Here is a 226,849-nt window from a genome sequence, read left to right as displayed (position 1 = left end):
ATCGACGTCCGCATGCCCGCTCACCGCGCCGAGCAGGGCGAACTCCCCGGCGCGATCGTCATCGACCTGACCGTGCTGCCCTGGCGACTGGACCCGACCTTCGACTGGCGCATCCCCGAGGCCACCGGCTGGGACAACCGCTACATCCTCATCTGCCGGCACAGTTATTCTTCGTCGGTGGCGGCGTGGCAGCTGCGCCAGATGGGGTTGACGGGCGCCACCGACGTGATCGGCGGCGTCGAGGCCTGGGTCGCCGCAGGCCTGCCCGTGGGGGCGGGCCCGGCGGACGTGCGGGCCTGACCCGAGTCCTAGCGCCGGGCGACGCCGTCGACGATGAGCATCTGGCCCAAGTTCGACAGGCTCGTCGCGGTGGCCTCCACCAGGCGGGCGCCGATGCCACGGCGGCCCTTGAGCAGCGTGGCCCGCACCAGGGTCAGCGCTTCGGCGGCGAGCACCAGGTTCGCGCCGTGGCCCAGCCCCTCGGCATGCGCGTTGCCGCGGCGGATCTTGGGGTCGTTGGCGAGTTCGTTCGCATAGACCAGCGCCGCCCCGCCGGCGACGGTGGCCGGGAGGATCGCGCGGTTACGCCAGGCGGCCAGGCCCAACCCGGCGGCGACCAATCCGCCGCGCAGGGCCACGCCCACCCCGGAGGGCGCCACGTCATAGGCGCCGCGCACGGCGAGCCCGTAGCCGGCGTGCTGCGCCGCGGCGCCGACGGTCGCCACCCCGGTGGGGTTGTCCGGGTCGATCCGCTTGCCCGTCTGGGCGGCGGTGGCGCCGGTGAGCGCACTGGCCAGCAGGGCTTTCTCCGGCAGCGGACGGGTGGTGCGGGCGACGGTGCCTAGCAGCATCGGCAAAGTCAGCGGCTGGGTCACCGACAGCACCTTCCGCCAACCGAAGACGGTGGCCAAGGTGGTGGCGTCGTTGAGCGCCACAAAAGCCAGGCGCTCCGGCTCGGTGCGGGCGGCGGCGAGCGAGGCGATGGTCGATTCGATGCCCCGGTAGGTGCGGTCGAGGAACTCGCTGACGAGGGTGTCGCCGAGCTCGGACTGCTGCATTACTTCCTCCTGCTGCCGGCCTTGACCACGTTCTTCGTGGTCTGCGGCGGCTTCTTGCGGGTCGTCTTCTTCGTCGTCTTCTTCGTGGTTTTCTTGGTCGTCTTTTTGGTGGTCTTCTTCGCCGACTTCTTCGAGGCCTTAGTGCCGCCGTCGGCCGCGACCTTGGCCCGGCGCTCGGAGAGCAGCTCGTTGGCGCGGGAGTCGGTCATGGTCTCCGGGGTGTCGCCGCGGCGCAGAGAGGCGTTGGTCTCTCCGTCGGTGACGTACGGCCCGAAGCGGCCGTCTTTCACGCTCATCGGCTTGCCGGAGACGTCGTTGTCGCCGAGCTCCTTCAGCGGCGGCTTCGCGGCGGCACGGCCGCGGCGCTTGGGCTCCGCGTAGATGCGGCGGGCCTGATCCAGGGTGATCGTGAAGATCTGCTCCTCGTCCGACAGCGAGCGCGAGTCGGAGCCCTTCTTCAGGTACGGGCCGTAGCGGCCGTTTTGCGCGGTGATCATCTCGCCGTCGTCCTCGCCGACTTCGCGCGGCAGCGACAGCAGCTGCAGCGCCTCCTCCAGCGTGACCTCGGCCGGGCTCATGGAGGCAAACAGCGACGCCGTCTTCGGCTTGAGCTTCTCCTCGATGTGCTGGTCGATGCGCTTGTGCTTCTGCTTCTCGGCGGTCTTGGTCTCCCAGTTCTTCTTGCGCATGCCGTCGGCCTTGCGCTGCGCGTCCTCCTCGGCGCGCTCCTGGGCGACGATCTCCAGGGCCTCCTGCTCGGCGGTGGCCTGCTCGTCGTCACGCACGATCTCGGTGACGTACGGGCCGTAGCGGCCTTCCTTGGCCACGACCATGCGCCCGTTGGCCGGGTTTACCCCCAGTTCGCGGCCGCCCTGCGGGGTGGCGAAGAGCTTTTCCGCCAACTCCAGGTCGAGCTCGTCCGGGGTGGTCGCCTCCGGGAGGTTCGCGCGCTGGTAGTCGGGCTCGCCTTCGGCGGTGACGCCGACGACGCGCTCGATGTAGGGGCCGTAGCGGCCGACGCGCACGACGACGTCGCGGCCCTGGTCGTCCTGGAAGAGCACGAGCGAGTTGACCTTGCGGGCGTCGATGGATTCGAGGTTGCCCTCGATCATGTCCTTCAGCCCGCCCTGCTTGGCGATGGATTCCGCCATCGCGTCGGAGGCCTGCTCGTCACCGTAGTAGAAGCCGGTCAGCCACTCGGTGCGGTCGGAGCTGCCCTCGGCGATCTCGTCGAGCTCGTCCTCCATCGAGGAGGTGAAGTCGTAGTCGACGAGCGCGGAGAAGTTGTCCTCCAGCAGGCCGACGACGGCAAAGGCCACCCAGCTGGGCACCAGCGCGTTGCCGCGCGGGTAGACGTAGCCGCGGTCCTGGATGGTCTTGATGATCGACGCGTACGTCGACGGGCGTCCGATGCCCAGGTCCTCCATCTTCTTGACCAGGGAGGCTTCCGTGTAGCGGGCCGGCGGGTTGGTGGCGTGGCCGTCGGCGGTGACCTGCTCCACATCCACGGAGTCACCTTCGGTCAGCTGCGGCAGGCGCACGTCCGACTTGTCGGTCTTTTCGCTCAAGGCACGCAGAAAGCCGGGGAAGGTGATGGTGCGTCCGGTGGCAGAGAATTCGGTGCGCTCGCCGGAGGTGGTCTCGCCCTCGATGACGACCTTGAGGGAGGTGCCGCGGGCGTCGGCCATCTGGGAGGCGACGGTGCGCGCCCAGATCAGTTCGTAGAGTTTGAATTCCTCGGCGTCGAGCACGCCGTGCAGCTCACCGGGGGTGGCGAAGCGGTCGCCGGCGGGGCGCACCGCCTCGTGCGCCTCCTGTGAGTTCTTGACCTTGCGGTCGTAGCGGCGCGGCTGATCCGCGACGAAGTTCTCCCCGTAGAGTTCGGTGGCCTGCTGGCGGGCGGCCTTCAGCCCCTGCGCCGACAGCGAGGTCGAGTCGGTGCGCATGTAGGTGATGTGGCCGTTTTCGTACAGGCGCTGCGCGATGCGCATCGTGCGCTCGGAGGTGTAGTGCAGGCGGCGGCCCGACTCCTGCTGCAGCGTCGAGGTCATGAACGGCGCCTGCGGCTTGCGCGAGTACGGCTTCTGCTCGACGGAGGTCACCGTCATCGTCGCGGCGTCCAGCCCGGCGGCCAGCGCCTCGGCCGTCTGCTTGTCGACGACCGCGATCTCGTCTGTGGAACCCTTCAGCTGGCCGCGGTCGTTGAAGTCGCGGCCCTGGGCCACGCGCTTGCCGTCGACGCCGGTGAGCTTGGCCTGAAAGGTGCGCGGGTTCTCCGCGTCCGACTGCTCTTCGCCGGTGTCCAGCGTCGCCGCCAGATCCCAGTACTCCGCGGAAATGAACGCCATGCGCTCGCGTTCGCGCTCCACGATGACGCGGGTGGCCACCGACTGCACACGCCCCGCCGACAGCCGGGGCATGACCTTCTTCCACAGCACCGGGGACACTTCATAGCCGTAGAGGCGATCCAGGATGCGGCGGGTTTCCTGCGCGTCGACGAGGTGGTAGTCGATCTCGCGGGTGGTTTCCGCGGCTTCCCGGATGGCGGCGGCGGTGATCTCGTTGAACACCATGCGGCGTACCGGCACCGTCGGCTTGAGTACCTCGAGCAGGTGCCAGGCGATGGCCTCGCCCTCCCGGTCCGGGTCTGTCGCCAGGAAAAGTCGGTCGGACTGCTTCAGCTTCGCTTTGAGGTCGGAGACCTTCTTCTTCTTGTCCGGGCTGACCACGTACAGGGCCTGGAAGCCGTCCTCGGTGTTGACGCCGAGACGCGCCCAGGGCTCCTTCTTGTACTTGGCCGGCACGTCCGCGGCGCCGCGCGGCAGGTCCCGGATGTGGCCGACGGAGGCTTCCACGATGTAGTCGGAACCAAGATACTCCTGGATCTTTTTGGCCTTGGTGGCCGACTCCACGATCACTAAAGTCTTGGTTCCGGATTCTGAAGATTCTGCCACTTTAGGCACTTCCCTCTCTCTACACCTGGTCGCCCTGGTTGGGTTTGACCGCAAACTCTAGCGTAAGAGTTCTGCAGCGCCAGTCACGTTACACAGTATTTGATGGGCGCCCTGCCGATCCTCCCCACCCGTCGCCCCCATTCGGCGGCGAGGCCCGGCGCCGCGCACTCCTGCACAACCCTATTTCAGGATTAGACTTGGTGAAACTATTTCACCGGGATGAGAGGGCCGCCGTGACCGAGCAGCTGACGATGTGGATTGAAGCCGTCATGACGATGCCCTTCTTCTATCCGCTGGTGGGCCTGACCGTCGCTTTCGACGCCCTCGTGCCCGCCTTCCCCAGCGAAACGGTCCTGAATCTCGCCGGCGCCTGGGCCGGCGCCCGCGGCGAACCCGACATCGGCCAGGTCATCCTCTGGGCGATCGCCGGCGCGGTCATCGGCGACAACGTCTGTTATTTCTTCGGCACCAAAATGATGAGGTACGTCGAGCGCGTCCCCGCGGGCTCCAAGGCGGGGAACGCGCTGACCTGGGTGCGGCGCAACATGCGCAAACGCGCCGGTTCCACGATCATCGCGGCCCGCTTCGTGCCCTGGGGCCGGTGGATCGCCACGATCGTGCTCGGCTCGGTGCGCTACCCCTGGCCCGCGTTCTTCTTCTTCGACACCATCGGCGTCGTGGTCTGGGCGCTGATCAACACCATGGTCGCCTACGTCGGCGGCATGGTGCTGCAAAACGTCCCGCTGCTGGGCCTGGTCGTCGGCATGGCGTTGGGCCTGTTCGTGGGCTTTCTCATCCAGAAGGCGCAGAACCGTTTCTTCGAGTGGCGTGACGAGCGCCGCGGCTTCGCGGAGGCGTGATACCCCGACGATCAACCCGCCAACGACAAAACCGCCCCGGCATGTGCCGGGGCGGTTTCAGCGATCAGACTGGTTCTACGTCAGAACCGTCGACGCTCGCTTAGAGCGGGTGAACCTGCTGAGCCTGCGGGCCCTTGGCGCCTTCGCCGACCTCGAACTCAACCTGCTGGTTCTCCTCGAGGGTGCGGAAGCCCGCGCCCTGGATCTCGGAGTAGTGGACGAAGACGTCGGAGGAGCCGTCGTCCGGAGCGATGAAGCCGAAGCCCTTTTCAGCGTTGAACCACTTAACAGTTCCAGTTGCCATGATGATATACCTTCTCGGGATAAACTAGGTTTGGCGGTTATCGACAGATGAATCGATCCCCGGGTCGTACCGAACCACCAGACCTCCGCTAAGGCGGAAACCTGGTGCTCGCGTGTACTTCTTTTGCGAGCACCTTTTATTGAACTGCGCACAGAATCGCGACCAACACCCAGTGTGCCACGCTTGGGTGCGTGCGGCTACTATTTTCTCATACGCAATCATTTTCCCAGCTCACGGCGTCCCCCTGGGGGTGAAAACATGTCATTTAGTGACGCGATCGACGGTGCCGACCAGCGCAATCCCCTGGGCGAGGAGCTTTTGACCGCCGCGGACCGGCGCTTTCCCGAGTCCCGCCGCACCCACACCGCCACGCTGGCCCCGCAGCCGGCCCGCCACGCCGACTGGCCGGAGTGGATCCTGCCCGGCCTGCGCGATCACCTGCGAGAACGCGGTGTCGAGCGCCCCTACCTCCACCAGGTCGAGTGCGCGGAGCACGCCTGGGCGGGCCGCGACGTGGTCGTGGCCACTGGCACCTCCTCCGGCAAGTCGCTGGGCTACCAGCTGCCGATCCTCTCCCGCCTGGCGGCCGACCCGAAAGCCTGCGCGCTCTACCTGACGCCGACCAAGGCCCTGGGTTCCGACCAGCTGCTCGCCGCGAGCGAGCTGACCGCCGCCGTGCCGGGCCTGGGCGGAATTCACCCGGCCCCCTACGACGGCGACACCCCCACGGAAGCGCGCGCCGGCATCCGGGAGTCCTCGCGCCTGGTGTTCACCAACCCGGACATGCTGCACGTGTCCGTGCTCGGCAACCATCAGCGGTGGGCGCGGCTGCTGCGCCGCCTGCAGTTCATCGTCGTGGACGAGTGCCACACCTACCGCGGCGTGTTCGGCGCGAACGTCGCTTTGACCCTGCGCCGCCTGCTGCGCCTGGCGGCCCGCTACGGCGCGCACCCCACGATCATCTTGGCGTCGGCGACCTCGGCGGATCCGGCGGAACACGCCTCCCGGCTGACCGGCCGCGACGTCGTCGCCGTCACCGACGACGGCGCCCCCACCGGCGCACGCACCGTCGCGTTGTGGGAACCGGGCTTCCTCGACGGCGTCGAAGGCGAGAACGGCGCGCCCGTGCGCCGGGCCGCCACCACGGAGGCCGCCGGCCTGATGGCCACGCTGGTCGTCGAGGGCGCGCGCACCCTCACATTCGTGCGTTCGCGGCAATCCGCGGAGACCGTCGCGATGCGCACCCAAGAAGATCTGATCGGCATGGGCCGACGCGACTTCGCCGCGCGCATCGCCTCCTACCGGGCCGGTTATCTCGCCGAGGACCGGCGAAAGTTGGAGCGCATGCTCGACGACGGCTCCCTGCTCGGCGTCGCCACCACCAACGCCTTAGAACTCGGCGTGGACGTCGGCGGCCTCGACGCCGTGGTCACCGCCGGTTTCCCGGGCACCGTGGCCAGCTTCTGGCAGCAGGCCGGACGCGCCGGCCGCCGCGGGCAGGGCTCGCTGGTGGTGCTGGTGGCCCGCGACGAGCCGATGGACACCTACCTGGTCAACCACCCGGAGGCCCTGCTGGGCAGACCCGTGGAGCGCAGCGTCTTCGACCCCACGAACCCGTACGTGCTGCGCGGGCACGTCTACTGCGCGGCGGTGGAACACCCGCTCTCCGAGGCGGAGGTCGAGGCCGTCGGCGCAGGCGAGGTCGTCGCGGAGCTCGCCGACGCCGGCCTGCTGCGCAAGCGCCCCACCGGGTGGTTCGCCGTCCCCCGGCCGGCGGGCGTCGACGAGCTGCCGACCCCGGAGTCGGCGCACGCCGCGGTCTCGCTGCGCGGCGGCAGCGGCGAGGAGGTCATGATCGTGGACGTCTCCGACGGCCGGCTGCTGGGCACGGTCGACGCCGGCCGCGCCCCCGCGCAGGTCCACCCCGGCGCGGTGTATCTGCACCAGGGGGCCAGCTACGTCGTCGACGAGCTGGACCTGGAGGATTATGTGGCCCTGGTGCGGCCGGAGGTCCCGGAGTTCACCACCACGGCGCGTTCGGTGACCGACATCCGGATGCTGGGCCGGCCCGGCGAGGACGAGCTGGTCAACTACTCCCCCGGCCTGTGGGTGGCCAACGTGGAAGTCGAGGTCACCGATCAGGTCGTGGGTTATGTGGTGCGGCTCGCCGACGGCAGCGTGGGCGATGTCGTCGCCCTGGACATGCCGCAGCAGCGCCTGGTGACCCGGGCGGTGGCCTACACGCTCGATCCGTTGGCGTTGGCCGCGATGGGCGTCGACGCGGCGGACGTCCCCGGCGCGCTGCATGCGGCGGAACATGCGGCGATCGGGTTGTTGCCGTTGTTGGCCACGTGCGACCGGTGGGACATAGGCGGGGTGTCGACGGCGTTGCACCAGGACACGGGCTTGCCGACGGTGTTCGTCTATGACGGGCACCCGGGTGGGGCGGGTTTCGCGGACGAGGGGTTCGCGCGTTTCCCGGAGTGGGTGGAGGCGACTTTCGAGGCGGTGCGTTCGTGTCCGTGCGAGTCGGGGTGTCCGTCATGCGTGCAGTCGCCGAAGTGCGGCAACGGCAATAATCCGTTGAGCAAAGACGGTGCTGTGAAGGTATTGGGGGCGCTGACGACGATGACGCAGGCGCCCGGCCCGCGCACTTAGAGCGGGCCGGCGCGTGCGGTGGTTTCCCTGTCACCGACGGCCACGGTGACGGTGACGTCGCCGGTGTTCTCGGTGCGGCAGGCGGTGGCTTCCCCGCTGTTGAGGCGGGCGACGTCGCGGGCGACGCCACAGCCGTCTTCGCCGTAGGCGTGCGCCCAGGCGCCGGCGACGGCGGCCAGGTCCGCGGCGAGGCGGGATTGGTGGTCGTCCAGCACCGTTTGGAAGGCGGTGAGCACGGCGAACAGCAACCCCACCAGGGCGGCGATGATGCCGGCGCTGGTGACGGTGGCGTTGCCGCGGTCGTTTCTAAGCATGCTCACGGGGCGGTTTCGACGGGGACGATCGCCTGGGCGGTCATGGCGCCGAAGACGGCCGGGACTTCTGCGGTGACGGTGACCAGGCCGCCGGACTCGCGCACCGCGACGGTGCCCGCCGGCGGTTCATAGGCCACGCCGATGGCGTGGGCCCGGGCCGCGGCGGCGGCCGCGTCGACGGCGGCGAGTTTGGCGGACATGGTGGCGATCGCCCCGATGATCGCGGCGGCGACGATGATGAGGCTGCTCAACGCGAGCGCGGCCTCGACGGTCACGGAGCCGCGGTCATCCAGGCGGGTCATCAGGCCGGGGAGTTGGACAGGGCGTCGGTGATGATGCCTTCGATGGCGTCGATGACGCCGCCGCTGTTGATCACGGCGTAGAGCACCGCGGCCAGGGCGGCGGCCCCCAACGAGCCCATGGCGTATTCAATTGTCGACATGCCGCGGTCGTTGCTGGTCAGGGAATGGATTCGAGTGTACAGAGCGATCATGGTGCAGGTCCTTTCAAGACGTGTGCTGAGGATGAGAAATGGTGTTAGAACGGTAGGAGTTCGCTGCCCAGGCCGATGACCACGGGCGCGAGCCCGAGGAGCAAAAAGGCCGGGAGGAAGCAGACGGACAGGGGTAGGGCGATGAGCACGCCGGCGCGTTCGGCGGTGGCCGTGGCGGAGGTGCCGGCGCCTTCGCGCAGACCGTCGGCGATGCGTCGGCACGCCTGCGCCAGCGCGGCCCCCGAGCGGTCGGAGAGCCGGGCCAGCCGGGCGAGTTCGCCGAGGCCGTCGACGTGGGCGACGTCGGCCCACGCGCGTTGGGGTGTGACCCCCACCGCGAGCAGGGCGGCCACGGTGTGCCAGTGTCCGGCGGTGGCGCCGGTGGCTGCGGCGGCCACCGCGCGGGCGGAGGCGGCGGTGGATAAACCCGCGTCGATCAAGGCGGCGAATAAGTCGATGTCGCCGGCCAGGTGGAAGCGGTCCGGCTGGTCGGCCGGCCCGTCGCGCGGGTTTTTGGGATTTGTTCGCCCATCCGGCGGCCCCAGGCGTCGGCGGGGCCTGGCGGCGGGCACGATGAGCGCGGCGGCGAGCAGCAGCAGGGGCAGCGCGGTCATGAGCGGGCTCCGGAGATGATGTGTTGGGACCAGAGAAAACCGGCGCAGACCAGCCCGACGCCGGCCACCAGGAGCACCCCGCCGAGGCCGCCGCCCAGCAGCAGTCCCAGGGGCGCGGCGCCCATGGCGGTGCCCATCGCCAGCCCCGCCAGGGGCAGGGCCATGAGGATCAGGGCGCTGGCCTGGGGGCCGTTCAGGGAGGCGGCGGTGGCGTCGTCGTGGCTGTTGCGCGCGCTCAGTCGGTCGCGGATCTGGCTGAGCAGTCCGGCGAGTTTCACGCCGTGGCGCTCGGCCAGCTCCCAGAGGTGTCCGACGGAGGCGAGGTCGGGCGCATGATCGGCGGCGGCGAGGAAGGTGGCCGCGGGGCTGGTGCCCCAGCGGGCCTGGGACGTGCCGGCGGCGATCGCCTCCGCGACCGCTGGGGGCGCCTGCTCGTCGAGCTCTGCCGTGGCGCGTGCCAGGGCGTCCGCCGGGCGGGCGCCGGCCTGCAGGTCCGCGACCAAGTGGCCGAGCCAGCCGGCCAGCACCTCGCGGGTGGCGCGGATCCGGCGGCGGGTGCGCAGTGCCTGCCAGTGGTGGACGGCGGTGGCGGCCAGCAGCAGCGCAGCGGCGGCGACGCTGAGGCGGTCGGCCAGTAGGAACACCGCCATGGCCACGCCCACGACCACGGCGATGAGCGGGCCCGGCGCGGAAGTACGTGCGGGGCGGGCGGTTCGGGTGATGCGCCCGCCGGGGGCGGGTGCGGGCAGCGCGGCGGCCGCGCCGAGCAGGAGTAATGAGGCGGTGGTCACGGCAGTCCTTCCTGGAGCTCGGCGTAGGCGTCGGTGGGGCCGTGCTGGAAGTCCCAGACGGCGTCGGCGACGACGCGGCCGTCGTCCCCGCGGCGCAGCACCCCGATCTGACGTAGGATGCGGCGGCCGGTGGGGTCGCGGCCGACGACGAGCACCATGTCGACGGCCGCGGCGAGTTGGGCGTGCAGGGCGTCCGGGTCCAGTCCGCCCAACGCGGCGAGCGCTTCGAGGCGGGCGGGGACGTCGGCGAGCCGGTTGGCGTGGACGGTTCCGGCGCCGCCGTCGTGGCCGGTGTTTAAGGCGGCGAGCAGTTCGACGACTTCGGCGCCGCGGATTTCGCCGACGACGATGCGGTCGGGGCGCATGCGCAGCGCCTGGCGCAGCAGGTCGGACATGGTGATGGCCCCCGCGCCCTCGGTGTTGGCGCCGCGGGTGGTCAGGGTCAACAGGTGCGGGTGGTCGGGGGCCAGTTCGGCGGTGTCTTCGATGCAGAGAATGCGTTCGGTTGCGGGGACTTCGGCCAACAGGGCGGCCAGCATGGTGGTTTTTCCGGTGCCGGTGCCGCCGACGACGAGGAAGGAGCGCCGCGCGGCGATGACCCGGCGCAGCAGGTGGGCGTGTTCGGCGGTCAGGGTGCCACCGCGGACCAGGCCGGCCAAGGTGGCGGTGTTGGAGCGCAGGACGCGCAGGCAGATGGCGGTGCCGCCGACCGCGGGCGGGGCGAGGGCTGCGTGCAGGCGCACGACGGTGCCGTCGTCGCGGGTCAGGCGGCCGTCAACGAAGGGTTGGGCGTCATCGAGTCGGGCCCCGCATGCGCCGGCCAGCCGGCTGGCCAGGGCGCGGACCTCGTCGTCGGAGGTGAAGGTGACCTCGGCGCGTTCCAGGCCGCGACCGCGGTCGATCCACACGGAGTCGGGGGCGTTGACCAGCACGTCAGTGATCCCGTCGAGGGTGAGCAGGGGTTCGAGTCGGCCGGCGCCGGCGGTGTCGTGGCGTAGCTGGCGAAGGACGGCGAGCACGTCGACGTCGCTGATCACGCCGGCTTCTTCCCGCACCAGGCGGGCGAGCAGCGCTGGGTCGGTGGCTTCGTCGTCGGGGGCGGCGACGAGGCGGCGTTGGATTTTCTCGATGAGCTCGGACATCAGGCGGCCCCCGCGGCGGTGAGCACCGCGTCGGCGGCCGCGCTCAGGGTGCGCGGCAGCACGGTGGGCAGGCCGGCGATTTCGCTGTCGCGGGCCAGCCGGGCGGTCGTGGTGATCTCGGCGATGGGCGCGTGCGGCAGCACGGCGGTCAAGTCGTCGGCGTCGAGGCCGGACCAGTCGCGGTGCCGGGTGAGCAGGCTGTGGTCGACGCCGGCGGCGGTCAGCCGACGGGACAGGGCGGCGGCCGCGGCGGCTGGGCGGACCTGGGCGACGGTCAGCACGGCTACGTGGTCGAGCGCGGCGGTCAGTTCCGTGCTGTCCAGCAGGTGCGCCGGCACGTCCAGCACCACCGTGCCCGGCGCCCCGCGCAGGCTGGCGAGCACGGTGGCCAGCATCCCTTCCCGGAGCCGGAAGGGGTCCGCGATGGTGGGCCGCGCCGCGGACAACACCGCTGGTCCGTCGCCGGCGGCGGGCAGTGCCGCGCGCAGGTCTTCGGGGGCGAGGTGGCCGTCCGAGTCGCCGCCGGCCAGCCCCAGGTCCGGCCAGCGGGCGCCCGGGGCGTCCTCCAGGCCGAAGAGCAGGTCGAGGCCGCCGGAGTTGTCGACGCCGTCGATGACCGTGGCGGGGCCGGGGGCGCGGCGGGCGATCGCGGCGCTGAGCGTGGAGGCGCCCGCTCCCCCGCCGGAGGCGGTCACCGCGATGACGTGGGCGGCGCCCGCGGGCCCGGAGTCCTTCCCGGTCTCGGGTTCGGTGAGCGTGCCCAGCAGGGTGAGCAGCTCCGCGGATTGGGCGGGCAGGATGAAGGCCTGTTCGGCGCGGCAGGCTAAGGCCGCCTCCCAGTCGAGGGGGCGGTCGTCGAGGCCGACGAAGAAGATGCGGTCGTGGCTGCGCCGCCCGTGCAGGTGGGCGGCGGCGTCGGCGTCGACGAGCACGGCGGCGGCACGCGTCAGGTGGCGGTGCAGGTCGCGCGGGTCGACGTCGGCGGAGTTTTCGGTGAGGTCGACGACGGGGCGGGCGCTGGCGGCGGCGACGTGGGCGGCCTCCGGGTGAAGGGCCGGGTCGGTGACGGCGACGAGGATATAAGCGTGGTGTCCGGCGGTCATGACGCCCAGCATGAGGGTTGCGGACGCGGGTGCGGCAGCACGGTGACCGGGACTGTGGATAACCCGCCCTATTTATGACGCGTCACCATCGACGCGTGTGAATAGAATATCGCCCCCGGACAGGGAGGGCGGAAAGTGGTGATGGCCCGCGCTTCGGGGGGATGCGCAGGCCATCGTAACCCGGCCTCGGGGGGCGAGCCGGGGCAGGCCGCACCGTATATCGGGGCCTTGCAGGCAACAGTATGACATACGCTCGCGGGCCTGACAAGAACGTTTCCCAACTTCGTGCCGCGGATCACAAGGAGATAACTTTTGCCCGAAAAACATCTTTCGCTCTGCGCGATCTGGTAGTAAGCTCGGCAACCATGGCACCCCAGGAGACGCCGCCCGGCGAGGATCGGACGCCGCCGACCCCGTCGCCACGGGTCGCGGCGTTTTTCGATCTGGACAAAACGATCATCGCCACCTCCTCCGCCTTCGCCTTCGGCAGGGAATTCATGCACAACGGGCTGATCAGCTACCTGGACGCGCTGCAGCTGTCGCTGGCCAAAAGCAGCTACATGGTCATCGGCCAGTCCAGCGAGAAGATGGACTCCACCCGCGACCAGCTGACGAACCTGGTGGCCGGCTGGTCCGTCGACGAGGTCGGCCGCATCGCCTCAGAAGCGATGCACTCCGTGGTCACCCCGGCGATCTACGCCGAGGCCCGGGAGCTGATCACCTTCCACCAAAGCGCCGGCCACGACGTCATCATCATCTCCGCCTCCGCCTCGCAACTGGTCGAGCCCATCGCGAAGGAGCTGGGCATCGACCAAGTCGTGGCCACCGAGCTCGAGGTCGTCGACGGGCGTTTCACCGGCGAGGTCGACTTTTACTGCAAGGGCCCGGCCAAGGCGGACGCCATCATGGCCATGGCCGAGTCCCACGGCTACGACTTGGCCGCCAGCTTCGCCTACTCCGACTCCGCCACCGACATCCCGATGCTGGAGCAGGTGGGCAACCCCGTGGCCGTCAACCCCGACCGGCAGATGAAAAAACACGCCCTGGACAACGGCTGGGAGCTGCGCTCCTTCCGCGACCCCGTCCCCCTGTTGACCATGCCGAACGCCCGCGAAATGGGCATCGGCGCCGGGGTGGTCGCCAGCATCGCCGCGCTGACCGCCGGCGGTCTGTGGATCGCGCAGCGCAGCCGCGGCAACGACGGGGACCGCAGCGCCTGACGCCTCAGGCGGCCTGGACGATGGCGTCGGCCTCCGCCGCCCCCTGGATCCAGGCCCGCAGCAAAAACTCCAACGCCGCCCGCATCCCTTCCGTGTCCCGGCTCCAACCCGCCAGCGCCTCCCGGTACTCGGCCCGGTGCCGGTTGAGGTAGATCTCGGGCACGGCCAGGCCACGGGGGTCGACGCCGGTGGCCACCGCCACCAGCCGCGACGCCGCCCGCCCGATCAGCCCGCTGCGCTCGCCGAACAACTCCCGGGCGACGATCTCGGCGTGCACCACCTGCGGCAAGACCGCGGCGTTGACCCTGTCGTCGCCCAGCAGCCGCGCCAGCGCCTGCAGCCGTTGCGGCCCGTCCTCGGACGTCGGCACGCCGGGCCCGCCCGCCGCGACGTCCATGCGGGCGACGACATTCGCCGGCGACCGGCGGAACACCGCAGCGTTGTCCTGGATCACCCCCGGCGCCAGCAGCCCATAAACGCTGACGGCCGCGCCGAACGCCCCCGCGGGCTCCTTGTCGACGGGCGCGGGGTGGCCGTCGATGAGCGTCGAGGTCCGCGCCCCGCGCAGGACGGACTCACCGACGATGAGCTCCGGTTTCCGCAAGGCCGCGGGACGACGGTGCACCCGGGCGATGGCCGCGGTGGCGCGCTCGGCGAGCACGGCCACCTCACCGAGGGCGAGCAACGGGGACAGCGGGTCGGTGGCAGACATATCCTTTACACTAGCGATAAGCGAACTGAACCAAATCCGCCGTCCCATCGCCGATCGTGGCACTATGGGCTGGTGAGCGTTCCCAGGATTTGGGATGTCGACAAACAGATGAAACATAAAACGAAGTCAGCAATGACCGGAGGCAGGTAAAACACGTGAGCACCAACGACGGACTGTACACAGACGGATCTTCCGCGTTTTCCGCGAAAGTCAATTCCATCCCGCTCAACGACGTCGACTCCTCCACGGGCAGCGAGAACTCCATCGGCGACCTCGTCTCCCACGCCACGGCCCAGACGTCGTCCCTCATCCGCTCGGAGATCGAGCTGGCCAAAACGGAGATCACCGGCGAAATCAAGAAGGGCGCGATCGGCGGCGGGCTCTTCGCCGTGGCCGGCGTCATCGCCCTCTACTCCTCCTTCTTCTTTTTCTTCTTCGCCGCGGAACTCCTCGCCATCTGGCTGGACCGCTGGGCGGCGTTCCTGATCGTCTTTTTGGTCATGCTGGTGCTGGCGGCGGTGTTCGCCCTCGTCGGCTGGAACCGCTTCAAGAAGATCAAGGCGCCGAAGGCCACGATGGAATCAGTCGGGGAACTCAAACACCTCAAGCCCGGTCAGGCGCAGAAGAACCTGGCCGCCCAGGACGCCGGCCTGTACACCTAGCGCCGACCCCGACCACACGCACCGCCCGCGTCGGCGGTCCCTTCCCCGGGACCGCTTCCGGGCGGTGTCGTCTTAGCAGGGGCCGCCTCGTGCCCCCTCGCCGAACCGACGTCAGGAGCTTCGCCGCATGGCCGACCCCACGCCCCCGCAGCCGCTGCCGCCCTCCGTCGTGGAGCTGGACGGCCCCTTCACCCATGAGTTCGTGCACACCCGCGGACTGCGGCTGCACGCGGCCGTCGCCGGCGACCCGGCGGATCCGTTGATCGTCCTGCTGCACGGCGCTTTCGGTGGCTGGTTCGACTACCGCCACGTCATCGCGCCGCTGGCGCAGGCGGGTTATCACGTCGCCGCCGTGGACCTGCGCGGCTACGGGATGAGCGACAAGCCGCCGGCGCCGCAGAGCTCGAACCTGCGGATGCTGGCCAGCGACGTCGCGGGCGTGATCCCGGCGCTCGGGCACGACGACGCGGTGGTCGTCGGCGCGGACACCGGCGGGACGGTGGCCTGGTCGCTGGCCACCACCCACCCGGAACGGGTCGCGGCGCTGGTATCGGTGTCCTCGGCGCACCCGGTGGATCTGCGCCGGGCCGCGGCCGCCCGGCCTTGGAACTTCGTGTGGATCCTCGCCCGCGCCGCGTTCTTCCGCCTGCCGTCGCGCCTGTGGGCGAGCTCGCGGCGGTTGCGCGACCGGGGGCACGAATTCCACCTGCGGTTGAACACGACCGCGCAGTTCCAGCAGTCCCCGCGATTTTCCGAAGAGTTGGAGCTGCGGCGGCGGGCGGCGGCGATCAGCAACGCGGCGGCCTCCGCGGTGCACAACGCGCGCGTACTGCTGGCCGCCGCACCCTTGGCGTGGATATCGGCGAAGGTGCCGTCGGCGACGCTGCTGGTGCATCCGGACCAGGGGTTGTGGACGCATGTGGTGCGCCGCGCCCGCGTGCGGGTGACCGGCCGGGTGGCGCAGGCGCGGGTGCCGGGCACGAAGACGGAGCCGCACGTGGAGAACCCGCAGGGTTTCGTGGACACGCTCCTGGAGTTCCTCCGGGCGGGGGAATGACCGGGCCTGCCGCCCGGAGGCGTCGCCAAGCACCCGCCCCGGTGATCACGCCTCTTTTTTAACTCACGCACTGCTGCGTGTCGACGGGTTGCGTGTAGGCCGTCACGTCGCCCACCCGCTCGGCGACCTCCCCGGCGGTGAGCGCGTAGCCGGTGTCGCTGTCGTCGACGGCCGCGCCGAAGACCACGCCCAACACGTCGCCCGAATCGTTCAGAAGCGGCCCGCCGGAGTTGCCCTCCCGGATGGAGCCGCGCACCGTGTAGGCCTCCCGCTCCACGCGCCCGGTGGCGTAGATGTCGGGGCCCGCGATGGTCAGCCGGTCGCTGATGCGGGCGGGTGCGGCTTCGAAGGGGCCGGATTCCGGATACCCCATGACCACGGCGTCCGCGCCGGTGTCCGCGGGGGCCTCGGCCCAGTCCAGCGGCGTGATGGCCAGGCCCGGGGCGTACAGCACCGCGATGTCCACGCCCGGGTCGTAGTAGACCACGTCGGCCTCCTGCATACCCAGCACCGTGTCCAGGCGCACCCGCTCCGTGCCGGCGACCACGTGCGCGTTGGTGATCACGTAATCCTCCTCGGTGACGAATCCGGACCCCATGAGGCGGCGGCTGCAGGTGCGCGAGTCACCCAGGATGTGGATGACCGACGGCCGCAACTCCTCGACGAGTTCACGGTCGGCGACCTCAATGTTGGGCGCCTCCACTTCGGCGGGGGCACGCTCCAGTGACTCGATGATCGGCGGCAGGCCGGACTGGCTGAGCATGGCCGAGGCCTCGGCGGGCAGCTCCCGCCAGGAGTCGGGCACGACCTTGCCGACGCCGCCCAGCACCGCGGAACCGCGGATGGCGGCGGCCGCGCCCGGCCCCAGCCCCGCGGCCAGAGGAATCGCGATCAACCAGACGACCAGCAGGACGGCGACGAGCTGGAAGGCCGCGCCGACCACCGAATCGAGGCGCTGGGTGAGGCGTTGGCGCATCCGCCCGCGCACGCTCGCGCCCAAAGTGGCGCCGATGAGATTGCCGAGGCTGACCAGCAGCACGACCACCCCCAACGCCAACAGCAGCCGCAGGGGCACCGACTCCGTCAACCCCATCACCGGCGGGGCGGCCACGAAACCGATGATCAGGCCCGCGACGACGCCGACCGCGGAGAGGACGGACGAGATCGCGCCCTGGCGCCAGCCGCTGGTCAGGGCGAGGACGCCGACGAGCACGATGACGGCGTCGACGATGAGGCTGGCGGTCACGGGGATACGGCTCTTTTCTGTGTCTACGTCAGATCGACGCCGCTGACGGCGACGACGTTATTTTGCACAGCGTACCGGTTTAGTCCATTGATTCATTGTTGCGCGAGGCCGCGAGGACCGTCGACAGGTCGTGCACGGTGTCCCGATCCCACTCGTCCTCCCAGCCGGCGGTGGCCAACGCGGAGGCCAGCAACCCGCCGGTGAACCCCCACACGACGTAGCCGCGGACCTGGAAGGCGGGTCCCCGCCAAGGGCCCCACCCGACGGTGAGGCGGCTGGCCGGGTCGGCGAGCTCCTCGATGGAGGCGGTGAACACGTCGTCGGTCTCCTCCTCGCTGGCGGGATACAGCTCCTCCGGTTCGTCCCAGTAGGCGATGATCGGGTGGACGGGGTAGCCGTTGGAGCGCACGTGCATCTCCGGCAGCTGCGCGATGGGGGTGACGGAGTCACGCCGCAGGCCGGTTTCCTCCCAGGCCTCGCGCAGGGCGGTGTCCACGACGTTGTCGTCGGTGGCGTCGATGCGCCCGCCGGGGAAGGCCATTTGACCGGAGTGGGTGCGCATCGTCGGCGCCCGGTGGGTCAGCAGCACCCCGGCGTCGGCGGGCAGCGCCGTCGCGTCACGGGCCCCGGCGAACAGCATGAGGACGGCGGCCTGCTTGTCCGGCCGCGGCCGCACGCCCGGTTTCACCCCAAGAGTGCGGCGGATGGCTTCGGTGTCGGGGGTTTCGGTCAGCGGCCGCAGCCACTCCGGCGCCGTCTCCGGCCGCAGAACCGTGTTTCTGCCCGGCTGATCCGGGTAATCGGGGTAGGTCACCTCACACCTCCGCGGCGGCGACTGCCTCGTCCACCGCGGCGGCCAGTTCCGCGGTGGATTCGAAAGGCTGGGGGTACATGGCCAGTTGTTCGGTTCCCTCGAATATTACCGTGATGGGCACCACCGCGGGCAGGCCGAGCGTGCCGGCGAAGGTGTTGTCGCTGTCCTGGTAGCTGGGCATCTCGACGCCGAGGTCGTTGAGGAAGGCGGCGCCGTTGCCGGGGTTGCCGTCGGCGTGGACGCCCACCACGGTGTACTCGGGGTACTCGGCGGCGAAGTCGTCGAAGTAGGGCAGCTCGTCGCGGCAGGGCCCGCACCACCAGGCCCAGAGGTTGACCACGGTGATCCCCTCGGCCTGCGGCTGCGCGCCGGTCTCCGCGCCGAGGCACGGCAGCGCGATCCCGCCGGCGCCGTCGGCCGGGCAGTCGGGGCGGGCGGGGACGTCGTCCTCGTCGCCCTCTGCCGGGGTCTCGGCCGGCGTGGTCGCTGCGGTGGGGGCCGCGGCGTCGTCCGCCCCCGGCCCGGCCTGCAGGAGGTACACGGCGCCGGCGATCACGGCGACGGTCGCGATCACGGCGGCGACGGTCATCGCCACGATGCTTCGATTCAACTGCTGCTCCTTAGCGTTGTTTTCGCGCTCAGCCGTCCAGCCCGGCCAGCGCCAGGAGGTGGTCGCGGTCGGGGCTGGTGATCAGCGCGGCCGCGTCCTCCGGGTCGGCGGGGCCGGCCACGCCGTAGCTGGGGCAGTCGTAGGCGATCGGGCAGGCCCCGCACGCGGCCTTGCGGGCGTGGCAGATGCGGCGGCCGTGCCAGATCACCCGGTGGGAATACATCGTCCACTCGGACTTCTCGATGAGGTCCCCGACCGCACGCTCGATCTTGACGGGGTCTTTTTCCTCGGTCAGGCCCCACCGCCGCACCAGGCGGGAAAAGTGGGTGTCCACGGTGATGCCGGGATGGTCAAAGGCGTTGCCGCGGACCACATGGGCTGTTTTCCGGCCCACGCCGGGCAAGTCCACGAGGTCTTCGAGGGCTTCGGGCACCTGGCCGTCGTGGCGGGCCATGAGCGCCTCCCCCAGCCCGATGAGGTGGCCCGCCTTGGCCCGGTAAAAACCGGTCGGGCGGATGAGCCGCTCCACGTCGGCGCGGTCGGCGGCGGCGTAGGCGGCGGCCGTCGGATAGCGCTTGAACAGGGCGGGCGTGACCTGGTTGACGCGCACGTCGGTGGTCTGGGCGGACAGCACCGTCGCGACGAGCAGTTCCAGGGGGTTGGTGTAGTCGAGTTCCGCGTGCGCGTCCGGGTAGGCCGCGGCCAGGGTGCGGTTGATGCGGCGGGCCCTGCGGGTGCGCCCCAGGTCGGTTTCGGCGCCGTGGGCGGCCGGGTGCGCGCCTACGGCCCGGCGTCGGGCGGGAGTGCGGGAACCTGCGGGTGGCGACGACATAAATCCCACCTTAGCGGTGCCGTCCAGAACCGCTAAGCTGTTGGCATGCTCATACTGCTGGTAGTGCTGGTGCCTGTGATACTCGCGCTCTTTCTCATCTGGATGGAGGGTCTGGAGTCCTTGATCTTGAACCGTCAGCTGGCCAAGACAAGTTCTCCCGAAGAGTAGATCTCCACCTTAAGTAGCATATTTGTTAAGGTAGTCGAGATGTGACTTTATGCCCACCGCATAGTGACAGTGACAAATTCAACGTTTACAGTGGGCACGTGGGCCGTCACCACGGAGAACGTGCCGTTGCGGACAGACAACACAGTCGGCTACATCCGACTCGACACCAAGGAGTGACAACATGGAGGGCGTCCAGGAAATTCTGGCCCGCGCCGGCATCTTTCAGGGAGTTGATCCCGAGGCCGTCGCAGACCTGATCAGCGATATGGAGTCGGTCCGCTACCCGCGCGGCACCACCATCTTCGAAGAAGGCGATCCCGGAGACCGCCTGTACATCATCACCGCGGGCAAGATTAAGCTCGCCCGGCACGCCCCGGACGGGCGCGAGAACCTGCTGTCCGTGATGGGCGCGTCCGACATGTTCGGCGAGCTGTCCATCTTCGATCCGGGGCCGCGCACCTCGTCCGCGGTGTGCGTGACCGACGTGCAGGCCGCGACGATGACCTCGGAGATGCTGCGGAAATGGGTCGACGATTATCCGTCGATCTCCCAGCAGCTGCTGCGGGTGCTCGCCCGCCGTCTGCGCCGCACCAACTCCAACCTGGCCGACCTGATCTTCACGGACGTGCCCGGCCGCGTGGCCAAGACGCTGCTGCAGCTGGCCAACCGCTTCGGCACCCAGGAAGGCGGCGCGCTGCGCGTCAACCACGACCTCACCCAGGAGGAGATCGCCCAGCTGGTCGGCGCCTCCCGCGAGACGGTGAACAAGGCCCTGGCCACCTTCGCCCACCGCGGCTGGATCCGCCTGGAAGGCAAGTCGGTGCTCATCGTCGACACCGAGCACCTCGCCCGGCGCGCCCGCTAAGCCCCCGCTCCACACAGATCGGCGCCCAGGAGGGAAACCCTCCTGGGCGCCGAGTGGTTGCGGGGCGCGTTATTCGCCGATTTCCGCCAGGTAGCGCAGCGCCACGCGCGTCGACTGCTGGGCGGCCCCGCGCAGCACCGGGTCGACGTCGTCGTACATGTTCTCCACCAGGGTGCGCAGATCGATGTCGGTGCCGTGTTCGGCCCGCTGCTCCCGGATCTGCCGCAGCCGGTAGTTGCGGCGCTCGATGTACTTCTGCGCCATCACGGAGGTGTCCGGCAGGTTTGCGCCGTGGCCCGGCAACAGGGGGACGCCTTCGCCGCGGGTGGCCAGCAGGTCCAGGGAATCGAGGTAGTCCCCCAGGTCGCCGTCGGTTTCGGAGATCATGGTGGTGTGGCGGCCGACGATCGTGTCGCCGGAGACGATGCCTTCCAGGGCCGTTTTTTTGGCCTCGCCGGACCAGACGAAGAAGCTCGTGGAGTCCGCGGTGTGGCCGGGGGTGTGCACGACCTCGATCTCGGGGGTGACGTCGTCCAGCGAGATGATTTCGCCGTGCGTCAACGCTTCCGCGTCATCGGAGCAGTACCGTTCGTCGAAGGCGCGGATCGGCGCACCCGTCAGCTGGCGCAGGCGGCGGGCGCCTTCCGCGTGGTCGTCGTGGCGGTGGGTGAGCAGGATCAGCGCCACCCGCTCCCCCCTCGCCGACAGGATGTTGAGATGTCCCTCGTCCTCCGGTCCCGGGTCGATGACGATGGCCGCGTCGTCCTCCGGGGCTCGCACCAGCCATGAGTTCGTCCCCTCCAAGGCGGTGTAGCTGGGATTTGCGCACAAGACCACGGAGGTGGACGTGGTCACCGGTCGCAGTTGGCTATACGCAGGATGCTCCATGGCCAACAGCCTACCGCCCGCCAGGCGTTTCGCAGAAACAAATCAGGCCCTCCCTAAGGGAGGGCCTGAGTCACTGTCGGGCGGGGCGTCAGGACGCGACTTCGACGACGACCTCGACCTCTACCGGCGCATTCATCGGCAACACGGCCACGCCCACGGCGGAGCGGGCGTGGATTCCGGCGTCGCCGAAGACGTCCTGCATGAGGTTGGAGGCGCCGTTGGCCACCTGCGGTTGGCCGTGGAAATCTGTTTCGGAGGCGACGAACACCACGACCTTGAGCACGCGGGCGACGTTGTCGATCCCGACTTCCGCGTCAATGGCCGCCAGCGCGTTCAACGCGGCGGTGCGGGCGTAGCCCTCGCCGTCTTCCGCGGAGACCTCGCCGCCGACTTTGCCTGTGGCCGGCAGGGAGCCGTCCACGAACGGCAACTGGCCGGAGGTCCACACCTGGTCGCCGACGCGCACGGTGGGCACGTAGGCCGCCACGGGCGCGGCCACGGCGGGCAGCTCGACGCCGAGCTCACCCAGGCGGTCAGTCACGGCGCCCATCTACTGCACCTCGCGCTTCATGTAGGCGACGGAGTTTTCGGGGTTGGGCCCCGGCTGAACGGTCACGAGCTCCCACCCGTCCTCGCCCCAACTATCGAGGATCGCCTTGGTGGCATGGCTCAGCAGTGGCACGGTCGCATATTCCCATTTAGTCATACCGTTCACCCTACAGACTTCCGGGCGCCGTTTTAGACGCCGTCGATTTTCCCGCCGTGGGCCAGGTAACCGGCCCAATCCTCGATGTCGGGATTCCTCTTCAGCAGCGCGCGCCGCTGCCGCTCCGTCAGCCCTCCCCAGACGCCGAATTCAATGCGGTTGTCCAACGCGTCCGAGAGACACTCCACCGCCACCGGGCACCCGCGGCACACCGTGGCCGCCTCCCGCTGCTGCGCGCCACGGACGAACAGCGCGTCCGGATCCCCGTTACGACATACGGATCGAGCGACCCATTCATCGCGCTCAAAGCTGAGCGGCCGAGTTTTCGAACCATCCACTTGCACGGCCATCCCGAGATCCTCCCGTCGTTTGTAAAAGCTATAGATTCAGGAGGTTATTCTAAGCACAAAATAATATTCCCGTCGAATACGTCACACTTTGTGGGGGATCGTGGCCCCCGCAAAGATGTCGCTTCATTCCTTCAGCCCGTAGGGTATGGAGCGTGAATGATGCGAAGAATCTCAGCGCCACCGTCAAGATCATCCTCGCCACCGTCTTGGCCGGAGTTCTCGGCGCCCTGGCCATGGCCCCGGTCGCCGGCGTCTCGGGGGCTGCCGTCGCACGCACCAATGAAACGATGCAGTCCAACCTCGCGGACATGACTGACGGGTGGACGCCGGGGGTGACGACCATCAACGACGCGACCGGCGAGCCCATGGCGTGGCTCTACGATCAGCGCCGCCATCCGGTGTCGGGAGAGCAGATCTCGCAGAACATGAAGGACGCAATCATCTCCATCGAGGATCACCGCTTCTACGAGCACGAGGGCGTGGACATTCAGGGCACCCTGCGCGCCCTGGTGACCAACCTGCTCGCCGGCGGGGTGGAGCAGGGCGCGTCCACGATCAACCAGCAGTACGTGAAGAACTACCTGCTGCACGTCGAGGCCGACTCCTCCGAGGATCAGGCCTCCGCCACCGAGCAATCTATTCCCCGCAAGCTGCGGGAGATGCGCATGGCCACCCAGCTCGATGACGAGCTGGAGAAGGACGAGATCCTCACGCGCTATCTCAACCTGGTGCCCTTTGGAAACCACGCCTACGGCATTGAGGCCGCGGCCCGCACTTACTTCGGGCTCTCCGCGGCCGAACTGAACGTGCCGCAGTCCGCGATGCTGGCGGGCATGGTGCAGTCCTCGGAGTACCTGAACCCGTACACCAATTACGACGTCGTGGTGGAGCGCCGCAACACCGTGCTGCAGTCGATGGCCGCGTACGGCTACATCGATCAGGCCACGGCCGACGCCCACGCGGCGGAGCCGTTGGGGGTGCTGGAGTCGCCGGCCACCCTGCCCAACGGCTGCATCGGGGCCGGCGATCGCGGCTTCTTCTGCGACTACGCCGTGACCTACCTGCAGGCCAAGGGCATCACGGAAGAGCAGCTGCGCACCGACTCCTTCACCGTCACCACCACGCTGGACCCGCAGGCCCAAAACGTCGCGCACGACACGGTGACCAGCATGGTATCTCCCTCCCAGCCGGGCGTGGCCGAGGTTCTCAACGTGATTGAGCCGGGCCAGGACAGCCGCGACATCCTCGCGATGGTCTCTTCCCGCGACTACGGCCTCGACCTGGAGGCGGGCCAGACGTACCTGCCGCAGCCAAGTTCGCTGATCGGCAACGGCGCGGGTTCGGTGTTCAAGGTCTTCACCGCCGCCGCGGCCATGGAGCAGGGCGTGGGGCTGGACACCACCCTGCCCGTGCCCACCCGCTACGAGGCCCGGGGCATGGGTTCCGGCGGCGCCGCGGGATGCCCGCCGAACACCTACTGCGTGGAAAACGCCGGCACCTACCAGTCGCAGATGACGCTGGAGGAGGCCTTGGCCTACTCCCCGAACACGACCTTCATCATGCTCATCGAGCAGGTGGGCGTGGAGGCCGTGGTGGACATGTCCGTCAAGCTCGGCCTACGCAGCTACACCGAGGAAGGCACCTTCAACGACGAGTACTCCATCGCCGAGTACTTCAAGGAGGCCAACCTCGGCTCCTACACCCTGGGCCCCACCGCGGTGAACCCGCTGGAGCTGTCCAACGTGGGCGCCACCCTGGCCTCCTCCGGCCGCTGGTGCGAGCCCAACCCGATCTCCTCCGTCCAGGACCGCACGGGCCAGGAAGTCTTCCTCGAGCGTCCCGAGTGCGAGAGCGTGCTCGACGCCGACCTGTCCGATTCCCTGGCCAGCGCCATGACCGCGGACACGGAGTACGGCACCGCCGCGGGCGCCGCCAACGCCACCGGCTTCACCGGCACCGCGGCCGCCAAGACCGGCACCACCGAGTCCCACCAGTCCTCCGCGTTCCTGGGCTTCAACAGTGAAGTGGCGATGGCGCCGTACATCTACAACGACGGCACCAACACCACGCCTTTGTGCACCTCCCCGGTGCGCCAGTGCTCCGGCGGCTCGCTCTACGGCGGCCTGGAGCCGGCCCGCACCTTCTACCAGACGGTGCAGCGGATGCCGAGCGCGGCCGCCGGCTACGTCCCGGCCGCCAACTCCCTGTACGGGGCCGGCACGTCCGCCACCTTGTTCAACCAGGTCATCGGGCTATCCGCCGATTCGGCGCGGGTGATGCTCGAAGACGCCGGCTACTCGGTGGCCGACACCCGCCGGGGTGACGGCGCGGGCATGCCCGACGGCGCGGTCTCCCAGGTCTCCATGATCCCGGGCGGGGACAAGGAAGTGGTTCTGCTGGTCTCTGACGGCACACCCACCTCCGTGACGACGCAGGCGGCCCCGGCGCCGGCCCCCGTTCCGGCTCCGGTTCCCGCTGAGGCGGAACCCGCCCCCGCACCGGCCCCCGGGAACGCCCCCGCCCTCCCCGAATTTGGGATCACCGAAGAAGACATCCGCGGCTTTCAGCGCGACATAGACGACTTCCTCGGCTCCCTGCTCTAAGGAGCTTTAACCGGCCAGGCGCTGCTTGACGGCGCCGGACAGGCGCTTGCCGTCCACGCCACCGGCCGCCCGGCCGGTGGCTTCTTTCATGACCTGACCCATCTGCCGCATGCCCACCTCGGAAACGTCGACGCCCTGCTCGGCGGCGACCGCCGCCACGGAGGCGTCCACGATCTCGGCGACGGCGGCGTCGTCAAGCTGCGCCGGCTGGTAGTCCTCCAAGACGGCGATCTCGGCGAGCTCCGTCTCCGCCAAGTCCTCGCGCCCGTTCTGGGTGTAGATCTCCACCGACTCGCGGCGCTTCTTGACCTCCCGGGCGATCACCTTGATCACGTCTTCGTCGGTGGCCTCGCGCTTGGCGCCGGTGGTCTCTTCTGCCTGGATGGCGGCCAGCAGCATACGGATGGTGCCGGTGCGGCCCTTGTCGCGGGCCTTCATGGCCGTTTTCAGGTCTTGGCGGATGGTTTCCTTCAACTCACTCATATCCCCACGGTACTCGCGGGTAGGCTCGACGGGGTGAGTGCGATGAACAAAGTGGTGTTGTCCTCCCTCGGCGCGGGCGCCGCAGCCGGCGTCGGCCTGGCCGCCTGGGGCTACAACCAACTGAACAATTTCCAGCTCAAACAACATGAACTGCCGTTGCTTCCGCCCGGCACGTTGCGCGGCAAGCAGGAATTCCGGCTCCTGCACGTCTCCGACCTGCACATGATCCCCGGCCAGGAGGAGAAAATCGCGTGGGTCTCCGCCCTCGACTCCCTCTCCCCTGACCTGGTGGTCAACACCGGCGACAATCTCTCCGACAAGCGCGCCGTCCCGGATGCCCTGCGGGCCCTGGGCCCCCTGTTGAACCGCCCCGGCATGATGGTCTTCGGCACCAACGACTACTGGGAACCGCGGATGCCGAACCTGGCGAAGTACCTGTTCAAGCGCAAGCGCGCCCCCTCCTACGTGGAGCTGCCGTGGAAAGATCTGCGCGCCGCCTGCGTTGAACGCGGATGGTACGACGCCACCCACAAGCGGCTGGAGTTCCAGGTCGGCCCCGTGCGCATCGCCGCCGCCGGAGTGGACGACCCCCACCACGACTTCGACGACTACGACCTGATCGCCGGCGCCCCCAACGAGGACGCCGACCTGACCATCGGGTTGCTGCACGCCCCCGAACCGCGGGTGCTCGACCGTTTCGCCGCCGACGGCTACCAGCTGGCGCTGGCCGGCCACACTCACGGCGGACAACTGTGTCTGCCGGGCGGGAAAGCCATCGTCACCAACTCCGGCATCGACCGCGGCCGCGCCCAGGGGTTGCACGAGCACAAGGGCATGAAGCTGCACGTGAGCAACGGCCTGGGTACCTCGAAATTCGCCCCGGCCCGGCTGTGGTGCCCGCCCTCGGCCACCCTGCTGCGCATCACGGAGCGTGCCGACGCCTGAGCCGACGCCTGAAAGACGTGTTGCCCAGCCGTTTTGCTTATTCCAAACTCCGTGCGATACAGTGTTTCACGTACCACGGAGTACACCGGGATATGGCGCAGCTTGGTAGCGCGCCTCGTTCGGGACGAGGAGGTCGCAGGTTCAAATCCTGTTATCCCGACCACTGGAAACCCCAGGCTTAATCGCCTGGGGTTTCGTCGTTGTGCGTGCGGGGTGAGTGTGCGCGGTCGCCCTGAGGGGCGTATGCGGAATTCCGGATGGTGATAAACCACGTGACGCGAGATCCTGCGGCGGCGGTTACCTGAATTGTCTGCATCCAGGTCTCACCACCTGCCGAAACCGCAGTGCCCCGCCCCGCTATTCCCGGGAGAAGACTTCCGTCGCGGGCGCTTCGGCGTCAACGTCAACGACGACGTCGTCCCCCTCGGCCCCCGGCTCCCCGCCCGGCGCTGCCGCCGCATCCGCAGCCGCCCGGGGTCGCCCCGTCCCGACGATCACCAGGCCCACGGCCGCGACCACGGCCAGGACCCCCACGCCGAGCCACAACGGCCCGGAGGCGCCGACATTGCCGGCCGCACTGAGGGCGGTCGTCGCCCAGTGCAGGGGCAGCAAAGCGGCGACGACCTGCAGCCAGTCGGCGACCTGGGTGGCGGTGGCGGTCTTCCACACCCAGCCGACGACGCCGAGCTGCAGCACGCCGAGCACCGCCATGACGCCCACGCCGCCGATAACGCCAAAGAGCTTGATTCCGGCGCTCGTCAGACCCACTGCCGCGAGAGCGCCCACGGCGAGCGCCAGGGCGGACAGCCACACGGAGGCGGCGCTCAGCCCGGTCGCCAGGACCAGCAGGGCGACGATGCCGGCGACGAGGGTGGCGGCCGTCCCGCCGAGCACGATGAGCCAGCGACGGGTGGGCAACAGGTGGGCGGCCAGGGCGATCGCGGCGCCGGCGAGCATCACCAGGGCGGCGATGAGCATCGCCACGACCGGGGACAGCGACTGCGTCGGCCCCTCCTCCGTCGCTTCCTCCGCGACGGGGGCCACGGCGGGAAGGGAACGGTTGACGGAATCCACCCGGTTGTGGGCGTTGGTGGCCATGGTGTCGATCTGGGTGGCGCCGTCGTCAAGCTGGGTGATGCCGTCGACGGCCTGGGCCATGCCTTCGTCGACCTCCCCGAGCCCGGCGTTGAGGTCGGCCGCGCCCTGGGTGGCGGCGTAGATGCCGTCATGGAAGGCGAAACCCGGGGTGGTCAGCTGGTTGGCGATCTCTCGGGAACCGTCGCGCAGCGCGATGAGCTGATCGGCCAGGTCGGGGGCGATGTCGACCAAGGTGAGCTGTTCGTTCAGGCCGAGGAGTTCTTCCCGCAGCTCCACCGCGTTCGGGTCGTCGTTGTCTTCCAGCTCCGCGACTGTGCGGTCTACTGCCCCGATGATCTGGCCGCGGATGGCGTCCAAGCTCACGACGCCGTCGACGGCGCCGCCCACGGCGTCCGCGATCTCGGTGGCGCCGACGCCCAACTGGCCCACCCCGGCCTGGATCTCCACCATGCCCTGGGACAGCTCCCCGGCCCCCTCGGCAACCTCGCTGACGCCCTCCTGCAAGGGGGCGACGCCTTCGCGGAGTTCGGCGGCGCCGTCGGCGAGCTCTTCGGTGCCGGTGGTCAGCAGGCTGGCCTGGGCGCCCGCCTCCCCGGCGGCGCGGCGGGCGTCGACGAGGTCTGCGGGCAGAATGGCCTGCGAATCGGCGGGGGCGCCGGTGGCCTCACCGTCGGCGGACCAGGTGCGGGCGGGGTCCATGCCGTCGCCGGCGACGAAGAGCGCGCCGGCGATCAGGGGCAGGACGAGCAGGATGGCGAGGATGGCGCCGCGCACGCCGCGCAGGCGGTTCTGGGACCCGGAAGACATGGCTTCTACGGTATTCCCTCCCAAAACACGGCGGGCGCAGACTCACCGACAAGAGGTGCCGCGGTTAGGCCGCCGGAGCGACCTTCAACTCGACGAGGTCGCCGCGGTAGGCCTTGGACACGGGGCAGAAGTCATGCGTCTTGCGCAGCAGCCCCTCGATGTCGTCGATGCCGGACTGGTTCTCGAAGGACGCCTCGAGCACGGCGCCGAGCTGGAGGCCGCCGTCATCGAGCGTGTAGAAGCTGACGTGCGCGGTGACGGACGGGGTGTGCGCGTCGACGTCGACGCCCTCTTCCTTCATGGTCTTCTGCAGGGCGCCGTTGAAGCAGGCGGCCCACGCGGCGGCGAGCAGCGCCTCCGGGTTGGTGCCGTCTTCCTTGGCGTCGAGCGGGCGCAGGTCCATGTTCATCTGGCCGTCGCCGGTGATGCGGCCGTCGCGGCCGCCGCCGGTGGAGGTGACGGACTGGGTGTATTTCTTCTCTGCCATGGTCTTCTCCTTTATCGTGTGGTGCGGGTTACACCGCCCACGGTAGGTACGTCGACCATGGGTTTCAAGGTTGTAGTCACGCCCGGCCGATCTCGAAACACAGCAAGAAGCGCCCACCGAAAATCGGTGGGCGCTTCTTGTGCCGTGTCAGCGCGCGCGGCGTCCGGTCAGGCCGGCCGCCGGAGCGGGCGTCGGGACTACCTTACTTGTGATCTTCCGGCAGATCCTTCTTGGCGGCGAAGAGTTCCTTGACGCGCTTGCCCAGGTTCTCGTCCACGGAGGACCAGTACCAGTAGCAGCGCTCCTCGACGTCCGGGGAGACGCCGACCATGGCGCCGGTGATGTTGTCCGCCAGCTCCTCCTTCTCCTTGTCATCCATGACCTCACGGTACAGGGTGCCCGGCTGGATGAAGTCGTCGTCCTCGGCGTGCTTGACGTAGGTGCCGCGGTAGAGCTCGTCGCCGTGGGTGTTCAGGCCCACCATGGCGTCGTCCGCCTCACCGTAGTCGTTGGCGTCGCTGAAGTAGTCGCCGTGGTTGGAGGTCACGCCGTCATCCAGGTAGCCGGCGCCCTTGCCGCGGCCGTTCGGGCTGTAGACCGGAGCGTCGGGGTCGTTGTGCTCGTACGCCATCTGCCCCTTGTGGGAGTAGGTGTTGACGTCGCCGTTGACCGGGCGGTTGACCGGCAGCTGACGGTAGTTCGGCCCGATGCGGTAACGCTGCTGATCCGCGTAGGCGAAGATGCGGCCCTGCAGCATCTTGTCCGGGGAGAAGCCCACGCCCGGAACCAGGTTGGACGGGTCCAGGGCGATCTGCTCGATCTGATTGTGGTAGTTCTCCGGGTTGCGGTTGAGCTCGAAGTAACCGACCTTGATGCGCGGGTAGTCCTTCTTGGACCAGATCTTGGTCAGGTCGAAGGGGTTGAAGCGGTAGTCCTCCGCCTCGTCGACCGGCATGACCTGCACGTAGACGTCCCACTTCGGGAAGTCGCCGCGCTCGATGGCCTCCCACAGGTCCTCACGGTGGTAGTCGGCGTTGATGCCGGCCATCTCGGTGGCCTCGGCGTCGGTGAAGTTCTCGACGCCCTGCTGGGAGACGAAGTGGTACTTGATCCAGAAGGCCTCGCCGGCGGCGTTGATCCACTGGAAGGTGTGGGAGCCGTAGCCGTTCATGTGGCGGTTGGTCTTCGGGGTGCCGCGGCCGCCCATCAGGTAGGTGACCTGGTGCGCGGATTCCGGTGCGCGGGTCCAGAAGTCCCACTGCATGTCGGCGGAGCGCAGGCCGTTGGCCTCCAGGCGCTTCTGCGAGTGGATGAAGTCCGGGAACTTCATGGCGTCGCGGACGAAGAAGATCGGGGTGTTGTTGCCCACGATGTCGTAGTTGCCGTCCTGGGTGTAGTAGCGCATGGCGAAGCCGTGCACGTCACGCCAGGTGTCCGGGGAGCCGGACTCGCCGGCGACCGTGGAAAAGCGGATGCCCATCGGGGTGACGGCGCCCGGCTGGAACAGCTTGGCCTTGGTGTACTGGGAGACGTCCTCGGTCACGTGCAGCTCACCGAAGGCGCCGTGGCCCTTGGCGTGCGGGATGCGGTCCGGGACCATCTCGCGGTTGAAGTGGGCCAGCTTCTCCACGAGGTGGATGTCATCGAGAATGACCGAACCCTGCTTGCCCTGGGTGATCGAGTGGTTCTCGGACGGGATCGGGGCGCCGTTGTGGCGGGTGGTGTGCTTGTGCGCGGGGTTGCGGCGACCCTGCGACAGAATGTCGTCGATGTTTGCCATGGTGTGTCTCCTTCGAGTTAAGCGAACCCTATCTATCGTGCGTTACTAATAGTCTAGCTCAACTGATAGGCGCCCGCAAGGCCCAGCATAGAGAAGAAAGTGACGCCCGGCACGGGCCTTAAGACCCTCTTTCTGCCTGCTAACCTCAGTAACCGTGACCAGACATTCCGCGCGTGACGATGAACGCGTCACCGACCTCGCGCTCCTGGCCGGGCGGGGCGACCGCGCAGCGCTCACGGAATTCATCCGCGCAACCCAAGACGACGTCTGGCGTCTGCTCGCCCACCTGGGAGGTCAGGACGTCGCCGACGACCTGACCCAGGAAACCTACCTGCGCGTCATGGGCGCACTCCCCCGTTTCGCCGCCCGCTCCTCCGCCCGCACCTGGCTGTTGTCGCTGGCCCGGCGCGTCTGGGTGGACAACATCCGTCACGACATGGCCCGCCCGCGCAAGTCCGCCACCGAATACGAGGACGCCGCCTCCGCCTCCACCGTCGCCGGCGCCGACCCCTCCTCCTGGTCGGCCTGGATCGACGCCCGTTCGCTCATCGACGACCTGCCGGAGGAGCGTCGCGAAGCGTTGATCCTGACTCAGGTGCTCGGCTACTCCTATGAGGAGGCCGCCAAAATTTCCGACGTGCGCATCGGCACCATCCGCTCCCGCGTCGCCCGGGCCCGCAAGGATCTCATCGCGCAGGAGCAGAAGAAGAACGAGCGCTGACGCCGCCTCAACGCTGACCCGTCTTCCTGTGGCGAGGTTCGCCGTCTTCCAGTTAAGTGGGGGGATACGGACATTCGAACAACGGGCAACGCCCCTGTGAAGGAGACCAGCAGTATGTTCAGAACAGGTTTAGGCATCGCACTGGCTTTCACCGGTGTGATCGTCGGCGCGGGTTTCGCCTCCGGGCAGGAGGCCGTGCAATTTTTCGTGGCATTCGGGACCTGGGGATTGGCGGGCGCCCTCTTAGCCTCCGTGCTCATGATCGTCAGCGGTATCGCCATCCTGCAGTTCGGCAGTTATTTCCAGGCGCAGGAGCACACGGCGGTGCTGTCCCGCATCTCAGGCAAAACCATGTCCTGGCTGCTGGACATCGCGACGGTGGTGACGCTGTTCGCGATCGGCTTCGTCATGTTCGCTGGCGGCGGCTCCAACCTGGAGCAGCAATTCGGGTGGCCGGTGTGGGTCGGCGCGCTGCTCATGCTCGTCCTCGTGCTGGTCACGGGCATGCTGGACGTGGATAAAGTCTCGAAGATCATCGGCGCGGTCACCCCGTTCGTGATCGTGTTCATCGTGTTCGTCACCGTCTGGACGCTGTTCACCGCCGACTACGACGTCGCCGGGTTGAATGTCGCGGCCCAGGAGGTCCAGACCACCTTGCCGAACTGGTGGATCGCCGCGCTCAACTACGTCGGGCTGTGCGTCATGACGGCCGTGTCCATGGCCGCGGTCATCGGCGGCAATTTCTTAGACACCAAGGCCGCCGGCGTCGGCGGGCTGATCGGCGGCCTCTTCTTCCTGGTCATGCTGCTTCTGCTGGTCGCCGCGCTGTTCCTCGAGGTGGAGACCGTCGGCGGCGCGGAACTTCCGGTGTTGGCCCTGATCGACGACATCCACCCGATCCTGGGCCTGCTGATGTCGGTGGTCATCTTCGCGATGATCTACAACACCGCCATCGGCATGTTCTACGCGCTGGGCAAACGCCTGACCCGTAACCGCCGCGAGTGGTACCGCCCGGTGTTCATCGTCGCCTGCCTGATCGGCTTCGGCCTGTCCTTCGTCGGTTTCAGCGACCTGGTCTCCTACGTCTACCCGGCGCTGGGTTACCTGGGCATCGTCATGATCGCGGTCTTGGCTGTGGCGTGGCTGCGTGGCGGTTCGAAGCTGCGCGCGGAGGGTCGCCGCCGCGTGCGCGCGAAGGATCTGACCCGCCGCCGGATGGATCCGCGCCTGCGTTTCACCAAGCGCCAGCAGCGCGAGCTGGGCAAGATCATCGCCGCGTCGAACATCCCGGACGAGGAATTCACGGAGCAGCTGGAGGACGAGATCCACGAGGAGCTCGAGTCCGAACGCGACCTCGACTACGACCGGGAGGACCCGGCCTCCGACGTCGTCTACGTCGACCATTCCGATCCGCAGACCCGCGCGGAGTACGACGCCGGGCAGGGCGGAGCTGACCGGCCGCAGGGCTGACTGGGCTTATCGACGCCCACGTGGCCGTGCACCCGGGCCCGAAAATTGTAGTCTGGGCACATGAGCGCCGCCCCTTCCGGCCACACCCCCTCCCTCCCCGAGCCCCAACGCCGGGCCGCCCGCCTGGGCGCCGTCCTCGCGTGGTGGACGCTGGGTTACCTGCTCGTCGACACCGTCATCCTCTTCCTGATCAAGGGCAACTCCCAGGCGATGCAGGCCGCCTGGATCCAAGACTTGCTGGGCATGGTCCCGCCGCTGGCCTACCTGATCGGCATGCGGGTGGCCCGCCGTCGGCCGACGAGGAACCACCCCTATGGCTTCCTCCAGTCGATGGACGTCGCCCACTTGGTCGCCGGGGCGGCGCTGCTGGCCTTCGGCGGATTCTTGTTGTTTCAGTCCGTGATGACGCTGCTGCGTGCCGAACGCCCGGACGTCGGCGTGTTCGTCGTCTTCGGCCAAGACGTCTGGCAAGGCTGGATCATGATCGGGTTCATGTTCATCACCCTCTTCCCGCCCCTGGCGTTGGGCAGGCTGAAGATGAAACCGGCGAAGATGCTGCACAACAAGGCCCTGTTCGCCGACGCGCAGATGAACAAGGCCGACTGGATGGCCGGGCTGGCCTCCATCGCGGGCATCGCGGGCATCGGCCTGGGCATCTGGTGGGCGGACGCGATCGCCGCGATCATCATCTCCGTAGACATCATCCAGGACGGCTACCAGAATTTACGCGGCTCCCTGACCTCCATGGTGGAAGCGACCCCGAAGACGCTGGGCACCTCCGAGCCGCACCCGGTGCCCGCCCTGGTCAACGCCCGCCTGGCGCAGCTGCCGTGGGTGCGGGAAGTGGGCAACCGCACCCGCGAGGAAGGCCAATACTTCTACGTCGACGCCTACGTGGTGCCCCACCGGGCGAACGAGGTCACGGCCGCCGAGCTCATCGACGCCCGCGAGCTCTGCCAGAACGCGCACTGGAAAATTCACGACGTCTCCGTCATCCCCGTCCGCGAGCTCGGCCCGCTGTTGCGCGTCGACCGCGCGGATCTTGACGACGCGGAACGCCACAGCGCCTGAGGCAAACACGGGACGCCGGGGCAGCGATGGCCGTCTTCCACACTGCCGGCGACGATGCAGATGGCTACGCTGGCAGTGGCACGGCAGTGACGCGTGAGGCGCATGGTACAAGGGCCTCCCTCCGCGGCACGCGCCTCGTCGCTGCGTGTGAATCGACCTCGTCGACTCCGCGGTCGGCCCCACGGAAAGGTGCCATAACGACCACGTCTACCCAGACCGGTACACGCGCCGGTCGTTCACCGGTGCAGATCGTCGCACTCATCTACGGAATCGTCTTTCTCCTGGTCGGCGTCGCCGGCTTCATTCCGGGACTCACCACCAACCTCGATACCCTGCAGTTCGCCGGCCATGAAGGCGACGCGATGTTGCTGGGGATCTTCCATGTCTCCATTCTCCACAACATCGTCCACCTGCTCTTCGGCGTGGCCGGGGTCCTCCTGGCCCGCACGGCGGGCGCGGCCCGCCACTACCTGCTGTGGGGCGGTCTCCTCCACCTCGTGCTGTGCATCTACGGCCTGATCGTCGATTTCGACTCCGCCGCCAACTTCGTCCCGCTCAGCGACGCCAATAACTGGCTGCACCTGGGCCTCGGCGTCACGATGGTGGCGCTGTCGTTCCTCCCGCGCGCCACCCGGCGCGACACCACCGTCCCCGAAACCCGCCCCACCGAGTCCTGACGCGCCCCGAACACACGTGTCCCCGGTGACCGGGCCGTCGTCGGCCAGTCACCGGGGACGCTGCATCCTGAATCTGGCTACACGAGCAGCTCGGCGATCTGCACGGTGTTCAGGGCCGCGCCCTTGCGCAGGTTGTCGCCTGCGACCACGAAGACCAGGCCCTTGTTGTCGTCGACGGTGGCGTCCTGACGGATGCGGCCGACCAGGGACTCGTCGACGCCGGTGGCGGCGAGCGGGGTGGGCACGTCGACGAGCTTGACGCCCGCGGCGCCGTCGAGCAGCTCCTGCGCCTCACCCGGGGTGATCGGGTCGTCGAACTTCGCGTGCACCACCAGCGTGTGGCCGGTGAGCACCGGGATGCGCACGCAGGTGCCCGCGACCTTCAGGTCCGGCAGGCCCAGGATCTTGCGGGACTCGTTGCGCAGCTTCTGCTCCTCATCGGTTTCGAAACTGCCGTCGTCGACGAGGCTGCCCGCGATCGGCAGGGCGTTGAAGGCGATCGGGCCGACGTACGGGCCCAGGTCCTCCGGCTGCAGCTTCGAGCCGTCCTCGACCAGCTCGGCGCGGTCGTCGCCGACCTGGTCGATCTGATGGAACAGGGTCTCCACGCCGGCGAGTCCGGAGCCGGAGACGGCCTGGTAGCTGGCCACGTGCAGGGCGTTCAGGCCGGCGGCCTTGTGCAGCACGCTGAGCACCGGCATGGCGGACATGGTGGTGCAGTTCGGGTTGGCGATGATGCCCTTCTCCAGGTCCTTCGTACCGTCCGGGTTGACCTCGGAGACGACCAGCGGGACGGCCGGGTCTTTGCGGTAGGCCGAGGAGTTGTCCACGACGGTCGCGCCGGCGGCGGCGAAGACCGGGGCCCACTCCTTGGAGGTGGAGCCGCCCGCGGAGAACAGGGCGACGTCGATGCCCTGCAGCGACTCTTCGGTCTGCTGGGTCAGGTCCTCGACCTCGACGTCCTCGCCGCGGAAGGTCAGCACGGAACCGGCCGAACGCGGGGAGGAGAAGAAGCGGACCTTATCGGCCGGGAACTCGCGCTTTTCCAGGATGGAGCGCATGACGCGCCCGACCTGGCCGGTGGCTCCGACGACTGCAACAGTGGTCATGAAAGATGATCTCCTTATATCTGTGGTGCGCTGAGGTTTAACGTCCGGTGCCGGCGTACACGACGGCGGCTTCGCCGCCGCCGAGCTGGAACTTGTCGTGCAGCGCGCGGGTCGCGTTGTCCAGGTCGTGCTCGCGGACGACGGCGGTGATGCGGATCTCGGAGGTGGTGAACATCTCGATGTTGATGTCCTCGTCGCGCAGGGCCTCGGAGAACTCCGCGGTCACGCCCGGGTGGGACTTCATGCCGGCGCCGACGAGCGAGACCTTGCCGATCTGGTCGTCGTAGCGCACGTTCTTCCACTCCCCCTCGATCTCCATCTTCTTGAGGATCTCGAGGGCGCGGGCGCCGTCGGAACGCGGGCAGGTGAAGGTGATGTCGGTGGTGTTGTCGTCCAGCGAAGAAATGTTCTGCAGGACCATGTCGATGTTGATCTCGGCGTCCGCGAGCGCGCGGAACACCTTGGCGGCCTCGCCCGGGGTGTCCTTGACACCCATGATGGTGATCTTGGCCTCGGACTTGTCGGTGGCCACGCCACTGAGTACTGCTTCTTCCACGGGAATATCCTCCATCGAACCGGCAATCAACGTGCCGGTGTCATTGCTATAAGACGACCGTACCCGCATGGGCACGTTGAACGCACGGGCGTACTCGACGCTGCGCAGCACCAGAATCTTGCTGCCCGAGGCCGCCAGTTCCAACATCTCCTCGAAGCTGAGCTTGTCCAGCTTCTGCGCGTCGGGGACGATGCGCGGATCGGCGGTGTACACGCCGTCGACGTCCGAGTAAATCTCGCACACGTCGGCCTTCAGCGCCGCCGCCAGGGCCACCGCCGTGGTGTCGGAACCGCCGCGGCCCAGGGTGGTCACGTCGCGGGTGTCTTTGTTGACGCCCTGGAAACCGGCGACGAGGCAAATTTTACCGTCGTCAAGCGCCTCCTGGATGCGCCCCGGGGTGACGTCGACGATGCGGGCGTTGCCGTGGCGTTCCGTGGTGAGCACGCCGGCCTGGGAACCGGTGAAGGAGTACGCCTCCGCGCCGAGCGACTCGATGGCCATCGCCACCAGCGAGTTCGAGATGCGCTCGCCGGCGGTCAGCAGCATGTCCATCTCGCGCGCCGGCGGGACGGGGTTGACCTGGGCGGCCAAATCCAGCAGCTCATCGGTCGTGTCTCCCATCGCGGAACACACGACCACGACGTCGTTTCCGGCCTTTTTGGTGGCGACGATCCGTTCCGCTACGGCACGGATCCGTTCCGCGCTCTCCAGGGAGGAGCCTCCATATTTCTGAACAATCAGAGCCACCGGCTGGTCACCTTTCGTGTCGTTGGACCCACCACAGTTGTCTTCCGTAGTGAGCAGGGTGATTTCTGTCCCTCATCGTAGCGGTTTACCGCGTGCGCGAAAGAACGAGGTTTCCCAGTACAGTATTGCCCGTGCCTCATCATCTCGTGGCGGTTATTTTCGCGCTCGCCTCCGCCCTCACCATCGCCTGGGGCACCGTCGTCCGCCACCGCATCGCCTCCCGCGTCCCGGTGGGTCAGTCCCCGATCCTGCAGGCGATTCGACGCCCGCTGTGGTGGGCGGGCATGAGCACGGCGATCATCGCCTACATCCTGCAGGTCGTGGCGCTCAGTTTCGGCCCCCTGTTGATCGTGCAACCGATTCTGGTGACGTCGCTGATCTTCACCTTGCTGGTCTCGGCCGCCCACGACCAGAAGCGCGTCTCGGCGAGTGAGCTGTCCTGGGCGATCGTGCTGACCGCCTCGGTCACCGTCGTGATCCTGCTCGGCCGACCCGTGGGCAGCGCCGACCACCCCTCCTTCGCCCGCTGGGCGCCCGCGCTGCTGTTAGGAATCGTGGTGCTGACGGCGATGACCCGGTGGTCCGCGCGGCTGTCGGGCCCGGACCGGGCCTTTGTGCTGGGCCTGGTCACCGGCGCCGTCTTCGGGTTCGTCGCCGTGCTGTCGAAGGCCGTGGCCGACACCTTCACCGCCAACGGGTTGCTCGGTCTGGCCGTCAGTTGGGAGACGTACGCGCTGATTCTGGCCGCGACTCTAGGGACGCTGATCCAGCAGAACGCCTTCAACGCCAGCACCCTGTCGACCTCCTTGCCGGCGATGAAGGCCGGCGAGCCCGTCGTGGCCTTCACGCTGGGCTTTCTCGTGCTCGGCGAGACCTTCCGAGTCACCGGCTGGAATTGGGTGTGGCTGGCTCTGGCGCTGCTCGCCATGATCACGGCCACGGTGATGCTGTCCCGAAAGGGCGCCGCCTGAAGGCCGCGGCGCAGCGTCGATGTCACCTCTGCATTCCTCCCTTTCCGGCCCATCCCCGAGTTATGATGACAACGTCACCGTTACCTCGATGAAAGGCCCACCATGGAACTGCTCTCCTCCGTCTTCTCCATCCTCAACGGCATCGCTACGCTCTCCGGTTACAACGGCAGCGCCGACCTGCTGAGCTCCGTCCTCCCGCTCTAACCCCGCTCACCCCCGGCCTCTCAGGCGGGACGACGGCGGCACATCGGCGTCGGCCCGTCCGGGAGGCCATTTTTCTGCCCGCAGCCCCTCCCGGGTCTGGTGCTGCGGGTGAGCCGACCAGCCTTGGCGGTCGGGGCCTTGCCGCCCGCCCGGCGGGGTGTATCATCTGAGGTATGTTCTTCCGCGCGAACCTACTTCTTCTTCGCCGCGGCGGGTCTCAGGTCCTGTAACTCAGCGACCGGCACCCCGTCGCGGAGTTCGGTGTCGCCGGTCGCTGGCGCCGTTGCTTTGTCGCAGCGGTGAGATCCAGAAGGCTATTACAGTGAAGGCCATCTCCGGCCCCTGGCAGCCGACACAGACCCGACTGAAGGAAGAAACCATGAGCCCGAACGACGCTTTCATCTCCGCCCCCTCCGATATCCGCACCCCCAGCGGCGACATCCCGGCCGACCAGCCGGCGTGGAACAAACAGCGCCCGTCCTCTATGCCGGTGGGGCGCTACCTGTCCTTCGACCAGGAGGTCGAGCCGATCTCCCTGCCGGACCGCACCTGGCCGGACAAGAAGATCACCAGCGCCCCGCAGTGGTGCGCCGTGGATCTGCGCGACGGCAACCAGGCGCTGATCGACCCGATGAGCCCGGAACGCAAGCGCCGCATGTTCGAGCTGCTGGTCAAGATGGGTTACAAGGAGATCGAGGTCGGCTTCCCGTCCGCCTCGCAGACGGACTTCGACTTCGTGCGCGAGATCATCGAGAAGAACATGATCCCGGACGACGTCACCATCCAGGTGCTGGTGCAGGCGCGCGAGCACCTGATCCGCCGCACCTTCGAGGCCTGCGAGGGCGCGCAGAACGTCATCGTCCACTTCTACAACTCCACCTCGAAGCTGCAGCGCCGCGTCGTCTTCGGCAAGGACAAGGCCGCCATCAAGAAGATGGCCACCGACGCCGCCGAGCTGATCAAGTCCATCGCCGTGGACTACCCGGACACCAACTGGCGCTGGCAGTACTCGCCGGAGTCCTTCACCGGCACCGAGCTGGACTTCGCCCTGGAGGTCTGCGACGACGTCGTCGAGATCATGGGCGCCACCCCGGACAACCCGATGATCATCAACCTGCCGTCGACCGTGGAGATGATCACCCCGAACATCTACGCCGACCAGATCGAGTGGATGCACCGCAACTTCGCCCAGCGCGACTCCATCATCCTGTCGCTGCACCCCCACAACGACCGCGGCGAAGGTGTCGCGGCCGCTGAGCTGGGCTACCTGGCCGGCGCCGACCGCATCGAGGGCTGCCTGTTCGGCAACGGCGAGCGCACCGGCAACGTCGACTTGGTCACCCTGGGACTGAACATGCTGACCCAGGGCGTCGACCCGCAGATCGACTTCTCCGACATCAACCAGATCCGTGAGACCGTCGAATACTGCAACCAGCTGCGCGTACACGAGCGCCACCCCTACGGCGGCGAGCTGGTCTTCACCGCCTTCTCCGGCTCCCACCAGGACGCCGTGAACAAGGGGCTGGACGCCATGGCCGACGAGTACCGCCCGGGCGCCGACAGCACCGAGGTCACCTGGGAAGAGCTGCGCGAAACCGTCTGGGAGGTGCCCTACCTGCCGATCGACCCGAAGGACGTCGGGCGCGACTACGAGGCCGTGATCCGCGTGAATTCCCAGTCCGGCAAGGGCGGGGTGGCCTACCTGATGAAGACCGACCACGGCGTGGACATGCCGCGCGGACTGCAGGTCGACTTCTCCCGCGTGGTCCAGGAAGTCACCGACTCCGAGGGCGGCGAGGTCAACTCCAAGAACATGTGGGACATCTTCGCCACCGAATACCTGGACCGCTCCGACGCCGTCGAGCTGATCTCCGCCAAGGTCGAGAACTCCGAGACGGGGATCGACGACGCCACGATCACCGCCACGGTGAACCACGACGGCAAGGAAACCGTCGTCGAGGGCCACGGCAACGGCCCGATCGCGGCGTACGCCAACGCCCTGGAGAAGCTGGGCATCGACGTCGAGGTCGAGGACTATTCGCAGCAGTCCCGCACCGCCGGCGACGACGCCGAGGCCGCCACCTACGTCTACGCCGACGTCGACGGCGCCAAGGTGTGGGGCGTCGGCGTGGCCGGCTCCATCACCTTCGCGTCCCTGCAGGCCGTGACCTCCGCGGTCAACCGCGGCCAGGCCAACGCCATCGCCGTCCGCGGCGGAGGCGTCTAACCTCACTTCGGCCCACACAGATGAACCCGCGCCCGCGTCCTTCTCGAAGGATGCGGGCGTTGGTTCATCTCTCCTCCCTCGGTCCGCCCCTCAGATAAAATGTCCTGACATGACTACGCGCTCCCGCCCCAAGATCGGCGCCCGGCAGGTGCTCGGCGAGCTGTTGTTGACCGTCGGCGCCCTGGCGCTGCTCTTCGCTTTCTATGAGGCGTTCTGGACCAACCTTGCCTCGGGGCGGTTGCAGGCCGACGCCGACGCGGGCCTGGCGCAGCAGTGGGAGCAGGAGCGGGTCAACCCGCGCAGTGCGCTCACTCCGGAGCTGGGTGAGGCGTTCGCCCGCATCCACGTGCCCGCCTACGGCTCGGATTGGCAGTACGCGATCATGGAGGGGACCGACGAGGAGACGTTGCTGGCCGGGCCGGGCCGCTATGCGCAGACGCAACTGCCGGGTGAGGCCGGGAACTTCGCGGTCGCCGGGCACCGGGTGGGCAAGGGCGCGCCCTTCAATGACCTGGGCGCCTTAGAGGTCTGCGACGCGATCGTGGTGGAGACTCAGACGGAATGGATCACCTACCGCGTCCTGCCGATGTCCCACGACGGCGGCCAGCGGGCGGCGGAGGCGGCGGGCTGTTTCGCCCCGGACCAGGCCGAACGCCTGGCCACCGGGGAATATGCCGGGGTGCTCGGCCGCCACATCACCCTGCCGGGCGACGTCGGGGTGCTTGACCCGGTGCCGGGCCAGGGCGGGGCCGACGCGCCGGAGTCCGTGCTCACCCTGACCACGTGTCACCCGCAGTTTTCGAACCGGGAGCGCATGATCGTCCACGCCATGGAAGTGGAGACCCAGCCGAAGATCCCGGGCGAGCGGCCCGACGTGATGGAGGAGAACTAAATGTATCTGTGGCTGTGGCGGAAACTGCCCGGACCGACGGCGGTCAAGGCGGTCGTCGTGATCGCGGTGCTGGCCGTGGTCTTCCTGGTGTTGATGGAAATGGTCTTCCCGTGGGTGTCGGCGCAGATGCCGTACTCGGACGTCTCCGTCTGATTCGACCGACGCGTCACAGCCCCAGGTTGGCGATGGCCTCGAGGGCGATCTGCTCGGCCTTGAACGACTGCCCCTGGTTGGTGAATACGACGACGGCGACGGGCCCTGACTGCACGGCATAGACCGCGCCATCCACGTCCGGAACCCTGCCCCCGCCGCCGCGCCCGCCCATCCAGCCGGCGGGCTGGTCGGCGGGTTCGGTGTGGTCGACGGGTGCGGCCCAGTCCACAACGGCGGTGGCCTCGTCCTCATCCTGCAGGTGACGCACGATGACTTGGGCCTGCGGCTCGTCCGGGTAGGACCAGAAGACGCAGGCGGGGACGTCGAAACGCTCGTCGACGCCGACGGCGGTCATGCGTTGGCCGTTGGTCTCCGCGACCCAGTGGGTGTCCAGGTAGGGACACTCCGTCCAGCTCTCCTTGCCCGCCGGGACCTCCGGCGCCGCGTCGATCGGCAGGCCGGAGTCCAGCACCGGCGCAGACTCCGGGGTCGACGCCTGCGTCTCCTGCTCGGCGGCGGGTTCCTCCACCGGCGTCGTGGTGCACGCGCCGAGCAAAAGCGCCGCGCCAGAGACCGCGGCGATGAACCGGTAACGCAGGGAAGCACTCCCCGCAGTCACTGTCGCGCCGCGTTCGTCAGCGAGTCGCGGGTCTGCTCGATCAGGTCCATCATCGGGCGCATCGCCGGGTCTTCCCAGCGGCGCCGCACAGTGGCCAGCGGGTAGAGCATCAGTTCCTGGACCTCGCCATACAGGCCGATTTCGGCGTCGTCGCCGCGCTCCACGACGCACCACTGCAGGTCGAATTCCCGGCAGATCTGTTCGCCGAAGGCCACGGAGTAGATGTTGACCAGCATCGACGCGTCGCCACGCTCGTGGGCGGGCAGGGCGTGCCAGTCATCGCGGCTGGCGTCGAAGGACTCGGCCAACGCCTGCGTGGAGGACAGCAGCCCGGATTCCTGGGCGGTGAACAGGCGCGTGGCCAGCCACTGCGCCTCGTCCTCGGACAAGGCCATGACTTTGGGGGAAGACATGTCCCCACCGTAGCGCGACGCCCACGGTCAGGGCGCAGGTAAACGGTGGGCTGTTCTATGCTGAGACAATGACCACGACCACGGAGAAAGACTCTGACGCGGCCGCCCAAGACGCCGCCCCCTCCGAGCAGTCGCACGAGCAGACGCAGAAGAACAACCGCGACCAGCGCGCCGCGCAAGAAGAGCGCGAGCGTCGCCGCCGAGAAGCGGTGGCGGCGCACCCCTACGTGGCCCTCGTCACGCACGCCAGCGGCATCCACCCCACGACGTCCCGGCTGATCACGGTGGACGTCGTGACGTTCAACGAGGCCGGCGAGATCGGCGAGGACTTCCACGCCGTACTCGACCCGAACACCGACCCGGGGCCGAAGCACCAGCACGGCCACACCCGGGAGGAGATCGCGGCGGGGCAGCGTTTCTCACAGGTGCTCAAAACGCTCGACCGGCTCATCGACGGCCGCACCCTCGTCGTCCACCGCGCCCCGCGGACCTGGGGGTTCGTCGTCTCGGAGGCCCGGCGCGCCATGAACGCCGCGGCCCGGGCGAACCGTTCGCGCTCCCGCGGGCGGGGGCGTTCGCGGCGCCGGCAGCGGGTGGGGCATGTGCCGCGCCCGGAGCGGATCGTCGACACACTGGCGACCGCGCGTCGGCAAGCCACGCCCTTGACGGACACCCGCATCGCCGCCGTCGCCCAGCGCTACGGGCTGCCCGCCCCGTCGCCGGTCGCCTCCGTGGAGCGGGCCCAGCGCCCGCCGCAGGAGGTCGCCCGGGAGCAGACGCTGCTGGTGCGCGACCTGTTTTTCGCGGTGCGGGACGCCGGCCCGGTGGCGCAGCGCTCGCCGAAGGATCTGCGCGCCGACCGCTTCGGGCTGCAGCGCTCGCACGTGCGCGTCGACGCGGTGGAGGTGCCGCGGCCACGGCCGAACCCGGGGCGCTACCGCCCGGGGCATTCGCTGATCCGCGGGATGGAGGTCGTCGTCGCCCCGGAAGTCGAGATCGACCCGAACACGCTGATCGAGGCGTGCCTACGCGAGGAGCTGGTGTATTCGGAGAAGCTGACCAGGGAAACCTCGCTGGTGGTCTGCAACGAAACGACCGACCTGGCGGGCAAGGCGATGCACGCGGCGCGCAAGGACATCCCGCTGATGTCGGACGCCGCTTTCCTGGCGGCGGCGGAGCGGGTCAAGGAGCAGCCGGGCGCGTAGCGCTATTCTGTAGTACATGAGCGATTCTTCCCCCAGCAGACTGCAGCGCCTGCGCACGAAAACGGCCACCGCGGCAGCGAAACTCGCCACCGCCGCCTCGCGCGCCACGGGACGCGGGGCGGGCGGGATGATCGGCGGACTGGTCGCCGGCGCCCTGGACCCGACGATCATGTCCACCCTCGCGGCCGGCCGGCCGACGGTGCTGGTCACCGGCACGAACGGAAAATCCACGACCACGCGGATGCTGGCGGCCGCGATGCGCACCCGCCACACCCTGGCCACCAACGACGGCGGCGACAACATGGACGCGGGCATCATTTCCGCGCTGATGGAAGACGGCGACGCCAGCCACATCGTCCTGGAGGTCGACGAGCTGCACGTGCCGAGCGTGGCCGACAAACTCGACCCGGACGCACTCGTGCTGCTGAACCTCTCGCGCGACCAGCTGGACCGGGTCGGCGACATCAACAAGATCGAAAACGCCCTGCGCGGGGCGGTGGCGGCGCACCCGGACATGCTGATCATCGCCAATTGCGACGACGTGCTGATGACCTCGGTGGCCTACGACGCGGAAAACGTCGTCTGGGTCTCCGCCGGGGCGGGCTGGCTGGGCGACTCCGTCACCTGCCCGCGCACCGGCGGCCACGTCGTGCGCCACGAACACGACTGGTGGGCGGTGAAGAAACTCGCCGACGGCCGTGAGTTCCGCCGCCCCACCCCCACCTGGGAAATCACCGACGCCGGCATCGTCTCCCCCGCCGGCACGCGCGGGTTGGACCTGCGGCTGCCGGGCCGGGCCAACCGCGGCAACGCCACCCAGGCCGTCGCCGCCGCCGTCGAGGGTTTCGACGTGGACCTGGACCGGGCGATCGCGGCCACCGAAGACGTCGACAACGTCGCCGGCCGGTACGCCACCGTCCAATACGGCGACCGCCAGGTACACCTGCTGCTGGCGAAGAACCCCGCCGGCTGGCAGGAGGCGCTGACCATGATCGACCGCTCCGCCGACGGCGTGGTCATCGCCGTCAACGGCCAACAAGGCGACGGCGAAGACCTGTCCTGGCTGTGGGACGTGCGCTTCGAAGACTTCGACGGCACCGTCGTGCAGGCCGCCGGCGAACGCGGCACCGACCTGTCCGTGCGCTTGACCTACGCCGGCATCGAGCACGAGCTGTCCCCTGACCCGCTGGCCGCGATCCGGGCGTGCCCGGCAGGGCGCATCGAGGTCCTGGCCAACTACACCGCCTTCCGCGACCTGAAGAAGGCCCTGAACAAGGAGGAAGACGCCCATGGCTGATCGCCTGAGCATCGGTTTGATCCTGCCGGACGTGCTGGGCACGTACGGCGACGACGGCAACGCCCTGGTGCTGCGCCAGCGGGCGCGGTGGCGCGGCCTGGACGCAGAGATCGTGCGCGTAGGGCTCGGCGAGGCGGTCCCGAATGACCTGGACGTCTACTGCATCGGCGGCGGGGAGGACTCCGCCCAGACGCTGGCGGCCCAGCACCTGATCGCCGACGGCGGCCTGGGCCGGGCGGCGTGGGCGGGGCGCCCGATCTTCGCGGTCTGCGCCGGCCTGCAGGTCCTTGGCGAATCCTTCCGCGCCGGCGGCCGGGTCTACGACGGGGTGGGGCTTATCGACGCCACCACCGCCGCCATGCAAAACCGCGCCATCGGCGAAGTCGTCTCCACCCCGACCGGCCACGGTGCGACCGCCGAGCTGACCGAGCCACTGACCGGGTTCGAAAACCACATGGGCGCCTCCATCCTCGGCCGCGAGGCCAAGCCGCTGGGCAGGCTGCGCGCCGGCACCGGCAACATGGATGAGAGCACGTTTCTCGACATCTCCGACGGCCAGCAGCAGCGCGCTTCCGAGGGCGCGGTGCAGGGCAGCGTCATCGCCACCTACATGCACGGCCCCGCGCTGGCCCGGAACCCGCAGCTGGCGGACCTGCTCTTGGCGAAGGCGATGGGGGTGTCGTTGGCGGAGCTGGAGCCGCTGGAGATCGACGCGGTGACGGCGCTGCGGGCGGAGCGGCTGGCGGCGGCGCAGGGTTAGGGTCATGCGCCGCGTTACCCCATAGGCGTAACCCCATAGGGAGCAATTTTGCGTGCTCCGGCCGAGAAAAACGACGCCTATGGGGTTCCGCCTATGGGGCTACGGCGGAGAGACCCCCGCCCCGCGCTTAAAACCGCACCTCGTCCAGCGAAAGCCCCGGCCCCAGGTCGGCGTGTTCGCGGGCGAGGTCGACGTAGCGGCCCGCGTGCGGGATGAACGCCCCCGACTCCTCCGCGGAGAGCTCGCGGCGGACTTTGGCGGGCACCCCGGCGGCCAGCGCCCGTTCCGGAATCTCCTGCCCCTCCAGCACGACGGCGCCGGCGGCGATGAGCGCGCCCGCCCCCACCGACGAGCGCGAGAGCAGCGTCGAGGTCATGCCCACCATCACCCCGTCGCCGACGCGACAGGCGTGCACCAGGGCGCCGTGGCCGACGGTGACGTCCTCGCCGAGGACGCAGTCGGCGTCGCGGTCGACGTGCAGGACGGCGTTGTCCTGGATGTTGGCCCGGGCGCCGACGACGATGCGGTTGACGTCGCCGCGCAGGACGCAGCCGTAGAACACGGACGCGTCGGGGCCGATCTCCACGTCGCCGATGAGCACGGCGGTGGGCGCGACGAAGGCCGAGGCCGCCACGCGCGGGGTTTTGCCTGCGTAGGAAAGAATCAGGGGTCCAGTCATGCGGCCAGACTAGCGGGCCGCCAAGTCCGCCACCTCCGAAAATAGAATTACTTTCATAGACAAACGTGAGGACTCCCTCGAGTTATGGAAAATAATGTTATATCGGTCACAGCGTCAAGTCGGTGTGACGGTTTTCGTGGGTTACGATGTGCCAACCCAATCGATCAACCAGGAGAAGCATGACGACCGTGACGCCCCGCGACCAGCAGATCACCCAGGACGAGATTTTCGCCGCCCACGAGGGCGGCAAGCTCGTCACCAAGTCCACGGCGCCGCTGACGTCCATGCGCGACCTGTCCATCGCCTACACCCCGGGCGTCGCCGACGTGTGCCGCGCCATCGCCGAGGACCCCGCCAAGGCCCGCACCTACACCGGCGCCGGCAACACCGTCGCAGTCGTCTCCGACGGCTCCGCGGTCCTGGGCTTGGGCGACATCGGCCCGGCAGCCGCCATGCCCGTCATGGAGGGCAAGGCGCAGCTGTTCTCCGAGTTCGCCGGGCTCAACGCCGTGCCGATCGTGCTGGACACCCAGGACGTCGACGCCATCGTCGAGACGGTCGTGGCCATGGCGCCCTCCTTCGGCGGCATCAACCTCGAGGACATCTCCGCCCCGCGCTGCTTCGAGGTCGAACGCCGCGTCAAGGAGCGCCTGGACATGCCCGTCCTGCACGACGACCAGCACGGCACCGCCGTCGTAGTGCTCGCCGCCCTGCGCAACGCCGCCCAGGTCTTGGGCCGCACGCTGACCGACCTGCAGATCGTCATCTCCGGCGCCGGCGCGGCAGGGGTGGCCATCGTCGACATGCTGCTGGAGGCCGGGGTCACCGACATCGTCGTCCTGGATTCCAAGGGCGCCATCCACGGCGACCGCGCGGATCTGACCCCGGTGAAGAAGTCCCTGGCCGCGCGCACCAACCCGCGTAACGTCACCGGCGGAGTGGCCGACGCCCTCGACGGCGCGGACACCTTCATCGGCGTCTCCAGCGGCAACATCACCGAAGACCAGCTGCGCCACATGGCCCATCAGCCGATCCTGTTCTCCCTGGCCAACCCGACCCCGGAGATCCACCCCGAGCTGGCCGCCCGCTACGGCGGCGTCGTGGCCACCGGCCGCAGCGACCTGCCGAATCAGATCAACAACGTGCTCGCCTTCCCGGGCATCTTCCGCGGCGCCCTCGACGCGCAGGCCACGAAGATCACCCCGGAAATGCTGCTGGCCGCCTCGCGGGCGATCGCCGACGTCGCCGCCGAAACCCTGGACGCCGGGCACATCGTGCCGCAGGCGCTCGATGACCGGGTGGCCCCGGCCGTCGCCAAGGCCGTCGCCGAGGCCTGGGACAACGGGCAGAACTAAAACAAGGTCTGGCGGCCCGAGAGCGCGCGCGAGAGCGTCAGCTCGTCGACGAACTCCAGGTCGCCGCCCAACGGCATCCCCGACGCCAGGCGAGAGACCCGCAGGCCCGGGAAATCCTTCAGCAACCGCGCCAGATACGACGCGGTGGCCTCGCCCTCGGTGTTGGGATCCGTCGCCAGAATCACCTCGGTGATCTCCGGGGCCTTATCGTGCAGCGGTTCCTCCGGCGTCGAATCCGCCAGGGCCCGGTCCGGCAACACCCCGCCGATGCGCTGCAACAACTGCGAGACGGTCAGGTCCTTCGGGCCGATGTTCGCCAGCGGATCCAGCGCCCCGCCCAGCACGTGGTAGCGGCCGGTGTACTCGCCGGTGCGCTCCACGACCTGAATGTCCTTGGCTTCCTCCACCACGCAGACGGTGCCGCGGTCACGGCCTGAGTCGGCGCAGATCCGGCAGACCTCTTCGCGGGAGATGTTCGAGCAGATCCGGCAGAACGCCACCCCGTCGCGCACCGCCGCCAGGGCCTCGCGCAGCCGGTCGATCTCGTCGGGCTCCACCTTGAGCAGGTGGAAGGCGATGCGTTGCGCGCTTTTCGGGCCGACGCCAGGCAGCCGGGAAAACTCGTCGATCAGATCCTGGATTGGTCCCTCAAACACGTGCAGCGCCCACCCTTCACGGTAACTACTTTCTTAACCGTTCCAGGATAGGCGCTGCGGGCGCTGGCGGGGCAATTACATGAGGCTGCCGAAGGGGTTGTCGCCGCCCTGGGCCAACGGGCCGATCTTCTCTTCAGCCAGCTGACCGGCCTTCGCGTGCGCGTCCTCGTAAGCGCCGACGATGAGGTCCTGCAGCGTATCGACGTCCTCCGGGTCCACCACCTGCGGGTCGATCTTCACGGACTTGATCTCCGCGGAACCGGTCATGGTGACCTCCACCAGGCCGTTGCCGGCGGAACCGGTGACGATGGAGTCCAGGATCTCCTGCTGGGCCTGCTGCATCTGCGCCTGCACTTCTGCGGCGCGGGCGAGGATCTCGTTCATATCCGGCTGAGTCATGGGCTAAGTCCTTTCATCGGGTGTGTCGCGTAACCAGGGCCATCCTACAATCACCGGGCCCGCGGGGCCGGGCTGATCGCGCAGGGCGTACGGCCGGTCTTCTACAGCTTGCGCGCCCCCAGCTCGTCGTGCAGTAGCTGCGACGCGATGTCCAGCGCGTCCCGGCGGTCGCGCTCCCCCGGCGTCTGGGCTTCTTCGGCCATCATGTCTTCTTCCTCGGCGCGGCTGAGCGGTCGGGCGGGCGGCTGCTGAGGCTGCTGCTGCGACTGCGACTGAGCCCCCTGCGCGGGTGGTTGGCCCTGTTGTCCCCGCTGGCCCGGCGGCCGAGCGGAGGTGCGCGACAATTCCGACGGGTCGACCGGGGCGTCTTCCGGTGCGGGCGGCGGCCCGCCGCCCTCGTAGTCCGGGCCCGGTTCCGGCGGCAGCGGCACACCGTCGTCGAAGGCCGGGCGCTCCCGGCGCTGCCGGGACAGTTCCTCGGCGCGCTGGGCTGCCTGGGCAGCGGTGGCACGCCAGTCGTTGGCGGGCGTCGCCGGCGGTTGCTGGCGCTGCGGCTCAGGCGCCGGCGGCTCCTGCTGCTGCGGCGCCGGGGCCGGTGCCGTCGGCTGCGGGGCCGGGACAGGCTGCGACCGCTCAGGCTGCGCGGCCTGCTGCCCGCCGAGCGGGGCGGGCGCGCCCCAGCCGGAAGCCTCCTGCGCAGGCTCCTGCCGCTGCGGCGGAGTCTGCTGCTGGCCGCCCAGGCGTGCCGGGGCGCCCCAGCCGCCCGTGGGTCGTTCAGCGGGTCTCTCCGGCTCCTCGTCCGCCTCCGCGGGCTCGGGACGCTGGGCCGGGGGCGCGCCCTGGGGTTCGCGGGCGCCGGGTTGGTTCGGGTTCCACGTCGGCTGCTGCGGGGCGGCGCCGGCGGGCGGGAAACCCGCGGCGGCCGGGTCGGTGCCGATGACGCACTCCACCGTGAGGGGACGCTCGGCGGCGTCGGAAACCACGGCGGCGACGTCAGTGTTGCTGCTGGGGTCGTTGATCCGCTGCGCGAGCGCGCCGGTGTTGTGGCCGAGCACCACGGTGTCCCCGCGCAGGCCGAGGATGCGTGCCTCGGCGAGCATGATGCCGGCAGTGCGGTTTCGCTGGCTGATGTCTTCGCGCAGCGACGCCCACCGGGTACGGAGCTTCTCGACGACCGCCTCGGCGCTCTCGGCTGGCTGCGGCTCAGCGGCGGGCGCAGGCTCTCCTGCGGGTTCGGGTTCCGGCGTGGGTTCCGGCTCTGGTGCAGGCGTAGCTTCCGGTTTCGGTTGCTGCGGCGCGGGCTGCGGTTCCGGGCGTGTGCGCTCGGGGCGCTTGGACGGCTCCTTCGGCTCCGGCCGTTTCGGCGCCGCCTGCTTCGGCGTCTCGGTGGGCTGCTCGCGGCGGCGGGCGTTGACGGCGGCGGTGGCGGCGGCTGCCGCGGCGTCGCGGTTGCTGGGGGCCACGGGCGTGGGCGTCGGGGCTGCGTCAGCGAGCAGGTGGGCGCAGAGAATCTCCAGCAGCAGGCGCGGGGAGGTCGCGCCGCGCAGGTCGGCGATACGATCGTTGACTTCGCCGGCGAGCCGGGCCAGCTGCGCGGTGGTGAAGCGCTCGGCTTGGGCGGTGAGCACCCCGGCGCGGTCGGCGGGCGCCTCGACCAAACCGAGGTCGAAGGCGGTGGGCACGGACTGCAGGATCATGAGGTCGCGCAGGCGATCGAGCAGGTCGAGGGCGAAGCGGCGGGGCTCGTGGCCGGCTTCGATGACGCGGTCGACGGTGGTGAATAGCGCGGCGGCGTCGTCGTCGGCGAGGGCGGTGATCGTGTCGTCGATAAGCGTCAGGTCGGTGACGCCCAGCAACGGCAGCGCCTTTTCGTAGGTCAGCCCCTCCGGTCCGGCGCCGGCGAGCAGCTGGTCGAGCAGGGAGAGGGTGTCGCGCGGGGAGCCGCCGCCGGCGTTGATGATCAGCGGGTAGACCGAGTCCTCGACGTAGGAGGATTCGGCGTCGGCGACGGTGGTGATCAGCTGGCGCATGGACTGCGGGGTCAGCAGCCGGAACGGGTAGTGGTGCGTGCGCGAGCGGATGGTGCCGATGACGTTTTCCGGCTCGGTGGTGGCGAAGATGAAGATGAGGTGCTCCGGCGGCTCCTCCACGATTTTGAGCAGGGCGTTGGAGCCGGCGTCGGTGATCATGTGCGCCTCGTCGATGATGAAGACGCGGTAGCGGAATTCGGCGGGCGCGAATTGGGCGCGGTCCCGGAGTTCACGCATGTCGTCGACGCCGCCGTGGCTGGCGGCGTCCATCTCCATGACGTCGAGGTTGCCCGAGCCCCCAGGAGCAAGGGACACGCACGACGCGCATTCGCCGCAGGGGGTCGACGTCGGCCCCTCCACGCAGTTCAACGAACGCGCGAGGATGCGGGCGGAAGAAGTCTTTCCGCAGCCGCGGGGGCCGGAAAACAAGTAGGCGTGATTGATGCGGCCAGAGTCCAGCGCCACCGACAACGGGTCGGTGACCTGCTCTTGACCGATCACTTCAGCAAACGTCGCAGGACGGTATTTCCGGTATAAAGCCACGCATCAGAGCCTACCCGGCGCGCGGTCCCACCCCGCCCTCCCCTTAAAGCGGCGACACTGCCCGGCGCGCTGCGCTATGTTCAACCTCACTGCACACCGCACGCATTCTCATGAAGGGATCAGGAACCAGTGAGTGATCAGGTTCGCGACGACATCCGCCTCCTCGGCCGCATTCTCGGCCGAGTCATCGCCGAGCAGGAGGGCGAGGACATATACGAGCTGGTGGAGGACACCCGGCGGCGGGCGTTCGCGGTGGCCCGCGGGGAGGAGGACCCGGAGTCGTTGTTGGCGATTTTCCGCACCGTCGACGAGCACAAGATCAACCTGGTCGCCCGCTCGTTCAGCTACTTCGCGCTGATGGCCAACATCGCGGAGGACTTGGACGACGAGACCTCGCTGGCGCAGCGGGAAGACGCCGGGGAAGCCGCCCCTGCCGCGTCGCTGGACGGGGTGCTGGCCAAGCTGCGGGAGGCGGATTCGGTGACCCCGGGGGACGTGGCGCAGATGCTGCGCACCGCCCAGGTGTCGCCGGTGTTGACCGCACACCCGACGGAGACGCGCCGCCGCACGGTCTTTGACGTGCAAAAGCGCATCATTCACCTGCTGCGGGAGCGCCACGGCCTGATCAACCGGCCGGAGACCCCGCGGCGGCGCAACCGCTTGAGCGAGATCGAGCGTGAGATCCATCTGCGCATGACCTTGTTATGGCAGACGGCGTTGATCCGCATCGCGCGTCCGCAGATCGAGGACGAGGTCAACGTGGGCCTGCGCTATTTCAAGCTGAGCCTGCTGGAGGAGGTTCCGGCGATCAACCGCGACGTGCTGGCCGGGCTGCGGGAGGTCTTCGGCACGGAGGTGCCGAGCACGCAGATCGTGCGCACCGGTTCCTGGATCGGCGGCGACCACGACGGCAACCCGTTTGTCACGGGCGAGACGCTGACGTATGCCACCCGCAAGGCCGCAGACACGGTGCTGGGCCACTACGTGGAGGAGCTCGGCGAGCTGGAGCGGGAGCTGAGCCTGTCCGACCGGTACTCGGACAGCTCCGCGGAGCTGCAGGAGCTGGCCGCGCGCGGGCGCAACGACGTGCCCAGCCGGGTGGACGAGCCTTATCGACGCGCGATTCACGGCGTCCACGGCCGCATCCGCGCCACCCGCGCCGTCGTCGCCGGGGACACCGCCGCCGACGGCCACGAGCCGTATGCCTCCCCGCAGGAGTTTTTGGCGGATCTGGACGTCATCGACCGCTCGCTGCGCGAGTTCAGCGACGCGATCATCGCCGACGACCGCCTGCTGCGCATCCGCTCCGCCGTGGAGTCCTTCGGCTTCCACCTCAACGCTTTGGACCTGCGCCAGAACTCGGAGTCTTTCGAGGCCGTGCTGGACGAGCTTTTCGCCGCCGCCGGCGTGGTCCGCGGCTACGCGGGACTCAACGAGGAGGAGAAGCGCAAGGTGCTGACCGAGGAGCTCGCCTCGGCGCGCCCGCTGACCTTCTCCTGGGCGGAACCGTTCAGCGAACCGACCGAACGTGAGCTGGGCATCTTCCGCGCGGCGGCCGACGCCGTGAATCTCCTCGGCCCGGAGGTCATCCCGCACTGCATCGTCTCCATGACGGGCACGGTCAGCGACGTCTTGGAACCGATGGTGTTGCTCAAGGAAGTCGGGCTGATCAACTTCGACGCGGCGCAGGGCCGGTTGGTCGGCTCCGTGGACGTCGCCCCGCTGTTTGAGACGATCGACGACCTCAAGGCCGGCGCCGCCATCTTGGAGGAGCTGTGGGACGTGCCGCTGTACCGCCAGTACCTGCGCGGGCGCGGCGATCTCCAGGAAGTCGTGCTGGGGTATTCCGACTCCAACAAGGACGGCGGCTACCTCTCGGCGAACTGGGCGCTGTACGACGCCGAGCTCGCCGTCGTGGAGGCGTGCGCCGCCCGCGGCATCAACCTGCGCTTCTCCCACGGCCGCGGCGGGGCCGTCGGCCGGGGCGGCGGGCCGACCTACGACGCGATCCTGGCCCAGCCCAAAGGCGCGGTGCAGGGCTCCATCCGCATCACCGAGCAGGGCGAGGTCATCTCCGCGCGCTACGGGCAAAACTCCACGGCGCGCAGGCACCTGGAGGCCTTCGTCGCGGGCACGCTGGAGGCCTCCTTGCTGGACACCGAGTCGCTGCAGGAATCGGAGCGCGCCTACGGGATCATGCGCGAGATCGCCGAGCTGGCCGGGGAAAAGTACGCCGACCTGATCCGCCGGGACCCGGGCTTCATCGACTACTTCACCCAGTCGACCCCGCTGCACGAGATCGGGGACCTGAACATGGGCTCGCGCCCGACCGCTCGCAAGCAGACTTCCTCGGTCGCCGATCTACGCGCGATCCCGTGGGTGCTGTCCTGGTCGCAGTCGCGGGTGAACCTGCCGGGCTGGTTCGGCGTCGGCACCGGCGTGACCCGCTGGGCAGGCGACGACGAGGCCCGCTGGCAGGACCTGCGGACCCTCTACCGGGCGTGGCCGTTTTTCCGTTCGGTGCTGGACAACATGGCCCAGGTCATGGGCAAGGCGTCGATGGACCTGGCGCAGATGTACTCGCGCCTGGTCGATGACCCGGAGGTCTCACGTCGCATCTTCCAGACCATCTCCGACGAGTACGAGCTGACCCGCGAAATCTTCCGGCGCATCACCGGCCACGAATCACTCATGGCCGGCAACGAACGCCTGGAGCGCTCCGTGTACCGGCGCTACCCGTATCTGCTGCCGCTCAACGCCATCCAGGTGGAGCTGCTGCGCCGCTACCGCGCCGGGGACGATTCCTTCCTGGTGTCCAAGACCATCCAGGTGACCATGAACGGCCTGGCCACCGGCCTGCGCACCTCCGGGTAGGGGTCAGTCGCGGCGCCAGTCGGCGAGGTCTTCGCCTCGGCGGTGCAAGCGGCGTAGCAGCTTGTCGACGCCCTGGTCCACCCCGATCGAGTACTCCTCGTCGGTCAACAGCGCCAGCTGCAGGATCAGGGTCATGCGGCCGTCTTCGCGCACGTGCGGGGTCTGCCCGCCCCACAAGGTGGGCGCGATGAGCAGGCCGTGTTCCATGAGCAGGTCGCCGTCGGCCGTGAGCCCGGCCCGGGTGCCCAGATCGGGCAGGAGCACGCCGGGTTGGGCGGGCACGGTCCCGTTCGCCTTCTGCAGCATGTCGGCGGCCTCGGTGACGGCGGCGCTGAGCATCACCTCGCTTTCGTGGGCGATCACGAGCAGTTCGCAGCGGACCTCGGTGTCGTTTTCTTCGGTCATGACCAGCCCGGTGTCCACGCCCCCGAAGTCGAAGGTGGCGGCGAACCGGCGGTCGTCGTCGACTGTGCCGGTGGCCACGCGCCACCCGTCGACTTTGCGCAGGGTCAGATCGCCGGGCAGGATCTGGTCGAGCCAGTAGGCGGTGTCGTCGAAGTTCAGGGCCCTACGCCCCCAGCTTCTCGACGGCCGCGAGCAGCACGCAGGTGGCCACGCCGTCCATCGCCGCGGTGACCTCCGCCACCGGCGGCAGCGACGGGGCGAGGCGGATGTTGCGGTTGTTCGGGTCCTGCTTCAACGGGAAGGAGGAGCCGGCGCCGGTCAGGGCGATGCCGGCCTCCTTCGCCAGTTCCACCACCCGGGAGGCCGTGCCGTCGATGACGTCGAGGGAGATGAAGTACCCGCCCTTCGGTTCGGTCCAGCGGGCGACCTCGTACTGGCCGAGGCGCTCCTCGAGGATCTCCAGCACCTTGGTGAACTTCGGCGCCAGGATGTCGGCGTGCTTGCGCATAACCTCGCGGACGCCGTCGGCGTCGCCGAAGTAGCGGGCGTGGGCCAGCTGGTTGACCTTGTTCGGGCCGATGCCGCGGACGGAGGCGACCGACTTATACCAGTCGAGGTTGTCCACGGAGGAGGCGAAGAAGCTGACGCCGGCGCCGGCGTGGGTGATCTTCGACGTCGAGGTCAGATACCAGAAGCGGTTCGGGTTGCCGGCGGCCTCGGCGAAGCCCAGCACGTCGTGCACCGGCGGGAACTCGTCGGTCAGCGTGTGCACGGCATACGCGTTGTCCCACACGATGCGGAAGTCCGGGGCGGCGGTCTCCATCTCGGCCAGGCCGCGGGCGATCTCCTCGCTGGTGGTCACCCCCGTCGGGTTGGAGAAGACCGGCACCACCCACATGCCCTTGACCTGCGGGTCTTTGACCAGTTCCTGGATGGCGTTCAGGTCGGGGCCGTCCTCGAGCATCGGCACGGAGATCATCTCGAATCCGAATTTCTCGGTGATGGTGAAGTGGCGGTCATACCCCGGGACCGGGCAGATCCACTTGACCGTCTCCTCGTCCTTCCAGGGGCGCTCGGAGTCGTTGGTGCCGAAGGCGTACGCCCAGGAGACGAGGTCGAACATGATGTTGAGGCTGGAGGAATCGCCGGCGTAGATCTGCTCGAGCTCCACGCCGAGCAGCTCCGCCCAGATGCCGCGGACATCCGCGAGCCCGGCGAGGTTGCCGTAGTTGCGCACGTCCGTGCCGTCGGCCGCGTGGTGATTGCCCTTGCCCGGAAGCTCGAGCAGGGCGTCGGCCAGATCCAGTTGCTCGGCGGCGGGCTTGCCGCGGGTCAGATCCAGCTTCAGGTCCTTGTCCTTCAGCACGTCGTAGTCCTGGCGGACTTCGGCGGCGAAGGCGGCGAGTTGGTCTGCGTCGAAATCAAGAAGCGACAAGGTGAAAACCTCCCCTTGTATCGGGGGCGCGCCGGCTGCGCGCCTGACTGGCCCCCATCGTAGTTCGCCGCCGCCGGGCGAGTTTTCCGGGCTGGCCGGGAAGAAAACGGCCGTTTCCGGGCGGGCCGCGGACCTATTTTGTGCGCTATAAGAACACCAAAACGCGCCCCGATTCGACAATGATAGGTTCTTTACCCCCGTTGGGGTGAGACATCTACGCCAAGCAGCGGCAACCCAGAAAAACACACACCCCAAACCTTGCCCACAGCCCGCTAGATCCTATTATTGCACCCCCGAAAAAGGTCATTCTTTCGCCGTATGCTTCCCCTCACACTTGTCCTGTAAGCCAGATCACTCCTAATGTCCGTGGATAACCCACGACGCACCGGGACCGCAGCTCAGCGGACTGGAGCGCCCCCTGGAGAACGAGACCCGAGGAGCTTTCCATGACCGACACCCTGGCCAACCAGAACACCGACGCCGGCGCCTCCGCCTGCCCGTTTTTGAACGGCGAGATGGTCGACGTCGCCGCGCTGAACAACCGCGAGAGCGTCTCCGACGAACACTTCGACCCCCTGGGCACCGACTTCGTCAACGACCCGTGGGGCCACACCGAGTGGTCCTTCCACAACGAGCCGGTGTTCTACTCCCACAAGCTCGGTTACTGGGTCGTCACCCGCTACGACGACATCATGAAGATCTTCAAGGACACCGAGAACTACTCCGCGTCCAACGTCCTGGACAAGGCCGTCCCGCTCTCCGACGAGGCCAAGGACGTCCTCGACGACTACGGCTACGACTTCCGCGACACCATCGTCAACACCGACGAGCCGATCCACACCCCGCGCCGCCGCGCCCTGGAAGAACCCTTCCGCGTCGAGCAGCTGCGCAAGTTGGAGGAGACCGCGCGCGCGACCGTCGACAGCTACATCGACAAGTTCATCGCCGACGGCGAGGCCGACGTCTACACCGATCTGCTGCACATCTCCCCGCTGACCGTCGCCCTGCAGTTCATGGGCATCCCGGCCGAGGACATGGCCAAAATCCACGAGTACTCCATGGCGCACGCCACCACCACCTGGGGCAAGCCGGCCCCGGGCCAGGATCTGACCGTCGCGGAGACCAACGGCAAGTTCTGGCAGCACTCCCAGAAGGTCTTGGCCAAGCTCATGGCCGACGAGACGGCCGAGGGCTGGGTGCCGCACTCCATCCGCGCGCACCGCGAGGACCCGGAGACCGTCCCGATGTACTACCTGCGCTCCAAGACGATGTCCGCGGTCACCGCCGCGCACGACACCACCGCGAACTCCGCGTCGAACCTGTTCATCTACCTGCACACCGAGCGCCCCGACCTGTGGAAGACGCTGCAGCAGAACCCGGAGCTGCTGCCGAACGCCATCGAAGAGTCCCTGCGCCTCAACGGCGGATCGCACGCCTGGCGCCGCAAGACCGTCAACGAGGTCGAAGTCCGCGGCGTGACGATCCCGGCCGGCGAAAACGTCCTGCTGGTCACCTCCGTGGCCAACCGCGACCCGGAGGTCTTCCCGGACCCGCACACCTTCGACCTCTACCGCGACAACGTCACCAAGCACCTGACCTTCGGCTACGGCATCCACCAGTGCATGGGCCGCAACCTGGCGCGCATGCAGATGCAGATCCTGTTCCAGCAGCTGCTCAAGCGCCTGCCGCACATCCAGCTCGACGAAGGCCAGGACACCAGCTTCGGCCGCCTGCCGTCGATGTCCTTCCGCGGCCCGCAGACCATCCGGGCGCACTGGGACGCGTCCAAGAACCCGGAGAACTTCGGCCCCGTCTCGGAGGAGAACCCGGCGATCGTCTACAACGGACCCAGCCGTGAGTTGCGCACCCGCACCATGGTCGTCTCCGAGATCGAGGACACGACCGACACGATCCGCCGCATCACGCTGACCAACATGGATGAGACGGAACTGCCGAAGTGCTACTCCGGCGCCCACATCGAGATCAACGCCGGCGGGCTCAACCGCCAGTACTCCCTGGTTAACGAGGCACCCGACGTCTGGGAGATCGCGGTGCAGCTCGAAGAGGAAAGCCGCGGCGGCTCCAAGTGGATCCACGAGAACCTCACCCCCGGTTCCGTCGTCGAGGTCCGCGGTCCGCGCAACAACTTCCGCTTCAACAAGGAGGCCACCAAGCTCATCCTGGTCGGCGCGGGCATCGGCGTCACCCCGATGCTGGCCATGGCCGACGAAGCCAAGGCCGAGGGCATCGACTATGAGCTGCACTACTCGGGCAGCTCCAAGGACTCCATGGCCTACCTGGAACGCATCGTCCGCGACCACGGCGGCACCGCGGAGCTGCACATCTCCGAGGAGGGCACCCGCATGGACGTCACGCAGTTCGCCGACCGCTACGAGGACGGCGTCCAGCTGCTGACCTGCGGCCCGGACCGGTTCACCTCCGCCATCCTGGAGGCGACCGCCCACTGGCCGGAAGACACCGTCCGCCGCGAATCCTTCACCGCGACCACGCTGATCGACGCCTCCCAGAACAAGCCGTTCACCGTGGTGAAAAACTCCACCGGCGAGGAGTACACCGTCCCGGCGAACATGACCCTGCTGGAGACCCTCGAGGCCGCCGGCGAGGACCTCTACGCCGAGTGCCGTGAAGGCATCTGCGGCACCTGCGAGGTCGGGATGGTCTCCGGCAAGGCCGAGCACCGCGACCTGGTGATGTCCGAGAAGGAAAAGCGCGAGAACAACTCCCTGATGACCTGCGTCTCCCGCGGCGCCTGCGGCTCCAAGCTCGTCCTGGACATCTAAGACACCCCGACCCCGCAACAAACAATAAGGAGAAACACCATGGCACACGTCGACATGTGGGATATCTTCCGTGAGGTCCCGGCAGAGAAACTCGCTGGCCTCTTCCACCGCTACCTGGAGAACAATCCGGAGGCCGAGCTGGTGGAGGGCAAGTCCACCGAGGAGCTCGCCGAGCTGCTGGTGATGGCGTCCACCGGCGCGGAGGACGACTTCGTGGTGACCAAGATCTTCGACTACGCGTTGAAGTTCCTGCGCAAGGAAGAACCCGTTAGCGCCTAACACAGCACTGATACTTGACGACGCCTCTCTTACCGCATCGTGGTAAGAGAGGCGTCGTCGTGTGCTGCGGGAAACAGCCTGGCCATTCTTCAGGGTGGTCGGCCTTTATACGACCGCTCGTATTTTCTGACATGCCTCCCCGCATATCGCCTGGTCGCTTACGTAGAAAAGGACCCGCGACGTCACATAATACGACGGTCCGGAAAAGTTGACGGGCAGCTCGCCTCACACAAAGACGGCGCCACAGATCAGGAAAGCCCCCAGAAAAAGTAAGGGGACCCCACGCACCTGTCAGAGCTCGTTGACCCTTGCTGCGTTCCCGCCCTGGGGGAGTTCACAAGATGGACACCGCGTGGGATCCTGCGTCCTACCTTATCCCAAAGCACCGCCGGGTAGGCAAACCGGCCTGCTCAACGCCCGCCGAGCGCCCCTACCGCGGCCACAGATTCGCGTACGGCCTGCGCCGCGGCGTCGATATCGGCGCCTGTGACGTCCGGGCCGAAGGTGAAACGCACCGCGGTGCGCGCCAGCTCCTCCCCCATGCCTAAGGCGGTGAGCACATGCGAGGGCTCGTCCGCCCCGGCCGCGCACGCCGCCCCAGAGGAGCACACGATCCCGCGGGACTCGAGTTCCAGCAGCACCGTTTCGCCGTTGACGCCCGGAAAGACGAAGGAGGCGTGTCCGGGCAGACGCGCCTGCCGCGGGCCGCTCACCTGTGCGCCGGGGCACGTCGACAGCACCGCGTCGATGAACTCGTCGCGCAGCGTGCTCAGCCGGACGGCCGTTTCTACGCGTTCGGCTTCGGCCTCGCTCAGCGCGACGGCCAGGGCCACCGCCCCGGCGATGTTCTCGGTGCCGCTGCGTCGGCCGCGTTCCTGTCCCCCGCCGTGGATGACGGGCTCGAGCGCGTAACGCCCGCGCGACCACAGCACCCCGCTGCCTTTCGGTGCGCCGACCTTGTGGCCGGACAGGCTCAGCGCGTCCACGCCCAGCTCAGCGACATTCAGCGGCAGCTGCCCGGCGGCTTGCACGGCATCGGTGTGAAACGGCACCTTCTTCTGCTTCGCCACGGCCGTAAGTTCCGCGATGGGTTGGATCGCGCCGATTTCGTTGTTGGCGTAGTGGATCGAGACCAGCGTGGTGTCTTCACGCAGGACTTCAGTCAGCTCCTCCGGGTCTATCAACCCCTCGACAGAAGGAGTCAGGTAATCGACCTCGAAGCCGTGGATGCGCTGCAGGTACTCGGCGCTGGCCAGCACCGCATCGTGCTCGATCGGGGTGGTCACCAGGTGTTTTCCGCGCGGACGGCCCAGCGCGAAACCTTTGAGCGCCAAGTTGTCGGCCTCGGTGCCGCCGGCGGTGAAGGTCACCTCGGAGGCCCGCCCGCCGAGCACCTTCGCCACCGCTGCACGCGCCTGGACGAGCCCCGCCGCAGCTGCGCGGCCCAGGCCGTGGGTGCTGGACGGGTTGCCGAACTCCCCGGTCAGATACGGCCACATCGCCTCCAGAGCGCTGCGGCGCACGGGCGTGGTGGCGGCGTGGTCGAGGTAGATCACTGCACGTCCAACCCCAGGTCCAGCGAGCGCACGCTGTGCGTCAAGGCACCCACGGAGATGACGTCGACGCCGGTGCGGGCGATGTCTCCCACGGTGTCCAGGGTGACGCCGCCGCTGGCCTCGACGATGAGGCGGCCGTCGACGAGCTCCACCCCGCGGCGCAGGTCAGCGAGCTCGAAGTTGTCCAGCATCACGGAGTTGACCACGCCCGGTTCCACCGCGAGGACTTCCTCGAGTTGATCCAGGCGGTCGACCTCGACCTCCAGGTGCGTGGTGTGCGAGATCCGCGCGCGGGCCTGACGCAGCGCATCGGCCAGCGACACCCCGGCGGTGGACAACGCGGCCAGGTGGTTGTCCTTGGCCATCACCGCGTCCGACAGGAAGAAGCGGTGGTTGTGGCCTCCGCCGTCGCGCACGGCCTGGCGCTCCAGCACCCGCAGGCCCGGGGTGGTCTTGCGCGTATCGACGATGCGCGCCGCCGTACCCTTCACCTCCGCGACGTAGCGGGCGGTGAGCGTGGCTACCCCGCTCATGCGCTGCACCAGGTTCAACGCGATCCGCTCGGCGCGCAGCACGGCGCGGGCCGGGCCGTTAACGGTGGCCAACACGTCGCCCGGCTGAAAGGCGGTGCCGTCGGTGACGGCGAGCTCGACGGTGACGGAGGCGTCGACAAGCTCGAAGACGGTGGCAAAGACCTCCCCGCCGCTGAACCGGCCCGGCTCGCGCGCCACCAGGGAGGCGCTGAGCTGGGCGTCGACCGGGACCAATGCCTCGGAGGTCAGGTCCCCGTGGGGCGCGTCCTCGGCGAGAGCGGCGGCGACGATGCCGCGGATGGCGTCGCTCATTTCTTCTTCGCCCCCTGCTGCGGCGCCACCGAGAGCATGCGCTCCAGGGCGGTGCGCGCCGGGTCGGCGACGCTGTCCGGCACGGAGATCTGGTTGACGACGTTGCCGGCCACCAGCTCCTCGAGCACCCACGCCAGGTAGGCGGGGTGGATGCGATACATCGTGGAGCACGGGCAGATCACCGGGTCGAGGCAGAAGATGGTGTGCTCCGGGTGTTCGGCGGCCAGGCGCTGCACGAGGTTGATCTCGGTGCCGATCGCGAAGGTGGAGCCCGCCGGGGCGGCCTCGATGGCCTTGACGATGAAGTCCGTGGACCCGGCGGAATCGGCCGCGTCGACCACCGGCATCGGGGATTCCGGGTGCACGATCACGTGCACGTCCGGGTGTTCGGCGCGGGCCTGGTCGATCTGCTCGACGCTGAAGCGCTTGTGTACGGAGCAGAAACCGTGCCAGAGCAGGATCTTGGCCTCCTCGAGCTGCTGCTCGGTGTTGCCGCCCAGCGGGCGGTTCGGGTTCCACATCGGCATCTGCTCCAGCGGGACGCCCGCGGCCTTACCGGTGTTGCGGCCCAGGTGCTGGTCGGGGAAGAACAGCACGCGCTGGCCGCGCTCAAACGCCCAGTCCAATACGGCGGAGGCGTTTGAGGAGGTGCAGACGATGCCGCCGTGTTCGCCGACGAAGCCCTTGAGCGCCGCCGAGGAGTTCATGTAGGTCACCGGGATGATGGGGGCGCGGCCGTCGGCGTCCGGTTCGGTGCCGTAGACCTCCTCGAGCTGCTCCCAGCACTCGGTCACCGAATCCAGGTCGGCCATGTCCGCCATGGAGCAGCCGGCGGCCAGATTCGGCAGGATCGAGGCCTGCTCCGGGGTGGACAGCAGGTCGGCGGTCTCCGCCATGAAGTGCACGCCGCAGAACACGATGGCCTCGGCCTCCGGGCGGGTCTTCGCCGCGTTGGCCAGTTGGAAGGAATCCCCCACGAAGTCGGCATGCTGGATGATCTCGTCGCGCTGGTAGAAGTGCCCGAGGATGACCGCGCGCTCGCCGAGTTCTTCCTTGGCGGCGCGGATGCGCTCGTGGAGCTCCTCGTCCGGGGCATTCGTGTACTCCGCCGGGATCTGGCCCTGGCGCGGGGCGGCGGCCGGGATCTGGTCCGCCTGGGAGGCGCCGGGGCCGTAGCCGTGGGCGATCGTGGGGGCGTCGAACTCCCAGGGGCCGGACGTCAGCTCCCCTGAGCAGCTGGAACCGGCGGAGGAGCCGGTGGCGATGAGCTTGAGTCGGCGGTCCACGGAGGCGGCCGAACGAGTGTCCTGGATGGTCATGGTTGTCCTGTCGTCGTGATCAGTGAGTGAGGCCGGGCTGGACGTCCACGTCCGCCCGGTAGCGGTATAGCTTCGGCGGCCGGTGCGGGGTGCCCGCCAGGTAGTCGCCGGTCTCTTCCAAGTCGCCTTCGGCCAGCGCGGAACGGCGGAAATTCGCCGGGTCCACGCGCTCGCCGAGGACCGCCTCGTGCACCATGCGCAGTTGCCCCAGGGTGAAGGTCTCGCCGAGGAAGGCGTGCGCGATCCGGGCGTATTCGACTTTGGTGCGCAGCCGGGTCAGGGCATAGTCCACGATTTGACGGTGGTCGAAGGCGAGTTCAGGCAGGTCGTCCGCGGGGTACCAGCGGACGTTTTCGGTGGGGACGGCTTGCTCGACCTCTGCGCCGCGTACCAGCGCCCAGTACACGACGGAGATCACCCGGCCGGTCGGCGATCGGTCGACGCGGCCGAAGGTGTAGAGCTGCTCCATGTAACTGGGGTGCAGCCCGGTCGTTTCCGCCAGGGTGCGGGCGGCGGCCTCCTCCAGCTCCTCGTCATCCGGCAGCCATCCCCCGGGCAGGGCCCATCGATCCTGATAGGGATCGCGGGTGCGCAGGACAAAAGGGGTCCACAGGGCGGGGACGCCGGCACGCTTATCGACGTCCGATTGTTCCCGGAGCGTGAAAATGACGGTGGACACCGCCAGCCGTGCGTCGTTGCCCATGACCCCTCCTCCTGTCCGCAATGGCACTTAAAGTCCGAATGACTTGAAGCCTGGTGACGCAGCTTACGGTCACCGTGACCAGAAGCCAAGGACCTCCCCGCGAACGGGGGCTGCGACGCCCTTTTGGCCTGGAGGGCGCCGCAAACGCGCCGGACGACCAGCGATTTGGCGAATCTGGAGAGGATTGTGTAGTGTTTCTACAAGAACAAAGCAGCACATATCGTGCGGCTGGTTCGCTGGAGGATTCGACTAGCGGCCTATGTCACACGCCTGGAACGCGTGCGGGTAGCGATACCCTCGAGGGTTCAAATCCCTCATCCTCCGCCACAAAAATCTCCGGCAGCTTCGGCTGCCGGAGATTTTTCGCTTCCACGATTGCGCGGGTTAAGGGTGGATTAAGCATCCCGCGCGTGGGGTCGGCCCAGTTCGCGCCAGTACAACCCCTAAATGTTTCACGTGAAACGACGACGGCCCCGCCGCGGATGGCCACGCTCGCACCATGCAGGCCACAGGCGATGCCCCAGCCACCCGCCTCCAGCCAGCGGCAAGGCCAGGCGTCCACCGTCGGGCAAGAAGCGTCCAGGACACCCAGCACCATGGTGATACGCAGCTGGAGGCGACTCAACCGACCCGCGTGGAATTTTCCACTGAGCGCCCCTGCACTTGACGACCAGAGATGATCACACCTCCGAATGTCGACGCCCTCAGCCGAGCACGGCGCACATGCCCGCCCCTCCCTCTGCGCAGCTGCCGCCTTCGCACCCTGGAGGAAGTGCCGGCCCCTGCATAGTCACATCTGCACTCTCCCACCCATAACGGAGTTTTTACCTATGCTCGACAACAGTGACGCCAAAAGTAACGGGCGTCACGTATGAGGTTCACTCAACGCAGCATCCTTGGAAGGAGTCAGCCATGACCGCATCCGACGACAAGAAGCAGCAGGACGACGCCCACGTGGTTCCGGGCGCCCCGAATTCGATCACCCCGCAGGTCGAGGAGCCGACCACCCCGACCGAGCCGGCGCCGCCGAAGCCGGACCAGAAGGGCCCGACCCCACACACGCCCGCAGGTAAGAAATTGCCCGTCGAATCAGAGGACCTCGCCCAGCAGGGCGAGTACCTGACCACCGCGCAGGGCGCCCGGTTGTCCAACACCGACCACTCGTTGCGTGCCGGCGAGCGTGGCCCGGTGCTGCTGCAGGATCACCACCTGCGCGAAAAGATCATGCACTTCGACCACGAGCGCATCCCGGAGCGCGTCGTGCACGCCCGCGGCGCCGCCGCCCACGGCGTGTTCGTGGCCAACGGCGCCGCCGAGAGCGTGTCCAAGGCCGGGGTGTTTAAAAAGGGCAAGGAAACCGAGGTCTTCACCCGGTTCTCCACTGTGCTGGGCAACCGCGGCTCCATGGACACCGCGCGCGACACCCGTGGTTTCGCCACCAAGTTCTACACCGACGAGGGCGTCTGGGACCTGGTGGGCAACAACATCCCCGTGTTCTTCATTCAGGACGCCATTAAGTTCCCGGACGTCATCCACGCCGCCAAGCCGCACCCGGACCGGGAGATCCCGCAGGCGCAGAGCGCGCACGACACTTTCTGGGATTTCATTTCCCTGCACACCGAGGCCGTCCACCACATGCTGTGGAACATGTCCGACCGCGGCATTCCCCGCTCCTACCGCATGATGGAGGGATTCGGCGTCAACACCTTCCGCATGATCAACGACGCCGGCGAGACCAGCCTGGTGAAGTTCCACTGGAAGCCCAAGCTCGGCGTGCACTCCCAGGTGTGGGAGGAAGCGCAGATCACCGGCGGCGCCGACCCGGATTTCCACCGCCGCGACCTGGCCGACGCCATCGAGTCCGGCGCGTACCCCGAGTGGGACCTGGGCCTGCAGGTCTTCCCTGACAGCGAGGACGCGATGTTCGACGGCATCGACCTGCTGGACGACACGAAGATCATCCCGGAGGAGATCGCCCCGGTGCAGATCGTGGGCACGATGACGCTGAACCGCAACCCCTCGAACTACTTCGCGGAAACCGAGCAGGTGGCCTTCCACCCGGGCCACCTGGTGCCGGGCATCGACGTCTCCGAGGACCCGATGCTGCAGGGCCGCCTGTTTTCCTACCTGGACACCCAGCTGACACGCTTGGGCGGGCCGAACTTCAGCCAGATCCCCATCAACCGCCCGCATACGGACGTCAATGACATGTTCCGCGACGGCTTCCACCAGACCGCGGTGCACAAGGGCGTGGCCCCGTATCAGCCGAACTCGCTGGACGGCGGGTGCCCGTTTATGGCCGGCAACGAAGACGCCGCCCTGATCGACATCCCCGCGGAGATCAAGGAAGGCCAGATCACGCGCAAGAAGCCGGAGTCTTTCGACGACCACTTCTCCCAGCCGCGCATGTTCTACCTGAGCCTGTCGGACGTGGAGAAGCGCCACCTCAAGGACGCGATCAGCTTCGAGCTGGGCAAGTGCTACGAGCAGGCCGTCAAGGAGCGCATGGTCGACGTCCTGACGAATGTCGACCAGGGATTGGCCGAGGGCGTCGCCGCGGATCTGGGCCTGCCGGCCCCGGCCCCGGTGGAGGTCGCCGACGTGACCACCAGTCCGGCGCTGTCACAGCTGGGCAAGACCTGGCCCATCGACGGCCGCCAGATTGGCATCCTCACCACCGAGGACTCGCCGGTCGACGAGGTCGAGAAGCTGGTGTCCACGATCTTCGATGAGGGCATGATCCCGCTGGTGATTGCCCCGACCGGTGGCAAGCTCGCCGGTTCCGACGTGGACGTCTCGCGCACGTACCTGACGGCGCGTTCCGTCGAGTTCGACGCGCTGATCGTCGCCGACGCCCCGGCAGTCCCGGCCGCCCGCGTGCTGCTGGACGAGGCCTTCCGTCACAACAAGGCCATCGCTCTGCGTAAGGACGCCCGTGCGGACGTGGAGGCCGCCGGCGTCGACCTCACGGCCGACGGCGTGGTCACCGGCAAGAAGCTGCCGGACCTGCTGGGAGATGTCAAGGAACTGTTGGCGGCCCACCGCGTGTGGACCCGCCCGGTTCCGGCGCAGCAGTAACGTCGTTTCGCCCCTCCCCCGGCCCCGGGTCGCTTCCTTTTCATGGGAGGCGGCCCGGGGTTTCACGTGAAACTGTCCCGACGGTCATCCGCGCACGCCGGTAGAATCGGCTCATGGCTGAACGCACCGTGGAGACCACCGACGACGGCCGCTACATCGTGGTCAACGGCAGAAAATGGCGGGCCACGGACCCCGCCATCCCGGAGCCGCTGCGTAAGCAGTTGGTCTCCGCGCTGATGACCGGGCGTCGCCTAGTCAAGACCAAGGGCGACGCTGCGCGCGTGATGGTCCACGACGCCAAAGTCGCCCTCGGCGAGCGCGGCGACCCGTGGTGGGAGCCCACCGACGACGGCCGCCGAGAACGCCTCGCCGCCACGATGCGTACCCTGCTGCGCGAGCGCGGGGAGAAAACCATCTGCCCCAGCGACGCCGCCCGTGTCGTCGGCGCCGATGACTGGCGTGACCTGATGCCCCTGACCCGAGAGATCGCCGTGGAACTACGCGACGCCGGCGTCTTAGCCATCACGCAGAAAGGCGAGGAAGTCACCGGCACGGACTTCCATGGCCCGCTCCGGCTCGCCGCCCGTGATGGCCTGGAGTTCCAACCCCACCGGGAAAGCTAACCTTCAGGATCGTCCATCACGTCCCTCGACGGGTGGTTCCTGCCGTGCCTCTGCGCGGACTCTTCCGCGCTGTCGTCGTCGTCCTCGGTGATGATGCTGATCCCGCCGTTGCCCTCCAAATAGACGCGACGCACCTGGTCGAGGTCCTCGATGCCGTTCATGCGCAGCTGGGACAGGACCTCGCCCTCGGTCATGAATTCCCGCCGCATCGTTTTGCGCACCAATTCACCGTCTTCAATCAGCGAGCGTGGCCCCGCCTTGGCGAACTTCCGGAACCACGGGAACCAGTAGCTCAACGCGTCCACGGCCAGGCTCCAGAACAAGATCACCACCACCAGGAGGAACCCGTCCGCCAGGGTCTCGCTGTCTCCGACCATGCCGGTGCTGGCGGCATCGGCGATGAGCACGATGACCAGCACATCCGTCATGCCCACACTCGCCGACTCGCGTCGGCCCACGAGACGCAACAACGCGTAGAGCAACAAAAAGGTGACGGTTCCCCGGGCGATGATTTCCAGCACCGGCATGGTCGGGGTGATCACGGAAAGCCAGTCCATGGCAGCCGTCCTTCTAGGCCGCAGCACACGGCCGTTCAATCATCAAAGGGAAGTTATATCTTTGCCCTTTAATTTAGCGCCACACGTACGGCTCGCGCGGCAACGCCCGCGGGTCGAAACGCTCCACTATCTCCGGCAGCGCAGACGCCCCCGGCACCCCCACCGACCCGGCGATCGCGGTGACCACATTGGCCACGGTGCGGGTCTCCAGCATCTCGCGCAACGTCACCGCCCCGTCCCGTTTAGCCAGCCGCTGACCATCCGCGTTGAGCACCAACGGCACATGCACGAACTCCGGCGGCTTAAATCCCAACAGATCCGCCAGGTACGCCTGCCGCGGGGCGGAGGACAACAGATCATCGCCCCGGACGACCTGATCCACGCCGTAATCGGCATCGTCCACCACCACGGCCAGGTTGTAGGCGTAGTCCTGCCCCTGGTTCGCGTTGCCGCCGCGGCGCAGAATGAAGTCGTCGACGTCGCCGGTGTACTCGCCGACGTAATAGTCCGTGACCGGCCACGACGTCACCGAGGCGCGCAATCGCAGCGCCGGCACTCGGCCCTGTTCTTGTAATTCAGCCCGCCGGGCTTCGCGTTGCGTTTGCGTCAGGTCGCGGCACGTGCCCGGGTAGCTGCCCGGCGCGGCGTGCGGGGCCGACGACGCCCGCTGGATGTCCTTTCGTGAGCAATAGCATTCGTAGACCAGCCCCCGTGCGGCCAAGGCGGCGATGGCTTCGTCGTAGCGGTCGAAGCGCTGCGACTGGTAGACCGTCTCGCCGTCCCAGTCGAGGCCCAAGGCTGCGAGGTCCTCGAGCTGGCGCCGTGCGGAGTCCATCGAGGAGCGCTGGGTGTCGACGTCCTCGACGCGCATGAGGAATGCCCGCCCGGTGCTGCGGGCGAAGAGCCAGGCCAGCACGGCGGTGCGCAGGTTGCCGAAGTGCAGGTCCCCGCTGGGTGATGGGGCGTAGCGGCCGGCGCCCATTATTTCTGCCCGTGGTAGTAACGGCCCAGGAATTCGTCGCGGTAGGCCTCGAAGTCGCCAGCCTCGATGGCGGCGCGCATGTTGTCGACCAGCCGGATCATGAATTCGACGTTGTGCATGGTGCACAGGGTGCCGGCGAGGAATTCATTCGCCTTGAGCAGATGGCGGATGTAGGCGCGGGAGTAGTTTTCGGAGACGTAGCCGCCGAATTCTTCGTCGACGCCGCGGAAGTCGCGCTTGAAGCGGGCAGCCGTCAGGTTCATGCGTCCGTCGAGGGTGTACACCCCGCCGCGGCGCCCCAGGCGGGTGGGCGCGACGCAGTCGAAGGTGTCGGCGCCGGCCTCCACGGCGGTGAACAGGTCGTCCGGCTCGGAGATGCCCAGCAGGTGACGCGGCTTGTCGACGGGCAACTCGTCGCAGACCCAGCCGACGATGGTGCCCAGGTTTTCCTTCTCCAGGGCGCCGCCGATGCCGAAGCCGCCGAATCCGCGGCGGCCGTCGGCTTCGGCGGCGTCGGAAAGTTCGATGAGCCCACGGGTGGCCTGGCGGCGCAGGTCTTCGTACTGCGCGCCCTGCACCACGCCCCACAGCGACTGTTTCGGCCGGTGGCTGCGCTCGGTGGTCAACCGGTCATGCTCACGCAGACAGCGTTCGGCCCAACGGTGGGTGCGCTCCACGGAACCCTCCTGGTATTTACGCGTGTCCACCAGCGTGGTCAGCTCATCGAAGGCGAACATGATGTCCGCGCCCAGGCCGTGCTGGATCTGCATGCTGAACTCGGGCGTGAAGCGGTGGGAGGAGCCGTCGATGAAGCTCTTGAAGTCCACGCCGTCCTCGTCGACCTTGGCCAGACGCTCCTTGTCGCGAGCCTTGATATCGGCTTCGCTGAGTCCCTCCGTGCCCATGGCCAAGACCTTCTTGAAGCCGGAGCCCAGGCTCATGACCTGGAAGCCGCCGGAGTCGGTGTAGGTGGGACCGCGCCAATTAGTGAACGCCGACAACCCGCCGGCCTCGTCGACGATGTCGTGGCCGGGCTGCAGGTACAGGTGATAGGCGTTCGACAGGATGGCCTGCGCACCGGTGTTGCGGATCTGCTCCGGGGTCAAGGTCTTTACGGTGGCTTTGGTGCCTACGGGGATGAACGCCGGGGTCTGGATGTCGCCGTGCGGGGTATGGATCACACCGGTGCGGCCGTGCCGACCGGGAGCTTTCTCGAGCTCGGTGCCCAGGGTGAAGGTGGTGTCCGTCGATCCATTTACGGCGGGGCGGGGTGTGTCAGTCATGCCCGCCAGTTTAGGGCCGGGCGGGGCATCGGCCGGAATCGCCGGAAGCAGCAGAAGTGTAACTCTGGCATCAGTGATGCCTAAATGGTTAATTTATGAGACATGCTGGAAGTCTAGTGGCCATCAGTAATCAACGAGTACAGAATCAGGTAGCCGGCGGCGTGGTTATATCCCCGCTGGCGCGGGGAACACGCAGGACTGCCCCCGTCGAAGACCTGGCCTCACGGCTCATTCCCGCTGGCGCGGGGAACACTCTTGATGGCCAGCACTAATGTGGACCCAACCCTCACTCTACACAGATTTGCCCTGCCACCACGCCATCTCAAGCTACCGCTTTCTCCGGCGGCGCCGCCCCTTACGCACTTCGCTCCATCCAGGCACCCCGTGGCAGCCCTTCCCGCCCGTATGTACCCTGGGTCACAGAAAGCGAGTCTTCTATGATTCGCCCCGACAGAAGTAAGGAGCACTAATGACTGACCAGCAACTGTCCAAGGAAACCGTCGTCAAGCAGCTGCGCAACGCGGATTGGGTCATGCTGACCTCCACGGGCGCGGACGGCAAGCTCGTATCTCACCCGATGACGCCGCAGGAGGTCACCGACGACGCCGATGTGTTGTTCCTCTTCTCCACCGCGGTCAGCCAGGCGGAGGCGCTGAAGAAGAGCAACCACGTCAACATCGCGGTCTCGGAGACCGGTTCTTGGCTGTCCGTAGCGGCGACCGTGGAATTCGTCGACGACCAGGCGAAGATCGACGAGCTGTGGAACGAGGACATGGAGGCCTACTTCGACGGTCGCCACGACCCGAACCTGGGCCTGCTCCGCGCCAACGCCGAATCCGCACAGTCCTGGGGACTCTCGGGCGGAAAGATCGAGAACCTCTTCGAAATGGCCAAGTCGCGCGTGACCGGCGATAAGCCGGACGGCGGTACCGGCACCGCGGAGCTCTAAGCCAGGGCTCTACGCCCCGGCAGAGTCACTTCACCGTCGGCATCTCGTCGGTCGACGGCCCGCCGTCATCGTCGTCTTCACGACGGACGGGGCCGTGGCTCTCCTCACGGGTCCCGCCACCACGGGACCCGTAGCGCGCGTCGGAGGTGGCGGCCTCAAAGCCGGAAGATTCTGTGGCCAGCGCAGACGCCGCCGTCGAACCGGCCGCAACTTTTTCCCGCGCCTCAGCATTCTCGCCGGGGCGCTGCTGCGCTTTTTGCCTCTCTTCGAACTCGCGCTCCAAGGCGGTGCCCTCGATGTCGATGTTCGGCAGGATGCGGTCCAGCCACTTCGGCATCCACCAGGTGGCCCGGCCCATGAGGAACATGGTGGCCGGCACCAGGCCCATGCGGATGAAGAAGGCGTCGAAGAACACGCCCACGCCCAGGGCGAAGCCGAAGATCTGGATGAAGGGCAGCGGCTGGTCGATGAAGGCCACGAACACGGCGATCATGATGATCGCGGCGGCGGTGACCACGCGCGCGCCCTGGGAGAAGCCGACGATGACGGATTCTTCCACCGCGTTGTACTTCGAGCCCGGGGTGGATCTGCCGCCGCTCTTGGCGTAGTGCTCGCGCATACGGGTGACCAGGAAGACCTGGTAGTCCATGGCCAGGCCGAAGGTCACGCCGATGAGGAAGATCGGCATGAAGGAAATCAGCGGCGCTGGGGTATTGACCAGTCCCCACAGCCCCTCCTGCCAGACCAGGACGGTCAGGCCGAAGGCCGCGCCCACCGACAGCAGGAAGCCCAGGCCCGCGACCACCGGCACCATGATGGAGCGGAACACCAACAGCAGCAGGACGATCGCCAGGCCCACCACGATGGACAGGTACAGCGGCATCGCCCCGCCGAGGCGCTCGGTGATGTCCATCTGCACCGCCGTCAGCCCGGTCAGGCCGATGGTCGCGCCGGTGGCGTCGGTGACTTCCTCGCCTTGGGCGCGCAGGGCGTGGGCGACCTCGACGGTGACTTGCTCGTCCGGTCCGGTGAACGGGGTGACCAGGATCTGGGCGGCGGTGCCGTCCTCGCTGGCGGCGATCAGCTGGGCGTGCTTGACGCCGCCCACGGACTGCATCTTGTTCACGGTGTACAAAAATGACGAGGTCGCGGCGATCTCCTGCTCCGTCGGCGCGTCCGGGGCCTCGCCCGCCATGGACGACTGCGCCTGCATCAGCGGGGTCAGCGCCGGTGCTTCCGGGTTCGCGTCCTCGGCGTCGACGATGACCAGGAAGGGCGAGTTCACGCCTTCGCCGAAGCCTTCGGCCATGAGGTCGGCGGACTTGCGTTGGGTGGTGTCCTTGTTCGACGTCGAGTCCGACGGCAGGGACATCTCCAGGTTCATGGTGGGAATCGACATTGCGCCGAGGCCTAAGACGACGACGGCGACGACCAGGGCCGGGAAGCGGTGGACGAATTTCACCCACTTGGTGCCCACGGCCTCTCCCTGCATGCGGGGCTTGCCGCCCTTGCGCCAGGGGTTGCCGGCCATGCCGGGCGCCTTGAGTGCGAAAGCCTTGTTGCCGAAAATCCCGAGCAGGGCCGGGGTCAGGGTCAGGGCGACCAGCACGGCGATGGCCACGGTCACGGCCGCCGACAGGCCCATCCAGGTGAGGAACTCGATGTTGACGATGGCCAGGGCCGCCAGCGCCACGAACACGGTGGCGCCCGCGAACACCACTGAGGAGCCCGCGGTGCCGGCCGCCATGCCGGCGGCCTCCTCGGGCGGCATGCGTTTTCTTTCGTCCCGGTAGCGCGACAGGATGAACAGCGAGTAGTCGATGCCCACGGCCAGGCCGATCATCACGGCCAGCACCGGGGTGATGTTGTTGAGTTCGATCCACTGGGTGGAGGTGACGATCAGCAGCACGCCGATGCCCACGCCGATCACGGCGGTGATCACCGGCATCACCGCCGCGGCCACGGAGCCGAAGGTGATGATCAGGACGATGAAGGCGAAGATCAGGCCGATGATTTCGCTGGTGGTCTTGATGACGATCGGATCGCCGAAGCCCGGTCCGCCGGCCTCGACCTGCATGCCCTGCTCGCGACCCAGATCCATGGCCTCGTTGATCACCTGGCGGTGTTCGTCGGTGACGGCCTGGGCGCTTTCCACGTCGATGGTGAAGGTGGTGTAAGCGATCGTCTCGTCGTCGGAGACCATGGCGACGTTCTCGGCGTCGATCCGCGCGGTCTCCTCCGGCAGACCCATCTCCGTTTCGGTTTCGATGACCGTCTGTTGCAGCTCCGGCGAGACGGTGGTGGGGTTGCCGAAGCGTTCGGTGCCGGTCAGTTCGTCGCCGAGGCCGTCCTCGATGTAGTTGACCACGTCATCGATCGTGTCCGTGTGTTCGGGGTCTGCGACGGACTCGCCGTCGGGGACGTGGAAGACGATGTTGACGCTGGCGGCGTTGATGGAGTCGCCGGCGCCGGGGAATTTCTCGTCGAGGGTGGAGATCGCGTCGATCGCCGGCGTGCCGGAGATGGCAAACTCGGTGGTGAAGGGGCGGGACAGCGACAGCGCCGCGGCGAGCACGCCGGCGAGGATCAGCAGCCACGAGGTCAGGACCGTCCATTTGCGACGGAAGGACCACCGGCCGAGTCGGAAAAGGATTTGTGCCACTGTGTTCGCTTACTCCCTGCGATTGTGATGCCCGACGGCCCGGGCTGGGCGATACCCTTCGCAGTTTAGTGATAGTGCGCGCCCACGTGTAAATGCCGGATCCCCGGGCCCATTGTCTGAGCCCGGGGATCCGGTGTGGCGGTGGCGGAGGGATTTGAACCCTCGGTGGTTTTACCCACACTCGATTTCGAGTCGAGAACCTTCGGCCGCTCGGACACGCCACCGTGAAGAAACTTTAGTGGAGTGCCGCTTGGGCAACCAAATCGCCTGCTACTTGTTGTCCTTGGCGTCCTGGACGGAGCCCAAGACTTCGTCCTTCTTCTCCTTGAGCTTGTCGCCGGCCTCTTCCATCTTCTGCTTGGCCTGGGACTCGGTCTGGTCGGCCTTGCCCTCGTTCTTGGTCTTCTCGTTGTCGGTGGCGGCGCCGAAGGCTTCCTTGGCGCGACCGCCCATTTCCTTGGCCTTGTTCTGGAAATCGTTGGACATGTCTTTCCCCTTCTTTCTCAGTTGTGGCTTACTCTTTCAACATTAACGACGCGTGACGGCCCGTGCCGTCAGCGAGACAAATCGTGACCCGAGCGTTATCCGCTGTCCGGGTCGTCGGCGCGGTCGTCCTTGGGGTTGTCCGCCCCGCCGACCCCGCCGTCGCGCTGGGGATCCTGCGGGTCACGGTCCCGGGCGTCTGCGGCCCCGGTGTGACCCAGCTTTTCCTGCACGCCGTCGATCTTCTCGTTGATCTGTTCGTTGCCGATCTTGTCCTGCACCTTGTCGACGGTCTCGTGGAGCTTGTCCTTGTCAAGGTTGCGCGCCGCGTTCTTGGCTTTATCCAGGAAGCTCATGGCGGATCCTTTCGTGTCGCGTATCACACTGGCACCCACCATCGTAGCGGCGTTTAACCGCGCAGCCCACCAAAAAAGTCTGTGAGAAAGCTGGCGGCGTCCGTAGCGAGCACTCCCCCGCGCACCTGCGGCACGAATAATGCGCCGGGCGCGCGAGGCACCTCGACCAACGATCCGCACGCCCCGGTGTTGGGTTCGGCGGCGCCGTAGACGATCGACCCGATGCGCGCGCCCACCAGCGCCCCGGCGCACATGGCGCACGGCTCCAGGGTGACCACGATTTCACAGTCCGTCAGCCGCCAGCCGTCCCCGTACTCGGCGACGGCCCGCCGGATCGCGACGACCTCGGCGTGGGCGGTGGGGTCGGAATCCGCTTCGCGACGGTTGGTCCCCCACCCCAGCTCCCGGCCGTCGGGGCCGTAGATGACAGCGCCGACCGGGATGTCGCCCGCCGGGGTGTGCGTGCGCGCGACCTCCAGCGCACGGCGCATGCGCGTCTCGGCGCGCAGCAGTCCGGCCGGTCGCGGCAGCGTCACCGCTCCAGGCCGGTGGCCTCGGCCAGCTCCTCGCCGAAGCCGAGCTCCTCGGCGATGCGCATGAGCTGCTCGGACGGCCAGGCCTCCTGGTCGTCGGCGAGCACCCCCAGCACCTCTTCGCTCAGCCCCAGGTCCTCGAGCACGTCGAAGTCGCCGTCGGGCCACCCGTCGATGTCGTCGAGCTCCTCCGGGTCGAGGTCCGGGACGTCCGCCTCGAGCTCGTCGAGGATGTCGGCCGCGAAATCGTCGTCGACCGCCATCGTCGCGTCCGAGAGCAGAAACATGTCCCGGGCGGGGTGCGGGCGCACGATGACGAAATAGTCGTCGTCCACGCACAGCAGGGCGAACGCGGCGCCCTCGCTGCGCAGGTTGCGGACGGCGTCCACCGCCACCTGCGGGTCCGTGAAATCGTCCCGGAACGAGCGCACCTGCCACGCGTTTTCCCCGTAGGCGACCGTGACGGCGAAGCTTACGCCGGTTCCTTCATCTTCCATGTGGGTAACCCTAGTCGGAATGGGGCATACTTGACACTGTGACTTCCAGAGACGTAACCCGCCCCATCTGTATTATCGGCCTCGGCCTGATCGGCGGATCGCTGTTGCGCGATCTCGTCGCGGCCGGACATCCGGCCTACGGTTACACCCAGTCGACCTCGGGCATGCGCGCCGCCGTCAAAGAAGGCTTCGAGGCGACCGATGACCTGGACAAGGCCCTGTCGCGTGCCGAGGAGGACGCCGCGCTGATCGTCGTCGCCGTGCCCATGGGCGCCGTGGACGCCACCCTCGACGCCATCGCCGCCCAGGCCCCGTCGTGCGGCATCACCGACGTCGTCAGCGTCAAGACCCCGGTGTACGAGGCCATCAAGGCCCGCGGCCTGCAGTCCCGCTACGTCGGCGGCCACCCCATGGCCGGCACGGAGTTCTCCGGCTGGAAGGCCTCCCACGCAGGCCTGTTCCACCGCGCCGCGTGGGTGGTCACCTACGATTACGCCGCCGAGCTCGAGGAAGCCGGCCAGCGTGTCCCGCAGCGCTGGACCGACCTCTTCTCGGATGTGGTGCGCATGATCATCAACGCCAAGGCCGAGGCCATCCCGACGCGGGTGGCCAACCACGACGCCGCCGTCGCACGCGTCTCGCACCTGCCCCACGTGCTGGCGAACACCCTGTCCGTGGTCGGCGACAACGGCGGTACCTTGGCGCAGTCCCTGGCCGCCGGCTCCTTCAAGGACGCCACCCGGGTCGCGGGCACCGAGCCTGACCTGCAGCGCGCCATGTGCGAGTCCAACTCCGAGGCGCTCATCGGCGCACTCGACGAGACCATCGAGCTGCTGCGCGAGGCCCGCGCGTCACTGTCCCAGGAGACGCCGGACCTGACCGAGCTGGTCGAGAGCGGCCACCGGGCACGCACTCGTCTCGAAGCCCGTTCCGGGGCGCGCAAGGAGTCCGTCTCCCCCATCAAGATCTCGTCGCGCCCGGTGCTGCGTCTGCACCCGGGCGGCCCCGGGTGGGTGCGCCAGCTCGCGCAGACCGAGGATCTGGGCGGGCGCATCGAGATCTACTGACGCATCGGACCAGGACAAAGCAAAAATCTCGCGGCCCGGAGAACCGGTGCCGCGAGATTTTTTCAAGTGGTGCGCCCGGAGGGATTCGAACCCCCAACCTTCTGATCCGTAGTCAGATGCTCTATCCGTTGAGCTACGGGCGCTAACCTGCCGCACACTGTGCGTGTGCAACGAGATATAACTTTACACCGTGGCGGGATTTTCCCCAAAAGCCGTGGCAGGGGCCCCTTTCCAGGAAGCAATCACACCCCGAGGACTGCCTTGGCGATGAGGAAGTAGATGATCAGCCCGGCCGCGTCCACGAAGGTGGTGATGAACGGGTTGGAGAACACCGCCGGGTCCGCGCCCACGGCCTTGGCCACCAGCGGCATGATGCCGCCGACCGTGGCGGCCAGGGTGCACACCGCAAACAGCGTCACTCCCAGCACCACCCCGATGGAGGCGCCGTAGAAGACGCCGAGCAGGACGCCGAAGAACACGCCCAGCATCGCCCCGAGCAGGAGTCCCACCCGCGTTTCTCGCCACATCACGGGGAGCACGTCTCGTTTGCGTACGTCGCCGAGCGCCAGGGAGCGGGTGACGGTGGTGGCGGCCTGGTTGCCGGTGTTGCCGCCCGTGCCGGTGATCAGGGGGATGAACAGGCTGAGCACGACGGCCGCGGCGAGGGCGTCTTCGAAGGCGTCGAGGACGCTGACCGTCAGCAGGGCGGAGACCGCCAGCACGCCCAGCCAGACGATGCGGGAGCGCACGAGCCGCCACACCGGGGTGGTCAGGTAGGGCTGTTGCAGCGGCTCGGAGCCGCCGGAGCGGGCGGTGTCCTCGTGGTCGGCGTCTTCGATGATGTCGACGGCGTCGTCGATGGACAACAGGCCGACCAGCCGGGTGGAGTCGTCGACCACGGGCAGGGCGAGCAGGTCCAAGGCCAGGAACCAGCGGGCGGTTTCTTCGTCCTCGTCGCTGGTGTGGGCGTAGATGGGCCGGTCCATCAGGCTGGCCACGGGCTCTTCCGGCGCCGCCATGAGCAGCTGGCGCAGGCTGGTGACGCCGACGAGCTTGCGGTCGTCGGTGACCACGGGGACGGTGTAGATCGTTTCCACCCGGTCGTTTTGCTCCCGCAGCGCCGTCAGGGCGTCCCCGGCGGTGGCGGTGACGCGCACCATGGGCACCGCGGGAGACATGTGCCGCCCCATGGAGCCTTTGGGGTAGCCGAGGATGACGTTGGTGAGCCCGTGGTCGGATTCGTCGAGGCTGCGCATGAGCAGCTCAGCGATCTCGGCGGGCAACTCGTCGAGCAGGGAGACCCGATCGTCGGGTTCGAGCACCTCGAAGAAGGCGGCCAGGGAGTCGGTGCCCAGGGCGTCGACGAGGTCGGCCTGGTGCCCGGCGTTGAGGGCGTCGAAGACGGCGATCGATTGCCGTCTGGGCAACAGCCGCAGGATCAGGGCCGCGCGCACCGGCGTCAGGCGTTCGATCAGGTTGACGACGTCTTTGAGCGGGATGGCTTCCAGCAGCGTGGACATTTCCCGGGCGCGCTGGGGCGCGACGTCGTCGCCTTCCCGCACGATCTGTTCGAGCCGCGTGATGGCCTCATCCGCGCGGTCCGTGCGCTGCGCATGCTCCGACATGGCCACTCCTTTCCTGCGGGCCCACCGGCGTGTGTGGCCCGCAGGTCATCTTAACCGCGCGGGGCGGAGTGGCCCGCGCTTAGACGGTCAGCCCGAAGACGGGGATGGCGATGAAGTAGGTCGCCAGGGTGATCAGGATGACGGCGATGAGGTTCAGCCACACGCCGCCCTTGATCATCTCGCCGATCTTGACGTAGCCGGAGCCGTAGGCGATGGCGTTCGGCGGGGTGGCGACCGGCATCATGAAGGCACAGGTGGCGGACAGCGCGACCGGGATGGTCAGCAGCATGACGTTCATCTCGTTGCCGTCGGTGGTCAGGCCGATGCCGACGGCGACGCCGCCCATGATCGGCAGGAAGGTCGCGGCGGTGGCGGTGTTGGAGGTGAACTCGGTGAGCACCAGGACCAGCAGGGCCACGGCGGCGATGAGCAGGAAGATCGGCAGGTTGCCCAGGCCCTTGGCCACTTCACCGATCCACAGGGACAGGCCGGTGGCGGTGAACATGCCGGACAGCGACAGCCCGCCACCGAACAGCAGGAGCACGTCCCAGGGCAGTTCGTTGGCGGTCTTCCAGTCGAGCAGGCGGACGCCGGTTGTGCCGTTGGCCGGGATGGTGAACATCAGCAGGCCGGCGATGATGCCGACGACGGCGTCGTCGTAGGCGAAGTCCCAGCCGAACCAGTCGCTGGCCAGGGGCAGGAACACCCAGGTCACGGCGGCGGCCACGAAGATGATGGTGACCATGATCTCCGGGTAGGTCCACTTGCCCATCTTGGCCAGCTCGTTTTTGATCAGCTCGCGCCCGCCCGGGATCTCCTTCATCTCCGGCTTGAACACGGTGATCAGGACCAGCCAGGCGATGACCGTGAAGATCAGCGCGATCGGGACGCCGACCATCATCCACTGGCCGAAGCCGATGGTGATGTCGTGGGCGGTCTCCATGTAGCCGGCCAGCAGGGCGTTGGGCGGGGTGCCGATCAGGGTGCCCAGGGAGCCGATCGACGCGGAGTAGGCGATCGCCAGCATCAGGGCGGTGGCGAAATTCTTCTGGTTGCGGTGTCCGCCGATGGTTTCCGCGGTCAGGTGCAGCACGGAGATGCCGATGGGCAGCATGATCACGGCGGTGGCGGTGTTGGACACCCACATCGACATGAAGCCGGTGGCGATCATGAAGCCGAGGATCAGGCGCTTCGGGCTGGTGCCCACGAGCAGGACGATGCCCAGGGCGATGCGGCGGTGCACGTTCCAGCGCTGCAGCCCCAGGGCCAGCAGGAAGCCGCCGAGGAAGAGGAAGATCGTCGCGGAGGCGTACGGGCTACCGACCTCGCTGAAGGTGGCGATCTGCAGGATCGGGAACACAGCGATCGGGATCAGGGCGGTGGCAGCCAGCGGGATGGCCTCGGTCATCCACCAGGTGGCCATCAGGACGGTGGTGGCCGCCACCACGCGCATAGCGTGGTGGCTGTACTCGGCGTCCGGATCGGCGCCGACCGACTGCATGACCGTCTCCACCGCGTCCTGCGGGAAGATCATGTAGACCAGCGCGGCCAGGGCCAGGCCGAGGATGATGCCGGTGAGGCTGCGGTGCCAGTCGCGGCGGTCGGGCGCCTTGGTCTGTTCACCGCCGGAGGCCCGGCGCTCTAGCTCTTCGACGGAGGTCGATCCGCCGGTGGACTCAGGGTTGCTCATGTTTTACGTGCCTTCAGCGTCAAAAGTCTCAGATACGGGAATGTTGAGAATCACCGGAACTCCGCGCCCTCCTTTCGGAGGAGGCGGAGTCCCTTGCCGTGACGCCCGGAAAGCTTCCGGTTCAACTAGCCAAACCCTAACGACCAGACCCCGGTTCAGTGAACTGGGTCACCGGCGACGGGCATTTAGGGACATACTCCCAATCGTCCTGCCACCAGAAACCCGGCTTTTAATAACACGGGAATCCCCATTAATTAGCCCCTTTCAGGGGTGGAGCCACTGTCCGCAATCGCATCTCCAGCAAAAGTTCGACCCCGCGACGCCCGCCTTTAAGCGCCCGGCGAGCGCAGGACACGAAATTCCGCGCCGTGCGGGTCCCGGATCTCAGCCATCCGGCCAAAGGGCATGGTGCGCGGCCCCTCGACCACCTCGCCGCCGGCGGCCGCCACCGCCGCGCACACCCCGTCGACGTCGCCGACCGCCAGGTACATCAACCACCGGCTCCCTTCGTCGGCGCCGCCGACCTCCCAGGCGTCGAGGATGCCTGCGGTCGCCTCACCCTGGCCGCCGTTAACGGCGTGGCGGTAGCCGCCCTGCAGAGGTTCGGAGGTGTCCAGGGTGCCGTCGGCAAGCGTGTAGTGATAGCGCCAGCCGCCCACGGCGGCATAAAACGAGCGCGCCTCGTCGAATCCGGTGCTGAGCACGTCGAACCAGCACGGGCGGCCGTGGCCGGAGCCGAGCGCCCAATCCTCCCGACCCGCCTCCCACAGAGCCACCTCGGCGCCGGCGGGGTCCTCGACCACCGCCTGCCATCCCAGTCCCCCGTAGCGCATCGGCGGGGACACGACGTTGCCGTGCGCACCGACCGCCGCCGAGGTCGCCTGCGCGACGTCGTCGACCTTGAGCCACACCGTCCACTGCGCCGGGGCCCCTTCCAGGGCGGGGCGGACCCGGGCCACCGGCTGCCCGTCGATGCTCGCCGTCACCCCGCCGGACGCCGTGTCGCGCTCCCAACGCCAGCCGAACACCTCGCCGTAGAAGGCGGCCGCCTCCTTAAGGTCGTGGGTGGCCAGTTCCAGCCAGGCAGGGTCACCGTGATTGATGCGCATGCCTTTGAGAGTACGGAAAAGCCGCCGCCTTAAAGATAAGGCGGCGGCTTTCCTGTGGTGCGCCCGGAGGGATTCGAACCCCCAACCTTCTGATCCGTAGTCAGATGCTCTATCCGTTGAGCTACGGGCGCGTATCAGCTAGATAGACACACTACTCCGGGGCCAGCGAAAACAACAAATCCCGCCCCAGGAAACACACAGCGGCTCCCCGACCGTCCATCTCTTCGGTCAGGGAGCCGCACGTTGCGGAGACGAGAGGATTCGAACCTCCGGACCCCGTGAAGGGTCAACTCCTTAGCAGGGAGCCCCAATCGGCCACTCTGGCACGCCTCCTGGTTACCGGAACAATACTACACCCGGATACCGACCGACATCGTAACGCGGTGCCGCCACGCCCACCAAACCGGGGCCCCGCACCCGGCCCTGCCATAGACTCGGGGACATGATTCGCGCTGATCTCGACTCCATTCCCGCTTATGTCCCCGGCGCCCGCAACGACGCGGCGCTGAAGGTCTCCTCCAACGAAACCGCGGTGGCGCCGCTGCCGTCCGCGGCGCGCGCCATGGCCGAGGCCGCGGCCGGGGCGAACCGCTACCCGGACATGGGCGCGGTGGAGCTGAAAGCGGCGCTGGCGGAGCACCTCGGTCTGACGCCGGAGCAGGTGGCGGTGGGCAACGGCTCCTCGGCGCTGTGCCAGCAGCTGGCCCAGATCACGTGTACCCCGGGCGACGAGATCATCTTCCCGTGGCGCAGCTTCGAGGCCTACCCCATCTTCGCGCGCATCGTCGGCGCGACGCCGGTGGCCGTGGACCTGCTTGCCGACGGCCGCCACGACCTCGACGCCATGGCCGACGCCATCACCGAACGCACCCGGCTGATTTTCCTGTGCAACCCGAACAACCCCTCGGGCCAGACCCTCACCCAGGGCGAGTTCGACGAGTTCATGGCGAAGGTCTCGGCGGACGTGGTCGTGGGCCTGGACGAGGCCTACTTCGAGTACAACCGCGCGGAAGACACCCCGGTGGCCACCGAAGCGATCGCCGAGCACCCGAACGTGGTGGGGCTGCGAACGTTTTCCAAGGCCTACGGCCTGGCCGGGGTGCGCGCGGGCTACGCCTTCGGTTCCCCGGAGTTGATGCAGGCTCTGGACAAGGTCGCGATCCCGTTCGCCGTCAGCTCCGTCGCCCAGGCCGGCGCGATCGCCTCGCTGGCCGCCGCGGACGAACTCATGGAACGCACGGAGGAGACCGTCGCGGTGCGCGATACGGTCGCCGACGAGCTGGGCGCGCTGCGCAGCGAGGCCAACTTCGTGTGGCTGCCGGGCGTCGACGCGCAACAGGTCGCCGCGGCCATGGCGGAGCAGAACGTGCTGGTGCGCGCCTTCCCGGAGGGCGTGCGCGTCACCGTGACCACCGAAGACGAAGCCCAACGAGTGATCGCGGCGTGGCGCGCCGCGGGATTGTAGGAGACGCCGATGGGAAAGATCATCAACTGGCTGCTGGACATCGTCGTCACGGCCATCGCCTTATGGCTGGTGACCGTGGTGGTGCCGGGCGTGCAGGTCCTGCCGCCGAACCAGACGCTCTACGCCGACGGGCAATACGACCACGCCCTGGTGTTCGTGGGGGTGGCGGTGGTGTTTCTCATCGTCAACGCGGTGGTCACCCCGGTGCTGCGCACCGTCGGGTTGCCGCTGACGTGCCTGACGCTGGGGCTGTTTGCGCTGGTGATCAACGCCGCGGTCTTCCTGCTGGCGGGCTGGATCTCCCAGCAAATCGGGCTGGGGCTGGTCATCGAGGACTTCTGGCAGGCGCTGATCGGTGCGGCGGTGCTCGCGATCGTGCGGGTGGTGCTCGGCTTCTTCACCGGCCCGCTGCGCACCCGGGCCTGACCCGGACCGGCCGGGACGCCCCTCCCCGCCTATCCCCCGGCGAAGGGCGGGAGGACGTCCACGCGGCGGGCGCCGCTAAGGACGGTGTCGCGCGGGCTGTTGCGGCCGTCGACGAGGAAGGTGCAGCGGTCGAAGACCTCACCCAACGTCATGCCGGCTTCCGTGGCGCCGGGGTTGGTGCCGGCGAGCTCGCCCAGCAGCTCATCCAGGGTGCCGCTGCGGGGGTCGACGACCTGCCGGTCGGTGCCGGCGGCGGCACGCGCGGCCGCGAAGTAGTGAATCTCCATATCGAACCTCCTCAAGGTGTTATCTCGTATTACTATGCCTTTTTCTGGACTTAAAATCCACCCCTCGCCAGGCCGCCTAGGTATGCTCGAATAACATTCGAGCCATCCATCTCATCGACTTCACAGGGGGACGCATGCGGTCGCCGGAGTACCACCTCAAGCAGATCCGGGCGATGTTCCCGGAACCGGACGTCATCACCGTGCCGCTGGCCGAGGCCGCCGGGCTGATCGCCGCCGAAGGCATCGTCGCCGCCCACGACTCGCCGCGCTTCGACAACTCGCAGATGGACGGCTACGCCCTGTCCGTCAACCAGGTCGCGGCCACCCCGGGCACCTTCCGGGTCGGGCCGACGATCCCGGCGGGCACGGACCCGGACGAGGTGTATCCGCAGGGCGTCACCGACGCGATGGCGCCGGTGATGACGGGTGCGAAGCTTCCCCGCGGCACTGCCGGCGTCGTCGCCGTGGAGTCCTGCTCCCCCGGTGACTTCCCCCAGGAAGGCGACTTCATCGAAGTCCCGGACGTCGCTCCGGGGCAGTTCATGCGGGAGGCCGGCGCGGACCTGCGCTCCGGGGAGACGCTGTTGACGGCGGGCACGCGGTTGAATGCGGCGGCGATCGCCACGATCGCGGGCCAGTCCATCGCCGAGGTGAAGGTGTTTCGGCCGGCGTCGATCGTGGTGTGCACGGGCGGGGCGGAGATCGACGCGCCCGGCGCCGCGGCGATCCCCGACTCGAACACCCCGATGATGCGGGCACAAGCGGAGCAGTACGGCATCGAGGTGGCCGCGGTGGTGCGCACGGACGACGATCCGCAGGCCTTGGAGCGCGACCTGGCCCGGGCCGTCGAGGAGCACGCCCCGACGGCGATCGTGACCTCGGGCGGCATCAGCCACGGCAAGTTCGAGGTGGTGCGCCAGGTGCTGGAGCGCCACGGCTGGTTCGGGCACGTCACCCAGCAACCGGGTGGCCCGCAGGGGGTCTCACGCATCAAGAACACGCCGGTGATCTGCCTGCCGGGTAACCCGGTGTCCACACTGGTGTCTTTCCGCCTGTTCGTCGCCCCGGCGCTGGGGCACGCGCCGAAACCGGTCACGGCCCGGATCACGACCAACCGCATCGGGCTCGGCGGCCGCGATCAGTTTCTGCGCGGCCGGGTCGTAGTGGACACCGAAGGCGTGCAGTGGGCCGAGATCCTGGGCGGGGAGGGTTCCCACCTGATCGCCCAGTCCATCGCAGCCACCCACCTGATCCGCGTCCCTGCGGACGCCGTGCTCCGGCCCGGCGACGCAGTCACCGTGTACCCGTTGTAAAGTCCCAGCAAGACACGACCCAGAGGAGTTGTCATGGCCCGCACTGGCCTAGTCATCGTGGCGTCCACCCGCGCCGCCGCGGGAGAGTACGAGGACCGTTCCGGCCCGATCGCGGTGGAATTTCTGCGTTCGAAGGGGTTTGAGACCCCGGCGGCGACGGTGGTGGCCGACGCGCAGATCCAGCAGACCGTCGACGAGCTCTTCGCCGATCCCGACGCCCTGCCGAATGTGGTGCTGACCTCCGGGGGCACCGGGATCACCGCCGACGACCGCACGGTGGAGGCCGTGCAGCCGCACCTGGAGCGCGAGTTGCCCGGCGTGGTGCAGGCCTTCTGGGCGGAAGGACTCAAGAACATCCCCACGGCGGTCGCCTCCCGGGCGGTGGCCGGGGTGACCGGCACGACTTTCGTGATGACCCTGCCGGGATCCACCGGGGGAGTAAAAGACGGCTGCGCCGTGTTGGACAAAATAGTAGTCCCGATCGTTGACATGTTGGAAGGCGTGCATGAGCACTAATAATGACCCTGCGTACGTGGCGGAGCAGACCGGAAAAGTCATCGCCGCGATGATGACGGCCGAGCCGCTGGAGCAGATGATCGACGAGGCGAAGGAGGACACCGTCACCCGCGCGATGGGTGCGCTGGTGACTTTCGAGGGCGTGGTGCGCGATCACGACGGCGGCGAGCGCGTCGCGTCGTTGACGTATTCGGCGCACCCGACCGCCGACGACAGGATCGCGGAGGTCACCGCCAGCGTCATCGAGGCGCACCCGAACACGCGCCTGTGGACCGCGCACCGCACGGGTCAGCTGCAGATCGGCGAGACCGCGTTTCTGGTGGTGGCGGCCGCCGCGCACCGCGGGGACGCGTTCGCCGCGGGCGCGGAGCTGGCGGACCGGGTCAAGGCCGAGGTGCCGATCTGGAAGGAGCAGGAGCTGCTCGCCGGGCCGTCGACCTGGGTGGGGTTGGAGTGAGCGGGCTGAGCCCCGAGCAGGTCGCGCGCTACCGCCGGCAGATCACCTTGGGCGGGTTCGGCGCTGCGGGGCAGGAGAAACTTATCGACGCCCACGTGGCCGTCATCGGCGCCGGCGGCCTCGGCTCCCCCGCGCTGCTGTACCTAGCGGGCGCGGGTGTGGGCCGGGTGACGATCATCGACGATGACGTCGTGGACTTGTCGAACCTGCACCGCCAGGTCATCCACACGGTCGACGGCATCGGCATGCCCAAGACCCGCTCCGCGGCAGACGCCATGGCGGCGCTGAACCCGCACGTGGACGTCCGCCTCGTGCAGGAGCGCCTGACCTGGGACAACGCCCAGGAAATCTTCCAGGGCGTGGACGTGATCATGGACGGCGCCGACAACTTCGACACCCGCCACATCGCCTCCACCGCCGCCGCCCGCCTGGGCGTGCCGCACGTGTGGGGCTCCATCCTCGGCTTCGAGGCACAGCTCAGCGTGTTCTGGGCCGGACGCGGCCCGGTCTACGAGGACCTCTTCCCCGCTCCCCCGGCGCCCGGCCAGGTGCCCAGCTGCTCCCAGGCGGGCGTGCTGGGCCCCGTCGTCGGCGTGGTGGGTTCTTCGATGGCGATGGAGGCGCTCAAGGTGCTCACCGGGGTGGGCGAGCCGCTGGTGGGCCAGCTCGGCTACTACGACTCCATGAGCGGGAGGTGGGAGTACATCCCCGTCGCCGGCGACCCCGCGGTCACGCAGCGGCTGCTGGAAGAAGACCCGGCGCGCCAGGCCCCGGCAGTGCCGGTCAGCGCCCCGGCGGTCGAGGAGGTCGACGAGGTGCCGGAGGGCGCGGTGCTCATCGACGTCCGGGAGCCGGAGGAGGTGGCGAACTTCGCCATCCCCGGCTCCGTGAACGTGCCCTTGGGCGAGATTCTGGAGGGACGCACGCCGGAGGAGATCGCGGGCGCGGGCGAGCGGGACGTGGTGGTCTATTGCGCGGGCGGGGTGCGCTCTGCGCGGGCGGTCGCGGCACTCGGTGAACGCGGCGTGGCCGGGCTGCTCAGCCTGCGCGGCGGCATCGACCGCTGGCTGGATCAGCGGGGTTAGAGTTCGCCCAGGCCGGTACACCCTGGGCTCCCAGCAAGGAAAGCGTTCAACATCAGTGAACGTTCATCATCTCTGAACGCTTGTGGTGATCTCAGCGACGCCACGCCTTGGAGCTCTCCGCCGGCCAGCGAGTGGCCTGTGAGATCGCGACCAGAGCTTAAGATTCGCCGAGGTGGTGGCGGCGCTGGAGCAGCTTGACCTGCTCGGCGAGCTCCACGACGGGGCCGTCGACCTGCAGATCCGGGGCGACGTCAGTAATTGGCAGGGAGGCCGTCGGGGAGGCCGGGGCGTCGAACTCCCGCAGCCATTGCCGTAGTTGCTCCGCGGAGCTGACATAGACGATCCGCCCCAGGCCCGCCCAGGCGTGCGCGCCGGCACACATGGGGCAGTGCTCCCCGGAGGTGTAGACGGTCGCGCTAGCGCGCTGCTCGCGTTCCAGGTTGCGCTCGGCCCACTGCGCGATGGCCAGTTCCGGGTGGCGGGTGAGTTCCCCATCGCCGTCGCGGTTGTGGTCCTGGAAGAGAACCTCACCGTCGGCGCTGACCAGCAGCGAGCCGAAAGGGCTGTGGCCGGCGTTGAGCGCCTGCTCGGCCAAGGCGACGGCAGTACGGAGATGTCCCATGTCAGTGTTGTCTATCATGTGACCCATCCTGACAGAAGAACACCATGACCGCGCGCACACCGGCGAGAAACAGAAAGAATTACTTTCACTTTTGTTCAGTTTTTGTGAAGCGAATTTCACCTCGTCACCGGGAATAAATGCAGCGCCAACACAGGCGCAGCCCAGAGCCCGGGCCCGCCTGAAAATTCCGTGTTATAACGGGCCACAGACCATCCACGGCACCTCCATTCCGGATGGCAGAACCCGTAAATTCCCATACGAAAGGCACTTTTGATGAGCACCATCACCTCTTCCGTCATCGAACTGGCCCAGCCGTCCATCGACTTCGTCACCAACATCTGGAACGCCGGAGTCGGCTTCGTCAACGGCTCCGTGGACGCCGTGTCCTCCGTTCTCCTCTCCTCCTAAGAAATGACGAACGGGTGCTCCGCCACCGTGGTGGACGCCCTCCCATACGGCTGAGTTTCCCTTAAGTCCCCACCTCAGTTTCATATGAAATCTAAGTTTTCTAAGAAACTAGTGCAGGAACAATTCCGTCGTGTTATACAGGGAATTGGACTTTAAAAGTGCTTGAGATCACTTCAGGCACCGTGGAAGTCCACGCAATGACAACCAAAGACCGGTTGACGCATCCGCGCTACGCACGGGCTTTGGACTCTAGACACACTCTTGAAAGGCAATTTTCATGACTGACTTCCTCACCACCCTCACCGAGACCTCCTCCGACCTCCCGGTCATCGGCACCCTCGTTGATTTCGTCCTCGACGCAGTCGCCGCCATCGAAGGCATCTTCACCGACCCTGACACCGGCAACGGTGGCGGCGAAGAGTAAAGCTCTTTGACCCCACACCGATAACCCTCACCCCCTTCCCGGAGGTGAGGGTTGTCGCTTCCCTACCCAGCGGGCAGGACGCCGGGCAACGCCTTAAAGAAACGGCCGCAGCGGCGTCATCGCCACTTCCACCGCCCGGGCCGCCGGGTGGCGGTCCATCCAGTCCGAGGACTCCAGGACTTCGCAGTGCTCGCTGTCAGCGTGGAAGATCTTCTCCATCTCCTCGGCGAAGCGGGGATCGATGATCTCCACGTTCGTCTCGTAGTTGAAGGACAAGGACAGTCGATCGATGTTGGCGGTGCCCACCGTGGACCACTCCCCGTCGATGGTGGCGACCTTGGCGTGGATCATCGCGGACTCGTACAGCAGGACGGTGATCCCGGCGTCGAGAAGCTGCCCGTAGAAGCCGCGGGAGGTCCAGTCGGCGACGACGTGGTTCGACTTCTGCGGCACCATGACGCGCACATCCACCCCACGCTCGGCGGCGGTGACCAGAGCGGTCAAAATCTGCTGGTCAGGGATGAAATAAGGCGTGGTGATCCAGATGTGGTCCTGCGCCCGGGCAATGGCCTTCAGATAAGTGTTGCGGATCGGGTAGACCAGCTGGACCGGCAGGTTTGACTGCACCAGCACCTCCGGGTTCCAGCTCGGCGGCGGGGTCCACGCGATCTGGTCCTGCGGATCGTGGATGATGTTCCACAGCTGCGCGATGGAGTTTTTCAACCCCCACACGCCGGGCCCGACCACGCGCACATGCGTGTCGCGCCAGTGCTTGGCGTAGACGGAGCCGATGTTGTAGCCGCCGACGAAGCCCACGTGATCGTCCACCACCAAAATCTTCGAGTGGTTGAAGCCGGTGTGCTGCAGCGGCCCCTTCCAGAAGCGCTTGCCCACCACGGGCAGGCGGTAGACGCGGACGTCGTCGGAAAGCTGTTTGTAGAAGGTGTGGGGCACCACCAGGTTGGCGAAGCCGTCGTAGAGCGCGAACACGTCGACGCCGCGGTCTGCCGCCGCGTTGAGCGCGTCGACGAAACGCTGCCCGACCTCGTCGTTCTTCCAGATATACGTCTCCAAGTAGACGGCCTCTTCGGCGGCGTCGATGGCCTCGATCATGTCGTCGTAGAGCTCAGCGCCGGAGGTGTAGACCGTGAACTTCGCCTCCTCCACCGAGGCGTGGAAAGTGCCGGGGCGCGGGGCCTGGCGGCGCTTACGACCGACCTGCATCACCCAGTCGATCGCGGTGACGGAGAGGGCGGCAAGCACCGGGACGCTCGCGGCCGCGCCGGCGGTGACGCCGGCGACCCTGAGGACGTCGCGGGGATCCAGCTTCTTCATCAGCGTGGCGGGCTGGCGGAATCGAGGTCGTGGCATGAGACCACTTTACTGATTCTCAGCCGGTCAAGCACCCGCCCGACGCGGCTCGTCCAGTCCCCGCCAGCCCCGCCGGGCGAAACCGTTGCCCGGCCCACCTGCCGCAGGCACAATAAAGGACACCGCCTCCCGTGTAGGGCCGAAAGGAAACCGCGATGTCCTCGGCAGAAACACCCGCCCACCACCATGCCCGGCCCCCGGCGCCGCGTCCGTCCACCGATGCGCTTCACCGGCGCACGCTGACCTCCGGGTTGCTGTTCGGCTGCGGCATCGCCGCCGCCCTCATCGACTTGTTCATCTTCCACCTGCTGCTGCAGTGGCACCACTTCTACGACTTATCCACCCCGCAAGTGGCGCTGATCGCCGACGGGTTCTTCCACGCCGTGGGCTGGTTCATCACCGTGGCCGGGTTGTTTCTGCTCGCCGACGTCCGCCGTCACGGCCCCATCTCCTGGTCCTACTGGACGGGGGCGGTAATCACCGGGGTCGGTTTCTTCCAACTCATCGACGGCGTAGTCAACCATAAAATCCTGGGCATCCATCAGATCCGCTACGGCGTCGACCTGCTGGTCTATGACGTCGTCTGGATCGGCTCCGCCATCCTGTTGATGCTCATCGGTGCGATCGTCCTCTGGTGCACCCGCCCCGCCCGCACGCCCGCCCCCACGACATGACGCATGCTCACGTCGGACACCACGACCCTGGGTGGGCGGTGCTCGAGTATCTGGCCGCGGCCGTGGTCGTGGTGCTCGCCCTCGGGTACGCCGCCGGGTTATGGGCCACCCGCTCGAGAAGCCGGTGGCCGATGCACCACCCCGTCCTGTGGTTTCTGGGGTTGGCCTGTCTCGGGGCCAGCCTGATCGGACCGGTGGCCAACGCTGCGCACGCCAGCTTCACCGGACACATGGTCGGCCACTTGCTGCTCGGCATGCTCGCGCCGTTGCTGATGGTCCTGGCTGCGCCGATCACCCTGTTGCTGCGCGCGCTACCGGTCACCGGGGCACGCCGGGTCTCCCGGGTGCTGCGCTCCAGGGTGGCGCGCTTTATCTGCCACCCCGTTACGGCGGCCATCCTCAACGCCGGCGGTCTGTGGTTGCTGTATGCCACCGACATCTTCCACCTCATGCACTCCTCCCCGGTGGAATACGGGCTGATCCATGCGCACATTTTCCTGGCCGGTTACGTGTTCACCGCCGCGATCATCGGCGTGGACCCGAACCCCCACCGCGCGTCGATGCGGACGAGGTCCGTGGTGCTGATCGTGTTCATCGCCGCACACCAGATTCTGGCGAAATGGCTGTACGCGTACCCGCCGGCGGGAGTCGACGCCGCGGACGGCCGCATCGGGGCGCAGGTGATGTTCTATGGCGGCGACGTCGTGGACGTGACGATCATCGTGTTGCTGTTCATCGGGTGGTATCGCGCCACGGGAGCGCGGGGCGTGCGTGCCCGAGCAGTGATGGCCACCTCATGAGATATCTGCAGCAGGCAGCTCACCATACAGTGAAAGCCCTGATCCGCGCGGATCAGGGCTTGTGCCACGGGCGGAGGCGGAGGGATTTGAACCCTCGGAAGGTTGCCCTTCGCCGGTTTTCAAGACCGGTGCATTCGGCCGCTCTGCCACGCCTCCTCACGGCGCCACCGTAGCTGCGGTGCCGTCTGAGGGGAATCTTAGCTGAGGCGGGGGCATCGGCCGCACATTCCCCCTACCCTGGTGGCCATGAAGGCAATCATTCAGACCGACCTCGACAATCCCCGCGCCCTGGAATGGGGCGAGGCCGAGACCCCGCAACTGCGGCCGGGCGAAGTGCTCGTGAAGGTGGCCGCCGCCGGCGTCAACCGCGGCGACCTGCTCCAGGCCAAGGGCCATTACCCGCCGCCGCGCGGGGAATCGGAGATCTTCGGCTTGGAGTGCTCCGGCACTATCGAAGACGCCGGGGATACGAACCGCGAGGTCGGTGAGGAGGTCGGCTGCCTGCTCGTCGGCGGCGGCTACGGCGAGTACGTGGCCGTCCCGGAGGGCCAGCTGACCCCGCTTCCGGAGGGTTATGACCTGGTCAAGACGGCCGCCGTGGTGGAGCTGACCTGCACGGTGTGGTCGAACCTGGTGATGACCGCGGGGCTGAAGGAAGGCCAGCGCGTGCTCATCCACGGCGGCGCGGGCGGCATCGGCACCACGGCGATCCAGGTCGCCAAGGCGCTCGGTGCAGAGGTGGCGGTGACGGCCGGTTCCGCAGAGAAGCTGGAGACCTGCCGGAAGCTGGGCGCGGACATCCTGATCAATTACAAGGAGCAGGATTTCTCCGAGGAGCTCAAGGGCAGCTGCGACGTCATCTTGGACATCATCGGCGCGAAGTACCTCAACCAGAACATGCGCTCGCTGGCCAAGGACGGACACCTGGTGATCATCGGACTGCAGGGCGGGACGAAGGCGGAGCTGAACCTGGGCCGGATGCTGCCGCTGCGGCACAACATCTCGGCGACGACGCTGCGCGCCCGCGACCTGGATGACAAGGCCAACATCGTCGAAGAAACGGTGAAGAACGTGTGGCCCATGCTCGCCGACGGCCGCGTCACCCCGCACATCCACGACGTCCTGCCGATGGAAGACGCCGCCCGGGCGCATGAGCTGCTGGATTCGGGCGAGGTCACCGGCAAGCTGGTGCTGCGCGCGCCTTAAATCGCCTTAAGCCAGCGAGGCGACGACCCGGACCAGGTGGTCCAGGTCGCCGGTGGTGGTGAACGGCCCGAGCGCCACCGTGACCGCTCCCCCGGTCTCTTCCGTGCCCATCTCCCGCAGCAGCGTGATGTCCGGGGCGATGCCCGTGATCAGGGCGTTGTCCAACAGGCGGCGCTGCACGGTGGCCGCCGGGACGCCGCGCACAGCGAACGACAGGCGCGGGAGGCGTTCGACCTCGTCGCCGGAGTCTTGGGCGACTTCCCCGCTGGCTCCGAAGATGTGGACCTGCGGCAGCGAGCCGAGCTGCTGGTAGAGACGGTCGCACAGCCCGTCCATGTATCCCGCCAGCTGCCCCATGGAATGGGCCAGCCGATCCCGGCCGGTGGTGGCGTCGGTGACCTCGTCCGCCGGCAGGTCGACGAAACGGGCCAGGTGTTCCACGGTGGCGGCCACCCCGCCGGCCAGCCCCACGGAGACGGGGGTCTCGAGTTTCGCGGCGACGCCGTCCGCGCGACTATAAGCGGGGTCCAGCGAGTCGAGTCGTTTGAACATCCGCGGGTCGCGGAAGATCAGCGCCGCCAGCTGCGGCCCGCCGAGCTGGGCGAAGTCCACCGCGATGATATCCGCGTTCCACTCCTCGATGTCCACCAGCCGGTAGGGCGCGTAAGCGGAGGCGTCCACGAGCACCCACGCACGCGAGCGGGCGCGAACTTCTTCGACGACCTCGGCCACGTCCACGACCGCGCCGAGCAGCGGCTGCGCGGCGGGAACGCTGACCAGCCGGGTGGAGCCGTCGACGAGTTCGCGGTACTGCCAGGCGGGCAGGGCGCCGGTGCCCAGATCCGCCTGCGCCCACCGGATATCGGCGACGCCGGCGGCGTTAAACGGCACGGTGAGCGCCTCGGCGTCGAAGTGGCTGAGCACCAGGTTCGACTGGTACCGCAGCTGGGGTCGCATGGCGGTGACCAGGCCCTGGTAGAGCACCTGCAGCGACGGGCCTAAGACCACCGCGTCGGGGTCTCCGCCGACGAGTTCGGCCACGGCGGCGCGGGCGTCGGCGATGATGCCCGGCGCGACGGGGACGCACGGTTCCTGCTGGTGGGTACTGCCGGGACGGGTCATCGCGGTAGAGGTGCGGAAGGCGCGGGCGACGGCAGCGGAGACGCGTTCGGGGATTTGGGGGCGATCGTGGGCGTTGAGGTAGGTCCAGCCGTCGCTCAGCGACGTGTAGAGGCCGCGCACATTGGCGACGTCGTACCGCGTCTGGCTGCCCATGTGTAGTTCCTTTCCCGCATACCCGTGAAGTGGCCGAGACCCGCCCCGCTGCGGTGGCCTGTGCGTATGCCCATTCTGTGGATTCTACGCAGTGGCGGGGCATTAGCCTAGACGGCGTGCATCGACAGGTTTCTCGGAGGCGATTCTCAGCCCTGGCCACGTGGAAACGGATTCCCCACGGCTAGAGTAATGGGTTGATTTACACACGGCGAACGGAAGGCGGGGCCATGGGTGCACGGCAGCCGACACGGCGACTGCGATTGTTCGCGGTAGCTGTCTTGGCCCTGCCGTTGGCCGCCTGCACGATCCCCTCCGAGGGTGGTTCCACTACCGGGACCGCGGCGGACGCTCCCCCGGTGACGGTCACGGAAACCGCCACGGAGACCGAGGTCGAGCAGCAGGAGACCACGGTGACGGACACCTCGACCATCGCGGAGACCACCGTGACGGAGACGGCGACACGCTGGGCGATCGGCGATCCGGCGGAGGCGACGAACCCGAACGAGCAGCTGTTCGGCCCGTACCCGGAGCAGGATGAGTGCGAGGAGCTGGCCGGCACGGACTGCGTGGAGCGTGACGACGGCTGGTACCTCGACCTCCGCGACGACGACGAGCCGGCGAGCCCGTCGGAATCCGAGACCGCCGACGACACGGACTAGGGTTATGGCCGTGCAGGACAAGACCACTGAACAATTACGTGCCGACGTCGCGCGGATGACCACGGTCACCGACGCCGCCGAGGTGCCCAAGTCGTCGTCGCAGACGCTTAAGGCCTCGATGCGGGACCTCACCTACGGCTTTAGCCAGCACGAGCTCTGGCTGCAGCTGGGTTGGCAGGACATCAAGCAGCGCTACCGCCGCTCGACCCTGGGTCCGCTGTGGATCACCATCGCCACCGGCGTGATGGCCGCCGCCCTGGGGCTGTTGTACTCGTTGCTCTTCCAGATCGACTGGCGGGAGTTCCTCCCGCACGTGACGGTCGGGTTCATCGTCTGGGGGTTCATCTCCGGGTGCGTGAAGGAAGGCTCGACGATCTTCATCGACAACGAGGGGCTGATCAAGCAGCTGCCCTCGGCGTTGAGCGTGCACGTCTACCGGGTGGTGTGGCGCCAGCTGCTGTTTTTCGCTCACAACCTGGTCATCTGGCTGATCCTGGTGTTTGTGCTGGACATCCCGCTGAACTGGGAGTCGTTGTTGGCGATCCCGGCGTTGCTGCTGCTGGTGCTCAACGGCGTGTGGGTGGCGATGTTCTTCGGCATCGTGGCCACCCGGTTCCGCGACGTCGCCCCGCTGCTGGACGCGCTGATACAGCTGGCGTTTTATGTCACCCCGATCGTGTGGACCACCCACACCCTGGAACAGCAGGGCGGGGAGGTCGCGGAGCAGGCCCGCATCGTGGAGATCAACCCCTTGTTCCACTACCTGGAGATCGTGCGCGCCCCGATGCTGGGCAACCACGTGGAGTTCTACCACTGGGCCATCGTGCTGGGCTGCACGGTGGTGGGGCTCGGCCTGACCCTGCTGGCGATGCGCCAGTGGCGTTTCCGCGTGAGCTACTGGGTGTAGGAGGAGCAACCATGGTTTCCATCGACACCTATAACGCGTGCGTCGATTTCCCGATTTTCGACGCCAAGTCCCGCTCACTGAAGAAGGCGGTGCTGTCTTCCGCCGGCGGGGCGATCGGCAAAAACGAGGCCAACACCGTCGTAGTGGAGGCACTCAAAGACATCAACCTGCACCTGCGCGAAGGCGACCGGGTGGGCCTGGTCGGCCACAACGGCGCGGGTAAATCCACGCTGCTGCGGCTGCTCTCGGGCATCTACGAGCCGACCCGCGGGGTCGCGGACGTCCGGGGCCGGGTGGCGCCGGTCTTCGACCTGGGCGTCGGTATGGATCCGGAGATCTCCGGTTACGAGAACATCATCATCCGCGGCCTGTTTCTGGGCCAGTCGCGGCGGCAGATGCGCAAGAAGATGGACGACATCGCGGAGTTCTCCGAGCTCGGCGACTACCTGTCCATGCCGCTGCGCACCTACTCCACCGGCATGCGGGTGCGCCTGGCGCTGGGCGTGGTGACCTCGATTGAGCCGGAGATCCTGCTGCTGGACGAGGGCATCGGCGCCGTCGACGCCGCCTTCATGGCCAAGGCGCGCGTGCGCCTGCGCGAGATGGTCAAGCGCTCCGGCATCCTGGTCTTCGCCTCACACTCCAACGACTTTTTGGCCCAGCTGTGCACCACGGGCCTGTGGATCGACCACGGCCAGATCAAGCAGGCCGGGCTCGTCGACGAAGTCGTGGAAGCCTACGAAGGCACAGAGGCCGGCGAGCACGTCCGCTCCCTGCAGCAACGATTCCTGCGCGAAGACGAGGGAGAACCCGATGTCCACTGATACCCCGCCGCTTGCCTCCACCGGCACCACCGCCGCCGTGATCGTCACCCATCAGCGCGTGGAGCTGCTGCGCGCCTCCTTGGAGGTCGTGGCCGCCCAGACCCACCCGGTGGACTGGATCATCGTGGTCGACAACGGCGCCGAGACGCAAGTGCGTGATCTGGTGGCCGAGGTCGCCGGCGAGCGCGGGATCTATCTGCCCTCGCGCACGAACCTGGGCGGGGCCGGCGGCTTCGCCTACGGGTTCCTCCACGCACTCGCCCTGGGCGCGGACGCCATCTGGTGCGCCGACGATGACGGCCGCCCCGCCGACGAGAAAGTGCTGGAAACCCTCTACCGCGTCGCCGAGGACCGCGGCCTGCACGAGGTCTCCCCCACCGTGTGCAACATCGACGACCCGGCGCGCCTGGCGTTTCCGCTGCGCCAGGGCCTGACGTGGCACAGGCGCGTCGACGAGCTCGAGGGCGAGTTCCTTGAGTCCTATGCTTCGCTGTTCAACGGTGCCCTGATTTCCGCGCGCGCCATGGAGATCATCGGCGTGCCCGATTACCGCCTGTTCATCCGCGGCGACGAGGTCGAATACCACCGCCGGCTGTCGCGCTCTGGGCTGCAGTACGGGACCTGCTTGACGACGTTCTACCTCCACCCCGACGGCTCGGATGAGTTCAAGCCGATTCTGGGCGGCAAGATGCACGCCCAGTACCCCGACGGCGAGTTCAAACGCTATTTCACCTACCGCAACCGCGGGTATCTGATCAGCCAGCCCGGCAACCGGAAACTCGCGCTGCAGGAGGTGGGCCGCTTCGCGTGGTTCTTCCTCGTCCAGCGCCGCGACGTCAAGGGTTTCCGCGAGTGGCTGAAGTTGCACCGGGCGGGCCGTAACGAAGATTTCCGCAGGCCTTAGCGCGTAGCGTCGCCCCTCTTCTCCTGGCCCGGGAAAAGGTCCCCGTATGGCAGAGGGAACTCGGAGAGAAGAACCGGTCGACTCATGACCATCCCACCGAGCTGGACGACGCAGCAGACGGTCTAGCCAGCGCAGACGTATCGGTTCAGGACACCTAACCATTGCCTTTCTCTTCGGGAATGGGTTAGGGTCTTCCCAGAAAATTCTACGAAAGGGCCTTATGCGCTGCTTCGCTCAGATTCCCTGCCTTCGCAAGGCAACGGCCGCCGCGGCAGCGGCTCTTCTCACGCTGACTCCCACTCCTTTCGGAGTAGGGGAAGCCACCGCTCAGGCCCAGTTTTTCACCATCGGTGACACCCTCGCCCGCAGCGACTCCACGGTCAACAACGCCGGCACTTACCTGATGATCAACTCCCCACAGGGTGCGTCGTACGTCTGCTCCGGCACCCTGATCACTGAGGTCCACGTGCTCACCGCCAAGCACTGTGTCCACGACACCAACACGGACGAGCAAATACTCGAGAGTGCCACCGCCACCATCGGCCTGAACCGCACTGCACCCACCGACACGGGCACCGTCTCCACTGACGGCGTGGACATTCACCCCACCGCGGACCTGGCGGTCCTGACCCTGGACCGGCCCGTGGACAACACCACCCCGGCGCCGGTGTTGGCCGAAGAAATCGATGACAATGGGTACGCCGTCGCTTCCGGGTTCGGCACCGGCGATGGCAATATGCCGTTGGAGCACATGGGCGAGGCCTCCATCAGGCTCAGGGGAAAGCAGGAGTTCCGCTTGGACGGCATGGCCGACACCACGCAAGTGGGTTACTTCGGCACCCCGACGGGCAATGACCGGATCACCCAGGGTGATTCAGGCGGGCCACTGCATGACTACGACCAAGTCATCGGCGTCAACGCCGGCGTGGAGCGCGATTTTCCCTTCACCATGACTTTCGTACCGACGCAGGACTACGCAGAGTGGATCGAGAGCGTCGCTCCGGGGTCGGTCGAGGGCCTGCCGGAGGCGGCGCCCGCACCGGCCCCCGCCCTGAGCGGGCCTTCCATCCCCGACTCCATCCCGGCCCTGGTGGCTTCTGTGCAGACTCGGGTCTCGGACCTGCTCGGCATCGACTAAACCATCTGGCGTAGGTGTCGCCCGCTCACGCACTCCCAGTAGTGGAGGCTTTGCCGAAAGGACTCCTCGCGCATGAACATGCGACGACTGATGGCGGTTCTCGCCGGCGCCGCCCTCTTTGCCCTCAGCGGTTGTGCCAGCGAGGACACGGCCCCAGAGGGCACCACGACCAGCCAGTCTGCACAGACCTCCACGACCACGAGCACAACAACGTCGTCGACGACGTCTTCCAGCAGTAAAACAAGTGAACCGGAGCCTCCCCCGTCAGAGGACTCCGTACCTGCAACCCCTACGCCGGACGCCCCTGCGGCAGCTGTGTCTGAAGTTCCTGCTTCCTCCCCACAGCAGTCAGCGGTGATACCGCGGGCCACGCCGACGACCACGCTCATGAACCCTGAGGAAGAATTCTGGCAGGTGTGTTACTCCGGCACTCCCGACCAGTGGCCCAATTACGTCAATCCCGCCACCGGGTGCGGATCCACGCTCAACCCCTATTATGTGGAGCCGCAGCCGGATCGCGAGTTCGTGGAGTGCGTCTTCGCGGGCGGTTCGTGGACCGACCGAGCACGCTACAGCGATGGAACCTACGAGTTTCATCCCGACTGCAAAGCCTTACAGGTCCAGCAGTTCACGGAAAACCCCTACCGTTGCATGAGCAGTGATGCGCGCGTCCCCGAGCCTTCCCAGTGCCCCAGGGGAGCCATCTATGATCCGCCGACGGGCTAATTTATCCCCGGCCGGGAAGCAGCCCCGGACGGCCAGTCCTGCGTCCCTACCTCTACAACTAGATCGTCTCTCATTAAGGTTTCTGCACTTGAGTCAGGTACCTGATCCCCCGAAAGCACACACCTCTACGGCTTCTCCGGCCCCTGCCCCTCACGCCCCTGCAAAAATCTCCGGCACTACCGGCCGTTTGCAGTCCTAAAACGCAGGCCATCCCACCAACGCGGACACTCACCTCAGAGCACGTACTCGAACAGGTGAAACTGATCTAAGTCGATGTCCCCGTAATCCACGGTGTGACAGCCGAGGTCTGTGAACCCGTAGCGCCGGTACAGCCGCAGCGCGGGCGTGTTCTCCACGTAGACGTCCAGCCGCACCGCCAGGCACCCCGCCTTCCGGGCCACGTCCAGCGTCGAATCCAGCAGGAACCGGGCCACGCCCTGCCCTAAATAATCAGGCACGACGCCCAGTGCATGCACCACCAGCGCTTCCGACGCCGACGCCCCCACCGCCCAGGCAGCCGTGGCATAAGCGTCGATCGCCTCATGGTTGAGCACGACCACGCCGGCGATCTGCCCGCCGTCCAACGCCAGATACAGCTCCCCCGCCTCTGCCCAGGCCGCCACCTGCGCTGGCTTCGGGTGCCCGACTTCGTGCCAGCGGGACGGGTCCCCGGTCTTACCGAGGTGCTCAATGATGCGGCGGTACGCCTCCTGCGCCGCCGCCACGTCCCCGACCTTCGCGCGCCGGAAACCCCAGCTCATTACTTGGTCTCGCCACGACCGTAGGGCGGCACGTCTTCCACGACCACGGGCACGCGGCGTTCGCGGAAGACGACGGTGCGCTGCAGCACGAAGTTGGTGACGGTGGCCACGCCCTGGGCGATGACGAACGAGATGATGTCTTTGGTCAGCCCGTCGAACCCGAGTGCCAGCAGTGGGCCGTTGGTGGCCCAGTACAGGAGGTTCTGGATGCCGAAGGTGGAGGCGTACAGCAGGAAGACGGCCAGCGCCTTGCCCTTGGTCACTTTGGTTTTGAAGGTGAACCGGGAGTTGAGCAGGTAGGCGGCGGCGGTGCCGAAGACCCAGCCGACGGCTTTGGCGGCGTTGCGGTGCAGGCCGAAGTGGGTCAGGGTGAAGGTGATGGTGGCGTCGATGATCGCCGTGAAGATGCCGACGCCGAGGAAGCTGGACAGCTGGGTCCAGAGGGTACTGTCTTTGCGCGTTGAGGCCACGGAGGGTGAGCTTACTCCCCGTGGGGTCTGTAGCGAAGTAGCTCGCGGTACAGGTCGAGCCGGTCGACGGGGCTGAGGACGTCTTCCCCGGCGGCGCCGAGCTCTTCCAATACCTCCAGGGAGGACGCGCACAGCGCCTTGGCGGCCTCCGCGGTGAGTCGGCTGCCGTCGTCGTCGATCCAGCCGAGGGCGGCCATGATGGTTTCCAGGACGTGCTCGGCGAAGTCTGCACCGCTTAGCGACGCCAGCGCCAAAGTGGAAGACCAGAAGGCGTCACGGCCGGCGGCGTCGTCTTCCAGCGGCAGTTCCGCGAGTCGGCGGCGCACCTCCTCCGACAAATAGGTGGCCCTCCGCAGGTCGAGGGCTTGCAATAAGGGAACGAAGTCGTAGAGGCCGCTGCGTTCAACCAGCTCGCTGACGGGCGGCACGGTTCCGGCGAGGACGTGTTCGATGGTTTCTTCGCCCGTGAGTTCGGCGTTGATTTCGTTGAGGTTGAAGCGGGTTCCGCCGAAAGAACCGGAGCCGCCCACGCACAGCGCACGAGGCGTGTTGTCGTCGCGGGCCCAGGAGTCAACGACGGTGACGGTGAATTCCCACAACCCCCAGGTGTGCAGGATGTGGTCGCCGGCCACGCCCAGGTGCAGGTGCAGCGGGTCGTCTGCCTCTATCCGTTCCCCGGCGTCATCGAATTTCCACGGCGCCGTTTCTTCCAGCCCGAAGCTGACGGCGATGACGTGCTGGAGGTCGGACAGGTGGAGGGAGTCGTCGATGCCGATGTGTCGGTGGGCTTCAGCGTCGGTGCGGACGTGGGAAATTTGCAGAATCAGGGTGCGCGGGGAGTCGTATCCGGCGCTGGCGCGACCGCGACGCTGGGCGCGGGAGGTCAGGGGGATGACCTCCGCGTCTGCGTCGTCGGGGTCGTCACGGCGGACGGGCTTCCTGCTCATGGCCCCACCCTAATGATTTAGCCCGGGCTGCGTCCTAGCCCACAGGCAGGGGCCGGATGTCCGCGCCGAACTCTTCCGTGAGGTATTTGCGCACCCGCCGCTGGGATTCCAGCGAGTGCCAGGCCTCTACGAGTCGGGCGGCGCACACCGCATGTGCCCAGGTCTCACGGGCGATCTCTTCGCCGCGGAAGGCGTCTGCTTGCTTCTCGACGTCCGGCTCACCCGGGACTTCAAAGCGCGGCGCCGTCAACGAGGGATTAGCCTCCTTCGCGGCCTTCGCCGCCGTCTTGAGACGGGCGATGTCGTCCTTGATGGCCTGGTGGATGCGCTCCAGGCCGTCCCCGCCGACGGGCAGCTGATCCGTCCCGCTCAGCAGGTTGTCCATGTCGTCGGCATCCTCTGTGATCCACGCGCCGGTGAGCACGCCCGCGCCGTTCGGGTCGGTCTGCACGTGCCAGATGATCGTCGCGTCGTCCTGCTTATCGACGACCGCGATCGGCCGGTAGTCAGTCATCCGAAGACTCCTTTGTTGTAACGGTGGCATTCTGGCGCTGCTCGGATTCCAGCAGCGCGAACATGCCCGTCGCGGTCACTGCCCCGAACAGCGTGAACGGGTACTTCACTCCGCGCCCACGCAGCGTATTGGCGAGCTTCTGCGTGCCACGCGCCAACCCCCAACTGCCGAGCAAGGCGACGCCGGTGCCCACGCCGAGAAACGTCCACACGCTACGTTTCTCGTCTTTCGACATGTCGCGGGTGAGCTCGGCGAAGCTCATGTACTCCGGCGACGGCATCGACGAGGTACGACGCGCCAGGGTCGTTGCCCCCGTGCCGACAACGACGAGCGCTGTCTGCGCCAGCATGCGGCGACCACCGCCCTTGGGCACGTATCCGGGGACGGCGACGGACGCACCCATGATGGCGGCGTCCGTGAACCGGCCCAGTCGGGTGGAGTGAAGAGCGTGGGTGTCTAGGAGTGGGGAGGTGTCGATCTGAGGGGGATTGACCATGGGCTCCATCGTAATAGGGTCGGTGGACTAGCCTGAAGGCCATGATCAGAAGAATCGAGCGCAGGAACGTGGACCCGAACGACGAGCGCGAGGGCATCCACCTCGCTGCCCAGGCCACGGAGGCGCCGCTGAATGACCTCATGCTGCGGATGCTGGCCCAGGAGCTTCCACTGCTGGACAGCGTGGACCGCGGCCGCGTCTACGAGATTCTCCGCGAGTACCAGGAAGCCGGCGGCGAAACGATCACCTCGCAGGAGCAGCTGCCCACGGAGATCCGCGACCTGATGGACCTGTACTGATACCGCTACCTTCTCTGGTCTGGGCCCGCGACCGAGTCGACGTCGCACTCGTAGGGATCTGGAAGTTCTCGCATGCCTAACTATGTGGAATGAGAAGATAACTAGTAACGAGGCGGGGATCATGACGACGATCAATGAGAACGGTAAAAAAGATCAGCTCAACAAAGCAGCGCATGAGGCAGAGCGCAAGCGCCGCATGGCCAAGCTCCGTCGCAAGAGTGCCCGACGTACCCTGGAGGTGATCGAGCGCAAGTTCCCCAACCTCACCACGACCGCCCAGTAGTTGCACCGCATCCGGGACGGGATCTCTTAGGTAGCCAGGCTTCCGTCACGCTCCTGCTCGGTCTCGTTCGTCGCAGTGCGCCAGGCAGGCGCTGCACCACTTAGCTGGGCCCAGCTGGTTGTGGGACGGCCCTGCAGTGTCCAGGCCCTTCCGGATCGCGAGAATGAAGAGTCGACTCCGCACAGGCTTAACCCTCCCCCACCACCTCAGCGCGCGTACCATCGGAGAACTCTAGGTCGCCGAACTTCTCCTTCGGGTCGTAGATCGCGATCTCGAAGCCGTCGTCGCGCAGGCGGCGTAGCCCCTCCTTGACCAGCACTCGGCCAACTTTCTCGAAGCCGGACACCCGGGAGACGTCCAACACGATGCACTCGCAGTCAAAGTCGTAGTCGGAGAGCTTGTCCAGGGCGCGCTCCGCGGCGGCGAAATGTATCGATCCTTGTAGTTGCACGGTCGTTTCTTCGCCCTCGGTCTCGATGCCGCGCACCGCATGCGTGCCGATCGGGTCCGAGGCCATCAGGTGCAGGCCCATTTCCTCGGAGAAGCGCTCGAAGATCGCCACCCCGCGCACGCTGTTGCCTTGCGGGTTCAGCCGCGGGGACAGGGTGGCCAGGCCGAGCTCGCCCGGCAGCGTGCCCAATAGCCCGCCGGAGACGCCTGATTTGGCGGGGATGCCCACGGTGGACATCCAGCGCCCCGAGCCGTCGTACATGCCGGCGGTACCCATCATCGCCAGCGCCAGCCGGCAGGCGTCCGCGTCGAGCACCTTTTTGCCGGTCACCGGCTGCACCCCGCCGTTGGCCAGGGTCGCCGACATCACCGCCAGGTCTATGACGGTGATTTCCACGCTGCACTGGCGTTGGTAGCTGATCACCGCCTGGCGGGGGTCGTCGTGGATGACGCCGTGGCTGGCGAGCATGTGCGCGATCGCCAGGTTGCGGTCGGAGTCCTCGAGCTCGGAGTCGAGGATGTCCTCGTTGACCTTTAACTCCCGGCCGGCCAGCTCGGAGAGGAACGCGCGGATGATCTCCACCCGGTCCTCCACGCTGGAGTCTTCGCCGTTGATCAGCTGGTTGACGGCGATCGCCCCGGCGTTGATCATCGGGTTCATCGGGCGGTTGGTCTCCCGGCCCAGGGACAGCTCGTTGAACGGCTCGCCGGAGGCTTCCGTGCCGACGGTCTCGAACACCTTTTTACGGCCCAGTTCCTGCAGCGCCAACGCGTAGACGAAGGCCTTGGAGATCGACTGCATCGTGAACGTCACCTCGGCGTCTCCGGCGGTGTAGACGTTGCCGGTGACGGTGCACACGGCCGCGGCCAGCTCGGTGGGGTCTTTGACGTCGATGTGGGGAAGGCCTTCTTCGACTTCTCCCTCGTCGATGTCGCGGACCTCGTCGAGGACGTGTTCCAGGTAATCGGGAATCGGGGTTTTCACGGTGTGGGGCCGCCTTTAATCCATGATCGGGTACGTCCCGAGTCTAGAGAAAACCAGCCCCGCACCCGGCCGCCCGCCCGCTAGCGCTCGCTCAGCGCCTGCTGGTCGAGCATCTCGATGCCGTCGTCGGTGATGGAAAAGACCATCAGGTCTTCACCGAGGACGACGTCGCCGTCGAAGTTTTCCTTGGTGCGGGCGATCATCTCTTCGTCGGAGATGCCGTCGACCTTGCCCGGGATGCCGTTGACGAAGTGGGTGTAGACGGCCATCTCCGGGTCGGCGTCGCGGAAGATCTCGCCCGCCTGCTCCGGGGTGGTGTGGTGCGAGATGACCTGCGGCAGCACGTCCGGGTCTTCGAAGGCGGCGACCTCGTGGATGAGCAGGTCGACGTTTGTGCCGTATTCGACGACGTTGGGGTGCGGGATGGTATCGCCGCTGATGAGCACGGAGTGCTCGCCGTAGTCGATGCGGTAGCCCTGCGACGGCAGGATGACGTTGGCGGGGTCGTGTTGGACGTCGAACATCGTCACTTCAAGTCCGTCGTTTTCCAGGACCACGCCCTCTTCGGAGAATTCCTCCCAGCCGATGCCGGTGGTCTCGATGTCGAGCTCGCCGTCCGCGTCGCGGACCTGGCGGTCGTTTTCGAAGGCGGCGTAGAGGTTGTCGACGATGGTGCCCACGCCCTCGGGGCCGTAGACCATGAAGTCGCCGTCGTCGCGTCCGCCGAAGGCAGGGACGTACCCGGTCATCCACAAATCATCGATGCTCAGGACGTGGTCGGAGTGGTAGTGCGTCAGGATCAGGCCGTCGAGCTGGCCGGCTTCAATGCCGGCCTGGGTGAGGCGGACGACGGCGCCGCGGCCGGCGTCCACCATGTAGTTCATGTCGCCGGCCTGGATCAGGATCGAGAAGCCGAAGCGCTCCGTGCTGGGCACGGGGCTGCCGGTGCCCAGCAGGGTCACGCGCAGCTCGCCCTCTGCGGGGGCGTCTTTCGCGGGGTGGGTGGATTCGACGACGTTGACCGGGAAGTCGTTGGCGGTGATCTCGCGGGTGACGGTCCCGGCGGAGGATTCCGCCGCGGCCACGGCGACGGAATCGTCGGCCGCGGCCTCGGTCTGGGTGGTGTCCGTCGTGGAGCACGCGCTCAACGCGAGTGCAGATGCGACGCCGAGGCAAAGAAGGCCCGCGCGGGTGCGTCGGGACCGGAGTGTGAACATAGTGGCCGCCACCTTTAGTGATCTGGGTTACATAATTCCCACTATACATTACACGCCATAACATAGGTACTACATTTACGCTGGCCGCTCACCTTTCGCCCGCCCGCCGCACCCGCCCCAGCCGCCACGGGCACACCCGCCGAACCCGGCGCCCACCAGATCTCCGCGCTGCCGCAGGCAAAATCTCTCCCATAACCCTGGGCTAATTTCTCAGAGATAGGTAGACTTTCATGAGTATCCGCCGATCTCTCTGGAGGAGCCCGCATGGACCACATCGCCCAGGTCATGGAAACCGTCCACCGCAGCCGATTCGTCCGCCCGGAACATAAAGACGACTGGCAGATCGATTCTCCGCTGCCGATCGGGCACGGCAAAACCGACACCAGGCCGAGCACGCTGGCGAAGATGCTGGCGCTACTGGACGTGCAGCCGGGGCAACGCGTCTTGGACGTCGGCACCGGCTCCGGCTGGTCCACGGCGCTGTTGGCCACGCTGACCGGGGAAGAAGGCTCGGTGATCGGCACGGAGCTGCTCCCGGAGCTCATGGCTTTCGGCTTGGCGAACGTCAAGGCCGAGGGGCTGGGCAACACCACGATGGTCAACGCGGAGGCCGACGTTCACGGGCTTCCGGACAAGGGCCCCTACGACCGGATCCTGGTGTCCGCGGACCCGACGGAGCTTCCCGACGATCTGGTCCAGCAGCTCAGCCCGGGCGGGATCATGGTCATTCCGGTGGCCGGCGTGCTGCTCAAAGTGGTGCGTGGCGAGGAGCTGACCATCACCGAGCACGGCGAGTACCGCTTCTCCCCGCTGATCCTCGATCAGGGGCAGGGTTCGAAGGGCTCGCGCCGCGCCTGACCTTCTTTAGGACCCCTCGGGCCAGTAGCCCTTCTCCGGGGCATCGTCGCCTTCGCGCTGGGCCAGGTAGGTTTCGGGATCCATCCCCGTGGTCAGGTAGACGATGCGGCTGGCGACGCTGACGCAGTGATCGCCGTAGCGCTCGTAGAACCTGGCGAGCAGCACCGTGTCCGCCGCGTGCCGGGCCTCATGCGGCCAGGGCCGCAGAGTGGCCATAGCCACCATCTCATCGCGGATCTTATCCACGGCGTCGTCCTCGCCGGCCAGCGCAACCGCGACGTCCGCATCCGGATCCTCTAGCAGGCCCTGGACTTTGGCGGCCATGCTCTGGACCAGTTCACTGGCCTTCACCACCAGCGGCGCCACTTCTTCCGTCAGCGCTGGCTCGGGGTGTCGGCCGCGGGCGAGCTCAGCGATGCTCATGGCGAGGGCGCCCATGCGGTCGAAGTTGGTGACGATGTAGATCGAGGTGACCACCTGGCGCAGGTCGCTCGCGAGCGGGGTTTGTCGGGCGAGCAAGTCGATGGCCCGCTGTTCGCAGCGCGCTTTGAGCTCGTCGAGTCCCGCCGCGGCAGACAGGGCCTCCTCCGTCGCAGTGAGGGACCCCTCGATCAGCCCCACAGAGGCCTGGGCCATGACGGTGCGCACGGTGTCGCACATGATGACGAGGTCTCGGGAGAAAGCGTCGAGCTCTTCACGGTAGATGACGCGCATGTTTCCATTGTATGGAGCTTATGCCTCCGGTAGAAATACCTGCCCGCAGGTGTGGGTGGTCATTCGCACGTCGACCCACAGGGCAAGCGGACCTACCACTACATTTCCGGGCCGATCATGGCCTCGTCGAATAACCTGCGCATCCGCGTCAACGGCGTCGGCGGTCACTCCTCCAACCCACAGGCCGCCATCGATCCAAGCCCATCGCCGCAGAGATCATTCTCGCCCTACAGACCGCGGTCACCCGCAGAATGAGCGTGCTGCGCCCCGTCGTGCCGTCGATTACCAGCCTCTCCGCCGGCGTGGGCGTGTTCAACGCGATTCCCGCCACGGTGGATCTCGGCGGGTCGGTGCGCGTGATGCACAACGACGACGTCGCCATGGTCCGCGAGCGGATCCACACCGTGGCCACCCACGTCGCCGCCGCGCACGGGGCGAGCGTGGACGTGGACTTCCAGGAGATGTACCCGGCCGCGTTCACCGACTCCACCGAAAACGACTTCGCCGTCTCCGTCTTCGGCCACGCTTTCGGAGAGGAGACGCTGCGCCCGCTGGAGGTGTCCTTCATGGGTTCGGAGGACTCCGGCTATGTGCTGAGCGAAATCCCGGGCACGTTCATGTTCTACGGCTCGGGCAACGAAGAGATCCCGGAAGAAGAGCGCGAGTGGAACCACTCCCCCTTCGCCACGTTTGACGACGAGGTCCTCGGTGACCAGGCAGCCTCGCTCGCCCTGGTCGCTTTTGAGCGTCTCGCTGCGCACGCGGCAAAGTAATTTTCTGGAGGCTGCTGCCCACTTCGGGTGGCAGCTATCAAGGCAAGCTGGCACTCATGTGGTGCCGGTTGCTTGACGACGTCGTCAAGTAGCCTCTCCTGCCCGGTAAATGTTCAGGACACCCGGGCGGGCCTGCCTGGGGCGAACATCAGGCTCTGCCCTCTTACAGAAGGCGACTTGATAGCTTTCGCCGCTTATCGACGTCCGGCGGACGGTCAGTCTTTAAGCGCTGGGTTAAGGGCCAGGGCCCGTTCAGTCATCTTTAAGTGCCTTCGTGCACGCGCGTTTTTGCCCTCCGAGCCCGAGAGCGAGGGCAAAAGGGCATTGACCGTCAAGCAGTGCGTCGCAGCTCGCTGCCCCAGGGAGCCATCTCAATAGCGCGCTGAAGAGCCAGAGATGCACGCCCTCGAGCGCACCCCATGCGCATCCCTGAGCGGAGGGCCCTGGAACAAAACCGTACCGACCCTCGCAACCCTTCTAGGCGAAGATGTTGCAGCGCCCCTCTGAAACTAAGCGCACCCAGAAAGTGCGAAACCCGCCACCCCGAAGGGTGGCGGGCAACGAGAAACTCAGATGAGTTTCAGTCTTTCCTAGTTGACGAAGACACCACGGATGGCGTCTGCAACGTCCTGCACGACGGTGAGCAGGGAGCCCAGCACGCCGCCCTCAGCGAAGAGGTTAGCGGACAGGGAGGTGAGAACGTCGAACATATTGATGTTCCTTTCGAATCGGGGTTCATGAACTCCGAGCAGCAAGCGGATGCTCGCTGTCGGTTAATTTCAAGTATGCCACGGTTGCGTCGTCAACGAAATAGCGAGACCGCTCCCGCAAAGAAGTTGACGGATCAATGAAAGCACCTTGAGGGCATTCCCCCAGCTTAAAGTATTAATTTTTACTGAGAGATTTAAATTCATCACACCGAGGGCCCGCCCACTTCTGGGGACAACCTTTAATACGAGTAACGAAACGCCCTTTTCTGGCAATGGGGTCCATAAACCCTGAACCCTTAGAGCTTAAAGGAACGACGAATACGGAGTAGGCTTAGACTCGGCACTCAATCAAAGGATTGAGATCGAGCACGTACTCGCTACATGAGAAGAATCGGATGATGAACCTTCACACCACAGAGAAATCGCTGACCGGCTGGGGCCGCACCTCGCCGTCCACCGCCCACGTGTTATCCACGCCGGACCTGGACACCATCGTCAAGGCCGTAACCCAGGTCGCCGAGCAGAATGAAGATCTCCCCCAGCATAAGCGCCGCGGCGTCATCGCCCGCGGCATGGGCCGCTCCTACGGCGACCCCGCCCAAAACGGCGGCGGCCTGGTCATCGACATGCAGCAGCTCAACCGCATCCACTCCATCGACCCAGAGACCGCCCTGGTCGACGTGGACGGCGGCGTGACCCTGGACCAGCTAATGAAGGCCGCCATCCCCTTCGGCCTCTGGGTCCCCGTTCTGCCCGGCACCCGCCAGGTCACCATCGGCGGTGCGATCGGCCCGGACATCCACGGCAAAAACCACCACACGGCCGGCGCCTTCGGCGAACACGTCGTGTCCATGGAGCTGCTCGTGGCCGACGGCCGCATCCTCCACTTGGAGCCGGAAGGCTCGCCGGACGACCCGGACGCCACCCTGTTCTGGGCCACCGTCGGCGGCATGGGACTCACGGGCATCATCCTGCGCGCGGTGATCAAGATGACCAAGACGGAGACCGCCTACTTCATCTCGGATACGGTGCGCACCGACAACCTGGACGAGACCGTCGCCGAGCACTCCTCCGGCGCGGAAGCCAACTACGAGTACTCCTCCGCCTGGTTCGACGCGATCAATCCGGCCCCGAAGCTGGGACGCTCCACGATCTCGCGCGGTTCGCTGGCCACGCTCGCCCAGCTCGAGGAGTTCGCCCCGAAGCTGGCGAAGGACCCGCTGAAGTTCTCTGCCCCGAAACTGATGACGGTGCCGGACATCTTCCCGTCCTGGACGATGAACAAGCTGACGCTGAACACCATCGGTGAGCTCTACTACGCCATGGGTGCGCCCTCGCAGAACAACATCGAAAACCTCACGCAGTTCTATCAGCCGCTGGACATGATCGGTAAGTGGAACCGCGGCTACGGCCCGGCCGGCTTCCTGCAGTACCAGTTCGTCGTGCCCACCGAGGCCGTCGAACCGTTCAAGGACATTATCCGCGACATCCAGGCCTCCGGGCATTACTCCGCCCTCAACGTGTTTAAGCTCTTCGGCGAAGGCAACCGTGCCCCGCTGTCGTACCCGATGAAGGGCTGGAACGTGTGCGTGGACTTCCCCATCCGTAAGGGCCTGCACGCCTTCTTGGACGAGCTGGACAAGCGCGTCCTCGAGTTCGGCGGCCGCCTCTACTTGGCCAAGGAGTCGCGCACCTCCCCGGAAATGTTCCACCAGATGTACCCGGGCATGGAAGGCTGGCTGACAACCCGCAACGAGATCGACCCGACCGGCGTCTTCGCCTCCGACATGTCGCGCCGCCTCGAGCTGCACTAACCCCACCACCTTCTAGGAGAAATCAGCACATGCTCAACGCAGTGGGCCAAGCCCAACACATTCTGCTCCTCGGCGGCACCTCCGAGATCGGCCTCGGCATCGTCGAGGAGTTCCTCTCCCGCGGCCCCGCCAAGGTCACCCTCGCCGCGCGCAAGGGCTCCCCGCGCATCGAGGCCGCCCGCGCCGAACTCAAACAAGCCGGCGCGGAGGTCGTCACCGTCGACTTCGACGCCCTCGACACCGATTCCCACCCGGAGGTCATCCAGACCGCCTTCGCCGACGGCGACGTGGACGTGGCCGTCGTGGCCTTCGGCACCCTGGGCGATCAGGAAGCCCTGTGGCAGGACCACGAGGCCGCCGTCGAGTCCGCCCAGATCAACTACACGGCGTATGTCTCTGTCGGCGTGCTGCTCGGCCAGGCCATGAAGAACCAGGGCCACGGCGCGATCGTGGCGCTGAGCTCGGTGGCGGGCCAGCGCGTGCGCCGCTCCAACTTCGTCTACGGCGCCTCCAAGGCCGGCGTGGACGGCTTCTACACCCAGCTGGGCGTCGCCCTGGAAGACAGCGGCGTCAACGTGCTCGTCGTGCGCCCGGGCCAGGTGCGCACCAAGATGTCGAGCACCCCGGACGGCAAGGAAGCCCCGCTGACCGTCGACGTCGACGACGTGGCCAAGGCCACCGTCGAGGCCGTCGTGCAGCGCAAGGAGTCCATCTTCGTGCACAAGCTCTTCGGGCCCGTCTCGCTGGTGCTGAAGAACCTGCCCAGCCAGATCATGAAGAAGCTCAACTTCTAAGCCCCGTACTGATTCCTTCATCCGCGCCCCCGTGTGTTGTGCATAACACCAGGGGGCGCTGGCATTTCGGCAGTTGCGTGCGGATAGTTTGGGCACCGTAGGATGACCGGCATGGACATCTTGCGCGACATTCTGGTTCTCATTCACATCCTCGGCACCGCCGCCATCGTCGGCGGCTGGTTCGCCAACTTCCGCACCCCCACCGTCACCCAGTGGCAGCACATCGGCGCCTGGGTGCAGCTGATCACCGGCCTGGCGCTCGTCGGCGTCCTGGAGATGGGTGACGGCGAGGTCAACCACATGAAGATCGGCATCAAGCTCGTCGTCCTTATCGCCGTCCTCGTGGCCGCGGTCATGGGCCGCCGCAAGGTGGGCAAGGGCGAGCCGGTGTCCAAGGGCCTGGCGCACGCCGTCGGTGGCCTGGCGCTGATCAACACCGTCATCGCCGTCCTCTGGTAATACTCCGCCCCTGACCCTTCGGCGCTGAGAACCTTCCTTGTTGTCTGAGGTTCTCGGCGCCGTCGCCTTTCTCCACCTGTGACGGTGGACGCAGGTACGCTCGGCGAGCTCTCATCTGACGCGCGAAATATGCGAGACTATCCCCCATGAGCACAGCCGCCCCGCCTCATCCCGCTCCCGCCGCCGCACCGGACGCCCCGGACCGGCTCACGCATCGCGCCACCCTGATCGCAGCGCTTGTGGCCCTGGTGGGCGGCGCCGCGGCGGCGTTTGTGGCGTGGTGGGCACTGGATCGGACCAGCCTGCCCGCCTTCAACACCTCCATGGTCACCCGCGCGGTGGCGACGGCCGGCACCGTGCTGATCCTCGGCCTGGTGGCCGTCTTCCTCACCTGGTGGGTCTTCGACCGCGACCGCGCCACCGGCGCACGCCCCGCCCGTCCGCGGTGGCGCGTCCTCTTGACGTATGTGATCGCCTACCTCGCGCCCGCGGGGCTGGTGGTCACCGCGGTGGCAGTTCCACTGTCCGCCAGCCGCCTGTACCTCGACGGCATGCAGGTCGACCAGGAGTTCCGTACCCAGTTCCTCGGCCGCATGGCCACCACCTGGGCCAACCAGGACATGAACTACGAGGACATGCCCACCTACTACCCGCTGGGCTGGTTCTGGCTCGGCGGGCGCATGGCCATGGCCCTGGGGATGCCCGGCTGGGAGGTGTACCAGCCGTGGGCGGTGGTCTCCATCGCCGCGGCCGCCAGCCTGCTCGTGCCGATCTGGCAGCGGCTGACCGGTTCCCTGCCGACGGCCACGGCGATTGCGCTGACCACCACGGCCGTCACGCTAGTGATGGCCGCCGACGAGCCTTATGCCGCCGTCATCGCCATGATGGTGCCCGCCATGACGGTGCTCGCCCGCCGGGCGGTCGCCGGATCCTGGTGGGCCGTGGGCGCGATGGTCGTGCTGCTGGGCATATCCGCGTCCTTCTACACTTTGTATACCGGCGTGGCGGCGTTGACCACGGTGGTCATCGCGCTGATCGCCGCTCTCAGTCGGCGCAGCTGGGCGCCGGTGGTGCGTCTGGTGGTCATCGGCGTCGGCTCCATCCTCATCGCGCTGATCTCCTGGGGTCCGTACCTCTGGGCGGAGCTGTCCGGTCAGCCCTCCGAGTCGGCCGTGGCGCCGAACTTCCTGCCCGAGGAAGGCACCCAACTCCCGGTGCCCTTCCTCGCCCTGTCGGTGATCGGCCTACTGTGCCTGATCGGCCTGATCCACCTCATCGTCTCCTTCCGCGGCCACCTTGATGTGCGCGCGATGGGGATCGGCGCGATCGTCTTCTACGGCTGGTCGCTGGCCTCCATGCTGTCCACGCTGCTGAACACCACGCTGCTGGGCTTTCGCATCGACGCGATCATCGCCCTGCAGCTGGCCACCGCCGGCGTCCTGGGCCTGGCCACGCTGCGCCGGGTCGGCCTGCAACGGCTGCCGGCGGAACGCCGCGTCGACGGCACTGCGCGCACCGTCACCCTGGTCGGCGTCGTGCTGATCCTGCTGGGCGGGCTGCACTACGCGCAGCAGATCCCCACCCGCAACGAAGACGCCATCGACCACGCCTACACCGACACCGACGGCTACGGCGAGCGCGCCGACCGCTTCCCGCCGGACGCCGCCAGCCACTACGAAGACGTCGTCGAGGAAATCAGCTCGCACGGGCATGAACCGACCGACACGGTGGTGCTCACCGACGAGAACCGCTTCCTGGCCTTTTACCCCTACTACGGCTTCAACGCGTTTACCTCGCACTACGCCAACCCGCTGGGCACCTTCAACGCCCGCAACGACGTCATCTTGGAGTGGGGCCTGCAGTCCTGGGACGAGCTGGAAGACCCGGCGGACTTCGCCGCCGCACTAGACGAGGCCCCCTGGCGGGCCCCGGACGTGTTCCTCTTCCGCGGCGAGCTCGACGAGATCGACGAGGACGACCCCGAGGGCTGGAAGACGCACCTGGCCCGCGACCTGTTCCCCAACCAACCGAACGTGCGTTACGACGCCCTGTTTTTCAACCCCGCCTCCTTCGCTGACGAATCCCTGTGGGCCACCGCCCAAATCGGTCCATTCGTCGTCGTCACCCGCAATGGCTAAGGGCATGGCCCCTGCCGTGAACTAGGATCTGCACACGTGTCTACTGTTGCCTCTGAGCGCCCGGTCACCGACGAAGCGCCCCACCCCGCACCAGGGTGGCTGAAGAATCTCGCGATCATCTCCGGGATCCTCGCCTTCCTGCTGTTTCTGGCCACGCCGTTTCTGCCCGTCAACCAGACGCAGTCCTCGGTCACCTGGCCGCAGAACGACTCGCTGAACTCCGTCAACGCGCCGCTGATCTCCGTGGCGCCGGAGGAATTCGAAGCCACCGTGCCCATTACGGCGCTGGAGATGCTGCGCGAGGGCCAGGACCTGCTCGTCGGCACCGTGCCGTCGGGCAGCCCCGACGCCACCGGCCGCGGCCTGTTCATCCGCGGCGGCGACGGCCTGGACGTGGCCAGCCTCTCCGAGGTCATCTTCGCGCTCACCCCCGAGGAGGTCGCCGAGCTCGACGACGACGCCGTGCTGGAAGTCAGCGTCACCGGCGACGGCACCGAGGTCTCCGTCCCGGGCACCGCCTACTCCGAATCCGGGGACGAGGACCTGCGCCCGCAGGTCACCGGCATCTACTCCGAGATCGACGACACCCCGGACAACCTCGCCGCCCTCGACGACGCCGGCCTAAGCGTCGACGTGGAGATCAACTCGCGTTTCACCACCACGCCCACCACCCTGAAGGTGCTGGCCATGTGGGGCGGGGTCCTGCTGACCCTGGTGGCCCTGTGGTCGCTGTGGCGCCTGGACCGCACTGACGGCAAGAAGATCCCCTTCTTCCACCGCCACTGGCGCAGCTTCAAACCGCTGGACGCGCTCGTGCTGGGCATCCTGGGCTTCTGGTACCTCTTCGGCGCCAACACCTCCGATGACGGTTTCATCACCACGATGGCGCGCGTCTCCGAGAACTCGGGTTACCTGGCCAACTACTACCGCTGGTACGGCGTGCCCGAATCCCCCTTCGGCTCCCCGTACTACGACCTGCTGGGCCTGCTGGCGCAGTTCACGGCGGCCTCCGCCTGGATCCGCCTGCCGTCGCTGATCGCCGCGGTGCTGATCTGGCTGCTGCTGTCACGGGAGATCATCCCGCGCTTCGGCGCCGAAATCGCCGCCCGGCGCGTCACGCACTGGACCGCGGCGTTCGTGTTTTTGGCGTTCTGGCTGCCGTACAACAACGGCACCCGCCCGGAGCCGGTGGTCGCTCTCGCCGTGTTGTTGGCGTGGGCGCTGTTTGAGCGTTCCATCGCCACCTCCCGGTTGTTCCCGGCGGCGATCGGCACGATCGTGGCCACGCTCGGGTTGTCGGCCGGGCCGACCGGGCTGCTCGCGGTGGGCGCGTTCTTGGTGGCGCTGCCGTATCTGCTGCGCATCCTGAACCGTCGCCTGCGGCTGTATGAGGGGCCGCGGTGGCATTCCGTCTTGGCGATGATCGCTCCGTTCTTGGCGGCGGGCACCTCCATTTTGGTGGCGGTGTTCGGCGACCAGACGCTGCGCGCGGTGCTGGAGTCCACGCGCGTGCGCGGGGAGATCGGCCCGGCCCTGGAGTGGTACTCGGAGTACGTGCGGTATTCCACCTTGCTCGAGCAGACCGTGGACGGGTCGTTGACGCGTCGTTTCGCGATGATCGTCATGATCGTCTCCGTGGTGCTCGTGCTCTATGCCTTGGCGCGCCACAACGGGGTGCCGGGGGCGGCGAAGGGCCCGACGGTGCGCCTGCTGGTCATTCTGGGCCTGTCGGTGTTCTTCCTGATGTTCACGCCCACGAAGTGGACGCACCACTTCGGCATCTACGCCGGGTTGGCGGGTGCGCTCGGGGCGTTGGCGGGCGTGGTGCTCAGCTACATCGTGTTGAAGTCGCCGCGGGCGCGGACCTTTACCTGGGCCGCTGTGCTGGGGTTGATGGCGTTTACTTTCGCCGGGTTGAACGCCTGGTGGTACGTCTCCTCCTTCGGGGTGCCGTGGTGGGACAAGACCCCGCAGTTCCGGGGCCTGGAGTTCTCCTCGGTGTTTTTGGCGCTGGCGCTGCTGGTGGTGGCGATCGGCCTGGTGCAGTCCCTGCGTTATGACTACCGCAAGGAACAGGCCCGCGAGGCGGGCGCGGTGGGCGAGTTCAAGCAGTCCCACGCCTTGCCGCCGACCCGGCTCAACCGCGTGGCGTCCGCGCCGATCGCGATGGCCTCGATCTTCATCGTGGCGTCCTCGCTGCTGTCGTTCACCAAGGCGTTCATCGACCAGTACCCGGCCTATACCGTGGGCCTGGGCAACGTGCGCACCCTGGGCGGGAACACCTGCAGTCTGGCCAATGAGGCCATGGTGGAGACCGACACCAACGATTCCTTCCTCACCCCGGTCGGCGACGTGTCCTTGGGCGAGTCGCTGGAGGCCGGCGAGAACAACGGCTTCCACCCGCGCGGGATCCCGGATTCCATCGTCGCGGAGGACAGCGTGGCCGCCAACGTCGGCGCCATCGGCGGCGAGGGCGGGGAGTCCGGCACCGTCGCCGGCCAGACCGGCGGCGACGACGACGCCACGGACGACGACGCCACTGCAGGTACGGCGGATACTGCGGAGACCGCCGAGGAGGAGGCGGCCGCCGGCGAAGAAAGCGCCGAGGACGAAGCGACCGCCGATACCACCGGCGGCACCCGCGCCACCGTCGGCGTCAACGGCGCCGTCGCGCAACTGCCGTTCAACCTGGACTACACGCAGGTCCCGGTGCTCGGCTCGTACCAGGAAGACGATGACCTGCGCGCCGTCGACGTGACCACCGCCTGGTACGAACTGCCCGAGGCCACCGAGGACACTCCCCTGCTGGTGGTCTCTGCCGCCGGGCGCATCGCCCACCACGACATCAACGGCGTCCAGCAGCCCGGTGAAACGCTCCTGCTCGAATACGGGCGCACGGACGACGACGGTTCCGTCGAACTGCTCGGCGAGCAGGAGATGATGGACATCGGGCCGGCCCCGACGTGGCGCAACCTGCGCCTGCCGCTCGAGGAGCTGCCGGAGGAGGCCGACGCGGTGCGCATCGTCGCCGAGGACACCAGCCTGGCCCCGGACGACTGGGTGGCGTTTACCCCGCCGCGCGTGCCGGAGCTGGCGCAGATGGCCGAGCGGGTCGGCGAGGAAACCCCGGCGCTGCTGGACTGGTCGGTGGCGCTGCAGTTCCCCTGCCAGCGTCCCTTCGACCACTACGCCGGCGTCTCCGAGATCCCCGAGTACCGCGTCTCCCCGGACCACCCGGGCAAGTCCTCGCTGAGCGGGTTCATGGACTTCCACGGCGGCGGCGCGCTGGCCACCACCGAGGCCGTGAACACCTCCTACGAGCTGCCCAGCTACACCCGCAACGACTGGCACCGTGACTGGGGTTCGATCTCGATGTACCAGCTGCGCGGCAACTCCGAGGGCGAGACTCCGGACGTCGCGGAGATCGACACCGAAGAGATCGTGCGTTCCGGGCTGTGGCACGAATCGGAGATGAAGATCCGCGAGGACTAACCACGCCGTGCAACCCCGGCTTATGTCGCACACATGAGTCGGGGTCTCTGGTCTTCCCGATGAGGCTGGACGGTCGTGCCTCTACGCCTGGGAAATTACCCCCTGCGGGTGCTGGCTTGAGCACATATCGAAAAAAGAGATATGTTACCTATTTATGTCTAATCCATACATAGGGGAAGAACCCGAGGAGCAGAACACCGCCTCCACTTTCTCGCAGCAGAAAACTCTGGAGCCCGACAACCACAATCCTTTTGGTTCGTCCGTGCCCTCACAGCAGCAGAAGACTAAGACTCCGCGCAATATTTTGGCCATCCTCGCGCTCGTCGTCGCGGCGCTCGGCCTCGTTTTCGCCTGTATTCCGGGCACCCTGCTCATCGGTGTAGTCCTTCTTCCGATCGCCTTCGTCATGGCGCTGGTCTCGTTTTTCCTGGACGGCACGAAAGGCTTCAGCGTCGCGGCAGTGCTAGTGTCCATCATCGGCGCAGTGGCGGCGGCACTGATTTTCTCCAATGGCACGGATTCAGCTGACAGCGAGGCGTCTCCGGCTGCGTCGGACAGAAACCCCGCGCTGGAAGAGCTGATATTCGGGGATTCCGGTACCGCGACAGGCTCCCAGGAGACCACGTCAGGAGATGCCACGGGCAGTGCCACCAACTCACGAGACAATCCCTACCCAGTGGGCAGCGCCATCACCGAGGGCGATTGGACTGTGACGGTCAACGAGGTCACCCTTGATGCCACCCAAGTGGTCCTTGATGAAGATGAATTCAATGACCCACCGCCAGCAGGATCGCAATATCTGATGGTGAACATCACTGCCTTATATGAGGGGGCAGATCCCCAAGGCGAGACGCCGTCCCCGCGTATTGAATATGTCACGGCGGGCGGAAACACCATCAACGATTACGACCACTTCGCCTATTTGCCGGAGAGCGAATTTAACTCTGGAAACACCCTCTATCAAGGCGCTTCAACCACCGGAAACTTAGTATTTGCGGTGCCAACAGAAGATGTCACAGAAGGTGTGCTGGCTGTTCGGGCACACGTCTTAGGCGACGATAAAATCTTCGTTGACGTGCAGTAGTTGAAGCGATCTCCTCGCTCCACTCGCGATTACATCGTGGCCACCCGGTGCAGGGTGGCCACCGCGAAGGTCAGGACCTCCCCGGCAGCGCTACGGTTCCAGACCTCGGCGATCACCATGGAGCGGGAGGCGTGGATGATCTCCACGGTCATCCGGAAGTCTTGATCCAGCACGCCCGGGCGTAGATAAGAGACCTGGAGGGAAGAGGTGCGGAAGGGCTCGCCCGGGAAGTTCGGGGAGGCCTCCCAGCCTTTGCGGGCCGCCAATTCCGTGAAGCATAGGCTGACTCCGCCGTGCAGGGTGCCTAAGGCATTGTGCATCCCGGGGTCGAACTCCAGGCGGAATTCCGTGTGGGGACCGTCCTGGGAAAGCAGCTCGAGCCGCTCATCCAGTGAGGTCAGCCACGAGAGAGATCCTGCCGGATGATGCGCCCGGTGGTGCGGGGAATCATCGCCCGGGAAATAACGCACCCGCTGCCCCAGCGTGGCCAGCAACGTCCCGCCTTCGTCGCGCAGCGTGCCGCTGCTGTGGCCCCAGCCGGGCGTGCAGTGATCAGCGGTAGCGGTGCTGGTCAGGCGTGCGGCGCCGGCCGGGATGGGGTCGTGGAAATCCACGCTGATCTCGGAGGTCACCGCCCAGTGCCCCTCACCGCGTGCGGTGAGCGCGGCGTAGGCCGTGACGTCGTCGATAAGCACCCCGGCGGCGCCCGGGTGCACCGCGGATCCATCTGCGGTCAGCGCCCAGTCATCCAGCTGCATGGCCGAGGTGGCGGTGTTGCCGGTGACCACGAGCGGTTCCATGCCGAAGGCCGCTTCCGCGGGCCCGCGATAATAAGGGACCGGGCTGGCCGGGAGTAGCTGAGACACGCGGGGCTCCTGCGGACCGGGGAAATGTAGTTATCAAAGAATAACAACTCCGCGCCTCGGTGGAGGCGATCCCCGCTATCCCTCTCGCGCGATGAAACTGGTGGCCAACACGTCGCCTACCTCATCGAGAGCTTGGACGGCGATGTAGTCGCCCTCCGGCTGTGCGATCTGCGTTTCGAAACCGTCGCGGGGCTGGTCGGTGACAAACTCGGCGTCCTCGGCGTCGGAGCCCGCGGACACGCGCCACTGGGTGACGTCGGTGGCGCCGTTCCAGCTGACGAAAAGCGATTCCCCGTCCGCGAACACCGCCGGGGTGTCCGTCGGCTGCGCGGACCAGTCGGCGCCGGCGAAGTACGCGCGGTAGCTAACGTACGGGTCGTGGTGGACGTCGATGACCGTCTCACCCTGCTCGTTGTACTTCGTCAGATACGGCTCCCCGCCCCAGCCCACCAGCAGCTCCCCGCTATCCAGGCGCTGGGCGTTGGCGCGGTTGGGGGCCACGCGCGGAGTCGGCGGGTCGACCTGCTCGGCGACGCTGGCGGTCCCGGCCTCCTCATCCAGCTCCAGCCACACCACGCGCGACTCCTCCCGAATGGGCGGCTCCGAAGAGTTGTCGAGAATGCGGATGGTGCCGTCCTCTGCCCGCTGAGCGTCATGCTGCCAGGCGAAATAGCTGTCGCCGGTCATCTCGAAGTCGGAGTTCTCCCCGCCGAGCGTCCAGTTGATGTCCCCGGTGTGCCGGTCGATCGAGTACACGGCGTGCGTCTGGCGCGCGGAAATCAGGAAGGTGTCCGTGTCCTCGCCGTCGTAGTTGATGGAGTTGATGTGGAAGTAGTCGAAGGGCCACCCTTCCGATCCGATGGCCTCGTTGTTGGCGTTGCGCTCCACGAAGTCCCACTGGGTGGCGGAGACAGGCACGTGGTCGATGGAATCCCACTCGAAGAGGATCTCGCCGGTGAGAAGGTCGTACTCCTGGAACAGCCCGGACGAGACCCAGCCGTCGACCGGGCCGCCGAATTCGCTGAGATCCATCGGGTGGGGCTGGTAGTAGGCCAACAGCAGGGTGTCGTTGTCTGTGAGATGAAGTTCGTGGAAATCCGCGCCGACCGTTTCCGCGCCGCCGGCGGCGGACAGGCGGTGGAGCTCCTGGAAGGAGGTGTCGGCGATGACGATGTCGCCGTGGCCCCAGCCGGCACGCGCGGCGCCCTCCCACCACACCAGCACCGGCTCCCCGTCGAGCTCGGCAAACTGCAGGTTGTTGACCGCGTCGTGCTCCGGGCTGAGCCCCTCCCGGTTGTTTATCCAGACCGGCTGTCCGGAAGTATCCAGGATCAGCGAGGCGAGCGGCTGATCCTCGGGGGCCGTCTCCGTCAGCATCGGCGTCAGCGCGATGTATCCCTCGCGCAGATCGTCGATGGCGGGGCCTTCGGTGGCCTCGGCCGGGAAGTCCGCCAGGTCGGGGCGGGAGACGAACGCCTCGTGCACGCCCTCGAAGACTGGGGCGGGCTGGGCGTCGGGGCCGTCGGCAAGCGTGGGCTCGCCCGGGGTCGGCTCCGGCGAGTCGGCGCCGGCGCACCCGCTGAGCACCAAGGCGGAGGTGGTCAGGGCGGCCAGCACCATCCGACGTCGCGATGATCTAGACACTGGTGATCAGTCCAATCCAGGTAGCGGAGGGTTTAGGAGGTGGCGGCGTCGATGTAGCTGGCCGCCAGGACGTCACCGTTGTCGTCGAGGGCCTGGACGGCGATGTAGTCGTCATTCGGCGCAGACAGCTCGGTTTCGAAGCCGTCCCAGTCGGCGACCTCCCGGAATTCCGTGTTTTCTTCGTCCGCCCCGGAGAATAGGCGCCACTGCGCGACCTCGGTCGCCCCGTTCCAGCTGACGAAGACGCTGTCGCCCTCGACGGCCAGTGCCGGCGCCTCCTGCGGCGTGCCGGTCCAGTCCTCGGAGATGTAGGAGCGGTAGTTGATGTAGGGGCTGTGGTCGACGTCGATCGTGACCTCCCCGTCCGGGGTGTATTGCGTGAAGAAGGGCTCGTACCCCCAGCCGACCATCACGTGGCCGGAGTCGGTGGCTTCCGCGTTGGCCATGTAGTCCGCGCGGCGCTGCTCGGGCGGATCCAACTGGCGGACCAGGTGGGCGACCATGTCGTCGTCATCCAGCTCGAAGTTGATCACCCGGGAGTTTTCCCGCATGGCCGGCTCAGAGGCGTTGTCGAAGATCTGGATCGTGCCGTCCTCGGCGCGCTGCACGTCGTGCTGCCACCCGAAGTAGCCGTCTTCGCCCATGTCGTAATCGGAGTAGCGCCCGCCGAGCGTCCAATTCAGCTCGCCGGTGTCGCGGTCGACGGAATACACGGCGTGGGTGTTGCGCGCGGAGATCAGGAAAGTGTCGGTGTCATCTGCGTCGTAGTGCACGGAGTTGATGTGGAAGTAGTCGAAGGGCAACAGCTCGGTGCCCACATTCGGGTCACGGTCGATCTCGACCGGGTAATCCCACATGCTCGCGGTGACCGGGACATGGTCCAGAGCGGACCACTCGAACAGCAGCTCTCCGGTCTCGACGTCGTATTCCTGGAAGACCCCGTCCATGACCCAGCCGTCCACGGGACCGCCGACCGCGGTCAGGTCCGTTTGCGTCGGCTGATAGTACAAGGTGAGCAACGTGTCGTTGTCCGTCAGGCGGAACTCGTGGAAGTCCGGCTCGACGTCGACGATTCCCTCGGTCGGCGCGATCCGGGCGATCTCTTCGTAGCTGGCGTCGGCGATGACGATCTCGCCGAAGCCCCAGCCGGCGTGGGTGGCGCCCTCCCACCATGTCAGCACCGGCTCGCCCTGGTACTGCTGGAAATGTAGGTTGTAGGTCGTGTCGTGTTCCGGGTTCAGGTGGTCGCGGTTTTGCAGCCACACGGTGTTGGCGTCGGTGTCGACGATGACGTTGCCGATCGGCTGCTCTGCCGGCGGGTTCTCCTCAATGCGCGGAGAAGCGGGGATGTAGCCCTCCAGCCTGTCCTGGTAGGCCTCCCCCTCGGTCAATTGGGTCGGGAAGTCCGCGAGGTCCGGACGAGTCACGAAATCAGTGTGCTCGCCCTCGAAGACGGGGCTCGGCTGGACGTCCGGACCGTCTGCGAGTGAAGAGTTTTCGTGGTCGGGGCCGAAGCTGCACGCACTGGTGGCGAGTAGGGCGGTGACAGCTGCGCCTGCGGTCAAGGTCCGGAAGAGAGGCCTGGCGGAATGCATATTTAGCCAGGCTACTTATATGCATTATTAAGGTAAAATCAACTTTTGACTATGTCTGACCGGACATGTTCACACGTTATGGGCAGATCATTCACCTGCCATCAGGGCGGCGGGCGGTTTCTGCGGCGGAAAAGTCACTACACCCCGGAACACACCCCTGCCCCGCCGGCACGACGACACCCAGGCCAGAACGTGATTCTGACCTGGGCGCCGTCATGGATTCTCGTACAGCTTTTCTATAGCTGCTCGGTGTAGGCGCCGCGACCGTCGGAGTAGGAAACGGTCACCCGCGCGATCTGCTCTGTCGCCGGGTCACCGTCGATGAGCTGGAGGATCTCGCCGCCGATGAGCTCAGCATTGTCCACGGCGCCGCCGTCGTTGACATCGAGGGTCGTGTACGCGAGGAGAGTGGCGCCGTTGACTTCGGTGCCGGTGACGTCGCTGGCCCAACCTTCGGTCGCGTCATCCCAGTTGGAGGCCCCGACCCCTTCCAGCAGCAGCTCATCGAGCTCCTCGGAAAGCTCCGCCACGTTGGCAGCCGGGCCCACGACGGGCTGATCGCTGTCGTGGCCCCGGCTGCTTTCCTCGGTGGCGCCGCCGCAGGCGGTCAAGGCCAGGGCGCTTGCGGTGATGGTGGCCAGTACTGTCTTTCGCACGGTGCTCTCCTCCGAGTCGGTCAATGCGCTGCGGACACAGCGACACGTTTCATTGCCGCCCAGCTTATGCATGAATTGTGGTCGACCGCAGAAAGTTCGGCCCGTCGGCCTGTGCGCCGTCGCCCGGGACGTCTGTGCGGACGCGACGCCGACCGTGTGACCAAAGACACGGAGGGTTTCGGGAATGTACGGAGTTAGTTGAGAATTGAAGTAAATATGAACACTTCCAGCACACCCGAGAACACCACGCCCATCGTCTTGGATCAGGACGCCCAGGACCTCCTGTTCCACCAGGGCCGCACCGCCAACGCCTTCACCTCCGAGCCCGTCACCGACGAACAGATCGCCGCGATCTACGACCTGATCAAGTGGGCGCCGACCGCCATGAACACCCAGCCGCAGCGCGTGGTCGTGGTGCGCTCCGCGGAGGCGAAGGCACGCCTGCTGCCGCACATGGCCGAGGGCAACCGCGCCAAGACGGAGGCCGCCCCGGCCACCGTGCTGCTGGCCGCCGACATCGACTTCCACCACGAGCTGCCCACCGTGTTCCCGCACGCGGAAGGGATGAAGGAGATGTTCGACGGCGACGAGGACGCCCGCCACGACATGGCCCAGCTCAACGCCGGACTGCAGGTCGGCTACGCCATCCTGGGCATTCGCGCCGCCGGTCTGGCCGCCGGCCCGATGACGGGCTTCGACGCCGAGGCCATCTCCCGGGAATTCTTCCCCGACGGCCGCCACCGCGTCATGGTGGCGGTCAACATCGGCAAGCCCGCCGAGGACGCCTTCCGTGACCGTCTCCCGCGACTGAGCTTCGACGAGGTCGTTCAGGTCCTCTAGGCTCGGGCCAGAGCCTGACACGGTTGGTGGTGGAGTGTCCGCCCATCCGTTAAGCTAAATGGTGACCTGTCACCGAATTCCATAAAATCAAGGAGCTTCATGTCCAAGATCGCCACTTTCTTCACCCGCGTCATCCCGGGCGCCTTCATCGCCAACTCCGGAGTCGGCAAGATCGGCATGCCCGCCGAGGCTTCCGAGGGCCTGCAGCAGTACGCCGCGACCGGCGTTCCGCTGGTCAAGTCCCTGCCGGCCGATAAGTTCGGCACCATCCTCGGCGTTTCCGAGGTCGCCCTGGGCGCCGCACTGGCGATCCCGGCCATCCCGAACCGCGTCGCCGGCGTCGGCCTGACCGCGTTCTCCGCCGGCCTGCTGTCGCTGTACTTCGCCAACCCGGAGAACACCAAGGCCGACCGCATCCGCCCGAGCGACGAGGGCCTGAGCCTGTCCAAGGACATCTTCATGCTCTCCCTCGGCGTCGGCCTGATCGCCCAGGGCGACGAGAAGAAGAAGGAATCCAAGGCCAAGGGCTTGGGCAAGAAGGCCGCCAAGGCCGCCGCCGCCACGAAGGCCGCGAAGGCACTGAAGAAGTAAGGGTTCTCCCCCGTAACTGATCGGCTGTTTTCTGCAGCTGCAGAAAAATATGGACGACTATGCGCGCGCATAGTCGTCCATATTTTGTTTTAAGAGGAGCCGCGTTGCCCTTCCACCTGCTGCGGGGCCGGCGCCGGGGCCATGGCCTCGGGCGGCAAGTCCCGCACGCTGGTCAGCGGCCGCGGGGTAAACGAGTAGCTGGCGTCGGAGCGCGCCATGCGGATCGCCTTGATAAAGATCCAGACGCTCAGCGCGTAGAGGATCAGCGCGTTGATCGCCCAGGCGGTGACCAGGACAGCCGTGGAGTCCCACGTGTAGTTCCACATGAAGTGCAGCACGAACGGGATGAGTAGCCACACTCCCGCCGTGCGGGCACGCCAGGCGGCGGACTTGCCGGCGGAAAACAGCGCCAGGCCGATGCCCCAGCCGGCCAGGGCGGTCCACAGGATGTGGATGAACGGGCCGGCCACCATGCGCAGCCCCCAGGTGAGTAAAGCGCCGATCCAGTCGGCGGAGGGGTCCAGCGGCGCGGACACCATGCCGTAGCCGATGTTTTCGTTGACCTCGAAACCCAGGCCGATGAGCGCGCCGGTGACCAGCCCGTGCCAGGGGCGGTTCAGGCCACGGAAGGTCATGAGGATGACCACCACGCCGAGCGCCTTGCCGATCTCCTCCGGGTACGCCCCGCCGAAGGAGTAGATCGCCCGCTCCCACCCGGCGAGCTGCGCCAGCTCAATGACAGGTAGGCCGGTGATGTAAGCGGCCAGGATCGCGATCCCGGAGCCCCAGATCAGACACGACAAGACCCACGCCGCTCCCGCCCCGCCGACCGGCCAGATGGGCATCGCCCGCAGCACCAGCACGATCACGGCGGTGTAGACCGCGCCGAGAACCAAGCCGATGACCAGGCCAACGCCAGAGGAAAACACCCCGAGCAGCAGCGACAGCGCCGCCGTGGGCACGCCCACGATCGCGAGCACGATCAGCGTCCACCGAAACAGCTGACTCACACCGTCACCTCCCGGTCCGGGAACAGCTCCGGCAGGAAAGACTCCGACCCGTGGGGATTGCCGCCCATGTCACTGATCAGGGAAGCGACCGCCTCGGGCAGCTCTTCACCGGTGAAGGCCAGCCACACGGCGTCGACGAACAACGCCAGCTCCGCGCCCACGCCGCTGACCGCGACGAAGGTCTGCGCCCCCTCGTACTCCCCGGTGCCCTGCAGGGACATGCCGACGGTGTTGCTGCGGGCGTCGACAAGCATGCGCGCCCCGCCCTCCCGCAGGATGTCGTCCGAGGTGTTCTCCGGCCAGCCCGTCAACCCCGAGGTCAGGCGCCGCAGCGCCTGATCCGGGTCGTCGGTCGCCCGGTCGGTGAGCGTGTCCACGATCACCGTCTCCCCGCACCACCAGCTGGCCGCCAAGCCCAGCGCGTTGTCCTCGCAGCGCACCGGATCACCGTCCACGGTCAACGGGATCTCCCACTCGCCGGAGCCCAAGACCACCGCGGACTCCGTCCCCTCCGGGGCGGGGGCCGGCCACCAGAGCGCGACCGGCGCCAGCAGCACCACCAACGTCACTCCGACGCTGGCCCACCACGTTCGTCCGGCCCGCGCCGGCTGCAGCTGATAGGAATGCATAGCCACCACTGTAACCGCAGCGTCTGACATAGAGTGGAAGCCATGAAAGACCTTTACGCATACGTCAACGGACCCTGGCTCGACTCGCACGTCATCCCCGACGACCGCGGCGTCGACGGCACCTTCCACAAGCTTCGCGACGACGCCGAACTCGACGTCCGCACCATCGTCGAGGAAGACACCGGACGCGCCGGCACCCTCTACGGCTCCTTCATGGACGTCGAGGGCGTGAACGACGCCGGCATGGCCCCGCTGGACAAAGACCTCGACCTGCTCACCGCCGCCGACGCGGAAGCCTTCGCCCGCAACTTGGGCGAACTCGAGCGCTCCGGCGTCGGCGCCCCGGTGAGCTTCTGGGTGGAAAAGGACTCCAGCGGCGACGACGCGATCGCCTACCTGGTCCAGTCCGGGCTCGGCCTGCCCGACGAGGCCTACTACCGCGAGGAGACCCACGCCGACACACTCGCCGCGTATCAGGAGCACATCGCGGAGATGCTCGGCTTCCTCGACCCGGCGCGCCTGTTCGGCCTGGACGCGCAGACCGCGGCGCTTCGCATCGTCGCGTTGGAGACGCAGATCGCCGCCGGCCACTGGGACGTGGTGTCCTCCCGCGACGCCGTCAAGACCTACAACCCCATGGACTTCAATGAGCTGGGTTCCGACGTGCGCGCCCTGCTCGGCGCTGCGGGCCTGGGCGAGGGCCGGGTGGTCAACATGATGCCCAGCTACGTCCAGCACTTCGAGGACCTGCTGCGCGACGACAACCTCGCCGACTGGCAGCTGTGGGGCACCTGGCACATCCTGCGCTCGCGCGCCGGCCTGCTGCCCGAGGAAGTGGGCAAGAAGAACTTCGAGTTCTACGGCACGAAGCTCTCCGGCGCCACTGAGCAGAAGGACCGCTGGAAGCGCGGCGTCGCCCTGACCGAATCGCTGGTGGGCCACGAGGTCGGCCGCATCTTCGTCGACCGCCACTTCCCGGCGTCGTCGAAGGAGCACATGCTCACCCTCGTCGACTACCTGACCCGCGCCTACGAGCAGCGCATCCAGGCGCTGCCGTGGATGACCGAAGAGACCAAGGCGCGTGCCCTGGACAAGCTCAAGCTGTTCCGCTCCAAGATCGGCTACCCCGACACCTGGCGCTCCTACGAGGGCTTGACGTTTACGGCCGGCGGGGCGAGCCTGCTGGACAACGTGCGCGCCGGCGCCGCGTTCCTGCACGACTATGAGCTGGACAAGATCGGCAAGCCCGCCGACCGCGACGAGTGGGTCACCACCCCGCAGACCGTCAACGCCTTCTACAACCCGGTGGTCAACGACATCACCTTCCCGGCGGCCATCCTGCGCGCGCCGTTCTACGACCCGGAAGCACCCCAGGCAGAGAACTTCGGCGCCATCGGCGCAGTCATCGGCCACGAAATCGGCCACGGCTTCGACGACCAGGGCTCCCAGTACGACGGCCACGGCAACCTGCAGTCCTGGTGGAGCGACGAGGACCGCGCCGAGTTCAAGAAGCTGACCGATCAGCTGGTCGAGCAGTTCGACGGCCTGGTCCCGCGCGTGCTGGAGGGCACAGACACCACGGGCGTCAACGGCGAGTTCACCCTGGGTGAAAACATCGGCGACCTGGGCGGCCTGGGCATCGCGGTGGTGGCCTACCAGATGTGGGTCGACGACCACGGCGAAGAAGAACCCGCCCGCTTCGAGGCCGAAGGCGCCGACCCGGGCCTTAACGAGCGCGAGTTCACCGGCATGCAGCGACTGTTCCTGTCCTGGTCACGGGTGTGGCGCACCGCCATCCGCCCGGAGATGCAGCAGCAGTACCTGGCGATCGACCCGCACTCCCCCGCCGAGTTCCGCTGCAACCAGATCGCAGCCAACATCGACGAGTTCTACGAGGCCTTCCCCGAGATCGACGAAACCTCCCCGATGTGGATCGAGCCGAGCCAGCGCGTGAATATCTGGTAGTTACGCCTCGGTGAGGCGGTGCCCGCGCTCGGCGCAGGCGCGGTCTTAGACCGGCTCCGCCGCCTTCGCCCCGCGGTGGGCGCCCAGCGCGCTGGGCTGCAGCTCCACGACCGTGCGCAGCGCGGCGCCGGGGCGGGTGAACTGCTCAGGCAGCTGACCCAACGGCACCGGGCCGCCGAAAATCTTGTCTGCCGGCAGGGTGTGTCCCTCGGCGGCGAGGAACTCCACCGCCTGCGTCAGGTGCCTCGGTTCGAAATTGTGCACGCCGGTGACCGTGCGCCAGCCACGCACCAGCCATTCCGGGTCGATGCTCACCTCCGGACCCGGCGCGACGGTGCCGGCCAGCACGGCCGTACCGCCGATGTCCAGCGCCGTGAGGCAGGCCTCTACCCCGGCGCTCGCGCCCGAGAGCTCTAAAGCGACGTCAACCGTGTGCTCCATCCCGGGGGCGACAGTGACGTCCGCGAGGTCGCCCACCAGCTCCCGGTTGACGGGGTTCGGGTCACAGGCGATGACATGCGCGGCGCCGCGGGCGCGGGCGGCCGCCACGGCGATGACGCCGAGCATGCCGACGCCGTTGACCAACACGTGACGCCCGGCCAGATCACCGACGGAGTCCAACACCGCCATGACAGTCGCCGCGGCGCATCCGGCCGTCGAGGCCAGCGCATCGGAGACGTGCTCCGGCACCTCTTCCACGGCCTGGCCGGCCAGCAGGTGAATGTGGCTGGCGTAGGTGCCCGACAAGGGCCAGACGTCCTCGAAGGATTCATGGCCGGCCTTGCGCACTGTGTCGCACTTCGCCGTCAGCCCCCGGCGACAGTTGCCGCAGCGCCCGCAGCTGGAGGTCACGGAGAACACCACCCGCATGCCGGGTTCCAGCCCTGGGCGGCGGCTGTCGACGACAATTCCCACGCCCTCGTGCCCAAGGATGGACGGGCACGCGCCGGAGCGGCGCCCGGAGACGGTGTGGCGGTCGGAGCCGCAGATCGTGGCGGCGGTCAGCTCGACCAGCGCCTCGCCGTCGCTGAGCTCCGGGAAAGGAACCTCGCGCAGCTGGAAGTCAGCGCCGCCCTGCCACACCTGTGCGTGTGCGACGCTCACTTGCCCTCCATGACCGGGTGCGCCGGCAGGTCCGCGACGGAATCGAGGATCAGGTCGGCGCCCAGTTCAGTGAACTCTTCGGCGGGCACGTGCCCGGTGAGTACGCCGACAGAGGTCACCCCGGCGGCTTGGGCGGAGCGCACGTCGGCGGCGGTGTCCCCGGCGCTGATCACGGCGGCCGGGTCGGTGACGCCGGTGGCGGCCATGACGGTACGGATCAGGTGCGGCTCGGGACGGCCGGCCTCGACCTCGTCGCCGGCGGCGCTGGCGTCGATTGTCTCGCCGACTCGCCAGCCCATGGCGCCTAAGATGAGGTCGACGATCTCGCGGGAGAACCCGGTGGTCAGACCGACCTTGACGCCACGTTCGCGCAGGGCGCGCAGGGCGTCTTCCACCCCGGGCAGCGGGGTGGGCGGGTTATCGGTGTAGGTGCGGCGCAGCTCCTCGCGGAACCAGGCCCAAGACTTCTCGATGCGCTCCTCGGTGGGTTCCACGCCGCCGATCTCCAGGAGGTTGCGGATGGCCCATTTCTTCTCCGTGCCCATCCATTCCTGGAAGGTGGCGTCGGAGTAGACGGCGCCTTCGCGTTCGGTGGCCTCGCGGAGCACGCGGTAGACCTCGTCGCGGTCGTTGACGGTGGTGCCGGCCATATCGAACACTGCAAGCTGAATCATGAACGTCTTCTTTCTACGGGTTCCTACGGGAATGACTGGGGGTTAGCGGACGACGCGGCGCAGCCACATGGACAGGCCCTCGACGATGAGCACGACGGCGACCATCAGGATCAAAATCATGGTGACCACGTCGAATTGGTTGACGCGCGAGGCGTTGAGCAGCAGGAAGCCGATGCCGCCGGCGCCGACGACCCCGAGCAGGGTCGCGGAGCGGATGTTGGTGTCCAGCAGGTACATCGTGTGCGCCACGAACGCCGGGGCCGCCTGCCGCAGCGTCGCGGAGAAGAACACCTGCACCGGGGTGGCGCCGGCGGTACGCTGCGCTTCCTGGACGTCGACGTCGGTCTCTTCGAGCGAGTCGGCGACGAGTTTGGACAGCAGCCCCACGGCGCCCACGGCCAGGGCGAGGGTGCCGGCCACGCCGCCGAGGCCGGAGATGACCACGAAGATGATCGCCAGGATCAGCTCCGGGATGCCGCGGACGACGACGATGACGGTGCGGAAGAAGCCGTGGACATACGGGTTGGCCACCACGTTGCGGGCGGCGAGCACGCCGATCGGGATCGCGATGACCGCGCCGATGAGCGTGGCCGCCAAGGCGATCTGGACGGTGACCAGCAACTGCCCCATCAGCGCCGCCATCGAGCCGCCGGCTGACGGCGGGAAGAACAGCGCGAGAGTCTCCGGCAGGTTGAACAAGCCCTGCCCCAGCGCGGACCAGCTGACGTCGACCTGCCACAGCGACAGGAAGGTGAAGACGATGAGGAGGGCGACGGTGGCGAAGCGTTGGATACGCGCCAGGCCCCACGGCGGGGTGAGCGTGACGTCGTTGACGCCGGTCACGCGGCCCCTGTTCAGTGCGCGGTCCACCCACGTGCCGCCGGTGATTCCGCCGTCGGCGCTGCGCATGAGCGCTGCGCGGATGCCGCCGGAAATCAACTCGATGACGATGCACAGCGCCAACACGATCAGCGCCAGCGCCATGCCGCGCTGATAGTTGAGCGTGCGCAGTGCCTCGGCGGTGGCCAGGCCGATGCCGCCGACGCCGACGTAGCCGAGCAGCACGGAGGTGCGCAGGTTGATGTCGAAGCGGTGCAGGGCGGTGGCGATCAGCTGCGGCAGGAGCACCTGCGGGATGGCGGAGACGATCTGCTGCCTGCGGCCGGCGCCGGCGGAGGCCATGGACTCACGCGGGCCGTCGTCAAGCTCTTCGATGGCGTCGGCGTAGAGCTTGGCCACCATGCCGACGGAGTGAATGCCCATGGCCAGGATGCCGGCGGTGGCGCCGAGGCCGAACATGCGCAGGAAGATGATGGCCAGCACCAGGTCCGGGATGGCACGCGCCAGCACGATCAGGGCACGCGCCACACCCTGGGAGGTGCGGGTGCGGGCGGTGGGGCGGGCGGCGGCCAGCGCCACCGGGACCGACAGCGCCACGGACAGCGCGGTGGCCAAGAAGACGATCGCCAGAGTCTCAAAAATCAGCCCCAGGGTCTCACCCAGCGGCGGGAAGTCCAGCGGGAACATCCGGTCGAGGAAGGCCACCGCGTTGTCCAGTGAACTGGCGATGGTGGCGACGTTGATGCCCAGGGAGGCGATCGACCAGGCGCCGGCGACCACCAGCGCCAGCAGCACCACGCCGGCGACGATGACGCTGGCGTTCGGACGCGGCCTCTCCGGCGCACGCACCTGAGGGGAGGTCAGTGTGCTCATTTACGACACCCTGGCTTCCTTGGCCCGTGCTTCGGCGTCGACGCGGGAGACGTTGGAGTAGATGTTGGACGCCTCGGCCGCTGACAAGCCCTCGGTGGGTTGGTCCAGGACGACCTTGCCGCCGCGCAGGCCGACGATGCGGTCGGCGAAGTCGATGGCCAGCTGAACCTGGTGCAGTGAAGAGATGACCGTGAGGTTGTCCTCCGCGGAGATCTGGCGCAGCAAGGTGATCACGTCGTGGGAGGAGACCGGGTCGAGGGAGGCGACCGGTTCGTCGGCGAGCAGGATCTTCGGGTTCTGCATGAGCGCCCGCGCGATGGCCACCCGCTGCTGCTGGCCGCCGGAGAGGGTGTCGGCACGCTGGTAGGCGCGGTCGGCCAGGCCGACGCGGTCGAGTTTTTCCAGGGCCTCGCGACGGACGGACTTGGGGTACATCATCAGCGACAGTCGCGGTCCGCGCAGCGAGCCGAGGCGGCCGGTGCAGACGTTTTCCAGCACCGACATCGGGCCGACCAGGTTGAAGTTCTGGAAAATGACGCCGACGTCGCGGCGCAGACCCCGCAGCGCCTTGCCGCGCAGTTCAGGGACGTTCTGACCGAGGACCCGGATGGTGCCGGCGGTCGGGGTGTGCAGGCCGTTGAGGTGGCGCAGCAGGGTCGATTTGCCGGAGCCGGACAGTCCGAGCAACACCGTGACCTCGCCCGTCTTGAGGCCTAAGGTCACGTCGTCGAGGCCTAATACCCCGCCGCCGAAGTCCTTGGTCACGTTGTCCAGCTGCACCGCGTAGATGTCGTCGATCTCGCGCTGAAAATCTGTCGAGGTGGGGATGTGGGTGTTCATGGTGATGTCTCCTGATGTCTCGTTGAGTTCCGCTTAACCGACGTTCTGGCAGGCGTCGGCCTCGGTGACCTCGCAGAGCTCCCGGATGGCGTCGAAGTCGGAGTCGTCGACCGGAACGAAGCCGTGCTCGATCTCCTCCGGCAGGACGCAGTCGTCCTCGGAGGTGCAGATGCCCGCCTCGACGAGCGCCGGCTTGTTGGCCTGCTCGCGGATGATCTGGGTGATCTGGTCGCCGCGCTCCTGGCCCAGCGAGTCGTAGTTGACGGTGATCGGGTCCTCGGTGATCGGAGCGGACTCCCAGACCGGGCGCACCGCGCCCGGCTCCATCTGCCCGGAGTTCTCCAGGGTGGTGAGCATGGTGTCGTGGGCGAAGGCGGCGTCGCAGTTTCCGGAGTCCAGCGACAGCAGGCCGGCGTCGTGCCCGCCCGCCATCACCGGGGTGAGGTCGTCTTCCATGTCAATGTCGGCTGCCATCAGCCCTTCCATGGGCACGAGGTAGCCGGAGGTGGAGGCGGCGTCGACGAAGCAGACGGTCTGACCGCGCAAATCGTCGATGCTCTCGATGTCCGAGTCCGCCCGGACGTACGCCAGCGAGGTATACGCCGGCGCCTGGTCCGGGTCGTTGGTCGGGGACGCCGCGGGCTCCATGTCGATGCCGGAGTCCTTGGCGATGACGTAGGAGAACGGGCCGAAGGAGGCGACGTCGATCTGCCCGGCGCGCATGCCCTCGATGACGGCGGCGTAGTCGGAGGCGTTCTGGAACTCGACGGTGGCGCCGGTCTCCTGCTCAATCAGGTCCGTGATGTTCTCAAACGAGGTCGACAGCGACGCGGAGGATTCCGAGGGGACGGCCGCGAAGGTGATCGTCTCGCCGGCCTCGACGGAGCCGCAGGCGGTCAGGATGGAGGCGGTGACGCCGGCGGCTGCGAGGGCGACGGCGCTGCGGAGGACGGTCTTCTTGGACATGAGGGGCCTTTCAGGTTTCCGGGCGGTGGTGGCGGGTCCGTGCCCCGGGCTCACGGGGAGGTGGCCGGGGGACGTGCGGGACCGGAGCGGGGAATCCGAGCGGTCTCGGCGGGTTCACATCGCATTGTGCGCCCCCGTGATCCAACTTGTCTAGCCGAGCTAGAAATGTTCATGTACAAGTAACTTTGCCGTCCCACACGGGTCCGACTGTTTACCTGCCGGTCAGATTAGAAACCCGGAATCTGCTCTCCGCTGAGCGCCAGATGACCGACGCCAAACGACAAAGTCATGCCGATTCCGGAGGTGACGACAGCGACCGTGGTGCGCGCATCCGGGCGCTCGAGCACCAGGTTGGTGTTCGGGGAATCCGCGTAGCGCCCGAGCCAACGCTGGCGCACCACCGGGCGTTCCACACCCAGCAGCGCAGTGGAGCGATCGATCAGCAGGTCGGCGACGTCTTCGTCGATGAACGGCTCCGGACTCAGGGAATAGGCGTGCGAGTCGCCGACCAGCAGCCCCTCCGGAATGCCGGTGGCCATGAGGTTGGCCACGCAGTCGACGAGCGCGGGCTCGCGCCGGGCCAGCTCATCGCGCAGCGCCGGGGCCGACGGCATCGCGGCGAAGCCGTCGTATCTGGCCAACGAGGTGCCGGTGAGCATCGCCAGATCTTGGCGAAGGTGGGAGGGGCGCTCCAGCAGCGCCATCACCAGGGTGCAGACCCGCACGTCGTAGGCCTCCGCCAGCTGCGGAAACAGCCCCATCAGCTCGAATCCGGGACACACCACCACCTCTGCGGCCGTGAAGTCTCCCCGGGTGGTGGCCACGACGCCGTCGCCGACCGCGGTGACCCGCGTGTTCCAGCTGAACGTCACCCCTTCCCGATCCAGCCAGGCGGCCAGGCTCGGCGCCGCCTCGCGGGGGTCGACGCGCATGTCCAGCGGCAGGTGCGCCCCACCCACCGCCGGCAGATCGGGGTTGCCCAACGCCGCGCCCACGTCCGGGCCGGTGAGCAGAGTGACCTCGTCGCCGCGATGCTCGGCGAATTCGCGCAGGACCTGCAGTTCCACGTCAGTCATGGCGGGGATGTGGGTGCCGGATTCGGCCGCCCAGAAGCCGGCCGCCTGAGCTGCGCGCAACCACCCGGCGCGGGCATGGCGCGCCGTGTCCTGGATGACGTCAGCCTGACCAGTGAAGCAGGCGTGGCCGAAGTTTTGGATGGAGGAGCCCACGGGACGATCGGCGCTGTCGATGATGCGGACGGAACGGCCCTGCTCGTGAGCCAGGAAAGCGGTGGCGAGTCCGAGGATGCCGGACCCGACGACGATGAGGTCAGAAGTGTTGGTCATGGCTCCATCATGGGCCGTGGCAGGCAAATTCTCGCTACCCGACTAGACAAGTTCAACGAAAGTTCATCTTCTATATGGCCAGGCTCCACCTAAACGGGTCTAATATGGATTTACACGCGACTCTCGCCACGGCCCGCGCCGTGAAAGGAGGGAGATTTTCCCTCCTGATGCGCGGCTGTGTAGCCAAGATCGGCTTTCCTTGACCAAGGAGGTCCCCAATGACACAAGCCCCTCTGCAGCAATATGAGGAGATCGCCGCCCACTTGCGCACCGCGATCCGGGAGGGCGTCTACGCCCCCGGTGATCCCCTGCCCAGCGAGTCCGAGCTGGGCCGTACCTTCGGCAGCGCCCGGGGAACGGTTCGCCACGCGATCGCCACACTCAAAAATGAAGGGCTGATCTCTTCTGGCCAGGGCCGGCGCTCCCGGGTGCTCAACACGGTCCCGTCCCAGTCCTTCGACGGCGCCATCTCCTTCACCGAGTGGTGTCGCAGCTCCGGCATCCGGCCGGGGCAACAGACGCAGTGGGTGATGCGCCGGCCCGCCGACCCCACCCTGGCCGCGCCCCTGCACTTGCCGGACCGCGCGCCAGTGGTGTCCGTGCTGCGGCTGCGCCTGATGGACGACGTTCCGGCGATGGTGGAGCGGCTCAACTATCCCCTCGAGGTGGGTAAACACGTGCTGAACTTCGACACTGACTCCGGGTCCATCTACCAACGCCTGCTCGACGCCGGGGTCGACATCGATCACGTCACCCGCACCATCGACGCCGTGGGCGCCGACGCCGATGACGCTGAACTCCTGCAGGTTCCGGAAGGCACTCCCCTGTTGCGGGTGCGCCGCCGCGCCTTCACCAGCGAGGGAACGCCGATCGAATCCTCTGATGATCGCTACCTGCCCGATCAGGCGAGCTTCACCCTCACCTCCATGCGCGGAGCGCCGTCGTCCGCCTCCATGGTGTCGGCGTAGCTCGACGAAAAACATTGCCCGCCGGGCCAGATGGGCCAGGCGGGCGAGGGGATCTGTGCGAGGGCGGTTATTGCTCAACGGCCCTGGCTGATTACCGGTTCGGAACGCTGTCCAGGGCGGGTTCTTCTGCCACGTGGGCGTCGGCAAGCTCAGTCTCGGCGACCTCGGCCTCAGCCCCCTCGTCCGTCGCGGTGTTCTTGCGGGTGAAGATCTTCCACAAGAACGCCACGGCGACAACGGCCCAGACGATTTCCGTGATCAGCAGGCCGGGGTTGAACGGAGCGAAGGCGGTGTAGGCGAAACCCAGTGCACCCAGCACGTTCAGCGACTGGTAGAGCGGGGACGAGGTGTCCAGCACCCCGAAGTTCATCAGCCCGTAGGCCGCGACGAGGAAGATTCCGGCGAGGATGCCGATTTCGTGGGAAAGAGTCAAAGATTCCACGGTTACACTCTTATCTTTTGGTCCGCTACGCGGCGACGGGGAACGGGGTCGAGGGAAGCGGGTCGGTGGAGACAACCTGGGTCACCGGAGCCGGAGCCGCGGCCGGAGCGGTCTGGCTCGCACGGCGCTTCCGCCAGATGGTGACGATGCCGTAGAGGCCGAGCAGCGCCCAGACCACTTCGGTCCAGAAGACGCCGGCGTTCATCGGGTTGAAGGCGGAGGCGGCCAGGAAACCGGCTCCGACGAAGTTGAGGATTTGATAGCTGTAGTGGTTCGGGGTGAGTTTGCCCATGTTGAGGAGGGCAAAAGCGACCAGAAGGGCGACGGAGGCGACGAGGCCAAGGAGCACCATTGCTGACATAGCTGGGGCGTCCTTCCTGTTCGAGGACTGTGATGATGGCACGGAAAAGGGGACGCTTGATGCAGCGTTCCCGGTGTTTTTTGATGTGGTGCTCCCACTAGTGGGGCAGCACCGTGAAGTTCTGTGATTTCTCCGTCGTAGTGTGACTGCTTGAGGTCCCCGGCCAGCAACCCTCGCGCCCTTGGCATAGGCCACAGGAAGGGATGATGTTCGTCGAGGTGCAGTCATACTGTGCACATGAGATGTCAGGCTTACTCCTGTTGGGTGAGCGTGTAGCTCGGATGAGGTTGGCGTTGCCCTTCTCTCCATCCCCGATGGGAGTGCGCCCCAGTATCTTCGTGCCAACGCAGTTCCGCAACCCCAGGGGTGGCGGGGTTCAATGGAAAGTTCGGGGAATGCTTTTGTACCCCGCAGCAGGTGGGCTCAAACCCCGTCTCCCCCGCCCCCAAATAGCGCCATGAACAGTGGTTTCATCCTTTTCGTGGCGGGCCCCACCGGCGCTTGAAAACCGTGGCGATCATCACTGCGGGCGGGTGCCCCCGACCCCTTCAAAAGCCTCGCGCCCCGACCGCCCCCGCGCCCCGAGGACGGTCGCCCCCTGCGTCCGCCTCAGTGAGGGTTCTTAGACCAGGTCTCCCCAGTACAGCTCGGCGACGATGAGGCCGTCCGTGCCCAGGCGCTCATCCTTCGGGGTGGCGGTCAGGTGCATCCGCGGGGTGGTGAATCCGCGGGCGACGGTGCGCTCGGTCTGCAGCAGGTTCGGCAGGCGCAGCTCGAAGGAGCGCACGTGGTCGCCGATCTCCACGGTGCCCACGGCCCGCTGGCGGGTGTATTCCTGTAATTTCACCTTGCCCACCTCGAGATCCTCGACCACGCTGCCGGGCTCGCCCTCCGGCGCCTTCGGGTCGCCGGTGCCGAGCACGTCGACGATCGGGCCGGAGTCATTGGAGTAGGCGGCGCCGTCGTCGCCCTGGACGATGGTGCGGATCATCTGCGCCACCGCCACCGGATCGCCGAGCGCGTTGGACACCCACCGGGTGCCCAAGACGCTGTGGTCCACGGAGCAGAACGTGGCCGCCGGGTCGAGTTCCTCGGCACGGTAGGTGGTCGGCATCTGCACCAGCCGACCTTCGGCGTCGCGGCCGATGTGGATTTCAATGCCGGCCTCGTCCGCCGGGTCGACCAGACGGTAGGAACCCAGCAGCGTGACCACGGCCCCATAGCGGGCGGTGAACTCTTCCTTGGTGGGGTGTAGGACGGCATCGTAGATCTGGGCTGTTCCGCTCATGGTCTTCCTCATTCCGTTCGAATGTCGCTGGTTGTTCCTACTTCCAGACTAGTCCGTTGCGCGGTTTCGTCACTAGGGTTCGGATCGCTCACTAGGCTGGGGGCATGACACCCCCACCCAAGCTGGAACAAGGCAAGCCGGACGACGAGTACCCCATCAACGACCAGGCGTCGGAGGATTTCAACGTCGGCGGCGTGAAACGGACGCTGCCGCCTGTCGAGCAGCTGGAGCAGCTGGTCTCCTACATGGACGTGACGTACCCGCGACCGGATTTCACCCCGCCGTGGCGGGGCGGGGACGGCAACCAGGACCCGGCGGACCGCTATGTGGCGTTGCTGCCGGATCGCATCACGCACGCGGCGATGATGATGTTGGGCACCGCCGTGGATCACACTGCGCCGGGCGTGGCTTATGCCGGGGACGTCACCGCAGAAGACGTCTCGCAGATCCGGGCCAGCAAGTACATGCCCAGCGACCCGACGGGCCGGTGGGCGGTCTCCTTCCACGGCGGCGGCTGGTGGCGCGGCTCCGGCGACGCACTCGAGCACCAGTGGCGCCCGGAGGTCGCGGCCGCGGCGGAGCTGTCCGGCACGATCATCCTGGACGTCGATTACCCGCTGGCGCCGACCGCCACGATCCCGGAGATCTTCGAGCAGGTGCGCGAGGCCATCGGCTATGCCCGCAGCCACAACCCCGAATCGGTCATGGCGTGGGGTTATTCCTCCGGCGCGGCGCTGGCCGCGATGACGGCCCCGCTTGTCGACGCCCTCGTGCTCACCTACCCGGACCTCGGCGGGGTGGCCGCCCTGCCGGAGGAGCTGCGCGACGGCGCCGCCGTGCCCGCCGCCGACGAGTGGCCGCGCACGCTGCTGCAGCTCGCCCAGCAGGACGAGGTCATCGATGAGCTGCCGGAAGGCTGGACCGTCCCGGAGCTGGACAACCGCGTCGAGGTGCTCGAGTACGTCTCGCAGCACCGCATCTCCACCCCGGAGGTCGCGCGCCAGCGCATCCAGGACACGGCGAAGTTTTTGCGCGAGGCCTAATTAGATCGTCGCGGCGTCAATGACGAAGCGGTAGCGCACCTCCGAGTCGATCGTGCGCTGGTACGCCTCGTTGACGTAGTCGGCGTCGATGAGCTCGATGACCGGGGCCACGCCGTGCTCGGCGCAGAAGTCGAGCATCTCCTGGGTCTCCTCGATTCCGCCGACCAGCGAGCCCGTCAACGCCGTGGCCCGCTGCGTGAACGAACGCGCCATGACCTGCATCGGGTTGCCCGGCAACCCCAGCTGCACCAGGACGCCGTTGAAGCGCAGCAACCCCAGGTAGGCGTCGACGTCCAGATCCACGGAAACGGTGTTGAGGATGACGTCGAAGTGGCGTTCCAGCTCCTCGGGTAGCCCGTCGCGGGTGGAGTGATGGGCGACGGCGCCGAAAGCGAAGGCGTCATCCCGCTTGCGGTCCGAATGCGAGAGCACGGTGACCTCCGCGCCCATGGCCACGGCGATCTTCACGCCCACATGCCCGAGCCCGCCCATGCCGATCACGGCGACGCGCTTGCCGGGGCCCACGCCCCACTTCTTCAGCGGCGCATAGGTCGTGATGCCGGCGCACAACAGCGGCGCGGCCTCCGCCGGGTCGAGCTGCTCCGGGATGCGCACGACAAAGCTCTCGCGCACCACGATGGCCTGCGAGTATCCCCCGTGGCTGTACTCGCCGTCGGTGTACTTGTCCGTGCCGCCGTAGGTGCCCACCACCCCGTTCTCGCAGTAGGAGATCTCCCCTTGCTCGCACGGGTCGCACGCGCCACAGGAGTTGATGAAGCAGCCGACGCCTACCCGGTCGCCCGGCCGGTACTCGGTGACGTCCTCACCCACGGCCGTCACCTTCCCCACGATCTCGTGCCCCGGCACCAGCGGCCACTGCTTCTCCCCGAAGTCGCCGGCCATGGTGTGGATGTCGGAGTGGCAGATGCCCGCGTACTCGATGGCGATGGCCACGTCGTCGGCACGCAGCGCGCGTCGGGTGATCTCCAGGGCCTCGAGCGGCTGGCCGGGGCCGTGGGCTCCGCGGGCGCGGACGGTGGTGGTCGTGGTGGTGTCGATGTCGGCAGTTACAGTCATGCCAGAGAGTGTAGAACGGATGGGCGCGGACGCGGCACAAGAAACCCCGGCCTGTCTGAACCGCATGGCCGGGGTTAACTGCGTGCCGGAGACTTAAGGCTTGAGCACCACCTTGATGCAGCCGTCCTCCTTCTTCTGGAACTTCTCGTACATCGCCGGCGCCTCGTCCAGAGACGCGGTGTGCGTCGTGAGGTCGAGCACGCCCAGCGGGTCCGACGGGTCGTCCAGCAGCGGCAACAGCGTCTCGGTCCAGGAACGCACGTTGCACTGGCCCATCCGCAGCTGGATCTGCTTGTCGAACATCGTCAGCATCGGCAGCGGGTCCTTCATGCCGCCGTACACGCCGCTGATGGAGATCGTCCCGCCTCGGCGAACGGAGTCGATGGCGGTGTACAACGCGCTCATCCGGTCCACCCCGGCCATCTCCATTGCTTCGCGCCCCAGCGGCGACGGCAGCTTGCCGACGGCCGCCTGGGCCGCGCCGGCCACCGGCGAACCGTGCGCCTCCATGCCGACGGCGTCGACCACCGAGTTCGGCCCGCGCCCGTCGGTGAGGTCCTTGAGCTGCTCTGCCACGCCGTCCTCGGAGGAGTCCAGCGTTTCAATGCCGTAGCGCTCAGCCATGGCGCGACGCTCGGGCACCGAGTCCGTCGCGATCACCTGATAGCCCAAGTGCTTGCCGATCCGGGCGGTCATCTGGCCGATCGGGCCCAGGCCCAGCACCGCCAGCGAGCCGCCGTCGGGGACCGCGGCGTAGTCCACGGACTGCCAGGCGGTGGGCACGACGTCGGAAAGAAAGAGGTAGCGCTCGTCTTCGCCGACGTTGGGGACCTTCATCGCCCCGTAGTCCGCGTGCGGCACGCGCAGGTATTCCGCCTGCCCGCCCGGCACCGAGCCGTAGAGGCGCGAGTAGCCGAGGAACTGCGCGCCGGTGCCGTACTCGCGGACCTGGGTGGTTTCACACTGCGACTGCAGCCCCTGGCGGCACATGAAGCAATGCCCGCAGGAAACGTTGAAGGGAATGACCACCCGGTCCCCCGGCTTGATGTGGGTGACGGCCGAGCCGACCTCCTCGACGACGCCCATGGGCTCATGGCCAATGATGTCGCCTTCGTCCATGAACGGGGTCAGCACCTCATAGAGGTGCAGGTCAGATCCGCAGATGGCGGTCGAGGTGATCCGGATGACCGCATCGGTGGGTTCCTGGATCTGCGGGTCCGGGACCTCCTCCACGCTCACCGTCTTTGACGCCTGCCAGGTCAATGCTTTCATGTGTCCTCCTCGCCAGGGCGGCCGCCTCGGGTGAAGCGGCGCCGCTGATCCGTTGGTTGAGGCCGACTGTACTGAAAACACGGTGGGGCGGGTCGCCCACGTCGCGGCCGGAGTCTCACATCCCGACGGGCCCTAGCTGGGAAAGATCAGTGGGACGCTGCCTCAGTTATGGGCTCACTCCGGCGGCGTGGACCAGTGCTGGATAAGTAACTGCTGGGCTTGCTCCTGACTCAAGTCCGCAATTTCTTCGGGGGACAGGTGCAACTGGTTTCTCAGCCCCTCCGCCAGCCATGACGGCAATGTGGGAGCCGGGGAGGGCTCCTGATGCGCCTCCACCTCACCGTAAAATCGGCCCATGTCTTCGATGATTTCCACCAAGGCTCGGGCGTGCGGGTGATCAGAAGCTGCCAGGTGTTCCACTCGGCGAGTCAGCTCTGCATAGACCTCGCTGTCGGCGCGGGCGCCGACAGCCCACACCTCCGCGATCTCCAACACGGGCCGGTGGGTTTCATCGATGGTTTCTCTCCATACGATCCGGTAATCGCGGTCTCCGACCACCAGTTTTCGAAAACCCACCAGGGCCTCCACCAAAGGCTCACCGGCAGACGGGGAACGCTCTAAAATAAGCATCTTCTTGAAGACCTCCCGGACGATCTGGGGGTCTTTCTTCTGCAGTCGACGCAGGTCCGCGACGGCGTCCTCCGTCAGACGTACCCGAGCCCGCGGTTCCGGAAAAGACGCCACGGCAGACTAAACGGCCGAGCTGTCAGCGGCAAGCTCAGCCTCGAGCTCCGCCCGATCCAGCCCGAACGCTTCCATGGCCTCATCCAGCTCCGTCCGGGCACCGGAATCAGTGGCAAATCTCGCCATCACCAGCGCAGTATCGCGTAGCAGCTCCCGCTCCCTGCGTAGCTGCTCCATCTCTTCCGCCGAGACGAGCTGCGCAACCACCCGCCCGTGCCGCGACAAGACGATCCGCTCACCGGCCTCCGCGGCGGAGACCAGCCCGGAAACCCCCGTGCGGGATGCTTCAGTAATCGTGATCGTTTTCATAGCTCAAATCTACATAGATTTCTACACAGATTCAAGGGGTTATCGAGCTTTCCCGACCGTGAACCAGGATGTCACCGGCATCCGACGGTTACCCCCATCTTCTGGCTTTCACCGTCGAGTGGGGTGGCAGCGTCGCGCGTCACGGAGTGGTGCCCGCTCCCTACGGGAGAAACCTCCTAACACGCCGGCACGAACTGGGCGACCTCACCGGGCACCGGGATGTCCTGCGGCAAGTGCTGCGAAGAGCCCAGCGGGTCGATGCAGCTCGCGCGGTCCAGCAGCTCGCCGGAGGTCACGGTGCCCCCGGAGCTGCCCGGTACGGACGGTGCGGCCGGAGCACCGGGCACGCTCGAGCCCAGCACCCCGGCGGCGGCCCGCACGTCGGCGGTGTGGGCGGCGGCGGAGCCGTACGTGTTGGCGGCCGCGACCCAGCCCGGGCCGATGGTCACGGTGGCGTGAATGTCGCGGTTGTTCGACCAGCCGAACTTGGTGCCCTGCGCACCGGACAGCACGGCGGTGCCGAAGTCCTGGCGGTAGCCGTCGGCTGCGACGGGGGCGGCGTAGCGCATGCCGTCGATGACGGGGTGGGCGACGGGATCATGCCGGATCGCGGAGATGAAGCGGGCGGCGTCGTGCGCGGAGGTGTGCGAGCTGCCCCAATAACCGGAATAGGTGGTCTGGTGCAGCCCGAAGTCGCGGATGACATCCGGGATGGCCTGCGGGTAACGGTCATCGAGCTCGCTGGCGATGGTGTCGTCGGAGACCGCGATCATGTGCTGCACGCGGTTCTTGTCGGCCTGACTGCCGTGGTGGAGCACCCAGTAACCCAGATGCAGCTTCGACAGCGACAGGATGGGGCGCTGCTCGCCGGCGTTGCCGGTGGCCACGGTGTGGCCGCCGTCGAAGTGGACGGCGATCTGGGTGCGCTCAGGCGTGGAGATCTGTTGGGCCGCGGCGGTGGGCGCGACTGTGAGACCCAGCGCGGCGACGAGGGTGATGAGGAGGATCCGGAGGGAACGCATGCGTATCAATCTAGTACGCGCCGGTCTCCACCAGCAGCACGCCGGCCATGACGAGCACCACGCCCAGGCCCATGACCCACGTGAAACGCTCGTTGAACAGCACTCTTCCGAGGATCGCGGTGGCCGCCACGCCGATCGCGGACCAGATGCCATAGGCCACCCCCAGCGGCATGCCGAAGACCAAGGCCACCGACAACATCGCGTACGACAGGACGTACCCGCCCGCCACCAGAGCGTAGTAGCGGGGCCGGCCGGAAGACGCCATGCGCAGGCTCATGGTGCCCACGACTTCGAAGACGATCGCCAACGAAAGGAAGAACCAGCTCATCGCGTCCTGCCTCCCAGCTCGATGCACAGCACCCCGGCGATGATCACGCCGATGCCCGTAATCATCTGCGCGTTCAAGGGTTCGGCGAAGAAGAAGTGCGAGAGCACCGCCGTGCCGGCCACCCCGAGTGCCGCCCACAGCCCGTAGGCCACGCCGATCTTCATCCCGGCGCGCAACACCTGATCCAGCAGGGCGAAGGCCGCCAGGTAGCCGACGGCCACGACCGCGTAGAACCAGGGGTCGGTCAGCGCGGCTTTGAGGCTTAACGTGGCGACGATTTCGACGGCGATGGCGGCGACGAGCAGCCAGAGGGCGCGGCTACTCCTGCCAGTGGACTCGGTGCTCATGGAGTGCCACTCTAGTGCCGTCGTGGGCCAATCCGTCCTCGTCCCACCGCGGCACGGACGCCGCGGGGTCGTGGCTGGAGCCGTCGGCGCGCACGACCCGCCACCAGGCGCTCAGGTGTCCGTAGCGGCGCATGATCGCACCGACGTTGCGCGCCCCGCCGCCGACTTCGGCGGCCAGATCGCCGTAGGTGGTCACCTCGCCGGGGACGAGCGTATCGACGAGCGCGAGCACCGCCTCCGCCCGATCCGGCAGCTGCAGCACCTACAGCCCCAGGATGTCGTCCGACTCGTTGAGCTGCGCCTCGTCGACGGGTTCCTCGACTTCGCAGAGGGTGACCGTGGCGCCGGTGGAATCGGCGATGATGGTCAGTCGGCCGAACTCCGAATCGAAGGGCTCGCGGATGACTTCCCCGCCCAGCTCCACTGCCCGGCGCGCCGCGTAGTCGACGTCGGCCACACCCAGGAAGGATTGCCAGAAGCTGGGGACCTGGGGCGGGAAGTGGCCTTGAGCGTCGCGCAGGCCGGCGAAGGCGGCACCGTCTTGCATGGCGGTGGCATACCCGTAGTCGTCGTTGCCCAAGGCGACGATCTCCCAGTCGAACAGGGCGTTGTAGAAGTCGATGGCGCCGGAGAAGTCGGTGGTGGCGGTGAGTTCGTGCCAGACGGCGGTGCCGGGTTCGCCGGCGGCGACGAAGGAGTCTTCGCCGGCGGGTTCGATCAGGCCGAAGAGTCCGCCGGTGGCGTCGGCGAGCACGGCCATCGTGCCCAGCTGTACTTCGGTGGGCTCGCCCAGGGCGCGCCCGCCGCTGGTTTCGGCCTGGGCGCGGTCGGCCTCGATGTCGTCGGCGAGGAAGTAGGTCACCCAGGTATCGGGCATGGCGCCGGACTGCGGGATGATGCCGGCGACCGGGAGGCCGTCTTTGCGGGCAATGCGGTAGGCGGAGTCGTCACGGTCCTGGCTGATCTCCCAGCCCAGGAGCTTGGAGTAGAAGTAGGAGGATTTACGCGGGTCGGAGCTGGACAGGTCGATCCAGTACGGCATGCCACCGATGGCTTCGAATGCGGGCATCTACAGGTTCCTCCACTTTTCGGGGTCGAAGTCGTCGTCGGCGGTGGCCTCGTCGAAGAATTCTTCGACGGCGTCCGTGACGACCTGGGCGCAGGCGTCGTCCACGCAGACGACGTCGCCGTCGTACAAGGTGCGGCCGCGGCGGGTGTCGGTCTCATCGTTGACGGTCACTCGGCCGTCGGCGATGGCTTCTTTCGCGTGGCCGCCGGAGTCTACGAGGCTGGCCAGTTTGAGGAATTGGCCGAGCTTGATGGAATCGTCGCTAATCGACACCTGTGTGGGCATGTGCGTGATCCTACCCGGCGGGCGGGCGGCCGCTTAGGCGGGGTGAGCGGGATTTCGACCAGACGTATCGCCGCTTTCTCCGCGGTTTTCGCCTCATGCGTCTGGTCGTAGGCACGCCCTCAGTCCGCCAGCTGGCGCAGCGTGACATTCAGGCGACCCTCGTGCAGCCCGCAGCCGTCCGGCAGCGTCCCGGCGCGCACGGCCGGCACCCCGTGATAGGCGCGGCGTTTGGGGCCGCCGAAGACGACGAGGTCGCCGCTGAGCAGGGCGATGTCGTCCCAGGGGCGATTTCGGTGCTGGGTGCCGCCGATGCGAAAGAGTGCCTCGTCGCCGACGGACAGGCTGACCACGGGCGCGGCGGAGGCTTCGTCGGCGTCGACGTGCATGCCCATGCGCGCCCCGGGCGGGTAGTAGTTGACCAAGGCGACCTCGGCGCGGAAGTTCTCGGCCCAGGGGCGTAGGGTCTCGTCGACGTCGGCGGCGGCGCGCACCGCGGCTTGGGCCAGTTCCTGCCACGGCCCCGGGATGGGTGGCACGGCGGTGCCGTCGACCTCGGCGACGTAGCCGTAGGGGCGGGTGCGCCAGAATCGGCCCAGCGTCATCATCCACACGCTCATCTGCCCGGAGCCGACTGTGGGTCGGTGCATGGCGACCGGGGTGCCGGCCACTAAGCGGGCGATCTCCCGGGCGCGCTCGACCAGGTCGCGTTGTCGGGGCGGCGGCAGCCAGCCCGGCAGATGCGCCACCCCGTCGGTGACGCGGACGGCCGGGCGCGGCAGGTCGTCGAAAAGCATGGGGCTCCTTGGCAAGATAGGGACATGTCTGATCCTAAGTACTCCACCTTTGAACGCATGAGCTCCGGGCAGTGGTATCTGCCCGGCTCCGAGGAGTTGGAGGCGATCCACACGCATACCCGGAAGCGGCTGCGGGAGTTCAACGCGCTGGGCAACCTCGACCTGGACCGCGCGGAGGCCCTATTGGGCGAGATCCTCGCCGACGGCTCCGCCGTGCCGGAGTGGTGGGCGCCGACGCAGGTGGAATACGGGCGCAACACCACCTTCGGCGAGGGGTGTTTCGTCAACGTCAACATGGTCATCCTCGACTGCGCGCCCGTCACCGTCGGCGCGCGGACCATGTTCGGCCCGAACTGCGAGCTGATCACCGTCGGGCACCCGGTCAACGACCTGCAGATGCGCCGCGACGGCTGGGAGCAGGCTCGTCCGATCACGATCGGCGAGGACTGCTGGTTCGGCTCGCGCGTCTCCGTCATGCCGGGCGTGCGCGTCGGCGATCGCTGCGTGGTGGGCGCCGGCGCAGTGATCACGAAAGACGTCCCCGACGACTCCCTGGTCATGGGCGTACCCGGCCGGGTCGTGCGCACCCTCAACCAGGAAGGCGACGCGCTGGAGCGCGAGGAACTCGATGTTTAACCTCCACGAGATCGGCGCGGGCCTGCCCGTCGCCGAGACCATCGATCAGCTGCCCGCACTCATCGAACAGACCGGCTCGCTGGTCGTCGAAGCCCCGCCCGGCACCGGCAAAACCACCCTCATCCCACCCGCCCTGCACAACCACACCGGCGGAAAAGTACTGGTCACCGCCCCGCGCCGGGTCGCGGTGCGCGCCGCCGCCCGCCGCCTGCGGCACCTGAGCGGCGCCCCGGAGCTGGTCGGGCACACCATCCGCGGCGAACACCGCGCCGGCAGCGCCGTCGAATTCGTCACCCCGGGCGTGCTGCTGCGCCGCCTGCTCACCGACCCGGAACTGACGGGCGTCTCGGCCGTCGCCGTCGACGAAGTCCACGAACGCCAACTCGACACCGACCTGGTGCTCGGCATGCTCATCGAACTCGGCCAACTACGCGACGACCTGCGCATCGTCGCCATGTCCGCCACCCTCGACGCGCGCCGCTACAGCGACCTGCTCGGCGGGGCGGAGATCTTGTCGACGCCCGCCGTCACCCACCCCCTGGAACACGAGTACTCCCCGCACGAGGGCCGCCTGTCCGGCAGCCGGGAGTTCTACGCCCACCTCGGCGCGCTGGCGCGCCGGGCCGTCGACAAGCGGGGTGAATCCGCCCTGGTCTTCGTGCCCGGCGTACGCGAAGTCGACCAGGTCGTGGCCGCCACCGGCGGGCTGCCGCTGCACGGGCGCCTCGACGCGAAAGACCAAGACGCCGCACTCAGTCCCAGCGATGAGCCGCGCATCGTGGTCTCCACCGCCGTCGCCGAATCCTCGCTGACCGTGCCCGGGGTACGCATCGTCGTCGACTCCGGCTTATCGCGCGTGCCGCGCCGCGACGCCGCGCGCGCCATGACCGGCCTGGTCACCGTCTCGGAAGCGAAATCCACCGCCGACCAACGCGCCGGCCGCGCCGGACGCGAAGGCCCCGGGCTGGTCATCCGCGCCTACAGCGAATCCGACTACCGCCACTTGAGCACGCACATCACCCCGGAGATCGCCACCAGCGACCTCACCGACGCCGCCCTGACCATGGCGTGCTGGGGCACCCCGCGCGGGGAAGACCTCCCGCTGCTGGATACACCCCCTTCCGCCGCCATCGCCGACGCCGAGGCCACCTTGTACGAGATCGGCGCCGTCGACGACGACGGGCACGCCACCGACCACGGCCGACGCCTGGCGACACTGCCCGTCGACCCGCGCCTGGGCACCGCCCTGCTGCGCCACGGCCGGCGCGCCGCCCCCATCGTCGCCGTGCTCGCCGACAGCCCGCGCGGGGACGTCAGCCGCGCGCGCCCCGACCAGCGCCAGGTGAAACGCCTGGAAAAGATGACCGTGGACAAGGGCCCGTGCACCCCCGGCGAGATCGTCGCCGCGGCCTTCCCGTCGCAGGTCGCACGCCAAGAAAAACCCGGCGAATACCTGCTCGCCTCCGGCACCCGCGCCCGCCTGCCCGAAGACTTAGGCCTGACCGGTTCCGAATGGCTCGCCGTCGCCGAAGTCTCGCGCACCGGCCAGCGCGCCACCATCCGCGCCGGGGCACGCCTCAGCGAAGAACAAGCCCTGTCCGCCGTCGGCGTCACCGACACCCTGGAAGCCAGCCTGGTCGCCGGCAAGATCCGCGGGCGCAAGGTGCGCCGCGCCGGGGCCATCGAGTTGTCCTCCACGCCGGTGAAGGTGCCGCGGGAGCAAGCCGCCGAGGCCCTGCGCGCGACGGTCACCCCGGAGATGTTCACCTACTCGGACAAGGCCCGGTCGCTGAAGGAGCGGCTGGATTTCCTGCACGCCCGCCTCGGCGCGCCCTGGCCGGACACGGCCGCCGCCGACCTGACCCCGGAGCTGCGCCTGTTGGCCCAGGGCACGCCGATCGGCAAGATCGACATGTACCCGGCCATGCAGCGGCTGCTGCCCTGGCCGGAGGCGGCGAAGATGGACGAGCTGGCCCCGCAGCGGCTCAGCGTGCCCAGCGGCTCGAACCCCCGGATCTCCTATGCGGAGGGCCGGCCCGTGACGCGGGTGAAATTACAGGAATGCTTCGGCCTGGCCACCTCCCCGGAGTGCGCGGGCGTGCGCGTGCAATTCCACCTGCTCTCCCCCGCCGGCCGACCGCTGGCGGTCACCGATGACCTGGCGAGCTTCTGGTCCGGCCCCTACCAGGACGTGCGCAAGGAGATGCGCGGGCGCTACCCCAAGCACCCGTGGCCGGAAGATCCGTGGACCGCGCAGGCCACCGCACGGACCAAGCGGCGCAGCTGAGCGGGACCGGTCGGCGCAGGAGGGTTATTCTCGACGAGAACCCTGCCCCATGCCTGACAAAGGAACGCGATGACACTCCTGGAGCACCACGACGTCGAGCAGGCCGCCCGCCGTATCACCGGACGGGTTCGGCCGGTGACGATCACGCCCGCGCAGCCGACAACCACGGCCGACGGCACCCCTTATGAGCTGTTCTTTGCGTTGGAGTTCATGCAGCATACGGGCTCTTTCAAGGCCCGGGGCGCGCAGAGCTTCCTGCAGGCGCACCTGGAGTCCGGATCGCTGCCCGACGCCGGAGTGACCATCGCCTCCGGCGGCAACGCCGGCCTGGCGTGCGCGTGGGCCGCCGGTGAACAGAACGTCCCGGCCACGGTCTTTCTCCCGGAGACCGCCCCAGCGGTCAAGGTCGACCGGTTGCGCGGCTACGGCGCACGGGTGGAACTGGTCGGCCAAGAATACGCCGAGGCGGCCGCCGCGTGCGACCGCTTCGCCGCCGAGAGCGGGGCGCTGGTCTCCCACGCCTACGACCACCCGTTGATCGCGGCCGGGGCCGGCACCGTGCTGCCGGAGATCCTCACCCGGGTCCCGGACCTGGACACGGTGGTCGTCTCCGTGGGCGGCGGCGGGTTATTCAGCGGAGTCACCGCGGCCGCTACCCGGCACGGCGTGCGCGTCGTCGCCGTCGAACCGGAACATTGTCGCGCCCTGCACGCGGGGTTGGCGGCGGGGCAACCGGTGGACGTGGCGGTCGACTCGGTGGCGGCGGATTCACTCGGCGCCCGGCGCGCCTCCGCGATGGCCGTGGCCGCCGCACGCTCCGAGCACGTCGATGCGGTGTTGGTGGCCGACGCCGACATCATCCGGGCCCGACGAGAACTCTGGGAGGAGCACCGGCTGGCGGTGGAGTACGCCGCCGGCGCCGCCCTGGCCGGGGTTCGCGCAGCGTCCGCCTATGTTCCCTCCCCCGGCGAGAAGGTGGCCGTCATCCTGTGCGGCGCCAACACGGACGTCGCCGATCTGGCGGCGGGACGCCCCTGACCCCGATCCCGCTCATGCAAAAAGAGGGAGGAAAATTTCCTCCCTCTGTCAGTTCAGCGGCTGCTGCGGCCGTCGTCCTCGCCCTCAGGCGAGGGCCGGCACCAGCTCGTGGAGCTGGAAGCCCTCCGGAAGGTTCCGGATGTTCGCCGCCGCGGCGGCCAGCAGCGGAAGGTCCTCTGCCTCCGCGTACACGTTGATGTCTTCGGCGCCCGCCATGCGGGCGGTCTCTACGACGTCTCCTAGGACTTCGTCGACCGTGTCAGAGTTCACGCCATGCAGTGTGATGTTCATGTTTGCCAATCTAAGCACCAGTACTGGGAATGCGCTGGCAAACAAGATGGGCGTCCCGTATAACCGGGCCGCGCGGCGCTGCCGGAAGCCCCCGCCGCGCCTTCCCCACCCGGCGACAGACCCTCCTAGCTGGGCATATCCCGGCGAACGAGGGGTGAATCTCTGTCAGACAACGACCGGATAACGATTCAAACACTGCTGAATATATAAACTTTTGCGTATATGTCACACCTTTCCCCGAGCACACGGCCGACGGCTACAGTTACCTGTCGATGACAATGACAACCGCAGTGCGCTGGCTGATCGTGGTGCCCGTGTCCCTCGGGCTGGGCTGGATCATGTCCTACTTCCACGTCCCCGCCGCCTGGATCCTGGCGGCGATCATCGGCGCCGGAGCCATGGCCTTATTGACGCGGGAAGAGCTGGAGGTCAACCGGCACTTCTACCAGTTCAGCCGCGGCATCATCGGCATCCTCGCCGCCGTGCCCTTAGTCGGCGTCCCGCTCGGCGATCTCATCCGCCTGCTGCCGCCCGGCCTGGCCGTCGCCGCCGTATCCATCGCCGTCACCTTCGTCGCGGGGTGGGCGCTGGCGCGCTCCCGACCGGAGATCGACCAGGCCACCGGCGTCATGTCGATGCTGGCCGGCGGGGCCTCGATGATGCCCGCCATCGCCCAAGACGTCGGCGCTGACGTCCGCTACGTCTCGCTGACGCAGTACCTGCGGCTGCTCACCGTCTCCGCGACGCTGCCGTTGGTCGCCGGACTCCTGACCTCCCCCGCCGGCGCCGGTGCGGCCGCCGCCGGCCAGGAACAGGACAGCTGGTGGATGATCGGCGCCGTCATCCTGGTGGCCCTGCTCGGCGACCCCATCGCCCGACTGCTGCGCATCCCGGTGCCCAGTGTCTTCGGCCCCCTGCTGCTCACGGTGGCCATCTCCCTGCTGCTGCCGGAGGGCTACACCATGGCCCCGCCCGCGGCACTGCAGATCCTGTCGTTCCTCGCCATCGGCTGGGTGTGCGGCGGCATGCTGTCGGTGCCCACCCTGAAGGTCTTTTCCCGGCAGTTGCCGATGACGTTCATGTTCATCTTCCTGATGATGGGCGCCTGCGCCTTGGTGGCCTGGCCACTGACCGCGTGGCTGGACATCACCTACTTCGAGGCGTACCTGGCCACCAGTCCGGGCGCGCTGGAGACGGTGTTGGCCCTGGGCGCCGAAGGCGGCGCCGGGCCGGAGGTCATCGCCATCCAGCTGGTGCGGATGGTGATGGTGTTGCTGGTCGCCGGGTGGCTGCCGCAGATCCTGCGGTTATTCACCCGCCGGGGAGATGACCGCTGACCTGAGCGGGAGTCAGTGCGCGCGCACCGGACGCAAGGCCACGGACTTTCCGCAGGCGTCGGCGGCGCGCACCGCCAGTGCCTGGGCCTGGGTGCGGGTGGCCGCCTCGACGATCCAGAAGCCGTCCACCTGATCGGCCGCGGGGTGCAGGGGGCCGTCACCGAGCTGGCCGCCGGCGCTGGTGTAAACCGCCGTCTCCGGGGCGTCGAGCTCACCGGAGTAGACGAGCTGTCCGGCGTCGACCAGCGACTGCTCGAAGGCCGCCACCTTCCGGTCCGCCTCCTGCGGGGAATGGTCCCCGCCTGCGGCATGGTCCCCCGGGGCGAGGTAGACCGACAGCAGGTAATGGGCCATCAGTCGAGCACCTCGTCGCGCAACACCGACATCGGCACGCTGCCCAGGCGCAACGCGTTGGCGTGGAATTCCCGCGCCGTCTGCCCCTGCGCCAGCGCCTCCTCGCGGGCCTGCAGCCACAGCCGCTGGCCCAACGCGTACGACGGGGCCTGCCCCGGCCACCCGAGGTAGCGCTCGAGCTCGAAGTGCAGGTTCACGTCGTCCATGGCGGTGTTCTCCCGCAGGAAGGACTTCGCGTACGAGCCGTCCCACACCCCGGTGCCCTCCGGGGTCTTCTTGCACAGGTGCACGCCGATGTCGAGGACCACGCGCGCCAGCCGCAGGCGCTGCGAATCCAGATAGCCCAGGTACGTGCCCGGGTCCTCGTGGTAGCCGAGCTCCTTCATCAGGGTCTCCGCATACAGCGCCCAACCTTCGCCGTGGCCGGAGTTCCAGCAGGCCAGCCGGCGCCACAGGTTGAGGTTGTCACGCTCGGCGATCGCCTGCCCCAGCTGCAGGTGGTGCCCCGGCACGCCTTCGTGGAAGACGGTGGTCAACTCCTGCCAGGTGTGGAAATTCTCCTGGCCGGCGGGCACGGACCACCACATGCGGCCCGGGCGCGAGAAGTCATCCGAGGGCGGGGTGTAGAAGATCGAGCCCGACCCGGCCGGGTCGATGCGTGCCTCGAGGGTGCGCACCGGCTCCGGGATGTGGAACTCCGTGCCGTGCAGGTCCGCGATGGTCTGATCCGCGACGCCCTGCATCCACTCCACCAGCGCGTCCGTGCCCTTCAGGGTGTAGCGCTCGTCCTGGTTGAGCTTGCGGTAGGCCGCCCGCACGGAGACCTCCGGGCCGTAGAGATCGGCGACGACCCGCTTCTGCTCCTGGATGACGGTGCGCAGCTCGTGCAGTCCCCATTCATAGGCCTCGTCCAAGTCGACGACGTCGCCGACGAAGTGGTGGCTGAACAGTTCGTAGCGCTCGCGGCCGACGGAGTCCTCGTACGGGGCCTGGGGCGCGATCTCCGTGGACAGCCAGTCCGCCATCTCGGCGAAGGCGTCCTTGGCGCGTTCGACTTCAGCGACGTCCGCATCCAGCCCGACGCCGTCCAGCACCGAACCGGAGTCCGACAGCTCCTCGCACTGGGAGATGACCGCCTCCACCTGCCGGTGCGCGGCGACCATCCCGTGGCCGGCGGCCTCGGCCAGCGACTCCCGGTAACCGGCCAGCGCGGCCGGCACCTGGGACATCCGCGAACGGATGTTGTCCAGCTGCTCCGCGGTGTCCGTGGGCATCAGCGCGAAAGAATCGCGGATGATCTGGACCGGGGACTCGATGTTGTTCAACAGCCGCAGGTACTCGCCCCGGTGATGCAGGTCGGCCTCGATGCGCAGACGGTCGCGCAACACGGCGGCGGTGACGTGGTCGACGTCGTCGAAGTCGTCGTCGTCATCGGAATCATCGGTGCCGTCGTTGAGCGCGTCGACGTCCGCGATCATCTCGCGGGTGCGTTCGGCGATGGACTCCCAATAGTCCGGGGAGAAATCCTGCAGTTGCCCGTCGTAGCCTGCGATGCCCCAGCTGGTGGCGTCCGTCGGCGAGAGCGCGGCAAGATCGTAGACGTAACCCTCGCACGTGGCGTCCAAAAGGGACGGGGTGCGTGATTGAGACATATTCTCGTCAGACACGAGAGGCTCTTGACTCATGACTCGCTATCCTAACCACCGAAACGATCGATTTTCCACCCGACAAGCTACACCCCCGCTACGCTGGAAACCATGGTCAATGTTCCAGAGCAAGCCCTGCGCTTGGTGCGTGACGCGGCCCGCGTCGAAGTGTTCACCGGCGCGGGAATGTCGGCAGACTCCGGGATCGCGACGTATCGGGACGCCCAGACCGGCCTGTGGGAAAACGTGGATCCGCAGGCGATGGCGTCGATCGACGCGTGGGCGCGGGATCCGGAGCCTATGTATGCATGGTACCTGTGGCGACGCTCCCTGGTGGCCCAGGCGCACCCCAACGCCGGCCATGCGGCGCTGGCGGACTGGGCCGCAGTCGACGGCGTGGACGTCACGGTGACCACCCAAAACATTGATGACCTGCACGAACGGGCCGGTTCCCCGGACGTGGCCCACCTGCACGGATCGCTCTTCGATTTCCGCTGCTCCATCTGTTCCCGCCCCTGGCGCGGGCAGGTGCCGCAGCTGGACGAGCCCGTCGCGAGCCTGACGCCGCCGACGTGCCCGGTGTGCGGCAACCTCGTGCGCCCCGGCGTGGTGTGGTTCGGGGAGCCGCTGCCCGGCAAAGAATGGGACCTCGCCGAACAGCGCATGCAGGAGGCCGATCTGGTGGTGATCGTGGGTACCTCGGGCGTGGTGCAACCGGCCGCCTCGCTGCCGCTGCTCGCCCGCGAGGCGGGCACCCCCATCATCGAGGTGTCCCCGCAGCGCAGCGACCTGACCCCCGTGGCCACCGTCTTCGTCGAAGGCACCGCCGCGCAGGCGCTTCCGCAGCTTGTCGACGCGGCCGGTTAGGCCTCCATCCCGCGCCACACCAGGTCGAAGGCGTCCTCGCAGCGGGCGATCACGTCGGGCTCGTAGTTGCTGACCCCGCGCGTGATCACCTGGTAGTAGAAGATGCCGTTGAGGGCGTCCAGGGCGGCTTCGATGTTCAGGTCGGCCCGCAGCAGACCGCGGTCAATGCCGGACTGCAGGGCCTTCGCCTCCGCTTGCCGACGCTTGCTGACGTGCTTGTGCCAGTAGGCCATCTGCACGTCCCGGTCGATCATCACGATCTCCACGCGCTTGCGGAACCGACGCTGGGTGTACGCCTCCCGCGCCTGATCCGAGCGGTCGAAGAGGATGTTTTTCATCACTTCTTTGGGGTCGCCGGAGACGTCCACCTCATAGGCGGGGCGGCCAATGTCGAGCGCCTCCGCGATCAACAGGGTGACCGACGACCAGCGACGGTAGATCGCCGCCCGCGACACGCCACTCTCCTTGACCAGCGCGTTGATGGTGACGGGCTTTTCTGCGTCAATCAGCCGCAGCGCGGCGTCGATGACTTTCTGCCTGTACTCCCGCTCCCGCGGCCGCCCAGGCCCGGCCGGCACCTGATCGGGTTCCTCGTGCGGGTTAAACCGGCGTACCGGCTCACTCATTGGGTCATCGTCCTTCCTGCTGACTGAGTCGATGGCCTCGACACCGTGCATGACGCAACACTGAGGCCGTACTCACCAGGTCATCCTACGCCTGGCGCGGGGGCTCGACGACCGCATGAGGCCCAGTTCAGCCGAGGTACCACGTCAGCACGTCGAGGTAGGTCCCGCGCAGCCCCGGAAGGGTGGTCGGCGGATCGTTGGGCGCGCCGACGCCGGCCACCCGGGCGTCCGGCCCGAAGGCGAGGGTGAAATCCACGACGGCGCGGTGGACGTGATCTCGCGACGTCACCACGATCACTTCCGTGGCCTCAGGCAACAGCTCCCGGGTGAACCGCGCGTTGCTCACCGTGGAGAAAGACCGATCCTCCACCAGGATGCGTTCTTCCGCCACCACCTCTTCCACCAGCCAGTCCCGCATGGCATGGGCCTCGACGTACCCGCCCACAAGCGGTCCGCCGGAGACCACGATCGGGGCGTCGGGGCGCTGCTTCGCCAACTGCGCGGCCGCAGCGAGGCGATTTTTAAGATTCGGATGCACGGACCCGTCCGGATTCAATCCGTTGCCCAACACCACGATCGGCGCCTGCGCAGACACCGTCTCCGGCGGCGCGACGTCCCCGTGCAGGGCCGCCAACGCCGCGGTGACCTGCGCGCGCCGTGGTTCATCCAACACGGCCAACGCTGCCTGCCGGGCGGCGGCGTCATCCCCGTAGTCTGCGGCAAAGACCGCGGCGCTCAACAGGTCCGCTGCGCTCGCGCCGTCCGGGTCGAGCGACGCCAGCGTCAGATCAGCCGGAAAGCGGTACTCCCCGTAGCCCGGGAGGTCGACCACGATCTCCTCGTCCGTGAGCTCCTCGAAGACAGAAGACAGCGAGGAACCGCCGAGGCTCGAAGAGGACGACGAAGCCCAGGGCGCCGCCTGGACCGGGGTGACTACGGAGGGAAGAAGAACGGTCGCCGCCACGGCGGCGAGCACAACACGGGGCATGAAGGTACGCACGGGCAGACTCCTGAAGGTGGGCGCGACCGGACAATGAGATTCAGTCTAGGGGCTGTGCCCCGGTGAATCATCGAAAATGCGGCGCGCACTATGCGCGCGCATAGCCAGACCAGCCAGTCTTCGGTGACTCAGCTGTAGTCGGGGACGCGGAACAGTCCATCACCCGAGGCGTCCCGATCGCCCTCGCCCCACTCCAGAAGCCCGTCGGACGGACCGACCTTGGTGATCTCGGCGCCGTTGCGGAACACGATGCTCAGCCCGTGTTCCTCCTCCCAGTCGCATTCGCACTCCAGGATGAGGTGCCAGGGAGAGTCCTCGTCGTAACCAGGCTCGACCATGGGGTCATCACCGAGCTGGATGTGGCTCCACACCTGGGCGGGTTCGGCGATCTTGGGCATCCACTCCATGGTGTATTCGTCGTCCTCTACCGCTGCGTAGAAGTCCCGGTAGTAGGCGAAAGCCGCGTCAGTGGCGGCATTCAAGGCGTCTGTCGGCAGGGCCCGGAAGTTATTGATGCAAGTCGCGATCTTGTCGTTGTGCCGCTCGTCGTAGTCGAAGACGATGAAAGAGACGTCCTTGCCCAATAGGGGAACGGACAGCTTCGGGGTGATCTGCTCGCCGTAGTCGTCGAGGGTCAATGCGCCGACGCCGGGGATGTGCTCTGCCATGATCGGTGGCCTTTCGTTGATGAGTGGGGCGGGTTCGGAACGATTACGCTGAACGCTCCGGCATTGTCGACGAAGACGCCGCGTCAACGGACGGGTCAATAAGTACCACGGCGCCCGGCCCGTGGACGCCCGAGACGGGAACATAATTTCGCCCTCGCCATGGCAGCCACTCCCCTTTCCCGGACTTGAGCGCGCTTATTCCCGCCCTGGAATCTGCCGGACTATCGCTCAGCCCTAACCTGTGGCATACTGAGCACTGGTCGCGGTTTCTGTGCGCAGTGTTTAAGCGCTCGCAAGAGATGTACAACGCGAGCGCTCGGTTTTCTTCACCCATGCAGTCACTGCAGAGGTTGACGGTCGCCGAGAGTTTCAAACGACCCGGGCGCTTCAGTGAATCATGCTGACGCACGTAGCATCACCTCACCAGGAATTAGGTAATACATATGGCACAGGGAACTGTGAAGTGGTTCAACGGCGAAAAGGGCTTCGGCTTCATCGAGCCTTCCGACGGATCCGCTGACGTTTTCGTCCACTACTCCGAGATCCAGGGCAGCGGCTTCCGCAACCTGGACGAGGGCCAGCAGGTCGAATTCGAGACCGGCATGGGCGCCAAGGGCCCCCAGGCTCAGCAGGTTCGCCCGCTCTAAGCCGACCGCTTGGCAAAGAATAACCGCCTCACCTTCGGGTGCGGCGGTTTTCGCGTTCCCGAGCCACTTAGTTTCAGAGGGGCGCTGCCACGTTGTCCCGGCCGGAAGGGCTGCCGATGAGCCGGCCACTCCTGGTTCGTGTCACACGTCACCGGCACCTGTTCACCGCTGAGAGACCCACCCGTCCTTCGAATCTTCCGTACCGTGGGGCACGGAAGCCGCCGCCCGCGTCGATTCCCTCGCTGCGGCGGCGGAGACAAAAAGCGTCACATGCGGCGCGGAAGGAGAACAGACATGGCAGACAATAAACGTGTGGTCATCATCGGCGGGCACGGCAAGGTCGCCCTGCTCGCGGCCCCGAAGTTCCGGGACGCCGGGTACAGCGTCGACTCGATCATCCGCAACCCCGACCAGAAGTCCGACATTGAGGAACGTGGCGCCAACCCGGTGTTGCTCGACATTGAAAAAGCCACGGTGGACGAGCTGCGCGAGGCGTTCCAGGGCGCGGCCGCGGTGGTGTTCGCCGCCGGCGCCGGCGGCGGTGACCCGGAGCGCACCCACGCGGTGGATTACGAGGCCGCGGTGCGTTCCATCGACGCCGCAGAGCAGGCGGGCGTCCAGCGTTACGTGATGGTTTCTTACGTCACCGCCGACATCGACGTCGATCGCCTGGATCAGGACGAGTCGATGTATCCCTACGCCAAGGCCAAGCACGACGCCGACGCGCATCTGCGCGCCTCTGGTCTCGAGCACACGATCCTCGGCCCCGGGGTGCTCACCCTGGAGCCCGCGAGCGGGCGCATCCAGCTGGTGGACCGCGAAGGCAAGATCGACGGCAACGAGCCGGGCGAAGGCGAGTCGGACACCTCCCGTGAAAACGTCGCCGAGGTGATGGTCCACGCGGTGGCCCACGACGCCGGGGTCGGCGAGAAGATCAACTTCTACGACGGCGAGACCCCGATCACCGAGGCGGTCAAGTAGCCCCGACGCCCGTCGGTCCGCGTCAGCGGCCGGCGATCTTCTCCACTTGGGCACCGGCCAAGTCGATCAGCACCTGGTCGTCGAGCGTGGCCGGGGCGGTGAGGTAGAAGTACACGCCGTCGACGTCGCCGGCGATGACGGTGCTCTCCTCGGCGACGGCGTCATCGGCGAGCTGCACACGCGCCGCGGTCACCGCGTCCGCGCCCGGAAGCTCCAGGCCCATGGGTTGGGCGTGGTACGTCAAGGCCAGATCGACGCCTTCGACGGCGCTTTCCCGGGTGAACGTCGCGCACTCGCTGAGATCCGCCGGGGCGCGGGTCAGGTCGGCGTCGGTGGTGGCCATCGCGGTGATCGCGGTGCCTTCGGCGTCGGTGAAGTCCGTCCCGGCCGTGGTCGCCGGGTCCTGCCCGATGTGGGTGAGGATGTCCACCGCGGTCGGCAGCAGCCCCGCGCACTGGGCCGGGGCGGTGGCGGTGGCGCCGGTCAGCTCCGCCATCATCGCCAGCAGCTCGGCATTGGCCTCCGGGTCACCCTCAGCCAAGGTGGCGCCCAAGTCGGTGTAGGTGAACCCGGCCGGGGCATCGTCGGCGGCGAGGATCACCTCGGCGGGCACCACCGTCTCCGCCGCCGGGGCGGCTTCCTCGGCGGGGGCGTCGGCGCAGGCGCTGAGCCCCAGCAGCAGGACCCCTGTCACCGCAGTCAACGTGAGTGTTTTCGTCATGGGCGGGGTGGTCTCTTTTCTGGAAGCGGGCCGCGCCCCGGGGCAGGGCCCGTGGTGAGACGTCGTCGTGGACGTCGTGAAGCTTAGTGCAGGCCCGCTACACCGCGGCGTGCCGGTGCCAGGAACCGAAGTCGTCGGCGACGATCCCGGCCAGCTCCAGGTAGGACTGATACGTCGGCTTGGACATGCGGTCCAGGTCCACCGTCGCCCCCTCCGACAGGTGCTTGTCGAAGGGGACGACGTGCACCGCGCGGGCGCGCGAGCGGAAGTGCCCGGTCAGCTGCTCCATGTCGATCGTCGGCTTACCGGGGTGCGCGGAAGAGACCACGACCACGGAATTGGCCGCCAGCTGCTCGTAGCCGTGCAGGTTCAACCAGTCCAGCGTCGCGGACGCGGACTGCGCCCCGTCCAACGCCGGGGAGGTCACCAGCACCAAAGAATTGGCCAGCTCGAGCACCCCGCTCATCGCCGAATGCATCAACCCCGTCCCGCAATCGGTGAGGATGATGTTGTAGTGGTGCTGCAAAATGTCGATGGTCTGGCGGTAATCCTCGTCGCTGAACGCCACGGACACCGCCGGATCCCGCTCCGAGCCGAGCACCTCCAACCGGGCCGTCGACTGCGCGGTGTAAGCGCGCACCTGCGGATAGCGGGAGGTGTCTTCGGCGGCGAGCAGATCCCGCACGGTGGCCGGCCCCGGATCCGCGACGCGCTGGGCCAGAGTGCCCAGATCCGGGTTCGCGTCCACCGCGATGACCCGGTCGCCGCGCACGCTGGCGAAAGCGCTGCCCAGCGACACCGTGGTGGTCGTCTTGCCCACCCCGCCCTTGAGGCTCATCACCGCGATGCGGTAATCCCCGCGCAGCGGCTGGCGGATACGTGCCAGCAGCTGGTCGTGGCGCTCCTGCGCCGACGAACCGCCCGGGTTGATGCGCCCGCCGGTGACGGTGTGCACCGCCTTGCGCCACCCGCTCTTGGGCGCCGCTTTCACCGGGTTGACCAGGTTCGACTGATCCAGCGCCGGCGGCGGCGTCAGGTCGTAGCGGCGCGGCGGGGACGTCTCCTCCGCCCCCGCATCCGTCGCAAAATCATGTCCCCGTGTCAGCATCGTCGTCCTCCCCCAAGGTTGCCTCCGCGCAGCGTGCCCGGCAGGCGTCGTTGACGGCCCTCATCTTATCCGCGCGCAGAAATCCTGCCCGGTGAACGCTTCTCCGGCTGCGGTAACATCAGCCGGGTTGCCTGGGCGCACCGCGTCCCGGGCGCCGATGAGCACCATGTAAGGAAGTGACTGCCAACGATGGGTATCCGTGACGTCTTCGCCGACACCCGCCCCCTGCGCAACCCCGCCTACCGACGGCTGTGGACGGCGAACATCTTCACCCAACTCGGCGCCCAGCTGACGGTCGTGGCGGTGCCCACCCACATCTACTCCCTGACCGGCTCCTCCGCCTACGTCGGGCTCACCGGGCTGTTCGGCCTCGTGCCGCTGATCGTCTTCGGCCTCTACGGCGGATCCATCGCCGACGCCTTCGACAAACGCACAGTACTCATCGTCACCACCCTCGGCATGACACTCAGTGCGGCGGGCATGTGGGCGATGACGCTGACCGGCGCCGTCAACGTATGGTGGCTGCTCACCCTCTTCGCCCTGCAACAGGCCTTCTTCGCCGTCAACCAGCCCACCCGCACCGCGGTGATCCGCCGGCTGCTGCCGCTAGACCAACTCGCCGCCGGCTCCAGCCTGAACATGATGCTCATGCAGGCCGGGGCCATCGTCGGACCGCTGATCGCCGGGGCGCTCATCCCGCTGACCGGTTACGCCTGGCTGTATTTCATCGACCTGGTCTGCCTGGTGCCCACCTTAGGTGCGGTGCTGGCGCTGACCGCGATGGCGCCCACAGGCACGACCGTGGAGCGCGCCGGGCTGCGCAGCGTGATTTCCGGGTTGCGGTATTTGGGCGGACACCCGGTGTTGCTGGTGGCGATGCTGCTGGACCTGCTGGCGATGGGCTTCGGCATGCCGCGCGCCCTGTACCCGGAGATGGCGGAGGTCGATTTCGGCGGCTCCCCGCTGATGCTGTCCGCGCTGTATTCCTCCCTGGCCGTCGGAGCGGTGCTCGGCGGGTTGTTCTCCGGGTGGATCACTCGCGAGGTGCGCCAGGGCAAGGCGGTGACGATCTGCATCGTCGTGTGGGGGCTGGCCGTCACAGTCGCCGGCGTGGCCGTGATGGCCAGCCCCGGTGCGGTGACCGCGTGGGCGGTGCTGGTGATCGTGATGTTGGTCGTGGGCGGGGCGGCGGACATGTTTTCGGCGTCGTTGCGCAACGCGATCACGCAGCAGTCGACCACCGATGAGATGCAGGGCCGGGTGCAGGGCGCCTACTTCGTGATCGTGGCGGGCGGGCCGCGGATCGCGGACGTGCTGCACGGCTGGGCGGCGGGCTGGTGGGGCGCGGGCCTGACCACCGCCGTCGGCGGGATCTTGGCGGTGGTGAGCACGGTGGTGTGCGTGGCGTTGGTGCCGAAGTTCTGGCGGTATCGCCGGCCGGCCCCGGACGTCGGCGCCGGTTTGGTGAGCTGATGTTCCTGCGTGTGTAAGGGGTGATCCTCGACACTGATTTCTGGGACAACGTAGAATATAATTTATGTCTTCGCCTCACCTTGCATTTGCGCGCCCCAAAACGCCGGCGTCCAAGTGTTTCCACCTGATGAGGCTGCAGCCGTTGACCACGCGTAGCGAACTCGTCGAGGTGACCGGTCTTTCGCAGCCGACTGTGACCCGCGCGGTCACGGCCCTGATCAACGCCGGCCTGGTCGTCGAGCGCAACGACCTCACGCAGTCGCAGGGCCGCGGGCGGCCGACGATCCCGTTGGAGTTGGCGGACAGCCCGGGCGTGTACGCGGGCATCGCGGTGGGCACGTCGGTGACCTACATCGGGCTTTTCGACGCCCACGGGCGCACCGTCCGCGACGTCGAGGTGGCCACGCCCATGGCGCGGCTGCGCGCCGAGGACTTCATCGAACACGTCATGGCCGGCCTGAATCGCCTGAGCGCTGGCCTGGAGCGGCCGTTGGCGTCGGTGGGCGTGACGTTCCCGGGCGCGGTGAGCGCCGACGGGATGGTCAACGCCCCGTCGCTGGGGTGGGACGACGTGGACATCGCCGGTCGGCTGCGGTTCCAGTTCTCGGTGCCGGTGACGGTGTCGGCGGCGGTGCCGGCGATCATCGGCAGCGAGCTGCAGAACGCGGAGGTGGACTTCACCCAGGATCCACCGGTGATCATGTCGCTGTTCGCCGACGACTCCGTCGGCGCCGCCATCACGGCGGGCGAGCACATCACCGCGATCAACGGCATGCCGCACGACGTGAGTTCGCTGCCCACCGCCGCGTTGCTGGCGGCCGCCGGCAAGCAGGGCGTGCACGCGCAGTCGCTGCAGGAATTGGTCGCCTCCTCCGCGCCCGCTGTGCGGCAGCTGCTCAACGAGCGCGCCCAGCTGCTCGGGCACGTCACCGCCACGCTGGTCAGCGAGTACCGGCCCGCCACCGTGGTGGTCGCCGGTTCCGCGTTCGTCGACGACCCCCAGGCGCCGCGGCTGTTCGCCCAAACGGTGCGCGGCGCCCTGCCGGCCGGGGTGGACGTGGAGCTGCGGCTGATCCCCAGCCACCACGAGATCGTGCGCGCCATCGCGCGTGCCATCGCGCTGGATCATCTGCTGCGCGAGCCGCTGGGCTAGTGTCCTGCGCCGTCACCCCATAGGCGTCACCCCATAGAGGTCGATTTTTATGGCTGAATCACGAAAAAGCGAGCCCTATGGGGTAACCCCTATGGGGTCATGGCGGAGAAGTGGCCGCCTCCCCGTCCCCGCAGGTTGAGAAGCCGCGGGGGCCTCGATATCGTGGCCCGGCATGGAGGGCCTCTCCACATAATCTCTTAGGCTGCCCGGCGCAGCCGCAAAGGATCATCCATGAGTCAGAAGACCATGCTGCTCAGCGCCACCTTGAGCAACGGCTACGGAGTCCAGGGGCAGGCGTGGCGCGCCCCGGAAAACCACAGGAGTAACTTCACCGACATCGACGCCCAGGTGAAGCTGGCGCAGGCCGCCGAACGCGGCAAGTTCGCGTTCTTATTCGCCCCGGACTTCCCGGGCGCGGGCGAGGAGCTGGCGTCCCAGGCCCCGGTGTCCACGCTCGATCCGATCGTCACGCTCTCGGTGCTGGCGCACCAGACCACGCGCGTCGGTTTCATCGCCACCGGGTCGACGACCTTCAACGAGGCCTACAACCTGGCACGTCAGTTCAAGGCGCTCGATGTGCTCAGTCGCGGACGAGTGGGGTGGAACGCGGTGACCACGAGTGCGCCGAACGCCGTGGCCAACTACGGCGAGCGGGTCCGCCCGCGTGAGCAGCGCTACGAACGCGCCCACGAAATGATCCAGATCGTGCAAGCGCTGTGGGGCAGCTGGGGCGAGGACGCCTGGGTCCACGACGTCGAGACCGGCCAGTTCCTGGACATGGACCAGATTCAGCCGATCAACCTGGGCGGTAAGCACGTCGCCTCTCGCGGGCCGCTGGCCATCCCGCCCTCGGAGCAGGGGCAGCCGGTCATCGCCTCCGCCGGCGGCGGCGAATACGGGCTGGGCCTGGCCGGGCGTTACGCCAGCGTCGCGGTGGGCTCGTCCACGTACGACTTCGACGTCACCCGCCGGGAACGGGAGATGTACCGCTCCGCCGTCCGTCAGGCCGGGCGTGAGGCGGATGAGCTGAAGTACTTCACGGGATTCATGCCCGTCATGGGCGCCACCGTGGAGGAAGCGATCGGCAAACGCATGCAGATGGACGAGCACCTCGCGCCGCAGCGGGTGCCGGTGCTCGGGTTGATGCTCGGTCTGAGCCTGGATGCGTCGCAGGCCGACGAGCCGCTGAGCGCGGCCCAGCTCGAACGCGCGCGGGCGAACCCGAACGACCCTCGTTCGGCCCGGGCACTGGAGATCGCACGTCAAGGCTGGACCCCGCGCGAGATCCTGGCCCACGGCGTCATCGACTACGCCCCCAGCCCGGTCGGGCCGCCCGAGGCCATCGCCGACTACTTGCAGGAGGCGTTCGAGGCCGGGATCGCCGACGGCTTCTGGCTCCAGCAGGCCACCTACGCGGTCGCGGACGAGTTTGTCGACGAGGTGGTCCCGATCCTGCAGCGGCGCGGCCTGTACCACCGGGATTACCGGGGCGCCACGCTGCGTGAGCACCTGGGCGTGCCCCGGCAGTACGGCCAAGATCCCCGCCTCAACTGAATCAGGGCAGACGCCGCAGGGACTCCGGGCCGTCGTACAGCAGCCCTTGCAGGCCGACGGCCTCGGCCGCCGCGACGTGGCCCGGGTTCGCGGAGACATAGAGCGTCTCCCGCATCGGCGCGCCCATCGCCTCCACGGCGACGGAGAAGGATTCCGGGGCGGTGGCGGGCAGCGCGAGGTCGCAGGAAAAGGCGACCGCGTCGAAGTCCGCCAACCACGGCAGGTCGCGGCGCATGCGCACCGCCAGGCCGATGGACACGTTCGCCAACACCCCGCACAGGTGCCCGGCGTCGATGAGCCCTAAGGCGGCGGCGACGGCCTCGGGGTCGGGGTTGATGTAGCCGGCGCAGGCGGCCTCGAAGGCTTCGCGCGCGTCAATCTCCTCGTTGTCTGCGTGGGGCGAGACCGTGCTCCACCAGCGGCTTTCGCTGAGCTCGCCCACGTCCAGGGCGCTGGCCATCTCTTGGAGCGTGTGCCGGAACTGCTGCGTGTCGCTGACCCCCAGGGCGTGTTCCAGGTGCCGCTGGTCCTCCTCGGTGGGGCGGCGCAGCAGCACCCCGTGGAGGTCAAAAAGCATCGCGGTCATATCGCCTAGCCTAGTGTCATGGTTGATTTCACCGAGCCAGCAGACGTCGTCGCCCCGCAGCTGCTGGGGCGCACGTTCACCCACGCCGGGGTTACCGTCCGGCTGACGGAAGTCGAGGCGTACTTGGGCGCCGAAGACCCGGCCGCGCACACCCACCGCGGCAAAACCCCGCGCAACGCGGCGATGTTCGGCCCGCCGGGACGCATGTACGTCTACCTCTCCTACGGCATCCACCTCGCCGGCAACATCGTGTGCGCCCCGGAGGGCGTCGGGCAGGGGTGCCTGCTGCGCGCCGGCGAAGTCGTCGCCGGGGAAGACGAAGCCCGTCGACGCCGCGGGGACGTCCCCTTTAACCGCCTCGCCCAAGGCCCCGGCAACCTGGGCCAGGCCCTGGGGCTGGCGCTAGACGACAATGGCAGCCCCGTCACCGGTCCGGAGTTCCTGCTGGGGCCGCGGGAGGAGGAGCCGGAATGGGTGAGTGGGCCCAGAATCGGCATCTCCAAAAACGTCGACGCGCCGCTGCGTTTCTGGATTCCCGGGGACCCTTCCGTCTCTGTTCGGCGGGGGCGACCCAAACGCACCTAAACTCGCAGGCATGGACACCAACACAACAGCCGCCCAGAACGTGGTCTTCGTCGGCGGGCACAGCCGCATCGCCCGATTGGCCACTCCCCTGCTCATCGAGGCCGGACACCAGGTCCACAACATCGTCCGCGCCCCCGCCCAGACGGCCGAGATCCAGCAGCTCGGCGGGACCTCGGTGCTCATGGACCTGGAGGAGGCCAGCCCCTCCGACTTCGTGGCCGCCTTCGACGGCGCCGACGTGATCGTCTTCAGCGCCACCGTCGACGAGCCCGCCGTGAAGCTGTCGATCAACGCCGCCCGGCAAACCGGCGTCGCCCGCTATCTTCTGATTTCCTCCGGGGCGCACCCGGAGGAGGAGGCGCACCTGCGCGATTCCGGGATGAACTACACGATCCTGCGCCCCGGTGAACTCGTCGACGGCGACGTCACCGGCCGCATCACGGTCACCGAGGATCAGCCGACGGAAAGGACCTCGCGCAACAACGTCGCCGCGGTCATCGGCCACATCTTGGCCACCGGGGCCGCGGTCAACGAGACCGTGTCCTTCTTCGACGGCGACACCCCGCTCGCGGAGGCGTTGGCGTAGCGATTCTGCATGTGCAGAATCCGCGGACGTCGGATTCCCTCTTTAACGCTCATACAGCGCAGAAAACACCGCAACGAGGCACGCCCGGCGGGTCTAGATGATTTTTTCGTCGCTTTTAACCATCTACGAGGGGCAGGATGGTAACTAGATGGTTTATTATCGCCACATTAGCCGTCAAGGAGCAGGAAGGGGTCCCGCATGCGGTCATATCGCACTTTGCGCAATGAATTACATCGAGGCAGCCACTCCTCAATGGAAGCGCTCCATGAGCGGCGCACCGCATCGGAAGCGGTACTTCACTGGGATTTCCCCGTGGGTGAGCACACTCTGTACTGCATGATCACCCCCGCCATCGTCGAACTGCTCGAAACCGCGTATCAGGCCGAACTATCCGTGCGGAGACAGTGGCAACGGCTGCCTGCCGGGGCCCAGAGCCATTACTTGCGGAGTCTGCTGCTGGATGAGGTGGTGGCCACCAACGACATCGAGGGAGTGTTCTCCACCCGCAGAGAAATCCAGGAAGCACTTGACTCCGCCACCCCCAATCACCGGTTCAAAGAATTCGCACGGCTTTATGACGCACTTGCCCACGGCGAGACCCGTCTCCCCGATACGCTCGAAGGAATCCGCAGCCTGTACGAGAAAGTGATGGACGGCGAAAAGCTGCCGGACGACGACCAACTCGACGGCGAACTGTTCCGGGACGGTTCCGTGACAGTATGGGACAGCCGTCGGCAACGCGTCGTGCATTCCGGTTTCCATCCGGAACACAAGCTCCAGGAGGGGCTCCGGACGATCCTGCGCATCACTGACCGGGAAAACACCCCCAGCCTGATCACGGCTTTTATCGCCCACCTCATGTTTGAGGTGGTCCATCCCTTTTACGACGGGAACGGACGCACCGGCCGCTACCTCCTCGGCGCCCACATCGCGGAGATCCTCTCCCCGGCCACGGCGCTCACCCTGTCCACCGCTATCAATACCCAAAAAGACCGCTACTACCAGGCGTTCATGGCCGTAGAAGATCCCGTTAACCGGGCCGAAGCCACACCCTTCGTCGTGACGATGCTCCGCTTTCTCACTGAGGCGCAACAGACACTCACTCAAGACGTTGACGCCCGCCTCTACTTGATGAAAAGCCTCGCTGACGAAACCCGGGCACTGCAGAATAATCTCCCCACCGACTGGAAAGCCCTTCACGCGGACATCATGCACTTCCTGGGGGAGCTACACCTTTTCGGCGCCGACCGCGCGGCCACCTACGCCGACGTGGCACAACACATGAAACGGTCCACCAGCCAAACCAGAAAAGACCTGCAGTTGCTGCGGGAACAAGGGTATCTGGACACCGTCACCGAACGGCCAGTGCGACTGCGACTCAGTGATTCCGGCCTGGACGTGCTTGGCCTGCGAATGTACTGACCGACGAACCCACCGACGGCGACACCCCGCTCGCGGAGGCGTTGACGTAGCGATTCTGCACGTGCAGAATCCGCAGACGTCGGATGCCCTCTTTAACGCTCATACAGCGCAGAAAACACCGCAATGAGGCACGCCCGGCGGGTCTAGATGATTTTTTCGGCGCTTTATAACCATCTACGAGGGCCCGGATGGCGGATAAATGGTTTATTTCGGCCAACATAACCGGCACGGATGAGAGAAGGATGTCGAGAGGCTGGCGCAGCGATTCTGCCCGTGCAGAATCCGGGTCCGTGACTTTTCCGCTCAAGACGCAGCCATGATGTCGTCGAGAACCCCGCGTTGGAAACGCATGGGCGTCGCGCCCCGTCGGCGAGGACCCGCCCAGCCAGGACAGCGACGGAAACTCCAGGACGGCGACGACGTACTCGCCATCCCCCTCAGATCAAGACACCTGGTAAGTGCATTTTTCAGGGTTCAACACGGACCTTCTTCCTTGGAGCGTTATTTTTTCAGGTGCGGTCACGACCCGTGGGTCCGCAGCTGTTCTACGGCTTGGAGCACCTGACGGACCCGGTAAGCCTTCGCTTTCCCATTGTCGTCTCGGACGTTGCCGCGGGGGCCACCAGCCCACGGGTTTTATACGTGCGGTGCGAGGTTCCTCGTGAGCAACGTGTGTCGAAGACAATGGTCACGGATCTTTTCTCACTCTGTAAAACGCGCATTCGTGGGGGTCTCCGCGACTTACCGAGAAGATGGTCGATGCATCTCACCACGCCCATCCACCTCGACGCCGACATTATGCCGTACATCTGCCGAGGTTTTTATGTAAAGGTGAGGACATCCGGAGATGACATCACACAATCAGACACGGCAGGACAAGCGATGGTCGACACTGACTACCTCAACGAATTAGACAGCCACGGCAGTTACCGGGGCAACGAGCTCAAGCAACGCAACCCGGCGTTGGCCACCACGCCCGCCCACTGGCGCGCCGTACTGTTCTCGGTGGCGTTTCCGCTGCCCCAGGACGTTGCCCTCGGCGACGCCTCCCTGCTCGACGCCGAGTCATCGCCGTGGCTGGAGGGGCGATACGAGGGCATTAAAGGCGTGGAATACTATCCGCCCGCCCCAGACGCCGAAGACGCCGACACCGCCGAGAACGCCGCGCCGATCCCGCGCCTGGAGTTCAAAAACCCCAAGGCCAACCCGGCGAGTTACTTCGGCTCCGAGCTCGCCGGATATTTCCGGCCCGGCCGGGGACAATCTGCGGTGTACAAGCACGCGACCCGCAAGAGCATCCATTCCTGGCTAGAAAAGACCGCGGCCACAAACCCTGCCTGCACTGAGGAATGGCCCGCAGACGCTGGACTCGACACCGCCCTGCCCTACCAACTGATCAACGACGTGGCGGCCGGGGCGGGCATGGCAAAGTTCGGCCGCCTGGCCCTGCGACCGGGCCAGTGGTCCACGACGGGAGAGACCGACGACTGGGAGCACGGCAGTCTGCAGCTGCACGCGGTGGAGTGCCTCTCCTACCCGCGCGCCGCCTCCACGTCGGACGAGACTGACCCGGCTTCCCGCCAGCACTTCCTGGTATTTCACGTCCTCGCCGAAAACTGCTCCTCCGCGCAGCTGGAGCGCATCTCCCAGGCACTGGCCCGACCGGACAATGACTTCCCGGCCCAGCTGGTGACGCCGTCCGTGCCGGCCAGCCGCCACCCGTCCCTGCCGGATACCGCCGCACCGGCCACGGATCAGACCCCGGTTTACCCGCTGACACAGAACCTCATGGAGGTCGCGAAACTGCTCTTGGCCCCGAGCGATACCCCAGCTCAGCTGGCCACGCTCCGGGTGAACGAAGACGGTGGCCTCGGCGATTCGGCGCTGCCGAGCCGCAGCGTCGTGGCCCTACCCTCCCGCGCGGACGTGCCGGGCCCGCCGTCATTCCCCGAGGCGGACGCCTGGAGCTCCTACGAGCAGTGGGCGTGGGAGTTGGCCGCCGGTGCAGACCTCGACGACAAACGGCCCCCGCAGGACACTCGCGACGCCCTGGAAAAGCACACCGCCGAGGAGTCCAACAACTGGGCGATCCTGGCCGCCGACCACGGCCTGGCCGCCGTCCGCACGGACACGGACTACCGGGACAATCCCACCCCGTTCGTGCAGGCCCCGACGTTCTTCGTCGAATTGCTGCTGCTGAACATGCGCGCCCGCACGGAGCTGAGCGCACTGCGGGAAGACCTCGCCTCCGGGGCAGCACCCGAGGCCGCCCACAAGCGGTGGGATCAGATCCAGGAGAAGCTGTGGCTGGACGAGATCCCGCGCCGCCCTAACCTCACCCAGATGCTGCTGACCACCCGCCGGGCCAGCGGGGTACAGGAACTACACGACGAGGTCAGCGGCGTCCTTGAAAACGACGCCGAGACCCAGGCCGACGCCACCGAACCCACCTCCCCCACGGTCATCGAACCCGAGCAGGTCACCGTCACCCCCGAGGACCCGGACGCCGCACCGCCGACGGTCGAGAAGTCGTCGCAAAGCCCCGCCGAGCAGCGGAAGATCGCCCCGGCGATCCTGATCACGGTGCTCGTGTTCGGCGTACTTGTCGTGCTGCGTCGCGCGCGCAGGAAGCGCTAGGCAGACTGCGGGAAGCGTTACCCTGCCTGCACCTTCCCCGCCCGCACGGCGATCGGCCACGTCACGGTCCGGCGCCGCGCCGGGTCGCCCCACTGCCGGGACAACGCCTCGGAAAACGCCGCAAACTCGTGGGCGTGCCCGCTGTCGCGTGCGTTGCGCACCGCGGTCCAAGTGCCCAGGTAGCCGAGGAAATCCGTCAGGTCGTATTCGCGGACGATGGCGGGCTGCTCCACGCGCAGCGGTTCGAACGGGAAGTCCAGGTCCGCCAGGCCGTTTTCCACGTGCCGGCGGCGCGGATCCCAGAAGCGGTGGAAATCACCCCAGTAGAAGTCCTGGAAGAGGGAGTTCACCTCCCCCTCAACATCGCAAAGACCATAGCTGACCAGCGCGATCGCCGCCCCCGGGGTCGCCACCCGGCGCGCCTCGGCGTAGAAGGCGGCCAGGTCGTCGATCCAGTGGGCGGCTTGGGCGACGGTGATCAGGTCGACGCTCCCATCCACGGCGGGTAACCGGTCCGCGGAGCCGACGCGGTAAAGGGCCTTCGGGGCGGGGGTGGCGGCCGCGATCTGGCTGGGGCTGGGGTCGACGCCGATGACTCGGTGGCCGACGTGCTGCGCCAGCAGCGCGGTGAGCTGGCCGGTGCCGCAGCCGACGTCGAGGGCAAGGTCAGTGCCGCCGTCGGGCAGCGCCGCCAGGGACTCGGCGAGGGCGGGCGGGTAGGAGGGGCGGTGCGCGGCGTAGTCTGCGCCGTCGTCGAACAGTGCCGTCATGGCCCCAGAGTAGGTCGAGAAAGTGTGACGTGTGAAACAGTCGGCGGGTGGATGCGCCTACACTGGGCGCCATGATTGACCGGACCATTCGGCGCGAGACCGACGCCGACATCCCAGGCATCCACGCCCTGATCGCGGCGGCGTTCGCCACGGTCGAGCGTTCCGACGGCGCGGAGGCGGCCATCGTCGACGCGCTCCGCGACGATGACGCGTTGTCGCTGTCCGTGGTCGCGGTGGAGGGGGTGCAGACGATCGGGCATGTGGCCGTCTCGCCCGTGCGCATCGACGACGGCACGGGTGGCTGGTTCGGTCTCGGCCCGGTGACCGTGGCGCCGCATCGACAGGGCGGGGGTGTGGGGCGGGCACTGCTGGAGGGCACCCTGGAGCGGCTCGCCGAGGGTGGCGCGGGTGGGGTCGTGGTGTTCGGCGAGCCGGATTTCTACGCCCGCTTCGGCTTCGAGCGCGTTCCGGGGCTCGATTATCCGGGCGCCCCGGAGGGGTATTTTCAGGCGCTGCGGATCACCGATTCACAGTTTCCGAGCGGCGTCGTGCACTATCATCCGGCCTTCGGGTAGGCCTTCAGACAACCCCTCGGTAGACCAAGCGGTACACTCGCCAATGGAATTACTTTCACATTCTAACCCAGCGTTTGTGCTGGTACAAGCGCTAATCGTCAACCACACAAAACCTAGCCCTTGTGCCTGGCCGTGCCCACGTGGCTACATTTAAACCCAATCCGCACCGAGGGACACAGGAAGCCTCCTCACCTCCGTGCACGCCCGTCCGCAGCAGTTGCGGGCCGGGCACCACGACACCACCAGAGGAGGCTTCCATGAGCGCTGACGTATCCGTCCGCCCGCACCGGTCCACCCGGTTCTCGGCGTCTGCGCCGCTCGACGAGGATCTCATTCCGGTCGAGTCCCAGCCGACGAAGCTCGATCCCGAAGATCTGCTCGGCCGCGCCCCCGGCGCCCGTCGCCGCACCTCCCTGTCCTTTGAAGTCATGCCGCCGCGCCACGACTCGGACCGCTCCAAGATCGACCACCTGCTGGCCACCCTCGAGTCCTACGGCCCCGACTACCTGGCCGTGACCAGCTCCCAACGCTCTGATTGGCTCACGGGCACCTCCGCGTTCATCGAGCGCATCTCCCAGACCACCCGGATGCTGCCGCTGGCGCACCTGGCGTGCACCGCCGGCACCCGCGACGAACTCGTCGGCTGGATCAACCGGCTCATCGACGCCGGGGTGCGCGGGTTCCTGGCGCTGCGCGGCGACTACCCGGACGGCCAGGACGGGCCGGCCCCGGGCGAGTTGCCGCACGCCACCGACCTGATCAACCTGATCGGCGAGGTGGAAGGCAGCCAGGCCGCCCGCTTCGCGGCGGGCCGGCTGGCGGTCGGCGTCGCCGCCTACCCCTCCGGGCACTACCAGTCCTCCGGCCCGGACGAGGACATCGACGTCCTGCTGGCCAAGCAGCGCCTCGGCGCGGGCTTCGCCATCACCCAGATGTTCTTCGACCCGGAGGATTACCTGCGGTTCCGCGACCGGGCCCGGTTGGCCGGGGTCACCATCCCGTTGATTCCGGCGCTGGCGCCGATGATCAGCGTGCAGCGGCTGCGCCGAATGGGGCAGCTCTCCGGCCTGGAGGTCCCCGAGCGGCTGATTCGCCGCCTGGAGAAGTCCGACACGCCGGAGGGCCAGCTCGACATCGGTATGGACGCGACCGCTGAAATGGCGCAGACCCTCCTGTCGAATGACACGGAGAGCCTGCACCTGTACACGTTCAACCGCGCCGACGTCACCGGAGAGTTGCTCACCCGCATCGGCATCGCACCACGCCATCCGCGTGCGTGAGATGACCGTCCGGTAGCGACACCCACGAACATCAGAACCGGGAGCCCCCGCGAAGATCAGTTCGGAACACCACCCAACTACTTCACTTTTCGCGAGAAAGGGCATTTTTGCCATGTCTGAAAACACCGTCACCTTCCCCAACGCCACGATCGAGGGCTATCCCCGCATCGGCCCGAACCGCGAGCTGAAAAAGGCGCTGGAGTCCTTCTGGAAGGGCCGCATCGACGCCGAGGAGTTCCGCTCCGCGGCCCGCAGCCTGCGCCTGAGCAACTGGGCGCGACTGCGTGAGCTGGGCCTGACCGAGGACTACTCGATCCCCGCGGACGCCGCCTACTACGACCACGTCCTGGAGACGGCCGTGACCGTCGGCCTGCTCGGCGGCGCCGACGAAGACGTCGCCCTGGCCGATTACTTCACCCTGGCCCGCGGCAACGCCGACACTGCCCCGCTGGAGATGACCAAGTGGTTCGACACCAACTACCACTACCTGGTCCCGGAGGTCGGCGACGACGAAGAATACCGCCCGCGCCCGCAGCGTCTGCTGGAGTTGTTCACCGAGGCCAAGGACGCCGGCAACGTCGTGCGCCCCTTCCTCGTCGGGCCGGTCACCCTGCTGGCGTTGTCCAAGCAGGCCGAGGGCGCGACCACCCGGCCCCTGGATCACCTGGCGAAGCTGACCGCCTCCTACGCCGAAATCCTCGAAACCCTCGCCGACAACGGCGTGGAGTGGGTCCAGATCGAGGAGCCGGCCCTGGTCGCCGACCTCACCGGAATCACCGACGCCGAGCTCGCGGAGCTGGCGAAGCAGACCTACGCCACCCTGCTGGCCGAGGACGCCGTGCGCCCGTCCGTGTTCCTGTCCACCCCCTACGGCTCGCTGAACGCCGGACTCGAGGCACTGGCCGCCGCCCGTCCGGAGGCCCTCGGCGTCGACCTGGCCCCGCAGACGCTGAAGGAAGCCCCGGACTACCTGGAGCGCATCGCCGCCACCGTGGACAAGAACACCCGCCTGGTCGCCGGCGTCATCGACGGCCGCAACGTCTGGGCCGCCGACCTGCGTGAGCGTCTCAGCGTGCTCGAGCAGCTCAAAAACGCCGGCCTGACGGTGACCGTCTCGTCCTCGGTGTCGCTGCTGCACGTGCCGCACACCGTCGCCAACGAGCCGAACCTGCCGGTCGACGTCGCCGGTTGGCTCTCCTTCGCCGACGAGAAGGTCGGCGAGGCCGTCTCCCTGTCCACCGCCCTGAACGAGGGCACCGTCGCCGCCGGCGAGGCCTTCGCCCGCGCCGACCGCGCCGTGCGCACCCGCCGTGAATCGGCGCGTGTACACAACCAGGCCGTCCAGGCCCGCGTCGCCGCCCTGCCGGACGGCGAGGTCAAGCGCCAGCCGTCCTTCGACGAGCGCGTCGAGGCGCAGCAGTCGCTGAACCTGCCGGAGCTGCCGACCACCACCATCGGCTCCTTCCCGCAGACCGACGAGGTGCGCAAGGCTCGCGCCGACCACAAGGCCGGCGTCATCGACGACGCGGCGTACGTCCAGGCGCAGAAGGACGAGATCGCCTCGGTCATCGAGCTACAGGAGAGCCTGGGCATCGACGTGCTGGTGCACGGCGAGCCGGAGCGCAACGACATGGTGCAGTACTTCGCGGAGCTGCTCGACGGCTTCGTGGTCACCGAGAACGGCTGGGTCCAGTCTTATGGCTCCCGCTGCACCCGTCCGCCGATCATCATCGGCGACGTCTCCCGCCCGCAGGCCATGACCGTCGACTGGATCGCCTACGCCCAGTCGCTGTCGGACAAGCACGTCAAGGGCATGCTCACCGGCCCGGTCACCATTTTGGCCTGGTCGTTCGTGCGTGACGACGTCCCGCTGTCCGTCTCCGCGGACCAGATCGGCGTGGCGCTGGCCGACGAGGTCGCCGACCTCGAGGAGGCCGGCATCAAGATCATCCAGATCGACGAGCCGGCCCTGCGCGAGCTGCTGCCGCTGCGCGAAGAGCGCCGCCAGGAGTACCTGGACTGGGCCGTGCGCGGCTTCCGCCTGGTCGCCGCCGACGCGCAGCCGGACACCCAGATCCACACACACCTGTGCTACTCGGAGTTCGGCCAGATCATCGAGGCTATCAACGACCTCGACGCCGACGTCACCTCCATCGAGGCGGCCCGTTCGCGGATGGAGCTGCTCGGCGACATCGAGGAGAAGTTCACCTCCGGCATCGGCCCGGGCATCTACGACATCCATTCCCCGCGCGTGCCGGAGGTGGCCGAGCTCATCGAGCTGCTGACCGCCGCCGCCCAGCACGTCCCGGCGGAGCGGCTGTGGGTCAACCCGGACTGCGGCCTGAAGACCCGCGGTTATGAGGAGACCGAGGCCTCGCTGCGCAACATGGTGCTGGCCCGCGACCACGTCCTGGCGAACGTAGAGCTCAAGCACACTGCCCCGGTCCGCGCTTAACGACGCCCGGCGCCCGCGGCGAGTGTATTCTCGCCCGCATGGGACTGTCAGACATCGTTCGCGCGGCGGAACGCCGCATCAACCGCCGCGGCGTCGAGCGCAAGACCGCCGCCGGCTGGGTGCCGGAGATTCAGCCGTACCGCGGCTACGGCACCGCACAGCGCATCCACGTCATCGGCCGGATCCTCATGGAAGACCCCGAGTTCGACGACAACGGCGACCCCCGTTCGCAGGTGCAGCAGGTGACCCAGCAGGCCCAGCGCGGCTACCGGCAGTTCTTCACCATCCAGGTCGGCGACCTGCCGGTGACCGTGCACGCGGGCGACCAGCGCGTGAGCACGCGCACCAACCAGAACGGGTATTTCGACGTCACGGTGGACAATCATGGCCTGGACGTCGGCTGGCAGGAGGTCCGGGTCGAGGCCCAGGGTGCGGAGCCGGTTACCGCGGAGGTGCTGGTCACCGCCGACGACGAGACGATGGGTCTGGTCTCTGACATCGATGACACGGTGATGGTGACCAACCTGCCGCGTGCCCTGCTCGCCGCCTACAACTCCTGGGTCAAGCACACCAACCAGCGCCAGCCGGTCGAGGGGATGGCGGACTTCTACGCCGAAGTACTGCGCGAGCATCCGGGCGCCCCGGTCTTTTACTTGTCGACGGGCGCGTGGAACACCTACGACACCCTGGTGAAGTTCATCGAGGAACAGGGCTTGCCGAAGGGGCCGCTGCTGCTGACCGACTGGGGCCCCACCCCCACCGGCCTGTTCCGTTCCGGGCAGGAGCACAAGAAGGTGCAGCTGCGGAACCTCGCCATCGACTACCCCGCCATCCGGTGGGCGCTCGTCGGCGACGACGGCCAGCACGACCCGTTGACCTACGGGGAGTTCGTGGACGAGCACCCCGACCGGGTGCGCGGCGTCGCGATCCGGGAGCTGACCCCCACCGAGCACGTCTTGTCCCACGGCACGACGAGCTCCTTGACCGGCCCGCCGCGCACGGATCGCGACGGCGTGCCGACGATCTACGGCGCCGACGGCCACGCGCTGCTGGAGAGGTACCGGCTAGTCTGATTCCTCGGCGCCGTCATAGGTGCCGAAAGACAGGCTGTGCCCGTCCGGGCTGCGCACGGTGAAGTCCCGCGAGCCGTACCCGGTGTCCATCAGCTCCCGTGAGATGGTCGCCCCCATCTCCCGGGCCGTGCGGTACACCTCGTCGGGGTCATCGGTGACGACGTAGACGTTGCCGATGCCCGCCGGCACGATCGAGGGCTCTTCCTCCCGTTGCGCGCAGACCACCACCCGCCCACCCTCGGGCCAGATCATTTCGCTGTGCTCGACCCGGTCGTCCTTGTGGATGAGCACCCCTTCTTCAAATCCAAGCTGGGCCAACCAGTCGCGCAGGGCGAGTGCATCGATCGACGTCATCAACGGCCAGATATTACGGTCGCCACGGCCTCGAGAATGGGGGATCATAGACTGCATTATCCCAGACTGTGACGTGCGACACAAGGGCGCGGACCGTTCGGCAATTCGGGATGTTTCACGTGAAACTGGACCACACCGCGCTTCCCAACCCTAGAACGTCAGCTCGGTCACCTCAGGCAGGTCGACGGCCTCGTCGCCGCCGGGCGCCACCTCCAATCCGGAAACCACTCCGCCCTCCACAGTCAACAGCACCAGCGCCCGTCCTGCACTCGCCACGAGAATATGGCGGCGCCCCGCCTGCGGCGCGGGCCGCCCGTCCAACTCGAGCGTAAAGGAGGGGCAGATCCCGCACCCGCACTCCTCGCCCACCCTCAGGCGACCCAGCACATCCAGCCAGAGCCGGCGATCAGCGGCGTCGGGTGCAGATGCGCCCGCCAGTGGCGGGGCGTGCATGATCATCGCGGCGACGAGGTCACGCCGCCGCCCGTCCACATCCCCCTCCTCCCGGCACCAGCTCCGCGGGTTCCATGCCGGTCAGCTCATCTTGCAATTCGTCGCGGAAGTCGCAATAGAACTCCTTCTGGTTGTCGGTGTTCATCTCGTGGCAGCGGCGGGCGGTCATCGCGGCGCGGTGCGCCATCTCGTTGAGCACATGACCGTCGTGCCCGCGGACCCAGTGGACGCGGATGGTGGCGGTGCGCCGCAGGTTATTCAGCGTCTGCACGGCAGCACCGCGCTGGCCGCCGCCCGCCCCCGTCGGCTTCGGCCGATCGCGACTGAGGATCGTCGCCACCGTCCGACAGTCGGTGAGCACGTCAATGACGTCCGCGGTGTGGCCCCACTTCCGCAACGCCGAGCCGACCGCCGCGAACTCGCCCTCCAGAACGGTGCCCGCAGTAATCACGTTGCCGCGGATATTCCCGCGGGAGTTCGCCGCGCCGATGCCAATCGTGTTGCCGCGAGACTGCTTCGAGGCGTCCGTGGCGATGACCAGATGGCGCTCCTCCTGCACAAACTCACACTCTCCCGGGCCGCACAGCTCCGCCTGCGCCTCGTCGATCGCGCGCCGGGCGGAACGCCAGGCCGCCTGAAGGCGGGCGCCGGAGACTACGTCGCGGACAATGAGACCCGGGTAGTTCTCGGCCTGTTCCCGCAGCAGTCCGCGGACGATCCTGTCCGAGACATAGAGGATCAGCCCCGTGTCCCGATGGGCCTTCCACAAGTCGAGGAAAGCTTCGATCATGTGGCCGCGAACTTCCAGCCCCTCGTCCACGTGAAACTGCCGCACCCTGGCCGGCGCATCTACTGTGCCGACTGCGATAAACGCACCACTCAAGGTGGAGTCGTTGTAGTTGTCGCGGTGGTGGATCACCGCCGCGGGCAGGGGTGGGCCGTCGCAGATAGCCATGACAAAGCATCTCCTCGTGTTGTTTTCCTCCACCTGATTATCGCAAAGATAGGTCAGAAAAACTTTGACCTGCGTCAAGTGGGATGGAGAAGTTTTCCACCTCGGCCCGGCCGTTTCACGTGAAACACCACGTAGCTCTTCGCTTTACAACCACCCACACAGAAAATATCACGGTCACGTCCGCGTCGATGTGCTACCCGGCCATCGGGCGCACCGCCACCCACACCTCGCGTCCGGAGGTTAACGACAGTGGCGAGGCGCCGTCGTCGAGTGCCGCAATCGCGGCGTTCAGCCCGGCGAGGTCCTCGCCACTGAGCCGTTCCGCGAGTCGGCCCCGCTGACCGCGCAGCTGGATCGCCAGGTAGCGCGCCCCTTCGGCGCTGTCGGCGCGGGCGATGAATTCGCGGTCGTGTCGCTGCACGGAGACGAAGCCGGCGTCGCGGAGCAGGTCCTGCCACTCGCCACCGCCGTGGTGACCGTGCGCGGCCGTCAGTTCCGCCAGCCGGTCGCGCAGTCCGGCACCACCACCCCCGAGGTCGGCAGGTTCGAATACTGTCTCGCCGGTGAGTTCGGTCAGAACGAACGCTCCACCCGGGCGCAGGGAATCGAAGATCTGGCGCAGCACCACGGCTGGATCGGCCACGTGGTGCAAAGTCAGCGCCGACCAAACCAGGTCCACGTTACGGGGAACGGCCGCCGGCCAGTCCCCGTCGAGATCGACCTCGTGCGACTCGACCCGCTCCCCCACCCCGGCGCCCACCGCGGCGGCACGTACGTGGTCGAGCAGCTTCGAGGAGACGTCGAGCGCGTGAACGCGGGCGCCGGGGAACCGCTGGGCCAGGGCGACGGTGCCGGCTCCAGTCCCGGAACCGAGATCCAGCACGGTCGCGGGAGCGCGGTCCAGCGCGGCCGCAGCCTCCTCGAGCACGGAGTGGAGGAGGGGTTCATTCAGGGTGGCCTCGAGGACGAGGTTTTCGGCCAAGACGTCGGGGAGATCCCGCCACGGATCCTGATGAGAATGCGAATGATGATGCGTCATGACAGGCATGTTACGCACCGTCTCCCTTATTTCGCATGTACTCTTGCGGAATATGCAAAAAGAGATTGACTCCCTCGTCCGTGACCGCGTCCGCGGCCTACGCCTGGCCCGCGGCTGGACCCTCGAGGCCCTGGCCTCTCGCTGCGAGCTGTCCCCCTCCACCCTCAGCCGCATCGAAACCGGCCATCAACGCATCACCCTCGAACACCTCGTCGCTCTGAGCCACGCCTTGGACACCTCCCTCGACCGGCTGGTAGCACCTGAAGGAAACGACGACGTAGTCATCCGCCCCGAACCCGAATCCATGGGCAGAACCACCTTCTGGTTGCTTTCCCGCGAACGGGACCGGCACGGCATGTTCATCGCCAAGATGCGGATCACCCAAGACCGGGAAAACGAAGATCTGCAGGTTCACCCCGGCAACGAATGGTTCACCGTGCTCAGTGGCGTGGTCCGCCTCCAGCTGGGCGCCCGCGAGATCCTGGTCTACCCCGGCCAGGCGGTGGAGTTCTCCACCATGACCCCGCATCTGATCCAGGCGCATGAAGAACCGGCCGAACTGCTGATCATGCTGGACCGCGACGGCGAACAGGCCCACTTGCCCACGCGGGGCCAACAGTAATCCCCGGCGCGAGGCCCTTCGGTGAAACCACCCCTCACCGACATGGCTTGTCTTCTTACTCCATCTCCCGTCGGCCCGCCCGACCCCAAAGCATCACTAGAGTCGGCCTCATGAACCCCACCGACAATTCCACCATTCGCACCCAACTCGACCACCGGACCATCCGGGAATTCACCGACGAGCCCGTCGACAAGCAGACCCTGGACACTCTCTTCGAGGTCGCGATGCGCACGGCGAGCTCACGCAGCCTGCAGAACGCGAGCATCATCCACGTCACCGACCAGGCGAAAAAAGACAGGCTCGCGGAGATCGGCAACCAGGAATATGTGCGCCGCGCGCCGGTGTACCTGCTGTTCATCGTCGACGGCCGTCGCGCCGCCGGCATCCTGGAGGAAGCCGGCAAACCCGTTGAGCCCGCCGGCTCGACGAAGGTGTTCGTCGAGGGCTTCACCGACGCCTGCCTCATGGTGCAAAACGTCACCGTCGCCGCGCAGGCCCTCGGCCTGGGCACCAACCACCTGGGCAACGTCCACAACGACGAACCCGCCATCATCGAACTGCTCGACCTGCCGAAGTACACCTTTCCGGTGCTCGGCATGACGCTGGGACACCCGAACCAAGAACCGCAGATCAAGCCGCGCATGGACGCGCAGCTGCGCGTCTTCGAAAACAGCTACCAGGAGCCGGAGTCCTGGACGCAGGCGCTCGCCGACTACGACGCCGAGATGACCACCTACTACGATCTGCGCAACGAAAACCGGCGCGAAGACAGCTTCACCAACCAGGTCATCACCAAGCTGTCGCCGGGCGGACGCAACGACAGCAAGACCTTCGAGGTCGCCCGCGCGCAGGGCTTCGACGTCTAGGAACGAGGCGGGCCCTCCCCCGCTACTGCATCGTGGCGGTCAGCTGCTCGACGACGTGGTCGAACACGATGCGCTCCTGCTCGATACGTAGACAGCCCGTGCCGGAGCGCTCCCGCAGCAGCTCCAGCGCCCGGTCCTCATCATCGGTCAGCCGGGCCGGCGCAAACGCGGTGGCGGTCGGCTCCTCCACCGCCAACTCCAGATGCAGGCGCGCCGTCTCCGAGTCCATGAGCACGGAGCGCACCCCGGGCAACGGGCCCCGGATGCGGTCGAGGATCCGGAAACCGTGGGAGTCGAGGTCGCCCCAGTAGAAGACGCGGCGCTGCGCCAGCCACGGCAGCGCCGCCACGAGCTCATCCGCCCGGTAGCCCTCGCCCCAGACGGCGAAGGCGCCCGGAATTTCCGGCAGGGCGAGGAACGTGGTGTGGTTTTCCACGATGAGCACCTGCTCGAACGCGGGGTTCGCGCCGGCGGCGTCATCGATCTCCAGGCAGAGGCGGCGGGCGTTGCGGATCTTCACTTCCGGATCGAGGCTGAGCAGCTCCACCAACGGCGGCTTGGTGCGAAACGGCAGCTGCCCCACCACCGCCTCCACCACTGGTCGATGTTGCTCAATCCATTTGGTGTCCACGCCGATCACCGGGATTTGGCGGATGTAGTACTGGCTGACGTCGTGGGTGCGCAGCCACCGCACCACCGCGATGAAGCGCTCCGCCGTGACCTCGTCCCACGCCCGCCAACGGAACAACTGGGTCAGCAACGGTGCGCGGACGTCCTCCCCGAGGGCTGCCGTGAGCTGCGTCAGCCGGGTCGAAGCCAGCCGCCAATCGGCGTGTCTGCCCGCCGCCCGGGCGATCTCCTCCGGTGAGTGCAGAACGATGCGGGTCGGCACGTCATACGTCCCGAGATACCCCAGGCGCTTGGTGACACGCTCGACCTCACCAGGGCCGTTCCAGTGCGCCCATTCCCGCAGCCACTCTCCGACGGCTTCCCCGTTGTCTGCTTCCGCCTGCCTGATCGTGGGCGGGCTCAACGAGACGGTCAGCGGGGTGAAGTCACCGCCGAGCCAGGCACGCACGTTACGGTCGTAGTTTGTGCGCGCCCGGGATTTCACGTCATCCGGCGTTTTCATTGGCTGTCTCCTCGGAGGTCAGGTGGCTGGTCCACCAATGTAGTGCCGAGCAGCCTGGGGAGATTTCCTGCGGTGTTCGAATCATGTGGAGGCCCAAATTTTATAGCAGGCACTCCTCGCCATATGGAGGCCACCACAGCACCACCCAAAGTTATGTGAAGTTGTTTCATATTGCCTCCCGCACTGCAGCTTGTCTCTCGTTTTCGCAGATCACGCGTTAAAAACAAGTTGTTTCGAGTTGTTTGGAGTTATTTGAGACCGTTTAAGAACGATTCACGAAGGTCAAGCTCGAGGGAGCGGCCCTCAATGCGCGAAGAAAATCCGCTTCCTTAGGTCCTCAGCGTTGGACGGACATCCGCCCGCCTTGGAGAAAGTGATGGCAGGCGCAGCACAACCTGTGGCGGGAAACATCAGAGGGCGCGGCCATCTCTATCCCCAGCGCCCCTGTGCCCACGTCCTACCCGAGACGTCCCGGAAGATCGCGGGGTTGACCAGCTGCGTGGCCAGATGAAGACGTCATCAAACTTCGCCGGCGCGGATCCTCGTTGCCGTGCTTTCTTCGGGTAGAGCTTCTCCCACCCAGGAGGACACTGAAACCCCTGCTTATAGGCAGGTAGTCCACGCTCTAGTAGTGCTTTGTTAGCTCTTGTGGGGCGGGGCGGGTGGTCGTAACGTCAGATTATGGACCCGAAAACCACCCGCACCCCCGCTGACCTCGCAGATTTCGTCGCCGAGGTCTTCGCCTCCCTGCCCCGCACAGACCAACGCATCACCAGCAGCTACTACCTCCAAGGACTGATGTTGGAGGGCCGGCGAAAATCCACGCAACCCATGGCCGAACGCCTCGGCATCGATCACCAACGACTCCAGCAGTTCGTCTCCACCTCGCCGTGGACAGTCGAACCCGTCCGCCAGGTGCTGGCCACCGAGGCCATCAACCTGATCCACCCCGGTGGAGTCCGTTAGCGTGGTATAGGTGTAACTGCCGGTAGCCGACCCTCATGAACAACATGAGGCGACCACCCAAGTCACCTTTCGAATCCGTAACCACACTTCCTCGAAAGGGAAACCACGGTCGCCGCTGGCCCCCATTCTATCGACCCGACCACCTACCTCGACGAACTACTCTCCCAAGCCTCGCCAGATCTCATGCGTGAGATGTTGCAGAAGTTCATCAACCAGATCCTCTCGACCCAAGCCGACCAGGTGTGTGGCGCGAAGTCACGCCACCGTCAGCGATGCGCGCACCAATCAGCGCAACGGCTACCGCCACCGCGACTTCGACACCCGCGTCGGCACCGTCGACGTCGCCATCCCGAAACTACACACCGGCTCGTTCTTCCCGGACTGGCTGCTGGAACGCCGAACTCGTACCGAACGCGCCCTGACCACCGTGATCGCCACCTGCTACCTGAAAGGCGTCTCCACCCGGCGTATGAACGACCTAGTCGCCTCGTTGGGCATTACCAACCTGTCGAAGTCGCAGGTCTCCGAGATGGCCAAAGAACTGGATTCCATGGTCGAAGACTTCCGTACCCGACCCCTGGATACCGGCCCCTACCTCTATGTTTCCTGTGACGCGTTGACGATGAAGGTGCGTGAAGGCGGACGGGTCGTCAAAACCTCCGTGTGGCTTACCACCGGCGTCAACGCCGAAGGCTACCGCAAGTTGTTGGGCATGCAGGTCGCCACGAGCGAGTCAGCCGCCTCCTGGACCGGGTTCTTTAGGGACCTCAAGGCCCACGGCCTGAATCAGGTGTACCTGGTCACCAGCGACGCGCACTTAGGGATCCAGCACGCCATCGGGGAAGTCCTGCCGAACGCGTCCTGGCAGCGGTGTCGCACGCATTTCGCCGAGAACCTCTCCGGGCTGGTGCCCAAGAGCCAGTGGCCGACGCTATCGGCGATGTTCCAGACGATCTTCCAGCAGCCCGATGCGACATCGGTGTGGAACCAGGCCCAAGAAGTGGTGTCGTTCTGCGAGCAGAAGTTCCCCCATGTGGCCGACTACCTGGAAGAAGCCCTGGATGAACTACTGGCGTATACTCACGCACCCAAGGCCGTGTGGACGAAGGTCTGGTCGAATAACCCCACTGAGCGACTCAATCGGGAGATCCGCCGGCGCACGGATGTCGTGGGCATCTTCCCCAACCGCGATGCCGTCGTCCGCCTGGTCGGCGCGGTGCTGGCGGAGCAGCACGATGATTGGATTCAGCAGAAGCGCTACATGTCGCTGACGAGTCTGGAGCAGACCAAGGCGATGATGAACGCCAACGTCATCGACGCCGGGGACGCCGCTCAGGAGGTCGCATGAGCCAGTCCCAGCATCGGGCTCGTGCCGGTCCCTGACACCGTCACACTGCCTGTTTTATCGAAAGGGCAGATACACCACTCCAAAGGACTTGACCGAGGATCACCTCCGGTTGACCACCCAGGTCATCAACCTCGCCCGAACCGTGGCAATGGGACGCCACTCCTCCAACCGGGAAGTTGTCGCCAGCCATCATCGCGCGAGCACTCCTACCGCGCTCGACAGGCCATCCTCGAGGGATGGGATGAGACGGCCCTTCACGCCCACCAAGGTGGCGTCCCCACGCCGGGGAGCAACCCGGGTTATGGTGAAAACTGGCAGAGACACCAACGCCACAACCCCTTGAGGTTGTGGCGTTGGTGTCACTGTTGGGTTTGTGGGAATTTGGATCAGACTGTCCACTCTTCAAGGAATTCGTTGCGCAATGAAGATGCTCTACCACGGGAGCAAGGGGTATCAAGCGACGGTTTAAGACGTGCCAGGGGGAATGAGCGCAGTCCGGCGTGGTGAGCGCGTACCCCTCCTCGTTACACCGGAGGCCGCCTTATTTTCCAGCTTCCGCGCCTGCCCCCGCTCCTATTTTCGCCACAGGACTTAACGCCAGGTGCCCGCGCACTCTGCGGAAGTAGTCGTCCAGGATCACCGTCAACTATGCGTGAACAGGTGCGCTGAACCAGGGTTTCGGGGGCAGTGTCCTGTTCGTCGGATGGCCCGTCACATTTTCCGGATCGTTAGGCTCTGTTCTGCCCGGCCGACAGGCCCGTCCTCGTCATGGAGTGTCGAACTCGTCACGCCAACCCCGGAGTCACCCCAGTAAACGGTGGTGTCCAGGCCGGTCCAGGTTCCCGATGGGCGGCGGAACAGGTGCACTGTCAAGTCCACGTTGGGGAACATCCACTGCTCCGGCCGCTGACGCGGGGCGATGCCGTTGGCGGTGTCGATCCGCGCGCAGAACTCAGCGATGTCGATGGGATCCTCATCCTTTACGAGCCGGTTGGGTGAGGTCAACCAGGTTGCACCCCGGCCAGGTCTGAGTTCGCTGGCCTGACGTGCCTCCAGCTGCGCGATGTAACCGCCGCCCCACATCTCAGTGAGATCCCGGGCCGGACAATCCCCAGGGTCTGGCAGGGGGGCGATCTCCAGTCCCGCGACGTCCGCCGTACCCATCTTGACGAGATACCAGGACCGGGCGGTGATCACCGCGCGGCCGTTAATTGACGCCGTCGCCTGCACTAGTTCAATCGTCCGTCCCGGCCGGGGCACCTCAATAGCGATCTCCACCTCCGCGAAAGGAAGTCGGCCTAAGATGTCGAAGGAGACCCGGGAAAGCTGCAGGTCTACGTTCTTGTCACCCGCCCGGAACTGCTCAATGGCATGGACCAGCAGGCCGGCCACCGGGCTGAAATGGTAATCTTCCTCCGACCAGGCGCCGATGGCGTGCGGGGTAGGTGCGAATGTTGTCGGACCGGTGCGGATGAAATACGAATCAGGGGTCATAGGTTCCTCTCGGATAAGGGCCCCGTGGCAGGATATGTCGGATTTTACCGGTTGCCCTGCTGCGGGGCTTGAGCTGTTCTTTCTGCCCGGAAAATGGCTCTCGATCAGTGCTCTCGTCAGGCCGCCCTAGCTGCGGTACAGCAGGAGGGCGTCGCCTTGGCCGCCACCACCACACAAGCTGACTCCCACGCGACCGATGCCCCGACGAGACAACTCCATCGCCGCGGTGAGCACTAGTCGGGCCCCAGAAGCTCCGATCGGGTGCCCCAGGGCGATGGCTCCACCGTTGATATTGCACTTTTCCAGCGGGTAGTCCAAGTCCCGGAGGGATTTCACCGCGACCGCGCCAAAGGCCTCGTTGATCTCGATGAAGTCGAGCTCATCTGCTTCCCAACCGGCCCGGCTAAGTGCGTGGTTCAAGGAGGCGGCCGGCTGGGAGTGCAGAGAGTTGTCTGGGCCAGCCGTTTGACCTGCCGCACCGACCACAGCCAGGTGATCTAGTGCGCGTTCCTCCGCCCATGAGCGGCGGGCGAGCACCACTGCGCTGGCACCGTCGGAGATCGGCGAGGCATTGCCGGCGGTGATGGTACCGCCGTTTTGGGTGAAGGCCGGGCGTAGTCTGCTCAGGGATTCGGCGGTGGTGTCGGGGCGGATACCCTGGTCGGTGTCGACCACCAGCGGATCGCCCTTGCGTTGCGGAATCTCCAGCGGGGCAATTTCCGCGGCGAAGACACCCTCCTGCTGTGCCCGGGCGGCGCGTTGGTGCGAGGTCGCCGCGATCTCGTCCTGGTCTGCCCGTGAGATGCCCAGATCCCCCATCGGCTCCTCGGTCAGGGTTCCCATAGAGCAACCGTCGAATGCGTCGGAGAGTCCGTCGGACTCCAGGCTGTCTGTCAACTTCAGCCCGCCGTAAGCTTTGCCCTGGCGGACTCCGTCGGCAATGTGCGGGGCATTCGTCATCGACTCCTGACCGCCGGCGACCACGACATCCGCCTCACCGAGTCGGACCATGCGGGTGCCGTGGATGATGGCGTCCAGGCCGGACAGGCACACCTTATTCACGGTCTCCGCTGGCACGCTCCACGGCAGGCCGGCGTTGATCGCGGCCTGCCGAGCGGGGTTCTGCCCGGTGCCAGCCTGTATGACCTGGCCGAGAACGACTTGGTCGATGTCCTCCGCCTTGATGCCTGCGCGCTGCACGGCGTGTCTGATCACATGGGCGCCGAGGTCGACGGCACTAAGTTGAGCGAGGTCGCCAAGCATCTTGCCCTGGGGTGTACGGGCACCGGCGAGGATGACGACGTCATCGGCTCGGGGTGTAGGAAGACTACTCATGGTTTGTCATACTCCGTTTCATTCAGCTCGACCGTGTAGTTGGCCTCGGTGGTCTTCTCAATGTCCATCAGCGTCACACCTGGTGCGATCTTGCGCAGGATGAGTTGGTTGTCACCGACGTCGAAGCTCCCGAGGTCGGTGATAATGCGGTTGACAACGCCGGTACCGGTTAGCGGCAGGTCACATTTCTGTCTGAGCTTGGGTTGCCCGTCCTTGGTGATGTGTTCGGTGAGGACGACCACGCGCGGGGTGCCGGCGACGAGGTCCATCGCCCCACCCATGCCCTTGACCATCTTGCCGGGGATCATCCAGTTGGCCAGGTCGCCGTTCTGGGAGACCTGCATCGCGCCGAGGACGGCCATTTTGACTTTGCCGCCGCGGATCATCCCGAAGCTGGTGGCGGAGTCGAAGGTCGCGGCGCCCTCCTGCAGGGTGACGGTCTGCTTGCCGGCGTTGATCAGGTCAGCGTCCTCCTCCCCCTCATACGGGAAGGGGCCCATGCCGAGGATGCCGTTCTCGCTCTGGAGGATGACGTTGACCCCGTCGGGGAGGTTGTTGGCCACCAGGGTGGGAATACCGATGCCGAGGTTGACATAGTCGCCGTCGGAGAGTTCGTGGGCGGCCTCAGCTGCCATCTCATCACGGCTCCAGCCCCTGCGGGTGGTGGCTTTGTCTGCAATTGTCATGTCGGTCTCCTTTCAGACCTCCACCACTGCCGCATGCCTGGGGCGGGTGGTGCGCTGTTCGATGGGTTTGTCGTGGTCGTCGGCGGACACGAGGTGGTCGATGTGGACGCCGGGGGTCATCACCAGGTCGGGGTCGATTCCACCGATCGGGAGGATCTCTTCGCACTGGGCGATGGTGACCTGTCCTGATTCGGCGCACATCGGGTTGAAGTTGCGTGCGGTGCGGCGATAAATGAGGTTGCCACCGACGTCACCACGCCAGGCGTGGACTAGGGCGACGTCGGCGACGATGCCACGTTCTTGCACGTAGATCTGTCCATCGAATTCGGCGGTGGGCTTGCCCTCCGCCACGAGGGTGCCCACTCCGGTGGCGGTGTAGAAGGCGGGGATGCCGGCACCGCCGGCGCGCAACCGTTCCGCCAGGGTGCCCTGGGGATTGAACTCGACCTCGAGCTCCCCGGCGAGGTACTGCCGGGCGAACTCACGGTTCTCGCCCACGTAACTGGCCAGCACCTTGCGGACTTGGCCGTTCTCAAGCAGGACGCCGAGTCCTTGACCGTCAACGCCCATGTTGTTGCTGACGATCGTCAGATTTCGGCGCCCGACGTCACGTAATGCCTCAATGAGCCGGAAAGGCACGCCGCACAGGCCGAAACCGCCGACGGCGATAGTCATGCCGTCCTGGATCGTCTCTGCGATGAGGTCGTGGAGAGTGTCGTTGTTGGTCATCGCTCTTACACCCACCCCAGGGCCTTGGGCGCCATTTCACGCAGTTCGACCTTGCGAACCTTGCCGGATACGGTCATCGGATAGGAATCCACGATGTGGACGTAGCGCGGCAGCTTCTGCCGGGAGATCTTCCCCTGCCCGAATTCGACGATCTCCTCAGTTGTGAGGTCATCGACCCCGTCTTTGAGGATGATCCAGGCCATGATCTCCTCTCCGTACTTGTCGTCGGGGACACCAATGACCTGAACGTCGAGCACATCCGGATGGGTGAAGAGGAATTCCTCGATCTCGCGGGGGTAGATATTCTCACCGCCCCGGATCAACATGTCCTTGATCCTGCCCGTAACCGAGAGGTAACCGTCCTCGTCTAAAACTCCCAGATCACCTGTGCGCATCCAGCCATCCGCGTCGAGAACCTCGGCAGTTTTCTCCTCGTGCTCCCAGTATCCTTTCATCACGGCGTAACCACGCACCAGGATCTCGCCCTGTTCGCCGAAAGGGACGGTCTCTCCGGTGGCCTCATCCACAAGCTTGGCCTCCAGGTGCGGCATGATCTGCCCGACGGTGTTGACCCGCTTGTCCAGTGGATCGTCCTGACGGGTCTGGAAGGACACCGGGGAGAGCTCGGTCATGCCGTAACAGATGGAGATACCGCTCATGTTGAAGGTCTCCATCACATCCCGCATGGTCTTCGACGGGCACGAGGTGCCTGCCATGACGCCGGTGCGCAGAGTAGACAGCTGGTAGGGGCTGCCGTACTCAACGTGGTCTTCGGCTTCCTCGAGTGCCTTGAGAAACATCGTCGGCACCCCGTAGAGGGAGGTCGCCTTCGCCACCTGCACCGCTTTGAGGGTCTCCCGAGGCTTGAAGGAAGGCGCCGGGATGATCATGCAGGCGCCGTGGGTGAAGGTGGCCATTGTGCCGATGACCATGCCGAAGCAATGGAAGAACGGCACCGGGGTGCAGACCCGGTCAGTCTCGTCGTATTCGAGCAACTCACCGATGAAGAAACCGTTGTTGAGAATATTGCGGTGGGTCAACGTCGCGCCCTTGGGGAAACCGGTGGTACCCGAGGTTAACTGGATGTTCACCGGATCATCTGGGTGCAGATCCGCGGTGTAGTCGGAAAGATCATCGATCTCCCCATGCATGGCGTCGTACCAGTCGGGCGAACCGAAGTAGATGACCCGGTTGAGCTGGGAACCGCGCTGCTTCGCAGCCTCGTTGAGCATGGTGCGATAATCGGAGTCCTTGAATCGCTGAGCGGCGAAGACCATCTTCACACCGGCTTTCTCCAGCACGTAGTTCAGCTCGAACTGCCGGTAGGCCGGGTTGATGTTGACCAGGATCAGGCCGAGGTGGTGGCAGGCCCACTGCACGACGAGCCACTCCCACCGGTTGGTCGACCAGATGCCGATGCGGTCCCCCTTGCGGTAGCCTTTTCGGATAAAAGCGCTGGCGAGACGAAGTACACGGTTGTAAAACCGCTCGTAGGTGAAGGACACGTCAGCATAGACATCGACGATGCAGTCACGCGAGGGATGTCGCTCCACGACCGAACGCAACATCTGGCCGAGGGTCTCCTCCCTGATTGGGGCGGCACCCTCGCTCACTCCGGTGCCGATGACGTGGGAGAGCTGGGTCCCGTCCGGGGCGACCGCCACGGAACCGTAAGAGGTGCGGCGGGTCTCGAGTTGAATGGTAGAGCTCATCAGATTTCCTTCTTTCGGATGCTGGGAGTGTCAGGAGCCGACGCGGCTGACGATGGCCTGCGCCTGGCGAAAGAGCGGTTCATCGACCATGCGGCCTTCGAAGCTGAACGCACCGCGGTCGAGTTCGGCGGCCTTGAGCAGTCGGCGAGCGAAGTCGAGTTCCTCGTCCGAGGGTTGGTAGGCGGTGCGGATGACCGGGACCTGAGACGGGTGGATGCAGCAGGTGCCAGCGAATCCGAGCGCCGCGGCATCCTCCGTCTCGATGCGCAACCCCTCTAGGTCGGAGATATCCACATACACCGAGTCGAGGGCGGCGCAACCGTGGGCGGCGGCGGCCAGTTGCACCTGGGAACGGGCATGAAGGGCGAAATGACGGTAGCGTCCATCCGCGCGGCGAGAGGAGGTGCCTCCGAGCCCAGCGACTAGGTCCTCGGCTCCCCAGAACATCGCGACCACGCCGTCGGCGGCGGCAGTTTCCTCCGCGCGCAATACCCCGAGCGGGGTCTCGGCCAGCGCGATAACCTGGGCGTCGGGCACCATTACCCGCACCGCTGCGACATCGCTGGCGCCCTCGGTCTTGGCCAGCATCACCTGACGGAATCTGCTGGCGGCCACCGCCTCGAGGTCGGCGACGATATCGGGGGTGGAGGCCGGGTTCACCCGCACGATGACCCGTGCCGGATCAAGGGCGCAGTCCGCGACCGCGCGGCGGGCCTGCGCCCGGTTCTCCGGACGGCAACCGTCCTCCAAGTCAAGGATGACCATATCGGCACGGTCGGCGGCCTTGACGAATCGGTCGGGCCGATCGGCTGGGGCGAACAGGAGCGCGGGACCGGCGGGGATCCAATCAACCATCACTACCCCTCCCCGGTCGGCACTGCACCATGGTGGCGCGTACGGCCCGGCAGACGACATCGCCGTGCTGGTTGCGGCCGATGTGCTCGAGTTCGACCACACCCTGGCCCGGGCGGGACCGGGAGAGCCGCTTGCCGGTGCACACGGTCTCTGCGTACAAGGTGTCACCGTGGAACATCGGTGTCGGGAAGGAGACCTCGGTGAAGCCGAGGTTGGCGACGATGGTGCCCAGGGTCAGTTGGGAGACGGATAACCCGACCACTGTGGAGAGGGTCCACATGGAGTTGACCAGGCGCTGACCTCCAAAGCCCGCCTGTTCCGAGGACCAGTGGGTGTCCAGGTGTAGCGGCTGGGTGTTCATGGTCAGTGTGGTGAAGACGACGTCGTCGGTCTCGGTGACGGTGCGGCCCGGACGGTGCAGGTAGCGCACACCTTCCTCAAATTCCTCGAACCAGAGCCCGCGTTGGGTGATCACACGCGTGTTCATGTCAGTTGCTTTGGTCATGGTGGTCTTCCTCTCCTATAAACCCAGCTCGCGGGCGATGAGCATCAGCTGAACCTCGGAGGTGCCCTCACCGATCTCCAGAATTTTGGAGTCGCGGTAGTGGCGTGCCACGCGGTATTCGTTCATGTAGCCATAACCACCGTGGATCTGGGTGGCGTCCCTGGCGTTGTCCATCGCTGCCTCGGAGGAGATCAGTTTCGCAATGTAGGCGTCCTTGCGGTAGTCCAGGCCCTTGACCATCTTGGCGGCGGCGGCCTGCCATGCTAGGCGGGAGGTGTGGACCCGGGCTTCCATGCGGGCAATCTTGAAGGAGATCGCCTGGTACTCGGAGATGGCCCGGCCCATGGAGGTGCGCTCCTTGGCATAGCGGACGGATTCGTCAACGCAGCCCTGCGCGGCTCCCGTGGCCAGCGCAGCGATAGCGACGCGGCCCTCCGCGAGGATGGACAGGAAGTTGGCGAAACCGCGGCCCTGCTCGCCGAGGAGGTTCCCCTGGGGCACCCGGGCATCGGACAGAGTCAGCGGGTGGGTATCGGAAGCGTTCCAGCCGACCTTGTCGTAGGCCGGCTCCACTGTGAAGCCCGGGGTGTCGTTGGGCACGATGATCGCCGAGATTTCCTTCCTGCCGTCCTTCTCACCGGTCACCGCGGTAACAGTGACCAGGGAGGTGATGTCGGTGCCGGAGTTGGTGATGAACTGCTTGGAACCGTTGAGCACCCAATCACCGCCATCCTCGATGGCGCTGGTGCGGGTGGCTCCGGCGTCGGAACCTGCACCAGGCTCGGTCAAGCCAAAACCGGCCAGCCGGGTGCCGGCGGTCAGGTCGGGCAGCCAGGTGGCCTTCTGCTCGTCGTTTCCGAAGTGGAAGATGGGCATCGCGCCCAGGCCCACGCCGGCCTCGAGGGTGATGGCCACGGACTGGTCGACGCGCGCCAACTCCTCGAGGGCGATGCCGAAGGAGAGGTAGTCACCGCCCATGCCCCCGACCTCTTCGGGGAAAGGCAGGCCGAACAGGCCCAGCTCCCCCATCTGGGCAACGACCTCGTAAGGGAAGGAGTGCTCCCGGTCATGCTTAGCGGACACGGGATCGACTACCTCGTTGGCGAATTCACGGACCACCGCTTGAAGCTCGCGGTACTCCTCGGGCAGGTCGGTGATATTGATATCAGCCTTGGTCAGGGTGTTCGACATGATGGTTCTTCCTTTGCGGATCGGTGTGTGGGATGAGTAGGGATGGGAGTTAGGCGGGGGCGATGGTAGCCAGCGGTTTGTTCGCAGGTACCTGGCCACCGGTGCTGCAGTGGAAGGTGACCGCGCCGTCCTCGGCGGCACGCAGGACATGCTCCATCTTCATGGCCTCGACCACGAGGACGGGGTCACCAGCGCGGACCAAGGCGCCGTCCTCAACGGACAAGGCGATGACGGTGCCGGGCATTGGGGATGACAGGGAGCCGTCCCTACCGCCGTCACTGTTAGCCTCCGAGGGGACCACCTGTTCGCAGCGCAGGATCCAAGTTCCCTCACCGGATGAGGCGACGATTTCGGTTAACGCGCCGTCACCGGTGGCGGTGATCCGCCAGCGGTGGGTCAACCCGTCGACGGTAATTCGCCAGAAGTCCCCATCGCGGTGCACAGCCGCCGTGACGGTCCGGGCGAGGCGACGGGCGTCGTCGTCTTCAGTGAAACCGGCGACCACGTCGTGAATGGTGACCTGGGCCGATGAGGGGGATCCGATGAGGGAAACCAAGGTGGAGTCCCCCTCCCAGGCCAACCGCACGCGCTGCGGGGCAGGGCTACCGAGTCTCCAGGCATCGGGAATGTCCCAGGCGGAACCCGGCTCATCGGGCCAGCGGCCCGCCAGCCACACCATGGTGGCGGCAATCAAGGCGTCATCGGGCACCTCGGAGGGGAGGTAATCGTTGACGACCCGGTCAAGCAACCCGGTGTCGAGGTCACCGGCGACCACCTCGGGCATATTGATGAGGTAGCGGCAGAAGTCGGTGTTGACACCGACCCCGGCTACGACGGTGTTGGCCAGGGCCCGGTCCAACCGGGTTAGGGCCTCCGCGCGGTCAGCACCGTGGGCGATGACCTTCATCAGCATCGGGTCGTAGAGGGAGGTGACCTCGGAGCCATCAGCGATACCGCTGTCGACCCGAACACCAGGGCCTGTGGGTTCGACGACCCGGGAGATGCGGCCACCGGTGGGCAGGAATCCATTGGCGGGATCCTCGGCGTAGATACGTGCCTCGATTGCATGGCCGGTGAAAGTGACCTCGGCCTGAGTAAGGGGTAGTTTGTCCCCGCGGGCGATGGCCAGCTGGAGGGCCACCAGGTCCAGACCGGTGATCTCCTCCGTCACGGGGTGTTCCACCTGCAGGCGGGTGTTCATCTCCATGAAATAGAAGTGGTCGGGTCGAGCTGCCGGGACGATGAACTCCACAGTTCCGGCACCAACGTAGCCGACGGAACGGGCGGCGTCGCAGGCTGCAGTCCCGATGGCCTGCCTGGTCTCCTCATCGAGTAGGGGGCTCGGAGCCTCCTCGATGACCTTCTGGTGACGGCGTTGAAGGGAGCACTCGCGCTCCCCGAGGTGGATGATGTTGCCGTGTGAATCGGCGAGAATCTGCACCTCAATGTGGCGGGGAGTATCCACAAAGTGTTCGAGGAATAGCGCGTCGTCGCCGAAGGAACTTGCCGCTTCGCGACGTGCCGTGGCCAGGGCCGCCGGTAGTCTGGCCGGTTCCTCCACCCGGTGCATGCCCTTTCCACCGCCACCTGCGGAGGGTTTGATCAGCACGGGGAAACCGATGTCAGGCGCCGCGGCGATGATGTCCTCGTCCGTGAGGCCGGGGCGTGAGATGCCGGGGACGGTAGGTACCCCTCGCGCTTCTACGGCGGCGCGGGCCGAGATTTTGTCTCCCATCGTCTCGATGGCCGAGGCCGGGGGGCCCATGAAGATGATGCCAGCGTCCTTACACGCCTTCGAGAATGCGGCGTTTTCGGAAAGAAAACCGTAACCGGGGTGGATGGCCTGCGCTCCACTACGGCGCGCGGCGTCAATAATCCGGTCGATGAGCAGATAGGACTCACGTGCCGGGGAGGCCCCGATGTGAACAGCCACGTCAGCGTCGCGAACGTGGAGGGCATCGGCGTCCGCGTCGGAGTAGACGGCGACGGAACGCACCCCCTCGTCCCTAAGGGTCCGGATGATTCGGCGGGCGATCTCGCCGCGGTTAGCCACCAGCACCGTGGTGATCTGTGTTGTCGTCATGATTGTCTTCTTTCTCCTACATCCGGAAGACGCCGAAACCGGGCTCGCCCAGCGGGGCGCCGGCGGCGACATCGAGGGCCAGTCCGAGCACACGGCGGGTGTCGGCGGGGTCGATAACCCCGTCGTCCCAGAGTCGGGCCGATGAGTAATAGGGGTGGGATTCGTTCTCGAACTTCTCGCGGATCGGGGCCTCAAAAGACTCCTGCTCCTCGGTGGACCACTCGCCACCAGAACGGTCGATCTGGTTGCGGCGGACGGTGGACAGGGTCATGGCTGCCTGGGGACCGCCCATGACCCCGATGCGGGCGTTCGGCCACATCCACAGGAACCGAGGAGAATAGGCGCGCCCACCCATGGAGTAGTTGCCGGCACCGAAAGCCCCTCCGATGATGATCGTGAATTTCGGCACCCGGGTGGTGGCCACTGCGTTGACCATCTTTGCGCCATGCTTGGCGATACCGCCAGCCTCGTATTCGCGGCCGACCATGAAGCCAGTGGTGTTCTGGAGGAAGACTAGGGGGATGCCGCGCTGGTCGCACAGCTCGATGAAGTGGGCACCCTTCTGTGCAGACTCGCCGAACAGCACGCCGTTATTGGCGATGATGCCCACCGGGTGCCCGTGGATGCGGGCGAAGGTAGTAACCAGCGTGGTGCCGAACTCCGCCTTGAACTCGTTGTACTCCCCGCCGTCGACGAGTACTTCAATGACTTCGTGGACGTCATAGGGGTTCTTGGAATCGACAGAAACAATGTCGTAGAGGTCGGACTGCGGCCGGGAGGGCTCAATTGTGTCACGAACTTCCCATGGCGCCTGCGGGTCAGACGGAAGCGTATCGACAATCGCACGAACTTGGTGCAGTGCGTCGACGTCGTCAGCCGCCAGGTGGTCGGTCACCCCTGAGGTGCGAGAATGCAGCTCACCCCCACCGAGCTCCTCTGGCGTGACCTCCTCGCCGGTGGCCGCCTTGACCAGCGGCGGGCCAGCGAGGAAGATCGTGCCCTGCTCCTTGACGATGACGGCCTCGTCGCTCATCGCGGGAACGTAGGCGCCACCGGCGGTGGAGGACCCGAGGACCGCGGCGATCTGCGGAATGCCGCGGGCCGACATGTTTGCCTGGTTGTAGAAGATCCGGCCGAAGTGGTCCCGGTCGGGGAAAACCTCGTCTTGGTTGAGCAGCATGGCCCCGCCGGAGTCCACGAGATAAATGCACGGCAACCGGTTGTCGGAGGCGATCTCCTGGGCGCGGAGGTGTTTTTTCACCGTCATTGGGTAATACGTTCCACCGGAGACGGTCGCGTCATTGGCCACGATCATGCAACGGCGGCCGTGCACCAAACCGATCCCGGCGATCACGCCTGCGGCAGGCACTCGTCCGTCGTACATTTCATGGGCTGCCAGCGGCGCCACCTCGAGGAACGGGCTACCCGGATCGAGCAATTCCACGATGCGTTCGCGGGGCAGCAACTTTCCGCGGCTGCGGTGTCGTTTCCGTGCCTTCGGGGGTCCCCCCTCAGCTGTACGGGCAAGCAGATCCTGAAGATCGGCGACAAGCGTCTCGTGCCGCTCGCGGTTGGTCTTCGATACGGATGTGGGAGAAGCAGTCATGAGGGATGCAGACATCAGATCTCCATGGGAAGTGTCGGTCCGGAAGGGATTTCAGTTAATCGCAATTAACTATGAAGCAGACACTACCCCTTCGTTCTGTGTCCGACAACACTTTCCGGCAAAAAAGCCGGGCCCGTCACCCCCAGTGGCGCGGAAATAGCGTTAAAAAAGACCCGCCATCAGGGTTGATGCGGGTCATGTGGGGCACGAAGGCACCCCGCGCCAGGCTAATCCGCCCACAAAGAGGCAAGGGCCATTCGAGTGGCCTGATCCTGGACTAGATCGGCCCCGGCCCAATGGATGACGTGTCGAGAGGAGTTGATGAGCCCAGCTGTAAGCTGCACCCTCAGACGAGCCTCCTTGCGCCCCAGGTGTGGCTGGCACTGAAGCAACACATCCGCCCAAAGGCTCAGATAGGTGCGCTGCAGGGACCGTACCTTTTCCAGGGCTTGGGCCTGTAAATTCCTGATTTCTCGTTCCTGCACACGGATACGATCCGGTTCCGTTACCGCGAATTCGACATGGAAAGCGACAAGGTCGCTCAGGATCACCTCCGGGGCCCCGCCACCTGTGTCGCGGTGCCGCGCCAGCACGTCCCGCGCCCCGTCCGCTAGACGGACGGAGATATCAATGAGGATCTCGGCCAGTAGGCTTTCCTTGCTGTCAAAGTGCCGGTAGACACCCGGCCCAGAAATTCCCACGGCGGCCCCCACGTCCCCTAACCGGGTTTGGTGGAAACCGCGCTCTGCCATAATCTCCGCCGCCGCCGCGAGCAACTCTTGGCGACGCCGTTCCTTCGCCCTCTTCCTCTGGGTGGCCATCTTGCACTCCTTGATCCCGTCGATAGTCAGAGCAGACGGGATGGGCTGCCCGACGCTCACATGCCGCCCCACGCCGGGATCGGTGATACCTCGATCTTTACTTCATTTTTCACCCAACGACAAAGGAGTTCAACTTCCCCTCCTTCCGGGTACCTTCACGAAATGACCTCACTACGACTGATCTTGGAAACGATTTTCCAAAGGCTTCTTAATAGTTTCGCCCAGGGCGTCATTTGCAATCACCCCCATAGCAGAATTTACAGTTACACATTATTAACTAAACTCTTTACCATACAGCCAGTTCATAAGTGCTTTCCTAATTAGATACTCCCTTTGCCTTGCGCACCCCCGCGCCACGGGAGGGGGTTCCCCGGCTTTTGTGAAGTGTGTTATAAATCCTGCATCCATGTGATGCAGGTCATAAGAGTGTATGGCCGGGATCAGCTTCATGGGCCACCTAATCTCCCGAGGAGAAACCCATGTCCATTACCACCACCAACACACGCCGGAGACCCGCAGGGCCCGTCGACGAGTGGAAATCACCGAAACATCGCAGATCGGTCTATGGCGTCGTCGCCATCATGTTTCTCACCATGGTGTTCGACGGTTATGACATCGTGGTCTACGGTGCCATCCTTCCGACCCTGTTAGCAGAACCCCATCACCTGGGAGAACTTACTCCGGGTGTCGCAGGCACCCTTGGCTCATACACCATGATCGGTATCCTCTTCGGCGCCCTCGGCGCTGGCGCGATCGGTGACCGTATCGGACGTCGCAAGATGATGTTGGTCGCATTGGCGTGGTTTTCTGTCGGCATGGCGTTATCCTCCATGGCCACTTCCATTGCCGTCTTCGGCGCGCTGCGCTTCTTCACTGGTCTTGCCCTGGGCGTGATCACTGCAGGCGGCGGCGCCGTCATCGCAGAATTTGCCCCCGCGCACCGCAAGAACATGTTCAACGCCGTCGGCTATATCGGCATCCCCGTCGGTGGTGTCATCGCCTCTTTCTTCACCCTCTGGCTCGAGGACCTCATCAGCTGGCGTGGTCTTTTCCTGATCGGAGCCTCCCCGATCCTCTTCCTTCTGCCGCTGGCTTGGTTCCTGCTACCGGAATCCCCCCGCTGGCTGACCGCCATGGGCCGTGACGCCGAGGCCGACGCGATCTGCCGCAAGTTCGACTTCCCAGCGGAACAGTTCACTCGGGACAAGGCCGTCAAGGTTGAGACCGCCGACGGCGGTGTCGAGAAGAGGGCCAAGATCGGTTTCGCGGCTATCTTCTCCCGGTACTTCCTGGTCGGCACTCTAATGATCGGCATCATGAGCTTCATGGCGATCATGGCCACCTACGGCCTAAACACCTGGCTACCGCAGATCATGCAGACCAACGGCATGTCCTCGGACGGCTCCCTGTACTCGCTTGTCGCCTTGAATGCAGGTGCGGCCCTGGGGGCACTGGTGGCCTCTAAGATTGCTGATATTATCGGCCCGCGACCGGTCATCATCACTACATTCCTCATCGCTGCGGTCTGCATGTTCGCCATGCCGTACCTCACCTCGGCGACGCTGATGTACATTGCAATCGCCCTAACCGGTCTAGGTGTCACTGGCACTCAGATCCTGGTGTACGGCATGACCTCAAACTACTTCCCGACGCATGCCCGCCAGGCCGGCATGTCTTGGGCAGCGGGCTTCGGCCGCCTGGGCGGCATCGCCGGTCCGGCGCTAGGCGGCATGATTATTTCCATCGGCCTCGGCGCATCCGACGCTTTCATGGTCTTCGCTGTGGCCACAGTTATCGGAGCCATCGCGACCGTATTCGTCCCCCCACGAAACGACTCCTGAGCCAACGTCCGCGAACACGCTTGTTGGCAGGCGGCTCCAGGCCCGGACCCGGAGAAGGGGACACGGGGTTCTAATCAAGATACGACAGTAAGTATCACTAACCCGGTTGCTTCGAAGGCGTTCGGGGGCGGTAACCGCACCATGAATGCAATCGTTTGGTGTTATGCCGCCCACACCACCGAAACACGCCCCGGCGGCATGTCAGCCGACTAGTGAAAAAGAATTATCCCGCAGGGCTCCCCGCTTCAACGAGGCGTTGAACGACTCCGCCAACGAGTTACCCACCCTCGCCTCAATCGTGCTCATCGACTGGGTAACACCGAAGCGCACGCATAGTCTCCGGTACTGATCAGAGGTATAAAAACTATCGCGATCCGAGTAGAAAATCGCCCCCTCCAGGCTCCCGAAAGCGACAGGGCACCGATGGGGGCGGGCTGATCCACGGCCACCAGCACGGTGCGGTGGTCCTGCAGGTCGACGAAAACCTTCCGCGACTGGACCTTATCGTGGGACAGGAACTTGTCGGAGATCTTTCCGTCGGCCGCGGGCATCGCGCAGGCGTGATGGGTGGGTTTTCCGATGACGACGTCGAGGGGGCCGGCTGTGGCAGGCACCATCGTGTCTCTTAGGCAACAGTGACAGTTACTGCCTAGGCGGAGCACTCGCAACAGCAGTCGCCGCTACGGTTCCACTCACTGCCTCCGACCGCCCCCAGCAACTCCAAGGACAATGCCACGAGCGGAACAACGCGCGACCGCCACGGTGAGCAGCGAAATCAGCCCCACCCTCGGCCCCTCGCCCTTGGGCGTGGGCGTGGGCTATTTGTGCCCGTAGAATCCCTCAGCGCCAAGGCCGGGTTGCGGAGCGCTCAACCCCGTGGACAGCTGCCCCTGATGACTGACTGGGCCAGGGGCAGGTCGACTTGGCCGAATGCCATCCTAACGGGGTGGCAGCGAGACATACTGCCGACCCGACAGGGATAAGGGCGTGCTTCCCCGTCTCACTTCAGGAGAAAGCGACACGGTTGGCGCCGCGTTCCTCTCCCCGATTAGCCCATTGACTCACTGACGGGAAATACCGTGTCTCTCCGCCCCACGCCTGAGGGGAAATATATGAAGTTTCCTACTACTTTACCCCAAAGGTTGCACAGATCACACACCATGAGGGTACTCTAGTTACTAGTGATTAACTGAGTTCACGTGAAGCCCCCTCCCTCGGAAAGGAATATCTATGCGCATCGTTGCTCTCATCAAGGAAGTGCCCGATACCTACGGAGAAAGGAAGTTGGATCTGGAGACCGGCCTCGCGGACCGCTCTGCCAGCGAAACCGTGCTCGATGAGATCTGCGAACGGGCCGTTGAAGCGGCGCTGAAACTCGCGGAAGACGATCCCGAAGAGGTTGAGGTCCACGTGATGTCCATGGCACCGGAATCCGCTACCGCCACCATTCGAAAAGGCCTGGCCATGGGAGCGGCCGCAGCGGTACAAGTTACTGACCCCGCTCTCCTCGGGGCCGATCTCAGCCTCACGGCCGAGGTGCTGGCCAAGGCCATCGAGCGGGAGGGCTACGACCTGGTCATCGCAGGTAACCTCTCTACTGACGGTAATAGCGGGCTACTGCCGACGATGATCTCCGAATGGCTGGATTTCCCCCACCTCACCCAACTGACCTCCCTGGAGCTGGACGGTGCAACCATAAGCGGCACTCGGCCAACCGACGACGGAGTCGAAAAGCTTAAGGCGACCCTCCCTGCGGTGATCTCCATTACCGAATCCTTCCCTAACGGCCGCTTCCCCAACTTCAAGGGGATCATGGCCGCGAAGAAGAAGCCTACGACCACGCTATCCCTGGCGGACCTTGGCATCGATGCTGAGGACTTCTCCGTCCCGCGGGCCATCATGACCGAGGTGTCTAAAGCTCCGCCCCGTGCCGCCGGCGTGAAAGTCACCGACGATGGCGACGCTGCTCGACAACTCGTCGATTTCCTCGCGCAAAACCGACTCATTTAGGAGAAAACCATGCACAATGCAGATGATTCCATCCTCGTGGTTGTGGACTCAACCATGGATGGCCAGCCCGCCAGGTCGACGGCGGAGTTGCTAGGCGCAGCGGCAGGCGTAGGCACTCCCATCGCACTCTTCGTCCGACCAGACGACGCTCCGAGCGACGACGCAGACGCGGCTCGTCGGATCGGCGAATTGGGTGCGGCTCGAGTTTTAATCGCCCGGGTACCGGGTGACCGGCTCACCGTTCCCATCGTCGACGCCCTAGTGGCCGCCGACGAGGCATGCGCCCCCGCCGCTATTTTGCTCGCCCACTCAGTGAAAGGGCGCGATGTCGCGGCTCGCTTCGCCGTTCGCACCCGTCGAGCCCTAGCCACCGACGCCGTCGGCGTCTCCCGCGACGCCGAGGGCATCCTCGCCCAACACTCTGTCTACGGCGGTTCCTTCCGCTCTCAATCGGCCCCCACCCTCGATATCCCCGTGATCACCCTCCGGCAGGGCGCCGTCGATGCGCGCGCAGAGGCCAACACCGCCCCCTTCGAGATCCTCGAGGTCCCCTGCTCCGGGCATCGCGCCGCCACCATCACGGCCACCGAGCGGGCCCAGGCCGTCTCCGAGCGTCCGGAACTGCTCGGGGCCGCCAAGGTGGTCACAGGCGGCCGGGGCCTCGGCTCCGAAGAAGGTTTCTCCCTGGTCAACGACTTGGCCGATAGCATGGGCGCTGCCATCGGAGCGTCTCGGGCCGCGGTCGATGCCGGCTATGTAACTCCCTCCGCGCAGGTCGGCCAAACTGGAGTCTCGGTTTCCCCCGATCTGTACATCGCTCTCGGCGTCTCCGGTGCGATTCAACACCTAGCCGGGATGCAGACTTCCAAGGCGATTGTCGCCATCAACAAAGACGCTGACGCCCCGATCTTCGACATCGCCGACTTTGGCGTGGTCGGGGATGTCTTCGAGGTTGTCCCGAAGCTCATCGAAGAGATCAACGGGCGGAAAGGTTAGGAACCTATGACGACCACGACCACCGTGGGCACGACACGTCTGCGTCGGGGACTTCCCCGGACGCCGCAGGGTGAATCTTGGCCACCAGCGGACTCTTCGATACCGGATCCGACTCCGATGGCCGCATCGCCCGCCGCAGAAGTTACCGCTGCACCAGCCACTGCACCAGCTACCCCGGTCACACTTGCTGTCGCACCGACTGCTGCAGAAGTGCATCTGCGATGCGGGCTTCCGCGCACTCCTGGTGAAGAGGCTTGGCCACCAAAGAACGCCGCCATAAAGGTGGCAGCCCCCCAGGCTGCCGCCCCAGCCCCCGAGACCACTACCCTGGTCATCCCCCCTGCTTCGCAACCATCACACAAAATCTCCAGCACCACTGCAGCAGTCGCTCTACGACGAGGGCTCCCCCGCGGCCCTGGCCAGAATCCCTGGCCAGAAGTCACCGAGGTCTATGTTGCGGTACCGCCTACCGAAGACCCCGCCACGCCGGAACTGATCGAAACACTTACCACCCCCGCCGCGGTTGTCGAGCCTGCCCCCACCACGGCCACCGACAAACTAGAACCGAAGCGCTATGGCCCCTTCACGCTGGTCCAATGGGTCGGAGGTACCATCGTCGGACTGCTCAGTGTCGTCGCCGTCGCTGCAATTGTGGTGCTTGGGGTGCGCTGGTTCCTCGGCACCGGGACGGGTGCGGGGCTCGTCGAGGCCTATGCGGGGGCGGCCCCGATGCCGGAGAATGCCCCAGTAGGATTCCCGGCCTGGCTGGCCTGGTCGCACTTCTTCAATCTGTTTCTCATGGTGCTGATCATCCGCTCCGGCCTACAGATCCGCGCCGAACGTCGTCCCCCGGCCTATTGGTCACCGCGCGGGGGCTCCAGCAAAATCAGTCTGACGATCTGGTTCCACCAGTCACTAGATCTGCTCTGGGTGATCAACGGTGTGCTATTCATCATCCTGCTGTTCGCAACCGGACAGTGGATGCGCATCGTTCCGACCAGTTGGGAGGTCATCCCGAACGCGCTGTCCGCCGGTCTGCAGTATCTCTCATTGGACTGGCCGACCGAGAACGGCTGGGTGCATTACAACGGTCTACAGCAGCTCGCCTACTTCATCACTGTCTTTATCGCTGCTCCGCTTGCGGTGGTCACCGGTATCCGGATGAGCGGGTTATGGCCATCGAAGATGAAGAAGCTCAGTACCCTCTACCCGGTGGAGGTGGCACGCAAGCTGCACTTTCCGGTGATGCTTTACTTCGTTTTCTTCATATTCACTCACGTGTTGCTGGTCTTTGCCACCGGGGCCCTACGCAATTTGAACCACATGTTCGCGGCCCAGGGCTCCCCGGACCCGGCCACCTACGCCGCGAACTGGACCGGGTTCTGGCTCTTTGTGCTTGGCATGGTGGCCATCGCTGCCGCTTGGGTTGCCGCTCGGCCGATGCTGCTGGCCCCGGTAGCCAGACTCTTCGGCACGGTCACCACGCGTTAGCCCGTCGTCCCCCATCATCCCCCGGAATTCGCTCCTCTGGGGCTAGTGTCCTGCGCCGTCAATGGTTTCCGTGATGGCGATATGGGCGATATCGACCAGATCACGCACCCGCGTGCTGGGCGCCGGCCCCCGCGAGGACGGGTAGGTCTGCATGGTGGCCGCGACTTTATCGGCCAAGTGATCGACGATGGGATAGAGGCGAATGTGGGGAAACTCCGCCCGGAGTGCCTTGCTGATCCCGTCCTGAGGCTGCGAGTCAATGCTGCCGGTGACCTGACATCCGGTGACCAGGTCAATCTTGACCGGCTGACTTAACTCCATGCCGGCAGCGGAATACAGCCGCACACGCACGGCCGCACTGTGGCGTATCCCGGTCTCCTAGATCTGGGTCTCGTCGTCGAGGATGCGCAGGTCAACATCACTCGGGGCAAGATACGTAGTCGCCACAGCGGCGCGCAAAGACGTAAGGGCGTCGTCGATTCCTCGATCTGTGCTGTGATAAATATCCAGATCACGGGTTGCCCGGGCCGACGGGTTCCGCCAGATCAACGCAGATCCTCCCTTCAGCACCCAGGACTGGGCATCGTGGGCAAAGATCCTCGATAAGACGATGCCGCGGTCATAAAAAGCTACGCGTTCTGCTTTCGGAATCTCGGCAAACGCACCCACGCCGCTGGTCGCGGATATGCGTCCCTGCTGGTAGGTGCGCGGATGGTCGGGGGTGCTGCTCATGATGGTGAAGCTACCTACTTCTTCTCGTCTGTCTGAGGGCTCTGGCGGGTGTACCGAGTGCTGCCGGCGTGAAAGACATCTAGGTCAAGGCCAGAGACGTCGATCATGGAAGAGATATCCGGAAGCACAGGCCCTGTCTTGTCCAGCAGTTCGGCGTTGCTGCGCTGCAGATCCTGCATGGCGGGGGAGGAATCCAGAATGTCGTTCATCCGTGCGGCCAGCTCGACGTTTTGTGCGGACACCAGATTCGCGCTGAGCTCGTGCACCGAATCAATAAGCCGTTGATTCAGCCGATCGCTGAGCTCAGGCATGCTTTCCAACATCGAGCAGGCGGTACGCGCCGTATTCGAGGGTGATTCGGAACTCTCCCCTAGGGCGGCGATCAGCTCTTCGGAGCTCAGGCCGTAGTTCTTCGCGAGGTGAGGCGCCTGGTGGGCGATACGGGGCCAGTCGATGGGCAGCCCTTTTTCAGGGCATCGGCGATCAATGTGCTGATATGGCCCAGCTCCTCGCCCTCGGTCAGCAGATCCACGACAATACGAGTCGGGGTGGTCAGGGGGAGCCCCTGGACAATATCGACCTCGTCGGTCGGCAGGTCACGGATACGCAGGCGAATATCCTCTGCCCGGCTCTGTTTACGGCGGGCAGTATAAAACTCGTGCTGATGCGTCTGGAAATCCCCGATGCCATAGTGTCCAGCCGCAGAGGTTGTGCAGATGACAATGGCGGTCGGTGTCCGCAGCCGCTCGGCGACAGTGCGCGAAGGATCCAGCGAGAGCCAGGCAGCCCGCAGCTGCTCATCGGGAGTATAGGGAGAAGACGCAAACACGTAGACCCCCCGACGTGGACTTCTCAGCACACCTCGGCGTGTTTCCCGGTGCAGTTTTAGGCGCTCAACGCTCAGTCTGCCTGCCTGAGCCGTGGTGAAAAAGCCCGCCTGCTCGCTGGCGAGATGGGACACATCTTCGAAACTCATACTTCATATGTTGCATAAGGAGAAACATCTGCAGTAGCAGACCGCAGGGTAGGCCAGCTCGGAACTTCGTATGTTTCGTAAGCTGAAACTTATGTAGTGCCCGCAAAAACAATGTAGGCGGCAGCCGGGGACACTCCGCCACGGCTAGGCACTCTACGTCCGGGAGAACCCATGAGGGCCAGGTAAGGGACAGGCGCCTCCCACTGGCTGGGCCTTATCGGCTACCGACCACAGTCCGCCGTTTCCCCGCCCGCCTCCTCGATGGTCAGTTGGCTGGTCACTGAATGGCGCCGGTCAGGGCTGTCGACCATGACCAGGCCGCCGATGTAGTCCTGGACCGTCTGCAGGAGCTTCTCGGGCGTCGCCAAGATCATGTGGAACCCGAACTGGCGGAAGGCGTCCATCGCGGCGCGGGTGAACTCGGAGTCGGCGCGGTCGAAGGCCTCGTCGAGGATGATGGTGCTGAACTTCGGGTACACCTTCTCGTCGACGTCCACGGTGGAGGCGCGCGCCTGGGCCGCGGGCAAACCGGCGCCGGTCAGCTGGTAGCGCAGCGCCGCGGCCAGGCAAAACGACGAGAGTTTCTGCGCCTGCCCGCCGGAAAGACCTTCCGCGGAGTCGTAGACGGCGCCGCGGGTGCCGTCGGCGGCGGTCTCCACGCCGAGGAATTTCACGTGCTCGCGGGTGTCCAGCCGCAGGCGGTGCACGCGCTCGCTCGTCTCGTCGGAGACGCTCAGCATGCCCACGACCTCCTTGAGCGTGAGGAAGCGTTGCTCGCTGCCGGCCAGCGACTCCTCCGCCAGCACGCCGTCGACCACCTCCGTCAATTTCGCCACGAACTGGCGGGTTTCGGCGGGCTGCGCGTCGCGCACCTCAATTTTCAGGTACGTGCCCGGGTAGAACTCGACGTCGGCCAACGACTGGTTGACCGCCTCAATCGAGGAGCGGACTCCGCTCGCGGCCTGCCGGATGTTCTTCAGCAGCCTGCTGAGGTGCGTGCGGGTCTGCTCGCGCAACAGGTCGCGGAAGCGTTCTTCGAAACGCGGCAGGTCGTCGGCTTCCAGCCGCTCGAGTTCGCGGATGAAGTCGGGCCGCCACGCCTGCTCGGCGACCAGGTCGCCCTTGCGCTCCTCCCACCGCCGGAGGAACGCGGCCATGGCGTTGAGGGCGATGTTTTCCTGCTTGCTGGCGCGCTGCGTCAACCGCGCGCGTTCCGTGCCCAGCTCGTCGGTGACCGTGTGCTGCCACGTGTCTATGTTGTCCGCCCTGAGCTTGCGCGTATGCCGTCTAAACCGCGCCGCCAACCTGGAGCGCACCTCCTCGGACAAGGGTTCGGCGTCGGCCATCCGCTCCCCCAACTCCGCGAGGAGGGCTTCTGCTTGCCGACGCCCACGCTGGTGCCCGCCCAACTCCGTATTGATCTCATCCAGCTTCTCCCGCTGCGCCCGCACGGCGGGCACCAGCTGGCGTTCCGCCGCTTTCAGGGCCGCCAACTCGGTGTTCTCATCGGTGAGTTCGTCGAGGGTGCGGCGCAGCTCCGCGAGGGAGCGCTGTGCGGACGCTACGTCGATGAGTGCGAATTCCTCGGTTTCCAGCAGTCGCTTCGCGGCCGTCAACTGCGCGCTCACAGCCAGGGCGGCGCTCTCGAGCTCGTCTTTCGCCTGCGTGCTCCTGGTCAGCTGCTCCTCCAGGCCCCGGATGCTGCGCTGCAGTTCGGCGATCTTGTCGTCCACGTCGCCGGAGAGCACCCAGCGGCGGCGGTCGTCGATCAATGAGCGGTCGTCCTTTTCGTGTCGGTGCCGGTCGCGTTTGACCTGACCTTGCCGGGTCACGGCGCGCTGCGCGGCGTGAAATTGATCCATCGTGTCGACGCAGAGGTGATCGAAGCGGCGCGAGAGTTCGCTTTGCAGCCAGTCGTGGAAACGCCCGGCGCGCACGGTGATTTTCGAGGCCAACGTCTCGGCGGTGATGCGGCCGGGCCGCGCCTGCGCGAGTTCCGGGGTGAAGCGCACGTACTGCAGTTTCGCGCCGAGGTGGGTGGCGTCGATCGCGGCGGCGACCTGCGCGTAGTGCTCTTCCGGTACGAGCAGGGTGCGGGCGAAGCCGCCGAGGACGCGCTCCGCGGCAGGCTGCCAGGGGTGTTCGCCGTCGCGCATGTGGATGAGGTCGGCGACGAACGGCAGGTCGTCCTGACGGAGGTTCGTGAGCTCCGCAAGCTTTTCGCGGGCGGTGAGCAGGCGTCGGTCCATCGACGACCGGTAGGTGCGGATCGCCTGGAGTTCCTGGCGTTCCTGCTCCAGTCTCTGGTTCGCTTCCGCCATCCGGCCGTACATCTCGGGACGGCGGTCGCCGATCGTCGTCGTCTGCTCCGCGAGATCCGCACAGTGGTCGGTGACCTGGAGGCGGAAGTCGGCGAACGCTTCCGCGGTCTGCGGCGGTTCGGCGTCGATCTCGCGGGAGAGGTCGGTGAAGCGCTGGGCTTGTGCGGTCACGCGCCGGACGGTGTGCTCGGCGTCGTCGACTTTGGCGCGGGCGTGGATGACCCCGGCGTTTTCCACTCCGTGGATCTGCGCGCGCACGGTCTCCAGCTCGGCTTCCACGGACTCGAGGGAAGCCTGCGCGGAGTGCCGGGCGGCGGTCAGCGCCGTGATCTCGCCGTCGGCCTCGTCGCGCTCGGCCTCGGCGAAGGCGACGCGTTTGTCGAGTACATACTGTTCGACCCCGGCGGAATCGGCCTCCGTCTCCGTCTGTTGCCGCGTGATCTCCGTCAATTCCCGGTCCGCGTCCCGCACCGGCCGCAGCTGCTCGACCTGCTCGCGGGCGGCGATGACCGACTGGTGGGCGGATTGCAGCTGCGTGAAGTTTTCGACGGCCGTCGCCGCGATCTTGAAGGTGTCGGGTTCCGGCAGCATGAAGTGACGCATGAGGTAGTTCAGGTCGCCGAGGGTTTTCGCCGACTGGGTGCGGTGCAGCAGCTGCAGGGCGCCGGGGTCCACGATGCCGAGGTGTCGGCGCAGCGTCGTGACGAACGGCGGGTGCGTGCGCTGCACGGACAAGGCGTCGGGAAGCTGCTTTTTGGCGGTGGTGATGTTGAGCCCGCCGCGGGCGAGTTCCTCGAACTCGGTGAGGTCCGCAGTCCTGGGCAGCAGCACGAAGAGGTTGGTGACGTCGGCGGGGCTGTGGGCGTCGGCGGAGAGGTACATCAGGCGGAGCGCGGTGACGGACTGGCCGGCGCCGTCGTCGTAACGCAGCAGCACGCCGGACCACACCGGCCCGGTGCGTAGGAAGGACTGGGTGAGCTCGTCGACTTCGGCCGCGTGTTCGCGTCGCCAGGCGCCACGGCAGTAGGTCACCAGGTTGCGCCCGGAGCGCTGACCGCCGCTCGCGCCGGCGGCGGCGTTGAAGCGCACCTGGGCGGGTGGCACCAGGATCGTGGAGACGGCGTCGATCAGCGTCGACTTGCCGGAGCCAGAGGGCCCGGTGATGAGGAAGCCGTCGCGGGCGACGGGCACGCGGTGCAGGCCGTCGAAGGTGCCCCAGTTGTGCACCTGGATCTCCGCCAGCCGGAACTGTCCCGCGTAGTCGTGCGTGGTGTGGTCGTTCACTGTTCCTCCGCTTCTGCCAGCAACGTGTCGTAGCTGGCGGTGACGGCGGCGATCTCCTCCGCCGAGAAAATGATGCGCAGCACCGGGGAGATCTCGAAGCGGCCCTCGGTCGGGGTCTTCACCACGATCGAGTTGTTCTTGAACTTGTTCCAACTGGCGGTGAATTTCTTCTGCTGCGCGGTGTGGTCGGTGCCCGCGGCGCCCTGGTACGGGCGGGTGGCCTCGAAGACCTCGTCTTCGTCGACGACGGCGCGTTCGTTGGGGCTGGTGTTCATCAGCTCGCGGCGCAGATGCAGCAGCACCACCGTGTCCATGAACGACAGGCTCATCGTCCGCAGCAGCGCCCGCCTGTCCTCCACGTCGGCGTCCCACATGCGCGTGTACGCCACGCCGGCGGCGTCGTCCACGACGAGGGTGAGAAAGAGGTTGTCCAGCTGCTGGGCCAGTACGGCGCGCGAGTCGGAGACGGTGCGAAAGATCTCCGGTTTGGTCAGGCTGGAGACGTACGGGCCTCTGATCAGTTCCGCCAGCGCGCGGCGCTGCGGGCCGGTCAGGGTGCCGGTGTCGCCGTCGTAAAGTTTAGTGGTGTCGCTCATGGATGCTCCGCGGGGTGGAAACGGGGTCGGGGAATCGGTGGCAGGCGTAGCGGGCGCGCAGCTGCCGGCCGTCGGCGCCGACCCAGTGCAGGTGCTCGGTGCCCTCGGAGCGCTCGCCGAAACGGTGCGCCAGCGTGATCAGGCCCACCACCGAGGCCAGCCCCTGCGTGGCGGGGCGGTGGCCCAACACCTCGCTTATCGACGGTTCCGCCTGCCGGGTCAGTGCGTAGTTGATGGATTCGTGCAGCTCCGCCCAGTCGATCTCCGATTCTCGGATGCGCTCCCGCATGGCGGCCAGGTCGATCTCGGTGGGTTCGTGGACGTCCATGTCTGCGGTGATCCGGTAGTCCGCCGGATCGTGCAACCGCCACGTCGACAGCGAGCGCGGCTGCCGGGTGGTCAGCTCCAGCTCCACCCCGATCGACCGGCTGGGATCGCTCATGACCTGACCGGTTTTCAGGGCGAGCTGCTGCGCCTGGTTGATCGCCGAGGCCAGCGCCTGCTGCGACTCCGCCTCCCGCGACTGCACGAAACGATGCAAGGAACGCGACAGCCCCGTCATCGAATCGTGGACGTCGTCGGAGGAGGACTCCAGCGTCTGCACCAGCCCACGCAGCTGGGTGCGCTCGTCGGCGCTGAGCCGGTCAATGAACCCCCGGGACAGGACCGCCGCCAGCGTGGCGTCCAGCTGGGCGGACTGCTCCCGGTCGAAGAGCAGCTCGTAGAAACCGTTGAACGCCTTGCCCGCCTCAGAATCGGAGATCAAGTCCACGCCGCGGAAGACGTTGTCCAGCACCTCCCCCGCCGAGATCTGTTCCTCCAGGATCGAGGCGCGCAGGCCGCGGTCGAGCTGCTCCACGTCGTCGCGCACCCGGGCGAAGTCCGTCGGCAAGTCCGCCACCAGGGCGAGCACCTCCCGGGTCTTTTCGACGGCCTCGTCGTCGGTGATCGCCTCCGCGCCCTGCTCGCGCACCCGGTCGATGCGGGCCTGCAGCCGGGCCTTCTCCTCCTCCAGCCGTTTCAGCACCGTGGCCTCGTCCGGGTCGGTCTCCACCGCGAGGTTGCTCAAGCGGCCGGTCAGCGTGGACAGCCGGGAGCGGGTCACCGAACGCTGCGGACTGGCCAACTGCCGGACGTACTCCAGCGCACCCAACGTGTCCGGCGACAGTTCGTAGAACTCCTCGCGGGTGCCCTGCGGGCTGCGGCGTACCAGGAAACCCGCCTTGACCCACTCGTTGACGTACGCGGGCGTCGAGCGGGGCAGATCCAGACCGGTCTGCTCCCGAATGTCGGCGAGCACCGGATCCGCCGCCAACATCACCTCGGTGCCGGCGAGCTGCTGGTTGCCGACAGGAAACACGTTGCCCAGCACCGACAAAATCACCGGCGCGTTCTGCGCGCGCAGAATCGCCCAGGCCGGCGACTGTTCCGACAGCCGCAACAGCGCGTGGACGTCGGCGAGGGCTTGCACTTCGGACACACCGGGCAGCTTACTCCCGATTACTCCCGAGCCGGACCCACCCACACCTGTTGGGCGTTGACGAATTCACGGATGCCGTGGGGCCCGAGCTCCCGGCCGTACCCGGAGCGCTTCACCCCGCCGGAGGGCAGCCGCGGGTCGGTCTTGACGATGCCGTTGACCGCCACCTGCCCGGCCTCGATGCGCCGGGCCATCGCCTCGCCGCGTTCGGCCGTGGTCCACACGCTCGCACCCAACCCGTAGGGGGTGTCGTTGGCGATGGCCACGGCGTGGTCCGCGGCGTCAGCGGCGAGCACCACGGCCACGGGGCCGAAGGTTTCCTCGGCGCACACGGTCATCTCCGCGGTCACGTCGGTGAGCAGGGTGACGGGATAGAAGTAGCCCTCGCCCTCGGGGATCTCCCCGCCGAGCACGCGCGTGGCCCCCGCCTCGATGCTGGCGACGACCTGCTCGTGCAGGTTTTTGCGCTGGTCTTCCCGGGCGATGGGACCCACCCGGGTGTCCTCGTCGGCGGGGTCGCCGACCTTAAAGCCCTGCAGCTGTTCGGCCAGCAGCTCCACGAACTCGTCGTGGACCGCGCGCTCGACGATGACGCGCTTGGCGGCGATGCAGGACTGCCCGGCGTTGATGATGCGCGACAGGGCGGTGGTCTCGGCGGCGGCGGGCAGATCGGCGTCGGCGAGCACGATGCACGGGTCGGAGCCGCCGAGCTCTAAGACCGCGGGCTTGATTTCGCCGGCGGCGGTGGCGGCGACGATCGACCCGGCGCGATCGGAGCCGGTGAAGGACACCGCCCGGATGCGGGGGTCGCGGATGACGCCCTCGACCTGGTCGGTGGTCACGGGCAGGTTCTGGAACACGCCCTCGGGTGCGCCCACGGCCGCGAAAGCGTCGGCGATGGCGGCGGCGCAGCCGGGTACGTTCGAGTCGTGTTTCATGATCGCGGTGTTGCCGGCCATCAGCGTCGGCGCGCAGAAGCGGAAGGCCAGCCAGAAAGGCGCGTTCCAGGGCAGCACGCCGAGTACCGGGCCCAGCGGCAGGTATTGCACGTAGGAGGACGTGGCGTCGGAGGCGATGTGTTCGTCGGCGAGGTAGGCGGCGGCGTGCTCGGCGTAGTGTTCGGCGGCCCAGGCGGCCTTGCCCACTTCGCCGCGGGCCTCGGTGACGGGTTTGCCCATCTCCTCGGTCATCAGCGCCGAGTACGCATCGACGTTGTCGCGTAGCTGCGCGGCCACCGCCCGCAGTACGCGGGCGCGCTCGTCGAAGCCGGCCGCGGCCCAGTCCGAAAAGGCGTTCTCGGCCCGGTCGAGGACGGCCTCGACCTGTTCGTCGGTGGCGGCGGGCACTTCGTGGGCGATCCGGCCGGTGGTCGGGTTGCGGGAGGTCAGCGTGGTCATGGCGGGCTCCTTAAGCGGGGTCATGGACGACGAAGTCTTCGTCGAGGGTGAAGAAGGATTCGCAGCCGGTGTCCGTGATGCGCACCGTGTCGGAGATGCCGACGGTCTTGTCGCCGTCGACGCCCCACATCCACGGCAGCAGGTGGAAGGTCATCCCGGGTTCCAAGGGGCGGTCGTCCTTGGCGGTCAACGAGAGCATGTAACCCTCGTCCCAGCTGGGCGGGAAGGCGATGCCGATGGAGTAGCCGGCGCGGGTGATCAGACGGGCGCCGACGTCGTTGTCGTCGATGAGCCGGTGGGTCAGGGCGTCGACCTCGGCGACGGTCATGCCGGGCCGCATCCGGGAGCGCAATTCTGCGAGCGCGTGTTTCATGGTTTCCTGCGCGCTGTACAGCGATGCGCTGAGCGGGCCGGTGACCGCGGTGCGCATCAGGGCGGTGTGATAGCGGCGGTAACAGCCGCCGACCTCCAGAAAAACGTGGTCCTGTGGCCCAATCGTGCGCCCTTCCCACGTGGCGTGGCCGATCATGGTGCGCGGCCCGGAGGTCACGTACGGCATGACGGCGGGGTATTCGCCGCCGGCCCGGAACATCGCCGCAGAGATCGCCGCCGCGACGTCGTTTTCGGTGACGCCGGCTTTTGCCTCCGCCAGGCCGGCCGCCATGCCCGCCTCCGCGGCGGCCGCCGCCCGGCGCATCACCGCGATCTCGACGTCGGACTTGCGGATCCGGCCCTCCTCCACGATGCCGTAGCAATCCACCAGGTCCGCGCCGTAGGCGTCGTGGAACCGATCCTGCTGGTGCGCCGGGAAGAAATAGCTGCCCCGCTCGAAACCGATCCGCCCCTGGCCCAACCCGCAGTCAGCGAGCGCGTCCACCAACTCGACGATGACGTCGCCGGTGTCCGACACCCCGCGGGAGCGCTCCAGCCAGGTGCGGTGCCGGACGTTGGATTCCTCCAGCTCACGGGTGACCATCACCGGCTCATCGTCCAGCGGCACCACCAGCGCCTGAAAGTAGCTGTAGCCGGTGGTCTGGTAGTCGGTCAGGTACATCAGGTTCTTCGGGTCCGAGACGACCACCCCGTCCAGGCCGCGCTCGGCCATCCGTTCCCGCAACTCCCGCAGCCGGCGCTCGTACTCGGCGAACGGGAAGGTCATGTCGTCGCGGCGGCGCATCACGCGGCCCCGATCGCCTGCTCGAGCAGGTCCAGACCCGCAGCGAGGTCCTCGTCGCCGATGGTCAACGGCGGGATCAGCTTGATCACCCGGCCCTCCGGGCCGCAGGGGCCGACGAGCAGCCCGCGCGCGAACGCCTCCGACTGCACCCGCTTCGCGAATTCCCCGTCGCCCACGTCCAGGCCCTGCAACATGCCACGGCCGCGGACCTCGAACCCGCGGTCCGGGTAGGCGTCCGCGATCGCCGCCAGCCGCGCCCGCATCACCTCGCCCTGGGCGGGGATGCGGGCCAGGAACTCATCGTCGGTGAAGTAGTCCAGGGCCACGGCGCCGGCGACGAAGGACAGCCCCTGGCCACGGAAGGTGCCGGTGTGCGCGCCGGGCGACCAGTGGTCGTCGACGTCCGGTTTGTTGAGGTTCATCGCGATGGGGGTGCCGAACCCGCCGAGGCCTTTCGCCAGGCAAATGACGTCCGGGTCCAGGCCCATCCCGTCGAAGGAGAAGTAGCCGCCGGTGCGTCCGACGCCGGCCTGGATGTCGTCGACGATGAACAGCGCCCCCAGCTCGTGGGCCAGGTCCTGGACCTCGCGCAGCCACTCGGCGCTGGCGACGTTGACGCCGCCTTCCGCCTGCACCGTCTCCACGATGAAGGCGGCCGGGGCCTCCAGGCCGCTGGAGGAGTCACGCAGCAGGGCCCGGTAGTCCGCTATCGCCGTGTGCCCGCCGGGGGCGGTTTCGAAGGGCAGGCGGACGACGTCGGGCAACGGGACGCCGGCCCACCGTCGAAAAGCATCGTTGGCGGTGGCCGCCAGGGCGCCGAGGCTCATGCCGTGGAAACCGTGGCTGAAGGCGACGATCCCGCGGCGGCCCGTGCTCACCCGCGCCAGTTTCAACGCCGCCTCCACGGCGCTGGCCCCGGTGGGTCCCATGAACTGCAGGCGGTGCTCCATTCCGCGCGGGGCGAGCACCACCTCATGAAACCGGCGGATGAATTCGCGTTTGGTGGTCGTGTGCATGTCCAGGCTGTGGGCGAGGCCGTCGGCCTCGAGGAAGTCGATCAGCGCCTTCTTCATCCTGGGGTTGTTGTGGCCGAAGTTGAGCACCCCGGCGCCGGCGAAGAAATCGATGTATTCGGTGCCGTCTTCCGCGGTTTGACGGGCGTTGGACGCGGAGGCGAACACGGTGGGAAAGGCGCGGCTGTAGCCGCGGACGGTGGACTCGTGGCGTGCAAAGACAGTGGTGTCCATGGCGGGGCCTAACTCTTGGATGCGCGTGCATGTCGGGTGGCCGCTCACGGTCGCACCGCCTCACGGCCTCACGTATTCAGTTGGGCCGGTATAGTGCCGGTGCCCTCAACGTACCCCGTTAAGCCTTTGTGCGATAGGTCACTGCCCAAGTCGATTTTTCGCGCCTCCCCGCGCGTCACTCGTGCAGCACGTCCACGACGACGCGCGTCGGCTCGTCCAACAGAGTCACGGAGAACGGCGCCTCATTCTGCAGCCCGATGATGAATTGGGCGGTTCCGTGGTGGGAGATGTCGGGGATGATCTCGGTGACCGCCCCACCCACACCGGCCACGTCGCCGACCTCAAGCGGTTGCGCCATGCCGTGCAGGTTCACGGACAGGGCCGAGGCGCCCTCGTAGTCGATGGGGGACCCGGACCCCTGCTGGACCGGAGCGTCGGTCGGCGTCACGGTCCACCCCGGAGCGCCGTCGCCCGCGACGTCGAAGACGACGCGGTCGAAGTCGTCGTGGGTGGCCAGACGGATATCCGACACGGCGAGGTCCGCGCCGGTGAACTCCATGTTCTCCTTCATCGTGGCGTCCGGGTCGCCCATCGGGGAGGTGGGGTCCTCGGCCGGCGCCTCCTCGTCGGCGGGCAGCGTCGACGCCTCGTCGCCGTCCTCCACTGGCTGGGCCGCAGTCGCGGCACCGGTCCCCGGTGACGGGGATTCGGGGTCGTCTCCGTTCCCGTCACCGCAGGCGGAGAGGGCGAGTGCGCCGACGAACGCCACCGCGGCGAGGCTGCGGGTCGGACGACGCCTGAACTGGGGGATCTGTGAAGAACTCATAATTTCACCGTAGGCAGAACACGCCAGACCTTATAGGAGTGCGGGTGGACCGGTATCGAATCGTTGCGGCCCGTATCCACCGGCTATGTTCCTACGCCGATCAGTGGTGCAGAATGTCGATCACCACGCGCTGCGGGTCCTCGAGCAGTTGAATCGAGTACGGCGTTTCGGCGTCCAAGCCGACGATGAACTGCGAGCTGCCGTGCCAGTTGACCGCCGCGATCACCTCATTCACCGCGCCGCCGACCCCGGGCATGGGACCCAGATCCAGGTACGAATATCCACTTTCCGCCTCGTCGATCACACCGGTGAGGTTGACCTCCAGGGCGACGCTGCCATCGTAATGGATGGGAAGACCACTGGCCTGCTCCACCGGCGCCTCCGTGAAGTAGGTGGACCAGCCCACCTTGCCCTCCCCGACCGTGTCGAAGACGACGCGGTCAAACCCGTCGTGGCGAGCCATACGCACATCGGAGACCTGCCGCTGCTGCGGCGCCTCGGACTCCCGGTGCTTCCCGAGGGTGCTCGGGTCACCGAGCGGGGCCACCGCGGGGGCGGCCGGCTCATGCAGAATATCCACGACCACCCGCTGCGGGTCCTTCAGCAGGGTCACCGAATACGGGTACGAGCCGTTCAACCCGATGACGAACTGCACCTCCCCGTCGTAGATGATGGGGTCGGCCACCTCCGTGACCACTCCCCCGGCGCCGGAGACGGCGGCGCCGCCCGGGGCCCCGGTCACGCCGGTCAAGTTGATGCTGATGGCCGTCTCCCCGTCGTACTGCACCGGTTCACTCGAATGCAGGTTGAGCGGTTCCTCCATATACTCGGCGCGCCATCCCGCGACGCCGGAACCGGCGGTCTCGAAGACGACGCGGTCGAAGCCCTCGTGCGTGGCCATCCGCACGCCGGTCACCTCGCGCTGATACGGCGGAGCGGGGTCTCGGGCGTCCGCCCGCAGGTTCGGCACACCGAGCGGGGTGAGCTCTGCGGCCGGCTCGTGCAGGACATCGACGACCACGCGCGTCGGCTCTTCCAGCAGAGTGACTGAGAACGCCGCCCGCTCGGCCACGCCGATGATGAACTGGGCGGTGCCATGGTGGGAAATGTCGGGAATGACCTCGGTGACCACCCCGCCCACGCCGTCGACGCCGCCGACCTCGATGGGACGGGTCATGCCGTGCAGGTTCACCGACAGCGCTGAGACGCCCTCATAATCGATGGGGAACCCGGACCCCTGCTTCCCGGGGTAGTCGGTGTAGGCGACGGACCAGCCCGGAACGCCCTCACCCGCGACGTCGAACACCACGCGGTCAAAGCCGTCGTGGCTGGCCAGGCGGATATCCGACACGGTGAGGTCCCCGCCGGTGAACTCCATGTTCTCCTTCATCATGGTGTCCAGCTCACCCAGCGGGGAGGGTGGCTCGGCGGTGGGCGGATTGTGCTCCACGGGAGACGTCGTGGCGTCGGCGGTACCGTTGCCAGTGTCGTCGCCAGTGCCGTCGTCGGTCTCCGGCGGCGGGTGTTCGACCGGCGGGCTCTCCGTCACGGTGGTCGGTGAGGCGGTCGCCGCCGTGGTGGTGGCGGTGACCTCTGTCGTGGCGTCTCCCGGCGCAGAGACATTCGGACCGCCGATACAGGAGGTCAGGGCGAGTGCGCCGGCGAACATCGCCGCGGCGAGGCTGCGGGCCGGCCGGCGCGTGAACTGGGGGAAGTATGTGGTGTCCATACTTTTACGGTACGACGGGAAAACCCGTTTCTATAGGGTCTAGGTCGCATCGGTACCACATTGTTGTTCTCAGCGGCCCCGCCCTACCGGTGCAGGACGTCCACCACCACCCGCTGCGGGTCCTCCAGCAGCGACACCGAATACGGCGAGTCGCCCTCCAGCCCGATGACGAACTGCGCGTGCCCCTCGAAGATGGAACCGTTGACCACTTCGGTGATCACTCGCCCCTCGACAGGCGCGGCGTCGGGCAGGGGCTGCGTGGAGCCGTCCTCGGCGATCGGGGTGATGCCCGTCAACGTCACCTGCAGCGCCGTCGACCCCTCATAGTCGATGGGCGCCGCGCTGGTCTGATGCGTCGGCTCGGCGTCGAACTCCGTGATCCACCCCGGCGAGCCGGAACCGACCAAGTCAAAGACGACGCGGTCAAAGTTCTCGTGGCTGGCCAACCGCACCCCGGTGATCAGCTGCTGGTGCGGCGCCCCCGAGTCCTGCCGTTTGGGCTCCCGGGTCGGAGTGCCCAGCGGCTGCGGCGCGGGAGGCGCCGCCTCGTGGAGGATGTCGACGACCAGGCGGGGCGGTTCCTGCAGCGGCGTGACGGAAAACGGCGTTTCCTGGTCGAGCCCAATGATGAACTGCGACGTGCCGTGATGGTTTTTATCCGGCACGACCTGGTTGACCACTCCCCCCGTGCCCTGCATCCCGCCAACCCACAGCGGCGTATTGAACCCGATGAGATTCACGCTCAGGGCGACATTGCCGTCGTAGGCGATGGGAAAGCCGGAGGCCAACTCTGTGGGGGCGACGTCATACTCGACGACCCAGCCCGGCTCGCCGGTTCCGGAAAGGTCAAAGACGACGCGGTCGAAGGTGTCGTGACTACCGATGCGCACCCCCGCCACGTCGAGATCCGAGCCCGCCGCCTCCCAATTTTCCTTACGCAGCGGGTCCGGCTGCCCCAACGGGTGCGCCGGCATATTGGTCGGGTTCGTCGTCAACGATTCCGGGGTGGTCGTGGCCCCGGCGTTCGTCGTCTCCCCCGCCGACGGAGCCGCCGTCGCCGTGGTCGTCTCCACCGGGACGGTGGTCTCGCCGGGCGCCTCCGAGGAGTCGCCGTCGCCGCAGGCCGTCAAGCTCAAGGCGGCCACGAACACCGCAGCGGCGAGACTGCGCGCCGGGCGGCGCCTGAGCTGAGGGATCCGCGTCCTTTTCATGCCCTAACTATATGTGACATAGCCAGCTGGTTACAGGGTTTCAGTCATGCCCTCCGCGCAGGGGCACCCGCTGATGCGAGTCGCGTTTACTCGCCGGCGATGAACTTCTCGAGGCGCGCGCGGGCCTCGTCGTCGCCCAGCTGCTCCGGCGGGGACTTCATCAGGTAGGAGCTGGCCGGCATGATCGGGCCGCCGATGCCGCGGTCCTTGGCGATCTTCGCCGCACGCACCGCGTCGATGATGATGCCGGCGGAGTTCGGGCCGTCCCAGACCTCGAGCTTGAGCTCCAGGTTCAGCGGCACGTCGCCGAAAGCGGTGCCTTCGATGCGCACGTACGCCCACTTGCGGTCGTCCAGCCACGGCACATAGTCCGACGGGCCGATGTGCACGTTGCGGTCCTCGACCTTGCCCGCCAGCGGGCCTTCCTTGAGGTTGGAGGTCACGGCCTGGGTCTTGGAGATCTTCTTCGACTCCAGGCGATCGCGGTCGAGCATGTTCTTGAAGTCCATGTTGCCGCCCACGTTCAGCTGCATGGTGCGGTCCACGCGCACGCCGCGGTCCTCGAAGAGCTTCGCCAGCACGCGGTGGGAGATGGTGGCGCCGACCTGGCTCTTGATGTCGTCGCCGACGATCGGGACGCCCGCGTCGGTGAACTTCTTCGCCCACTCCGGGTCGGAGGCGATGAACACCGGCAGCGCGTTGACGAACGCGACGCCGGCGTCGATGGCGGCCTGCGCGTAGAACTTGTCGGCCTCCTCGGAACCGACCGGCAGGTAGGACACCAGCACGTCGACCTCGGCGGCCTTCAGCGCCTCGACGACGTCGACCGGCTCCGCGTCGGATTCGGTGACGGTGTCCAGGTAGTGGCTGCCCAGGCCGTCAAGGGTCGGGCCGCGCTGGACGGTGACGCCGGTGGTCGGCACGTCCGCGATCTTGATGGTGTTGTTCTCGGAGGCGTCGATGGCCTCGGCGAGGTCGGTCCCGACCTTCGCGGCGTCGACGTCGAACGCGGCGACGAACTCGACGTCACCGACGTGGTAGTCGCCGAACTGCACGTGCATCAAGCCCGGGATCTTCTCATCCGCCGGGGTGTCCTTGTAGTATTCGACGCCCTGCACCAGGGACGCGGCACAGTTGCCCACGCCGGCGATGGCTACGCGGACCTTCGATTCGCTCACTGAAAAGCACTCTCCTTGAAAGCGTTGCGGCAACCAGAGTCCCTGGTTGCGTATCACCGTTACACCTTATGGCTCGAACGCGTTTTCACCCCGGTCGGAAAGCATCTGGATCGGTCAAGTGAATGAAAGTTGATCGATAAAGTAATGCGCTGAAGAGTTATTTCCGCGATGCGCCGACAGTCGCGACGCACTCTTCACCAGCGCCACAGCAGGCATCGCCCGAAATTCTGCAACCGCAGAAAATCCGACGCTTCCGGACGTCCCTACTCCGCGACCATCGTGCGGTGCCTGCCCGCGTACCACGATCCGCCGAAGGAGAACACCGCGCAGACGACCATGCCGATCGCCATCGTCAGCGCCGCATTGTCACCTACGCCCATGAGCGGGCTGACCGCCGCGCCGAGGGCGAACTGCACGAACCCCATGACCGCAGAACCGGAACCGGCGCGTTCGCGCACTTCCCCGGTGCCCAACGCGGTGGAGTTGCCCATCAGGATGCCGATCTGGCTGACGGCCAGGAACAGCAGCGGGAACACGACCCAGGGGGAGATCGTGAAGGTCACCGTGATCAGCAGGAGAGCGCTGACAGCGATCAACAGCATCTGGCCCGTGCGGAGAATGACATGCGGGTCGAATCTCTCCACCAGCCGCGCATTGAGCATGTTCGCCCCCACCATGCCGAGGGCGTTGGCGGCGAAGACCAGGGTGAACGTCTGCACGGACATGTCCATCTGCGTCTGGATGACGAATGACGAGGCGGAGATGTAGCAGAACATGGTGGCGAAGCCGAAGGCGAAGGACACCGTGTACCCGCGGAACGCCGGTTTTTTGAGCACGTAGAGGTAGTTGCCCAGCACGCCGCGCACGCTCGGGTCGGTGCGCCGTTCCTGCGTCAGTGACTCGCGGACCACAAACAGGGCGACGAGCAGTTGGGCGACGTTGACGCCGGCGAGCACCCAGAAGATGCCGCGCCACTCGATCGGCTCGACCAGCAGCCCGCCGACGACGGGGGCGGCGACCGGGGCCAACCCCTGCACCGTCATGAGCAGCGCGAAAGCTTTGGCCGCCCGCTTGCCCGCCACCAGGTCCGGGATGACCGCGCGCGCCAGCACGACGCACGCCCCGGAGCCCAGCCCCTGCAGCAGGCGGCAGAGGATGAGGATTTCAATGGTGGGGGCCAGGGCCGCGACCACGGAGGCGGCCAGGGCGAACACCGCCCCGCCGACGAGCAGCCCCTTCCTCCCCAGCGCATCCGAGATTGGCCCGATGATCAACTGTCCGACCGCCAGGCCGAACATGAACCCGGAGAGCGTCAGCTGCACCATCGCCTGTGTCGTGCCCAGATCCTCCACGATGAAGGGAAAGGCGGGCAGGTACATGTCGATGGACAGCGGCGCCGCGGCCGACAGCAACGCCAGGCCGAGAAGCAGCCCGGTGCTCAAGTGCTGCGGCGGCAGGTCGCGGCCACCCTTATTCGTTTCCACTGTGTTCCATCACTTTCTTATGTCCAGCCGTTGTGAGGCCCATTCCTTGCACATCATCCAGGAGTACACCCGGCGAGGGGCGTTAAGAAACGCCGACGCCCCGCCACCTGCAGTTCAGGGGTGGCGGGGTGGGGAAGGAAACTTCTGGCGCCAGCGCCGCGCTCAGCTCGTGGCTTTCACGTGGTTCAGCCCTGTGACGGCGAACCCCAGATCCGTGATCAGCTGCTTCTCCGCGCCTTCCTGCCCCAGGTTCGGCACCGCCCAGATCTGACCGGAAAGGTCCGCGACGTACGCGGTGCGCTGCGGGACATCGACGGTCAGGCCGATCGCCTCCGAGAACCCGTCGGCGACCACGTACGGCTCATCCCCCTTCTGCCCCACCGGCGGAATCGCGGCGCAGCTCAGCGAGTTGCCGCCCGGCAGATCGCCGGCGCCGCGGTCGGTCCACAGCAGGTGGCCGTCAAATAACTCCAGGTCGATGGGGGCGGGCAGGTTATCCCACAGCAGCTCGACGTCGGTGCGGTTCTCGGCGCTCTCCCCGGCGGGAAGCTCCAGGCCGGCCCGGAAGATTTGCCCGTCGCCGCCTTCGTGCGAACCCTTTTGCGACCAGTAGATGTGCCCGGCTTTTTCGTCGACGGCCACGCCGACGATCCAGTCACGTTCGCCTAAGGAACCGTCACGGGCGATGAGGTCGCGCAGGCCGGCGCCGTCAGTGCGGGCCGTGGCCAGCGTCATGCCTTCGCGGTTGCCCCAGTACAGGTTGCCGCAGGCGTCGAGGGCGAGCTGCTTCGCGGTGGTCGTGCCACCCGGCGCGACGATGTCGCGGCGGTGTTCACCGTCGACGTCGATGGCGTGCACGCCGCCGTCGAGGTCGGCGTAGATCGCTTCCCCGCGCCCGCTTGTCGACGTCCGCTCCCCCATCGTCGTCCAGTAGATCGTCTCCCCGTCGCAGACCACCCCGTCGGGGTTCGGCCCGGTGTCAGTGAGGATCACTCGGCGGGCGTCGGCGTCGAGGTCGAGCATGTCGATGCGGTCGTGGTCGCGGGCCAGGACGAGCAGCTGGGGCATGGCGGGGCTCCTTTTCGGCGGGGAAGGTCGGTGTCGGGAGGAGAGACAGGTCCGGCATGGTGCGGAAGCTGGTTCCAGATTAGCCCTGCTCAGCAGGGGTAGTTCCGCTTTCAGGCGTACTTGCCAGACTTACCAGACTTAACACTGGCAAGTGTGGCAAGTCTCCTGATCCCAGCGGCGGCCGCTTCCTACCGGAACGGCACCTCGCCCATGGTGCGGCGCAGCTTGCGGGTGCGCAGCTTCTCCGGATTTTCGGCGAGGCGTTCCACTGCCTTGACGGCGCACATCATGTGGGCCTGCTTCGAGTTTTCGTAGAAGGCCTGCGCCTGGGCGGGCAGCTTGGGCACGGCGTGCAGCGGCAGGTCGGAGACCGACAGCAACGTGCCGTAGGGGACGCGGTAGCGGTAGCCGTTGGTGGCCAAGGTCGAGGACTCCATGTCGACGGCCGCCGCGGTGGAGCCGCGCAACCATTCCCACAGGTCCTTCGGGGTATGCCATTCCCAATTGCGGTCGTCGGTGGACAACACGGTGCCGGTGCGCATGAGGGCCTTGGCGTCGCCGTAGATCTCTTCGACGGTGGCTTCCAGCGCGCGCTGGACTTCGGGTACGGCCGGGATGGGCATGCTGTGGTCGATGCGCCCGTCGAGGATGTGGTCTTCGCGCTGGTAGGCGTTGCCTAAGATGAGGTCGCCGATGCGCATGCGCCCGTCGAGTCCGGCGCAGTGGCCGATCATGATCCACGCCTCCGGGCGCAGCACCGCCAGGCAGTCGGTGATGGTCTTGGCGTTGGAGGGGCCGACGCCGATGTTGATCATGGTGATGCCGTCGCCGTCGTCGGTGGCCAGGTCGTAGCGGGGCATCTGGTACGCGGACTCTAAGGTGAGGTCCTCGATGTCGGCCTCGCTGGCGGTCTCCGCGGTCAGTGTTTCCCCCACCGGCAGGATCAGGCGCGTGTAGCGGGAATCGGGGTCGGCGAGTTCGCGGAGGCCGAACTTCACGAATTCCGTGGTGTGCATCGCGTAGTTGGTGAACAGGATGTATTTCTGCAGGGTGTCCACGTCGATGCCGGTGTAGTGGCGGATGCGCGCGCACGCGATGTCGAAGCGCTGCGGCCCGAAGTGGAACAGCGGGCGTTCCTTACCGTGGAAGGCCTCCCACTTGCCGTCGATGATGGCGTCGTGGACGTCGTCGAGCGTGGGCCGCGGGATAATGTCCTGGGAGCCGTCTTGGGTGCGACGGGCCTCGCTGACGTCGGGCATGTCGGCGATGTACTCGGGCGGAATGCGGGTCTCGCCCGGCCCGACCAAGATCGTGGACTCGTAGTTGCCGGTCAGCCGCTCCAGCTGTTCGCGCAGGTACTCCTGCATGACGGCGGGCTTGGACACCTCGGTGGTGTAGCGCCCGGCCTCGTTGACGTAGCCGAAGGGTTCGGTGCGGTCGATGGGCCGCCACTGCGTGATGTCGACGACCAGCCGCGGGTACACCACGTCGGCGTAGGCCGCGTAATCGCCGGTGTCGATCGCCCGGCGCGCGGTCGCGCAGGAGGTTTCGTACAGGTCAATCAGCTTATCGACGGCTTGGGTCACCGTCGGCATGACCGTCAGGCCAGATTCAGTGGTGCTCATGCCTTCCCAGCCTAGCTATCTGGCGGGACGGGGCGCGGGCCTCACAGCCACTCGGGCCCGGGGAAACGCCCGCCCGTGAGCACGTAGGCGATCTGCAGCAGCACCATGGTCACCCAGAAGAAGAGCAGCGGCGAGAGGCCCGCCACCGCCGCAAGCCCCGCCAGCCACCAGTTACGCGCAGCGTAAGCGAGCAGACCGGCCACGATTCCCACCGGAATGGTGACCGTGTAATACGGCAGGGAGCCGCCAGGGAAGAGGGAGGGGAAAAGATAGGGGGAAGCGATGGCCGCCAGGGAGAGCAGAATCGACAGCCATGCCGCCCAACCGAACCGCGTGCGCTGCTGAGACATGGACTGTCTCTTTCCCTGCGGAAGCTCAATCGGCGGGGTGGCGCTGCCTATCCCCTGCGAGAAAGTGATGACGAACATGAATGATGTTTCGCGATCCTGCCTGGTGCCCTCGCTAGGATCAGAATCATGCCTGCTGACCCACGCCGTAGACTCCGCGACGTCCTCTCCGAGAAGCTCGGCCGGCTCTGGGGGTACGACGCCGCCACGCAGCAAAGCACCATCGTGCCCGAACAGCTGCGTGATCACGTGGACGCCGTCGGCGCAGACCACCTGCCGGAAGATGTGGCGCAGCGGATCATCGACGCCATCGACAATCCCGACCCGAACCTCGATTTCGAGGACGACGAGTCCGGCGCCTTGCCGCTGGTGGCGCGTGTCAACCAGCGCGGCCTGTTCGAAGACGACTGGTCGGCCCGGCCCACCGAGGACAAGCCCTGGCCGGTGGTGCTCGTCCACGGCACCGGCGCCACCACCGGGCATTGGGGAAAACTCGCCCGCGATCTGCGCGCCCACGGGTGGGCGGTGTTCGCGCCGGCCTACGGAAACCGCGGCACCGACGAGATGCAGGAGTCGGCCACACAGATCGGCGGTTATATCGACGCGGTGCTCGCCGTGACCGGGGCGCAGCAGGTCATCGTCATCGGCCACTCGCAGGGCGGGCTGCTGGTCCGCTACTGGCTGCGCGCACACGACTGCGGCGCGAAAGTGCGTCACATGGTCTCGTTGGCCGCCCCGAATCACGGGACGACGCTGGGCGGGATCATCTCCCCGCTGATCAGCGGCGAGCTCGCCGCGGGGCTGGTCGACGCCTTCGTACGCGTCTGGTTCGGCCCGGCCGGGTTCCAGCAGGTCATCGACTCCCCCATCGTCGAGGCCGCCAATGAGGGCGGCGATCTCGTCGAAGGCGTGACCTACACCTGCATCGCCACCCGCTCCGACCTGACCATCCAGCCGCCCGAGACGTGTTTTCTCCACGATCCGGACGCCGCCGACGACACGGTGCACAACGTGTGGGTCCAGGACGTGGATCCCACGGCCGTCGTCATGCACGAGGACATGCCGGGCGATCACCGCGTGCGCCATCTCGTGGTCGCGGCCCTGGCCGCAGTCGCTGCGGAAGCCCGGCCGGAAAGGTGAGTGGCCCGGCCCTCTGAGCGGGGAGCCGGGCGACAATCGGAGCGGAGGGTTCTTAGGCGGTGACCTTCTCATCCAGTTCCGACTTCTGCGGGCTGGCGGACTCATTCTTCTTGAGTCGGGGAATCAGCAGCAGCATCGCGATACCGATGACCAGCAGGACCGACGCCTGGTGGAAGAGCATGCCGATAGCCATGGTCACGCCACCGAACAGGACGCCGATCAGCAGGATCAGCACCGTCAGCAAGGCGATGGCGATGTTGACGCGCATGGTGCCGACCGTGCGCTTGGCCAACCCCAGCGCGTACGGCAGGCGCGGCAGGCGGTCCGCCATCAGGGCCAAGTCCGCGGTTTCGATCGCGGCCGGAGAGCCGGCGGCTCCCATCGCCACGCCGATGTCGGCGGTGGCCAGCGCCGGGGTGTCGTTGACGCCGTCGCCGACCATGGCCACGGTGCGACCCTCGGCCTGCAGTTCCTTGACGATGTCCAGCTTGTCCTCCGGCATCAGCTCGGCGCGGACCTCGTCCACACCCAGTTCGGCGGCGACGTTCGCGGCGACGCGCTCGGCGTCACCGGTGGCCATGACCACCCGGATGCCCCTGTCGTGCATGGCCTGCACGGCGGCCGGGGCGTCGTCACGGACTGTGTCGGCGACGGCCACGATGCCGATGGCGTGACCGTCGACGCCGACGAACATGGCGGTGCGGCCCAGCTCATTGAGTTCCAGGATGCGGGTCGGGTCGACCTCACCGTCCAGGAGATCGGCGGAACCGACGGCGATGGTGTGACCGCCGACCTCCGCGCGGATGCCCTTGCCGGTGACCGGCTCGGCCTTGTCCACCATCTCGACGACCAGGCCGCGGTCCTGCGCGCCGCGGATGATGGCGTCGGCCAGCGGGTGCTCGGAGGCCGTCTCGGCACGCGCCGCCAGGGTCAGGACGTCCTCTTCGGAGTAGGCCGGGTCCAACGACTCGACGTCGGTCAGCTCCGGGCGTCCGTTGGTCAGGGTGCCCGTCTTATCGACGACCACGGTGTCCACCTTCGCGGCGGTCTCCAGGTACTCGCCGCCCTTGATCAGCACGCCGTCCTGGGCCGCGCGGCCGATGCCCGCGACGATGGACACCGGAATCGAGATGACCAGCGCACCGGGGCAACCGATGACCAACAGCGTCAGGGCCAGCTCCACGTTCATGGTGGCCAGGCCGATGACCAGGGCCGCGACCATCACACCGGGGGTGTACCAGGTGGAGAATTTCTCCATGAAGGTCTGGGTCTTGGCCTTGTCGTCCTGGGCGTCCTCGACGCGGTGAATGATTTTGGCCAGGGTCGAATCCGCGCCGATGCCGATCGCCTCGATCCGCAGCACCCCGGAGCGCAGCCAGGTGCCGGCGAAGACCTCGGAGCCCTCGGCCTTCTCGGCCGGGACGGATTCACCGGTGATCTGTGCTTCGTCCACGCCGCCGCGACCGGAGATCACGCGGCCGTCGACCGGGACTTGCTCACCGTTTTTGACCAGGACGGTGTCACCCGGAATCAGCTCCCACAGTTCGACGGTCTCCGTAGAGCCGTCCTCGTTGAGCTTGGTCGCGGTCTCCGGGGCGGAGTCGACCAGATCACTGAGCGCCTTGCGGGTGCGGTTGAGCGTCGCGCGCTCCAGCGCACCGCCGATGGCGAACAGGAAGGTCACGGCCGCGGCCTCCCACCAGTTGCCCAACAGCATCGCGCCGATCGCGGCCACAGAGACCAGCAGGTCGATGGAGATCACCTTGATCCGCAACGCCTGGATCGCACTCCAGACGATGCGGTAGCCGGCCACGACGGCGGCGGCGATCATCAGCGCGTCCGGCAGCCCGAAGGGCGCGGTCGCCGAGCCCGTGATGTCGGCGCCGGCCAGCAGCGCCGCGACAATGAGGACGCCGGAGATTACGACGACGCCCCATGTCCTCCAGAAGTTCTTCATGGTTTC

Annotated in this window: 214 protein-coding genes, 7 tRNA genes, 1 other RNA gene and 3 pseudogenes (1 of these 225 only partly in view); 89 read left to right on the top strand and 136 right to left on the bottom strand. The window is 66.9% G+C overall.

Annotated elements, in window-relative coordinates; translation table 11 throughout:
- Positions 1-300 carry the 3' portion of a rhodanese-like domain-containing protein gene (locus B841_RS01660; protein WP_041631690.1) on the top strand. The gene continues 102 nt to the left of window position 1, outside the view, so the window shows 300 of its 402 coding nt (coding positions 103-402); its start codon lies beyond the left edge, outside the window; the stop codon is at positions 298-300.
- An 8-nt stretch (positions 301-308) separates the two neighbouring features.
- Here B841_RS01660 and B841_RS01655 read toward each other — a convergent pair whose 3' ends face one another.
- Together B841_RS01655 and topA are read right to left on the bottom strand one after the other, a co-directional pair.
- On the bottom strand, positions 309-1,058 hold the full coding sequence (locus B841_RS01655; RefSeq protein WP_020933743.1) for a hypothetical protein: 750 nt from the start codon (positions 1,056-1,058) through the stop codon (positions 309-311).
- Positions 1,058-4,012 carry a type I DNA topoisomerase gene (gene topA, locus B841_RS01650; RefSeq protein ID WP_041631689.1) on the bottom strand — a complete coding sequence of 985 codons (2,955 nt, stop codon included), beginning with the start codon at positions 4,010-4,012 and terminating at the stop codon, positions 1,058-1,060. Before topA ends, B841_RS01655 begins: the two co-directional genes overlap by 1 nt.
- A 233-nt stretch (positions 4,013-4,245) precedes the next feature.
- Between topA and B841_RS01645 the strand changes: the two genes are divergently transcribed.
- Positions 4,246-4,872, top strand: coding sequence for a DedA family protein (locus B841_RS01645; RefSeq protein WP_020933741.1), 627 nt, complete (start codon positions 4,246-4,248; stop codon positions 4,870-4,872).
- Between the two features lie 100 nt (positions 4,873-4,972).
- Here B841_RS01645 and B841_RS01640 read toward each other — a convergent pair whose 3' ends face one another.
- A complete protein-coding gene (locus B841_RS01640) occupies positions 4,973-5,176 on the bottom strand; it encodes a cold-shock protein (RefSeq protein ID WP_020933740.1) in 204 nt (67 codons plus the stop codon).
- A gap of 258 nt (positions 5,177-5,434) precedes the next feature.
- Between B841_RS01640 and B841_RS01635 the strand changes: the two genes are divergently transcribed.
- Entirely contained in the window at positions 5,435-7,834 is a 2,400-nt protein-coding gene (locus B841_RS01635) for a DEAD/DEAH box helicase (protein ID WP_020933739.1), read from the top strand.
- On the opposite strand, the gene B841_RS01630 is transcribed toward B841_RS01635, so the two are convergent.
- From B841_RS01630 to ssd, 7 genes are read right to left on the bottom strand one after another with little or no spacing between them, the layout of a single operon-like run.
- Positions 7,831-8,148 (bottom strand): Rv3654c family TadE-like protein, encoded by a 318-nt coding sequence (locus B841_RS01630; protein ID WP_052337712.1) that lies wholly within the window; start codon positions 8,146-8,148, stop codon positions 7,831-7,833. The genes B841_RS01635 and B841_RS01630 overlap by 4 nt on opposite strands.
- 2 nt (positions 8,149-8,150) lie before the next feature.
- Positions 8,151-8,450, bottom strand: coding sequence for a hypothetical protein (locus tag B841_RS01625; RefSeq protein ID WP_020933737.1), 300 nt, complete (start codon positions 8,448-8,450; stop codon positions 8,151-8,153).
- Complete coding sequence (locus tag B841_RS01620; RefSeq protein ID WP_020933736.1) at positions 8,450-8,641, bottom strand: DUF4244 domain-containing protein; 192 nt, start codon at positions 8,639-8,641, stop codon at positions 8,450-8,452. Before B841_RS01620 ends, B841_RS01625 begins: the two co-directional genes overlap by 1 nt.
- 44 nt (positions 8,642-8,685) lie before the next feature.
- Entirely contained in the window at positions 8,686-9,255 is a 570-nt protein-coding gene (locus B841_RS01615) for a type II secretion system F family protein (protein WP_020933735.1), read from the bottom strand.
- Positions 9,252-10,046 carry a type II secretion system F family protein gene (locus tag B841_RS01610; protein ID WP_020933734.1) on the bottom strand — a complete coding sequence of 265 codons (795 nt, stop codon included), beginning with the start codon at positions 10,044-10,046 and terminating at the stop codon, positions 9,252-9,254. The genes B841_RS01615 and B841_RS01610 overlap by 4 nt, the downstream gene beginning before the upstream one ends.
- Positions 10,043-11,188, bottom strand: a complete 1,146-nt coding sequence (locus tag B841_RS01605) for a TadA family conjugal transfer-associated ATPase (protein WP_020933733.1) — start codon at positions 11,186-11,188, stop codon at positions 10,043-10,045. Before B841_RS01605 ends, B841_RS01610 begins: the two co-directional genes overlap by 4 nt.
- On the bottom strand, positions 11,188-12,291 hold the full coding sequence (gene ssd / locus B841_RS01600; RefSeq protein ID WP_041631985.1) for a septum site-determining protein Ssd: 1,104 nt from the start codon (positions 12,289-12,291) through the stop codon (positions 11,188-11,190). The genes B841_RS01605 and ssd overlap by 1 nt, the downstream gene beginning before the upstream one ends.
- 365 nt (positions 12,292-12,656) lie before the next feature.
- On the opposite strand from ssd, the gene B841_RS01595 reads away from it, so the two are divergent.
- The gene (locus B841_RS01595) at positions 12,657-13,511 is read left to right on the top strand and encodes an HAD family hydrolase (protein WP_020933731.1); all 855 of its coding nucleotides are present in this window, start codon (positions 12,657-12,659) and stop codon (positions 13,509-13,511) included.
- Positions 13,512-13,515: 4 nt separating this feature from the next.
- Here B841_RS01595 and B841_RS01590 read toward each other — a convergent pair whose 3' ends face one another.
- On the bottom strand, positions 13,516-14,223 hold the full coding sequence (locus B841_RS01590) for a Fic family protein (RefSeq protein ID WP_020933730.1): 708 nt from the start codon (positions 14,221-14,223) through the stop codon (positions 13,516-13,518).
- Positions 14,224-14,378: 155 nt separating this feature from the next.
- Between B841_RS01590 and B841_RS01585 the strand changes: the two genes are divergently transcribed.
- Positions 14,379-14,885, top strand: coding sequence for a phage holin family protein (locus B841_RS01585; protein WP_020933729.1), 507 nt, complete (start codon positions 14,379-14,381; stop codon positions 14,883-14,885).
- Between the two features lie 127 nt (positions 14,886-15,012).
- The gene (locus B841_RS01580; protein ID WP_020933728.1) at positions 15,013-15,942 is read left to right on the top strand and encodes an alpha/beta fold hydrolase; all 930 of its coding nucleotides are present in this window, start codon (positions 15,013-15,015) and stop codon (positions 15,940-15,942) included.
- Positions 15,943-16,000: 58 nt separating this feature from the next.
- On the opposite strand, the gene B841_RS01575 is transcribed toward B841_RS01580, so the two are convergent.
- The 4 genes from B841_RS01575 to nth all read right to left on the bottom strand — a co-directional run bounded on the left by B841_RS01575 (position 16,001) and on the right by nth (position 19,444).
- A complete protein-coding gene (locus B841_RS01575; protein WP_020933727.1) occupies positions 16,001-17,188 on the bottom strand; it encodes a MarP family serine protease in 1,188 nt (395 codons plus the stop codon).
- A 79-nt stretch (positions 17,189-17,267) separates the two neighbouring features.
- The gene (locus tag B841_RS01570) at positions 17,268-18,002 is read right to left on the bottom strand and encodes an NUDIX hydrolase (protein ID WP_020933726.1); all 735 of its coding nucleotides are present in this window, start codon (positions 18,000-18,002) and stop codon (positions 17,268-17,270) included.
- 1 nt (position 18,003) lies between these two features.
- A complete protein-coding gene (locus B841_RS01565; protein ID WP_245561053.1) occupies positions 18,004-18,612 on the bottom strand; it encodes a TlpA family protein disulfide reductase in 609 nt (202 codons plus the stop codon).
- Positions 18,613-18,640: 28 nt separating this feature from the next.
- A complete protein-coding gene (gene nth / locus B841_RS01560) occupies positions 18,641-19,444 on the bottom strand; it encodes an endonuclease III (RefSeq protein WP_020933724.1) in 804 nt (267 codons plus the stop codon).
- A 349-nt stretch (positions 19,445-19,793) separates the two neighbouring features.
- On the opposite strand from nth, the gene glxR reads away from it, so the two are divergent.
- Entirely contained in the window at positions 19,794-20,477 is a 684-nt protein-coding gene (glxR, locus tag B841_RS01555) for a CRP-like cAMP-activated global transcriptional regulator GlxR (protein WP_020933723.1), read from the top strand.
- A 69-nt stretch (positions 20,478-20,546) separates the two neighbouring features.
- On the opposite strand, the gene B841_RS01550 is transcribed toward glxR, so the two are convergent.
- From B841_RS01550 to B841_RS01540, 4 genes are all read right to left on the bottom strand, one after another.
- Complete coding sequence (locus B841_RS01550; RefSeq protein WP_041631687.1) at positions 20,547-21,365, bottom strand: MBL fold metallo-hydrolase; 819 nt, start codon at positions 21,363-21,365, stop codon at positions 20,547-20,549.
- Between the two features lie 88 nt (positions 21,366-21,453).
- Entirely contained in the window at positions 21,454-21,915 is a 462-nt protein-coding gene (locus B841_RS01545) for a RidA family protein (RefSeq protein ID WP_020933721.1), read from the bottom strand.
- Positions 21,916-22,071, bottom strand: coding sequence for a hypothetical protein (locus tag B841_RS13965; protein ID WP_020933720.1), 156 nt, complete (start codon positions 22,069-22,071; stop codon positions 21,916-21,918).
- Positions 22,072-22,103: 32 nt separating this feature from the next.
- A complete protein-coding gene (locus B841_RS01540) occupies positions 22,104-22,421 on the bottom strand; it encodes a WhiB family transcriptional regulator (RefSeq protein ID WP_020933719.1) in 318 nt (105 codons plus the stop codon).
- A gap of 152 nt (positions 22,422-22,573) precedes the next feature.
- On the opposite strand from B841_RS01540, the gene B841_RS01535 reads away from it, so the two are divergent.
- Positions 22,574-25,024: a transglycosylase domain-containing protein gene (locus B841_RS01535; RefSeq protein ID WP_020933718.1), complete on the top strand. Its 2,451-nt coding sequence runs from the start codon at positions 22,574-22,576 to the stop codon at positions 25,022-25,024.
- A gap of 6 nt (positions 25,025-25,030) precedes the next feature.
- On the opposite strand, the gene B841_RS01530 is transcribed toward B841_RS01535, so the two are convergent.
- Positions 25,031-25,507: a GatB/YqeY domain-containing protein gene (locus tag B841_RS01530; protein ID WP_020933717.1), complete on the bottom strand. Its 477-nt coding sequence runs from the start codon at positions 25,505-25,507 to the stop codon at positions 25,031-25,033.
- 42 nt (positions 25,508-25,549) lie between these two features.
- Here B841_RS01530 and B841_RS01525 point away from each other — a divergent pair, with 42 nt between their 5' ends.
- Positions 25,550-26,452, top strand: coding sequence for a metallophosphoesterase (locus tag B841_RS01525; protein ID WP_020933716.1), 903 nt, complete (start codon positions 25,550-25,552; stop codon positions 26,450-26,452).
- Between the two features lie 86 nt (positions 26,453-26,538).
- A tRNA-Pro gene (locus B841_RS01520) sits at positions 26,539-26,615 on the top strand.
- Positions 26,616-26,809: 194 nt separating this feature from the next.
- Here the strand turns inward: B841_RS01520 and B841_RS01515 are convergent.
- From B841_RS01515 to B841_RS01505, 3 genes are all read right to left on the bottom strand, one after another.
- Complete coding sequence (locus tag B841_RS01515; RefSeq protein ID WP_020933715.1) at positions 26,810-28,357, bottom strand: hypothetical protein; 1,548 nt, start codon at positions 28,355-28,357, stop codon at positions 26,810-26,812.
- A gap of 64 nt (positions 28,358-28,421) precedes the next feature.
- Complete coding sequence (locus B841_RS01510) at positions 28,422-28,844, bottom strand: Ohr family peroxiredoxin (protein ID WP_020933714.1); 423 nt, start codon at positions 28,842-28,844, stop codon at positions 28,422-28,424.
- 202 nt (positions 28,845-29,046) lie between these two features.
- Entirely contained in the window at positions 29,047-30,624 is a 1,578-nt protein-coding gene (locus B841_RS01505; RefSeq protein ID WP_020933713.1) for a catalase, read from the bottom strand.
- Between the two features lie 154 nt (positions 30,625-30,778).
- On the opposite strand from B841_RS01505, the gene B841_RS01500 reads away from it, so the two are divergent.
- The 4 genes from B841_RS01500 to B841_RS01485 all read left to right on the top strand — a co-directional run bounded on the left by B841_RS01500 (position 30,779) and on the right by B841_RS01485 (position 34,563).
- Entirely contained in the window at positions 30,779-31,345 is a 567-nt protein-coding gene (locus tag B841_RS01500) for an RNA polymerase sigma factor (RefSeq protein ID WP_020933712.1), read from the top strand.
- Between the two features lie 114 nt (positions 31,346-31,459).
- Positions 31,460-32,815 carry a YkvI family membrane protein gene (locus B841_RS01495; protein ID WP_020933711.1) on the top strand — a complete coding sequence of 452 codons (1,356 nt, stop codon included), beginning with the start codon at positions 31,460-31,462 and terminating at the stop codon, positions 32,813-32,815.
- Positions 32,816-32,875: 60 nt separating this feature from the next.
- Positions 32,876-33,886, top strand: coding sequence for a cation transporter (locus B841_RS01490; RefSeq protein ID WP_020933710.1), 1,011 nt, complete (start codon positions 32,876-32,878; stop codon positions 33,884-33,886).
- 242 nt (positions 33,887-34,128) lie between these two features.
- The gene (locus B841_RS01485) at positions 34,129-34,563 is read left to right on the top strand and encodes a DUF4383 domain-containing protein (protein ID WP_020933709.1); all 435 of its coding nucleotides are present in this window, start codon (positions 34,129-34,131) and stop codon (positions 34,561-34,563) included.
- A gap of 77 nt (positions 34,564-34,640) precedes the next feature.
- Here the strand turns inward: B841_RS01485 and B841_RS01480 are convergent, their stop codons facing one another.
- Together B841_RS01480 and B841_RS01475 are read right to left on the bottom strand one after the other, a co-directional pair.
- Positions 34,641-35,672: an aspartate-semialdehyde dehydrogenase gene (locus B841_RS01480; RefSeq protein WP_020933708.1), complete on the bottom strand. Its 1,032-nt coding sequence runs from the start codon at positions 35,670-35,672 to the stop codon at positions 34,641-34,643.
- Positions 35,673-35,709: 37 nt separating this feature from the next.
- The gene (locus tag B841_RS01475; protein WP_020933707.1) at positions 35,710-36,975 is read right to left on the bottom strand and encodes an aspartate kinase; all 1,266 of its coding nucleotides are present in this window, start codon (positions 36,973-36,975) and stop codon (positions 35,710-35,712) included.
- A 131-nt stretch (positions 36,976-37,106) separates the two neighbouring features.
- Here B841_RS01475 and B841_RS01470 point away from each other — a divergent pair, with 131 nt between their 5' ends.
- From B841_RS01470 to B841_RS13960, 4 genes are all read left to right on the top strand, one after another.
- The gene (locus tag B841_RS01470; protein ID WP_041631686.1) at positions 37,107-37,946 is read left to right on the top strand and encodes a DMT family transporter; all 840 of its coding nucleotides are present in this window, start codon (positions 37,107-37,109) and stop codon (positions 37,944-37,946) included.
- A 583-nt stretch (positions 37,947-38,529) separates the two neighbouring features.
- Entirely contained in the window at positions 38,530-40,377 is a 1,848-nt protein-coding gene (gene leuA / locus B841_RS01465) for a 2-isopropylmalate synthase (RefSeq protein WP_041631981.1), read from the top strand.
- 109 nt (positions 40,378-40,486) lie between these two features.
- Positions 40,487-41,269: a class E sortase gene (locus B841_RS01460; protein ID WP_020933704.1), complete on the top strand. Its 783-nt coding sequence runs from the start codon at positions 40,487-40,489 to the stop codon at positions 41,267-41,269.
- On the top strand, positions 41,270-41,422 hold the full coding sequence (locus B841_RS13960) for a hypothetical protein (RefSeq protein ID WP_020933703.1): 153 nt from the start codon (positions 41,270-41,272) through the stop codon (positions 41,420-41,422).
- A gap of 13 nt (positions 41,423-41,435) precedes the next feature.
- On the opposite strand, the gene B841_RS01450 is transcribed toward B841_RS13960, so the two are convergent.
- Positions 41,436-41,951 carry a DUF2020 domain-containing protein gene (locus tag B841_RS01450; protein WP_245561069.1) on the bottom strand — a complete coding sequence of 172 codons (516 nt, stop codon included), beginning with the start codon at positions 41,949-41,951 and terminating at the stop codon, positions 41,436-41,438.
- A gap of 86 nt (positions 41,952-42,037) precedes the next feature.
- Entirely contained in the window at positions 42,038-42,454 is a 417-nt protein-coding gene (locus tag B841_RS01445) for a hypothetical protein (RefSeq protein ID WP_020933701.1), read from the bottom strand.
- A gap of 68 nt (positions 42,455-42,522) precedes the next feature.
- Between B841_RS01445 and B841_RS01440 the strand changes: the two genes are divergently transcribed.
- From B841_RS01440 to B841_RS01430, 3 genes are read left to right on the top strand one after another with little or no spacing between them, the layout of a single operon-like run.
- On the top strand, positions 42,523-43,659 hold the full coding sequence (locus B841_RS01440; protein ID WP_020933700.1) for a hypothetical protein: 1,137 nt from the start codon (positions 42,523-42,525) through the stop codon (positions 43,657-43,659).
- Positions 43,660-43,675: 16 nt separating this feature from the next.
- Positions 43,676-44,956 (top strand): Mur ligase family protein, encoded by a 1,281-nt coding sequence (locus tag B841_RS01435; RefSeq protein ID WP_020933699.1) that lies wholly within the window; start codon positions 43,676-43,678, stop codon positions 44,954-44,956.
- Positions 44,949-45,716, top strand: coding sequence for a type 1 glutamine amidotransferase (locus B841_RS01430; protein ID WP_020933698.1), 768 nt, complete (start codon positions 44,949-44,951; stop codon positions 45,714-45,716). Before B841_RS01435 ends, B841_RS01430 begins: the two co-directional genes overlap by 8 nt.
- Positions 45,717-45,843: 127 nt before the next feature.
- Here B841_RS01430 and B841_RS01425 read toward each other — a convergent pair whose 3' ends face one another.
- Positions 45,844-46,395, bottom strand: coding sequence for a gamma carbonic anhydrase family protein (locus tag B841_RS01425; protein ID WP_041631685.1), 552 nt, complete (start codon positions 46,393-46,395; stop codon positions 45,844-45,846).
- Between the two features lie 179 nt (positions 46,396-46,574).
- Between B841_RS01425 and B841_RS01420 the strand changes: the two genes are divergently transcribed.
- On the top strand, positions 46,575-47,750 hold the full coding sequence (locus tag B841_RS01420; protein WP_020933696.1) for an NAD(P)-dependent malic enzyme: 1,176 nt from the start codon (positions 46,575-46,577) through the stop codon (positions 47,748-47,750).
- Here the strand turns inward: B841_RS01420 and B841_RS01415 are convergent.
- The 3 genes from B841_RS01415 to B841_RS01405 form a co-directional block, all read right to left on the bottom strand.
- On the bottom strand, positions 47,747-48,406 hold the full coding sequence (locus tag B841_RS01415; RefSeq protein ID WP_020933695.1) for a recombination mediator RecR: 660 nt from the start codon (positions 48,404-48,406) through the stop codon (positions 47,747-47,749). The two genes, B841_RS01420 and B841_RS01415, sit on opposite strands and share 4 nt — an antisense overlap.
- A 75-nt stretch (positions 48,407-48,481) precedes the next feature.
- Entirely contained in the window at positions 48,482-48,805 is a 324-nt protein-coding gene (locus B841_RS01410; protein WP_020933694.1) for a YbaB/EbfC family nucleoid-associated protein, read from the bottom strand.
- 101 nt (positions 48,806-48,906) lie between these two features.
- On the bottom strand, positions 48,907-51,378 hold the full coding sequence (locus B841_RS01405) for a DNA polymerase III subunit gamma and tau (protein WP_041631684.1): 2,472 nt from the start codon (positions 51,376-51,378) through the stop codon (positions 48,907-48,909).
- A 129-nt stretch (positions 51,379-51,507) separates the two neighbouring features.
- On the opposite strand from B841_RS01405, the gene ppc reads away from it, so the two are divergent.
- Entirely contained in the window at positions 51,508-54,252 is a 2,745-nt protein-coding gene (ppc, locus tag B841_RS01400) for a phosphoenolpyruvate carboxylase (RefSeq protein WP_020933692.1), read from the top strand.
- A 3-nt stretch (positions 54,253-54,255) separates the two neighbouring features.
- Here the strand turns inward: ppc and B841_RS01395 are convergent, their stop codons facing one another.
- Together B841_RS01395 and B841_RS01390 are read right to left on the bottom strand one after the other, a co-directional pair.
- Positions 54,256-54,735, bottom strand: coding sequence for a suppressor of fused domain protein (locus B841_RS01395; RefSeq protein WP_020933691.1), 480 nt, complete (start codon positions 54,733-54,735; stop codon positions 54,256-54,258).
- A gap of 85 nt (positions 54,736-54,820) precedes the next feature.
- Positions 54,821-56,092: a PLP-dependent aminotransferase family protein gene (locus B841_RS01390; protein ID WP_020933690.1), complete on the bottom strand. Its 1,272-nt coding sequence runs from the start codon at positions 56,090-56,092 to the stop codon at positions 54,821-54,823.
- A gap of 446 nt (positions 56,093-56,538) precedes the next feature.
- On the opposite strand from B841_RS01390, the gene B841_RS01385 reads away from it, so the two are divergent.
- Positions 56,539-58,893: a cytochrome P450/oxidoreductase gene (locus B841_RS01385; protein ID WP_020933689.1), complete on the top strand. Its 2,355-nt coding sequence runs from the start codon at positions 56,539-56,541 to the stop codon at positions 58,891-58,893.
- Positions 58,894-58,932: 39 nt separating this feature from the next.
- Complete coding sequence (locus tag B841_RS01380; protein ID WP_020933688.1) at positions 58,933-59,172, top strand: hypothetical protein; 240 nt, start codon at positions 58,933-58,935, stop codon at positions 59,170-59,172.
- Positions 59,173-59,438: 266 nt separating this feature from the next.
- Here the strand turns inward: B841_RS01380 and ffs are convergent.
- The 5 genes from ffs to B841_RS01360 all read right to left on the bottom strand — a co-directional run bounded on the left by ffs (position 59,439) and on the right by B841_RS01360 (position 63,595).
- An RNA gene (gene ffs, locus B841_RS13515) (signal recognition particle sRNA small type) lies at positions 59,439-59,537 on the bottom strand.
- A 45-nt stretch (positions 59,538-59,582) separates the two neighbouring features.
- Entirely contained in the window at positions 59,583-60,728 is a 1,146-nt protein-coding gene (locus tag B841_RS01375) for a cysteine desulfurase family protein (RefSeq protein ID WP_020933687.1), read from the bottom strand.
- On the bottom strand, positions 60,725-61,573 hold the full coding sequence (gene nadC, locus B841_RS01370) for a carboxylating nicotinate-nucleotide diphosphorylase (protein WP_020933686.1): 849 nt from the start codon (positions 61,571-61,573) through the stop codon (positions 60,725-60,727). Before nadC ends, B841_RS01375 begins: the two co-directional genes overlap by 4 nt.
- Positions 61,570-62,892: a quinolinate synthase NadA gene (gene nadA / locus B841_RS01365; protein WP_020933685.1), complete on the bottom strand. Its 1,323-nt coding sequence runs from the start codon at positions 62,890-62,892 to the stop codon at positions 61,570-61,572. Before nadA ends, nadC begins: the two co-directional genes overlap by 4 nt.
- Positions 62,893-62,911: 19 nt before the next feature.
- Positions 62,912-63,595, bottom strand: coding sequence for an NUDIX hydrolase (locus B841_RS01360; protein ID WP_020933684.1), 684 nt, complete (start codon positions 63,593-63,595; stop codon positions 62,912-62,914).
- A 238-nt stretch (positions 63,596-63,833) separates the two neighbouring features.
- Between B841_RS01360 and B841_RS01355 the strand changes: the two genes are divergently transcribed.
- The 3 genes from B841_RS01355 (at position 63,834) to B841_RS01345 (ending at position 67,296) form a co-directional block, all read left to right on the top strand.
- Positions 63,834-63,922: transfer RNA gene (locus B841_RS01355), tRNA-Ser, on the top strand.
- 585 nt (positions 63,923-64,507) lie between these two features.
- Positions 64,508-66,673 (top strand): catalase, encoded by a 2,166-nt coding sequence (locus B841_RS01350; RefSeq protein WP_020933683.1) that lies wholly within the window; start codon positions 64,508-64,510, stop codon positions 66,671-66,673.
- A gap of 113 nt (positions 66,674-66,786) precedes the next feature.
- Complete coding sequence (locus tag B841_RS01345; RefSeq protein WP_020933682.1) at positions 66,787-67,296, top strand: DUF3253 domain-containing protein; 510 nt, start codon at positions 66,787-66,789, stop codon at positions 67,294-67,296.
- On the opposite strand, the gene B841_RS01340 is transcribed toward B841_RS01345, so the two are convergent.
- The 3 genes from B841_RS01340 to tgt form a co-directional block, all read right to left on the bottom strand.
- A complete protein-coding gene (locus B841_RS01340; RefSeq protein WP_020933681.1) occupies positions 67,293-67,853 on the bottom strand; it encodes a DUF421 domain-containing protein in 561 nt (186 codons plus the stop codon). The genes B841_RS01345 and B841_RS01340 overlap by 4 nt on opposite strands.
- Positions 67,854-67,926: 73 nt before the next feature.
- Positions 67,927-68,835 carry a tRNA glutamyl-Q(34) synthetase GluQRS gene (gluQRS, locus tag B841_RS01335; protein WP_020933680.1) on the bottom strand — a complete coding sequence of 303 codons (909 nt, stop codon included), beginning with the start codon at positions 68,833-68,835 and terminating at the stop codon, positions 67,927-67,929.
- A complete protein-coding gene (gene tgt, locus B841_RS01330; protein WP_020933679.1) occupies positions 68,835-70,118 on the bottom strand; it encodes a tRNA guanosine(34) transglycosylase Tgt in 1,284 nt (427 codons plus the stop codon). The genes gluQRS and tgt overlap by 1 nt, the downstream gene beginning before the upstream one ends.
- Positions 70,119-70,587: 469 nt before the next feature.
- On the opposite strand from tgt, the gene B841_RS01325 reads away from it, so the two are divergent.
- On the top strand, positions 70,588-71,067 hold the full coding sequence (locus tag B841_RS01325; protein WP_020933678.1) for a pyridoxamine 5'-phosphate oxidase family protein: 480 nt from the start codon (positions 70,588-70,590) through the stop codon (positions 71,065-71,067).
- A 25-nt stretch (positions 71,068-71,092) separates the two neighbouring features.
- On the opposite strand, the gene B841_RS01320 is transcribed toward B841_RS01325, so the two are convergent.
- The 6 genes from B841_RS01320 to B841_RS01295 all read right to left on the bottom strand — a co-directional run bounded on the left by B841_RS01320 (position 71,093) and on the right by B841_RS01295 (position 75,598).
- On the bottom strand, positions 71,093-73,729 hold the full coding sequence (locus B841_RS01320; protein WP_020933677.1) for an MMPL family transporter: 2,637 nt from the start codon (positions 73,727-73,729) through the stop codon (positions 71,093-71,095).
- 136 nt (positions 73,730-73,865) lie between these two features.
- Positions 73,866-73,953 (bottom strand) — tRNA-Ser (locus B841_RS01315).
- 46 nt (positions 73,954-73,999) lie between these two features.
- On the bottom strand, positions 74,000-74,215 hold the full coding sequence (locus tag B841_RS01310) for a CsbD family protein (protein ID WP_020933676.1): 216 nt from the start codon (positions 74,213-74,215) through the stop codon (positions 74,000-74,002).
- A gap of 95 nt (positions 74,216-74,310) precedes the next feature.
- Entirely contained in the window at positions 74,311-74,568 is a 258-nt protein-coding gene (locus B841_RS01305) for a hypothetical protein (protein ID WP_020933675.1), read from the bottom strand.
- 53 nt (positions 74,569-74,621) lie between these two features.
- The gene (locus tag B841_RS01300; RefSeq protein WP_084482059.1) at positions 74,622-75,059 is read right to left on the bottom strand and encodes a nucleoside deaminase; all 438 of its coding nucleotides are present in this window, start codon (positions 75,057-75,059) and stop codon (positions 74,622-74,624) included.
- A gap of 41 nt (positions 75,060-75,100) precedes the next feature.
- Positions 75,101-75,598 (bottom strand): tRNA adenosine deaminase-associated protein, encoded by a 498-nt coding sequence (locus B841_RS01295; protein WP_020933673.1) that lies wholly within the window; start codon positions 75,596-75,598, stop codon positions 75,101-75,103.
- Positions 75,599-75,636: 38 nt separating this feature from the next.
- Here B841_RS01295 and B841_RS01290 point away from each other — a divergent pair, with 38 nt between their 5' ends.
- Positions 75,637-76,665, top strand: coding sequence for a prephenate dehydrogenase (locus B841_RS01290; RefSeq protein ID WP_020933672.1), 1,029 nt, complete (start codon positions 75,637-75,639; stop codon positions 76,663-76,665).
- Between the two features lie 67 nt (positions 76,666-76,732).
- Here B841_RS01290 and B841_RS01285 read toward each other — a convergent pair.
- The 6 genes from B841_RS01285 to B841_RS01260 form a co-directional block, all read right to left on the bottom strand.
- Positions 76,733-76,808, bottom strand: a tRNA-Arg gene (locus B841_RS01285).
- 99 nt (positions 76,809-76,907) lie between these two features.
- On the bottom strand, positions 76,908-78,290 hold the full coding sequence (gene mgtE, locus B841_RS01280; RefSeq protein WP_020933671.1) for a magnesium transporter: 1,383 nt from the start codon (positions 78,288-78,290) through the stop codon (positions 76,908-76,910).
- A gap of 79 nt (positions 78,291-78,369) precedes the next feature.
- Positions 78,370-79,980 carry an SLC13 family permease gene (locus B841_RS01275; RefSeq protein WP_020933670.1) on the bottom strand — a complete coding sequence of 537 codons (1,611 nt, stop codon included), beginning with the start codon at positions 79,978-79,980 and terminating at the stop codon, positions 78,370-78,372.
- Between the two features lie 329 nt (positions 79,981-80,309).
- Entirely contained in the window at positions 80,310-81,089 is a 780-nt protein-coding gene (locus tag B841_RS01270; RefSeq protein WP_020933669.1) for a VOC family protein, read from the bottom strand.
- A gap of 55 nt (positions 81,090-81,144) precedes the next feature.
- A tRNA-Arg gene (locus B841_RS01265) sits at positions 81,145-81,220 on the bottom strand.
- A 115-nt stretch (positions 81,221-81,335) separates the two neighbouring features.
- Positions 81,336-81,422 (bottom strand) — tRNA-Ser (locus B841_RS01260).
- A gap of 109 nt (positions 81,423-81,531) precedes the next feature.
- On the opposite strand from B841_RS01260, the gene hisC reads away from it, so the two are divergent.
- Positions 81,532-82,554 carry a histidinol-phosphate transaminase gene (hisC, locus tag B841_RS01255; protein ID WP_020933668.1) on the top strand — a complete coding sequence of 341 codons (1,023 nt, stop codon included), beginning with the start codon at positions 81,532-81,534 and terminating at the stop codon, positions 82,552-82,554.
- 9 nt (positions 82,555-82,563) lie between these two features.
- Positions 82,564-82,980, top strand: a complete 417-nt coding sequence (locus B841_RS01250; RefSeq protein WP_020933667.1) for a phage holin family protein — start codon at positions 82,564-82,566, stop codon at positions 82,978-82,980.
- A 29-nt stretch (positions 82,981-83,009) separates the two neighbouring features.
- Here the strand turns inward: B841_RS01250 and B841_RS01245 are convergent, their stop codons facing one another.
- On the bottom strand, positions 83,010-83,267 hold the full coding sequence (locus B841_RS01245) for a MoaD/ThiS family protein (protein WP_020933666.1): 258 nt from the start codon (positions 83,265-83,267) through the stop codon (positions 83,010-83,012).
- 134 nt (positions 83,268-83,401) lie between these two features.
- Here B841_RS01245 and B841_RS01240 point away from each other — a divergent pair, with 134 nt between their 5' ends.
- The 4 genes from B841_RS01240 to B841_RS01225 are packed head-to-tail and all read left to right on the top strand — an operon-like array spanning position 83,402 to position 86,638.
- Positions 83,402-84,580, top strand: coding sequence for a molybdopterin molybdotransferase MoeA (locus B841_RS01240; RefSeq protein WP_020933665.1), 1,179 nt, complete (start codon positions 83,402-83,404; stop codon positions 84,578-84,580).
- Positions 84,581-84,613: 33 nt separating this feature from the next.
- Positions 84,614-85,096 carry a MogA/MoaB family molybdenum cofactor biosynthesis protein gene (locus tag B841_RS01235; RefSeq protein ID WP_020933664.1) on the top strand — a complete coding sequence of 161 codons (483 nt, stop codon included), beginning with the start codon at positions 84,614-84,616 and terminating at the stop codon, positions 85,094-85,096.
- Positions 85,086-85,553 carry a molybdopterin synthase catalytic subunit gene (locus B841_RS01230; protein ID WP_041631682.1) on the top strand — a complete coding sequence of 156 codons (468 nt, stop codon included), beginning with the start codon at positions 85,086-85,088 and terminating at the stop codon, positions 85,551-85,553. Before B841_RS01235 ends, B841_RS01230 begins: the two co-directional genes overlap by 11 nt.
- A 5-nt stretch (positions 85,554-85,558) precedes the next feature.
- The gene (locus B841_RS01225) at positions 85,559-86,638 is read left to right on the top strand and encodes a ThiF family adenylyltransferase (protein ID WP_041631976.1); all 1,080 of its coding nucleotides are present in this window, start codon (positions 85,559-85,561) and stop codon (positions 86,636-86,638) included.
- A gap of 157 nt (positions 86,639-86,795) precedes the next feature.
- Here B841_RS01225 and B841_RS01220 read toward each other — a convergent pair whose 3' ends face one another.
- Positions 86,796-87,278 (bottom strand): nucleoside deaminase, encoded by a 483-nt coding sequence (locus B841_RS01220; protein ID WP_020933661.1) that lies wholly within the window; start codon positions 87,276-87,278, stop codon positions 86,796-86,798.
- A 255-nt stretch (positions 87,279-87,533) separates the two neighbouring features.
- Between B841_RS01220 and B841_RS14165 the strand changes: the two genes are divergently transcribed.
- Positions 87,534-87,668, top strand: coding sequence for a hypothetical protein (locus tag B841_RS14165; protein WP_281168158.1), 135 nt, complete (start codon positions 87,534-87,536; stop codon positions 87,666-87,668).
- Positions 87,669-87,945: 277 nt separating this feature from the next.
- Positions 87,946-88,092 carry a hypothetical protein gene (locus B841_RS13790; RefSeq protein WP_156844655.1) on the top strand — a complete coding sequence of 49 codons (147 nt, stop codon included), beginning with the start codon at positions 87,946-87,948 and terminating at the stop codon, positions 88,090-88,092.
- 93 nt (positions 88,093-88,185) lie between these two features.
- Here the strand turns inward: B841_RS13790 and B841_RS01215 are convergent, their stop codons facing one another.
- Complete coding sequence (locus B841_RS01215) at positions 88,186-89,463, bottom strand: phospholipase D-like domain-containing protein (protein ID WP_041631681.1); 1,278 nt, start codon at positions 89,461-89,463, stop codon at positions 88,186-88,188.
- Positions 89,464-89,618: 155 nt separating this feature from the next.
- Between B841_RS01215 and B841_RS01210 the strand changes: the two genes are divergently transcribed.
- Both B841_RS01210 and B841_RS01205 read left to right on the top strand, forming a co-directional pair.
- Positions 89,619-90,137, top strand: coding sequence for a DUF2243 domain-containing protein (locus B841_RS01210; RefSeq protein ID WP_020933659.1), 519 nt, complete (start codon positions 89,619-89,621; stop codon positions 90,135-90,137).
- Positions 90,134-90,937 carry a cytochrome c oxidase assembly protein gene (locus B841_RS01205; RefSeq protein WP_041631975.1) on the top strand — a complete coding sequence of 268 codons (804 nt, stop codon included), beginning with the start codon at positions 90,134-90,136 and terminating at the stop codon, positions 90,935-90,937. The genes B841_RS01210 and B841_RS01205 overlap by 4 nt, the downstream gene beginning before the upstream one ends.
- A 71-nt stretch (positions 90,938-91,008) precedes the next feature.
- On the opposite strand, the gene B841_RS01200 is transcribed toward B841_RS01205, so the two are convergent.
- Positions 91,009-91,093: transfer RNA gene (locus B841_RS01200), tRNA-Ser, on the bottom strand.
- Positions 91,094-91,183: 90 nt separating this feature from the next.
- On the opposite strand from B841_RS01200, the gene B841_RS01195 reads away from it, so the two are divergent.
- Positions 91,184-92,143: an NAD(P)H-quinone oxidoreductase gene (locus tag B841_RS01195; protein ID WP_020933657.1), complete on the top strand. Its 960-nt coding sequence runs from the start codon at positions 91,184-91,186 to the stop codon at positions 92,141-92,143.
- 6 nt (positions 92,144-92,149) lie between these two features.
- Here B841_RS01195 and B841_RS01190 read toward each other — a convergent pair whose 3' ends face one another.
- The gene (locus B841_RS01190) at positions 92,150-93,418 is read right to left on the bottom strand and encodes an aminotransferase class V-fold PLP-dependent enzyme (RefSeq protein WP_020933656.1); all 1,269 of its coding nucleotides are present in this window, start codon (positions 93,416-93,418) and stop codon (positions 92,150-92,152) included.
- A 227-nt stretch (positions 93,419-93,645) separates the two neighbouring features.
- Here B841_RS01190 and B841_RS01185 point away from each other — a divergent pair, with 227 nt between their 5' ends.
- The 6 genes from B841_RS01185 to B841_RS14080 all read left to right on the top strand — a co-directional run bounded on the left by B841_RS01185 (position 93,646) and on the right by B841_RS14080 (position 98,576).
- A complete protein-coding gene (locus B841_RS01185) occupies positions 93,646-94,077 on the top strand; it encodes a hypothetical protein (RefSeq protein WP_156844653.1) in 432 nt (143 codons plus the stop codon).
- A gap of 4 nt (positions 94,078-94,081) precedes the next feature.
- Complete coding sequence (gene wzm, locus B841_RS01180) at positions 94,082-94,984, top strand: galactan export ABC transporter permease subunit Wzm/RfbD (RefSeq protein WP_020933654.1); 903 nt, start codon at positions 94,082-94,084, stop codon at positions 94,982-94,984.
- 11 nt (positions 94,985-94,995) lie between these two features.
- The gene (gene wzt, locus B841_RS01175) at positions 94,996-95,808 is read left to right on the top strand and encodes a galactan export ABC transporter ATP-binding subunit Wzt/RfbE (protein ID WP_020933653.1); all 813 of its coding nucleotides are present in this window, start codon (positions 94,996-94,998) and stop codon (positions 95,806-95,808) included.
- Positions 95,798-96,712, top strand: coding sequence for a galactofuranosyltransferase GlfT1 (gene glfT1 / locus B841_RS01170; RefSeq protein WP_020933652.1), 915 nt, complete (start codon positions 95,798-95,800; stop codon positions 96,710-96,712). Before wzt ends, glfT1 begins: the two co-directional genes overlap by 11 nt.
- Before the next feature lie 220 nt (positions 96,713-96,932).
- The gene (locus B841_RS01165; protein WP_020933651.1) at positions 96,933-97,850 is read left to right on the top strand and encodes a trypsin-like serine protease; all 918 of its coding nucleotides are present in this window, start codon (positions 96,933-96,935) and stop codon (positions 97,848-97,850) included.
- Positions 97,851-98,237: 387 nt separating this feature from the next.
- Positions 98,238-98,576, top strand: a complete 339-nt coding sequence (locus B841_RS14080; RefSeq protein WP_020933649.1) for a hypothetical protein — start codon at positions 98,238-98,240, stop codon at positions 98,574-98,576.
- Between the two features lie 233 nt (positions 98,577-98,809).
- Here the strand turns inward: B841_RS14080 and B841_RS01155 are convergent, their stop codons facing one another.
- Genes B841_RS01155 through B841_RS01135 form a run of 5 tightly spaced genes read right to left on the bottom strand, consistent with a single transcriptional unit; the run spans position 98,810 to position 101,764 of the window.
- Positions 98,810-99,337 carry a GNAT family N-acetyltransferase gene (locus B841_RS01155; protein ID WP_020933648.1) on the bottom strand — a complete coding sequence of 176 codons (528 nt, stop codon included), beginning with the start codon at positions 99,335-99,337 and terminating at the stop codon, positions 98,810-98,812.
- Entirely contained in the window at positions 99,337-99,807 is a 471-nt protein-coding gene (locus tag B841_RS01150) for a GtrA family protein (RefSeq protein ID WP_020933647.1), read from the bottom strand. The genes B841_RS01155 and B841_RS01150 overlap by 1 nt, the downstream gene beginning before the upstream one ends.
- An 11-nt stretch (positions 99,808-99,818) precedes the next feature.
- Complete coding sequence (locus tag B841_RS01145; RefSeq protein ID WP_020933646.1) at positions 99,819-100,754, bottom strand: hypothetical protein; 936 nt, start codon at positions 100,752-100,754, stop codon at positions 99,819-99,821.
- 34 nt (positions 100,755-100,788) lie between these two features.
- On the bottom strand, positions 100,789-101,268 hold the full coding sequence (locus B841_RS01140; RefSeq protein ID WP_020933645.1) for a hypothetical protein: 480 nt from the start codon (positions 101,266-101,268) through the stop codon (positions 100,789-100,791).
- Entirely contained in the window at positions 101,261-101,764 is a 504-nt protein-coding gene (locus B841_RS01135) for a hypothetical protein (RefSeq protein ID WP_020933644.1), read from the bottom strand. The genes B841_RS01140 and B841_RS01135 overlap by 8 nt, the downstream gene beginning before the upstream one ends.
- Positions 101,765-101,805: 41 nt before the next feature.
- Between B841_RS01135 and B841_RS01130 the strand changes: the two genes are divergently transcribed.
- Together B841_RS01130 and B841_RS13955 are read left to right on the top strand one after the other, a co-directional pair.
- Complete coding sequence (locus B841_RS01130) at positions 101,806-102,063, top strand: hypothetical protein (protein WP_052337710.1); 258 nt, start codon at positions 101,806-101,808, stop codon at positions 102,061-102,063.
- 121 nt (positions 102,064-102,184) lie between these two features.
- On the top strand, positions 102,185-102,346 hold the full coding sequence (locus tag B841_RS13955) for a hypothetical protein (RefSeq protein ID WP_169466548.1): 162 nt from the start codon (positions 102,185-102,187) through the stop codon (positions 102,344-102,346).
- 187 nt (positions 102,347-102,533) lie between these two features.
- Here B841_RS13955 and B841_RS01125 read toward each other — a convergent pair whose 3' ends face one another.
- Both B841_RS01125 and B841_RS01120 read right to left on the bottom strand, forming a co-directional pair.
- Positions 102,534-103,781: a glutaminase gene (locus tag B841_RS01125; protein ID WP_020933642.1), complete on the bottom strand. Its 1,248-nt coding sequence runs from the start codon at positions 103,779-103,781 to the stop codon at positions 102,534-102,536.
- Between the two features lie 80 nt (positions 103,782-103,861).
- On the bottom strand, positions 103,862-104,998 hold the full coding sequence (locus B841_RS01120; RefSeq protein ID WP_020933641.1) for an MBL fold metallo-hydrolase: 1,137 nt from the start codon (positions 104,996-104,998) through the stop codon (positions 103,862-103,864).
- A 264-nt stretch (positions 104,999-105,262) separates the two neighbouring features.
- Here B841_RS01120 and B841_RS01115 point away from each other — a divergent pair, with 264 nt between their 5' ends.
- Entirely contained in the window at positions 105,263-105,856 is a 594-nt protein-coding gene (locus B841_RS01115; protein WP_020933640.1) for a protein-L-isoaspartate O-methyltransferase family protein, read from the top strand.
- Between the two features lie 6 nt (positions 105,857-105,862).
- Here B841_RS01115 and B841_RS01110 read toward each other — a convergent pair whose 3' ends face one another.
- The gene (locus B841_RS01110) at positions 105,863-106,570 is read right to left on the bottom strand and encodes a phosphate signaling complex PhoU family protein (protein WP_020933639.1); all 708 of its coding nucleotides are present in this window, start codon (positions 106,568-106,570) and stop codon (positions 105,863-105,865) included.
- 251 nt (positions 106,571-106,821) lie between these two features.
- Here B841_RS01110 and B841_RS01105 point away from each other — a divergent pair, with 251 nt between their 5' ends.
- The 7 genes from B841_RS01105 (at position 106,822) to B841_RS01075 (ending at position 117,834) form a co-directional block, all read left to right on the top strand.
- Positions 106,822-107,343 carry a M20/M25/M40 family metallo-hydrolase gene (locus B841_RS01105; protein WP_156844652.1) on the top strand — a complete coding sequence of 174 codons (522 nt, stop codon included), beginning with the start codon at positions 106,822-106,824 and terminating at the stop codon, positions 107,341-107,343.
- Positions 107,344-108,451: 1,108 nt separating this feature from the next.
- Positions 108,452-109,867, top strand: a complete 1,416-nt coding sequence (locus B841_RS01100; protein WP_020933637.1) for an FAD-binding oxidoreductase — start codon at positions 108,452-108,454, stop codon at positions 109,865-109,867.
- Positions 109,868-109,896: 29 nt separating this feature from the next.
- Positions 109,897-110,661 carry a decaprenylphospho-beta-D-erythro-pentofuranosid-2-ulose 2-reductase gene (locus tag B841_RS01095; protein ID WP_020933636.1) on the top strand — a complete coding sequence of 255 codons (765 nt, stop codon included), beginning with the start codon at positions 109,897-109,899 and terminating at the stop codon, positions 110,659-110,661.
- Positions 110,662-110,772: 111 nt separating this feature from the next.
- Positions 110,773-111,120, top strand: coding sequence for a hypothetical protein (locus tag B841_RS01090; RefSeq protein WP_020933635.1), 348 nt, complete (start codon positions 110,773-110,775; stop codon positions 111,118-111,120).
- Positions 111,121-111,266: 146 nt separating this feature from the next.
- Positions 111,267-113,258: a galactan 5-O-arabinofuranosyltransferase gene (locus B841_RS13785; RefSeq protein ID WP_020933634.1), complete on the top strand. Its 1,992-nt coding sequence runs from the start codon at positions 111,267-111,269 to the stop codon at positions 113,256-113,258.
- A gap of 36 nt (positions 113,259-113,294) precedes the next feature.
- Positions 113,295-116,750 (top strand): arabinosyltransferase domain-containing protein, encoded by a 3,456-nt coding sequence (locus B841_RS13780; protein WP_020933633.1) that lies wholly within the window; start codon positions 113,295-113,297, stop codon positions 116,748-116,750.
- Positions 116,751-116,904: 154 nt separating this feature from the next.
- Entirely contained in the window at positions 116,905-117,834 is a 930-nt protein-coding gene (locus tag B841_RS01075) for a DUF4352 domain-containing protein (RefSeq protein WP_020933632.1), read from the top strand.
- 29 nt (positions 117,835-117,863) lie between these two features.
- Here B841_RS01075 and B841_RS01070 read toward each other — a convergent pair whose 3' ends face one another.
- From B841_RS01070 to B841_RS01055, 4 genes are all read right to left on the bottom strand, one after another.
- The gene (locus B841_RS01070) at positions 117,864-118,700 is read right to left on the bottom strand and encodes a PaaI family thioesterase (protein WP_020933631.1); all 837 of its coding nucleotides are present in this window, start codon (positions 118,698-118,700) and stop codon (positions 117,864-117,866) included.
- A 75-nt stretch (positions 118,701-118,775) separates the two neighbouring features.
- The gene (locus B841_RS01065) at positions 118,776-120,344 is read right to left on the bottom strand and encodes an arylsulfotransferase family protein (RefSeq protein WP_156844650.1); all 1,569 of its coding nucleotides are present in this window, start codon (positions 120,342-120,344) and stop codon (positions 118,776-118,778) included.
- 32 nt (positions 120,345-120,376) lie between these two features.
- The gene (locus B841_RS01060) at positions 120,377-121,771 is read right to left on the bottom strand and encodes an arylsulfotransferase family protein (RefSeq protein ID WP_169466545.1); all 1,395 of its coding nucleotides are present in this window, start codon (positions 121,769-121,771) and stop codon (positions 120,377-120,379) included.
- Between the two features lie 404 nt (positions 121,772-122,175).
- A complete protein-coding gene (locus tag B841_RS01055) occupies positions 122,176-122,595 on the bottom strand; it encodes a hypothetical protein (protein ID WP_156844648.1) in 420 nt (139 codons plus the stop codon).
- Between the two features lie 216 nt (positions 122,596-122,811).
- Here B841_RS01055 and B841_RS01050 point away from each other — a divergent pair, with 216 nt between their 5' ends.
- A complete protein-coding gene (locus tag B841_RS01050; RefSeq protein ID WP_020933627.1) occupies positions 122,812-123,435 on the top strand; it encodes a malonic semialdehyde reductase in 624 nt (207 codons plus the stop codon).
- A 99-nt stretch (positions 123,436-123,534) separates the two neighbouring features.
- Positions 123,535-124,026, top strand: a complete 492-nt coding sequence (locus tag B841_RS01045) for a hypothetical protein (protein WP_020933626.1) — start codon at positions 123,535-123,537, stop codon at positions 124,024-124,026.
- 89 nt (positions 124,027-124,115) lie between these two features.
- Here B841_RS01045 and B841_RS01040 read toward each other — a convergent pair whose 3' ends face one another.
- A complete protein-coding gene (locus B841_RS01040; RefSeq protein WP_020933625.1) occupies positions 124,116-125,036 on the bottom strand; it encodes a PrsW family intramembrane metalloprotease in 921 nt (306 codons plus the stop codon).
- Positions 125,033-125,665 carry a hypothetical protein gene (locus tag B841_RS01035; RefSeq protein WP_020933624.1) on the bottom strand — a complete coding sequence of 211 codons (633 nt, stop codon included), beginning with the start codon at positions 125,663-125,665 and terminating at the stop codon, positions 125,033-125,035. Before B841_RS01035 ends, B841_RS01040 begins: the two co-directional genes overlap by 4 nt.
- 42 nt (positions 125,666-125,707) lie before the next feature.
- Between B841_RS01035 and B841_RS01030 the strand changes: the two genes are divergently transcribed.
- On the top strand, positions 125,708-127,630 hold the full coding sequence (locus B841_RS01030) for a M13 family metallopeptidase (RefSeq protein WP_020933623.1): 1,923 nt from the start codon (positions 125,708-125,710) through the stop codon (positions 127,628-127,630).
- Positions 127,631-127,675: 45 nt separating this feature from the next.
- Here B841_RS01030 and B841_RS01025 read toward each other — a convergent pair whose 3' ends face one another.
- The 6 genes from B841_RS01025 to B841_RS01000 form a co-directional block, all read right to left on the bottom strand.
- A complete protein-coding gene (locus B841_RS01025; RefSeq protein ID WP_020933622.1) occupies positions 127,676-128,734 on the bottom strand; it encodes a zinc-binding dehydrogenase in 1,059 nt (352 codons plus the stop codon).
- Positions 128,731-129,408, bottom strand: a complete 678-nt coding sequence (locus B841_RS01020; RefSeq protein ID WP_020933621.1) for a phosphonatase-like hydrolase — start codon at positions 129,406-129,408, stop codon at positions 128,731-128,733. Before B841_RS01020 ends, B841_RS01025 begins: the two co-directional genes overlap by 4 nt.
- Positions 129,409-129,450: 42 nt before the next feature.
- Positions 129,451-131,121 (bottom strand): phosphonate ABC transporter, permease protein PhnE, encoded by a 1,671-nt coding sequence (phnE, locus tag B841_RS01015; protein ID WP_020933620.1) that lies wholly within the window; start codon positions 131,119-131,121, stop codon positions 129,451-129,453.
- Positions 131,122-131,961 (bottom strand): phosphonate ABC transporter ATP-binding protein, encoded by an 840-nt coding sequence (gene phnC / locus B841_RS01010; RefSeq protein WP_020933619.1) that lies wholly within the window; start codon positions 131,959-131,961, stop codon positions 131,122-131,124. It lies immediately after the preceding gene.
- A gap of 33 nt (positions 131,962-131,994) precedes the next feature.
- Positions 131,995-132,927, bottom strand: a complete 933-nt coding sequence (locus B841_RS01005) for a phosphate/phosphite/phosphonate ABC transporter substrate-binding protein (protein ID WP_020933618.1) — start codon at positions 132,925-132,927, stop codon at positions 131,995-131,997.
- 227 nt (positions 132,928-133,154) lie between these two features.
- Positions 133,155-134,273: a TIGR03364 family FAD-dependent oxidoreductase gene (locus B841_RS01000; RefSeq protein WP_020933617.1), complete on the bottom strand. Its 1,119-nt coding sequence runs from the start codon at positions 134,271-134,273 to the stop codon at positions 133,155-133,157.
- Positions 134,274-134,491: 218 nt separating this feature from the next.
- On the opposite strand from B841_RS01000, the gene B841_RS00995 reads away from it, so the two are divergent.
- Positions 134,492-135,241: a GntR family transcriptional regulator gene (locus B841_RS00995; RefSeq protein ID WP_020933616.1), complete on the top strand. Its 750-nt coding sequence runs from the start codon at positions 134,492-134,494 to the stop codon at positions 135,239-135,241.
- Positions 135,242-135,332: 91 nt separating this feature from the next.
- On the opposite strand, the gene B841_RS00990 is transcribed toward B841_RS00995, so the two are convergent.
- The 3 genes from B841_RS00990 to B841_RS00980 form a co-directional block, all read right to left on the bottom strand.
- Positions 135,333-135,674 carry a CBU_0592 family membrane protein gene (locus tag B841_RS00990; RefSeq protein WP_211215540.1) on the bottom strand — a complete coding sequence of 114 codons (342 nt, stop codon included), beginning with the start codon at positions 135,672-135,674 and terminating at the stop codon, positions 135,333-135,335.
- Positions 135,675-135,708: 34 nt separating this feature from the next.
- Positions 135,709-136,044: a CBU_0592 family membrane protein gene (locus B841_RS00985; RefSeq protein ID WP_211215539.1), complete on the bottom strand. Its 336-nt coding sequence runs from the start codon at positions 136,042-136,044 to the stop codon at positions 135,709-135,711.
- A 622-nt stretch (positions 136,045-136,666) separates the two neighbouring features.
- Positions 136,667-137,332: a CG0192 family protein gene (locus tag B841_RS00980; RefSeq protein WP_020933613.1), complete on the bottom strand. Its 666-nt coding sequence runs from the start codon at positions 137,330-137,332 to the stop codon at positions 136,667-136,669.
- Positions 137,333-137,436: 104 nt separating this feature from the next.
- On the opposite strand from B841_RS00980, the gene B841_RS00975 reads away from it, so the two are divergent.
- Positions 137,437-138,375 carry an alpha/beta hydrolase gene (locus B841_RS00975; RefSeq protein WP_020933612.1) on the top strand — a complete coding sequence of 313 codons (939 nt, stop codon included), beginning with the start codon at positions 137,437-137,439 and terminating at the stop codon, positions 138,373-138,375.
- Here the strand turns inward: B841_RS00975 and B841_RS00970 are convergent, their stop codons facing one another.
- From B841_RS00970 to B841_RS00920, 11 genes are all read right to left on the bottom strand, one after another.
- Entirely contained in the window at positions 138,376-139,452 is a 1,077-nt protein-coding gene (locus tag B841_RS00970) for an NAD(P)-dependent alcohol dehydrogenase (RefSeq protein ID WP_020933611.1), read from the bottom strand. It lies immediately after the preceding gene.
- A 93-nt stretch (positions 139,453-139,545) separates the two neighbouring features.
- Complete coding sequence (locus tag B841_RS00965) at positions 139,546-140,724, bottom strand: zinc-dependent alcohol dehydrogenase (protein WP_020933610.1); 1,179 nt, start codon at positions 140,722-140,724, stop codon at positions 139,546-139,548.
- 174 nt (positions 140,725-140,898) lie between these two features.
- Positions 140,899-141,468, bottom strand: coding sequence for a type II toxin-antitoxin system RelE family toxin (locus B841_RS00960; RefSeq protein ID WP_020933609.1), 570 nt, complete (start codon positions 141,466-141,468; stop codon positions 140,899-140,901).
- Positions 141,469-141,474: 6 nt separating this feature from the next.
- Positions 141,475-141,777 carry a type II toxin-antitoxin system Phd/YefM family antitoxin gene (locus tag B841_RS00955; RefSeq protein ID WP_020933608.1) on the bottom strand — a complete coding sequence of 101 codons (303 nt, stop codon included), beginning with the start codon at positions 141,775-141,777 and terminating at the stop codon, positions 141,475-141,477.
- 176 nt (positions 141,778-141,953) lie between these two features.
- Positions 141,954-142,799, bottom strand: a complete 846-nt coding sequence (locus B841_RS00950) for a hypothetical protein (RefSeq protein WP_020933607.1) — start codon at positions 142,797-142,799, stop codon at positions 141,954-141,956.
- 10 nt (positions 142,800-142,809) lie between these two features.
- Positions 142,810-143,127 (bottom strand): DMT family transporter, encoded by a 318-nt coding sequence (locus tag B841_RS00945; RefSeq protein WP_020933606.1) that lies wholly within the window; start codon positions 143,125-143,127, stop codon positions 142,810-142,812.
- Positions 143,124-143,474 carry a DMT family transporter gene (locus B841_RS00940; RefSeq protein WP_020933605.1) on the bottom strand — a complete coding sequence of 117 codons (351 nt, stop codon included), beginning with the start codon at positions 143,472-143,474 and terminating at the stop codon, positions 143,124-143,126. The genes B841_RS00945 and B841_RS00940 overlap by 4 nt, the downstream gene beginning before the upstream one ends.
- On the bottom strand, positions 143,446-143,736 hold the full coding sequence (locus B841_RS00935) for an MGMT family protein (protein WP_020933604.1): 291 nt from the start codon (positions 143,734-143,736) through the stop codon (positions 143,446-143,448). Before B841_RS00935 ends, B841_RS00940 begins: the two co-directional genes overlap by 29 nt.
- Positions 143,737-144,543, bottom strand: coding sequence for a VOC family protein (locus B841_RS00930; protein WP_020933603.1), 807 nt, complete (start codon positions 144,541-144,543; stop codon positions 143,737-143,739).
- Positions 144,544-144,828: an RNA-binding S4 domain-containing protein gene (locus tag B841_RS00925; RefSeq protein ID WP_020933602.1), complete on the bottom strand. Its 285-nt coding sequence runs from the start codon at positions 144,826-144,828 to the stop codon at positions 144,544-144,546.
- 119 nt (positions 144,829-144,947) lie between these two features.
- Positions 144,948-145,622: an alpha-ketoglutarate-dependent dioxygenase AlkB family protein gene (locus tag B841_RS00920; protein ID WP_020933601.1), complete on the bottom strand. Its 675-nt coding sequence runs from the start codon at positions 145,620-145,622 to the stop codon at positions 144,948-144,950.
- A gap of 24 nt (positions 145,623-145,646) precedes the next feature.
- Between B841_RS00920 and B841_RS00915 the strand changes: the two genes are divergently transcribed.
- The 3 genes from B841_RS00915 to B841_RS00905 all read left to right on the top strand — a co-directional run bounded on the left by B841_RS00915 (position 145,647) and on the right by B841_RS00905 (position 149,583).
- Complete coding sequence (locus B841_RS00915) at positions 145,647-146,258, top strand: sugar O-acetyltransferase (RefSeq protein WP_020933600.1); 612 nt, start codon at positions 145,647-145,649, stop codon at positions 146,256-146,258.
- Positions 146,251-148,545 (top strand): ATP-dependent helicase HrpB, encoded by a 2,295-nt coding sequence (gene hrpB, locus B841_RS00910; protein ID WP_020933599.1) that lies wholly within the window; start codon positions 146,251-146,253, stop codon positions 148,543-148,545. The genes B841_RS00915 and hrpB overlap by 8 nt, the downstream gene beginning before the upstream one ends.
- A gap of 69 nt (positions 148,546-148,614) precedes the next feature.
- Positions 148,615-149,583 carry a serine/threonine dehydratase gene (locus tag B841_RS00905; RefSeq protein ID WP_020933598.1) on the top strand — a complete coding sequence of 323 codons (969 nt, stop codon included), beginning with the start codon at positions 148,615-148,617 and terminating at the stop codon, positions 149,581-149,583.
- Between the two features lie 84 nt (positions 149,584-149,667).
- On the opposite strand, the gene B841_RS00900 is transcribed toward B841_RS00905, so the two are convergent.
- A complete protein-coding gene (locus B841_RS00900; protein WP_020933597.1) occupies positions 149,668-149,874 on the bottom strand; it encodes a hypothetical protein in 207 nt (68 codons plus the stop codon).
- A 272-nt stretch (positions 149,875-150,146) separates the two neighbouring features.
- Here B841_RS00900 and B841_RS00895 point away from each other — a divergent pair, with 272 nt between their 5' ends.
- On the top strand, positions 150,147-151,211 hold the full coding sequence (locus tag B841_RS00895) for an AbrB family transcriptional regulator (RefSeq protein WP_041631677.1): 1,065 nt from the start codon (positions 150,147-150,149) through the stop codon (positions 151,209-151,211).
- 12 nt (positions 151,212-151,223) lie between these two features.
- On the opposite strand, the gene B841_RS00890 is transcribed toward B841_RS00895, so the two are convergent.
- A complete protein-coding gene (locus tag B841_RS00890; protein WP_020933595.1) occupies positions 151,224-151,565 on the bottom strand; it encodes a YciI family protein in 342 nt (113 codons plus the stop codon).
- Positions 151,565-153,250, bottom strand: coding sequence for a DUF885 domain-containing protein (locus tag B841_RS00885; RefSeq protein ID WP_084481943.1), 1,686 nt, complete (start codon positions 153,248-153,250; stop codon positions 151,565-151,567). The genes B841_RS00890 and B841_RS00885 overlap by 1 nt, the downstream gene beginning before the upstream one ends.
- Before the next feature lie 72 nt (positions 153,251-153,322).
- On the opposite strand from B841_RS00885, the gene B841_RS00880 reads away from it, so the two are divergent.
- Positions 153,323-154,078, top strand: a complete 756-nt coding sequence (locus tag B841_RS00880; RefSeq protein ID WP_020933593.1) for an NAD-dependent deacylase — start codon at positions 153,323-153,325, stop codon at positions 154,076-154,078.
- Here the strand turns inward: B841_RS00880 and B841_RS00875 are convergent.
- The 3 genes from B841_RS00875 to B841_RS13240 form a co-directional block, all read right to left on the bottom strand.
- The gene (locus tag B841_RS00875; protein ID WP_020933592.1) at positions 154,075-154,704 is read right to left on the bottom strand and encodes a TetR/AcrR family transcriptional regulator; all 630 of its coding nucleotides are present in this window, start codon (positions 154,702-154,704) and stop codon (positions 154,075-154,077) included. The genes B841_RS00880 and B841_RS00875 overlap by 4 nt on opposite strands.
- A 127-nt stretch (positions 154,705-154,831) precedes the next feature.
- Complete coding sequence (locus B841_RS13245) at positions 154,832-155,704, bottom strand: YdcF family protein (RefSeq protein WP_020933591.1); 873 nt, start codon at positions 155,702-155,704, stop codon at positions 154,832-154,834.
- A gap of 128 nt (positions 155,705-155,832) precedes the next feature.
- Entirely contained in the window at positions 155,833-156,372 is a 540-nt protein-coding gene (locus B841_RS13240; protein WP_020933590.1) for a DUF6985 domain-containing protein, read from the bottom strand.
- 443 nt (positions 156,373-156,815) lie between these two features.
- Here B841_RS13240 and B841_RS00860 point away from each other — a divergent pair, with 443 nt between their 5' ends.
- Positions 156,816-157,019, top strand: a complete 204-nt coding sequence (locus tag B841_RS00860; protein ID WP_020933589.1) for a cold-shock protein — start codon at positions 156,816-156,818, stop codon at positions 157,017-157,019.
- 294 nt (positions 157,020-157,313) lie between these two features.
- Positions 157,314-158,000 carry an NAD(P)H-binding protein gene (locus B841_RS00855; protein WP_020933588.1) on the top strand — a complete coding sequence of 229 codons (687 nt, stop codon included), beginning with the start codon at positions 157,314-157,316 and terminating at the stop codon, positions 157,998-158,000.
- 22 nt (positions 158,001-158,022) lie between these two features.
- On the opposite strand, the gene B841_RS00850 is transcribed toward B841_RS00855, so the two are convergent.
- Both B841_RS00850 and B841_RS00845 read right to left on the bottom strand, forming a co-directional pair.
- Positions 158,023-158,721: a hypothetical protein gene (locus B841_RS00850; RefSeq protein WP_020933587.1), complete on the bottom strand. Its 699-nt coding sequence runs from the start codon at positions 158,719-158,721 to the stop codon at positions 158,023-158,025.
- Positions 158,722-158,818: 97 nt separating this feature from the next.
- A complete protein-coding gene (locus B841_RS00845; RefSeq protein ID WP_020933586.1) occupies positions 158,819-159,829 on the bottom strand; it encodes a MinD/ParA family ATP-binding protein in 1,011 nt (336 codons plus the stop codon).
- A 189-nt stretch (positions 159,830-160,018) separates the two neighbouring features.
- Here B841_RS00845 and B841_RS00840 point away from each other — a divergent pair, with 189 nt between their 5' ends.
- The 3 genes from B841_RS00840 to B841_RS00830 all read left to right on the top strand — a co-directional run bounded on the left by B841_RS00840 (position 160,019) and on the right by B841_RS00830 (position 164,009).
- Positions 160,019-161,302: an MFS transporter gene (locus B841_RS00840; protein ID WP_020933585.1), complete on the top strand. Its 1,284-nt coding sequence runs from the start codon at positions 160,019-160,021 to the stop codon at positions 161,300-161,302.
- A gap of 142 nt (positions 161,303-161,444) precedes the next feature.
- Positions 161,445-162,455 (top strand): ROK family protein, encoded by a 1,011-nt coding sequence (locus B841_RS00835; RefSeq protein ID WP_404825455.1) that lies wholly within the window; start codon positions 161,445-161,447, stop codon positions 162,453-162,455.
- Between the two features lie 231 nt (positions 162,456-162,686).
- Positions 162,687-164,009: an NtaA/DmoA family FMN-dependent monooxygenase gene (locus tag B841_RS00830; RefSeq protein ID WP_020933583.1), complete on the top strand. Its 1,323-nt coding sequence runs from the start codon at positions 162,687-162,689 to the stop codon at positions 164,007-164,009.
- A gap of 1 nt (position 164,010) precedes the next feature.
- Here the strand turns inward: B841_RS00830 and B841_RS00825 are convergent, their stop codons facing one another.
- Complete coding sequence (locus tag B841_RS00825; RefSeq protein WP_020933582.1) at positions 164,011-164,595, bottom strand: HAD family hydrolase; 585 nt, start codon at positions 164,593-164,595, stop codon at positions 164,011-164,013.
- 18 nt (positions 164,596-164,613) lie between these two features.
- Between B841_RS00825 and B841_RS00820 the strand changes: the two genes are divergently transcribed.
- From B841_RS00820 to B841_RS00805, 4 genes are all read left to right on the top strand, one after another.
- Entirely contained in the window at positions 164,614-165,180 is a 567-nt protein-coding gene (locus tag B841_RS00820; RefSeq protein WP_020933581.1) for a DNA-3-methyladenine glycosylase, read from the top strand.
- A gap of 10 nt (positions 165,181-165,190) precedes the next feature.
- Positions 165,191-165,766: an NAD(P)H-binding protein gene (locus tag B841_RS00815; RefSeq protein ID WP_020933580.1), complete on the top strand. Its 576-nt coding sequence runs from the start codon at positions 165,191-165,193 to the stop codon at positions 165,764-165,766.
- Positions 165,767-166,102: 336 nt separating this feature from the next.
- Positions 166,103-167,188, top strand: coding sequence for a Fic family protein (locus tag B841_RS00810; RefSeq protein ID WP_169466542.1), 1,086 nt, complete (start codon positions 166,103-166,105; stop codon positions 167,186-167,188).
- 882 nt (positions 167,189-168,070) lie between these two features.
- Positions 168,071-169,825 (top strand): hypothetical protein, encoded by a 1,755-nt coding sequence (locus B841_RS00805; protein WP_020933578.1) that lies wholly within the window; start codon positions 168,071-168,073, stop codon positions 169,823-169,825.
- A 17-nt stretch (positions 169,826-169,842) separates the two neighbouring features.
- Here B841_RS00805 and B841_RS00800 read toward each other — a convergent pair whose 3' ends face one another.
- On the bottom strand, positions 169,843-170,595 hold the full coding sequence (locus B841_RS00800) for a class I SAM-dependent methyltransferase (RefSeq protein ID WP_020933577.1): 753 nt from the start codon (positions 170,593-170,595) through the stop codon (positions 169,843-169,845).
- A 71-nt stretch (positions 170,596-170,666) separates the two neighbouring features.
- Between B841_RS00800 and B841_RS00795 the strand changes: the two genes are divergently transcribed.
- The 4 genes from B841_RS00795 (at position 170,667) to B841_RS00780 (ending at position 175,978) form a co-directional block, all read left to right on the top strand.
- Complete coding sequence (locus B841_RS00795) at positions 170,667-171,170, top strand: GNAT family N-acetyltransferase (protein ID WP_020933576.1); 504 nt, start codon at positions 170,667-170,669, stop codon at positions 171,168-171,170.
- Positions 171,171-171,427: 257 nt separating this feature from the next.
- Complete coding sequence (locus B841_RS00790) at positions 171,428-172,450, top strand: methylenetetrahydrofolate reductase (RefSeq protein ID WP_020933575.1); 1,023 nt, start codon at positions 171,428-171,430, stop codon at positions 172,448-172,450.
- A 112-nt stretch (positions 172,451-172,562) separates the two neighbouring features.
- The gene (gene metE, locus B841_RS00785; protein ID WP_020933574.1) at positions 172,563-174,905 is read left to right on the top strand and encodes a 5-methyltetrahydropteroyltriglutamate--homocysteine S-methyltransferase; all 2,343 of its coding nucleotides are present in this window, start codon (positions 172,563-172,565) and stop codon (positions 174,903-174,905) included.
- Positions 174,906-174,943: 38 nt separating this feature from the next.
- Positions 174,944-175,978, top strand: coding sequence for an App1 family protein (locus B841_RS00780; RefSeq protein ID WP_020933573.1), 1,035 nt, complete (start codon positions 174,944-174,946; stop codon positions 175,976-175,978).
- Here B841_RS00780 and B841_RS00775 read toward each other — a convergent pair.
- The 4 genes from B841_RS00775 to B841_RS00760 all read right to left on the bottom strand — a co-directional run bounded on the left by B841_RS00775 (position 175,970) and on the right by B841_RS00760 (position 178,779).
- Positions 175,970-176,380, bottom strand: coding sequence for a VOC family protein (locus tag B841_RS00775; protein ID WP_041631674.1), 411 nt, complete (start codon positions 176,378-176,380; stop codon positions 175,970-175,972). The genes B841_RS00780 and B841_RS00775 overlap by 9 nt on opposite strands.
- A 102-nt stretch (positions 176,381-176,482) precedes the next feature.
- Complete coding sequence (locus B841_RS00770) at positions 176,483-176,824, bottom strand: hypothetical protein (protein ID WP_020933571.1); 342 nt, start codon at positions 176,822-176,824, stop codon at positions 176,483-176,485.
- Positions 176,805-177,740: an RNase H family protein gene (locus tag B841_RS00765; RefSeq protein WP_020933570.1), complete on the bottom strand. Its 936-nt coding sequence runs from the start codon at positions 177,738-177,740 to the stop codon at positions 176,805-176,807. The genes B841_RS00770 and B841_RS00765 overlap by 20 nt, the downstream gene beginning before the upstream one ends.
- Before the next feature lie 193 nt (positions 177,741-177,933).
- Positions 177,934-178,779: a class I SAM-dependent methyltransferase gene (locus B841_RS00760; protein ID WP_020933569.1), complete on the bottom strand. Its 846-nt coding sequence runs from the start codon at positions 178,777-178,779 to the stop codon at positions 177,934-177,936.
- 52 nt (positions 178,780-178,831) lie between these two features.
- Here B841_RS00760 and B841_RS00755 point away from each other — a divergent pair, with 52 nt between their 5' ends.
- Positions 178,832-179,401 (top strand): helix-turn-helix domain-containing protein, encoded by a 570-nt coding sequence (locus tag B841_RS00755; protein WP_020933568.1) that lies wholly within the window; start codon positions 178,832-178,834, stop codon positions 179,399-179,401.
- Between the two features lie 110 nt (positions 179,402-179,511).
- On the top strand, positions 179,512-180,267 hold the full coding sequence (locus B841_RS00750; protein ID WP_020933567.1) for an NADPH-dependent oxidoreductase: 756 nt from the start codon (positions 179,512-179,514) through the stop codon (positions 180,265-180,267).
- Positions 180,268-180,289: 22 nt separating this feature from the next.
- Here the strand turns inward: B841_RS00750 and B841_RS00745 are convergent, their stop codons facing one another.
- Complete coding sequence (locus B841_RS00745) at positions 180,290-181,399, bottom strand: DUF3322 domain-containing protein (RefSeq protein ID WP_020933566.1); 1,110 nt, start codon at positions 181,397-181,399, stop codon at positions 180,290-180,292.
- Positions 181,400-182,080: 681 nt separating this feature from the next.
- Between B841_RS00745 and B841_RS00740 the strand changes: the two are divergent.
- Both B841_RS00740 and B841_RS00735 read left to right on the top strand, forming a co-directional pair.
- Positions 182,081-182,350, top strand: a pseudogene (locus B841_RS00740) (transposase); the annotation flags it as partial.
- 144 nt (positions 182,351-182,494) lie between these two features.
- Positions 182,495-183,713: pseudogene (locus B841_RS00735) on the top strand (IS256 family transposase).
- 711 nt (positions 183,714-184,424) lie between these two features.
- Here the strand turns inward: B841_RS00735 and B841_RS00730 are convergent.
- The 11 genes from B841_RS00730 to B841_RS00680 form a co-directional block, all read right to left on the bottom strand.
- Positions 184,425-185,207: a thioesterase family protein gene (locus tag B841_RS00730; protein WP_020933563.1), complete on the bottom strand. Its 783-nt coding sequence runs from the start codon at positions 185,205-185,207 to the stop codon at positions 184,425-184,427.
- Between the two features lie 126 nt (positions 185,208-185,333).
- Positions 185,334-186,542 (bottom strand): acetyl-CoA C-acetyltransferase, encoded by a 1,209-nt coding sequence (locus tag B841_RS00725; RefSeq protein WP_020933562.1) that lies wholly within the window; start codon positions 186,540-186,542, stop codon positions 185,334-185,336.
- The gene (locus B841_RS00720; RefSeq protein ID WP_041631673.1) at positions 186,539-187,228 is read right to left on the bottom strand and encodes a CoA transferase subunit B; all 690 of its coding nucleotides are present in this window, start codon (positions 187,226-187,228) and stop codon (positions 186,539-186,541) included. The genes B841_RS00725 and B841_RS00720 overlap by 4 nt, the downstream gene beginning before the upstream one ends.
- A gap of 12 nt (positions 187,229-187,240) precedes the next feature.
- On the bottom strand, positions 187,241-187,957 hold the full coding sequence (locus tag B841_RS00715) for a CoA transferase subunit A (protein ID WP_020933560.1): 717 nt from the start codon (positions 187,955-187,957) through the stop codon (positions 187,241-187,243).
- 5 nt (positions 187,958-187,962) lie between these two features.
- Complete coding sequence (locus tag B841_RS00710) at positions 187,963-189,669, bottom strand: AMP-binding protein (protein WP_020933559.1); 1,707 nt, start codon at positions 189,667-189,669, stop codon at positions 187,963-187,965.
- A 30-nt stretch (positions 189,670-189,699) separates the two neighbouring features.
- Positions 189,700-190,524 carry an HpcH/HpaI aldolase/citrate lyase family protein gene (locus B841_RS00705; protein WP_020933558.1) on the bottom strand — a complete coding sequence of 275 codons (825 nt, stop codon included), beginning with the start codon at positions 190,522-190,524 and terminating at the stop codon, positions 189,700-189,702.
- A complete protein-coding gene (locus B841_RS00700) occupies positions 190,517-191,029 on the bottom strand; it encodes a MaoC family dehydratase (protein WP_020933557.1) in 513 nt (170 codons plus the stop codon). Before B841_RS00700 ends, B841_RS00705 begins: the two co-directional genes overlap by 8 nt.
- Before the next feature lie 15 nt (positions 191,030-191,044).
- Positions 191,045-192,220 carry an acyl-CoA dehydrogenase family protein gene (locus B841_RS00695; protein ID WP_020933556.1) on the bottom strand — a complete coding sequence of 392 codons (1,176 nt, stop codon included), beginning with the start codon at positions 192,218-192,220 and terminating at the stop codon, positions 191,045-191,047.
- Between the two features lie 49 nt (positions 192,221-192,269).
- On the bottom strand, positions 192,270-194,303 hold the full coding sequence (locus B841_RS00690; protein WP_020933555.1) for an acetyl-CoA carboxylase biotin carboxylase subunit: 2,034 nt from the start codon (positions 194,301-194,303) through the stop codon (positions 192,270-192,272).
- 16 nt (positions 194,304-194,319) lie between these two features.
- The gene (locus B841_RS00685) at positions 194,320-195,924 is read right to left on the bottom strand and encodes a carboxyl transferase domain-containing protein (protein WP_020933554.1); all 1,605 of its coding nucleotides are present in this window, start codon (positions 195,922-195,924) and stop codon (positions 194,320-194,322) included.
- Between the two features lie 212 nt (positions 195,925-196,136).
- Positions 196,137-196,730 carry a TetR/AcrR family transcriptional regulator gene (locus tag B841_RS00680; protein ID WP_041631955.1) on the bottom strand — a complete coding sequence of 198 codons (594 nt, stop codon included), beginning with the start codon at positions 196,728-196,730 and terminating at the stop codon, positions 196,137-196,139.
- Positions 196,731-197,209: 479 nt separating this feature from the next.
- Here B841_RS00680 and B841_RS00675 point away from each other — a divergent pair, with 479 nt between their 5' ends.
- From B841_RS00675 to B841_RS00655, 4 genes are all read left to right on the top strand, one after another.
- Positions 197,210-198,571 carry an MFS transporter gene (locus B841_RS00675; RefSeq protein ID WP_020933552.1) on the top strand — a complete coding sequence of 454 codons (1,362 nt, stop codon included), beginning with the start codon at positions 197,210-197,212 and terminating at the stop codon, positions 198,569-198,571.
- 1,230 nt (positions 198,572-199,801) lie between these two features.
- Positions 199,802-200,581, top strand: a complete 780-nt coding sequence (locus tag B841_RS00665) for an electron transfer flavoprotein subunit beta/FixA family protein (RefSeq protein ID WP_020933550.1) — start codon at positions 199,802-199,804, stop codon at positions 200,579-200,581.
- A 9-nt stretch (positions 200,582-200,590) separates the two neighbouring features.
- Positions 200,591-201,577, top strand: a complete 987-nt coding sequence (locus B841_RS00660; RefSeq protein WP_020933549.1) for an electron transfer flavoprotein subunit alpha/FixB family protein — start codon at positions 200,591-200,593, stop codon at positions 201,575-201,577.
- A gap of 282 nt (positions 201,578-201,859) precedes the next feature.
- A complete protein-coding gene (locus tag B841_RS00655; protein WP_245561052.1) occupies positions 201,860-203,068 on the top strand; it encodes a cytochrome b/b6 domain-containing protein in 1,209 nt (402 codons plus the stop codon).
- 42 nt (positions 203,069-203,110) lie between these two features.
- Here the strand turns inward: B841_RS00655 and B841_RS13770 are convergent.
- The 17 genes and pseudogenes from B841_RS13770 to B841_RS00570 form a co-directional block, all read right to left on the bottom strand.
- Positions 203,111-203,800 (bottom strand): annotated as a pseudogene (locus B841_RS13770) (nucleotidyl transferase AbiEii/AbiGii toxin family protein).
- 14 nt (positions 203,801-203,814) lie between these two features.
- Positions 203,815-204,111, bottom strand: coding sequence for a hypothetical protein (locus B841_RS14075; RefSeq protein ID WP_020933545.1), 297 nt, complete (start codon positions 204,109-204,111; stop codon positions 203,815-203,817).
- An 86-nt stretch (positions 204,112-204,197) separates the two neighbouring features.
- Positions 204,198-204,776 (bottom strand): type IV toxin-antitoxin system AbiEi family antitoxin domain-containing protein, encoded by a 579-nt coding sequence (locus tag B841_RS14070; protein ID WP_020933544.1) that lies wholly within the window; start codon positions 204,774-204,776, stop codon positions 204,198-204,200.
- A gap of 221 nt (positions 204,777-204,997) precedes the next feature.
- A complete protein-coding gene (locus B841_RS00640) occupies positions 204,998-208,381 on the bottom strand; it encodes an ATP-binding protein (RefSeq protein ID WP_020933543.1) in 3,384 nt (1,127 codons plus the stop codon).
- Positions 208,378-208,977, bottom strand: coding sequence for a DUF4194 domain-containing protein (locus B841_RS00635; protein ID WP_020933542.1), 600 nt, complete (start codon positions 208,975-208,977; stop codon positions 208,378-208,380). Before B841_RS00635 ends, B841_RS00640 begins: the two co-directional genes overlap by 4 nt.
- Complete coding sequence (locus B841_RS00630) at positions 208,961-210,457, bottom strand: DUF3375 domain-containing protein (protein WP_020933541.1); 1,497 nt, start codon at positions 210,455-210,457, stop codon at positions 208,961-208,963. The genes B841_RS00635 and B841_RS00630 overlap by 17 nt, the downstream gene beginning before the upstream one ends.
- A 20-nt stretch (positions 210,458-210,477) precedes the next feature.
- Positions 210,478-211,854: an aldehyde dehydrogenase family protein gene (locus B841_RS00625; protein ID WP_020933540.1), complete on the bottom strand. Its 1,377-nt coding sequence runs from the start codon at positions 211,852-211,854 to the stop codon at positions 210,478-210,480.
- Positions 211,855-211,864: 10 nt separating this feature from the next.
- A complete protein-coding gene (doeA, locus tag B841_RS00620; RefSeq protein WP_020933539.1) occupies positions 211,865-213,031 on the bottom strand; it encodes an ectoine hydrolase in 1,167 nt (388 codons plus the stop codon).
- Positions 213,031-214,278: an aspartate aminotransferase family protein gene (locus tag B841_RS00615; protein ID WP_020933538.1), complete on the bottom strand. Its 1,248-nt coding sequence runs from the start codon at positions 214,276-214,278 to the stop codon at positions 213,031-213,033. The genes doeA and B841_RS00615 overlap by 1 nt, the downstream gene beginning before the upstream one ends.
- A 175-nt stretch (positions 214,279-214,453) precedes the next feature.
- Positions 214,454-215,104 carry an AMIN-like domain-containing (lipo)protein gene (locus B841_RS13220; RefSeq protein ID WP_020933537.1) on the bottom strand — a complete coding sequence of 217 codons (651 nt, stop codon included), beginning with the start codon at positions 215,102-215,104 and terminating at the stop codon, positions 214,454-214,456.
- 100 nt (positions 215,105-215,204) lie between these two features.
- Positions 215,205-216,833 (bottom strand): AMIN-like domain-containing (lipo)protein, encoded by a 1,629-nt coding sequence (locus tag B841_RS13215; protein ID WP_020933536.1) that lies wholly within the window; start codon positions 216,831-216,833, stop codon positions 215,205-215,207.
- An 83-nt stretch (positions 216,834-216,916) separates the two neighbouring features.
- Entirely contained in the window at positions 216,917-218,044 is a 1,128-nt protein-coding gene (locus B841_RS13210; RefSeq protein ID WP_084481941.1) for an AMIN-like domain-containing (lipo)protein, read from the bottom strand.
- Between the two features lie 86 nt (positions 218,045-218,130).
- Positions 218,131-219,222 (bottom strand): inositol-3-phosphate synthase, encoded by a 1,092-nt coding sequence (locus B841_RS00590; RefSeq protein ID WP_020933533.1) that lies wholly within the window; start codon positions 219,220-219,222, stop codon positions 218,131-218,133.
- A gap of 263 nt (positions 219,223-219,485) precedes the next feature.
- Positions 219,486-220,706, bottom strand: a complete 1,221-nt coding sequence (locus B841_RS00585; protein ID WP_020933532.1) for a multidrug effflux MFS transporter — start codon at positions 220,704-220,706, stop codon at positions 219,486-219,488.
- A 162-nt stretch (positions 220,707-220,868) separates the two neighbouring features.
- Positions 220,869-221,774: a hypothetical protein gene (locus B841_RS00580; RefSeq protein ID WP_020933531.1), complete on the bottom strand. Its 906-nt coding sequence runs from the start codon at positions 221,772-221,774 to the stop codon at positions 220,869-220,871.
- Positions 221,775-221,962: 188 nt separating this feature from the next.
- Positions 221,963-223,399: an AMP nucleosidase gene (gene amn, locus B841_RS00575; RefSeq protein ID WP_020933530.1), complete on the bottom strand. Its 1,437-nt coding sequence runs from the start codon at positions 223,397-223,399 to the stop codon at positions 221,963-221,965.
- Between the two features lie 41 nt (positions 223,400-223,440).
- Complete coding sequence (locus tag B841_RS00570) at positions 223,441-223,749, bottom strand: hypothetical protein (RefSeq protein ID WP_041631947.1); 309 nt, start codon at positions 223,747-223,749, stop codon at positions 223,441-223,443.
- A gap of 126 nt (positions 223,750-223,875) precedes the next feature.
- Here B841_RS00570 and B841_RS00565 point away from each other — a divergent pair, with 126 nt between their 5' ends.
- Complete coding sequence (locus B841_RS00565; protein ID WP_020933528.1) at positions 223,876-224,886, top strand: esterase/lipase family protein; 1,011 nt, start codon at positions 223,876-223,878, stop codon at positions 224,884-224,886.
- A gap of 52 nt (positions 224,887-224,938) precedes the next feature.
- On the opposite strand, the gene B841_RS00560 is transcribed toward B841_RS00565, so the two are convergent.
- A complete protein-coding gene (locus B841_RS00560) occupies positions 224,939-226,843 on the bottom strand; it encodes a heavy metal translocating P-type ATPase (protein ID WP_020933527.1) in 1,905 nt (634 codons plus the stop codon).
- Positions 226,844-226,849: the final 6 nt, after the last annotated feature.

It is taken from the genome of Corynebacterium maris DSM 45190 (genome assembly GCF_000442645.1).
GTDB lineage: Bacteria > Actinomycetota > Actinomycetes > Mycobacteriales > Mycobacteriaceae > Corynebacterium > Corynebacterium maris.
The sequence above is the reverse complement of the archived record's forward strand: the minus strand, read 5'-3'. Positions and strand labels throughout refer to the sequence as shown.

Excerpts from the sequence above, each read along its gene's own strand:
- B841_RS01185 (WP_156844653.1), top strand. The coding sequence starts at position 93,646 with ATGGGTGCACGGCAGCCGACACGGCGACTGCGATTGTTCGCGGTAGCT.
- B841_RS00780 (WP_020933573.1), top strand. The coding sequence starts at position 174,944 with ATGGGACTGTCAGACATCGTTCGCGCGGCGGAACGCCGCATCAACCGC.
- B841_RS14070 (WP_020933544.1), bottom strand. The coding sequence starts at position 204,776 with ATGAGTTTCGAAGATGTGTCCCATCTCGCCAGCGAGCAGGCGGGCTTT.
- glxR (WP_020933723.1), top strand. The coding sequence starts at position 19,794 with ATGGAGGGCGTCCAGGAAATTCTGGCCCGCGCCGGCATCTTTCAGGGA.
- B841_RS00675 (WP_020933552.1), top strand. The coding sequence starts at position 197,210 with ATGTCCATTACCACCACCAACACACGCCGGAGACCCGCAGGGCCCGTC.
- B841_RS00775 (WP_041631674.1), bottom strand. The coding sequence starts at position 176,380 with ATGATCCCCCATTCTCGAGGCCGTGGCGACCGTAATATCTGGCCGTTG.
- B841_RS01145 (WP_020933646.1), bottom strand. The coding sequence starts at position 100,754 with ATGAGCAGGAAGCCCGTCCGCCGTGACGACCCCGACGACGCAGACGCG.
- B841_RS14165 (WP_281168158.1), top strand. The coding sequence starts at position 87,534 with ATGAGCACCATCACCTCTTCCGTCATCGAACTGGCCCAGCCGTCCATC.
- B841_RS00690 (WP_020933555.1), bottom strand. The coding sequence starts at position 194,303 with ATGACGACAACACAGATCACCACGGTGCTGGTGGCTAACCGCGGCGAG.
- B841_RS00680 (WP_041631955.1), bottom strand. The coding sequence starts at position 196,730 with ATGGCCACCCAGAGGAAGAGGGCGAAGGAACGGCGTCGCCAAGAGTTG.
- B841_RS01595 (WP_020933731.1), top strand. The coding sequence starts at position 12,657 with ATGGCACCCCAGGAGACGCCGCCCGGCGAGGATCGGACGCCGCCGACC.
- B841_RS00695 (WP_020933556.1), bottom strand. The coding sequence starts at position 192,220 with ATGTCGAACACCCTGACCAAGGCTGATATCAATATCACCGACCTGCCC.
- B841_RS13955 (WP_169466548.1), top strand. The coding sequence starts at position 102,185 with ATGACGACGATCAATGAGAACGGTAAAAAAGATCAGCTCAACAAAGCA.
- doeA (WP_020933539.1), bottom strand. The coding sequence starts at position 213,031 with ATGCGCCGCCGCGACGACATGACCTTCCCGTTCGCCGAGTACGAGCGC.
- B841_RS01310 (WP_020933676.1), bottom strand. The coding sequence starts at position 74,215 with ATGTCCAACGATTTCCAGAACAAGGCCAAGGAAATGGGCGGTCGCGCC.
- B841_RS01140 (WP_020933645.1), bottom strand. The coding sequence starts at position 101,268 with ATGACTGACTACCGGCCGATCGCGGTCGTCGATAAGCAGGACGACGCG.
- B841_RS13785 (WP_020933634.1), top strand. The coding sequence starts at position 111,267 with ATGAGCACAGCCGCCCCGCCTCATCCCGCTCCCGCCGCCGCACCGGAC.
- B841_RS00980 (WP_020933613.1), bottom strand. The coding sequence starts at position 137,332 with ATGAGCGGAACAGCCCAGATCTACGATGCCGTCCTACACCCCACCAAG.
- B841_RS01380 (WP_020933688.1), top strand. The coding sequence starts at position 58,933 with ATGGCACACGTCGACATGTGGGATATCTTCCGTGAGGTCCCGGCAGAG.
- B841_RS01590 (WP_020933730.1), bottom strand. The coding sequence starts at position 14,223 with ATGTCTGCCACCGACCCGCTGTCCCCGTTGCTCGCCCTCGGTGAGGTG.
- B841_RS13240 (WP_020933590.1), bottom strand. The coding sequence starts at position 156,372 with ATGGCAGAGCACATCCCCGGCGTCGGCGCATTGACCCTCGACGACTAC.
- B841_RS01445 (WP_020933701.1), bottom strand. The coding sequence starts at position 42,454 with ATGTCTTCCCCCAAAGTCATGGCCTTGTCCGAGGACGAGGCGCAGTGG.
- B841_RS01510 (WP_020933714.1), bottom strand. The coding sequence starts at position 28,844 with ATGGCAGAGAAGAAATACACCCAGTCCGTCACCTCCACCGGCGGCGGC.
- B841_RS00710 (WP_020933559.1), bottom strand. The coding sequence starts at position 189,669 with ATGAGCTCTACCATTCAACTCGAGACCCGCCGCACCTCTTACGGTTCC.
- B841_RS01100 (WP_020933637.1), top strand. The coding sequence starts at position 108,452 with ATGAACCTTCACACCACAGAGAAATCGCTGACCGGCTGGGGCCGCACC.
- B841_RS00715 (WP_020933560.1), bottom strand. The coding sequence starts at position 187,957 with ATGACCAACAACGACACTCTCCACGACCTCATCGCAGAGACGATCCAG.
- B841_RS00665 (WP_020933550.1), top strand. The coding sequence starts at position 199,802 with ATGCGCATCGTTGCTCTCATCAAGGAAGTGCCCGATACCTACGGAGAA.
- B841_RS00750 (WP_020933567.1), top strand. The coding sequence starts at position 179,512 with ATGAACCCCACCGACAATTCCACCATTCGCACCCAACTCGACCACCGG.
- B841_RS01655 (WP_020933743.1), bottom strand. The coding sequence starts at position 1,058 with ATGCAGCAGTCCGAGCTCGGCGACACCCTCGTCAGCGAGTTCCTCGAC.
- B841_RS01425 (WP_041631685.1), bottom strand. The coding sequence starts at position 46,395 with ATGACTGGACCCCTGATTCTTTCCTACGCAGGCAAAACCCCGCGCGTG.
- B841_RS00955 (WP_020933608.1), bottom strand. The coding sequence starts at position 141,777 with ATGAAAACGATCACGATTACTGAAGCATCCCGCACGGGGGTTTCCGGG.
- B841_RS01440 (WP_020933700.1), top strand. The coding sequence starts at position 42,523 with ATGACCACGACCACGGAGAAAGACTCTGACGCGGCCGCCCAAGACGCC.
- B841_RS01215 (WP_041631681.1), bottom strand. The coding sequence starts at position 89,463 with ATGCCACGACCTCGATTCCGCCAGCCCGCCACGCTGATGAAGAAGCTG.
- B841_RS01035 (WP_020933624.1), bottom strand. The coding sequence starts at position 125,665 with ATGCATTCCTATCAGCTGCAGCCGGCGCGGGCCGGACGAACGTGGTGG.
- B841_RS01300 (WP_084482059.1), bottom strand. The coding sequence starts at position 75,059 with ATGCGCCGTGCGCTGGAGGTCGCGCGCACGCACACCCCGGCGGGCGAC.
- metE (WP_020933574.1), top strand. The coding sequence starts at position 172,563 with ATGTCTGAAAACACCGTCACCTTCCCCAACGCCACGATCGAGGGCTAT.
- B841_RS01045 (WP_020933626.1), top strand. The coding sequence starts at position 123,535 with ATGTCCAAGATCGCCACTTTCTTCACCCGCGTCATCCCGGGCGCCTTC.
- B841_RS01095 (WP_020933636.1), top strand. The coding sequence starts at position 109,897 with ATGCTCAACGCAGTGGGCCAAGCCCAACACATTCTGCTCCTCGGCGGC.
- B841_RS13960 (WP_020933703.1), top strand. The coding sequence starts at position 41,270 with ATGTATCTGTGGCTGTGGCGGAAACTGCCCGGACCGACGGCGGTCAAG.
- ssd (WP_041631985.1), bottom strand. The coding sequence starts at position 12,291 with ATGACCGCCGGACACCACGCTTATATCCTCGTCGCCGTCACCGACCCG.
- B841_RS00700 (WP_020933557.1), bottom strand. The coding sequence starts at position 191,029 with ATGACCAAAGCAACTGACATGAACACGCGTGTGATCACCCAACGCGGG.
- B841_RS01155 (WP_020933648.1), bottom strand. The coding sequence starts at position 99,337 with ATGAGCTGGGGTTTCCGGCGCGCGAAGGTCGGGGACGTGGCGGCGGCG.
- B841_RS01605 (WP_020933733.1), bottom strand. The coding sequence starts at position 11,188 with ATGTCCGAGCTCATCGAGAAAATCCAACGCCGCCTCGTCGCCGCCCCC.
- B841_RS01345 (WP_020933682.1), top strand. The coding sequence starts at position 66,787 with ATGGCTGAACGCACCGTGGAGACCACCGACGACGGCCGCTACATCGTG.
- B841_RS01295 (WP_020933673.1), bottom strand. The coding sequence starts at position 75,598 with ATGGAAGATGAAGGAACCGGCGTAAGCTTCGCCGTCACGGTCGCCTAC.
- B841_RS13215 (WP_020933536.1), bottom strand. The coding sequence starts at position 216,833 with ATGGACACCACATACTTCCCCCAGTTCACGCGCCGGCCGGCCCGCAGC.
- B841_RS00730 (WP_020933563.1), bottom strand. The coding sequence starts at position 185,207 with ATGACCCCTGATTCGTATTTCATCCGCACCGGTCCGACAACATTCGCA.
- B841_RS00790 (WP_020933575.1), top strand. The coding sequence starts at position 171,428 with ATGAGCGCTGACGTATCCGTCCGCCCGCACCGGTCCACCCGGTTCTCG.
- B841_RS01385 (WP_020933689.1), top strand. The coding sequence starts at position 56,539 with ATGACCGACACCCTGGCCAACCAGAACACCGACGCCGGCGCCTCCGCC.
- B841_RS01360 (WP_020933684.1), bottom strand. The coding sequence starts at position 63,595 with ATGGGCAACGACGCACGGCTGGCGGTGTCCACCGTCATTTTCACGCTC.
- B841_RS01205 (WP_041631975.1), top strand. The coding sequence starts at position 90,134 with ATGACGCATGCTCACGTCGGACACCACGACCCTGGGTGGGCGGTGCTC.
- B841_RS01325 (WP_020933678.1), top strand. The coding sequence starts at position 70,588 with ATGACTGACCAGCAACTGTCCAAGGAAACCGTCGTCAAGCAGCTGCGC.
- B841_RS01005 (WP_020933618.1), bottom strand. The coding sequence starts at position 132,927 with ATGTCCAAGAAGACCGTCCTCCGCAGCGCCGTCGCCCTCGCAGCCGCC.
- B841_RS01545 (WP_020933721.1), bottom strand. The coding sequence starts at position 21,915 with ATGGGCGCCGTGACTGACCGCCTGGGTGAGCTCGGCGTCGAGCTGCCC.
- B841_RS00720 (WP_041631673.1), bottom strand. The coding sequence starts at position 187,228 with ATGACAATTGCAGACAAAGCCACCACCCGCAGGGGCTGGAGCCGTGAT.
- B841_RS00915 (WP_020933600.1), top strand. The coding sequence starts at position 145,647 with ATGTCTGATCCTAAGTACTCCACCTTTGAACGCATGAGCTCCGGGCAG.
- B841_RS00830 (WP_020933583.1), top strand. The coding sequence starts at position 162,687 with ATGAGTCAGAAGACCATGCTGCTCAGCGCCACCTTGAGCAACGGCTAC.
- B841_RS01490 (WP_020933710.1), top strand. The coding sequence starts at position 32,876 with ATGAGCGCCGCCCCTTCCGGCCACACCCCCTCCCTCCCCGAGCCCCAA.
- hrpB (WP_020933599.1), top strand. The coding sequence starts at position 146,251 with ATGTTTAACCTCCACGAGATCGGCGCGGGCCTGCCCGTCGCCGAGACC.
- B841_RS00970 (WP_020933611.1), bottom strand. The coding sequence starts at position 139,452 with ATGACTGTAACTGCCGACATCGACACCACCACGACCACCACCGTCCGC.
- B841_RS00900 (WP_020933597.1), bottom strand. The coding sequence starts at position 149,874 with ATGAACATCACACTGCATGGCGTGAACTCTGACACGGTCGACGAAGTC.
- B841_RS01420 (WP_020933696.1), top strand. The coding sequence starts at position 46,575 with ATGACGACCGTGACGCCCCGCGACCAGCAGATCACCCAGGACGAGATT.
- B841_RS00685 (WP_020933554.1), bottom strand. The coding sequence starts at position 195,924 with ATGTCTGCATCCCTCATGACTGCTTCTCCCACATCCGTATCGAAGACC.
- B841_RS00860 (WP_020933589.1), top strand. The coding sequence starts at position 156,816 with ATGGCACAGGGAACTGTGAAGTGGTTCAACGGCGAAAAGGGCTTCGGC.
- B841_RS01435 (WP_020933699.1), top strand. The coding sequence starts at position 43,676 with ATGAGCGATTCTTCCCCCAGCAGACTGCAGCGCCTGCGCACGAAAACG.
- B841_RS14075 (WP_020933545.1), bottom strand. The coding sequence starts at position 204,111 with ATGCCTGAGCTCAGCGATCGGCTGAATCAACGGCTTATTGATTCGGTG.
- B841_RS01495 (WP_020933711.1), top strand. The coding sequence starts at position 31,460 with ATGTTCAGAACAGGTTTAGGCATCGCACTGGCTTTCACCGGTGTGATC.
- leuA (WP_041631981.1), top strand. The coding sequence starts at position 38,530 with ATGAGCCCGAACGACGCTTTCATCTCCGCCCCCTCCGATATCCGCACC.
- B841_RS01195 (WP_020933657.1), top strand. The coding sequence starts at position 91,184 with ATGAAGGCAATCATTCAGACCGACCTCGACAATCCCCGCGCCCTGGAA.
- B841_RS00705 (WP_020933558.1), bottom strand. The coding sequence starts at position 190,524 with ATGGTTGATTGGATCCCCGCCGGTCCCGCGCTCCTGTTCGCCCCAGCC.
- B841_RS00660 (WP_020933549.1), top strand. The coding sequence starts at position 200,591 with ATGCACAATGCAGATGATTCCATCCTCGTGGTTGTGGACTCAACCATG.
- B841_RS13965 (WP_020933720.1), bottom strand. The coding sequence starts at position 22,071 with ATGACTAAATGGGAATATGCGACCGTGCCACTGCTGAGCCATGCCACC.
- B841_RS00975 (WP_020933612.1), top strand. The coding sequence starts at position 137,437 with ATGACACCCCCACCCAAGCTGGAACAAGGCAAGCCGGACGACGAGTAC.
- B841_RS01410 (WP_020933694.1), bottom strand. The coding sequence starts at position 48,805 with ATGACTCAGCCGGATATGAACGAGATCCTCGCCCGCGCCGCAGAAGTG.
- B841_RS00820 (WP_020933581.1), top strand. The coding sequence starts at position 164,614 with ATGGTTGATTTCACCGAGCCAGCAGACGTCGTCGCCCCGCAGCTGCTG.
- B841_RS00570 (WP_041631947.1), bottom strand. The coding sequence starts at position 223,749 with ATGTCTCAGCAGCGCACGCGGTTCGGTTGGGCGGCATGGCTGTCGATT.
- B841_RS01270 (WP_020933669.1), bottom strand. The coding sequence starts at position 81,089 with ATGCGCATCAATCACGGTGACCCTGCCTGGCTGGAACTGGCCACCCAC.
- B841_RS01630 (WP_052337712.1), bottom strand. The coding sequence starts at position 8,148 with ATGCTTAGAAACGACCGCGGCAACGCCACCGTCACCAGCGCCGGCATC.
- B841_RS00745 (WP_020933566.1), bottom strand. The coding sequence starts at position 181,399 with ATGAAAACGCCGGATGACGTGAAATCCCGGGCGCGCACAAACTACGAC.
- B841_RS01135 (WP_020933644.1), bottom strand. The coding sequence starts at position 101,764 with ATGGTCAATCCCCCTCAGATCGACACCTCCCCACTCCTAGACACCCAC.
- amn (WP_020933530.1), bottom strand. The coding sequence starts at position 223,399 with ATGAGCACCACTGAATCTGGCCTGACGGTCATGCCGACGGTGACCCAA.
- B841_RS01075 (WP_020933632.1), top strand. The coding sequence starts at position 116,905 with ATGTCTAATCCATACATAGGGGAAGAACCCGAGGAGCAGAACACCGCC.
- B841_RS01235 (WP_020933664.1), top strand. The coding sequence starts at position 84,614 with ATGGCCCGCACTGGCCTAGTCATCGTGGCGTCCACCCGCGCCGCCGCG.
- B841_RS00855 (WP_020933588.1), top strand. The coding sequence starts at position 157,314 with ATGGCAGACAATAAACGTGTGGTCATCATCGGCGGGCACGGCAAGGTC.
- B841_RS01525 (WP_020933716.1), top strand. The coding sequence starts at position 25,550 with ATGAACAAAGTGGTGTTGTCCTCCCTCGGCGCGGGCGCCGCAGCCGGC.
- nadA (WP_020933685.1), bottom strand. The coding sequence starts at position 62,892 with ATGACCATCCAGGACACTCGTTCGGCCGCCTCCGTGGACCGCCGACTC.
- B841_RS00635 (WP_020933542.1), bottom strand. The coding sequence starts at position 208,977 with ATGAGCGACACCACTAAACTTTACGACGGCGACACCGGCACCCTGACC.
- B841_RS00890 (WP_020933595.1), bottom strand. The coding sequence starts at position 151,565 with ATGGCCCATTACCTGCTGTCGGTCTACCTCGCCCCGGGGGACCATGCC.
- B841_RS00755 (WP_020933568.1), top strand. The coding sequence starts at position 178,832 with ATGCAAAAAGAGATTGACTCCCTCGTCCGTGACCGCGTCCGCGGCCTA.
- tgt (WP_020933679.1), bottom strand. The coding sequence starts at position 70,118 with ATGACTGACACACCCCGCCCCGCCGTAAATGGATCGACGGACACCACC.
- B841_RS01305 (WP_020933675.1), bottom strand. The coding sequence starts at position 74,568 with ATGAGCTTCCTGGATAAAGCCAAGAACGCGGCGCGCAACCTTGACAAG.
- B841_RS00815 (WP_020933580.1), top strand. The coding sequence starts at position 165,191 with ATGGACACCAACACAACAGCCGCCCAGAACGTGGTCTTCGTCGGCGGG.
- B841_RS00880 (WP_020933593.1), top strand. The coding sequence starts at position 153,323 with ATGGTCAATGTTCCAGAGCAAGCCCTGCGCTTGGTGCGTGACGCGGCC.
- B841_RS01130 (WP_052337710.1), top strand. The coding sequence starts at position 101,806 with ATGATCAGAAGAATCGAGCGCAGGAACGTGGACCCGAACGACGAGCGC.
- nadC (WP_020933686.1), bottom strand. The coding sequence starts at position 61,573 with ATGAGCGACGCCATCCGCGGCATCGTCGCCGCCGCTCTCGCCGAGGAC.
- B841_RS01615 (WP_020933735.1), bottom strand. The coding sequence starts at position 9,255 with ATGACCGCGCTGCCCCTGCTGCTGCTCGCCGCCGCGCTCATCGTGCCC.
- B841_RS01460 (WP_020933704.1), top strand. The coding sequence starts at position 40,487 with ATGACTACGCGCTCCCGCCCCAAGATCGGCGCCCGGCAGGTGCTCGGC.
- B841_RS00725 (WP_020933562.1), bottom strand. The coding sequence starts at position 186,542 with ATGAGTAGTCTTCCTACACCCCGAGCCGATGACGTCGTCATCCTCGCC.
- B841_RS01115 (WP_020933640.1), top strand. The coding sequence starts at position 105,263 with ATGGACCACATCGCCCAGGTCATGGAAACCGTCCACCGCAGCCGATTC.
- nth (WP_020933724.1), bottom strand. The coding sequence starts at position 19,444 with ATGTCGTCGCCACCCGCAGGTTCCCGCACTCCCGCCCGACGCCGGGCC.
- B841_RS01165 (WP_020933651.1), top strand. The coding sequence starts at position 96,933 with ATGCGCTGCTTCGCTCAGATTCCCTGCCTTCGCAAGGCAACGGCCGCC.
- B841_RS00795 (WP_020933576.1), top strand. The coding sequence starts at position 170,667 with ATGATTGACCGGACCATTCGGCGCGAGACCGACGCCGACATCCCAGGC.
- B841_RS01030 (WP_020933623.1), top strand. The coding sequence starts at position 125,708 with ATGAAAGACCTTTACGCATACGTCAACGGACCCTGGCTCGACTCGCAC.
- B841_RS01105 (WP_156844652.1), top strand. The coding sequence starts at position 106,822 with ATGAGCGTGCTGCGCCCCGTCGTGCCGTCGATTACCAGCCTCTCCGCC.
- B841_RS01020 (WP_020933621.1), bottom strand. The coding sequence starts at position 129,408 with ATGATTCAGCTTGCAGTGTTCGATATGGCCGGCACCACCGTCAACGAC.
- B841_RS00885 (WP_084481943.1), bottom strand. The coding sequence starts at position 153,250 with ATGAGTCAAGAGCCTCTCGTGTCTGACGAGAATATGTCTCAATCACGC.
- B841_RS01505 (WP_020933713.1), bottom strand. The coding sequence starts at position 30,624 with ATGGCAAACATCGACGACATTCTGTCGCAGGGTCGCCGCAACCCCGCG.
- B841_RS00565 (WP_020933528.1), top strand. The coding sequence starts at position 223,876 with ATGCCTGCTGACCCACGCCGTAGACTCCGCGACGTCCTCTCCGAGAAG.
- B841_RS00895 (WP_041631677.1), top strand. The coding sequence starts at position 150,147 with ATGACAATGACAACCGCAGTGCGCTGGCTGATCGTGGTGCCCGTGTCC.
- B841_RS01110 (WP_020933639.1), bottom strand. The coding sequence starts at position 106,570 with ATGCGCGTCATCTACCGTGAAGAGCTCGACGCTTTCTCCCGAGACCTC.
- glfT1 (WP_020933652.1), top strand. The coding sequence starts at position 95,798 with ATGTCCACTGATACCCCGCCGCTTGCCTCCACCGGCACCACCGCCGCC.
- B841_RS01550 (WP_041631687.1), bottom strand. The coding sequence starts at position 21,365 with ATGGAGCATCCTGCGTATAGCCAACTGCGACCGGTGACCACGTCCACC.
- wzt (WP_020933653.1), top strand. The coding sequence starts at position 94,996 with ATGGTTTCCATCGACACCTATAACGCGTGCGTCGATTTCCCGATTTTC.
- B841_RS01240 (WP_020933665.1), top strand. The coding sequence starts at position 83,402 with ATGCGGTCGCCGGAGTACCACCTCAAGCAGATCCGGGCGATGTTCCCG.
- B841_RS01350 (WP_020933683.1), top strand. The coding sequence starts at position 64,508 with ATGACCGCATCCGACGACAAGAAGCAGCAGGACGACGCCCACGTGGTT.
- B841_RS00825 (WP_020933582.1), bottom strand. The coding sequence starts at position 164,595 with ATGACCGCGATGCTTTTTGACCTCCACGGGGTGCTGCTGCGCCGCCCC.
- wzm (WP_020933654.1), top strand. The coding sequence starts at position 94,082 with ATGGCCGTGCAGGACAAGACCACTGAACAATTACGTGCCGACGTCGCG.
- B841_RS01275 (WP_020933670.1), bottom strand. The coding sequence starts at position 79,980 with ATGAGCAACCCTGAGTCCACCGGCGGATCGACCTCCGTCGAAGAGCTA.
- B841_RS01530 (WP_020933717.1), bottom strand. The coding sequence starts at position 25,507 with ATGAGTGAGTTGAAGGAAACCATCCGCCAAGACCTGAAAACGGCCATG.
- B841_RS00560 (WP_020933527.1), bottom strand. The coding sequence starts at position 226,843 with ATGAAGAACTTCTGGAGGACATGGGGCGTCGTCGTAATCTCCGGCGTC.
- B841_RS00945 (WP_020933606.1), bottom strand. The coding sequence starts at position 143,127 with ATGAGCTGGTTCTTCCTTTCGTTGGCGATCGTCTTCGAAGTCGTGGGC.
- mgtE (WP_020933671.1), bottom strand. The coding sequence starts at position 78,290 with ATGTCGGAGCATGCGCAGCGCACGGACCGCGCGGATGAGGCCATCACG.
- B841_RS13220 (WP_020933537.1), bottom strand. The coding sequence starts at position 215,104 with ATGAGTTCTTCACAGATCCCCCAGTTCAGGCGTCGTCCGACCCGCAGC.
- B841_RS01250 (WP_020933667.1), top strand. The coding sequence starts at position 82,564 with ATGGGAAAGATCATCAACTGGCTGCTGGACATCGTCGTCACGGCCATC.
- B841_RS01120 (WP_020933641.1), bottom strand. The coding sequence starts at position 104,998 with ATGTTCACACTCCGGTCCCGACGCACCCGCGCGGGCCTTCTTTGCCTC.
- B841_RS01625 (WP_020933737.1), bottom strand. The coding sequence starts at position 8,450 with ATGACCCGCCTGGATGACCGCGGCTCCGTGACCGTCGAGGCCGCGCTC.
- B841_RS00840 (WP_020933585.1), top strand. The coding sequence starts at position 160,019 with ATGGGTATCCGTGACGTCTTCGCCGACACCCGCCCCCTGCGCAACCCC.
- B841_RS01090 (WP_020933635.1), top strand. The coding sequence starts at position 110,773 with ATGGACATCTTGCGCGACATTCTGGTTCTCATTCACATCCTCGGCACC.
- B841_RS00950 (WP_020933607.1), bottom strand. The coding sequence starts at position 142,799 with ATGCGTTCCCTCCGGATCCTCCTCATCACCCTCGTCGCCGCGCTGGGT.
- B841_RS01430 (WP_020933698.1), top strand. The coding sequence starts at position 44,949 with ATGGCTGATCGCCTGAGCATCGGTTTGATCCTGCCGGACGTGCTGGGC.
- B841_RS01210 (WP_020933659.1), top strand. The coding sequence starts at position 89,619 with ATGTCCTCGGCAGAAACACCCGCCCACCACCATGCCCGGCCCCCGGCG.
- B841_RS01480 (WP_020933708.1), bottom strand. The coding sequence starts at position 35,672 with ATGACCACTGTTGCAGTCGTCGGAGCCACCGGCCAGGTCGGGCGCGTC.
- B841_RS00810 (WP_169466542.1), top strand. The coding sequence starts at position 166,103 with ATGATCACCCCCGCCATCGTCGAACTGCTCGAAACCGCGTATCAGGCC.
- B841_RS01000 (WP_020933617.1), bottom strand. The coding sequence starts at position 134,273 with ATGACCAACACTTCTGACCTCATCGTCGTCGGGTCCGGCATCCTCGGA.
- B841_RS00765 (WP_020933570.1), bottom strand. The coding sequence starts at position 177,740 with ATGGCTATCTGCGACGGCCCACCCCTGCCCGCGGCGGTGATCCACCAC.
- B841_RS00800 (WP_020933577.1), bottom strand. The coding sequence starts at position 170,595 with ATGACGGCACTGTTCGACGACGGCGCAGACTACGCCGCGCACCGCCCC.
- B841_RS00875 (WP_020933592.1), bottom strand. The coding sequence starts at position 154,704 with ATGAGTGAGCCGGTACGCCGGTTTAACCCGCACGAGGAACCCGATCAG.
- B841_RS01050 (WP_020933627.1), top strand. The coding sequence starts at position 122,812 with ATGAACACTTCCAGCACACCCGAGAACACCACGCCCATCGTCTTGGAT.
- B841_RS14080 (WP_020933649.1), top strand. The coding sequence starts at position 98,238 with ATGAACCCTGAGGAAGAATTCTGGCAGGTGTGTTACTCCGGCACTCCC.
- B841_RS00930 (WP_020933603.1), bottom strand. The coding sequence starts at position 144,543 with ATGCCCGCATTCGAAGCCATCGGTGGCATGCCGTACTGGATCGACCTG.
- B841_RS00985 (WP_211215539.1), bottom strand. The coding sequence starts at position 136,044 with ATGTCAGCAATGGTGCTCCTTGGCCTCGTCGCCTCCGTCGCCCTTCTG.
- B841_RS00965 (WP_020933610.1), bottom strand. The coding sequence starts at position 140,724 with ATGAAAGCATTGACCTGGCAGGCGTCAAAGACGGTGAGCGTGGAGGAG.
- B841_RS13210 (WP_084481941.1), bottom strand. The coding sequence starts at position 218,044 with ATGAAAAGGACGCGGATCCCTCAGCTCAGGCGCCGCCCGGCGCGCAGT.
- B841_RS00905 (WP_020933598.1), top strand. The coding sequence starts at position 148,615 with ATGACACTCCTGGAGCACCACGACGTCGAGCAGGCCGCCCGCCGTATC.
- B841_RS01640 (WP_020933740.1), bottom strand. The coding sequence starts at position 5,176 with ATGGCAACTGGAACTGTTAAGTGGTTCAACGCTGAAAAGGGCTTCGGC.
- B841_RS00920 (WP_020933601.1), bottom strand. The coding sequence starts at position 145,622 with ATGCTTTTCGACGACCTGCCGCGCCCGGCCGTCCGCGTCACCGACGGG.
- B841_RS00850 (WP_020933587.1), bottom strand. The coding sequence starts at position 158,721 with ATGACGAAAACACTCACGTTGACTGCGGTGACAGGGGTCCTGCTGCTG.
- B841_RS00940 (WP_020933605.1), bottom strand. The coding sequence starts at position 143,474 with ATGAGCACCGAGTCCACTGGCAGGAGTAGCCGCGCCCTCTGGCTGCTC.
- B841_RS01245 (WP_020933666.1), bottom strand. The coding sequence starts at position 83,267 with ATGGAGATTCACTACTTCGCGGCCGCGCGTGCCGCCGCCGGCACCGAC.
- B841_RS13790 (WP_156844655.1), top strand. The coding sequence starts at position 87,946 with ATGACTGACTTCCTCACCACCCTCACCGAGACCTCCTCCGACCTCCCG.
- B841_RS00615 (WP_020933538.1), bottom strand. The coding sequence starts at position 214,278 with ATGGACACCACTGTCTTTGCACGCCACGAGTCCACCGTCCGCGGCTAC.
- B841_RS00925 (WP_020933602.1), bottom strand. The coding sequence starts at position 144,828 with ATGCCCACACAGGTGTCGATTAGCGACGATTCCATCAAGCTCGGCCAA.
- B841_RS00580 (WP_020933531.1), bottom strand. The coding sequence starts at position 221,774 with ATGCCCCAGCTGCTCGTCCTGGCCCGCGACCACGACCGCATCGACATG.
- gluQRS (WP_020933680.1), bottom strand. The coding sequence starts at position 68,835 with ATGGGCGCCGGCCGCTACGCCCCATCACCCAGCGGGGACCTGCACTTC.
- B841_RS01220 (WP_020933661.1), bottom strand. The coding sequence starts at position 87,278 with ATGATAGACAACACTGACATGGGACATCTCCGTACTGCCGTCGCCTTG.
- phnE (WP_020933620.1), bottom strand. The coding sequence starts at position 131,121 with ATGAGCACACTGACCTCCCCTCAGGTGCGTGCGCCGGAGAGGCCGCGT.
- B841_RS00805 (WP_020933578.1), top strand. The coding sequence starts at position 168,071 with ATGGTCGACACTGACTACCTCAACGAATTAGACAGCCACGGCAGTTAC.
- B841_RS00760 (WP_020933569.1), bottom strand. The coding sequence starts at position 178,779 with ATGACGCATCATCATTCGCATTCTCATCAGGATCCGTGGCGGGATCTC.
- B841_RS01190 (WP_020933656.1), bottom strand. The coding sequence starts at position 93,418 with ATGGGCAGCCAGACGCGGTACGACGTCGCCAATGTGCGCGGCCTCTAC.
- B841_RS00845 (WP_020933586.1), bottom strand. The coding sequence starts at position 159,829 with ATGCTGACACGGGGACATGATTTTGCGACGGATGCGGGGGCGGAGGAG.
- B841_RS01540 (WP_020933719.1), bottom strand. The coding sequence starts at position 22,421 with ATGGCCGTGCAAGTGGATGGTTCGAAAACTCGGCCGCTCAGCTTTGAG.
- B841_RS00625 (WP_020933540.1), bottom strand. The coding sequence starts at position 211,854 with ATGACCACGCTGACCTCCCGCAACCCGACCACCGGCCGGATCGCCCAC.
- B841_RS01580 (WP_020933728.1), top strand. The coding sequence starts at position 15,013 with ATGGCCGACCCCACGCCCCCGCAGCCGCTGCCGCCCTCCGTCGTGGAG.
- B841_RS01635 (WP_020933739.1), top strand. The coding sequence starts at position 5,435 with ATGTCATTTAGTGACGCGATCGACGGTGCCGACCAGCGCAATCCCCTG.
- B841_RS01340 (WP_020933681.1), bottom strand. The coding sequence starts at position 67,853 with ATGGACTGGCTTTCCGTGATCACCCCGACCATGCCGGTGCTGGAAATC.
- phnC (WP_020933619.1), bottom strand. The coding sequence starts at position 131,961 with ATGAACACCCACATCCCCACCTCGACAGATTTTCAGCGCGAGATCGAC.
- hisC (WP_020933668.1), top strand. The coding sequence starts at position 81,532 with ATGATTCGCGCTGATCTCGACTCCATTCCCGCTTATGTCCCCGGCGCC.
- B841_RS01620 (WP_020933736.1), bottom strand. The coding sequence starts at position 8,641 with ATGATCGCTCTGTACACTCGAATCCATTCCCTGACCAGCAACGACCGC.
- B841_RS01515 (WP_020933715.1), bottom strand. The coding sequence starts at position 28,357 with ATGTCTTCCGGGTCCCAGAACCGCCTGCGCGGCGTGCGCGGCGCCATC.
- B841_RS00995 (WP_020933616.1), top strand. The coding sequence starts at position 134,492 with ATGACACAAGCCCCTCTGCAGCAATATGAGGAGATCGCCGCCCACTTG.
- B841_RS01230 (WP_041631682.1), top strand. The coding sequence starts at position 85,086 with ATGAGCACTAATAATGACCCTGCGTACGTGGCGGAGCAGACCGGAAAA.